The sequence below is a fragment of the Olleya aquimaris genome, assembly GCF_003259525.1.
In the GTDB taxonomy this organism is placed as follows: Bacteria; Bacteroidota; Bacteroidia; order Flavobacteriales; family Flavobacteriaceae; genus Olleya; species Olleya aquimaris.
On record NZ_QLLO01000002.1, the window covers coordinates 287421 to 482011 of the forward strand.

Here is a 194591-nt window from a genome sequence, read left to right on the forward strand (position 1 = left end):
GGAAAAAAAGAAGGAGAAATCAGATATCTTACTCCTTTAAATATAGAAACTAACAAGAATAAAAAGTATTGTCGTTTCAAAAAGTCTGGTATCAAGTATGTAGATTACAAAGATGCAGATTGGTTATTAGGATTTGTTAACGAGCAAGGTAAAATTTTACCAAGACGTTTAACAGGTACATCATTAAAGTATCAAAGAAAAGTGTCTGTAGCTGTAAAAAGAGCACGTCACTTAGCTTTAATGCCATACGTAGCAGATTTATTAAAATAAAAATATCATAACAATGGAACTTATATTAAAACAAGACGTTGAGAACTTAGGATTTAAAGACGATGTTGTAACGGTTAAGAACGGTTATGGTAGAAACTTTTTAATTCCTTCTGGTCATGCGGTTTTAGCAACAAAGTCTGCTAAAAAAGTATTAGAAGAAACGTTAAAACAACGTGCATACAAAGAAGCTAAAGAAGTAGAAGAAGCAAACAAAGTAGCAGAAGCTATTAAAGCTTTAGATCTTAAAATTGCTGCTAAAGTTGGTACAGGAGACAAATTATTTGGATCTGTAAACAACATAAATGTAGCAGAAGCTTTAGCTAAAGAAGGTCAAGATATTGACAAAAAATACATCTCTGTAACTACAGTGAAGCGTTTAGGAAAATATAACGCAACTGTACGTTTACACAGAACTGTAAATGTAGATATAGAATTTGAAGTAGTAGCACAAGCTTAATTTCAAATTAACATCATAATTAAAACCGTTTAGACTCTTCTAGACGGTTTTTTTAATTTAAATCAATTAAATAATAGCGCTTTCGCGGAAATAAAGCTATGAAATATTTATACGTTGTCTTTCTATTAATAGGTTTGGTGTCTTGCAAAAACAAGACAGCAGATGCTTCTGTTTCAACCGAAACAGTTGCAGTTAAACAAAATCAATCTGCATTAATAGAAGCTTTTAAGTACAATCCTAAAGACGACTTAATAATTAGCGTGCACAGAGGCGGAAAAGGATTAAAAAATTATCCAGAAAACTGCTTAGAGACCTTACAATATATTAACGATAGTATTCCAGCTATTTATGAAATTGACATCGCACAAACTAGAGATAATGTTTTGGTGCTGATGCATGATAATACTTTAGAGCGTACTACAACAGGAACAGATAAGCTAAATAAATACACTTACCAAGAGCTGCAAGCTTTTAACTTGGTTGACGATTTTGGTAATGAAACCACTTTTAAAATCCCGACATTAAAAGAGGTGCTGCTTTGGGCAAAACAAAACAAAGTAGTTTTGACCTTAGATAAGAAAAAAAGTGTGTCTTTTGATGCAATCATTGCTCTAGTAAAACAATTAGAAGCAGAAGATGTGTCAATAATTATTACCTATGATTTACAACAAGCAATTGAAGCTTATCAATTAGCACCAGAGTTGTTGTTGTCTGTCTCAGCGCGTAACCAGAAAGAATTAGATTGGTTGTTACACTCTAAAATCCCGACACAAAATATGTTAGCTTTTACAGGTACAAAATTATCGCCAAACCAGTTTTATAAAACAGTACAATCCCATGGTATTAAAACCATTCTTGGGACTTTAGGAAATTTAGATAACCAAGCTAAAGCTAAAGGAGATGTGCCATACACTATCTGGAGAAACAAAGGAATTGACATTTTTGCAACCGATAGACCATTTGAAGTTGCAAAAGCATTAACTATAAAGAAGTAAAAACAGTTGTCCCCTTGAGCACAGACGAAAGGTGTCAAGTGTTAATTAAATAATTTTTTTCATGAAATATTCAAGACTTACAAAAGAACAATTTGAAGAATTGCATAAAGAGTTTATTAATTTTTTAGCAACCCAATCCATAACCGCAGACGAGTGGGCAAAACTAAAAACAGAAAAACCAGAAGTAGCAGAGCAGGAGTTAGACGTATTTAGTGATTTAGTATGGGAAGGCGTGTTAACTGCTGCAAAATACTTAGAACATATTTCGCCTCAAAACATTCATTTATTTGCTTTAAATGAAGATCATATGCATTTAATAGGTATTAAAATTAATAAGCCTATCGATGTCACTACTAAAGATGGGTTTAATTGGTTGCGTAATAATTTAATGGATGAAAGTGTCGAGTTTATGCAAGCAAAAAAAGACTATACAGAAGATAAAAACTTAGATAAGTTTAAATTAATCCAACAAGGAAGTGCAATTACAAAAGGAGAGTTATATCAATACATGAATAAGTTGATTAACTAACTGTGATTCGCTAACTGTCATTGCGAGGACGAAGGACGTGGCAATCTGTTTATTTTGCCTAAATTATAATTCATATTACTTTTATAAAGATTGCCACGCTTTTTTTCTACTAAAAAAAGCTCGCAATGACAAAAGCATTATATATTTTTGTCACGTCTCGCTAAGTCGATGTATAATAAAAATATAGTAACAATTAAAAAGATTCCCACTTTCGTGGGAAGTGAACATGGCACAAAAACCAAGCATACCAAAAGGAACTAGGGATTTTAATCCAGAAGACGTTGCAAAACGTAACTACATTTTTAGTACGATAAAATCAAAGTTTGAACGTTTCGGGTTTCAACCTATAGAGACGCCAAGTTTTGAAAACTCGGATACCTTAATGGGTAAGTATGGAGAAGAAGGTGATCGATTGATTTTTAAGATTTTAAATAGTGGTGATTTTTTATCAAAAGTAGATGAGCCTTTATATGCCTTAAAGGATTCGTTAAAAATCACATCACGAATCTCAGAAAAAGCGCTACGCTACGACCTAACAGTGCCTTTTGCAAGATACGTCGTGCAACACCAAAACGAGATAGACTTTCCATTTAAGCGCTACCAAATGCAACCTGTTTGGCGTGCAGACAGACCACAGAAAGGACGTTTTAGAGAGTTTTATCAATGTGATGCAGATGTAGTAGGTAGTGACAGTTTATGGCAAGAGGTAGAGTTTGTGCAATTGTATGATGAGGTATTTACTGCTTTAGGTTTAAAAGGCGCAACAATAAAAATTAATAATCGTAAAATTCTTTCAGGAATTGCTGAGGTTATTGGTGCAAGTGACAAGTTAATAGACTTTACAGTTGCATTGGATAAGCTGGATAAAATAGGAGAGGAGAAGGTAAAAGAAGAAATGCTATCTAAAGGCATTTCTGAAGAAGGCATTAATAAACTGCAACCATTATTTACCTTAAAAGGTGATTTTGGAACACAAATAGACAGTTTAAAATCTATTTTAAACACCTCTGAAGAAGGTAAAAAAGGAATTGAAGAATTAGACTTTATTAATAACGCAATTGCTACTTTAGGTTTGAAATCGGCTAAGTTACAATTAGATGTCACACTAGCTAGAGGTTTAAACTATTACACAGGAGCTATTTTTGAAGTCTCTGCGCCAGAAGGTGTTGCAATGGGGTCTATAGGTGGAGGAGGTCGTTATGATGACTTAACAGGAATCTTTGGACTTAAAAATGTTAGTGGTGTAGGTATTAGTTTTGGATTAGACCGTATTTATTTAGTGTTAGAAGAATTGGGTTTGTTTCCAGAAACTATAACTAAAACTACAGACGTCTTGTTTATTAACTTTGGTGATAAAGAATCGTTATTTAGTTTACAAGCTATAAAGGCATTACGAGACAATACTATTAATGCAGAGTTGTATCCTGACAATGCTAAAATGAAAAAGCAAATGAATTACGCAAACAAACGTAACATCCCATTTGTGGTTTTAGTAGGAGAGGAGGAATTGAAAAATAATCAATTCACTTTAAAGAATATGACAACTGGAGAACAGGATAAGGTTAATTTAGAAACTTTAATTACTACTATAAAATAGAAATTTGAATATTTATAGCATACAAAAAGCCGAAACATACGTTTCGGCTTTTTTTAGTGAAATGTGAAATATTTGGGGCATTCACTTACTCAACTAAAACTTTCTTTGAGACTTCACCTTCATTTGTTTGTAATGATATAATATAGCTTCCTGTACTTAATTTCCCAGTCTTTAACTCTACATAATCCTGAGTATCTATTTCAGAGAAGTTAGTGATGTGTTGACCTAATATAGTATAAAGGTTAACCGCTTTTATAGTGTTTAATTTAGGATTGTTTACTACAATACTTTGTAGGCTATTAGAGTAGTATAGGTTAATGTCTGATGCTAAAACGTCATCATCAACACTTAATGCTTCAGGAGTTGTAAATACAATCTCAAATCTGTTTAAATGTTCGCCTGCATCTAAATTAACTACATAATCCGTTTGTCTTAAGTCATGGTAGGTTCCGTTTAAAATATCATGTACATAGATGTCTAAATCTACAGGAACATTTTCTAAAGCATCAATAGTAATGGTGTTATCACCAGCTATGTCTGTTTTTAAGCCTAATGGTAATACTGTATTAGCATCTATAACATCTGTTCCTTGTATAATGTATTTGTTATTACCAATAATCCAATACATATCATCTATTTGAGATTCTGTCAATTCTCCATCGTATCCCCAATCATAACCTGATTTTGCATTTTGGTCTTGAGTAACTAGTAATTGTCTGTGTATTCCGTTAACCGAATTTAAACCTAATCTAATTTTCAATCGGTTATCAGAATTATAGTTGTCTGTTACAGAATTTTCTCCAGATTGTCTAACAAATACAGAAGAAGCGCCTTCTTTTCTGAATACACGTTGACCGTTATTAAATTTAACAGTTCCTGTGTTTTCACTTTTTACAAAGAAACCTTGTGCAACAGGAATATAACGTCCTGGTAATTTAGATGGTGTTCCGCCAGTTGCAACTAATGGATCATTTGTACCGTAACTAGCTGCAGGAGTTGCACCAGATAAATTATAAGTGGCATAACCACCTTGGTATTCTGAAAGGACGTGTGAGCCTCCTCCCCAATGTTCCCAGAAGTATAATGTTCCGGTAGTGCTACCTGCACCTTCAATAGTTGGAGCGTTATCCATAATAAATTGGTGTGCATCAATAGCTGAAGCATATGGATTACCCACTAAATATTCGTTTCCAGCTGTTATTGGTAAAGAAATTTCACCATTATTAGGCTTACCTTCTAGCACGTAATTTTGTTCTAGAGTAACGTTACCGCTTGTGTTGGCAACTCCTTTCATAGTAAAACCTTCACCTGCAGATAATGATCCTGTACTTCTTACGTGTTGCCAGTCCGAATAAGCTCCAGATTGATTTGCATACTTCCAAATCCAGTAATCTGCTATACCTATTGGTGTTCCTGACGTACCGTCATAACCATTAGTAATAAAGTTAATATTTACTGGTGACGCTGGATTAGTACCATCTTTATAAACATTTGGTAAAGTATAACTATTGTTATTGCTTGTTGTGTTGCTTACACCTACTGGAGATGACCAGTAATTGTAAGTGTATAAATCTTGAGTTCCTTGTTGGTCACGCTCTAAAGTACCAGCACTTGTAATGTCAAGTTCGCTATCTTCCGTTTGAATTAATTGCGACTCACCTTCCAAATCAATTTTTCCATCTAATTTTAAATAGTGCGTCACTGTTAATCCATTACCTACATTAGAGGCTGTGTCACCTGAAGCAGTAATTTCATTACTCTCTACAAATAACCCTAAAACGGTTCTGTTTTGGTTATTTCCAGAAGGAAGAGAAGAGTTGTCTAAAGTTAAATTATTATTTGTTTTTACAATATTCCAATCTACTGTAATGTCAGCATCAACTAAAGAAGGTGATCCTGGAATATATAATTCTGAACCATTTTCCCAAGAATTGTTATCATCCCAACTTCCATCATTTAATGAATTGTATGGAAGTGGAGAGGTTTGATACTCTAAAGTAAATTGATTAGGGTCTGTTAAGCTTCCTCTGTTTCCATTACCAGATACATCATTAAGGTGAGTTCCGATATAAGAATTCATGTTGTAATACGCTTTTAAATTGGTCCAGCTTACAGAGTTAATTTCATTTTTAGTAATTGTATTAGGTACTACAGCACCATTTACAACACCAGCAGCTTTTTCAAGCTCTTGATTCATTACATAGCGTAATTGAGGAAGAGATAATGCTTCGTCCCAAACTCTAATTTCATCTATTGCACCTTTAAAGTAATCTTGAACGTTAGATTTGTCAATGTAGATGGCTCCAATTGCAAATTCTGCACCATTTGGAGTTGGGTTTACAATAGATTGTATAGCGTCTAATACACCATCTATATAAATTCTAGCAATGTTATTATGATAAATCACAGCAACATGGTGCCAAACATTATTAGGTAAGGTGGTGTTAGAATTTATTCTGTCTGAAGGCGAGTTTCCTATTGAGAAACTAACTGTGTTATTGTCTGTTAAGAAAAACTTGTAACCTTCTACACCATCATTTTTAGCTACAATAATTTTATCTGTACCTAATGCATTAGAACCTTCAGGTTTAACCCATGCAGATGCTGTAAAATCGCCAGCTAAATCTACTTTATCTCCAATAAGCGTAAAGTTATCTATACCATCAAATCCTAAATGTCTTGATCTAACTTCTTCATGTGCTACTCCAAATGTAAAATATTTAGTTCCGTCAAAATCATAAGTACCTTCTCTAGTTGCAAGTCCATTAAATGTGCTTGGGTCTAAAAATACAGTTTGTAGGTTAGTCGTAAAATTTGGATCGTCTGCTACTAACATAACATAAGCATCGTTTCCTGTTAAAGGTGGTAATCCTGATAGGTCAGATTCAAATACAGAAACCTCAACAGTTCCAACATCATCACCAGCAGTCTCTACTATTTTCCATTTTCTATTCATTACATCTGTAACAGTTGTAATGGTTGCAGGACCTAAGTTTACAGTAACAGAAGCACCAGAAGTGTTTGTGTTTTGTCCATCGTTACCCCAAACTAAAAACTCGTTACTAGTATCAAATGTACTTGTGTTTAAGTTGTTAGTTAACTCGGTGTTAGTTAGTGACATTGCTACTATACTTGAGCTATTAACACTTTTAGATTGTTTTTGAATTAAATCTGAATCATCATCACGTCCAATACCAGCTATATCATAATTGTATCCAGCATTAGCTGAAACATCCCAAATAATTGTTCCATCTGAAGCAACATAGTCTTGAGACGTACCATTTACACCTAATGTGATTCCGTATTTTATGGCTAGATATGATTGAATTTTGTTACGCTCGTCAGTAAGGTTAGCATCATTTTTACGAGAAGAAAACGAAATAACCTCAACTATTCTAGCATCTAAAGAAGCTTCGTAACCTTCGCTTCTTCCTATCCAATAACGTGAATTGTTTACATTAGAGAAATCTGGAATATCATTCTGAACAGTTTCTACATTATTAGCGTTATAAAATAATTCTTGTTGAGTTACGCTAGCATTGTTTCTGGCATTTAATATTCCAACATTATCATAATTTACAGATGTACTATTGTCCGCAATACCATAACCAGTATAAGGAGCGGAGTTTGTTGTAGGACCAACACAATACGCATAGACTTCGTTTGTAAATCTAGCAGAGTAACGTCCATATCCAAATCCAGTTACATCTTCAGTATTTGTTGCAATGTCTTCATCTCCACAGAATATATCCATATTTCCAAACGAAGAATTTATGTTGGTATCAGGTATAATTACAGCAAACATATCTTGAGTATAAAAACCTGAAGTACCTTGTAAAAAGTCTCCATTGGTGTCATCATAAGAAAAATCGCTATCAACTGGAGCTAAATTGTAAGAGCTATCAAAGTCAATAACAGGGTTGAAATTTACATTGTAATTTGGGTGATCTCTATATGTAGGCTCTTGTCCTGCCATGTTTACTGTAGCATGATTTGAATTTGCTTGATCATACCAAGTTGTTAATGGTTGGTTGTCGCTAATTCCAGCACCATCGTTAGCTTTTAACCATGTTTCTAAATTAGCTGTAACGCCTCCAGGTCCTTCTGTTAAAGGAGTGGTGCCGTAACCTTGAATGTAAAATGTATAAGGGTTTTCGTTAGAATCATCATTAGCTATAGTAACCAATGCAGATCTTAAGCCATTTGATGAAGGATCAAATGTAATATCGAATGTTGTGTTATTTCCAGATGAAATTGGAGTAGATGGCGAGCTTGTTAATGTAAAATCAGATGCATTAGCACCAGATATAGTTACATAAGGTGCGCCTCCAGTTAAGTTTAATGGTAATGTACCATTATTATGAATAGTAAATGTGTTTGTGTTATTACCAGTTGTAACGTCTATAGATCCAAAGTCTGTGTCATCGGTAGTGCTAGGTGTTGCATCTCCGCTAGTAATAGTTGTGCCATTTCCTGTAATGTTTATTTCAGGTTGAGCAGTTGTAGCAGCAGTAAGAGAGATGTCATCAATAGCCATATCACTTCTGTAGTTGTTTCCTGTAGTTCCAGAAAATCTAATATTTATAGTTTGACCTAAGTAAGCACTTAAGTCTAAAGTTACTAAAGTCCATGGGCTTCCGTTATTTGATTGAACTTGACCTGTTTGTGACCATAAATTGACTGGAAAGGTTAAACCGTTATTGGTACTTAAATCTACATTTAAAGTTCCCATGTTTGCTCCATACATGTGATAGTAAAAAGAAAAGATAGCAGAAGTTGCACCTGTTAAATCAAAACAAGGACTTAGTAAATTTGAAGTATTGTTAAAGTTGCTACTTGCTTCTGTGTATAAATACCAGTTTCCGCCATTAGCAGAATTAGGACCTGTATTGTTAGAAGGTGTACCGTTGTTGTTTCTAGTCCAGTTAAAATTATCTGTGGTGTCTTGTGTCCAAGCTCCAATTCCTGATTCAAAGTCTTCTGTGTATGGGAAACTACTAACTGTAGATGTGCAAGTTCCAGAACATCCACCAGAAACATTGAAATATAAAGTTATTCCAGAAGTACTTGCGCTATTTCCAGAATTAGTTAAAACAGTGGTTCCGCTAGAAGTAATAGTTATGTTAGATGCAGCACCATTCCAACCGTCATTGTATGTATCATACAAAACTGCATAATAATTATTGCCATCTGGAATACATCCTAAATCTAATGTTGTAGCATAAGAATTGTTTGAAGCACCATTGTATCCATTATCTATGGTTGCTAATAAAGTACCGCTAGGATTGTAAATCTCAACCCTGTTTTCGGATGACCAGTTAGGCCAATTTACAGATACTTGTACCGCAGAGGTTTGTGCTAAAGAAGTTGTTAAAGAAAAAAACAATGTAACTATCAATGCTTTTTTAAAAAATAGGTTTGCTATTAATGCTTTAAGGGTAAAAGTTTTCATAAGCAGGAATTTTTGACTTAGTTTGGGGACTAATTTTAATTCAAGGCTAAAACTATTCTATTATTAGCTTAAATGCAAATATTTTCGATGAAACGCATTTAAGTTTATGATATTTTAATAAATAATCGATGAAATACATTTAAACGTTGTTTAAAAGTATATATTTTAATTATTGTATACAAAAAAACCCGAAACAATTGTTTCGGGTTTTTTATCTAGTTAAGAATAAAGTAGATTTGGGGCTCTTTTATTCAACTAAAACTTTTTTAGATAGTTTACCTTCATCGGTTTTAACTTCTAATATATAAGTACTTGTACTTAATGGGTTTGTTTTCAATTCTATTAAATCTAAAGATTCAAACTCGTCAAAAGAAATTATTTTTTGTCCTAATATGTTGTATAGTGAAACTTCTTTTACGTTTTCTAACTTAGGGTTGCTTACAACTATAGTATTGTTGTTATTAGAGTAATACGCATTGATATTTGTTTCAAATTCAAAATCTTCTGTAGATAATACTCCAGATTGACTGAATCTTAATTCAAATCTATCTAAGTATTCACCTGCATTTAAGTCTATAGAAAAATCGTTTTGTTTGATATTGTGATATGTATCTGTTACAACATCATAGATATAAATTTGTAAATCGTTAGGTACGTTTTCTAATGCGTCTACAGTAAATGTATTTGTTCCATTGCTATTTACATGTAATCCTAATGGAAGTATTGTAGAAGCATTAATTTGGTTAGTACCCTGAATGATGTATTTATCGTTATCTACCATCCAGTATAGGTCGTCCATTTGTGTTTCGTTATTAACACCATCGTAACCCCAATCGTAACCTGGTGTTGCATTAGTGTCTTCTGTAACTAATAATTGTCTGTGTAAACTGTTAACAGAGTTAAATCCTAATCTAATTTTTAATCTATTGTCACCATTGTAAACGTTGTTAGAACTTGTTCTTACAAATACAGAAGATGTACCTTCTTTTTCAAATACACGTTGGCTATTGTTAAATTTAACTGTACCTGTGTTTTCGCTTTTTACAAAGAATCCTTGAGATACAGGAATATAACGTCCTGGAAGTTTTACAGGTGTTCCACCAGTTGCTACTAATGGGTCATTAGTACCGTAACTTGCTGCAGGAGTTGCACCTGATAAGTTATACGTTGCATAACCACCTTGATAATCTCCTAAATTGTGAGATCCTCCTCCCCAGTGTTCCCAGAAATAAAGTGTACCAGTTGTGCTACCAGGACCTTCAATTGTAGGTGCATTATCCATTATAAATTTATCTGCATCTATAGCAGAAGCATAAGGGTTACCAACTAAATATTCGTTTCCAGCTGTTATTGGAAGTGAAATGTCTCCGTTGTTAGGCTTACCTTCAAAAACATAGTTTTGTTCTAAAGTTACATTTCCGCTTGTATTAGTAACACCTTTCATAGTGTATCCTTCACCAGCAAGTAGGCTACCTGTACTTCTTACATGTTGCCAGTCTGCATAAGCTCCAGATTGGTTTGAATATTTCCAAATCCAATAATCTGCTATTCCGATTGGTGATCCAGAAGTACCATTATAACCATTTGTTATAAAGTTGATATTTACAGGGTTATTAGGGTCTGTACCATCTTTAAATACTTGTGGTAGTGTGTAAGAATTATTATTTGTAGTTGCATTACTAACACCAACTGGAGATGACCAATAATTGTATGTAAATACATCTCTGGTTCCTTGTTGGTCACGTTCTAATGTTCCTGTGCTTGTGACATCAAAATCACTATCTTCTGTTTGTATTAATTGAGATTCACCTTGTAAATCTATTTTTCCGTCAAGTTTTAGGTAATGAGATACAGTTAATCCGTTTCCTGTATCTGAACTATTGTCACCAGAAACCGATAATTTGTTACTTTTTACGTCTAAACTTAATACTGTTCTATTGTTATTATTAGCAGTAGGTAAACTACTGTTGTCCATAGTTATATTATGGCTTGTTTCTACAATGTTCCAATTTACTGTTTTTGTATTGTCAACAATAGATGCAGAACCAGGTATGTTTTGTACGCTACCATTTGCCCAAGAAGCGTTAGTGTCCCAATCTCCATTGGTTGTACTCTTGTATGGTAATGGAGCAGTTTGGTAATCTACTGTATTTAAATTTCTTAATGCACCTTGACGACTGTTGTTTGACTCGTCATCTGTATTTGTGTAGGTGTAAATAGACATTGGGTAATATCCTTCTAAGTTAGACCAAGGTATTGAAGCAGCATCATTTTTAGTAATGTTTGTTGGTATAATTTTACCATTAACAAAATTTGCATTTTCTTCAAGCTCTTGATTCATTAAAAAGTGTAACTGATCTTCTTCTAATGCAGTACTCCAAACTCTTACTTCGTCAATATTTCCTTGAAAGAAAGCGCCAGGAAGTGTTTTTCCTGCAGCAGCTACAAAGAATGATTGATCTGTATTACTTGGTGTAACTACTGAGGCGTCATTATCAAATATACCATCGATATATAAATTTGCAGTTCCACCATCATAAATAACTGCTACTTGGTGCCATTTTCCAACAGGTATTGTAGTGTTAGAGGTAACGGTTTGTGTAGAAACTCCGTTTCTAACAGAAAACTCTAATCTACCAAATGCATTAATTTTAAAATCGTATCCTTCTGTAAAAGCAACATCTCTTTTAGAAACTATTGAACTATTAGCAGAAGACGCTGTTCTGTTTATCCAAGCAGATATTGTAAATGACCCTGAGTTTAAATCAAAGTTATCATCCATGTCTATATAATCACCACTTCCGTCAAAATATACTGAACGCTCAACAATTGTTTGAGGTGCATAACCAAAAGTGATATATTTTGTACCATCAAAGTCATAGGTTGCTTCAAGGTTAGAACCGTTTATAGTCATTACTCTATAATCTGCAGTTGGGTCAAATACTGGTGTATCTGAAGCAAACATATAGTAGTTTCCTGGAGGGTTAATGTTTCTTACTGAATTTTGAGGTATAGATACTTTAACTTCACCAATATCACTACCGCTTTCTACAACTTTCCATACACGTTGCATACCTAAAAAGCTAACAGGTGTAGATAATCCTGGGATACCAGCACTCATGTCTACAGCTACAGTATTAGGAGTTGCATCTAAGCTAGCATTATTATTTCCCCACATTAAATAAGACTTGTCATCTAAAGTGTTAGAATTATTGGTTTTGTTTAAATTATTAGTGTCATATATATCTGTAAGTCCTATGGTAAGTATACCTTCTATTAAACCAGTTCCGTCAGTTGCATTATTAATACTACTAGATTGTTTTTGGTTTAAATTGGCAACATCATCACGACCTATACCTGCTACATCGTAATTAAAACCTAAATTGTCAGATTGGTCCCATATTACAGTACCATCACTATCAACATAGTCTTGAGAGGTTCCATTAACACCTAAAGTGATTCCGTATTTTACAGCCAAATAAGATTGTACTCTGTTTCTTTGGTCTGTTAGGTCAGCATCATTTAAAGTATTAGAAAAGGTTACAATCTCTGCAATTCTTCCATTAAAACTTCCTCTATAAGCTTGACTACGCCCTATCCAAAATCTTGAATCGTTTACATTAGCAAATTGAGGAACACCAGATTCTCCATTTCCAATATTTACACCGTTATAGTATAAATCTTGTGCTGTTGGAGCAGAGGTAGAGTTATTTCTAGCATTTATAATACCAGCGTTAGAGTAAGTTGCTGTTGTGCTAGTATGTGCTTTACCATAACCTCTCTCAGATAAATCAACTGGGTTTGGGTCTGGTGTACCACTAATAGCAAAAGTTATGACTTCATCATCAACTCTGTCTGTAAAGCCTCCCCAACCTAATCCTGAAACATCTTTATCTGTGCTATCTGAGTTGTCTGCGTCACCACAAAACATATCCATAGCGCCATAAGTACTACTAACAGTTTCTTCTGGAATAGCAACAATAAACATTTCTTGAGTATAAAATCCTGCATTACCTTCAAGATATTGTTGAGGTGTTACAGTTGGGTCTGTTTCGTAAGGTGAATTAGGGTTATTATCGAATCCTACTACTGGATTAAAGTTAATATTTTGGGTTGTATTATCATAAAAGGTTGGTTCTTGACCAGCTGTATTTACAGTAGCATTAAAACCTCTTCCTTGATCATTCCACATACTAATGCTTTGGCCATCTGTATATGATAATCCATCAGTACCTTTTAACCATACTTTTAAATTTGAAACAACACCACCTGGTCCGTTAGCTAAAGGTGTAACTCCAGTACCTTGTATTGTGAAATTGTATGGGTTTTCATTTGCATCATCATTGGCTATTGTAATAGTAGCTGTTCTTACACCAGCAGCAGATGGAGTAAACTCTATATTAAAATTTGTACTACTATAAGCAGCTATTGTATTTGTTGGCGCAACTGAAATTGAAAAATCTAATGCATTTAATCCGCTTATAGTAATATATGGGCTTAATGGAGCTGTTAAATTTAATGTTGAACCTCCTAAGTTTTCAATAGTGTATACTCTTGTTACAGTAGATCCTAAATCTACTTGTCCGAAATCTGTATTGTTATCATTTGTTGGAGTAGTGCTTCCATCGACTATATCTGTACCGCTACTAACTACATTTATCTCTCCGCCACAAATTCCACCATAAACACCAAAAAACATTGTTCTTCCTGTTGTAGTAGCAAAATTTCCATTTTGACTAACTACTGTATTTCCAGAAGATGTTATAGTAATATTATCAGTACCATTCCAACCATCTCCATAAGTATCATACATTACAAAATAGTAGTTGCTTAAATCCTCTAAACACCCTAAGTTAATAGTAGTGTTGTAGCTATTTCCTGTACCAATAATAGAGTCTATTAAAGTGCCATCAGGAGCATAAATGTAAACCGAATTTTCATACGCATAAAGTGGCCAATCCACTGAAACTGTAACATTAGAATAAGTAACATCACGACCTTCAATTAAAACATCATCAAAAACATTGTATTCATCATCTGCATTTGCAGTTCCTGATAATCTAAACTTTGAGTTATTTGTAAATGCATATGTTGCATTATCTAAAGTAACTTGAAGATTATGTGGTTCTCCACTACCAACACCACTAAAGTGTGTGTCTCTATTAAAAGTGGCAACTGTTGTCCAACCAGATCCATTATTATATTCAACTATAAATCCTTCTCCAGAATCTAAATTAGTAGTTGCTTTATGACATAAAGTAAGATCTATAATTTGATAAGATGAAAAGTCTAAAGTAGGTGATGTTAGTCTGTTATTTGATGTATCATCATCCTTAGAAAACACGCTTCCAGCTGCTTCACAAGCCCAAGCTGCATCTGTGACAGTTCCAGCATCATTACCTGCAGCTGTCCAGCCTTGTAAATCTGTGTTAAAGTTATAGGACGCTATTGTGGTTTGTGAAAATAATTGACTAGAACCTGAAAAACACAGGGAAAGTACAATTATAATTAAAGAGTAAAAGTTCTTCATAATAGGTTTGGTTATAGATTGAGGACTAATTAAAGGACAAACCTAACACAAATATCTGTAAAATGCAAATTTAATCGCTAAAATGCATTTTATGTTAAGTTTAATTCAACGATTACCGATAAAAAACAATAATAATCTTTTAAATACATAATAATTTTTAACATTAATAGGTTGTAAAAATGAAAGAGCTGAAATTTTGATTTCAGCTCTTTTATAATAGTTACAAGGTTAATATGATTACTTGATTAACTTTTTGATAATTGATTTGTTTTTATCTAAGTCGGTAATTTTTAATAAGTAAGTACCATTAGATAAGCTACCCAAATTATTAATATTAATTGTATTGGTTGATACGTTTAATTTTTTAGAATTATAAATAACACGACCGCTTATATCAAATAACTCTATATTATAACTTGAAATTTGATTTGGCAATTTAATATTGATACTCTCTTTGAAAGGGTTAGGATAAATATTTAAATTGTCTAAAGTGTTTTCTTGAATACTTAAAGTTTGTTCTTTAATATTTACTGTATAATCTTCAACCTCTCCATAAGTAAACGTTTCACAACTGGTTGGTACAGCATTATATTTCATTGAAACTCTCATTCTTGTTAATCCGGTTAAAGCACTTAATGGTATTGTGATGTTTTCACTAACAACGTTTTGACTTGGATTGCTAGACACAACTTGCTCTCCAGCATCTTCAAAATCTCCATCTTGATTAAAGTCTATCCAAACTGCAACACCTTCATTGTATAAAGTTCCTGTCCAAATTTTTGTTACAGTTATTGTAGGTGTTGTATTTTTTGTTAAATCCACTACCATTGATGTGAAATCTGAATATCCAGAAGTAGTACTTGAAGAAGTATCATTATCCAAATCATTTAATTGTACACGTCCAATATATTCATCATTAATATTAGTTCCTTGAGAAGCGCAATAAGTGATTTGACTTGTTGTAAAATTAACTGTAGCACTATATGCAGATGTAGCTGTATCACACTTTGATCTTACTTGAACATCATATTGTGTTTGTGCCATTAAATTAATGATTGTAAAACTAGCAGAAGTTATATCTGGTACAGTTAACCAAGTGCTTGTGCCTGTTTCTCTGTATCTTAAGTCATAAGTTGCAGATGGTATTGCATCCCAAGATACTGTAGCTTCTGAAGCACCAATTGCACTTACAGTAACATTAGTAGGTACGTCAGTAACACATGGTATTTGTAAGCTAATTATTTTAAAATCGTCAATAAAAAATCCATCAGAAGTTGTTGAGTAATTTTCTGAAACATCACTAGCATCAGATCTAAAGTTAAACCTAAACTGTACATTAGTAGCATCTGTTTGTAAAAACGTTGAATTTGTACCTGCGTTTATTACAAACTCTTCCATAACCCAGTTGTCCATTCTGTCACCATCATAAACTTGACCCGAACTACCAGATTGAAATGTAGAACCAGTACTTTTATTGTCATGACTTGTTGTACTACTAGTTGCTTCTGGTTTAGTGTATTTACCACTTAAAGGTAGCCAATTTGTACCATCTTTAGAAGCTAACACTTCTACATAATCATAGTTTCTTTCTAAATCCCATTTAGTGTAAAATTGGATAATTACTTCATCAGAGTTTGTAAAATCATAACTATTAGTTGTAGTTAATGTTTTTGTACTATTGGTAGCGTAAGGTACTGTGTTACCTGTTCTTAGCGCATTAGTACCAGAATAAGCATCTACAGATGAGTTATTCCAACCACCAGATTGAGTCCAACCAGAAATACCATTTATATCTGGATTATGATCAAACATTAGGGTAGGATTGTAATATTTTTCAAAATTAGCTTCATAAATTATTCCATTATCATTAGATAACTTGACATTATATTCTATTTTTTCGTTTGCTGGAATACCATTTGCTAATTGTAATTGTGCAGTAACTGTTCTTTGTTCTAAAGCAGACATACCAGTTTCTGTGCCAGCTTGTGTAACTCCGGTAATATTTGTTGAGATTGGAGTAACTGTTACTGTAAAATTACTTGGGGTTTGCCCAATTCGTTCAATTCCAAAGTCTATGTTAGCTGTAGTTCCGTTAATATTACTTTGAGTTAAATCATGTAGTTTTGCATATTTACCACCATAATAAGCGGTAGCAAATGAAATTCTCATAGATCGTTCTGCATGTAGATATACTGCAGCATCTGATGGCCAAAATCCTTGACCAGAACTTCCGTGCTCTGGAGTTGTACCTAGTATTCCTTGCCCAGATCCAAGAGAGCCATTATCATCTGGAACTGGTGGGTTTACACCATCATCATAACTTCCTGCCATCCAGTCATCTGGTAAACCATTTGACTCGTAAAATATAGTAGCTCCATATAAATACCTGTTATATCTTGTCATTTCTTCATGCCATCTGTAAAACTCATCTTCTCTATTTGAAGCTTGAGTAGGTATTCCACCATAGGGATGAGGTACAGAATTTGCATATGAGTGATTCCAAACTGCAGTTTTAAAATTACGGTTAGTTATAAAGTCAACCATAATTTGTGTTTCAGGTTCTGAAGCTGCATAAGGACCTCTATATGTATTTGAAGTTGGAGATCCACTAGACCCTATATTATTATAATTCCAGAAATAATCAAAATTTCGGTTTAAATCTACACCTCTTAAAGATGTTGAGTTTGAAGTACTACCTGTATTTGGTCTACAATTTTTACGTTGTGATCCATTACCACCAGGACTTAAATGTTCATTCCAACGTAATCCATCAGGATTAACAACTGGTACAAAATATAATTCGTTATTATCAACTAATTCAGTAACTCCAGGATCAGTACCATAGTTTTCAATAAGGTACCACATAAAGTAAATGTTATTCATCAACGCACTTACTTCTCTTGAGTGAATCATAGAAGTATATAATATTTGTGGTTTAGTACCTTCTGGAGTTGAGCTTTCATTACCAGTAATTCTAACATAATTAATTGTTTGAGGATCCCATCTAGAAGTCCCTTGACCAATATAGTTTTCTGGTTCACTAAATTCTGGCATTCCATTTGAAGCAGGTGCAGTATAAGGGTATAGTGGGTTGGGTGTAGTATTTGCTGGATTACCCCAAGTCTTTTGACCAGTTGATGAGGCATCTTGTCTTGCTGAAACAATATTGTTTGTATCAGCAGCATTCATAGCGTCTAATTCTGCAAGTACTTCGCTTATAGTTAAGCAATTTCCCATATTTGTACCTAATTGAAAATTAGTAGGTTGTACCCAATTAATTTCGTTAGGTCCATAGTGTTGTATAATATTATCTTGTATAACGCTTGAAACAGATGCTCTAGCTTGATTAACTGTATTAGTTTGAGCCTGTTGACGGTTTGTAGTATTTCTAGTCGCTTTTTCTTTTCTAGACCTTTCTAAATAGTCTTTGGTTAAGTCATCTACTAAAACTTTGTATTGTATGTTATTACTATTTAGCACATTAATTTCTTGCGAAGTTAACTCTAAAGTTAAATCTCCATGTTCATCATGTGCAGCACCACAAGATAAATCTAAACCCTGAGAAGCCATGACACGCAGAGTTCCTTCGTCTGGATGAGTGATACTAATTTTTGAAATTTTTTCTTGTACTTGAGAGAAAGTAAAAGTGCATGTTAATGCTAAAATAATTAATAAAGTAATTTTTTTCATGTTTTTAGATTTGAGGTATCTAAGCGATTAATTAGAGTGCTAAACTAAATAAAATAATCTTAAAAACATCCTTAAAAAGCAAAAAAATACGATAAAATGCATTAATATCATGTAAGCAATTGATAATCAGTAAACTACAAAATACATTTTTTATCGATGAAATACATAAATTTTATGGTTTTATCAAAAAAAATTACTCTAACCAAAAGCGGTTAGAGCAATTTTACTATCAATCAAAAAAAGGGGGCAAAACATTAATCCTTGTTAAGGGAAGGATTAATCAAGTTTTTATCGATAGACTTAATTTTTTACAAATATTAAAGTATCCGTACTACCGTTTCCACCACTTACGTCTGTAAGACTTATAGTTGTATCTGAGTAGCTTGAAATATCCCAATCGTCATTTAAATCTTCAAATACACTAGTGTCGGGTACTTGAAAAAAGATATTAAAATCGATATCACTACTACTACTACTACTATCATTATTACTAGTAGTTACAGACCAAGTTCCAGTTAAAGAACTAGTACCATTATCTGCTGTAATTATACCATCTGTACCAAAAGTAAATTGATAATTACTAAAGTCATTAGTTTCATCTTGTCCAGAATCAATATAACTGGACACTATCCAAGTTCCGCTTATAGCGGTACTTTGTATTTGGGCAATTTGTTGACTATCGTCATTAGGGTTATTGTTGTCGTCGTCATTTGAGCAATTAAATGACATTAAAGAGAAACTTAACATAAGAAGTATCCCGATGTAAAATATATGTTTCATAATTTTAGGTGTTTGGATTAATTATATATCGTTTTTTGTTCATTTAAGAGCAATCGCTTTCAAATTCCAATTCATCATCTCCTAATCTTAATTCTATTTTAGATTCACCTGGTTCTTGTTCAATTTCATGAAGATTCCAAGTATCATTAAAATCTGTCAAACCCGGAATATCAATTGTTACCGTTATATTATTACCTGACCCTGTAGCAGACCAAGTTCCAGAAAAGTTACCATTTCCAGAAGTTACAGTAATAAGTCCATCTGTTGAGAAGTTAAATAGGTAATCTTCATAATTGTCTGCTAGATCATTGTCGTTTCGTTCTAAATCATCTACAAACCAATCTGTGCAGTCTGTTAATATACTTGTAAGTTGTGTATCTGTACAGTTGTTACAGTCATCATCATTATAATCGTAATCATCATCTTCATCGCAATCGTCTTCATAGTTATTGATGGTACTCTCTAATTCGCTTAGATTATTAATTACAATGGTGGTATTATCCGATAAGATTACAGTTATTGGAAACTGAATGTTAATTATGTCATCCTCATCAATTTCATCAATAAAATTATACAATTGGTTATCGTTATTGATAGTAATTGTTTCTATTAACTGGTTATTTGTATTATATACAGAAACGGTAATTGGGTATTGAAAATCGATACATTCTATATCATCGTCGTATTCGTTTTCTCCATTACAGTCATCAGAAAAATCTTCAAATTCGTCTAAGTTGTTTATTACAACTTCAGTATAATCTGCTAAAATAATAGTGATAGGAAACTGGATAGTTATTGTATCTTCGTCATCTTCCATTTCATCAAAGATGTCTTCAATGGTTTCAAAATCCGATTCAGAATCTACAATAATTTCTAATCCATTAACAAAAACAGTAACAGGTAATTGAATATTAAAACAATTTGAGTTGTCAATAATGTTATCGTTAGAACCATCGTTACTTGCAGTTCGTTGCATAAGGTTAGCAACCGTAGAGTTTACCACTAGGGTTTCCTCTTCTGGAGGGTTTATAATTTCCATGTCTTCTGTTCTGCAAGAATTAAGCAAAATAAAAGCAAATAATATACATGCGGTAAATACTTTTTGAGATGTTTTCATAACTATATTATTTATTGTTATTGTTTTTATAATGTAACAACTAAAGCTTAAAAATTCCTTTAAAATAATTTAAGTGGTTAAAAGATGGTTTAGTCGTTCTAATGTAATTTTTAATATAACTGTATTTAATAGTTGATTAGGATTAGCTTTTAAACTATTAGTTAGTTTAATAACTTTTATTCTACATTGATCAATCTCATAATCTTTTAAATTATTTACAATTTGGTTGATCTCTTCACTATCTAAATCTGTTAAAATCATATTTAAAGTCCTACTTTACATATATAACAACTCATATTTAAAAATCCCTGAAAAATTATTTATTTTTTTTATATAACTTTATTCAATTAAATGTTTGATGTTGAAAAAAGAAATTAATAAAACTATTTGTGATGAATTAGTTTTTAAACGTATTTATGACAAGTACTCTAAAAATTTGTGTGATTTTTTATACTATAAATATGGAGCACAATTTAATCCAAAAGATAAAGCGCAAGATGCGTTTATTAAGCTTTGGGATAACTGTAAAAAAATAAGTTATAGTAAAGCTAAATCTTTTTTATTTACAACAGCAAACAACATGATGCTTAACGAGGTTAAACACCAAAAAGTAGTGTTAAAGCATCAACAATTAAATCACAAACATTATACTAACGAGTCGCCTGAATTTATATTAGAAAAAGAACAATTTTTAGAACGTTATAATCACGTACTTTCTAATTTAAAAGAAGAGTATCGTGTCGCTTTTTTGTTAAATAAAGTTGAAGGAAAAAAACATAGTGAGATTGCAGAAATTTTGGGTGTAACTTCAAAAGTTATAGAATATAGAATTTATAGTGCTTTTAAAATACTTAAAACAGAATTAGAAGGTTTTAAAATAAAATAATCAGGAATTTAATGGTTTAGGTTGTTATATAATAAACAGGATATCAATGGATAAAGAGCTACTAATAAAAAAATGGTTAAATAACGACTTGACTGAAGCTGAAGAAAAAGCTTTTAAGCAATTAGATGACTATGCTTTTAATAAAGAGATTGTTGAAACAGCTAAGTTGTTTAAAGCATCAGCCTTTACTAATATTGATGATTTTGAAACTTTTAAAGCAAAATATAAGACGCAAAACAAACCAGTTAAAAAGCTACAATGGTTATCTCCAATGCTTAAAATAGCTGGTGTAATAGTCATTGCTTTAGGTGTATACTTTACTATTTTCTCTAATAATAACACAGAAATTAAAACATTAGCCAGTCAGAAAACAACTATAGATTTACCAGATCAATCTCAAGTAGTATTAAATGCGTTATCTGTTATTAATTATAACAAAAACACATGGGAAGATAACAGAACATTAAAGCTTGATGGAGAAGCTTATTTTAAAGTAGCAAAGGGTAATACTTTTGATGTCATTACAAGTCAAGGAAAAGTTACTGTTGTTGGTACGCAGTTTAATGTAAAACAGCGCAACAATTTTTTTGAAGTTCAATGTTTTGAAGGGGTTGTTAAAGTAAAGTCAGACACTATTATTAGAACGCTAACAGCTGGTGATGTATACCGATTGCTAGATGGAAAATTTACACAATCTAAAACCATAAATACAATTGCTGAATGGGTTAACAATACTAGTGTTTTTAATGCAATTCCAATTAAACAAGTGTTTGCAGAATTGGAAAGACAATACAATATAAAAGCTTCATTAATTAATGTAGATGGCAATAGGTTATTTACAGGAGGTTTTACACACAGTAATTTAGAGGATGCCCTAAAATCTATTACACAACCAATGAATTTGACTTTTCAATTAATGTCATCGAAACAAGTCAATATTAATGGGCAAAATAACTAAAGGTATTGCTATTGTCACTCTGTTTTTTTTAAGTACTGTTAGCTTAATTGCTCAGGATGCAAAAAAAGAGCAGACTTTAGATGTTATTATCAAAAACCTTCAAAAGCAACACAATGTTCAGTTTAATTATGCAGAAGATGTTATTAAATCCATTACTTTAAAACCACCTCCAAAAAACAGTTCATTAAAACAGGCATTGGTGTATTTAGAAAAAACAACACCTTTACAATTTTCCTTAAATAATTCAAGTATTGTTATTGTAAAGCCTAAAGAAGACTTTTTTCTTTGTGGTTACCTTAAAGACAAAGATAACCTTCAGCCCATAGTATCAGCAACTGTACAAGGATTTAAAGATGTAGCAATAACAGATGTAAATGGGTACTTTAAAATTAAAATAAGTAAGCCTTCAGAGTTAATTACCATTAGGTATTTAGGCTACAAAACAATTAATAGAGTTTACAATCAGTTTTTAACTTCAGAATGTGGTTCGGTTTTTATGCTACCAGATTTTCAATTTTTATCTGAAGTTTTAATTTCTAATTATATAACTGCAGGAATTAATAAATTTAATGATGGATCTTTTAAAGTAGATTTTAAAAATTTTGACATTCTTCCTGGACTTATAGAAAATGATGTGTTACAAGCTGTTCAGTCTTTCCCAGGTATTCAAAGCATTGATGAAACCGTCTCTAATTTAAATATTAGAGGAGGAGCACATGACCAGAATTTAATTTTATGGGATAATATTAAAATGTATCAATCAGGACATTTTTTTGGTTTAATCTCTATGTTTAATCCACAAATTACACAGCAAGTTTCAATACTTAAAAATGGAAGTGATGTTAGCTATACAGATGGTGTTTCTGGTACTATAAGTATGCAAACAGACAAAAACATTAATAATGTGTTTAAAGCAAATGTGGGTGTTAATTTAACAGATGTAAACTTATTTGTAGACTTGCCTACCGGTAAAATGGGATCGTTACAAGTTGCAGGAAGAAAATCGGTTAGTGAGGTATTAAATACACCAACCTACAATAATTATTTTGAAAGAATTTCTCAGAATACCGAAGTAGATAACAATGTAGATAATACCATCAATTCGGACAAAACATTTGATTTTTATGATGCTTCTTTACGTTGGTTATATAAAATAAGTGAAAACGATGAAATTAGACTAAATTTTATAACAGTCTCTAATCAATTGCAATTTGATGAAACCGCAGAAATTAACAATACTCAGCAATCTAGGACAAGTCAACTAAATCAAAATAGTATTGCTGGAGGGTTATATTATAAACGCACTTGGAGCACCAAAGTTAAATCTACTTTTGAAGTTTACGAAACAGATTATAAATTAAAATCTGTAAACGCTAATGTATTAGAGTCTCAACGCTTTTTACAAGAAAATATAGTGTCCGAAACTAGCTTAAAACTACAAACACAATATAGTTTAAATAATACTATGAAGTTATCTGGAGGCTATCATTTTGTTGAAACTGAAATCACTAATCTAGATGATGTTGATACACCAGTTTTTAGAATTTTAATATCAGAAGTTCTTAGGACACATGGTGCTTTTGCACAAGTAAATTATTCAACTTTAAATAAAAATACAACCCTAGTTTTGGGTGTTAGATATAATTATTTAGATAAATTTAAAAAGCAAATTTGGGAGCCTAGATTTAATTTTAGTCAACGCTTTTTAGATTATTTTACTGTTGAAATTTTAGGCGAGTTTAAACATCAAAACACTTCGCAAATCATAAATTTTCAAAATGATTTTTTAGGTATAGAAAAACGCAGGTGGCAATTATCAAATAATATGGATATTCCTGTTATAACAAGTCAGCAACTATCTTTAGGTGTTAATTATAGTAAAAATGAATGGCTAGTAAGTGTCGATGGATATTACAAAAACGTAGACGGAATCACAGCACAAAGCCAAGGATTTCAAAATCAATACGAATTTGTAAAGTCTAAAGGAAGCTACAGTGTTACAGGATTGGATCTACTTTTAAGAAAACAATTTAGTCATTTCAATACTTGGCTTAGTTATTCATTAATGAATAATCTGTATGAATTTAAAGATTTGGAAGATGGTACTTTTCCTAGTAATTTTAATATTACACATGCAGCAAACTTTGGGTTGTCCTACTCTAATAACAACTTTAAATCTTCAATAGGTGCAAATTGGCATACAGGAAAACCCATAACAATTCCCGAAGGTATTAATCCAAATAGTGAGCAATCTATAATTTTTGGAGAGACTAACGCTGAAAAACTTGAAGATTATATTAGAGTAGATGCTTCGGTTCAATACGATTTTAAGATTTCTAATAAGGTTAAAGCTAAAGCAGGAGTATCTATTTGGAATATATTAAATAAAGAAAACCAAGTCAATACGTTTTATAGAATTAAGAATAATGAAATAAACCAATCCGTTCAACAATCGCTAGGGATAACACCTAATGCAACTATTAGACTATATTTCTAAGAAAGTAATTATACCTATAAAAAAAAACGGTTTAGAAAAATCTAAACCGTTTTTAATTTGTAGCGAGAACGAGATTTGAACTCGTGACCTCCGGGTTATGAATCCGACGCTCTAACCAACTGAGCTACCTCGCCATAATTTTGAGAGTGCAAATATAAAAACATATTTATTGCATACAAACATAAATGTGAATTTAAATTTTTATTTAAAAGTATTTCTAAACTTATTAATTAATGTATATATTGGACATCAATAAAAACACAAGACTACAATTACATGGAAGATAAAATTAAGTACGAGATGGAGTTTGTTATACATGCATCACCATCATTACTATATCAATATATATCAACACCATCTGGACTGTCAGAATGGTTTGCAGATAATGTAAACTCTAGAGGAGAGGTATTTAAATTTATTTGGGATGGATCAGAAGAGCAAGCCAAATTAATTACAAAAAAATCTGGTGAACGTGTAAAATTTAAGTGGTTAGTGGATGAAGATGACCCTTACTATTTTGAAATTAGAATTCAAGTAGACGAAATTACTAAAGATGTATCTGTAATGATAACCGATTTTGCGGAAGAAGATGAAGTAGATGAAGCTAAAATGCTTTGGACCAACCAGATATCAGATTTAAAACAAGTCTTAGGTTCGGCTTAAAAATACACTCAATTAAAGTATATTTGTCCTATTGAAAAATAGGACTTTTTTTATGCTAAATTTTAACGGAATACTTCAAGAAAACACAACAATATTGTCTAATAATAATCGTGGATATGCCTATGGTGACGCACTATTTGAGACTATTAAAGCAGTACATGGTAAATTATTGTTTTTTGAAGATCATTATTTTAGACTGATGGCATCTATGCGTATTATGCGTATGGAAATACCTATGACGTTTACTATGGAGTATTTTGAAGAAGAAATTAAAAAGACTTTAGAAGCTAATAATTTATTGACAGATTCAGCACGTGTAAAAATTCAAATAGATCGAGTAGCAGGTGGTTTATATTTACCAGAATCTAATGATGTTAATTTTATAATTAGCGCAAAAAAAATAGATGCTGATTTTTATCTTCTAAATGAAGAAAAATATGAAGTAGATTTATACAAAGATCATTATTTGTCACCAAGTTTGTTGTCAACTCTAAAGACAAACAATAAAGCTATTAACGTTATTGGTAGCGTATATGCAAAAGAAAATAAGTTAGACAACTGTCTGTTACTAAATACTAATAAAAGTGTAGTAGAAGCTCTTAATGGAAACGTGTTTTTGGTTAAAGGTCAAGTGATTAAAACACCACCTTTGTCTGAAGGTTGTTTAAAAGGCATTTTGCGACAACAATTAATAGATATTATTAATTTAATTCCAGAATATAGTCTTGAAGAATCTCCAATATCTCCGTTTGAATTACAAAAAGCTAACGAATTATTTATAACTAATGTTATACAAGGTATTCAACCTATAACTAAATACAGGAAAAAACAATTTAAAAACGATGTTGCAAAATTGTTATTGCAAAAATTAAATGTAAAGGTAAGGTTAGGCTAGTTATAGCTTGGGTTTTCTGGTGCATTAGACCAAATAGAATAGTCACCACCAAGTTCTACCATTTTTTCTTTCCAAAAAGATTCGTAGTTTTTTTCTATAATGTCTTTTTTGTAGTTGTTTTTGGTTACAACCCATGCATTGGACTTTAATTCTTCGTCCAATTGGTTGCTTTCCCAACCAGAATACCCTAAAAAGAATTTTATGTCGTTTGCAGTTAGCTTATTTTCTGCTATCAATTCTGCAACTACAGTAAAATCACCACCCCAAAATATTCCTAAAGATATTTCTACACTATTAGGTATTAAATCTGGACGTTTATGTATAAAGTATAAATTATCCTGCTCTACAGGACCTCCATTGTAAACTTTAAATGAGGCGTCTAGTTCTGGTATTAAATCGCTTATAGTATAGTTTAAAGGTTTATTTAAGATAAAACCAATAGCACCCTCTTTATTGTAATCTGTTAAAAGTACAATAGATCTATTAAAAGACATATCACCAATAATAGAAGGTTCTGCTATTAATAAATCACCTTTTTTTGGTTTAGCTGTAGTCATTTTAAAAGGATTTGTTATCTAAATGTAGCATATAATTATTGAATAAACAATAATTAGTACGATATATAACAAAAAAAAGCCTTCAAAATGAAGGCTTTTTAAGTTATTTTAAACAAAAACTAGTTTACAGCATTTGCTAAATCAGATCCAGCTTTAAACTTAACAACGTTTTTAGCTTTGATTTTAATAGTTTTTCCAGTTTGTGGGTTTCTTCCGTCTCTTGCAGCTCTTTTAGATACTGACCAAGAACCAAATCCTACTAAAGAAACTCTATCACCTTTTTGTAAAGCTCCTTCAATTTCGATTAACGCACACTCTAAAGCTTTCTTTGAAGCTGCTTTAGTAATTCCTGCGTGTTCTGCCATAGCATCGATTAAATCTGTTTTGTTCATAATTTTAATTTTAATTATTAATAAATAAGTTGATTAACAGTTTTTGTTAAATCCTTTACAAATTTATACGGATTATGCTACTATGCAAGTAATAGCAAGGAAAACCCATAGATTTGTTGATAACTTGCAACATTTGTTAATAAAGAAGCACATTTTTAACTAATTTATTATAATATCAGTCATACTAAGGGTTTAGCGTAGTTTTGCCTCTTTATTAAAATTATATCCATTTAAAAGCGATTTTGCATCCATAGTTCGTTTTCCTGGAAGCTTAAGTTCTAATATTTTTATAAATCCCTCTTTTACAGCAACTTTAAGTGTTGTTTTATCACTTATAATAGTTCCAATTTCCAAATTGTGGGTTTCAATGTCTTTCTCAGCTTTATAAATTTTAATGTCTAAAATCTCATTATTGTTGTGTAATTCGCACCAAGCTGCAGGATATGGGCTTAATCCTCTTATTTTGTTATATATATTATCAATAGTATCTGTAAAATCAATTTTGCAATTGTCCTTATTTAATTTGTATGCAGTTTTAGAGATAGCATCTTCTGGTTGAGGTGTCGTTTTTATGTTTCCTTTTTCAATCAGTTTTATAGTGTCTATTACTAAGTGGCTTCCTATATCCATAAGTTTGTCATGTAAGCTTCCAGCATTTTCGGTTGGATCAATCTCTATTGCTTGTTGTAATAGCATTGCGCCAGTATCAATTTTTTCGTCAATAAAAAAAGTAGATACTCCTGTTTTGGTTTCACCGTTTATAATTGCCCAATTAATTGGTGCTGCACCACGATAGTTTGGTAATAAAGATGCATGTAAATTAAAAGTTCCGTGTTTAGGCATGTCCCAAACTACTTTTGGCAGCATCCTAAAAGCTACAATTATTTGAAGATTAGCTTGTAAAGCTTTTAATTCTTTTAAAAAATCCTCATTTTTTAAATTGGTAGGTTGTAGTATGTTTAAGCCTTTGTCCTTAGCAAAAACTTTTACAGCAGATTCGTGCAGTTTGCGTCCACGTCCTGCTGGTTTGTCTGGTGCTGTAATTACACCAACAACATTATAATTATGTTCTAAAATGGTTTTTAAGGTCGCGACAGCAAAATCTGGCGTTCCCATAAATACAATTCTTAGGTCTTTATTCATATGTGTTTTAATTTGTAACGGTTTGTTTTGGTGACTTCAATTATATCTTCTTCTAACAACATTTTTAAAGTGTTGTTTATAGAATCTTCATTATAAGGTAACAATTTATATAATTCTTTAGATGATTTGTCGCCAGTTTCTAAAGTTTTAATAATGTTGTTTTTTACTGCTTTGGTATTAATTTTTTGTTTCGCTTTCGCTGAAATACATACAGAACAGATTCCGCAGTCATTTATATCTTTTTCACCAAAGTATGTTAGTAATTGCACACTTTTACAGGTGTCGTTATTATTAACGTATTCTAGTACTGCTTTAATTTGATTTTGCTTTAAGGTATTTTGTTGTTCTATAGTACCTGCAATTCTGTTGATAGTTTTATCGTCTTCTCTTGGTTGAATAAAGGTAACTTGAGCGTCTGTTTTATTAATTTTTAATTCTATAATAGTATCTTTTTCCAATTGTTCTAGTACCTTGATTAATTTATCTTCTTGCATTCCGGTTTTATCAGAAATTAAACTACTATTAATTTTTGTACTATGCTCAAAAATACCACCATAAGTCCTTAAAATAGATTTGATTACTATTTCAAAACTTTTATGAGATTCTAAATAGTTAAAAAGTTGACCACTAGAAACTATAAACTGGACTTCTATACGTTTATTAAACTGTTTACTTAAAGTTATTATACTAGATTTATCTAAAATCTGAAGCACATTAAAGGTGGTCACCGTATTAAACTTATAGGTTTTGCAAAAATCGTTAAAATTAAAATCAAAAGTCTGGTAAACACCTTCACCATAAGAGATTTGAAAATAATTTGATAATTTTCTATACACAGTTTTTACAAAGTCTACAGTAGGTAAAACGTTTAAAAACTGGTTATTTAAAACAGTATCATCATTTTTACTTTTCAAGATTACTGCATATGCTTTAGCTTGATTACGTCCAGCACGTCCAGCTTCTTGAAAATAACTCTCTATACTATCTGGTAAATTAATATGTATCACTGTTTTTACATCAGACTTATCAATACCCATTCCAAAAGCATTAGTAGCAACAATCACTTGTTTTTTGTTATGCATCCAATCCTGTAAATGTTGATCTTTAACAGTGTTATTTAATCCACCATGGTAATAAGTGCTACTAATATTTTTTTGTTCTAAATATTGACTTATTTCAAGGGTTAATCTTCGGTTTCTAACATAAATTATGGAAGATTGAGGGTTTTTATTAAGAATTGCTTCTAGCCTAAAATATTTATCCTCTTCTTCAAAAACCATATATGCAATATTGGGTCTGTAAAAAGATTGTTTAAATACTTTTGGAGCTATAAAATCTAGTTCTGTAATAATGTCCTCAATGACTTGTGGTGTTGCACTTGCAGTTAATGCAATAACGTTTACTGTTGGATGTAATTGACGTAAAATAGAAATGTTTTTATAAGACGGTCTAAAATCATTTCCCCATTGACTGATGCAATGGGCTTCATCAACAGCAATAAGGTTAACGTTCATTTGTTTAATTCTGTCCTGAACCAATTCTTGTTGCAAACGCTCTGGAGATAAGTATAAAAACTTATAATTACCATAGATACAATTATCCAACAAGGTGTCTATTTCAGAATTTGAAATTCCGCTAGTAAGCGCAATTGCTTTAATACCTTTATTCTGAAGTGCATTAACTTGATCTTTCATTAATGCGACTAAGGGAGAAATAACAATGCAAATTCCTTCTTTAGCCAACGCAGGAATTTGAAAACAGACACTTTTTCCACCACCAGTTGGTAATAAAGCAAAGGTGTCTTCACCTTTTATTGCAGCATTAATTATATCTTCTTGTAAAGGTCTAAAAGAGGTGTAAGTCCAATAACGTTCTAATATGTTTATTGGATGCGCCATTATAGGGCTTTTACGACGTCTAAAATGTGTTGCGCTCTGGTTTCGATACTACCAAACGGAACGTCTTGTAAATTGTAATCGTATTTTTTATAGGTATTAAGTAAATGTTGGTGTATTAATTTAGCTTGCTCAAAGCTTTCATAACGCACTACATCACTTTTGTATATTTCTTGCCAAGGTGCTAAAATAAAGACATAATCATAAGTATTTAACGCACAAGATTCTGTAAAATTTTCAGGATAGTCTTCGTTTACATAATCCATATATGCCACAACGTCAGGTATTCCTCTGTCTAAAAACACAAATTCGCTATCACTATGTTGTGCTTCAAAGTACTGTTGTTCTCTACCTTCTAGTAGTAATTTGCTAAACAGTAATGGGTCGGTTAAAAATAATTGTTCTATCCCTTTTTCTCTAGCTTCAAGGGTTACTTGCCTTGATATTTCTTCGTAGCAAGTGTATCCTCTTTTGGTTAGTTCGTTAATAATTGCCGATTTACCAGTACTTGGACCTCCTGTAATAACTATTTTTTTTGCTTTCAAATGACATAATTTAAGTGTAAAAATCCGAAATTAATTCATTAAAAAAAAATCTAAACAATTTGGTATATTTGTTGCTTATAATTTTAGTATGAAAAATACACCTAATCAAGAAGAGTTTTACTCAAAATTAAAATCTCAATTACAGGACACAGCGATGTGGCCAAACGAGTATTTATATAAATTTATTGTGATTTCTAGTCATACAAAAATTACTCAAGTAGAAACTATTTTTGATAATATGGGAGCAGTTATAAAAACAAAAGAATCTAGTAACGGAAAGTATACTAGCGTTTCTGTAAATGTGAGAATGAAAAATCCCGACCATGTTATTGAAAAGTATTTAGAAGTTACAGAAAAAGTAGAAGGAGTCATTAGCCTTTAGTTTTTTTTTGTATTTTGCACAAGCATTAATAACTACGATGCTACACATATAAATTCTACACTTTTTTTATTTTGATAGACGACATAGAGTACAACACAGAGCGTGAACATTTAATTATTCCAGAGTATGGACGCCATATTCAAAAAATGATTAACTACGCAAAAACACAAGAATCCAAAGAAGAACGCAATAAATTAGCTAAGTCTATAATTGCAGTCATGGGAAATATGCAACCACATTTACGTGATGTTCCAGATTTTCAGCATAAACTTTGGGATCAATTATTTATCATGTCTAATTTTGAATTAGATGCAGATTCACCATTTGGTGTCCCATCTAAAGAAGAGTTGTCTGAAAAACCAGAACCTTTAAAATACCCACAAAACTTTCCTAAGTATCGTTTTTACGGTAACAATATAAAAACCATGATAGACGTTGCTAATACATGGGAAGAAGGAGAGATGAAAGAAGCTTTGGTCTATACCATTGCTAACCACATGAAAAAATGTTTTTTAAATTGGAATAAAGATACTGTAGAGGACGACGTGATTTACGATCATTTATATGAGTTATCTGGTGGAAAAATTAATTTAAAAAATTCTGAAGAAGATCTTACTGATGCTTCACGTTTAATGAAAGCGTCTAGCGGAAAAAAATATACAAGCAATAAAAAAGGATCTAATAAGAAAAGCAATAACCAAAACCGAAACCGAAAAAGATATTAAACGTATTTATGGGAACATTTAAAATTGAAGGTGGGCACCAATTAAAAGGAAACATCCAACCTCAAGGCGCAAAAAACGAAGCATTACAAATATTATGTGCAGTTTTACTAACTCCAGAAAAAGTAACCATAAATAATATACCTGATATTATTGATATTAATAAGCTAATAGCTTTATTAGGTAATTTAGGTGTTAAGGTTAATAAAATATCTGAAGGGACTTATACCTTTCAGGCAGACGAAATAAATTTAGACTACATGCAAACTGCCGATTTTAAAAAAGAAGGTAGTGGTTTAAGAGGGTCTATTATGATGGTTGGTCCTTTATTAGCACGTTTTGGTAAAGGATATATCCCAAAACCAGGTGGTGATAAAATTGGACGTCGTCGTTTAGATACGCACTTTGAAGGGTTTATAAATCTAGGTGCTAAGTTTAGATACAATCGTGAAGAGTATTTTTATGGTGTAGAAGCAGATAAGCTAATCGGTACAGATATGTTGTTAGACGAAGCATCTGTAACTGGTACTGCAAATATTGTGATGGCTGCAGTCCTTGCAGAAGGTACAACAACCATTTACAATGCAGCATGTGAGCCTTATTTACAGCAGTTATGTAAAATGCTGAATAGAATGGGAGCAAAAATATCTGGTGTTGGTTCTAATTTATTAACCATTGAAGGAGTAGATAGCTTAGGCGGAACAGAGCATACTATGCTACCAGATATGATTGAAATTGGAAGTTGGATTGGTTTAGCTGCTATGACAAAATCCGAATTGACCATTAAAAATGTGAGTTGGGACGACCTAGGTCAAATCCCTAACGTGTTTAGAAAACTAGGTATTACTGTCGAAAAACAGGGAGACGATATACATATTCCTGCACACACTAATGGGTACGAGATACAAAACTACATTGATGGCTCTATACTAACAATTGCAGATGCACCTTGGCCAGGATTTACGCCAGATTTATTAAGCATTGTTTTGGTAGTTGCTACACAAGCTAGAGGAGAAGTGCTAGTGCATCAAAAGATGTTTGAGAGTCGTTTATTTTTTGTAGATAAATTGATAGATATGGGAGCAAAAATAATCCTATGCGATCCACACAGAGCAACCGTTATGGGTCACGATTTTAAATCGCAACTAAAAGCAACAACTATGGTGTCTCCAGATATTAGAGCTGGAATTAGCTTGCTAATAGCAGCTTTATCTGCAAAAGGAACAAGTACCATACATAACATCGAGCAAATAGATAGAGGTTACCAAAAAATAGTTGAGCGTCTTCAAGCGATTGGAGCAAAGATTGAACGTTTTGAAGGGAACTAAAAAACTATAAATAAAACACATAAAAAAGCTTCAATTTTAATTGAAGCTTTTTTTATATCCTTAGGCGGAATTAAGAGGTAGTATTCTCAACTTATTTCAATTTGTTGTTTCATTCAATCTTTAAATGTACTATCACAAGTTAATTTTATTTAAAAGATTCTACCCAACCGCTTCCTTATAAACCTTTAAACAACGTTCTCTAGCTTCTTTGTGGTCTACTATAGGCTCTGGATAGTTTGATGTTTTGTATTCTGGAACCCACTGTTTGATGTACTTATGGTCTTTATCAAACTTGTCTATTTGTGTAGTAGGATTAAAGATTCTAAAATATGGTGAAGCATCTACACCAGAACCAGCAACCCATTGCCAGTTTCCAACATTTGAAGCCATATCATAATCATGCAGTTTTTCAGCAAAATAAGCTTCTCCCCATCGCCAATCAATTAATAAGTGTTTACATAAAAAACTACCCACTAACATACGCACACGATTGTGCATAAACCCTGTTTGGTTAAGTTGTCGCATACCTGCATCTACAAGAGGGTAACCTGTTTTTCCTTCGCACCACGCTTTAAATTCGGTTTCGTTGTTACGCCAATCTATACGGTCGTATTTAGCTTTAAACGCTTCCTCTTTGGTGTGTGGAAAATGCCATAAGATCTGCATAAAAAACTCACGCCAAATTAGCTCTTGCCAAAAGATTTCATTTTTTTCAGCTATAGCTTTTTTTACCATTTTTCGGATACTAACTGTTCCAAATCGTAAATGTGGTCCTAACCTAGACGTGTTGTCTTTAGCAGGAAAATTTCTAGTCGCTTCGTACTCTTGAATTAATGTAGGTGTAACAGTATAATCTTTAATCTGTTGAGATGATGTTTTAAATCCCATATCAGATAAACTTACATTAGGTAATCTGGTGTGTTCTATAAGGTTATCCAGATAAGAGTTGGTGTAATAAATTTCTAGATCGTGAGATTTAAATTTCTCTTTCCAAACACGCATATAAGGTGTGTAGACTACATAAGGGTCACCATCTTTTTTTACGACTTCATCTTTTTCAAAAATAACTTGGTCTTTATAGGTCTTAAACTCAATATTATGGTCTTCTAATAACGATTTGATAGAGTTATCTCGTTCTGTAGCGTAAGGTTCATAATCATGATTTGTAAACACAGTATTAATCTGGTAATCGTCAATTAGTTGTTTAAATGTGTTTTTTGGCGTACCATAAAACATCGCTAAACTACTGTTGTGCTGGTCTTGTAGTGTGTTACGCATGTCTTGAAGCGTTTCAAAAATAAAGGTAACACGAGCATCGTCTTCTGGTAATTTATCTAATATCTCTTTATCAAAAAAAAATATGGGTAACACTGGGTAATCAGATTTTAAAGCCTTGTAAAAGCCAAGATTATCATCTAATCTTAAATCGCGTCTAAACCAGAATATGTTTACTTGTTTTTTCAAATTAGTTGGAATGTTTAAAGTATTAAAGTTAATAAAGTTTTATTTGATAATAAGTTATAAAGTTCTAGACTACGCTTGAATAGACAAGAGTTATTTTTCATATTTACCAAACAGTTCTTCAAGCTTTTTAGTTCTGTAATTAAAGATTTCTTCTAATTTAGGTTTTACCAGAATAGGATGTACCAATTGCCCTAAAATACCCAAAGGAATTTTATAGTCTATAATATCCTCCATCTCTACACCACCTTCAATGTCTTTAATAAAATGCTTATGATGCCATAAGGCATATGGTCCAAAACGTTGCTCGTCTACAAAATATTCGCCTTCTTTGGTATGTGTAATTTCTGTAACCCATTTGGTTTTTATACCTAACACAGGTGTAACAATGTATTGTATGATTTGCCCAGCAAACATTGGTCTGTCTGCACCAGATAGAATATTAAAACCCATATAATCTGGTGTGATAGTTTTAAGATTTTTTGGGTCTGATAAAAACTTCCAAGCTTCTGCTTTGGTTATTGGTAAGTTTTGTTTTTTATGTAATCTGTAAATTTTCATAATTCATTTTTTAATTTCCGCTTAAGTGAAAAATTTCTAATTATTAAATAGAATATAGGCATTAAGTGAAGTAGCTATTAAAAGCCACACCATGTATGGAAGTAGCAGATAGCTTACATTTTTTATGACTTTTAAATTACTGAAGAAAAAAGTAAAAATAACAACGGTTAAAGCAGATATGACTACCAAACCTAAAGCTATTTGATGCTGATTGAAAAACACATAATTCCAAATGACATTTAAAAACACTTGAAAAGTAAAAGCTAATCTAAGTTTTACGGAATCTGCTTTTTGAAATAAATAAACTAAATAAACTGAAAAACATATCATTATGGTTGTCCAAGCCACACCAAAGACCCAACCTGGAGGTGTCCATGGTGCTTGATTTAGGTTTGTGTACCAATTAGATTGTGGTCCATTGTCCATAAGCCAGCTTCCAAATGCCAATCCACCAAAATTAATGACTAAAAAAAGTAATAGAGGTTTTAATAATTTCATTATAAATATTTTGTGATTTTTAAACTGTTTGGATTAGTCATTGAGTAGAAATAATCTATCAATTGACCTTCTGGTCCAACTAAATATTTTTGAAAATTCCATTTAACTTTTGAATTGCTGACTCCGTTTTTTTGCTTCTGGGTTAACCATGTATATAGAGGATGCTGCTTATTGCCTTTTACATCTATTTTTTGAGTAATTAAAAACGATACACCATAATTAACTTGACAAAATTCTTCTATAGCATTGGCATCTCCTGGTTCTTGATTTCCGAATTGATTACAAGGTACACCAATGATCTGAAGTTTGTCTTTATACGCTTCTTGTAGTTGTTGTAAGTCTTTGTATTGTGGTGTAAAACCACATTTTGAAGCGACATTTACAAACAATATATGTTTGCCTTTAAAGCTATTTAAGTCTATAGGTTTGCCTTGTAAACTATTGATTTTGATATCAAAAATAGAAGTAGGTTTGATGGTATCAATATCTGATTTTGACAATAGGGTAGCAGCAAATGCTTTAAATGGGTTCATAATCTTATATTTTAAAACTTACAATTCCGCAATCCATTTCAAAAATTTGTCCTGAAATAGAAGCAGCTTTAGTGGATGTTAAAAATGCTGCCATATCTGCGACTTCCTGCGGATTTAAAAACTTTTTAAGGGGATGACGTTCAGTCATATTTTCAACCATCTTCTCATTACGAAGTAGCTTTGAAGCCAATTCTGTATCTGTCACAGTTGGTGCTATAGCGTTTATCCTAACGGTTGGTGCTAATTCGGCTCCAACAGATTTAACTAAACCTTCAACAGCGCTTTTAGAAGCAGCAACACTTGCATGAAAAGGCATTCCTAATTTAGAAGCAACTGTACTAAATAATACAATAGACGGGTTTTGACCTTTTTTAAGCGGATCTATATATTTTTGTATTGCTTTTACTGCGCCAAGTACATTAATTTCAAAATCATCTCTAAAATCGTCTAATTTTAAACGTCCAATAGGTTTTAAATTAATACTTCCTGGACAATAAATTAAAGTATCTATGTGTTCTATATCTGGTAAATCTTCGGTTAAAACATCACAAGAATGGTGAGTTAAATTTTCATGAGACATCTCAGGAGCAGAACGACTAATATTGGTAACTTTGTGTGTGTTTAGAAAGGTTTCCGTAATGGCTTTACCGATACCTTTACTACCTCCAACAATAACTAAATGTTTCATTTTTTTTTGGTTTTTAGGTATAAAAAAAGCGGTACTACACAGTTTTATGCGCCAAATAGTACCACTTTTTATAAGTGTTTATGTAATTTTTCTTTTTTTGTTTATGCTGCAGATGGTCTACCTTTTAGACGCTTTTCAATTTTTTGCTTGATTACCGTTAGGCGTTTCATTAGGTCCATTAATTCTTTATCTTTATTTTCTTTATAAAGTTCATTAACTCCTAAGATTAAATCTTTTACTTCTCTTGCAGCTATAATCCTGTCGCTAGTGGTTACAAATTTGTGTTTTCTGTCTGCAAACTCTAATGCTTTTTCTACAATACTCATAATCTTACTCTTTTAAATAATTCTGTAATTCGGCTATTTTCTGTGGTGTATTAAATTGTCCACCATAGAAGGTTGTCACTGTTGCAGAAGATTCGTCTTTAATGCCTCGTGACGATACACATAAGTGCTTAGCATCAATAATTACCGCAACATCGTCTGTTTGTAAAGTTGCTTTTAGGTCTTCTGCAATTTGATTTGTTAAGCGCTCTTGTACCTGAGGACGTTTAGCATAATACTGTACAATTCTGTTTAATTTTGATAAACCTATAACTTTTCCAGAAGAAATATAGGCTACGTGAGCTTTACCTATAATGGGCACAAAGTGATGCTCACAGTTGGAGTAGAAAGTAATGTTTTTCTCCACCAACATTTGATTGTATTGGTATTTGTTGTCAAATAACGCAATTTTTGGCTTATTTTGAGGGTTTAATCCAGAAAATATTTCATCAATATACATTTTAGCTACTCTATTTGGAGTTCCTTTAAGAGAATCATCTGTTAAATCCAATCCCATTACTTGCATAATTTCTTCAAATAAAATAGCAATTCTTTCTTTTTTTTCAATATCAGAAAGCTTGAAAGCATCTGCTCTCATAGGCGTTTCTAAACCAGTATAGAGGTGGTCATCTCCAATCTCTTCTACATCAAATCCGTTTAAATTGTGACCGTTTGTTTTTACTAATGGTTGTCTCTTGTTCATATATTCTTTTTTAATTGCTGTATTTAGTGATACTAAATCAAAGCAGTGTTTTTTTATCTAACGTTTAGATATCTTATTGTGTGTAATTTGTTTTTGCCTAGTACACTTAAAGCGTCCTTCTTCAAATGGTCTTTTTTTACTGTGTTTAGTACTTCTTCCTTGTATTCTTGCTCTCCATAACCTAAAACTACTGGGTTTCATTTCGCGTCGCATGAGTTGTATAACTTCTTGCTCTTTAATACCAAATTGAAATGTTATAGCATCAAATGGAGTGCGATCTTCCCAAGCCATTTCAATAATGCGGTCTAATTCTTCAATTGTAAAATTTGTTGTCATTTATAGTGGTGAAAAATTAAACTGTTCGTCATATTTTACTTTTTCGTTTAATAGCTTATCAAAAAAACTTTTATTCTCTTTGAACGTTTTATTGTTTCTAAAATGAATAAATTTTCCGTTTGAATGAATACTAGTTCCATTAACTTTATAAATGACTAATTGATAATACGGAATAACCCAAGCAAAGTTTTTTAAGCCTTTAATGATATGAATGATGATCCCTCTTGGTCGTAACTCTATATTACCATAATTAATATCATCTATTGTGTTCAAAATTGATGCCATATTTGGACTTACTTCATCAATTATCATTCTTTTAGATCCAACTCCTTTCATTCTTACACTTTGTAAAAAGCTAAAAGGTTTACCTACCAAATCGGTGATAAGATTTTTATTTTCCTTACTTGTATGTGTTGTATTTAAAAGCAATGTTATTTGTATTTACTCAAATGTACAAAATGTTTAACCTTTTATAATTAATCTTAAACAAAATTTAACATTTATAAATTGCTTTACATATAGAATATTAGAAATTATCTGGATTTTTAATAATTTGTTGAGCTCTGTCTTTTATGCTTTTAAGTTGTTCATTATCCATTTTATCCAACAAGCTATACATCATTCCCATTCTAAAATTATTGCTTAGTTGTGGTCGTTTGTCATCTAAAAAGTTCCAATACAAACTATTAAATGGGCATGCTTTTTCACCTAATTTATCTTTTTTGTTATAATAGCAATTATCACAATAGTTACTCATTTTACTAATGTAGCTTCCGCTAGACACATAGGGCTTGGTGGCTATTTTACCACCATCTGCAAACTGGCTCATTCCTCGTGTATTAGGTAGTTGTACCCACTCGATCGCATCAACATAAATACCCAAATACCAAGCATCTACATCATCTGGGTTAATTTGTGCTAATAAGGCAAAATTACCAGTTACCATCAACCGTTGGATATGGTGTGCATAACCATTATCTAAACTATTAGTAATAGCTTGTTTTAGGCAATTCATTTTGGTGTTTCCGGTCCAGAAAAATTCTGGTAACTTATTGGTGTTTTCTAGATGATTTAATGATTTGTATTCTGGCATCAACGCCCAATACATACCACGCATATACTCACGCCAACCCAATATTTGTCTTATAAAACCTTCGACTTGAGAAATATTTATGTCTTCACCATGTTTACGCCAATAATTTAAAACAGTATCGACTACGTTTTTGGGTGAAACAATTTTTAGATTTAAAGCAAAAGATAACCTAGAGTGAAATAAATACACTTGGTCAGTATGCATGGCATCTTGATAATCTCCAAAATGTATGAGAAGCTCTTCACAAAAATACTTAAGTTGGTCAAGCGCTTGAGTCCTATTTATAGGATAACTAAAGGTTTTAGTGTCAAACTTACCAATGGTTTTGATATCTTCTGTTTCCAACATCTTAACAATATCTTCAACATCGTTTTTATAGTATTTATAAGTTGGTATGTCGTGCTCGCCTTTCCATTTGTTACGGTTGCTTTTATCGTAATTCCATTTGCCTCCTTCGGGTTGTCCAGCTACCATTAAAATGTCGTGTTTTTTTCGCATGTCACGATAAAAATTCTCCATTAAAAATTGTTTTTTCCCCTTGAAGAATGTTGCTAAATCTTGTCGTTTGGTATAGAAATGTTCTGTTGAATAGACATCGGTTTCAATATCTAAATCTTTACAAAAAGTTGATAGTTGCTGGTCTAATCGATACTCGTCTGGTAATTGGTATTCAAATTTTTGAATGTTGTGTTCTTTAATTAATAAACTTAAGTTTTCTGTTAGATTTTGCGTGTTTTTATTATCGTCTAACTTATAATAAACAACTTTACATTCTTGCTTTTCTAGGTGTTGCGCAAAATCGCGCATCGCAGCAAAAAAGCCAATGATTTTTTGGATGTGATGTGTGACATAGTCGGTTTCTTGACGCATTTCAAATAGACAATACACGTAATTATCTTGATTGTTTTTATACCAACTGTGTTTGCTGTTTAGTTGGTCTCCTAATATGAGTCTTAGTGTTTTCAATGGTTTTTTAGATTAGTGTTGTCTTCGACTGCGCTCAGACTGACAAAGTTTGATTAGAATAAGGTGTTTTGAAGCCATAAGCGTTGGTAATTTCCTTTTGCATCATAACGCTCAGCTTGAAGTTTGACGTTAAATTTTCGGTCTCTTGGATCGTTGCCAACTCCAGCTACATATAGCCAATTACCATAGTTGCTATGTACATCGTAATCGATTAAAAGACTTTCAAAATAACTTGCTCCAATGCGCCAATCTAACTCTAGTTCTTTTGCAAAATAGCTGGCTACGTTTTGTCGTCCTCTATTACTCATCCAACCTGTTTTTTTTAATTCTATCATATTGGCATCTACAAAAGGCTCACCAGTAGTACCATTTATCCAGTTGTCGATTTTATTTTTATTGGTACTCCAGTCATACTCTTTATTTAAAATTCCTTCTAATTTAAAAATTTGATTTCCATGTTTCATCGAAACATACTTGAAGTAGTCGCGCCAAATAAGCTCAAAAATGAGCCAATAGGTCGAGTCGTTTTTAACGTGTTCTTTTTCAAAATGTTTGACTTCCCAATAAATACGTTTTGCAGAAAGACTTCCATTAGCTAACCACGTTGAAAATTTGCTACTAAAGTCTATACCAATTAAACCGTTACGTGTTTTTTTGTAAACACTTAATTTTTTGGTTTCAAAAAAATAATGATTTAAGCGTTTTAAGGCTTCAGTTTCTCCGCCTTTAAAAGGGAAAGCTGAATTTGCATGTGTATCAAACTCACAAAAACCTAAGTCTTTTAAGGAAGGAATTTGTGTATTATTTTTGATATTAAAGTTGTCTTTTTCTTCTGAAATAGTTTCAGTTTCAGGTCTTACTTTGCTGTATTTTTCAACCTTTTTTCTAAAGTTAGTAAAGACTTGCGGAATATTTTCAACATCAATATTGATATCTTTTGGATGATATAAAAACTGATTGTAAGTGTCATGTATTTGAATGGTTTCTGGGAATATCTTTTTGACTTTAGTTGTAATATCTACTTCCTCTTGTGTCCATTCTTTTTGTAAATAAATCGCATCAAAATTAAAGGTGTCATTTAATTTTGAGATACAAGTTTCAGTATAATCAAAATAGGTGAAAAGTTGAATGTTTAGTTTGGCTAATTGTGTTTTTAAATCTGTAATGGTTTCGATTAAAAATTGAGCTCTGAATTTTTCAGTCTTTTTAAAACCAAAAGGAGTTGTTTCAAATTGTCTTGGGTCAAAACAATAGATTGCAACCACGTGTTGACTGTTTAATATAGAATTTGTGATGGATGCATTATCATGGGTACGTAAGTCGTTTCGGAACCAGATTAAGCTATTTTTGTTTTGTTTCGTCTGCATTTTTCGCTACAATATTTTACGTCCTCCCAATTCTTTTCCCATTTTTTGCGCCAAGTAAATGATAAACCACAAGTGTTACAGGTTTTAGTGGGTAGATGTTGTTTTTTAATAGACTTAGGCATTAGCCAGTTTTTTAATCATCCCATTAAAAATTAAACCATGAAATGGTAACACACTGTACCAATATAATCTTCCCCAAAGTCCACGCGGTCTAAAGGTTGCGCGTTGATATACTTTTCCTTTAGCAACTTGAAATTCTAACCAAGCTTCTCCAGGTAGTTTCATTTCTGCAAAAAGTATCAGTCGTTTTTCATCCTTATCTGCTAACAACACACGCCAAAAATCTAAAGCATCTCCTGTTTGAATATCTGTTTTATTGGTTCGTCCACGTCGTAATCCAATACCACCAACCAATTTATCTAAAAAGCCTCTAATTTTCCATAAGGTAGTGCCATAATACCAACCGTTTTCGCCTCCAATAGCCCAAATTTTATCAAGAGTGCGTTGTTCGTCTAAAACATGACGTTCTTTAATATCTTTAAAGCAACCATATTTGGGCACTTTTAAGTATTTTGTTGAGGCTTGTTTTTTATAGCGACTGTTAATAAAGGCGTCTTTCCAGCTTGAAATAATCTCGTTACCTTCAATTTTTACAAAAGCAAATTTTACCGCTTCTTTGTAAGACATGGGATTGATTTCTAAAAGTGAGTTAATGTTACTTTTTTGACCAATAATTTCAATTCCCATACTATTTACTAAGGATGAAGCTAATTTGTATGAGGTCGAAGTCACAAAATATAACCAATAGCTTGATAATTTTGGTGTCATTACTGGTACTGTCAAAATGTAGCGTTTTAACTTCCTTACTTCTGCAAATTGTAGTAACATTTGCTTGTAGGTAAGTACTTCTGGACCAAAAATATCATGAGAGGTATTGTATAATTCTGTCTTACCTAATCCCTTGGTTAAAAAAGCTAATACATCTCGCACACCAATGGGTTGCGTTTTAGTATTTAACCATTTTGGAGCAATCATAACAGGTAGTTTTTCGACTAAATCTCTTATAATTTCAAAACTTGCACTACCAGATCCTACAATGATTCCTGCTTTAAAAACAGTTAAGGCATACTGATCTGATTTTAAAGTTTCTTCAACGTTTTTTCTGGATAATAAGTGTTTGGATAATTTGGTATCGTTAGTAATTCCGCTAAGGTAAATAACTTGCTTAACGTCTGTAGTTTCGATATAATTTTTAAAATTGATAGCACAATCTTCTTCCATTTTATGGAATTGATCTACCGAGTTTGACATGGAGTGTATCAAATAGTAAGCAGCATCAATGTCTTTAGGAATATTTTTAAGTGTTTCAGGCTTTAAAAAATCGGCTTCAATAACATGAAGATTTTCTTCATCTGAATACTTTTTTTCAGTACGTAACTTACCGCGTACAGCACAAACTATGGTATGACCTTGCTCTAATAGTAACGGAATAATACGCTTACCAATGTAGCCTGTTGCTCCTGTTACTAGTATTCTCATAGTTTTATTTTTTGTGTAAAGTGAAATTTATTTTTGTTCATTTCGCTTACTGCTTACTGCTTACTGAGCACTATCAACTTGCTTCGGTCTTTGATACGCTAACCGTTTTTCTAGGTTTGGTATTGTATAACCATCCAATCCATTTATTGAAGCAATTTTAGCTTTTGATAAATTGATAAATCCATCATCTTCTAAAATATCTTTGTTTATGTGTAAGCCTTTAATCTCTCCAATGACTAATATAGTATCATTTTCTTTAATAGGATATTCTGTCACAAATTGCATTTCTAATTGCATAGGAGATGCTTTTACAAATGGTGCAAAGCAATCTTTTTTATATTCCGAAACTAAATTAGTCATATCAAACTCTGAAATACTCTTTTCATATTTAGCAGAGGTATGATGCGCATCTTCAAAATTATCCAAATGGATCGCATTTAACGTGTAAACACCAGTTTCTTTAATGTTTTCATAGGTATGACGCATAACTGATGTTGGTCTACAAAAAAAGCCAAGTAGAGGAGGACTGCTACCAATGTGTGTCACAGAGCTAAATACAGCTACATTTTCTTGACCAGATTTAGATTTAGTGCCGATTAAATTAGCACTTTTAAAACCAGAACAACTATTTATGAGGTTAATCTTATATAGATGTTGTAATGCGTCAATATCTTTTCTGCTGAAATAAGGCATTTATAAATTTATGAAATTATTTATTTTAACGTCTTTTGCTTTTAAATCAAACATCAAATTATACAATCCAAAAAATGTTCTGTTGATATAGATAAAATGTTTAGACCCACGATTACCATTCATTTTACGTAGTTCTGTACTTTTACTGTAGCGTTGTCCCATTTCTGAAATAGCATCAAAAAAATCAGGGTTTGAAAAATCAAATGATTCTTCATGAAAGGGTTTAGTAAATAAGCTTAATAACTCATGAAACATGTCCGAGAAAAAAACTAATTCTTCTTTGCTATCATCTTTACGTAATATTTCAAGCTCGTACATTTTCTCTGTAAACGCTTTAGGATTATCAATAACTTCTTTTTTTGCTAATTCAAAATAGGGTACATAAAAGTCGTTAGGTATTTCTTTCATACAGCCAAAATCTAAAGCTATTAAATCGCCTTCTTTAGAAATTAAAAAGTTTCCTGGATGTGGATCTGCATGTACTTTTTTAAGCACGTGCATTTGGTACATGTAAAAATCCCAAAGGGCTTGACCTAGTTTGTTGGCTTTATCTTGATCTGTGTTGTAGGCTGTAAATTCAGACAAATGTTCGCCTTCCATCCAATCCATGGTAATGATGCGTTCTGAGGATAATTCCTCATAATACTCAGGGAATTTTAGATTAGGAATATGCTTACAAGCCTCAACTATAGCTTGACTTTGTTTAATTTCCAGTAGATAATTAGTTTCTTCAACTAGTTTGTGTTCTACTTCTTTAAAATATTTGTCAGAATCTTTTCCTTTAATATTAAACATTTTAATGGCAATGGGTTTTACCATAGCCAAATCTGAAGCAATGCTTTCTGCGACTCCAGGGTATTGAATTTTCACAGCAAGTTTTTTCCCATCCTTTTCTGCTACATGCACTTGACCAATACTGGCTGCATTTACAGAATTAAGATTGAAAGAGTCGTAAATTTGGCTAGGTAGTTTCCCAAAATATTGTTTAAATGTTTTACTAACTAAAGGCGCAGATAGTGGTGGAACCGAGAATTGAGCTAATGAGAATTTCTCAACATAAGCTTGTGGTAAAATGCTTTTTTCCATGCTTAGCATTTGAGCCACTTTAAGTGCGCTTCCTTTTAGTTGCTTTAAGCCATCATAGATGTCTTCTGCATTATTCTCGTCAAGTTTGGCTTTGGCTTCTGCTTCAGTTTTAGTGATTTTGTCGCCATAGTATTTAAGGTAATTGACACCTACTTTAGCTCCAGTAGACACTAATTTTGTAGCACGTGCAATTTTTGAAGTTGGTATTTTATCTATTGTTTTCAATAGTTTGTGTGTTAAGTTAATTCATCTGAATTTTTTCTTTGAAGATGAATTTTCCAAAGTCAATTAGGCTTTTTAAAGGCGCAACATTTAATACATCAAAACTGGTATTTACAGATTTTTCAATAAAAATGTCAGTTTTCTGAAAAGACGAAGAGGTGTCGTCCATCCAAAATTTAATGGTCAGTAACAATTGCAACCAAGCAGTTTCTTTAAGACCTCTATTTTGAATTCGTTCTAACTGCTCTTGCTTGACATCAATCAATTCAATGTTTAAATTTTGTACATAATTTGTAAAGCTTGATTTTAATTCTGATAAGGTTTTGAAACTTTTAAGGCTGTTTTTATGATTGTGCAAAGCATACAACACATAGCTTCTATTGGCAGTTAGATTTTCAAAAAAAGTAAAGTAAAAACTTAATAATTTATTTCTTGGATTGAATGAATTATAGTCTTCACTAGCTTCTAACGCTTGATGAGTATTATCAAAAAAAGCTTTAAACACGTTTTTTTCTACTGCATCAAAACTTCCAAAATGCTCATAAAATTTACTTTCTTCAAAGTTATAGTGTTTTGCAAAAGCATAAACAGATTTAGGTTGATTGTTATGCTCCAAAACATAATCCATGTAAAATGAAATAATATCTTGGTTGTTAATGTTTTTCTTTTTTGCCATCATGTGAAAATTTAATGACATAAATATACTAATGTTTAACTATTATAGATAAAAGTTAAACAAAATTTAACAAGACTTTGTGTTTAGCTTAGAAGAATTAAATACATTGTAAGAAAATATTGCAGAAATAGCACCTAAAATATGAGCTGTAATGTAAAACCAAACATGATTAAAATGACCAGTAAAAAGTGCGGGAGCAAGGGTTCTAACAGGATTCATAGACGCTTTGGTTATTGGTCCAGCAAACATGGCTTCCAGTAAAATAACACCTCCAACAGCTATACCTGCCATAACACCTACTTCTTTACTACCCGTTGAAATATTAATGATTACAATCATTAAAATAAAAGTTAAAATAAACTCTAAAATGGCAGCTTTATAATCTGGATAACCTGTCATTGGTGTGCTTTCTCCTAAAAATTGACTATCAGGAAATAAAAAACTTAACAAAGCTATAGCCATGACACCTCCTAAAAACTGAGCTAAGAAATAGCTAGGGACTTTTTTCCAAGAAAATTTTTTTGCAACTGCAAATCCAATAGTAACAGCTGGATTAAAATGTGCACCAGAAGTCGTTCCAAACGCATATATCATTGCCATAACTATCAATCCCCAAACAGAAGCAACACCAACGTGAGTGATGCTTCCATTAGTAATTTCATTTATGGTCATGGCTCCACAACCACAAAATATCATAGCAAATGTACCAATAGCTTCAGCGTAATATTTTTTCATTTATTTAGTAATTACCTGTTGGAACACATATTTCATTTCGGTAGCAATTTGAGTTGAGCGTTCTAAGTATTTTTCGTCTTGCAACTCTGTATTATCAAATGCTTTTGGGTCCTCATACGTTACAGGTATTCGTTGTTCTGCACCTGCAATAAAAGGACAACCTTGATCTGCACTTGAACAAGTCATTATAGCTGCAAACTCTGATTTAGGATTAAAATCATTATCAAATGTTTTAGAAAATGCTATTATAGGATGCAAGTTATCTGAATATTTTATGCTGTACACAGGGTTTTTTCCTTCGGACAAAGCTGTAATTTTAAATCCTGTTTTAATTAATGTTTCTCCTACTTTTGGAAACATAGCTGTAGCTTCTGTACCTCCAGAATAGGTGGTTACATTTTTAACCGAGTAATAATGAGCAATAACCTGTGCCCAAACTTGCGATAAATGACTTCGTCTAGAATTATGTGTACAAATTAAGTTTAGGTTTATAGGTTGATTGTTATTAGATTTAGTTGTTATAAAATCGATTAGAGGTTGTAAAATAGCTTGTCTTTCTTTTGAGATAGTATCTATTTTAAGGGTATCTATATAATCTTTAATATTTTGAAACATAAATGGTATGGTTTTTAAATGCCTATAATTTTACTTCGTCTTTCTAATAATATATTGTCTAGCCAAACACCATGTAATTGGCCAATTTTTTCTTTGTATCCTATAATCCTAAATCCATTATTAGTGTGCAGTTTTAAACTTGCTGGATTTGCTCTCATTATACTGGATTGTAAGGACCAAATATTGTTTTGTTCGCTAATTTTAATTAATTCTTTCATTAAAAAATCTCCAATATTTTGCCCTCTAAACGCGGTTGATACATAAATACTAACTTCTGCAACTCCAGAATACACACTTCGTTTTGATGTTGCGCTTAATGCAGCCCAACCTAGATATAGATTATCTTTTAAAGCTACTATTCTTCCAAAAGGTAAGTGGTTTGCATCCCAATAATTCCAATCTGGAATTTGGGTTTCAAAAGTAGCAACACCAGTTTCAATTCCTTCTTTATATATACGTTGTACTTCAGGAAAATTAGTTTGATTGATGCTTATGGTTTTCATGTTAACAACAGTTACCATCTGGCGTACAACAAGGTTCTTGACCAATATCTGATAGATTAACTTTTAGTTTTTCAGTTGGAATTCCGCATTTATCTTTTGCTAAACAATCAGTTACCAATGATGTTAAATGAAAGGAATTGTTTTTAAATTCCAATCCAAATTTTTGAATGGTTAAATCCCCTTGATATTCGACTTCAATGTCTAAATCGCCTAAATTTAAGATGTCTTCAGACAATTCTATAATTTTAATTAATTTTTCAGGATGAAGTCTATGGTCATAATCATTAGCATTCCATAACTGAAAATTCACTTTTTTTTCTTGTCTTAAGGTACCACCACAATCGATAAAATGTTTTGAAGATTTACCAACTTCTGTCACATGAAAATGACTAGGTACTAAGCTACCATCTGGAAGTGTAAATGAAATGGTATCTAAATTTTTAAGTATACTTTTTATTTCTTTAAGTGTCATATTGTTATGTTTTACTAGTTATAATGTACGTTTAGCAACACGAGTTGCTGTTTAAATCGTTATCAAAAAACGAATTAAGTAAGTCTTTCATTGCGCTCCAATTGTCTTTATGGATACAATAGCAAACACTAGTACCTTCTATGGTACCTTGAATAAGACCTAGATTTTTAAGTTCTTTTAAATGTTGAGATATTGTGGGTTGTGCTAATCCTATTTCTTCCACTAAATCACCACATACACAAGCATTAATTTTGAATAAATGCTGAATTATAGCTACACGAGCAGGATGCCCTAAAGCTTTAGCAAAAAGTGCAATCTGGTTTTGAGAATCTGTAAATTTTTCGGTTTTAATTAATCCCATTTAAAATATTATTAATTTGTATATCGCAATATTACGATTAATATTATTAATGAAAAAATATTTTCATCTTATTTTAAGTTTTTATTAACAAACAAGCTTGCAGATATGCTTAATTTTATAGACTTATTATTTTATTTATAATCAAAAAAACACAACCATGAAAAAATTAATGACTCTTATTATGGTGCTAGCAGTAACTTTTGCTGTTAATGCACAAGTAGAAGCGCCAGCGCCAAGCCCGTTTCAAAAAATGGAACAAAAAGTAGGTCTTACAGATATGACTGTAGAATACTCTAGACCGTCTATGAAAGGACGTAAAATCTTTGGAGATTTAGTGCCTTTTGGAAAATTATGGAGAACAGGAGCCAATAAAAATACTATTATAACATTTAGTGATGATGTTATGATTGGAGGAAAAGAGGTAAAAGCTGGATCTTATGCAGTATTTACAACTCCTAATGAAACCAGTTGGGATGTAGTATTTTATTCTGATACAGAAAACTGGGGAACACCTCAAAATTGGGATGACTCTAAAGTAGCTGCTAAAGTAACAGCAGAAGTTTACCCTTTACCAATGGATATTGAAACATTTACAATATCTTTTGATGATATGACTAACGATTCTGCTATGTTAGGTCTAATGTGGGAGAAAGCTTATGTTGGTGTTAAAATAGAAGTGCCAACAGACAAAAAAGTTTCTGCAAGTATTGATAAAGTAATGGCAGGTCCAGGAGCTGCAGATTATTACAGTGCTGCTGTGTACTATTTAACTGCAGGAAAAGATATTAATCAAGCAGTAAAATGGATTGATATGGCTGTAGAGATGACAAAAGATAGTCCAAGATTTTGGTATTTACGTCAGCAGTCATTAATACATGCTAAAGCAGGAGACAAAAAAGGAGCAATTAAAGCTGCTAAAGCGTCTTTAGCTGGAGCTGAAAAAGCAGGAAACGCAGACTATGTTAAAATGAATAAAGAGTCTTTAAAAGAATGGGGAGCAATGTAAAATGGCTTCTTGCTTTTGGCTATTAGCCTTTAGTTTATAAATTAAAAGCGCAATCAAATTTTTGATTGTGCTTTTTTTTATTGATTAGTCCAAAAGTAATGTAAGTCTTTGTCTAGTGTCCAACCTAAACGTTCATATAATTTTTGAGCTGGATTAGTAGTTTCTGTTTGTAATGCTAAGCCTTTATAATTATGATTTTTACAAAGTGTTTTTGCTTCGTTTAATAGAGCTAAACCAAATCCTTGTTTCCTATAATTCTTTTTAACATACAAATCGTTTAAAATAAACAAGGGTTGCATGCTTACACTTGAAAAACTATAAAACAACTGGGTAAATCCAACTGGCTCATGTTCTGCGTAAGCAATTAATATAATAGAGTCTTGCTTTTCTAGGCGTTGTTTTAAAAATTGTTTTGCTGTCTCTAAATTTGATTGTTGTTTATAAAAAACACGATAAGCATCAAATAATGGTGCTACTTGATCTAAATGTGATTGGTTGGCTTGAATGATAGTCATAAAAAAAATCTGTAAGTTTTGAATTTACAGATTTTAATTGAGTTTGTAATAATTTATTAAACCGAATTAACTGTTTCGGTTTTTATTGATTTCGTCTTGTAATTGACGTCTTACTTTCTGTTCTCGCTCTAATGCATTGCGTCTGTGTTCTTCAAACTCTTCTTCAGTTTCTTCTAATTTAAGTTTAGCAGCTCTAGTAACTGCATGGCTATTTTTAAATTTAAATATAAAAAACAATAAAAACGCTAATAAGCCTGCTATAATAGACCATAACAATGCATTATATCCGGTTTTACTCATTTGCATCCCAAATAAAGACATGCTGTCTTTTTCTTGGTTTGTAGCTTCTAAATTAGATTTGGTATTAGATAAACTACTTTTTAATTGTTCTATTTCTGTGCTTTGAGCAGTAACCTTATTTTGAGTATCCAATAAGTCCTTTTTAATGGCTTTTAAAGAGTCTAAAGTGTTTGCCTTTAATTTTGCTACCCATTCGTTTCTAATCACTTCATAAGATCGTCCACGCTCATCTCTCCAATTGGTTGATTTTTTGGTTAAATATTCAAATTGACTTTCTAGTGTTCCAGAATCTAAAGATAATTTATCGTCATCAGTAGTTTGGGTTTGAGCGGTTCCTGAAAATGAAATAGTAAAAAAGAAAATAGTAGCTAATAGATAGTTTGTTTTACACATGGTAATTTAGTTTGTTGTCTTTTGCTTTGCGAAAATATAAAAAAAGGTTTGCTTTATGGGTTTAATATAACAAAAAGCCTCACAGTTGCGAGGCTTTTATATATACGATGACAATTAAAAATTAGATGTTTATGATACTTAATTCTTGTGTATTTTGAATATTGTTAGGGTCCAAACTATATTGGTAAACTCCATTATCGCCTACTAGAATTAGCAAGTTGTCTTGTATAATAACATCAAAAGCATCTCTGTTTATACTATGTACAAAAGCACTACTTTCGGGATTTGATATGTCGAAAATTTTGACTTCATCATCACAAACTATTAAATAATCGTTATATAGTCCTAATCCAATTGGTCTAGTTAAATTTCTTGTAGATATAAGTACAGGATTTTCTAAATCTGCAACATCATAAATTTGTAATTGATTTAAATTATTACCACAACCTACATTAGTGTGTAAGGTTACAAATGCATGAGTTAAATTAGAAACTACAGGATCACAAGCAGTAAAATGTTGGGCTTCGGACAAAAATTGTGGTTCTTCTGGATTATCTACACTGTAAATAAACATTCCGTTTTGTGAGCCAATAAATAAGTATTCTTTGTAGTTAAATAATGTTTCAATATTAAAACCTATAGACACTTCATTTACTTGTACAGGTTGTTCATTATTACTAATATTAAACACATTTAAATCTTGATTATCTACTGTATATAGGTAATCGTTAAAAATTGTAAATCTTGCCAAAGAGCCACCTTGACCTGTGGTATTATCAAAATTACTAGATGCTGAAGAACCAGAATCGTTATTTGAAGAACATCCAATAATTATTAAAGCTATTGGAAGAATTAAAAAATTATATTTTTTCATGATTTTATTGTGTTAGTATCCAATCTATTATAACTTCATCAGGTTGTGTGTTGTGGTAGCTAAAACGGTCTGGAGACACAAGCTCTGGAAATGTATTAATGACACGTTTAGTAACCTCTATGGTATTAGTTGAAAAGTCTGGTTTTACAGCAATTAAATCTGTAGCATTATTAATGTATAGGATATTATTTTTTATGCTTAAATCTGTAGATCCTAATACTTTAATAAATGCCATATTTATTGGATTAGAAGGATCACTATTATTAAAAACATGAAACCCTTTATTAGGTTGATTAATAAATAAGAAATTGTCTTTAACGTAAATTTTACCAGTTTCTTCAATGGGTTTAGCCTCTTCAAGCGTAGTAGAATTTTCAAATTCTGTTCTTAACATTGTTACAGCTTCATATTGGTAAGTAGGAATAAATGGTTCTGAAATGTCATCATCAATATTATTAGTTGAATACCAGCAGGAACTTGCAAAAAGTAAAACAAAAAGAGAAAAATAGTTGGTTATTTTTTTCATAAAAAAAGGTGTTTATTTAAAAGATGCAAAAGCTATCAAAAGGTTGCGTACAAAAAAGGGCGTTTTTTTTAAAAACGCCCTTTTTAAATTAAAGTTATGTGTATTAATAGTAAGTAAATCGTCTTACTTTAGCAATATATTTAGCTAATCTTATTACTTGATGGCTGTAACCATACTCGTTATCATACCACACGTATAAGATGGCATTTTTTCCGTCTTTTCTTACTATTGTAGCTTTACTATCATAAATAGAAGGCGCAGAGCTACCAATAATATCGCTTGAAACTAGTTCGTCACTCATTTCATATTTAATTTGCTCTACTAAATCACCTTCTAAAGCATATTTTTTAAGAGTTGCATTAATACTATCTATACTTGCTTTTGAAGACAGCTCTAAATTTAAAATAGCTAACGATCCATTAGGTACTGGTACACGAATTGCGTTAGAAGTAAGTTTGCCCTCAAAACTAGGTAATGCTTTCGAAACCGCTTGTCCTGCTCCAGTTTCTGTAATTACCATATTTAATCCAGCAGCACGTCCACGTCTGTATTTTTTATGAAAGTTATCTACTAAATTTTGGTCGTTAGTATATGCATGAATAGTTTCTAAATGTCCAGACTTTACACCATAAGTGTCATCCATAGCTTTTAAAACAGGTGTAATAGCATTTGTTGTACAAGAAGCAGCAGAAAAAATATCTATTTTATCTGGATTGTTTTCTAAATGGTTAACACCATATACAATATTTGGGACGCCTTTTCCTGGTGCTGTTAATAATACTTTATCTGCTCCTGGCGATTTTTTTAATCGTGTTAAAGCCTCTTTATCTCTAAATACACCAGTATTATCAATAATTAACGCATTATTAATTCCGTACTTTGTGTAATCTATATCTTCTGGTTGATTGGCATTAATTATTTTAACTGTTGTACCATTAATTATTAACGATTGGTTTTTAATATCTGTCGTTACAGTCCCAGAAAAATCACCATGTACAGAGTCGTTACGTAATAATGCAGCACGCTTTTCTAAAACTGTTGCATCCATTGCACCACGAGTAACTATTGCACGTAAGCGCAACTGACTACCTTTTCCTGTACGTGTCATAAGCTCTCTTGCTACCAAACGACCAATACGTCCAAAACCATATAGTACAACATCTTTAGGTGTAATGTCTTTAGTATTACTAGCACCTTTAAGTTTGTTAGCTACAAAAGCCATAGCGTTGCTGTACTTTTTTTCTTCTAAATGATACTCGTAAGTAAGTTTGCCAATATCTAATTTAGCAGGAGGTACGTCTAATGTTTTAATTGCTTGAGCAATTTCTACAGAATCAAAAATAGAGATTGGCTTTTGCACAAACTCGCCTGCATATTCATGTAGATTTAAAATTTCGGAAACATTTCTGTCAATTAATTGGTTTCTAAACAGGACCAGCTCTATAGATTTATCATACCATAAATCGCTAACAATTTTAATAAATTCAACTGTAGCTCTACGTCTGTCTGCCTGAAACGCTAATTCGTTTTCGTAAGTTTCGTTAATGGACATTGTTTTTTGTTTAGTGTGTTGTTAAATTGGATTTGAAAATTTCGGCAAAAGTATAGATTTCAAACGATTTCGTAAAACAAATTGAACAAAAAAATTAAAGCACTTAATTTAAAAATTAAGTGCTTTATCATTTTATAAAAAATATCTAGACAATTATCTCAATCCATAACGATTAGTTTCGCCTTTAGAGTTAATTAATTCAATACTTAAAGGTTGATAGGTGTCTCTAGTTTTTAAAATTCTATCAACGTCGTCAATAGATTCGATTTTTATGTTATTAATAGCAGTAATTATGTTTCCTTCTTCAATACCTTCACTTTGCAAGTATCTACCATAAGTACCATTAACTTTCATGATTTTTACACCATGCTTTGTTTTGTATTTTCTTAATTCTTCTGGTTTAGCATTTTTAATAACACCAATTACTGGTAAAACATACGTATTACTTTTTAGTAAGGTTACAGATAATTCTTTCTCTACACCATTTCTTAACAGCGTTACTGTAACAACATCATTAGGTCTTTTAGAGTCTAGGAACCCTCTTAAATCACTAAATTTCTTGATGGTTATATTGTCTATTTTTTTAATGATGTCTCCGCTTTTAATTCCAGCTTTTGCAGCTCCTGTATCTTCTTCGACATCATCTACATAAAACCCTTCGGTTTCTGCTACGCCTAATTTTTCGGCATAATTACTATTTAGCGAGCCACCAATAACACCCAAAATACCGTTTTGTACGTTACCAAACTCCATAATATCTTGTACTACTTTTTTTGCAATGTTACTAGGTACTGCAAAAGAGTAGCCAATGTAAGAACCAGTTTGTGAGGTAATTGCAGTGTTAATACCTATTAACTCTCCTGCAGTATTTACTAAGGCACCTCCAGAATTTCCTGGGTTAACAGCAGCATCAGTCTGTATAAAAGATTGTGTACTTTGTCCACTTAAATCTCTGGATTTAGCACTTATAATTCCAGCGGTAACCGTAGAGGTTAAATTAAACGGATTACCTACAGCTAAAACCCATTCTCCAATTTTAGCAGAATCACTATCACCAAACGTAGTATAAGGTAGCTGGTCTTCTGTTTCTACTTTTAACAACGCGATATCTGTTTTAGGATCTGTACCCACTATTTCTGCTACAAGTGTTCTGTTGTCGTTTAAGGTAATACTTAACTGCTCAGAATCTTCAATAACATGGTTATTAGTAATAATGTAACCATCTGGCGAAATAATAACGCCACTTCCAGTACCTAACTGTCTACGCTGTGGTACACGACCATAAAACAGGTCTTGCAAGGTAGGTTGCACGTTATTTACAGCAATATTTTTTACATGCACAACAGCATCTAAAGTTTTATCTGCAGCTGTCGTAAAGTCAATACCTTCTGCAGCAGCAAGAATGGTCTTATTTGTATTATAGCTAGTTGGTAAAAAAACAGGGTTTTCTTGTTGTGTTGTAGTTGCAATTGGCTGTTCTTCTTTTTCAAGAAAGGTTTTATAGGTTCCTAGAGTAATTGCGCCTCCTAATACCGAAACTAAAACCAAAGTTAACATCTTCTTCATATTAAAAACTTAGTTTAGATTATTAGACTAACGATTAAAATTAATTAATTATTGAGTGTCTATTTCAACTTTAACGACGTTTTAACAACTGAAAAAACTTATATTTGTCTTTCAATTTTCATTATTAATGACTCTTACTTTTTACAAATATCAAGGAACAGGTAACGACTTTGTTATTGTTGATAACAGACAACATATTTTCAACAAAAATAATACCAAATTGATTGCTTTTTTATGTGACCGAAAATTTGGCATAGGTGCTGATGGCTTGATATTGTTAGAAAACCATCCAGAGCATGATTTTAAAATGGTCTATTTTAATGCAGACGGAAACGAAAGCACTATGTGTGGTAATGGTGGACGTTGTATTGTCGCTTTCGCTGAATTTTTGCAGCTTATAAAATACGAAACTACTTTTGAAGCAATAGACGGATTGCATTATGCTAAAATTGAAAATGGATTAATTCATTTACAGATGAAAGAGGTTGATACCATTCAAATTTTTGATACTCATCAGTTTTTAGATACAGGCTCACCACATCATGTGCAGTTAGTAGATGATTTGGCGACTTTTGATGTCAAAAATCAAGGTAGAACAATACGATATGGTCAACCTTATAAAGAAGCAGGAACTAATGTTAATTTTGTTAAACAAATAGACCAAAACACTTTTGCAGTTAGGACTTATGAAAGAGGTGTAGAAGATGAAACACTATCTTGTGGTACTGGTGTTACAGCAGTAGCAATTGCTATGCACAAAACAGGACAAACTAATGCTTCAGAAATTAATTTAAATGTAGAAGGCGGACAATTAAAAGTGGCTTTTAGCAAAGAAGAAGACACCTATAAAAATGTCATGCTAATAGGACCTGCAACTCAAGTTTTTAAAGGCGAAATAACATGTTAACATTACAAGGTAAACATATTTATTTACGTGCTTTAGAACCTGAAGATTTAGCATTTATACACGACATTGAAAATGACGAAACTATTTGGGAAATTAGTAATACCATAACGCCATATTCTAAATATTTAATTAAGCAATATCTAGACCAGGCACACAAAGATATTTTTGAAGTCAAACAACTGCGATTAGTAATTTGTAATACTAATGATGAAGCAATTGGTTTAATAGATGTTTTTGATTTTGATTTTAAAAATAGACGTGCAGGAATTGGTATTTTAATAAAAGACTCAGAAAACAAACAAAAAGGATTTGGTAAAGAGGCAGTACAATTACTAACCAATTATTGTTTTACACATTTGGATTTGCATCAATTGTATTGCAATATTTCTGAAGAAAATGAAGCTAGTTTAACTTTATTTAAAAATCAAGGATTTAAAGAGGTAGGACTAAAAAAAGACTGGAACTTTGTTAACGGTCACTATAAAAACGAATATTTATTTCAATTAATAAACACAGATGTATATTAAAAAAATTTTAGTGGCTATTGCCATTATAGGCCTAGTAGTAGCTGCTTACTTTGCTAATTTTGTTTATGGAGCAATGTTTAAAAAAAACACCGCTTTTAATACTGAAGTCGAATACATTTATGTACCTACTAATGCTAAATACCAAGAGGTTAGAGAGCAATTAAAACCTTTACTTAAAGATATTGATAGTTTTGATGCCTTAGCAAAACGTAAAAAGTATACTACAAACATAAAAGCTGGTCGATTTGCAATTAAAAAAGACATGAGTAATAATGATATTATTAACTCAATTAGAAGTAAAAACATCCCTTTAAAATTAAGCTTTAATAACCAAGAACGTATCCAAGACCTTGCAGGTAGAATCGCACAACAAATAGAACCTGATAGCTTAACATTATTAAATGTTATGACAGATAAAGCTTTTTTAAAAGACAAGGGGTTTACTAAAGAGACAGTCTTAAATATGTATATCCCAAACACCTATGAGTTTTTCTGGAACACATCTGCAGAACTGTTTAGAGATAAAATGTTGGCTGAATATTATAGATTTTGGAATACATCAAGACAAGCCAAACGTAAAGCGTTAAACTTATCAGTTAACGAGGTGATGACCATAGCTTCAATAGTTCAAAAAGAAACTGCAAAAGTCGATGAACGACCTCGAGTAGCAGGCGTGTATTTAAATAGAATAAAAAGAGGCATGCCATTACAAGCAGACCCAACTGTTATTTTTGCCAAAAAATCTAAAGAGAATGATTTTAAGCAAGTCATTAAACGTGTGTTATATAGAGATTTAGAAATAGATTCGCCCTATAATACATACAAATATCCAGGAATCCCACCTGGACCAATCACCATGCCAGACGTCTCTGCAATAGATGCTGTGCTAAATGCAGAGCAACACGACTACTATTATTTTGTAGCTAATGTTAAAAACTTTGGTTACCATAAATTTGCAAAAACCTTGAGCCAGCATAATGCTAATAGACAAGAATATGTTAATTGGATAAATCGTCAAGGTGTAAATAGATAATTTTTTGTTGAAATTAATAACGGTTGTAGTATGTTTTTTATCGGTTGTCACTGTAGCACAAACCGAAACGACTTCTTTTTTTACACCAAGTGATACCCTTAATATAAAAAGAAGAAACGCAGTTATTATTACAGAAAGCAGTTTAGCTTCTATTTCTCTAATTGGTTTAGATCAACTGTGGTATGCAGATTTTGAACGTTCAAAATTACATACTATTAACGATAATTCGGAGTGGTTTCAAATGGATAAGTTAGGTCATACGTTTACTGCGTATCAATTAGGTCGCTTTGGAGCTCAAACATTAGATTGGAGTGGTGTCAGTAAAAAAAACCAGTTGGTTTATGGCGCTACCTTAGGATTTTCCTTTTTAACAGCAGTAGAAATTTTAGATGGTTTTTCAAAAGAATGGGGTTTTTCTTGGGGAGATTTTGCAGCAAATGCAGCTGGAGCTGGTCTATACATAGGGCAAGATCTATTGTGGGAGGAGCAACGGATTCAGTTAAAGTATTCTTTTAACAGAAGTCCGTATGCAAACCAAAACCCAAATAAATTGGGACAAGGGTTTTTAGAAGAGGTTATTAAAGATTATAATGGTCAAACGTATTGGTTAAGTGCTAATGTGCATTCCTTTTTTAAAGATAGTAACTTACCTAAGTGGTTAAACATAGCAGTTGGTTATGGTGTGGATGGATTGTTATACGGAACTGATAATCTTCAAGCTATTCATTTTCCAAACCAGCAACGAAGTCAGCAATTTTATTTGAGTTTGGATGCAGATTTAACTAAGATTAAAACTAAATCGACTTTTTTAAAGCAATTTTTCAATATAATTAATGTCATAAAAGTACCTTTTCCTACATTAGAAATTAACGGAAATGGTAAGCTAATTGGGCACTTCATCTACTTTTAACACAAGTTAACATATTGATTTTCAGGTTTTAATAATTTGTTGTATATTTGCACGTCGAAATTTTAACCTCAATGCACTATTGTTTTAAGGTTACAAAAACTAGAAAAAATGAAAAATATTGGAAAGTTTTTATCGCTAGTACTTACAATATCTATTTTAGTTGTCTTAGTTATATCTATGCAACCTGCTCCAAAGCAATTAAAACAAGAAACGGTTTCTATAGAAAATTGCTATCAACCAGAACCCTTTAGTCCGCATTTAGGAAAAACCTTCACTGGATTTAAAGAAGCTTTAGGTTTTAAAGAATCACAGAACGATTATTTTAGAGTTAATCAATATGGATATTTAGGTAAATATCAGTTTGGTAAAAGCACATTAAAAGTAATAGGGATACATCATCCTAATTTCTTTTTAAATAATCCAGAATTACAAGAAAAAGCATTTATTGCTAATGCACAGCGTAATAAATGGGTGTTACGTCGCGATATAAAAAGATTTAACGGTAAATATATTAGCGGAGTAAAAGTTACAGAATCTGGGATATTGGCTGCAGCGCATTTGGCTGGTCCAGGAAGTGTGAAAAAATTCTTAAGAAGTTATGGCGAGCAAAATTTTGCAGATGCCAATGGAGCAACTATAAGATATTATATGAAGAAATTCTCTGGTTATGATACGTCGTTAATAAAACCTTTAAAAAGGGTTAAAGTCAAGTACGATAGAGCTTAATAGTTAGCTTTTATGAATAATAAATAGTGTTGGTCTTTTATGTAGGTCAACACTATTTTTTTTCCATTGTTGTACGGTTTTAGTTTTAATATATTCTGTTGGAAGAGTAATATCACAAGCCACACAAACTTCTGTATGATCACCTAAATAAGCACACAAATCCTCTAATAACTTATTGTTTCTGTAAGGTGTTTCAATAAAAGATTGGGTTTGATTGTGTTCAAAACTTAATCGTTCTAATCGCTTTAATTCTGCTTTTCTTTCATTTTTATCAATAGGTAAATAGCCATTAAAAGCAAAACTTTGACCATTAAAACCTGAAGCCATCATGGCTAGTAGGATAGAAGATGGACCTACTAACGGAACAACTTCTATATTATGTTTATGTGCTAAACTTACAATATCTGCTCCTGGATCTGCAATTCCTGGGCAACCAGCATCAGATAACAACCCTAAATCTTGACCATTTAAACAAGTTTGTATAAATTTTGGTAAGTCTGTTGGTTCTGTATATTTATTTAATTCAAAAAGCGTAAGGCTTGATTGTTGCTTTTCTGGAGCAATACTTTTTATAAATTTTCTAGCTGACTTTGAGTTTTCTACAATAAAAGTATCTAATCTATCAATTACATGCTTTACCTGGATTGGTAATACGTGTAAAGGGTTAGAATCTCCTAAGGTAGATGGGATTAAATACAATTTGCCTTTGTCCATATAATTTAAAGGTAGTAATTTATTGCTTATTTCGAAATTTTTTCAGCAATGACAGAACAAGCATTATCTAACATTTGATACACATTTTCAAACCCTTTGTCACCGCCATAATACGGATCTGGTACGTCTAGATTTTGATTTGGGAATATTGTGTTTAAAATTAATTTTACTTTAGCTTTATCGTTGTCATTAGCTGCTAAAGCAATAATGTTATTGTAATTGGAATTATCCATTGCATAAATAATATCAAAATCCTTAAAATCTTGTTTGCTAAATTGTCTAGCACGTTGACCAGAAATATCAATACCATTTAATCTTGCAACAGCAATTGATCTTGAATCTGGTTTGCTGCCTATATGATAACTACTAGTTCCTGCAGAATCAACTGTAAATAAGTCTGCATCTAATTTAGATTTTAAAATACCTTCTGCTAGAGGAGAACGACAAATGTTTCCTAAGCATACCATTAAAATTTTAGTCATATATTTTTTCCGAGAAATCGGAAATTAATTAATTTAAACCGACAGTTTTTTGGTTAAATCCTCAACATATTTTCTAAACTGCTTATCTGTAGTGGATAAGTTGTCTACAGTTTTACAAGCATGTAAAACGGTTGCATGATCACGTTTACCAATTTGAGAACCAATACTTGCTAAAGAGGCTTTAGTGAATTTTTTAGCAAAAAACATAGCTAATTGCCTGGCTTGTACAATGTGACGTTTTCTAGTTTTAGATTGTAAGGTGTCTACATCCATTTGGAAGTAATCGGATACAATTTTTTGAATATAATCTATAGAAACCTCGCGTTTTGTGTTTTTTACAAATTTTTCAACGACTTGCTTCGCTAATTCAATATTAATTTCTTTTTTATTGAAAGAAGACTGCGCAATTAATGAGATGATAGCACCTTCTAATTCTCTAATATTAGATTTAATGTTTTTGGCAACGTATTCAATAATATCATCTGGCATTTCTACACCATCACGATATAATTTATTCTTTAAAATAGAAACACGTGTTTCAAAATCTGGAGTTTGTAACTCGGCTGAAAGTCCCCATTTAAATCTAGATAGTAAACGTTGTTCAATATCTTGCATGTCTACAGGTGCTTTGTCACTAGTTAAAATAACTTGCTTCCCATTTTGATGTAAGTGATTAAAAATATGGAAGAAAACATCTTGAGTTCCAGATTTACCAGATAAAAATTGTACATCATCAATAACTAATACATCAATTAATTGATAAAAATGGATAAAGTCATTTCTGTTATTCTTTTTAACAGAGTCTATATATTGCTGTGTAAATTTTTCAGCAGAAATATATAATACTGTTTTTTCTGGATATTTATCTTTAATATCAACACCAATAGCGTGTGCTAAGTGTGTTTTACCTAATCCAACTCCTCCAAATATTAATAACGGATTAAAAGAAGTCCCTCCAGGTTTTGCAGAAACTGCTAAACCAGCACTACGTGCTAAACGGTTGGAATCACCTTCTAAAAAATTATCAAAATTGTAATTAGGATTAAGTTGAGATTCAATTTTTACGTTTCTAATACCAGGAATTACAAAAGGGTTTCTTAATTCTGGGTTTTTATTATTTAGAGGTACATCAACGTCTTGCGACTTTACAGCACTTCTATTAGAACTTGGAATTTTTTCTGTAAATGGTTGTTTGTTGCCATAAGTGTTTTCCATTTTTATAATGTACACTAGTTTGGCAGTTTCACCTAACTCTTTAGTTAATGCAACTTTTAATAATTTAACATAGTGCTCTTCTAGCCATTCGTAGAAAAATTTACTTGGTACTTGTATGCTTAATGCATTGTCCGTTAATTTAACCGCTACAATTGGTTCAAACCATGTTTTGTATGCTTGTGGCTGGATATTATCCTTTATAAATAAGAGACAATTATTCCATACCGTTTGCGCAGTTACACTCATGTTAAATTTTAAAGGTATTTTAAGTTAGTTATTTTGTCTCTAAAATAGCGATAAGAGACTTTAGTTCGTTAGCTTGGCAAATATGTGAACAAAAAACGTAAAAAAAAAATCATTTACTATTGAATTTTTAGTTTTTTTTTCTCATGTTGGCTAACGTTCCGAAACTACAAAAAAAAATTAAGAAAATGGGTATAAAACAGGATGAAATTGAAATAAGAGTAAGATATGCAGAAACGGATCAAATGGGTGTTGTTCACCACGGAAATTACGCATTATATCTAGAACTTGCAAGAATAGAATGGTTGAGAAAGTTAGGTATTTCTTACAAAAAAATGGAAGAAGAAGGGATTGCACTACCTGTAGTATCGTTATCTATAGATTTCAAAAAATCAGCGTATTACGACGACCTAATTAAAGTTAAAACCCAACTAAAAAAAGTGCCAACAGCTTTAGTTGAGTTTGAGTATGAAATACTGAACGATTTGCAACAAATTCTATGTACTGCAAATGTGGTTTTAGCTTTTGTAGATATTAATACTAAAAAACCTACAAGACCACCTCAATATTTTTTAGAGGCATTAAAAGGTTAACTTTCTGTTTTTTTGATAGTAACTTTAAAAATTGAATCAAACATAGAGAAGATGTTAGCTGCTTCTTTTTTTCTAACAGAAATCCAAATTTGACAATCTAGCTCTAATTTTTGATCCGTAATATTTAAGTTTTTTTCTTTAATTACTCGCATGACTTTATTAATAACATCATAATCACAAGTAATTAAATAGTCAATATTAATGGTGCGTTCCACAATGGTAGAAGCCTCTAATGCTAATTGTGCACCAGTGCGATACGCATTAATTAATCCTCCTACACCTAATTTAACGCCTCCAAAATAGCGCACAACAACTATTAATATATTGGTTACTTCAAACGATTGGATTTGCCCGTATATTGGTAATCCAGCGCTATTGCTTGGTTCGCCATCATCATTTGCTCTGTAGACCTGTTGGTCTGGTTCTTTACCTAGTTGATAAGCATAACAAAAATGTCCTGCTTTAGGGTGTTGTTGCTTTACAACTTCTAAATAAGATTTGACATCCTCCTCTGTTGTAACTGGAAAGGTGTAACTATAAAACTTAGAATTTTTGTCTTTATGCAAGACTTCTTTAGAAGGTTTTAAAATAGTTTTATAAGTGTCGTTTTCCATAATTTAGGCTAAAGTTACAAGAACAATTGAAACTACAGCAACACCAATTCCTATCCAGTTTTTAGTAGATAATTTTTCTTTAAATAATACTAGTCCTATCAAAGTGGACAACATAACAATTGCTACATTGTTTACAGTAAAAATGGTTGAGCTTTCAAAATGGTCGGCATTTAAAGCTTTTAAAAGTGTGTAGATAGAGTAGTAGTTAACAACACCCAAAATAATTCCAGCAATTATGCTTTTAGCGTCAAACACTAATGTTTTTTGTATCGCTTTCGCGGAAAGTATGCCAACTCCAATTAAACCTGCTATTAAAAATATTGTAGCAGAAAACACCGGAATACCATTATCTGCTAAATAAGTAGTTTCGATATATTTTATAGAGGTGTCAATAGTACCTGACCCTAAAAACAAAATAATAGGTAGCCATAATCCTTTAAAAGAGAAGGTTTCTGATTTTGCTTTTACAGATGCTAAATAAACTGCTACTAAAGCTAAGACAATACCAAGACCTTTTTGCCATCCTAAACTTTCGTTGTATACAAAAAGTCCAAAAATTATAGGAATAACCACACTCATCTTACTTGCTACTGACGCAACAGACATTCCGTTACGCTGTGCTGTCAATGCCATAACATTAAATATGGATATAAATAAAACTCCTAAACCAATTGCTCCAAAAAACCATTTAGAGGATATTATTTCAGAAACTACAATTTTAGAATCGTAACTTATTATGCCTAAGATAAAAGCGGTAAAGTAATTTACAACTATTGTTTGAAGGGTGTTCACATTACGTTTGCCAATTGTTTTAAAAATGACAAAAATTAATGTTGAGGCAGCTATACTAAGTAATAAATACATTAAAACAATTCTTTTTTAATCGTAAACAAATCAACAATATCTTCAGTTTTCGGGTTGTTATTCCAAACATGAAAGCCTAATTTACTAGCGGTTTCGATATTTTCTGTAGTATCATCAATAAACAAACAGTCTTTTGGATTTAGTTGGTTTTCATCTAAAACAAACTTAAAAATATCTGAGTTTGGTTTACGTAGCATGATTTCATGAGACAAATAGAAATTATCAAAACAAGCTTTAAATTCTTCGTAAAATGGAATATACTCTTTGATATGATTAATGTGCAACTCGTTGGTATTACTTAATAATATAAGCTGGTACTGTTTGTCTTTAGCTAATTGTTGTATAAACTCTAATCGTTTTGGCGGAAAATCGCAGATAATATAATTCCAAGCTTCAATAATGTCTTTTTTGGATAACTTAGGGAAGTTGCTAAGGTAAAAGTCTATAAACTCTTTGGTGTCAATCAAACCTTGTTCGTAAAAGCTATTAAAAGCTATAAGTTCTTCAGATAATTCATCCAATTCAAATAGCTCCAATGCATTAGTCATTGCGCCTTCTTTGTCTAAATTAATAAACACATCTCCAAAATCGAAGATTAAGGTTTTAATCATTTGTATATATCTTTAAAGTGTCTTTTTTAATGTGTTGTTCAGAAACCAATTTACCAGAAAACACAGGTGCTTTTATGCCTGCATTAAAAGTAATAAGTCCAGTAAATACGCGTGCTTCATCCCAAATTCCCTCGTTTATAAAAAGCTGTAAGGTTTTACTGCCACCTTCAATAATTACAGAGTTAATATTGGATTTATAAAGCGTGTCACAGATTAGTTTGGCTGTGCTTTCTTTCAAAACTACTGTTTCGGCATCAGCGTTAAAGACTGTGTATTTAGTGTCTAAAGCATCATGTTTGTCCAAAACCACTCTAATAGGATTGTGACCCGTCCAATCTCTAACGGTCAAACTTGGGTTGTCTTCTATTACAGTGTTGGTTCCCACTAAAATGGCTTGTTCTTCTGCACGCCATTTATGGACTAACTGTCTTGAATATGGGTTGGTTATCCAAACAGGTTCTTGTTTGTTTTTAGTCTTTGGAGCAATAAAACCATCACTGGATTCTGCCCATTTTAAAATAATATAAGGGCGTTTTTTATTATGAAACGTAAAAAATCGTTTGTGGTGCGCTTTACAGTCTGCTTCTAAAACACCCACAGTGACATTGCAACCAGAATCTTTTAACTTTTTAATCCCTTGTCCTGCTACTTCTGGATTGTCATCCATACAACCAATAACTACATGTGGTATTTGGTGTTTAATAATTAAATCGCTACAAGGTGGTGTTTTACCATAATGACTACAAGGCTCTAGGGTCACGTAAATAGTCGCTGTTTTTAAAAGTGATTGGTCAACAACAGATTGTATGGCATTAACCTCTGCGTGGTTACCGCCAAAAGGACTAGTAAAACCTTCTGCAATTATGGTGTTATTGTGTACTATAACACAACCAACCATAGGATTTGGACGAGTTGTACCTAATCCATTCTTAGCTACTTGTAAACAACGTGATATGTAATATTCGTGAGACAAATTATAGTTTTATTTCTACGTCTTCGGTTAAGTCTATATGGTATTTTCTAGAAAATCCAAGGACTTTATATTTAATATCACCAACGTATTGAACTTTCATTTTTTTATTTATAAAACTACCTAGTAAACTACTTAAGTTTTTATTACTTAATAAGCTATCTGTTGGGATGCTTGCTTGTAACGGGATAGAAAACTCTTTGTTGGCTGGTACTTTAAAACTTTTGGCAGTGACTAAGGTTAACTCGTTGTCATTCACTAGTACTTTAATACCATCAGTTTCTAACTGTCCACCAATATCATTGGGGTTCAAGAAAAATGCATCTGCAGTAATGGTAATAAATCGAGGTGAAGTTTCTGAAATTTTAATGTTTTCAACCTTAATAAATTCTGGAGTTTCTTTAACCTTACAGCTAAAAAAAGTGAATAGTATTGTTAATAAGATTAGTGTGTTTTTCATTATAACATTTTTAGATTTAATGTATCTTCATCCTCTAAAATATGGCGTAAAAATACTATTTAAAAGTGAGTAATACTACAATTGAAATAAGAGAAATCCAGCCACAAGACAATCCGCAAATGGAGGCTATTATTAGAGAGGTTTTTATCGAGTATGATTTGCCTTTAATTGGTACTGCTTATACAGATCCTGAAACTCCAAAGATGTACGAATCTTATGCAAAACACAATGAGGCTTACTACGTTGTGACTATAGATGGTGTAATTGAAGGAGGAGGTGGTTTAAAACCATTAAACGGAGAGAAGGAGGACGTGTTTGAAATACAAAAAATGTATTTTTCTAATCGCTTACGCGGAAAAGGTTATGGTAAAAAATTATTCGAAAAATGTCTTGAAAAAGGCAAGTCATTAGGGTTTAAACGTGCGTATCTAGAAACCATCCCTAAATTAAAGGAAGCCATACATATTTACGAAAGCTATGGATTTAAACATTTAAATGCACCATTGGGACAAACTGGGCATTTTAATTGTGGAGTATGGATGATAAAAACATTATGAAATTAACCGATCTTAAACATATATTTCATAACGAATTAGATGCTATTTACGGTAAAGAGGAGGTGCAATCCTTCTTTTTTATGTTAACTCAAGCTTACTATAAATACAATCGTTTGGACTTGGCTTTGCATCCTGACCTTGCAATTTCCAAACCAGAACAAGAACCTATTTTTAAAGCATTAGACCTATTAAAGCAGCATAAACCCATACAGTATATTATTGGTGAAACCGAGTTTTATGGTTTACCATTTAAAGTAAATGAGCATACACTAATACCTCGTCCTGAAACGGAAGAATTAGTAGACTTAATTATATCTAATGTCACTTCAAACGTAGTCAAGAAGTCTCACAAGATATTAGATATTGGTACAGGAAGTGGTTGTATTGCTATTAGTTTAGCTAAACATTTACCAACCAGCTCTGTTTGTGCGCTAGATGTTTCCGCGAAAGCGTTAGAAAAAGCAAACGAAAATGCTACTATAAATAACGTAGAAATACAATTTATAGAAGCCAATATATTAAATAAATCAAATTGGGATTTAAATTTTAAAGATCTGAAATTTGACATCATTGTATCTAATCCACCATATGTTAGACACCTTGAAAAAACACAAATGCAACCAAATGTATTAAACAACGAGCCTCACTTAGCGTTGTTTGTAGAGGATGATAACCCTTTATTATTTTATAAAGCTATTACACAGTTTGCTGTTGCTAATTTGAATCCCAATGGTGAATTATATTTTGAAATTAATGAATATCTTGGACAGGAGATGATACAACTTTTAGAAAACCATGGTTTTAAAAATGTCCAATTAAAGCAGGATATGTTTGGAAAAGATAGAATGATACGTGGAATTAAGAATTAAGATTACATTATGAGCATACAGCAAAAAATAAACACTTTAAGAGATCAGTTACGTAAGCATAATTATAACTACTATGTATTAGACAACCCAACCATAAGTGATTATGAGTTTGACCAGAAATTAAAAGAGCTTCAGGCACTAGAAGAAGCGCATCCTGAGTTTTTTGATGCTAATTCGCCAACTGTAAGGGTAGGCGGAGAAGTGACTAAAAACTTTAATACTGTGGTGCATAAACACCGTATGTATAGTTTAGATAATTCGTATTCTCTTGAAGATTTAAAAGATTGGGAAACCCGTATAAAAAAACAAGTGGACGGAAAGGTACAATATGTTTGCGAGCTTAAATATGATGGTGCATCTATAAACCTGACGTATAAAGATGGTAAACTGTTTAATGCGGTAACAAGAGGAGATGGTTTTCAGGGTGATGAGGTAACAGCAAATATTAAAACTATAAACTCGGTCCCTTTACAGTTAAAAGGTAACTATCCAGAAGAATTTGAAATTAGAGGAGAAATAGTATTACCCTTTGATGGATTTAATGCAATGAATGAAGAACGTATAGCAAATGGTGAAGAACCTTATAAAAACCCAAGAAACACTGCGTCTGGAAGCTTAAAACTACAAGATAGTGCTGAGGTTGCAAAACGACCATTAGACTGTTTGTTGTATGGATTAGTAGGTAATAATTTTAACTTCAAAACACACTTTGAAAGCTTAGAAGAAGCACGACAAATGGGATTTAAAGTGCCAACAGAAGCTAAATTATGCGATAGTATTGACGATGTATTTGCATTTATAAACTATTGGGATAAAGCAAGAAACGATTTGCCTTATGAGACTGATGGTGTGGTGGTTAAAGTTAATAGCTTATATCAGCAAGAAGAGTTAGGGTTTACAGCCAAAGCACCACGTTGGGCAATTGCTTATAAGTTTAAAGCCGAGCAGGTAAGTACTATTTTAAAAGAGATAACCTATCAAGTTGGTCGTACAGGCGCTATTACTCCTGTTGCAAATTTAGAACCTGTAGAACTAGCAGGAACTGTTGTAAAACGTGCCTCATTACATAATGCAGATCAAATAGAAAAACTAGATATTAGAGTTAATGATACCGTTTTTGTAGAAAAAGGAGGAGAGATTATACCTAAAATTATTGCTGTAGATTTATCTCAACGACCAGCAGATTCTCAACCAACACAGTATATAGCCCAATGTCCAGAATGTGGTACTGCTTTACAAAGAGAAGTAGGCGAAGCCAAGCACTTTTGCCCCAATTATAATGGTTGTAATCCTCAAATTATTGGGCGTATTCAACATTTTATTTCGCGAAAAGCAATGGATATTGAAGGTTTAGGAGGTGAAACCGTTGCGCTTTTAGTTAATGCTGGATTAATTAACAATTATGCAGATTTATACGAGCTTACAAAAGAGCAAGTCTTGCCTTTAGAACGTATGGCAGAAAAAAGTGCAGATAATTTAATAGCAGGAATAGAAGCGTCTAAACAAATCCCGTTTGAGCGAGTGTTGTTTGCTTTAGGGATTCGTTTTGTAGGAGAAACTGTAGCTAAAACACTTGCTAAACATTATAAAAGTATTGATGCTTTGGCTTTTGCATCTGTTTTAGATTTAGAGCAGGTTAATGAAATTGGGATTAGAATTGCAGAAAGTGTTGTCGATTTCTTTTCTGACAATAACAACCAGCAGATTATTAATAGACTAAAATCTTATGGTTTACAACTAGAGTTATCTGCAGAAACATTAGCTAATCAAACTAATAAATTAGAAGGAAATATAATTGTTGTTTCTGGTGTGTTTTATTCTGTTTCCAGAACAGAGCTTAAAAAACTTATAGAAGATAATGGCGGAAAAGTATCGTCGTCAATATCTTCAAAAACTAGTTTTATTGTCGCAGGAGATAACATGGGACCAAGTAAAAAAGAAAAGGCAGAGAAGCTTAATATTGAAATGATTTCTGAAGAGGAATTTTTAAAAAAACTAAAATAATTTTGCATTTCGTCGATTAAATGCATTTTTTAACGTTTAATTGCAATTTAGTGTTATCTTTGTAGTCCCAAATCTTTTATAATGAAGCTTACAAAGTTTAATACTGCATCGGTATTTTTGATATTTTTAGTGGTACTATTTATAGTTGGAAAAATATTTAGTGTTCCTGTTCTTTCAAATTATGCATGGATGTCTGTTTTTCCTGTTTTCTCCTATTTATATTATGGTCAAGCAAAACAGAGAAATCATTTTTTTGGTTTTTTTCTTTTAAGTTTCTCGATTGCAGAAATACTTAATGTAGTATTTAAAGAAAGTACTTTTCTAGCTTATTATTGTTCAAATTTTTTAATAATTGCAGCCTATTCATCTTTAATCATATTTTTAATTAAGGACATTAACTTAAAACTTTTAATTAAAGAGTTTAAATTACATTTAATAATACTTGCAGTATTTAATTCATATTTGATTTATGCTTTAAATCAAATGATTATGCAAGATGAAACTATAATTATTAATACTATAGATTTTGCAATGGAAGTTGTTTACAATGTCTTGATATTGTTGGTGTTGTCACTTTCTTTAGTGCATTATTTATATCACGAAACAAAACAGGGACTACTGTTGTTTTTGGCTAGTGTATGTATAGTATTTTCAGAAATGGTACAAGTGGCTTACATATTTATTTCTTCAGAACAAGTGTTACAAATCATTTATTCGCTACTAATGGGAATAGGATTTTACTTCTTATATGTGTATATAAAAATAAAATATTTAGCTATTCAAAAGCAAACTAGATTTGTTTAAATCTATACAATTATAGAAGTGCCTTCAGCTTTTTTAGTACTATCAGGTTCAAAATAAAAATCTATTTTACCTAGATTTATTCCATAACAACCAACTTGATTTACTAATACATTTTTACCTTCTATGTTTTGTGCTACTGTAGGTTTTGGTAAAAACGTGTGGGTATGTCCACCAATAATTAAATCTATATCTTTTGTAGCTTTGGCTAAGTTTAAATCGCTAATTTTTTCTGGAAATTTACTGTAGTAATACCCTAAGTGAGATAAACAGATAATTAAGTCGCATTGTTTTTCTGTTTTTAAAATGCGAGTCATTTCTTGGGCGGTTTCTATAGGATTTAGGTACTCAGTTTCTTTATACATTTTTTTATCCACTAATCCTTGTAATTGAATCCCTAACCCAAATACGCCAATTTTAATTCCATCTTTTTTGAAAACTTGATAGGGTTTAACATGAGTATCCATAATGGTATTAGAAAAATCATAATTAGCAGATACAAAGTTAAAACTAGCATGTGGTAATTGTGCATATAATCCGTCTATACCATTGTCAAAATCATGATTACCAATAGTTGCTACATCGTATTTAAGCTTACTCATTAATTTAAATTCCAATTCGCCACCATAATAATTAAAGTAAGGTGTCCCTTGAAAAATATCTCCTGCATCTAAAAGTAAGGTGTTAGGATTATTGGCTCTGATGTTTTCAATTAATGTAGCACGTCTTGCTACACCACCTTGGTTTGCATTTCGACCATCATCTGGTCCAAATGCATCAATATGACTATGGACATCATTAGTATGTAGAATAGTAATTTTTTTAGTTTTTGCTGAGGTTGCAAACGATTGTAATCCATAACCACCAACCGTAATTAAAGCAGTTGCTGCTGTTGCTTGTTGTATAAAATCTCTACGTTTCATTTAATAAGGTTATTTAATTTGGATAAATCTATCGTCAATTATAGGTTTAATGGTATCTACTTTTTTAAAGTAGTCCAACAAGGCATTTCGTATTTTGTAATCTAAAACATGTACACTATCGTTTACCTGAAAAAATCGCATGCGATCACCTCCATTATATAGATAATCGTTTGTGGCAACATGGTATACTTTGTCTTTTTTTATTTGCTCTCCATTAATTAAAGCTTCTTTAATATTAAAATCTTTGTCTAAAGTCAATTTTAAACCATGTATGGGATGCGCACGTTTAGCTTTACTTAAATAATAGGTTAGACTATCTACTTGTTGTCCTTTAAGCTCTACTACTACAATACTGTTTTCAAAAGGCATAACCTCAAAAGCTGTTCTTGTAGTTATATTTCCTTTAGAGATAATAGCTCTAATCCCACCATGGTTTAGTAAAACCATGTCTATATTATTTCCGGTTCGTTTTTTATAAATAGGATTACTTTGTTCAAAAACAGCATCAGCCATTAAATTACCTATAGCTGTATTAAACTCGCCATCTGTTTTGCTGTAAGTTTCAGGCGCATAAGATAAGACCGCTTCCATATCTTTATTTATGCTTTCTCTGTAAGGTTTGATGTAATTGTCAATAGCCTCATCTAATACTAAAGAGTCGTTTATATTAATTTGCTCACCTTCAATTTTACTTAAAGAATAAGGTTCATGCTTACAGGATGTTATCAAAACTATACAAAGCAAGAAGGCAATGTGTTTATAATTCATATTTAATGTTACTTATTTTAAAGTCAATATTTAGTTACAATCACTACATTTGTAGCAAAGGAATAAAGATAAATGATTTTAAAAGGATTTAAAGAAAAATCTAATAAAAAGTATATTAATAAATGTGTAAACAATAGGGTTGTAGCCACTAATAATGACGCTATAAAAAGCGTTGGTGTTTTAGTAGATAGTAATGAGTTTTCTGATTTAGAGTGGATTAATAGTTTGATAAATGAAATAAAAGTAAATCAAAACAACCTTAAAATTTTATCTCTGTTTAATAATAAAAAAGAAGAAACTTCAGTTTTTAACAATACTTTTTCTGAAAAAGAGTTAGGTTGGAAAGGTCAATTTAAAAGTCAAACGGTAAAAGATTTTTTGTCAACAAAATTTGATTTACTCATTAATTTTTATGAAACCAACACTTTAGCCTTACAAGTCGTTTCAGCGACTGCAAATGCACAATTAAAAGTTGGTATTAACAATGCTAACTTAGAGATAAACGATTTAATTATTGAAACCAAAATTAAAGACAAAGAAATATTTAAATCAGAATTAATTAAATACCTAAACATTTTAAATAAAATAAGTAATGAATAACCCTTTTTTAGGAACAGGAATAGCAATTGTCACTCCGTTTAAAGCTGATTTAACAGTAGATTTTCAGGCGTTAGAAAACATTGTGGAGTATAACATTAATAATGGAATAGATTATATAGTCATTAGTGGTACTACTGGAGAGAGTGTAACAGTAACCAAACAAGAAAAAAAGGAGATAACAAATGTTATAATTAAAGTTAACAATGGGCGTTTGCCATTAGTTTTAGGTATAGGAGGTAATAATACTGCTGCTGTCATTGAAGAAATTAAAACAACAGATTTATCAGGTTTTGCAGGTATATTATCGGTATCTCCTTACTACAGCAAGCCAACTCAAGAAGGGTTATACCAACATTTTAAAGCTATTGCAGAGGTATGTCCAATTCCAATTATATTATATAACGTGCCAGGTAGAACATCCAAAAACATGTTGCCAGAGACCACTTTGCGATTAGCTAGAGACTTTAAAAATGTTGTAGCAGTTAAAGAGGCTGGTAATAATATAGCACAGTATTTAGAGTTGTTAAGAGATAAGCCAGAAGATTTTTCTGTAATATCTGGAGACGACGATTTAGCATTAGGAGTAGTATTAGCTGGTGGAGCAGGAGTCATCTCTGTGATTGGGCAAGGGTTACCAAAAGCGTTTTCAACCATGATTAATTTAGGTCTAGAAGGTAAGGCTAAAGAAGCTTATGCTCTACATTTTAAAATGATGGACATCATTAATTTAATTTTCGAAGAAAATAACCCAGCAGGAATTAAAGCAGTGCTTAATCATTTAGGACTTTGTGATAAAACAGTTAGATTACCACTAGTTACTGCGACAGATCAATTGCAAACTAAGATTGATAATTTTATGGCTAATTTTTCTAAAAGTTAAATTATACTTAAACCTAAGTCAAACTTGATTTCTTCAATTAATTTAGCAATCAAATTATATTTTTAAAATCCATTTAAATAGCGTATTTTTGCGCTTCGTTTAAAATTTATGAAGAATTTATTTTACATCTTAATTACTTTTTTAGTTTTCACCTCTTGTAACGAGTACCAAAAGGCATTAAAGTCTGAGGACGTTGCAGTTAAATTTAAAATGGGAGAACAACTGTATAACGACGGTAAATACAATAAAGCTAGTCGTTTATTTACTCAGATAGTTCCTGCTTACAGAGGAAAACCTCAGGCTGAAAAATTAATGTTTTTAGATGCAGATTGTTATTTTCAAACTAGACAACATTATCTAGCAGGATACAGATTTGAGCGTTTTGCAACATCTTATCCAAGAAGCGAAAAATTAGAAGAAGCTTTATATAAAAGTGCCATAAGTTATGCTGCGTTATCTCCAGTATATTCTAAAGAACAGCATGAAACTAATCATGCTCTAGAAAAATTACAATTATTTGCCAATTTATATCCAGAGTCTCAATATATGCCAGAGATAAACCAATTGGTAAAAGATTTACAATACAAACTAGAACTTAAAGCGTATAGCATAGCAAAACAATATAATCATATTACAGATTATAAAGCAGCTATCAGCTCGTTTAATAATTTTATTGCAGATTTTCCTGGTACAACGTTACGCGAAAAAGCTGCTTATTACAGATTTGATTCAGCTTATCAATTAGCTGTAAAAAGTGTAGAATACAAAAAAGAAGAACGCTTAAACTCAGCAATTTCATATTATAATTCTTTCAAAAAATCATATCCAGTATCAGAGTTTTCTGAAAATGCAGAGAAGATGGTTGAAGATTTAAAACAACAATTAGAACAATATAGTACCAAAAGCTAATATATTATGGATTTAAAAAAAATCGACGCTCCGTTAACAACAACTACTTACAATAGAAATGAAATAGATGCGCCAACTAATAACATTTACGAAGCTATTTCGGTTATTTCTAGAAGAGCAGAGCAAATCAATTCTGAAATCAAAAAAGAATTAATTGAAAAGCTTGAAGAGTTTGCAACGTATAACGATAGCTTAGAAGAAATCTTTGAAAACAAAGAGCAAATTGAGGTGTCTAAATTTTACGAAAAATTACCTAAACCTCACGCTTTAGCAGTGCAAGAATGGTTAGATGATAAAATCTACCACAGAAACACAGAGCAAGATAACCAAGACTAAAACTATGTCTATATTAAGTGGCAAAAATATACTATTAGGCATTAGTGCTGGTATTGCTGCTTACAAGACTGCTACATTAGTCAGAGCATTTATAAAAGCAGGTGCAAACGTCCAAGTTGTGATGACACCTGCTTCTAAAGATTTTGTAACTCCGCTTACATTATCTACACTTTCCAAAAACCCAGTACATTCAACCTTTACAAATGATGACGATGACAACGCTATGTGGAATAACCACGTAGAGTTAGGTCTTTGGGCAGATTATTTTGTTATTGCACCAGCTACTGCAAATACCTTGTCTAAAATGGCAAACGGAACTTGCGATAATTTGCTACTAGCAACCTATTTGTCTGCAAAATGCAAAGTATATTTTGCACCAGCTATGGATTTGGATATGTATAAACATCCTTCGTCAATTGCTTCTTTTGAAAAACTAAAAAGTTTTGGCAATATTATGATTCCTGCAACTTCTGGCGAGCTAGCTAGTGGATTAGTTGGACAAGGACGTATGGCAGAGCCAGAAGATATTGTGGCTTTTATTGAGCAGGATATTTTAAATGGTTTGTCACTAAAAAATAAAACAGTATTAATAACTGCTGGTCCAACCTATGAAGCAATAGATCCTGTCCGATTTATTGGTAACCATTCTTCAGGTAAAATGGGGTTTGAATTAGCTAAAGCAGCTGCTAATTTAGGCGCAGAAGTTATATTAATAACTGGTCCAACACACCAAACAGTCAATCATAGTTTAATTACGATTATTCCTGTGGTTAGTGCACAAGAAATGTATGAAGCTACTCATCTTCATTTTAATAATTCTGATATTGCAATCTTATCTGCAGCAGTAGCAGATTATAAGCCAAAAAATGTTGCGACTCAGAAAATAAAAAAGAAGGATTCTACGTTAACTTTAGAACTTGAAAAAACTAAAGATATACTAGCGTCTTTAGGACAAATAAAAACAAATCAGTTTTTAGTAGGTTTTGCTTTAGAGACTAATAACGAGTTAGAACATGCTAAATTGAAACTAAAAAAGAAGAATTTAGATTTAATTGTTTTAAATTCGTTAAACGATAAAGGTGCTGGTTTTAAATCCGACACCAATAAAGTTACTTTAATAAACAAAGCTGAACAAATTACAGTTTTTGAGTTAAAGTCTAAAACAGAAGTAGCTACAGATATTTTTAATACCATAATTAAAACAATACATGCGTAATCTATTATTTCTTTTTTTATTCTGTTTTTCTATGTCTATTCAGGCTCAGGAATTAAATGCAACAGTAGTAGTAAATGCACAGCAAACGGGTAATGAAAACTTACAGCAATTTAAAACCCTAGAAACACAGTTAAAAGAATTTATTTCTAGTACAAAATGGACCAACAAAACGGTTAAACCGCAAGAACGTATAGATTGTAATTTTGTAATTAACATCAGTGAGTATTCAGGAAATAATTACAAAGCAACGTTGCAAGTACAGTCGTCTAGACCAGTTTTTGGTGCTAGCTATACAACACCAATCTATAATGTTAATGATAAGGATTTTACTTTTGAGTATGTCGAGTTCCAACAACTTATCTACAATCCTACACAGTATGCTTCTAATTTAATTTCTGTGTTGGCATTTCATATTCATATGATATTAGGTATGGATGCAGAATCTTTTGCAAAAGAGGGTGGAAGCGATTACTTTAAACAAGCCCAGAATATTGTCAACTTTTCTCAGCAGGAAAACTACTCTGGATGGAAACTTGAAGATGGCTTGCAAAGTAGATTTGCGCTTATAGATAACTTATTGTCACCTACTTTTAAAGAGTTTAGAACAGTGATGTATAACTACCATAGACGAGGTTTAGACATCATGAGCGAGAATCAAAAAGATGCTAAAAACGAAATTGCTATAGCATTAGGGTATTTTAAAGACATGAATAGAAGACGCCCAAATTCTTACTTACTACGTGTGTTTTTTGATGCTAAAGCAGAAGAAATAGAACAAATTTTTTCTGATGGACCAAGTGTAGATATTGCAGACCTGATAGATACTTTAAACAAAGTAGCACCAATGCATTCTTCTAAATGGAGAAACATAAAATTTTAGAACTATATTTTTTTAGTGATTCACTAACTAATCAAACTAATGCTTACTGGACTAACCATAAAAAACTACGCGTTAATAGATCAGCTTCAAGTTAATTTTAATGATGGTTTTACCATTATTACAGGAGAAACTGGAGCAGGTAAGTCTATTTTATTAGGCGGATTATCTTTAATATTAGGTAAACGTGCAGATTTATCAAGCTTGCGTAATCCAGACACAAAGTGTATTATAGAAGCTACCTTTGATATTGCTAAATACAAATTACAACCGTTATTTAAGTCGGAAGACTTAGATTACGAATCCCAAACAATTATTAGACGCGAGATCTTACCGTCTGGAAAATCTAGAGCTTTTGTTAATGATTCGCCAGTCAATTTATCTAGTCTTCAATTATTAGGAGCACAACTTATAGATATCCACTCTCAAAACGAAACGTTACAATTAGTGGATGATGCGTTTCAGTTTCAGGTGATTGATGCATTAGCAAATACCGAAACTAATTTAGAGACGTACACCCTTCATTTAAAACAGTATAAAACGCTTCAAAAACAGCTAAAAGAATTAAAACATTTTCAAGCTGAAGCCATTAAAGAACATGATTATAATTCATTTTTATTAAACGAATTAGAAACTGCTAATTTAAAAGCAGGAGAGCTCCAAGATTTAGAAGAAGAGTATGAGGTTTTAAATAATGTAGAAGCTATACAGCAAAAGTTAGAAGAAGCCAATGCTTTGTTAAGCGAGGAGCAAATAGGTGTATTAACTAACTTAAGAACCATTAAATTAGCTTTACAAAAGCTATCAACTATTTCTATTAATTATCAACCTATTTTAGACCGAGTAACCAGTAGTTTAATAGAGTTAGATGATGTTTTGGTAGATATAGAGCGTTTTCAAGACGCATTAGATGCAGATCCCAACAGGTTAGAAGTAGTAAACACCAAAATATCTACGTTAAATAATTTAATGCAAAAGCATTTAGTTAATTCTGTAGACGAGTTGCTAGAAATAAAAGAAGCGCTTTCTAAAAAAGTAGAAGCAACAGAAAATGTAGAGCAAGATATTTTAGAAAAAGAAAAAGAAATTAATGCAGTTAAACTACTTTTAAATACAGAAGCTAATAGCATTACAGAAAAACGCCATAAAGCTATACCAGATTTAAAAAAGCAATTAGAAGCTATTTTAAGTCAATTAGGTATGCCTAATGCGCAGTTTAATATTAGTTTAAACCCTTCAGAAGAGTTTCTGTATAACGGAAAAGATAATTTAAGCTTCCTATTTTCAGCAAATAAAGGTGGACAATTTAATCAGCTTAAAAAGGCTGCATCTGGTGGAGAGTTATCTAGAATTATGTTAGCCATAAAATTTATTCTTTCTAAATATGTCAAGCTACCTACTATTATGTTTGACGAAATTGATACAGGAGTCTCTGGTGAAATCTCCAACAAAATGGCAGACATCATGTCACAAATGAGCACTAATATGCAAGTGTTTAGTATTACACATTTACCGCAAATTGCTGCCAAAGGAAATACGCATTTTAAAGTTTACAAAGAAGATGTCAATGAAGTAACCACTACTAATTTAGTGAAATTAAATTACGACGAGCGCGTAGTGGAACTAGCTCAAATGCTTGGAGGTTCTCAATTATCAGATTCTGCAATAGCACATGCTAAACAATTATTGAATTAATAGTATCTTTGAAAAATTAATAAACAAATCAACTAATTTTCAAATAACAAATCAACTACAAGATTATGTCATACAACTTATTAAAAGGAAAAAGAGGAATCATATTTGGCGCATTAGACGAAAACTCTATAGCTTGGAAAACTGCAGAACGTGTCCATGAAGAAGGCGGAACATTTGTACTAACTAATGCACCAGTTGCTATGCGTATGGGACAAATAAATGCATTAGCAGAAAAAACGGGATCTCAAATAATTCCTGCGGACGCAACGTCTTTAGAAGATTTAGAAAATTTGGTATCCCAAGCTACAGAAATTTTAGGCGGTAAATTAGATTTTGTATTACACTCAATTGGGATGTCGATAAATGTTAGAAAAGGAAGACATTATACAGACCAAAATTATGATTGGACACAAAAAGGAACTGATGTGTCTGCAATGTCATTTCATAAAACCATGCAAACCCTTTACAAGCAAGATGCTATGAATGAGTGGGGAAGTATTGTTGCTTTAACTTACATGGCTGCACAACGTGTGTTTCCTGACTATAATGATATGGCAGATAATAAAGCGTATTTAGAAAGTATTGCACGCAGTTTTGGGTACTTCTTTGGAAGAGATAAAAAAGTTAGAGTAAATACTATTTCTCAATCTCCAACACCAACCACAGCAGGAAGTGGAGTTAAAGGATTTGATGGTTTTATTGCTTACGCTGAAAAAATGTCGCCACTAGGTAATGCAACTGCATTAGATTGTGCTAACTACACCGTATCCTTGTTTAGCGATTTAACTAAACGTGTTACCTTGCAAAATCTATTTAATGATGGAGGCTTCAGTAATATGGGAGTAAGTGATGCAGTTATGGATGCTTTTGTAGAGTCAAATAACAAATAACAATTCGGTAACAAATATCACAAAGCCTTACGAATATCGTAAGGCTTTTTTTTATGTTTAAAAAGTAGTGCCATGTATAATGAAATTAGGAAAAGTCTTACTCTCAAATAGTTGTGGTTTTTTGTTAAATAAATTAACACTTTAACTTGTTTATTTGTGCTTTATCGATTTGGTAATAGTTAGACTTTGTAGTTAGGAATTAATCAATATTTTTAGAGAATGATTAATTAATTAATAACTAATACTAAATTTAATATGAAAAAAATTACTTTATTAATTTTTATGTTGTTTACTTCATTTTCTTTTGCACAATTGCAAGTAGGAACTGGAAACAACCAATTACAGAATATGCCATTTGAACCATTTTATGGCTACACTTACAGTCAGAGTATTTATACTGCTGCTGAAATTAACACATCTGGTACAATTACTGGATTACAGTACTACTTTAGTGGTACATCATTATTACCAAATAGTCAAGATATAACTATTTATATTGGTCATACAACAAAGACTGCTTTTGCTAGTACAACAGACTGGGAACCAGTTTCAGGTCTTACTGCATCTTACACAGGAGGAATAGATGTGTCTGGTGGTGTTGGATGGGTAACATTAACTTTAGATACCCCTTTTGTATATAACGGTACAGATAACCTGATTATAGCATTTGATGAGAACTTGGCTGGATATGATGGTTCAGGTGACGATTTTTGGAATACTGCTACCTCAGAAGTAAGAAGTATTACTTACAGAAGTGATAGTGTAAATCCAGATCCAACTGCACCTCCTACAGCTACTGGAACTTACTCTTTTTCACCAACAATTATTTTTAATGGTCTTGTAGCTTCATCTCCTCCAAATTGTGATTCAACTTTAACGGATATTAATGTCACTGGAGATGTAACATGGACAGCAGCTACAGGTTCTGCAACTGGTTATAAATTATCAGTAGGTACTTCTACAGGAGCTACTGATGTTGCTAACGCAGTAGATGTAGGTGACGTATTAACATATAATGTTGGTGCTTTAAGTGCTGGAACAACATACTATGTAACTATAGTATCTTATAATGCTAATGGTGATGCAACGGGATGTGTAGAACAAACTTTTACAGTTCCTTGTGTAGATCCTTCAGCAGGAACAATAACAAATATTACAACTTCTAGTGCAGATCTTGGTTGGACAGAAAATGGTACAGCAACATTATGGAATGTTGAAGTCGTTGATGTAACAGGTGGAGGTACTGCAACTGGAGTTGCTACTGCAACTGGAGTTGCAAATCCTTATGAACTTACTGGATTAGAACAAAACAATAGCTACGAATTTTACGTTCAAGCAGATTGTGGAGGAGCATTATCTTCATGGGTAGGACCTTTTGCATTTACTACGCAATGTAGTGCTATTGTAGCTCCTTATTCAGAAGATTTTGAGACATTTACAACTTCTGCTAGTGCTTTTACTAATGAAAATTGCTGGACTGGAACAAATCTTGGAGGATATTTATGGGAAGTAGCAGCAACTACAGATACATCTTCGACCGGAACAGGTCCTGGATCTGGAGTAAGTAGTGGTAATTACCTGTTTACAGAAGCTTCATCAGGAACTGTTGGTGATGCAATAGACCTTGTAAGTCCTTTAATAGATTTAAGTGGTTTAACTGCACCAGCTTTGATATTTGATTATCATATGTTTGGTGTAAATATGGGAACGCTAGAAGTATTAGTTAATGGAACAACAAGTGTTTTTACATTAATTGGACAACAACAAACTTCTGAAACTGACCCTTTTCAAACAGCAATCGTAGATTTGAATGCCTTTACAGGACAAACAATTCAAGTAACATTTAGAGGGATTAGAGGCAATGGATTTGAAAGCGATATGGCTATAGACAATGTTTCTTTTAATGAATTACCAGCATGTGATGCTCCAATGGCTACATTTACAGTTGTTGAAGATTGTACAAATGGTTTTACAGTAGATATTAATGTTACAGATCTAGGTAGCGCAACCTCTTACGATGTTCAAAATGGTGGTGTAAGTGTTGGTACTATTACTTCGACTGGAACAACAAATGTTGGACCTTTTACAAATGGTACTTCAATAGACTTAGTTATAATTCATCCAGATGATTCGATATGTAATGTGTCTGAAAATGGTTTAGTAAATACTACACTTTGTCCAATTGAAGTGACCTGTGGTACTCCATCAAACATTAGTGGAGTATGTTATACTAGTGGAGTTAATGAAGAATGGTTATTCACTAGTTTAGATGGTACTAGTTTATTAGATATTACTGTAAATGCAGGTCAAGTAGAGTCTTGTTGTGATGAATTTATTGTGTATGATGGAGCTGATGCTACAGCACCAGAATTATTTAATGGAACTAATGGTGGTGATTTAACAGGATTATCGTTTACATCAACAGGAACTTCTTTATATATATTATTGACACCAGATGGATCAATAGATTGTGGTTCTAGTGGATATGTTCAATTAGATTTTGATGTAAATTGTGCAGTAACGTCAATACCAAACGACGAGTGTGCAAATGCTGAAGCCTTAACATTAGGAACAGAAGTTTCTGCAGATAATACTGGAGCAACAGATTCTATGATTACTCCAGACTGTTTTACAGGTGCTATCGCAGATTTATGGTACTCTTTTGTAGCGACGTCTACTGGAGAAGTAACTATTACTACAACAGCAGCTCAATATGGTGTATATAGCGATTGTGCTGGTACCCAAGTTGGTGCTTGTAATACATCTGTGGTTAGTGGTTTAACAGATGGTGCTACTTACTATGTGAGAGTTAGTGATGATGGTACTACTAGAGCTCAAGCTCCAGGTGCATTTACATTAACTGTAGCAGAATCATCATTAGGTGTTGATGACTTTAATACAGAATCTTTATTCTCTTACTATCCAAACCCAGTAAACGATAACTTAACATTACAAGCTCAAAAAGAGATTACTAATGTTTCTGTTTACAATATGATTGGACAAGAAGTGTACAGAAACGCACCAAATACTTTAACTAACGAAGTAAACATGTCTAATTTACAATCAGGCGCTTACTTTGTAAAAGTTACTGTTGGTAACGCTACTGAAACAATTAAAGTTATTAAGAACTAATCTTAGACTTTTAATTCTATATAAAAGCCACCTTTTTAAGGTGGCTTTTTTTATTTGTTTAACTTACATTTGTTACATGAAATTAAGCATCTCTTTTATAATACCTGTTTATAATCGTCCTAATGAAATTGAAGAGCTATTAGAAAGCTTTTCAAAATTAGAGGGTACTCATGATTATGAAATTGTTATTGTTGAAGATGGTTCTTCCTTAACTTCTAAAGCTGTAATAGATAAGTATAACAAACAGTTAAACATTTCCTATTATTACAAGTCAAATTCAGGTCCAGGAGATTCAAGAAATTACGGAATGTCCAAAGCAAAAGGTAATTACTTTATTATTTTAGATAGTGATTGTTTGTTACCAAGTCAATATTTAAATACAGTCATTGATAGTTTACATTCAGAATATGTAGATTGTTTTGGTGGACCAGATAAATCACATCACTCTTTCTCAAACATTCAAAAAGCTATAGATTTTAGTATGACCTCATTTATTACTACAGGAGGTATTAGAGGAGGCAAAAGAAGTGTCAATCAATTTCAACCAAGAAGCTTTAATATGGGTTTGTCTAAAACTGCTTTTGAAGCGACTCATGGTTTTGGTAATATTCATCCTGGAGAAGATCCAGATTTATCAATTCGACTTTGGAGTTTAGGTTTTAAAACTAAACTAATACCAGAAGCTTATGTGTACCATAAACGTCGTATTTCTTGGTCTAAATTTTACAAACAAGTCTATAAGTTTGGTTCTGTAAGACCTATTTTAAATTCATGGCATCCACAAACTAAAAAGTTGACCTATTGGTTTCCTACTTTGTTTTGTTTAGCAGTACTTGTTGCCATAATTTTTACTTTTTTTAATATAAATTTGCCAATTTACTTGTTGCTATTATATTATGTTGCAGTTTTTATATTGGCTTTAATCAAAACTAAAAGCTTAGTCATTGCACTTCAAGCATGGTTAGCTTTAAGTATTCAATTTATAGGTTATGGTTATGGATTTTTAAAATCGACACTTTTGTTATATTTTAAAAACAGTAAGCCAGAAATTATTTTTCCAGATTTATTTTTCAAAACCAAATAAAAGATATGCTAAAATCTAAAATATTAGGGCTATTCAAAAGCAAGAAACTAAACATGTTTTTATTGTTTTTAATATTAGCTTTTTCAATTTTAATTTTAACTAAGCTATCAAAAACTTATACAGCAACCATAGCGTTTAAAGTACATGCTAAACATGTTAACGATACGCATGTTATAGTAAATTCTAATGCAACTAATTTAAACATTACTTTAGAAACTTTCGGATTTAAATGGGTTAAGTATGCATTTAAGCGACCAGAATTAGACATAAGTTTAAAAAATGAAATCTCAAAACAAGACTCTACAATAGTTTGGTCTGCTTCAAAAGACTTTTCAACAATTAATAATCAATTTGATAAAGACGTAAAGATTATAAGTATACAACCAGAAACATTAGTCTTTAAATTTGATATTAACGCTGTTAAGTACGTCCCAATTAAATTAGATGCCAATATCCAATATGCACAAGGTTATAATACTTTAGATGAGGTTAAAACTAATCCAGATAGTATTAAACTAATAGGTCCAAGTTCGGTTTTAAATCAAATAAAACACATTCAAACTCAAAAAATAAGCTTAGAGAGTGTAAAAAACAACATCAATCAAAACCTACTTTTAAAATTAGATAGCTTAAATAGGACGGTTAAAACAGATTTGGACCGTGTTAATTTATCCATTAAAGTATCCAAATTCTCGGAAGATATTGTAAGCTTGCCCATAGAAATTATTAATATCCCAAATGGTAAATCAATTAACTATTTTCCTAAACAAGTATCTTTAAGCTATACTACTAGTTTAGAAAACTATAAAAATATTACTAATCAAGATTTTAAAGTAGTTTGTAATTTTGAAGAAGCAATTGACAATTCTTATCTTACACCTTATATAGTAAAACAGCCTAAGGATGTTAAAAATGCAAGACTCCTACAACAAAAAATAGAATTTATTATAACAGAATGACGCCAAAAATAATAGGATTGACAGGTGGAATTGGTAGCGGTAAAACTACTGTAGCTAATTTTTTTAAACAATTAGGTGTGCCTGTATACATAGCAGATGCAGAAGCTAAAGCCTTGATGAGTCGTTCTAAAATTATAAAACGAAAACTATTACAACTTTTTGGGAACCAGGCATACCTTGACAATAAACTAAATAAACCTTTTATTGCTAAGCAAATTTTTAATAATGAAGATTTATTAAAAAAAATGAATGCTATTGTACATCCAAAAGTTGCTAAGCATTTTGAAAGATGGGTAAATAAACAAAACACAGATTATGTTATAAGTGAAGCAGCTATTTTATTTGAAAACGGTAGCTATAAAAAATATGACTATATTGTAACTGTTGTAGCACCTAAAGACATTAGATTAAAAAGAGTGATGGCACGAGATAAAACTACTGTAAAAAAAGTTGAAGCTATTATGAATAATCAATGGGACGATGATAAAAAAATAGCACTTTCGGATTTTGTAATTAATAATACAGACTTAGAAAACACAAAATTACAAGTTGGTAATATCCACGAAAAACTCTTAAAATCAATTACTAAACCTTAAATTTTAACATTTTTGTTAATGTAAGGTTAAATGGTAAGATTGGTAAATGTTAAAATCTTAATTTTGAATGATGAATAAAAGGATTTTTCTTGTATTGGTCATTTTAATGAGCTGTTCTTTAATAGGAATTATTTTAGTACAGGCATACTACATTAACAATTCGCTTCAAAATACAGAGAAGCAATTTAACTTTAATGTAAAAAAAGCATTAAGTTATGTGTCCAATACCATTGAAAACGATGAGAAGGAAGAATACCTAATTAAGTTTACAGAGTTATTAAATCAAGGCGAAATTAATGATACTACTGCTATTATTAATATTTATATTAAAGAAGATAATAGTGACTCTAACGAAACGGTAATCTACAGAAACGGAATTTTAGAAGAAAATTTTAAAGTTTCATCAGCGCTCTTTGACATAGGTTTAGATAGTTTAAACGTTAAAAGAATTTTACAAAAACGTGAAACTGAAATTATAGAAAACAATACCATTGATGGAAGTAAAAACTTATCAGCAATGTTATCTAGATTAAGTAAACTAAACGAAAGTACTCAAATAGCACTTGAAACAGTCTATAAAGATAAAGCCTATTTAAAACCTATACACAAACGTGTTAGTATAGATAAAATAGATAGATTGTTAGCTTTAAAATTGTTGGAAGATGACATTGATATTGGTTACGAGTTTGCAATTTATAGTAACGATTTAGCGACTAAAATTAAAACACAAGATTTTCAGTATGAAAAAGCATCCACGTTTAGTGTACCCTTTTTTTACAATGAAAATGATAAAAGCAACTACAGGTTGTTAGTTAATTTTCCAGAACGTAAAAAGTTTATTTTCTCGTCTATATTAACCATGCTAGTTTTATCAATAGTGTTTACGTTAATTATCATAATTGCTTACTCTAGTGCTTTATACCAATTAATTAGACAGCGTCAAATTTCGCAAATCAAAACAGATTTTATAAATAATATGACGCACGAATTTAAAACACCAATTGCCACCATCAATTTGGCTTTAGATTCTATTAAAAACCCTAAAATAATTGACGATAAAGAAAAAGTACTGCGTTATTTAGGCATGATTAAAGAAGAGAATAAACGTATGCATGCACAAGTAGAAAACGTGCTTAGAATATCTAAACTTGAAAAAAACGAACTAAATATTAGTAAGGAACGTGTTGACTTAAACGACTTAGTAGAGGATGCTATTACACACGTTGAGTTAATTATTGAAGATAGAGGAGGTCATGTTGAGGTAAATCTTAACGCAGAGCGATCTTCCGTGTTGGCTAACGAGACACATTTTACTAACGTTTTAGTTAATATTCTGGATAATGCTATTAAGTATTCTCCAGAAGCACCAAAAATAATAGTCACCACAGAAGTTGTGGCTAACAATATTTTAGTGCATGTTAAAGACCATGGAAGTGGTATGAGTAAAACAGCTCAAAAACGCGTGTTTGAAAAGTTTTATAGAGAACACACAGGAAATATACATAACGTAAAAGGTCATGGATTAGGATTGGCCTATGTAAAAAGAATAGTAGAAGACCATCAAGGTCACATATCAGTAGAAAGTGAAAAAGAAAAAGGAAGTACTTTTACAATAAAGCTTCCACTAATCTCTTAGTATTATGGATGAACAATTAAAAAGAATATTATTAGTAGAGGACGATCCAAATTTTGGAACCGTTTTAAAAGATTATTTAACAATGAACGATTACGAAGTAACTCATGCTAAAAACGGTATGGAAGGCTTCGAAAAGTTTAAACGTGGTGATTTTGATCTATGTATCTTAGATGTTATGATGCCATATAAAGACGGGTTTACATTAGCAAAAGAAATTAGAGAAAAAAACGCAGATGTGCCAATCGTATTCTTAACTGCAAAAGCAATGAAAGAAGACGTTTTAAAAGGGTATAAAGTAGGCGCAGACGACTATTTAAATAAACCTTTTGATAGCGAAGTCCTATTAATGAAGATTAAAGCCATTATGCAACGTAAGGCTAACGACTCTGTTGCAGATAGCAAACAATTTGAATTTAAAATTGGGTCTTTTGACTTAAACTCTAAACTACGTTTTTTAAAGTTTAAAGATGAAGAACCAGTAAAGTTATCGCCTAAGGAAAATGAGTTATTGCGCATGTTAGCATTACATGAAAACGATTTGATGCCACGTGAATTAGCCTTAACAAAAATTTGGAGAGATGATAATTACTTTACGTCTAGAAGTATGGATGTTTACATCGCAAAGCTTAGAAAGTATTTAAAACCAGACCCTAAAGTGGAGATTTTAAATATTCACGGTGAAGGCTTTAGACTAGTAGTAAATCAAGATCACTAAATCTTAATATTTATATAAAAAAAAACCAGCTTTTGCTGGTTTTTTTATGCTCTATTGTAATTGGGATTCAATTAAAATAATTACATCTTTTAAAGCGGTTGTATAATCATACCAATGTGTTTCAGGGTTTTTTCTAAACCAAGTTAATTGGCGTTTAGCAAAACGTCTACTGTTTTTTTGAATTTCAGAAATTGCAACATCCAAAGTCCATTCGCCTTCTAAATAATTAAAAACTTCTTTGTAACCAACAGTATTTAAGCTGTTTAAGTGTTTAAAGGGAAGTAGTGTTTTTACTTCTTCAACTAAACCAGCTTCAATCATTTTATGGACACGTTGGTTAATACGGTCGTAAATAATGGGTCTTTCTGCTTCTAAACCAATGGTAATGGTTTTAAATGGTCTTTTATTTTTGTCTTTATTTAAAAACGAAGAATAAGGCTGACCACTTCCAATACAAATTTCTAGTGCTCTAATTACACGATGTGGATTGTCAATTGCAATTGCATCAAAAGACACAGGATCTAATTGTTTTAATTGACGTTGAAGTGTTTGTAAACCTTCTTGTTCTAATTGGTTATTAAGTTGTTTTCGGATTGCTTTATCCACCTCAGGAAACTTGTCCAACCCTCTAGTAACTGCATCAACATACAATCCAGATCCACCAACCATAATTACAATATCATGAGATTGATGAAGGGTTTTTATTTGTTGTATAGCCTCTTTTTCAAAAGCACCAACATTATACGCTTCAGTTATAGATTTATGATGAATAAAATGATGTTTAGCTGCTTCTAGTTCTTCTTTAGTTGGAGCTGCAGTACCAATACTCATTTCTTTAAAAAACTGCCTAGAATCTGCTGAAATGATTTCAGTCTTAAAATAATTAGCCAATTGGATACTTAGTGCTGTTTTACCTATAGCAGTAGGACCAACAATAGATATTAAATATTTGTTTGAAACTTCCAGTGGACTTTATATTTAGACATTATTTAACCTCTGCACCACACACATAACAATACTGTGCCTTTTTGCGTAAATCACTAGTCAGGCACCCTGGGCAAGTTTTAGTTTCTGGCTCCTCAATAGCTTTTTTAGCTTTTGCATCTGTATTGGGTTGAGTTGCAAATTCTGCAGAGACAATTCCAGTTGGTACAGCTATAATACCATAACCAATTATCATAATTAATGACGCAATTAATTGACCTAAAGACGTCACAGGTGCAATATCACCATAACCTACAGTAGTAAGAGTTACAATTGCCCAATACACACTTCTTGGAATACTTGTAAAGCCACTATCTTCACCACTTTCTATTAAATACATGACTGTACCTAATATTACACAAAGAATAATTACAAAAGACAAAAACACTGCAATTTTAACTCTGCTAGCTCTTAATGCTCTAATAAAATTGTTAGAGGCACCAATAAAACGGGCTAATTTTAAAATTCTGAAAATTCGCATTAAGCGTAATGCTCTTAACGCAACTAGAGAGTGAGATCCAATGAAAAAGAAAGATAGATATTTTGGTATGGTAGATAAAAAATCAATAATACCATAAAAACTAAAAATATATTTTTTAGGATTATTTATGGTTATAACTCTAGCAATGTATTCTATTGTAAATAGTATGGTAATAATCCATTCTGCAATGTTTAAAAACGTACCATATTTATTGGCGTAGCTTTCAACACTTTCTACCATGACTAATAAAATACTTGCAATAATTAAAACAAGTAAAACTAGGTCAAAAAGTTTACCAGCAGGTGTGTCTGTGTGGTAAATTATTTTATATAATTTACGTTTCCAGTCTGGTTTATTTTCTTCATTAGTCATATTGTAAAAATACTAAATTAACTTTAGTTGCTTTTTTGAAGCACAAAAACAGAGTTATTCTGAATGTCAACCATGTTTTTAAAAAAAGATTTAAGTTCCGTGTAATAACTTGTTGGATAAATTGAGTTTTTAAAATTGGTTCTAAAATATAATTCTGCTAGATTATCTTCTTTCTTATTTTTAAAAACAAGTAATCCAGAATTACCAACTAATTGAATCGATTTATCTTCTGGTAAATCTAAGATTTTATACTTATTATTTGTATTGATTTTTATATTATAAATTAATAAGTCTTTATAACCAAAATCTACAGGATAGGTTCTAGTGTTAAGTTGTAAAGGATTTTTTGATAAAAATTTAAAAATAAAAGGATCTAAATAAATTTTATCTCCTATGGTAGTTAAAGGTGCAGAAATTGAAAAAGTTTCTGTAAAAGTTGAGTTGTTGGAATCATCTTGTTCAATTTTTAAATCTTCAAAGCTACAGTCAGGATATGTGTTCTTATAATATTTTAAATAGTCTGTTTCATTTTTTCTATATCTTTTTTTAGTTTCTAATGCTTTATATCCAATTTTAATGATGGTGACTGTTCCAGAAAATGTATTATCATCATTAATATTAATATTAACATTATATTGAGAAGATGTATAACTGTCTAAATTAATATCAACCCATCGACTACCATCCTCAAAATTTATTTCTCTTCCATATTCATTTAAACACTCAAACGGTATTTGGCCAAATACTAAAGAAGGGTTTGTTGCGTCTAAAAAATAAGATTCTCCATTAATTTCAGCTCTTAAAATAATATAATTAAATTCTGAAATTACAGGATATAATTTAGTAACAAAACCATTATCTCTAGTAGATATTAATATAGGGTAAACCTTTATATTGTGTTTTTTTAAAAGGTTGTATAGTAGTAAGTTAATTTCTGCAACATTACCAGATTTTTCTTCTATTATATCTTTTAAGGATACGTCTTTGAATATTCTATAATACTTATTCCATGTATAGTTGTTTTTCACAAAATCAAAAATGTATTTTGCTTTATCTAAATCATTTGTGAACAGGCTTAATGACTCTTTGTCAATAAGATTCTTAACTAATTTTTCTTTTTTTAATTGTTTTCCAAAATTATCGTCATATTTAAGCTCTACATCAGCAGACTCCCATGATTTGGTAATATTTTTTACAGAACCATCAAATCCTTTTATAATTTTTAATTCATATTCAATTCTAGATAAGTAATTTTTAGCTGCTGTCATATATTCTTCTTCAATAAATGCAGGGATATTTTCCATACTATATTTAGATACAGTACAATCGGCAGTTGCTCCATTGCTACGCTCTATACAACGCTTTTGTATTTGACTACTATTTGCTTTTAATGGTAATTCTCCAACTAATTTTATGTTATAATTGTAGTTTCCTGGTATGCTTGTGTTGTATTCACTGTAAAGTTTAGGAATGTCTTCTTGAAAATACCAAGGTTGAAATTTATAAATAAACGGACTTTCAAGCGTGTAACTATAGGTTATAACAGAACCTTCTTTAATATCTGGTAAAGTAAATTTGTAAATGGTATAATTAGCATTTACTTTTTCTTCAAATACTTGAGATGCATCTAAATTTGTTCGTCTAAGAGTCCCATTTTCTAAGTTAGTAGTAGTAGCTACTAAATTTTTAATCTTTTCCTTATTTTTTCCTGAATTGTATAAATAAATAGAGACATTAGCTTTATCAAAACCATTACGATTTAAAATCTTAACTTTTTTCTGATAGTTAAATATTAAATTAAATCTTTTTTTATCTATTTCTGCATTTCCAAATTCATAAATTACTAAAGCATTAGCAGTAGTGTCTTGTTTAAATGTATTTAATTCTATATCCGAATTACTAACACTAAAATTTTCTGTATTAAATGTATTTTGAGAAATGGTAATGTTTGAGAAAAGTAGTAAGAATAATAGTTTTTTCATTGTAACTGAATAATTTTTAAACGTTTATTTTTTCGTAAATAGCTTTGAATAATATGTTGTTGGTCTCTATTGTTTTCCATTGGAGTAATAATAGTTTCCAAAATTTCTAAATTATTAATTTGGTAATTTAAATTAAAAAAGCCAAATCCTTTAAACACACCATTTTGTATTAAAATGGCACTGCGCTCATCCACCTCTCGACCTCTATCTATAATCACCATGTTTTTGTTTTTATAGCTGTATTTGTCTAACAACTGTTGCACACGTTGATTATAAGTTTCAGCAGGTTCTTTTTGGATACAAGCACCTTCGCATTTTTTGACTTCGTAATGAAAACAACTAGAACTTGTTTTATACAAACCAGATAGCTTTTGACATAATTGATACTGCTCGACCATTTTTTCTAAAAAATGGCGTCCACTTTGTCTAGTGCTAAACGTAGTAATACAAGGTTGTTTACCGTCTGCTTTTTCAATAGTTAAATTAATGTAACCGTTGTGGTCTGTAAAACTGTATAAAGCATGTGTAAAAATGCTTCTGCGTAATGCTCTGTTAAGGATAGGTTTGTTGCGTTTAATCTCTTCGCTTTCTTTTAACAATGCTACCAACTCGCTTCCTGTTGCTTCATAAGTTACTGCAACAACTTGAGATTGCATTTTTTTTGATTTTGGTGTAATACCTGTAAAATGCTGATTAACTCTACTTTTAATGTTTTTACTTTTACCAATGTATATAATCTCACCATCTTCTTTGTGCATATAATACACACCTGTTATGGATGGAAGTTGATCTACTATATCTATTAATCGTGGTTCCATCTGGAACTTTGGTTCTTTTCTAATAGAGTCTTTTATAATGGTTTTAGTGGTGTCTTTATTAAGTAGTAATTTAAATAGTTTAACAGTTGCAAGCGCATCTCCAGATGCACGATGCCTGTCTGTTACAGGAATACCTAGAGAACGTACCAATTTGCCCAAACTGTACGATTTTTGATCCGGAATTAAATCCTTAGCCAATTCTACTGTGCACAAAGTCTCACGTTCAAAAGGAAATCCTAGTCTTTTAAACTCGGTTTTTAAAATTCTGTAATCAAATTGTGCGTTGTGAGCCACTAGTATAGTGTCTTCGGTAATTTCTACAATACGTTTAGCCACTTCATAAAACTTAGGCGCATTACGTAGCATTTTACTATTTATACCTGTAAGATTAACTACAAAAGGTTGAATGTCTCGCTCTGGATTGACTAAACTGATAAACTGATCTACCACCTCATGACCATCATATTTATAGATGGCTATTTCGGTTATTCCTTCCTCATTGTACTTACCACCTGTGGTTTCTATGTCTACTATTGTGTAAATATGTGTATGCTTTTTTTATGGTTGTCATTACGAGGAGCAAAGCGACGTGGTAATCTTTTTAATTTAAAGAGATTGCTTCGTTTTACTCGCAATGACATTAATTTTAATTTCTGGTTCCAAATATACTACTTCCCACCCGAATCATTGTACTACCACAATCTATTGCTAATGGGTAATCACCACTCATTCCCATACTAATCGTAGAAAGGTCTGGTTTTATTGTTTTTAGCGTATCAAAAGTAGATTTTAATAAGTCAAATTCTTGTTTAATCTGATTTTGATTATCTGTAAAAGTTGCCATTCCCATAACACCAATAATATTGACGTTTTTTAAAACTGAAAAGTCCTCTGACTGCAAAATAGTCGAAGCTTCGCTTGGAGACATCCCAAATTTAGAATCTTCCTCAGCTATTTTAATTTGAAGCAAACAATCGATAATTCTATCGTGCTTTTTGGCTTGTTTATCAATCTCTTTTAGTAGTTTGAAGCTTTCTACACCATGAATTAAATCCACAAACTCAGCCATATACTTCACTTTATTACGTTGTACATGACCTATCATGTGCCATTTGATGTCTGTTGGCATTTCTTGATATTTGTCAGCCATTTCTTGGATTTTGTTTTCTCCAAAAATGCGTTGACCAGCATTATAGGCTTCCATCAAGTCACTAACTGGTTTTGTTTTAGATACTGCTACCAAAGTGACGTGCTTTGGAATAGATTGTTTTATTTTGTTTAGGTTATGTTTTATATTCATACTATTTCCTGCGTAGGCAAGAATCTTATTAATGTTGTTGATTTGTATTGTAAAAATAACACGATTTCTTATAACTTCGAAATGACCACTAATGCCTCATCCCTTTTTCTCTTTTCCCTTCCTCCTAAAACTCATAAATAGTCACACCACTTCTAATTTTTGGCTCAATATACGTGCTTTTTGGTGGCATAGTTAGTCCTTCGTCAGCAATTTGTTTCATTTGTGTTATGGTCGCAGGAACCATGCCAAATCCAACAGTAAATTCTTGACTATCGACCTTACTTTTTAGGTTTACAATATCTTTTTTTCCGCTTAAATAAAAAATACGATTATCGTTACGTAAATCGGTGATGCCTAGAATAGGTTGTAATATGGTTTTGTATAGTATTTGCGCATCTAATTCGTCTAAAGACGTTTTAATGTCATACTCTGTTTTTCTTAGGTACAACGAGTAGAACTCGCCATCCAAATACATGCTAAAATGATGTGGTTTAGAGGGTTGATAAGGCATAATACCTCTGTTTTCTATACGATAGATGGTATCTAATTGTATTAAAAATTCCTCTTTAGATAATCCGTTTAAGTCTTTAACTAAGCGATTAAATTCATGAATACGTAACTCTGATTCCGAAATTAAATAACTCATAAAAAAGTTATAACTCTCTTTACCTGTATGGTTTGGATTTTCGTTTTTTAACTCTTCTGCTAATAACTGAGACGATGATGACCGATGATGACCATCTGCTATGTACAAGGTTTTCATTGCTTTAAAGGCTTTGGTAATAGCATCTATATCTGCTTTATCTTCTATTTGCCATAAATAATGCGTGTCTCTGTACGTTGTTGTAAACTCAAATTCGGCACGTTCTTTTTGTTTTTCTGTAATTATTTGAGAAATTGTATCGTTATCGGGATAGGTGAGTAGTACAGGTTCTGCATTAAAACCAACTGTTTTTAGATAATCTTTAAAAATAACTTCTCTAGAAGCTATGGTGTCTTCGTGTCGTTTAATAACATTATTGTTATAGTCTTCCACACTTGCTGCAGCTACAATACCATTAAACTCTTGTAAATCTCTATCGACAATTTTATAAATATAGAAACAAGGGTTTTGGTCATGAATAAATACACCATCTTCTTTAAACTCAGAATACCTGTTTTTTACCAATTTATAACGAGCTTCTCCAGAAATTTCTTTGTCATATTTATACCCTGGATTAACAATGTGTAAAAACGAAAATGGATTATAGTCCAAACGTGCCTCTCGTTCTGCTTGCGTATAACTTTGATACGAGCGTGAAGCAACCAAACTAACTTTGTCTCTGGTTGGTCGTACTGCTTTAAATGGGAGGATTTTGGTCATATATAAAATTTTTTGTCATTGTGAGGAGTGACGTAAGGATCGACGTAACAATCTTTTTAAATTTACCTTAAAACATAAAAAGATTGCCACGTCCTGCGTCCTCGCAATGACAATATTTTTTAACTAAACAAACTGTTTAGCAACTTTCTCTGCTTTTCTGCTTTCTGAATAATCATAAAAACCTTCACCAGATTTAACGCCTAATTTACCAGCGCGTACCATATTAACTAATAATGGGCAAGGTGCATATTTTGGGTTTTTAAATCCGTCGTACATCACATTTAATATGGATAAACACACGTCTAATCCAATAAAATCTGCTAATTGTAATGGACCCATTGGGTGTGCCATACCAAGTTTCATGACTGTGTCAATTTCTTCGACACCAGCAACTCCATTGTATAAGGTTTCGATAGACTCATTTAGCATTGGCATTAAAATTCTGTTAGCCACAAAACCAGGATAATCGTTAACTTCTGTAGGTGTTTTACCTAAGGTTTTAGATAAGTCCATGATAGTGTTAGTCACGTCATCACTGGTGTTATACCCACGAATGATCTCGACTAATTTCATGATTGGAACAGGATTCATAAAATGCATCCCAATAACTTGGTCTGGTCTAGACGTTGCAGCACCTATTTGTGTAATAGAAATAGAAGAGGTGTTAGTAGCCAGAATGGTGTCTTTTGGACAAGCGTCGTCTAACTGCTTAAAAATCTTTAGTTTTAAATCAATATTTTCTGTTGCAGCTTCAACAACTAGACTTACATTTTTTACACCAGCTTCAATATTTGTAAACGTGGTAATGTTTCCTAAAGTTTCCGCTTTATTAGCTTCAGTGATTTTTTCTTTAGCGACCATACGGTCTAAATTTTTAGCAATCGTATCCATTCCGCGTTGTAAAGACGCTTCACTAATGTCTATTAATTGTACTTTAAATCCTGATTGTGCAAACGTGTGGGCAATACCATTACCCATTGTGCCTGCACCAATTACTGCTACATGTTTCATTAAAAAATTATGTTTAAATTCCGTTATCCCGAAGTATCGAGAGAAACTTTTATTTATAGATTACTTTTTTTTGTTACCAAATAGTACTTTGGCAAAAAAATCGACGATGTAAGACCAAAGCGATTTTTTTTGTTGTTCTTTTTGTTTTGTCATCATATTGCTATTTAAAACTGATCAATAATCATGGTTGCCACACGTAAGGCTTCTGTACCATCATGTAATGTTACAATAGGTGTAGTATTGTTATTTATAGCCTCAGCAAAAGATTCTAACTCATCTAAAATAGCGTTATTGCTAGAGATGTCTGGGTTATCAAAATAGATTTGTTTTTTAACGCCTTCAGCATTTTGTAAAATCATGTCAAAATCTCCAGGATTCTCAGGTGCATCTTTCATTTTTACCACTTCACATTTCTTTTCTAGAAAATCGACAGAGATATAAGCATCACGTTGAAAAAATCGTGTTTTTCGCATATTTTTAAGCGAAATTCTACTGGCTGTTAAATTGGCAACACAACCATTAACAAACTCGATACGTGCATTAGCAATATCTGGCGTGTCACTTATAACTGAAACTCCGCTTGCAGATACATTTTTAACCTTAGATTTTACCACACTTAAAATCACATCAATATCATGAATCATTAAATCTAATACTACAGGAACATCTGTCCCACGAGGATTAAATTCTGCTAAACGATGGGCTTCAATAAACATAGGACTGTCTAGTTGGTCTTTAACAGCAATAAACGCAGGATTAAAACGCTCGACATGTCCAACCTGACCTTTCACGCCAAATTCTGCAACCAAAGTCCTTAATGCTTCTGCTTCCTGTACTGTGTTGGTAATTGGCTTTTCAATAAAAATATGTTTGCCTTTAGATATGGCTTGTTTAGCACAGTCATAGTGCGACAGAGTAGGTGTGACAATATCAACCATATCTACTGCGTCAATTAAACTTTCAATAGTACTAAAGTATTTGTAACCAAACTCGGCTTCCACTTTTTTAGCATTGTCTGGATCTGCATCATAAAATCCGACAAGCTCAAATTTTTTGGATTGATTTAATAATCTAAGATGAATTTTTCCTAGGTGTCCAGCACCTAATACACCAGCTTTTAGCATAGTTTATATCGTTTTCAACAAAAATAAGTTTTTTATGTAGTAATTTATATGAAATTAATAATTAAATATAGGATTTAAGAAGAAATTATAAATTGAATGATTTTCCTTTTTAGCTATTAAAAAATGAAGTAATTTTAGGCTCTAAACTATCCAAAACCATTGAAAGATACTTTTAAACATAAAGGTTTACGACAGCAATTAGTTAGTGTGATTAAAGCAAAAGGTATTACTAACGAGGCTGTTTTAACCGCTATTGGCAAGATACCAAGACACTTATTTATGGACTCTAGTTTTTTGGACCATGCGTATCAAGACAAAGCCTTCCCGATTGCAGCAAACCAAACCATATCTCAGCCTTATACTGTAGCGTTTCAAACCGAGTTAATGCAAGTTAAAAAAGGTGACAAAGTTTTAGAAATTGGTACAGGAAGTGGCTACCAAACAGCTGTGTTGTGCGAGCTTGGTGCTAAAGTATTTAGTATAGAAAGGCAGCAAGAACTGTTTAAAATAACCAGTCGTTTTTTACCAAAACTGGGTTACAGAGCAAAAAAACTAATTTTTGGAGATGGTTACAAAGGATTAAAAGAAGAAGCGCCTTTTGATAGTATCATTGTGACTGCTGGTGCACCATTTGTACCTAAACCATTATTAGCACAATTGGCAATTGGTGGACGTTTAGTGATTCCTGTTGGTGAGGATGTGCAAACCATGACGTTGTTTGTTAGAAAAGGTCCAAAAGAATTTGAAAAGACTGAGTTTGGCGAGTTTAGGTTTGTTCCGCTTTTGGAGGATAAGAATTAAATAACATTATTAGCTACAAACTATTTTTTCCAAACAGGACTTTCATTTCTACCCTTGGTATTGGTTAATTGAATTCGTTCTTTTGTGCTTACATTTATTTTCCAAATATTATAATTTCCATTATTTCCTGCAGTATATACAAGCCATTGTCCATCAGCTGACCAATCTGGGGAATAACATTCAATATTATCATTGGTAAGGTTGTACAAATTAGTCCCATCAGAATTCATTATAAACAAGTCCCAGTTATTATCCTTAACACCATAAAAAGCTATTAGTTTTCCGTTTGGTGAAAATTTAGCACCAGAATCATAACCAATTTTGTTAGTTAGTCTTCTTACATTTTTACCATTTAAATCCATTATGTGTATTTCGCCATTTCCAGCGTGAGAAGTATCCGACAAATTACGTAATTGTCTAGTAAATAAAATTTCTTGACCATTATTTGACCAACTTGGGCTTTCTTCGTAGAAACTGTTTTTTGTTAATTGTCTGATATTTGAACCGTCCTTATTCATTAAATATATGTTCCTAGAAATAGAATCCCTATCACTTATAAATACAATTGTTTCTCCATCTGGTGATAATTTAGGAAGGACGTCAGTTGTTGGATGATTAGTTAATCGCTTTAATCCTGTGCCATCAGAATTGATTGTGTATATCTCTGCATTACCATCTCTTTTAGAATAGAAATAAATATTTTGCGTATCTCTTGACCAATATGGACTAAAATCTAGAGAATCATTTTTTGTAATATTTCTCAAATTCTCTCCATTTATATCCATTACATATATTTCTGAGTTACCATCTCTATTGGTTACAAAAGCTATTTCTTGGTTAGTTAAGGATGCTTCATTATTCAATATTTCTTTTTTACTCATTTTGCACGAGTTTAAAATTATTAGAAATATCAAAAATTTAAATGTATCCATTAGTTAGGGTTATTTTGCTGTTTGCTAATAAGAAATGAAAGTCTTAGAATACTTCGACAAGCTCAGTACAAGTGTTTTATATCAGTCGTTAAACGAAGTTAGTTGATTTTTTTAATACAATCAAATTTTGATAAAAGTGTACTAACTAAAAACTAAACCCAAATAAAAAGGTATCATTAACTAATCCACTTCCTTGATAGGCTCTAACATAATCCACACGTAAAAAACGGACTTTTCCCCAACCTAAATTGCTTAATCCAATAGAGTATTCGGTATATGGTTTATTTTCTTTGGTAGCTGCAGCATTAAAGCCTAAAACTAAGTTGTAATTAAGCTTATTTAATAATGGGATTTTGTTTAATATGTATCCTTTAAAATTATGTTCTGCATGGATTTCGGCGTAAGCCTTATTGGTACTTAACGCATAATATGGTAATATTTTAAAATTATTGATGTAGTTACCATCTAAAACGACATTGGTTTGATTACCATTAAAATGGTGGTAATCCATAAAGGCAATATCGTCTGCATTGTTAAACACACCTCCTTTAATAAAATAGGTAAAATCCCCTTTGTTACCCAAGTTTACATTCTGGTAGAGTTGTGCTTTAAACTGATCAAAGTTATAGTTGTCGTTTGTACTAGCAAACCCTTTTTCGTAGCCCAAATATAAGGTGGGTATTTTACCATTTGGAATATTAAATTTACCAAAAGGATAGCTCATGTAATTCTGTCCAAAATTTATACGTGTGTTTAGATTAAACTTCATGATGTGATGCGCATCAAAAGATGCAACTCCAAAAGCTGTTGGGTCTAAAGGATTATTGCTAGTGTAGTTTCTGTCGTCTTGCGGATACCAAGCTTGATCTGTGGTATTAAACAACGGTTGTCTGCGATTGTAACTTAAATCTGAATATACAAACAGTCCATTAACCAGTTCTTGACTGTAATTTAGTTGTGCATAACTACGATCGTAAATTTTTAAATAATTTTTCTCTGCATACAGCGAATACGAGGTGTTTAACGCTTCTAAGCTAGTTAAACTAGGATTAAATTGCTCCACTTTACTACCTCCAGATAAGGATATAAAGGCTCTGTTTTTTCGGTTAAATCTATAATTAATTTGTGCTGTTCCTCTTAGTCTATCGTCAGACTCGCCATAATTAATTGTTGATGACAAGTTGAAGTACTGTTGTCTGTCTTCAAACCGTTTGGTGTAATTAGTTGTAACTGATCCATTCCAACCTTGTACGGTGTTAAATGCCATTTTACTAATAGGCGAGGTGATGTTAAATGAGGTTTTTTTGTAAGAGTTGTTATAACTATAACCACTTAAGATATTACCCAATTTAAATTTGTTATTAACACCATCAATAGAGTCTAAATATGGTTTAGATTCTCTTACTAATTGGATGCTATCCTTTTTGACGTAATCTTCAACTTCTGCATTGGTTAAAGGAACAGGTCTTTTGTCTTCCCAAAACAGAGAATCTTTTTTGTTAGCATTGTCTTCAAACGAGAGGATTTCTCTGCCAAAATTATTTTTATCAAAATTTGGATTAAAGTCATAATTGCTATAAGCTGCAGTGAAGCGTCCATCTCCATTTATGCCAAATATCCCAAAAGTAAAATCGAATAACTGCGTGGTTTTTACCCAAAGTTTTTCAGCATCGTAGTAAGTAAAGGTCTGTTTAATTTTAAATATGTCTACTGCTGGAATCTGTGCTTGTTGCCCAGTTAAAGTGACATCTACACCAAACAAACTCCATTGGTCTTCGATGATATAAATAAAACCACCAAACGCTTTGTCGTTTTGACGTTTTGGGAGTAATTCTATTTTATTGATGAGGTTTCCTAAATCGTCATAAAAAGTACCTACTAGCTTATATCTGTAGTAATTAAAGGCGAAATCTGCTATAGGAGAGACAATCTCGCTACCCAACTCGAAAGTATTTTTGTAAAAATTAAACTCGACATCTGTTGCGTTATTAAAACTAAACCCATTACTATCTCCACTTATTTTTGAAGCTGTAATGGTTTCTTTTATTGGTTTAGGTGATAGGTATTCTAACTTAGAAATGGTTTCGGATAAATAAACAATACCGCTTCTGGTCGAGTCTAAAGCACCATCTAAATCGCCAATCTCTTGTCCTAATATTTTTTCTGGAACATCTACCAATTGTAATAATCCTCTGGAATAGAAATTAGCTTTATAAGCCTTAAGTTTGTTGAGGTTGTCTTTTCGATTGGCAATGGTTTTTCTAATAATCTCGTTTGCTGGATTCTCATCAGAATTTATAACTACTTCATCTAAATTGATATCTTCTTCTGATAAAACAACATCTAAAACAAAAGGAAATGTTTTGATGCTTACCTTTTTCTTAACCGTTTTATAACCTAAGTATTGAAAGGTGATAGTATAATCGCCAGTTTTTGAGACGTCTAAAAGATAGTTACCATCGTTATTTGTGGTTGTTCCTGTATAGGTGTTTTCTATAAAAATATTAACAACAGGAAGCGGTTGGTTTTGGTCTGAAGTAACGGTTCCAGTTATTTGAGCAAAGGACAACGAGCTGATTAAAGCTAATAGCGTAAAAAAGGAATATTTCATTTAAGTTGGTTGTTTAATAGAATAGACGCACATATTATTATAATGGTTGCCTAGCTTCAAACTTATAACTTAAAGTTATTGCTATTTGTTATAGAAACTATAAATTATTTGTAAATTTTCTTAATACGATCTAGGTTTCGCTTATTATCTCTGTCCTTAATGGTTTCGCGTTTATCGTATAGTTTTTTACCCTTAGCTAGAGCAATGTCAAGTTTTGCTAAGCCTTTTTCGTTTAAAAATAAACGTAACGGAATGATGGTTAATCCAGAGGTATTCACTTCTTTTTGAAGCTTTTTAAGTTCTTTTTTATTTAGAAGTAATTTACGTTCTGCTTTTGGTCTGTGGTTGTAGTAATTACCATAAGCATACTCTTGTACAGTCATGTTAATGACAAACAGTTCGCCTTGTTCGTTAAATTCACAAAACGATTCTGCTATAGACGCTTGACTGTTTCTAATAGATTTTATCTCTGTACCAGTTAAGACTATTCCAGCAGTATATTTGTCTAAGATTTCGTAATGAAATTTAGCCTTTTTATTAAGTATGTTTATCTTTTTTTGCATTATAGCAAAGCTAATAAAATAGAATGTAAAGCCATTAAATTTGCTTGGACATTTTATGAATCCCTCTTAAATGTTCATGAATTAAATCAAAAGGCAATTGGTAAGTGTTTTGGATTGAAAACCCTTGTTTTAAATAAAATTGTAATGCTTGTTGTTGGTTTTGCATAGCTTCTAACCATAATGTGTTAGACTGATTTTTTTTTGAAATCTCTTTGGTAATAGTCATCATTTTTTTACCTAATCCTTGTCCTTGATAGTCTTGATCTAAGTATAACCTATGAAGCTTTGTAGATTTTGTTTCCGTGTTATGCACTAATCTGAGTATACCAATGTGTTTGTTAGCTTGTTGGATAAAAAAATAGTCAGAATTTGGTTGTTGTAATTCCTGTTTAAAATTATTATATCCGTATTGCGAATGGAGATACCAGGTGCAATCTTCATTTTGCCATAAATACTTATAAGCAGGTGGATAAATACGTTGCATCAATGCTAATAACGTATCATGATCTGATAACTGAATGACTTTTAAGCTAACACAATTACTCATTTACAAAACAATTATTTGATGTCTATGACTTTGTCTGTAATTTTTCCGTCTGTAATAGTAACTATAAACAGTTTGTAGTTGATGGAATCATCAATATCTTGATATTTTTCTTGATTTATAATGGCATTTACAAAGCTTGGTGTGGTATTACTATGACCAACAACTAAAACCGATTGTCCTTTAGTTTGATTTTTAAACTCTTGATAATCTATGTTGCGAGGATCATAAATTGTTATGGTTAGATTTTGGTCCTCTGCAGTAGGACGAGCAGTTGCTAGAGTACGATTGTAATTAGTAGAGTAGATGGCATCTAACTTTTTATTTTTAAAATGACGTTGCCATAATTTTGCACGACGTTTACCTTTGGTGGTCAGATCAGGATTTTTATTAGTGGCATCACTTCGGTTTTTTTCGGCATGCCTAATAAAGTAATAGGTTGTAGTTTGATTAGAGTCTTCTTGTTTTGTAAATGCAATAAACACTAAACAACTTACTAAAATTATTCCGACTATAAGTATTATTTTTTTCATATTCAATTTACATTAAGCAAGTTCTAGAGCAATATCTATCATCTCTTTAAAGGTGGTTTCTCGTTCTTTGCTGGTTGTTTTTTCTCCTGTAACTAAAGAGTCTGAAATGGTTAAAATGGCTAATGCATTAACGTTGTGTTTTGCTGCAACTGTGTATAGTCCAGCGGTTTCCATCTCGACGCACAACACACCAAATTTGCTCCATTTTTTATAAGACTCAAAATCGTCTGCATAAAATTCGTCTGACGTAAATACGTTACCAGCTTTAATTGGAATGTTTTTGGTTTTTGCTGCTTCTACTGCTTTTTGAAACAACTCAAAGCTAGCTGTAGGCGCATAATCTGCACCACCAAAACGTAGCTCATTAACACCAGAGTTGGACGAAGCAGCCATAGCTAAAACAACGTCTCTAATTTTTATGTGTTTTTGGTAAGAGCCCGAACTTCCTACACGAATTAAGTTTTTAACTCCAAATTGAGTGATAAGCTCATGTGCATAAATGGAGATGCTTGGTACACCCATTCCTGTTCCCATTACAGAGACACGCTTTCCTTGGTAAGTTCCGGTATAACCTAACATTCCTCTGACTTCATTAAAGCATACTGGATTATCAAAAAAGGTTTCGGCTATCCATTTTGCACGTAACGGATCACCTGGAAGTAGTATAGTTTCTGCGATATCGCCAGTATTGGCACCAATGTGTATGCTCATTTTAGTTTAAAGTATTTAAAGTTAGAAAGTATTTAAAGTTGAAAGTTTATAAAGTTGAAAGTATTTAAAGTTAGAAAATATTTAAAGTTGAATGTTTATAAGTTAAATGTTAGGTCACAGTGAGCGCAGTCGAAGTGTTTTTAACATCAGAAATTTAATAGTTGTTTTTTACTGAATTACTACCAGTTACAATAGCAATCCCGTTAGATGTGCCTATGCGTTGCACGCCAATATTAATATATTTTAAAGCTGTTTTAGTATCTCTAATACCACCAGACGCTTTTATTTTAGTGGTGCCATTACCAATTGCATTTTTCATTAGTTTAACGTCCTTAATGGTTGCTCCATCAGTACCAAATCCTGTAGAAGTTTTTATAAAATCTGCACCTGCTTTTATGGCTAATGTACTTGCTTTGGTGATGTCGTCTTCATTTAAATAACAAGTTTCTAAAATGACTTTTAATACGTTGTTTGGCATTTGCGATTTTACTGCTTGAATATCCTTTAAAACCGCATCAAAGTCGTTACTTTTTAGTAATCCAATGTTTAGTACCATATCAATTTCATCAGCTCCATCATTTAATGCTTGTTTGGTTTCTTCAACTTTAGCTGAAGTACTCATAGCACCTAACGGAAACCCAATGACACTACAGACTTTAATGGTACTATCTTGTAATTCGGCTTTAGCCAAACCAACATAACAACTATTTACACAAACCGAAAAAAACTGATGTTGTTTGGCTTCACTACACAGTTGAATAATGTCTGCTTTTGTAGCAGTCGCTTTTAATAAGGTATGATCTATATATTGGTTTAATTGCATAGCATCAAAGTTACAGATTTTATAAAAGTGCAACAATGATTAATGTCATAAAAGTATTAAACATAAAAAAAGCAACACGCCACTTTAAGAAAGTATTGTGTTGCTTCTCAACTAACCAACCAAATTAAAAACGTGAAGCTTCACGCTTTATTTTATGTTAACAGAAATTTATGATTAAAATTCTTCTGCTACTAAATCACCTTGATTTCTAAAGACCAATTGACCGTCAAACGCATCTAGTAATATAATACTGTCTGTGCTCACTTTTCCAGATAAAATCTCTTTACTTAATTGATTTAAGACTTCTTTTTGAATCACTCGTTTAACAGGTCGTGCACCATATTCTGGATGATAGCCTTTTTCTGCTAAATACTGAATTGCTTCAGGAGTGGCATCAAAGGTAATCCCTTGTTTAGCAATCATTTTAGTTACACCTTTTAACTGTAAGCCTACAATTTCTGTAATATTGTCTTGTGTTAGTGGTGTAAACATGATTGTATCATCTATACGGTTTAAAAACTCTGGTCTAACCGTTTGTTTTAGCAATGCTAGCACGTCCACTTTTGCAGCTTCAATAGCAGAATCGATGTCTTTAGTCGCCTCAAAACGCTCTTGTATAATTTGACTTCCCATATTAGAGGTCATAATTATTATTGTGTTTTTAAAGTCTGCAGTACGACCTTTATTATCTGTTAAATGCCCTTCGTCCAATACTTGTAATAAAATATTAAAGGTATCAGGATGTGCTTTTTCAATTTCGTCTAGCAATACTACTGAATACGGTTTACGTCTAACAGCTTCTGTTAATTGTCCACCTTCGTCATAGCCTACATATCCTGGAGGTGCACCAACCAATCTACTAACAGCATGACGTTCTTGGTACTCGCTCATATCTATTCTGGTCATAGCGCTTTCATCATCAAATAAGTACTCTGCTAACGCTTTAGCAAGCTCTGTTTTACCAACTCCAGTGGTTCCTAAAAATAAGAAGGTACCAATTGGTTTTTGTGGGTTTTGTAAACCAGCTCGACTACGTCTTACAGCATCACTAACAGCAACTATAGCTTCTTCTTGTCCTACCACACGTTTGTGTAGTTGGTCTTCTAACTTTAATAGTTTTTCTCTGTCTGATTGCAACATTTTAGTTACAGGAATTCCTGTCCATTTTGCCACAACCTCTGCAATATCTTCATAGGTAACTTCCTCTTTGATTAAAGAGCTTTCCGACTGATTTTCTTGCAGTGTTTTTTGCAGCTTTTCCAATTCTTCTTGCGCTTCTTTAATCTTACCGTAACGTAATTCGGCTACTTTACCATAATCACCATCACGTTCAGCTTTTTCGGCTTCCAATTTAAAGTTTTCGATAGCTTGTTTAGTGTTTTGAATGTTATCTACAACTTCTTTTTCGCTTTTCCATTTAGCATTTATCTCGTTGCGTTCCTCTTTAAGATTAGCTAATTCAGAGCGTAAACTTTTAAGCTTCACTTCATCTTTTTCGCGTTTAATCGCTTCAATTTCGATTTCTAATTGCATAATTTTTCTATCCAAAACATCTAAATCTTCTGGTTTAGAATTAATTTCCATACGCAATTTAGAAGCTGCTTCATCCATTAAGTCAATTGCTTTATCTGGTAGAAATCTATTAGTAATGTAACGTTGAGACAACTCGACTGCACCAATAATAGCATCATCTTTAATACGCACTTTATGGTGTGTTTCGTACTTTTCTTTAATTCCTCTTAATATGGAAATGGCACTTTCTGTATCAGGCTCGTCAACCATTACTTTCTGAAAACGACGCTCTAAAGCTTTGTCTTTTTCAAAATATTTTTGGTACTCGTCTAAGGTTGTTGCACCTATAGCTCTTAACTCTCCACGTGCTAAAGCAGGTTTTAAAATGTTAGCAGCATCCATAGCACCTTGTCCACCACCAGCACCAACAAGCGTGTGGATTTCGTCTATAAATAAGACAATGTCTCCATTGCTTTCTGTTACTTCTTTAATAACAGCTTTTAAGCGCTCTTCAAATTCGCCTTTAAATTTTGCACCAGCAATAAGTGCTCCCATATCTAGAGCAAAAATTTGTTTGTCAACTAGATTTTCAGGAATATCACCATCTACAATTCTGTGTGCTAAACCTTCAGCAATAGCAGTTTTACCAGTACCTGGTTCACCGACTAAAATGGGGTTGTTTTTAGTACGTCTGGATAAAATTTGAAGGATACGTCTAATTTCTTCATCACGACCAATAACAGGGTCTAGTTTTCCGTCACGTGCTAATTGGTTTAAATTTTTAGCGTATTTGTTAAGTGAGTTATACGTCTCTTCTTGACTTTGTGAGGTCACTCGGTCTCCTTTTCTTAATTCGTCAATAGCAGCTTTTAGACCTTTTTCGGTCACACTTTGGTCTTTAAGCATTTGTGCTATTTTGCTGTTTGATTTAAAAATAGCCAATATAAAATGCTCGATAGACACATAATCATCATTCATTGCTTTTGCAATAATAGATGCTTCGTTTAGGGTTTTTCCAGCCTCTCGAGATAACATAATATCACCTCCAGTAACTTTAGCAAAACTTTCTAGCTGTTTGTCTAAAGCTTGTTCTAAGACGTTGATATTTACATTCAATTTTTTTAAAATGAATGGTAATACGTTTTCATCAACTTCAAAAATGGCTTTAAAAAAGTGCTCGTTTTCTATTTGTTGATGCCCATAACTTTGTGCAATTTGTTGCGCACGTTGTATGGCTTCTTGCGATTTGATTGTATAATTATTTGGGTTCATATATTGTTTTTATTTGTTTTCCGCTGTAGCGGAACTTCGTTTTTAATTCTTAATTTCAGTGTGTATAAGTCAATTATCTTACCAATTATAATTTCTTTAATTTTAATGTCAAAAAGTCACCTTAAGTATTGATTTTAAGGACATTTTGTCTGTTTTAATGTTTTTATAATAAGCTGTATGGCTTGTGTATGGTTTGTAATTTGAATTCTTAAACCTTTAAGCAGTACTTTTGGGTAAAACTATTGTTATGCGTTATATTTATTTGTTTTTATTTCTATTAGGTTCTTTGGTAAACGCTCAAGTTGTTCAAGACGATTTTGAAGGAGGAGGAACCATTACTTCATGGTATGGTGACAATTGCGGAATGAATATTAATTACATCAATCCTTATCAAGAAACAATCAATACTTCCAATACGGTTTTAGAATATAATGATGTAGGTGGACAATATGCTAATGTGCAATTTGAAGTAAATACTAATTTTGATTTAACTACTAAAAATAGTTTTAGCTTAAAAGTATATGTACCATCTAGTGGATTAACAGGAAATCAAACCAATCAAATTTCTTTAAAACTGCAGGATAAAAATTTAGCTCAACCTTGGTCAACACAATCAGAGATTATTAAACCAATTGTATTAGATACTTGGCAAGAAGTGACTTTTGATTTTGAGAATGACAACTATATCAATCTTGATGGAAACTCGCCACCACCAATACAGAGAACCGATTTTAACAAAGTAGTTATTCAATTAAACGGAGAAAATAATTACGATCATGTTTTAGCCTATTTAGATGATGTTTTACATTTTGATAGCGTTAGTAACGATCCTGTTTACGATAATTTAGTGTGGTCTGACGAGTTTGATGGTTCTGGAGCAATTGATGCTAGCAAATGGTTTCAACAAACACAATTAATTGCTGGAGATAGTTGGGCAAACGGAGAAGAGCAACATTATACTAATCGTATAGATAACTCTTTTAGAGATAACGGAAGTCTAAAAATTGTTGCAAAAGGAGAAACTTATACAGATCAAGGAGTGACTAAAAATTATACTTCTGCGCGATTAAATTCTAAGTTTGCTTTTAAATATGGACGAGTGGAGATTCGTGCTAAATTACCATCTGTAGCAGGAACTTGGCCAGCAATGTGGTTGTTAGGTAAAAACATTAATGAAGATGGTGGTTATTGGGATAACCAAGGATTTGGAACAACCTCTTGGCCTGCTTGTGGCGAAATTGATATCATGGAACCTAATATTGCAAAAGATCAAATATTAGCCACTTGGCATTGGGACAATGGTGGTGGTTATATGTATAATAGTAGCAGTATTGCAACCTCAAATACAGATACGTCACAAAACTTTCATATTTATGAATTGATTTGGAGTCCGCAGAACATGAAAATTTATATGGATGGGATTTTAATTAATCAACTTAATTCTATAGACCCATTTAATCAAGAGTTTTATATTTTATTAAATGTTGCAATGGGTGGAAGTTTAGGTGGACCAATCCAATCTGGATTTAACCAAGATACTATGGAAATTGATTATGTTAGAGTGTATCAAGAAAATACATTGACCGTTTCAGATATTGTTTTGGAAGATAAAGTATCTGTGTACCCAAACCCAACAAGTCAGGATTTAAATATTCATATTATAGATACCAATTTGCAAAATGGACAATTACAAGTTATGGATCTTAGTGGTCGTTTGATAACACAAGAGTCTTTTTATTTAAATGAAAACACTTTAGTGTATAACGTATCGACTTTAAATGCAGGCGTTTATTTTATAAAATTGATTTTTAACAATAATACTACCAAAACCTTTAAGATTATAAAGGAATAATTTTGTAAGTTTAAAGGTGTAATACGACTTTTAAGCTATGGGATTTTTTAAAAATATATTAGGCGGTTCGTCTGAGCCAAAAGAAGAGAAGGTACTTCCATGGAAGCCTCTAACAGATCTAAGTCAGTTAGCAGAAATTAAAACACGATCTAAAGATAAAACTCAGGTCATTTTTAAACATTCTACACGATGTGGGATTAGTAAAATGGTACTTAACCAATTTACAGATGCTTTTAATATTAATGCTAATTTGGATTTATATTATTTAGATTTACTAAATTACAGAGAGGTGTCTAATGAGGTTGGTTACCAATTTCAGGTCATGCATCAAAGTCCGCAATTATTAGTCATAAAAAATGAAGAAGTAGTTGCACATGCTAGTCATGGAGCGATAAATGAGATTGATTTAACAACATATGTTTAAAAGATAAAAATGAAACAGTTAATTGTCATTGTATTATTAGTAGTTGTAATTTTTGGATGTAATGAAAAATCAGAAAATGAAGCATTACCTTCTAATAATTGGCAAGCCATGAAATGGACCAAAAGCTTGTCAGACTCGTTAGTTTCTGGGTCTACCTACTTATCTGTTTATTCTCATATTTACAGCACAACTGAGCATAAAACGCACGATTTAACTGCAACCGTTAGTATTAGAAATATCAATAAGCAGGATACTATTTTTGTAAAAAAAGCAAGTTATTTTGATACTAAAGGCAATTTAATTAGAACCTATTTTAATACACCAATTTTTGTAAAACCTATGCAAACTATTGAAATAGTAATAGACGAAAAAGATAAATCTGGTGGTTCTGGAGCCAATTTTGTTTTTGATTGGTTAGCACCAAAACAAGCTAATAAACCCTTATTTGAAGGTGTTATGATTACCACATATGGGCAACAAGGGTTGTCATTTACTACGCAAGGTGTTGAGATAGAGTAGTTATAAAGCAATTAATTTAGAAATAAAAAACGCCCAAATCACTTTGGGCGTTTTTTTTTATTTTTTAATTATTTTAATAACCTTATCTGACTGATTACTTTTAACTTTCACTAGATACATTCCATCAGATAATGTGCTTAAATCTATAGTGGCGTTTAAAGAATCAAAATCTTTTATTAAAATTTGTTTACCTATTATTGAAACTACTTCAATTTGAGATATAGCGATATCGCTTTTTATGGTTAACAAATCATTTACTGGATTAGGCGATAAAAGTATATTATTAGAATTAACACTAGTTAAATCTACAAATGCGGTTGACCATAGGTTAGTTATTATTGGCGGATTAAAATCAAAATAGATTTTGGCTGAAATTGGTATAACATCACCTACTGCATAGTTAGAATAAGGTTTAATTTTAAAGGTTAAATACCCTTTACCAGTTTCAGAATCGTCATCTAATGATGGTGGTAAGTTTATTCCATAGAAATTCCATTCTAGATTTTTACCAACTCTTTTAAGCATATAATCATGACTAGAACTAATCATTTTAATGGTATTTTCATCTAATAATTCATCTAACACATTTTTAACTTTAACGTTGATGGCATTTCCTGTCCCAATATTTTCAAAACGAATTGTATAGATTAAGTAATCCTCTTCAGAAAAAGATGAATACAAGATTTCCTCTCCATGACGTTCAGTAATATCATTTGGATCGTAAGCACCTTGAATTGATTTTATTAATATATCGGAGTTATTATTTAAAACAACATCAGTATTTGAAGTGTTAATATTAACTGAACTTTCAGTCAAATCACCAAGTTGCACAGTTGGTAAAGTAGGAACTTGCATTTGAACAAGAATCGATCGGGATTCTAAAGGTTGTAAATCTAAAAAATCAAAAGTAAATCCTGTATCGTTTAACACTACATCAGATTCAGAAACGTTTATAATATCTAGTGCTTCATCTTTTAAAAAGCTTATTGTACCTGGGTTAGAAGATAAAGTTGAATTATTTGTGTAAACAATTGTGTTTTCGTAAATAAATCCAGGTGCAGGAACATTTGATGTATTAAACTGCACAGATAAATCTGTGTATTCAATTAAAGGTACAATAGGAAAATGGTATGTTATGATTCCATTACTAGGTATAACAGATACGTCATTAAAACTTATAGCATTAGAATGGTATGGTACATAAGATTCATCAATAACGTAATTAAAATCATAAGAGTTGTTTGGATCTGATTCGTATATATAAAACGGATTATTATATAAATAATTGATTTCGTCGCTATTATTGATAGTTAATTCAAAATGTCCAAACGGAAAATTAATTTCTCCATTGTCAAATAATCCATTTTCATTAGCATCAATAAATGCATTTAACTTAAAGCCATCCGATATATTTAAATCTACCTCATTTAATTTTTTTGGTTTAACTAAAACTAAGTTATCTGCATAATTACCAGAGAATTTTAAGTTGTTTAAGTTTTTTATCCCTGATGGATAATAGCCTAAATTAATGTCATTTTGAGTTAGAATATATTCGGCATATAATGTTGTGTTATTCTCTCCACCAGTATTTAAACTGTCTATTTGTCCTCCTTGTATAGTTACTGGACAACTTACATCATATGCACCAATATTAGTTATTTGGTTGCTACCTATATTGTAGACATTAAAAGTAAAATATATAATGTCTCCAACATTTGTAAAACCATCGTTATTATAATCTACATATTCTTGAGTATAAGTAACTTTTAATGGGTTAATAACTTTTATTCTAATTGAAGCAGTATCACATTGGTTAGGGTCATTAATACTACAAATTTCATAATTTAAACTATAGTTCCCTGTAGTAGAAAAGTTGTCTGTTATATTTAATGTGCCATCAGCATTTAGGTTTAAGTTATAATAGTCATCTATCAAATTAATGGATACATCTGAAGGGTTTATTGGTAAGCCATACATTAAATCATTCTCCAAAATATTAATAGAAGATGTAGTATTTAAAGGAATTTCTATGAAGTCAGCATTTGCTGTAATGTTATAAACATCTCTAATAGTAAACTCTAAAGTGTCCGAAACATTATCTGTATTACCAGAGGTAACATTTAAAGTAAAGTACATCGTTTCTGGACCTTCTAATAGTTGGTCTAGAACTAAAGGAGTTTCATAAAAATAAGCATATCTTTCTCCTGCTGGAATTGTAAATGTTGTAGGAGTCGCTATATAATCTGAGCTGTCTGCAGTACCATTTGATTGATAAATGTCAAAAGTTACATCTTCTGAATATTCATAGTCAAGCCAAATAGACATCAATGCTAAGTCACCTTCACTACCACTTGTACCATGTCCTCTATCAAATGTAATATTAGGTTTACCGTCGTTATCTTTTATAAAATGTGTTGTAGTCTCTACAATGTTATTAGTGTTATTTGACGTAACAGTAGTTGTAATTGTATATGTCTCTGTAATCTCGTCTATATCATCATTTTCAATTGGGATATTAAATGGGTTAGAAATTTTATCACCTGGATTGATGGTTACATTAGCAGAAATAGGAGTGAAGTCTGCATTTGTTGCAGTACCAGGTGCTGTATCAATTTGTATGTTTATAGGAGCATTAAATGGTCTGTCTATTATTAATTTTTTTGTTCCGCTACTTCCTTCAGTATTATAAAAATGTTCAAAACTTAAAGTTGGTGCAGTATCATTATCTCCGATTAATATTTCAACATCTATACTGGTATTTACAGTATTATTTGATGTTACTAAACCGTTTAGGTAAAAAAATTCGTCATTTTCAATTAGTGAATCATCAATAAAGTTCAATGGAAATTCTTTATAAGTATGACCAGCTGGAATGGTAACAGTGGTTGAAACTGGTAAAAAGTCTGATAGATCTGCGGTTCCTGGAGTTGAAGTTATATCTATGTTAATATCACTACCGTATTTTCTGTCTAAACTAATTCTTTGAGACGCTGAATCACCTTCATATTTTGTAGAATATGATCCGTAGTTACTAAAAGATACAACAGGTGGAATATCATTATCTTTAATTGATAACTCTCCAATTAAACTTGTATTAAATGTATTATCTGAGATTACAGTTACTTGATATTTAAAATACTCTAAATTACTTTCTATATCATTATCGTCAACCATTTGAATAGTAAAGAATCCATATTGTTCGCCAGCAGGGATTGTGATTGAATTACTTGAAATTGAATAATCATTGTTTGTTGCAGTATCTTCAATTGCAGAAATATTGACTATTACATCAGTATTGATAACGAAATCTAAATAAAAAGCTATGTCAATCGATTCTCCTTCTAATATTTCATCTGTAAAGGTGGTATTATTTACAAACTCAATCAAAGGGTTTTGAGAATAAACTAGGTTAATAAAAAACAAAAAGCAGATGTAAAATAATTTTTTTTTCATGGCTAGCTAGTATTGGTTGGTTATCTATTTATAATTAATAGATGTTAAAAACAGTAAAAGGTTGCGTGTAAAAAAAATTAATTGTTTAAAAAACGCCCAAATCATTTTGGGCGTTTTTAGTATTTTTTAATTTCTAAAATTATATCTAGTTATAATGTCTTTTAGTTTATATTTTAGGTCTTCACCTGTGTCATAAACCATTTGCTCGTTACTAGGAAAAGGGATTTGTCTGTTATTAAGTAATAGTAAATCCTCTTCTGTTAAAGCTCTTTCGTCACCTTTAAACGTTCCGAAAATGTTTTCAAAAACAAACTCACTATCTATTGGGAAACTATCTAAGATTTGATTTTGTTTCAAGTCAGAATACACAACTCTGGCAACAACTTGTGTCGATTTTATTTGATTAACTTCAAAAAATCTAGCTTTAACCGTAACTATTTTATCTTGTTTAACATCATTACCTAAGCTATCTTTAACAACGTTTCCGTTATCATCTAAAACATATTCCCAGCCATCTACAATCTCTTTTTGACGTAGTAATTGTCTTTCGGTAACGTGCTCTGGAGAGACATTAATACGTTTAAGTTGCAGTTGCATAGCATAGTCGTAGTCTATGTTGTTATCTGCATTTGCATGATAAGCAGTCCAAAAGTCGTCTAAACCATAAGTGTCAAAATTTAATAAGTCTGCTTCTAAACGTTGAGGAATAATTTGATGGGTTTGATTCTCTATAGACACCAAAACAAAATCTGTGCCTTTAAAATGCGCCTCATCCATTAATTGTCTTACATCTTTGTAATTTGCATTTATGTTTTCTATCTGATTTAGTAATCTATAGGCTTCACGATTTTTAAACGTATCCTCAGATTGCATTAATTGTAAAGCTTCTGTGTATTTATAGTCGGACACTTTTGCTCTGTAAGCTATAATTTCGTTGGTATAATCATTAAACACAAATTTTAAGGTTTTACCTTCAATTTGTAAAGGCAATACTCTTTTAATGGCATTTTGACGCGAATCTAAGTCTATATAAGTGTTATATATGGTTTCGTAATTAGCTGGATTACCATCTTTTTTTAAATGATTTAATGCATTAACATCCTCTTCAACTACTTTATTATAAGCTTTTTGAAGCATTATTGCATAATCGTATTTACGCTTTTTATCTTTGTTAGTTTCTAATTTTTTAAGCGCATTGGTAATGGCTAAATCGTAATTACCAGAATGTAATTGTTTTTCGATTGTTTTTCTTCCAACACAAGATGTAAGTACCAGAAGAAGTACTGTAATACGTGTAAAATTTTTCATCTTTTTTGGATTTAATTGGTTTCTATGGTAGTAGATTTTCAATATACGTGCCAAAGGGAAATAAAAAACCCATAAATAGTAAAACTTATGGGTTAAATATGTGTTTATCAGCGTGTTATTATTTATTCTTTTTTGGTTCAAAAATAGGTAGAAGTTTGGTTTTAACTTCTCCAAACCCAATTCGGGTTCCTTCTTTCTCGCAATAACCTCTCATAATAACAGTGTCGTTATCATTTATAAATTTACGTTCAGAACCATCTTTCATTTTAATAGGTTTTTCGCCTCTCCATGTTAATTCTAACATCGATCCATAACTGTCTGGTGTTGGTCCAGAAATAGTACCACTTCCCATCATGTCTCCAGAGTTTACTGGACAACCATTAACCGTATGATGGGCTAATTGTTGAGACATGCTCCAATACATGTATTTAAAATTAGATTTGGTGACGATAGTTTCTTTTGCTTTTTCTGGTTGAATAGCCACTTCTAAATTAATATCGTAACTTTTCTTACCAGTTTGTTGTAAGTAAGGTAATAGTTTTTTTAATGGTTTTGGACTTTCTGTTTTATAGGGTTGTAAAGCATCTAAAGTCACAATCCATGGAGAAATTGAAGAGGCAAAGTTTTTTGCTAAAAATGGTCCTAATGGTACATATTCCCATTTTTGAATATCTCGTGCAGACCAATCGTTAAATAGTACTAATCCAAAGATATATTCTTCCGCTTCGTTTACTGGAATAGGTTCTCCTAAATCGTTAGCATCTGTAGTAATAAATGCCATTTCTAATTCAAAGTCAACTAATTTACTAGGTCCAAATACAGGCTCTGTTGCACCAGCAGGTAAGGTTTGACCTTGTGGTCTGTGCACTGGTATTCCTGACGGAATTATAGAGCTGCTTCTACCATGATAACCCACTGGAATATGTAACCAGTTTGGTAAAAGGGCATTGTCTGGATCTCTAAACATGGTTCCAACATTGGTAGCATGCTCTATACTAGAGTAAAAATCGGTATAATCCCCAATTTGAACTGGTAATTGCATTTCAATTTCGTCTAATCTAAACAACACAATCTCTTTATGTTTTACGTTGTTTTTTAACGAATCGTTGTCTGCATCAAATATTTCAGCAATTCTATTTCTTACCAAACGCCAAGTTTTGCGTCCATCTGCAATAAAATCGTTTAAAGTATCTTGAAGAAAAATATCATCGGTTAATGGGATTCCTTCAAAATAACCCAACTGATGTAAAGCACCTAAGTCTATAGCTGTATCACCAATTCGTGTTCCGATGGTAATAATGTCATCTCTTGTTAAAAACACACCAAACGGAATGTTTTGAATAGGGAAATCTGAATTTTTATCGACGTGAAGCCAAGACTTTCTATCTGGATTATTTGCGGATAATGGCATATTGAGAATTGTTAATTTGTTGTTTATAAATTATAAGTAAATATATGTTTTTTGAATTATTTACAAGCAGTATTTCTTATTTTTGGTAAAAATTTAACTCGATTTAATATATGCAACGCGACGAACAGATTTTTGAACTTATTCAAGCCGAAAAAGAGCGACAATTACACGGAATAGAACTCATAGCATCAGAAAATTTTGTAAGCGACCAAGTGATGGAAGCTGCAGGATCTGTACTAACAAATAAATATGCTGAAGGCTACCCAGGAAAACGCTACTATGGTGGTTGTGAGGTAGTTGATGAAGTAGAACAAATAGCAATTGATAGAGCAAAAACGTTATTTGGAGCCGAGTATGCTAATGTGCAACCACATTCTGGAAGTCAGGCAAACACTGCAGTATATCATGCTTGTTTAAAACCAGGAGATAAAATTTTAGGTTTTGACTTATCACATGGTGGACATTTAACCCATGGGTCTCCTGTAAATTTTTCAGGAAAATTATACAACCCAGTATTTTATGGCGTAGAAGAGGAGACAGGAGTTTTAAACTATGACAAAATCCAAGAGATTGCAACGCGTGAAAAACCACAATTAATCATTGCAGGAGCTTCTGCTTATTCTAGAGATATAGACTTTAAACGATTTAGAGCAATTGCAGATAGTGTTGGTGCTTTATTATTAGCGGATATATCGCATCCTTCAGGATTAATTGCAAAAGGTATTTTAAACGATCCGATTCCGCATTGTCATATAGTAACAACAACTACACATAAAACATTACGTGGTCCAAGAGGAGGTTTGATTTTAATGGGTAAAGATTTTGAAAACCCTTTTGGTCAAAAACTTAAAAACGGAAACTTAAAAATGATGTCATCACTTTTAGATTCTGGAGTATTCCCAGGAAACCAAGGTGGACCATTAGAGCATATTATTGCTGCTAAAGCTATAGCTTTTGGTGAAGCATTGACAGAACCATTTATGCATTACATGCTACAGGTTAAGAAAAATGCAGCAGCTATGGCAGATGCTTTTGTAAAGCGTGATTATAAAATTATTTCTGGCGGTACAGACAACCATATGATGTTAATTGACTTACGCAATAAAAATATTACAGGTAAAGATGCCGAAAAAGCTTTAGTAAAAGCAGATATAACCGTTAATAAAAACATGGTGCCTTTTGACGATAAGTCGCCTTTTGTAACTTCAGGAATTAGAGTAGGTACTGCAGCAATTACTACAAGAGGATTAAAAGAAAACGAAATGGAAACCATTGTTGACTTAATAGATCAAGTGATACAAAACCATGATAATGAAGATGTGCTTGACCAAATAGCTGTTAAAGTAAATGCTATGATGAGTGAGTTACCTCTTTTTAGTGCATAAAATAAAATTTAATATTTCGCTTTCGCGGAAAAAAAGCCAGCTTTTTAGCTGGCTTTTTTGTTTTATTATAAAATAGCTTCGCATTTTAGGTTTAACTCTCCGAGTTTTCTAAAGAAAACCCACCTCTCTTAAAAATAAGAGAGGAGCTTTTATGATTATGTTTTTGTTAAAAGTTTATAGTTTTGTACTCTCCTCTTTAATTAAAGAGGAGAATGAATTTCAGTTTTTTAAACTGAAAGAAAGAGGAGTTTTTACTCAAAAGTAATATGCTGATAAGCACCTAAATCTGGACTTGCAGTTCTGTTAATACCTAAAATATCTGTTGGTACTTGGTTAGCAAATGTGGAGTTACCTTGTCCGTTTGCAGCAGAATCGTCACCAATAATTAAATCATTTTCAAATGCATTTCTAAAGTTTGGATCTTGATTAAAAATCATATTTTCATAATGCGTGGTATCTTCAAAATTGTAGTTATCACTATTAAAAAAGTTGCTACCATCCTCAAAACGCAATAGACAATTAGTGAATTTAAAATTAAATGGGATTGGAGAAGTTTCATCCTGAAGCTCGTCAATTAGTAACTCTGGGTTATCATTTCCATAAATTATACAGTTACTAAAATTAGCTTCTGTTAATTCGGTTATAAACGCATTGTTATCTGCATCTGTCACAAAATTATTAATTAACAAAGCTGGAAACTGCCTAAAACTACTATTCCAATAATTAGCAATAGTAGAGTGTGTGACGTTGTATTTTCCGCCAAAAGTCGCGCCAAAACTAGATTGTCCAGCGTTGTTTAGTACAATGTTTTCTGCGGTTATTGAGGTGTTTCTACCTAAAATACCAAACGTACTTACGTTATAAATTTGAGAGTTGGTAATGGTTAATTTGTCTTGTGCAGCATCTGCATTACCATCGGATAAAATACCAACCGTTGCATTTTTTATAGTTGCATAATTAATGGTGTTATTTAAGCTGTTTTCAAATAGCCAAATGGTTCCCCATTGTCCAGGGACGTCACTAAATAAAGGTTCTAGACGGTCGCCTTCAAAAATAACTTCATTTTCTAATACTTCTTGATCGTTACTTAATGCACCATTAATATTTAGGGTAGCACCTTCACTAACTAATAAACCAGAATTGGCATGAAAATGAACACGTGCTCCAGCATTTACTGTTAGGGTTTCACCTGAAGGTACAGCAGCATAGCCATAAATAACATAGGGTTTTTCATTGGTAAAGGTTAACTCTTCAGGAAGTAACTCGCGACCCTGTATTTCGGTCTCTACTTGTTCACCATCAATGGTTAGTGTTAGTGTTTCAACAATTCCTGTGGTATTATCTCTGTCTGGATAGATAAACGTTGCATCTTTGACTAAGGTGACTAAATCAACATCCTGTTGGTTGTCGCCTGTATCAAATAATATTTTATCAGTGTATAAAAATTCGTTGCCTTGTAAAGGCTCTGTATTGGTATTAAATGTGGTTTCTATAAAAATAAACAGACTGTCTTTTGCTAATAACTGTACATTGTCAAAGCTTTTACCAGCTTGTCCATCTAAATTTAGTCTGTAACCAGAATTGTCACCATTTTCTAATCTAACCGAAGGTATTGAGATATCTTCGTCACTTGAATTGTACACTTTTAAATTGTAGGTACTAGAGCCAATATTAGCAAAAATGGTATCTAAATAGACCGTGTCTTTAGAGAAACCTAAATTTCCGGTGCTTGCTTGAAATTCAAAATCTTTACGACAAGAACTCCATAACAAAATAAAACCAATACAGCAGATTAAATATAGCGTACGCTTCATAAATTGTAATTGTAACTTTGGTTGACTAAAATATAACTTTTGAATTTATGATTTAGTATGATAAGCGTTTAATTCTTTAATAACAGAACGCTAATTTTCAACAAATTTAACTTCAAACAGTTTGTCCCAACGTTTACCTGTTAAGAAAAACGTCTGTGTGTCTGGATTGTAAGCAATTCCGTTAAGGCAATTTTCGTTAATAGAAAAATTAGAAATTTGTTTCGTTAATGGAATGCAGTTAATTACTGCTTCTTCAGCACCATTTTTAGGATTAATGATGGCAATACCATTCTTTTCCCAAATATTAGCATATAGTTTATTGTTAGCCCATTCAATTTCGTTTAAACGTCCAATTTTTCCTTTGGTAGAATATACTTGGATATAATCTTCTTCAACAAGCGTATCTGGATTTAAGGTCCATATCAAACTGGTACCATCACTTTTATATAATTTGTTACCATCATTTGCAAAACCCCAACCTTCTTGACTTTTTCCGTAATTAAAGCTTCCTTTTTTTTCTAAAGTTTCAGCATCATAAGTAAAACCTTTTTTTGCTTGCCAAGTCAGGTGGTAAATGGTATTGTTAAGTACAGTCATACCTTCTCCAAAATAGTTGTCTGGAATAGCTGTTTCTGCAATAACTTTTCCTGTTTTGTAGTCTATTTTTCTAATTTTAGATTCGCCATATTGACCAGTACTTTCATATAAAATTCCATTGTAAAATTCTAAACCTTGTGTGAAAGAGGTCTTATCATGCGGAAACACATTTACAATTTCTAGGGACAGAATTTTTGGATCTTTATCGTTTAGTAGCGTTAATTGTTGGTTGACAATTGCAGTTTCACCATTAAAATTAATAGTAGTTTTTAAATTGTGCTCGCCTAATTTAAAATCTGTAAGTGGTTGTTTTGCTTTAATAGTTTTACCATCCAGCTCATAACTTACCGAAGAGACTTCTAAGTTTTTAGGATTTTTAAGTGATAATTCTAGAGTTTTATCAATACTTATAGTCCCATTTTTGGCATTAGTAGTAATAGAAAAACTCTTTTTTTGCTGTTCTAAATTTGCTCCGCAGGACACAAGAATAATAGCTAAAAATATGATGGTGAGGTGTTTAAATACTTTCATGTTATAAACTTAATTTGAGAGCAAGTTATTTATTAAAATTCATTTTAAAAAATCATTGTGAAAAATTTAAAAGTATGTATCTTTGCAGCTGGCAAGTCCTACACAACCAGCTCCTGCTGAATCCTCCAGGTCGGGAACGAAGCAAAGGTACGCGGTCGTAGCGGTGTGATGTAGGTAGCTTGCCTTTTTTTGTACCCAAAACTTTCCTTTTAAAAGTGTATTTTTGCTTAAACACAAACTAATTTAATTGTATGTCTAAAGTTGTATTAATTACTGGTGGTTCTTCTGGAATAGGCAAATCTATAGGTGAGTATTTAACAGATAAAGGGTTTACCGTTTATGGGACTAGTAGAAACCCTTCTAATTATACTAACTCCAAATTTAAATTAGTGGCTTTAGATGTTAACGATACTAATACTATAGCAAACGCTGTACAAACTGTTATTGGAGCAGAAGGGAAGTTGGATGTGTTAGTAAATAATGCTGGTGTTGGGATAAATGGTGCTGTAGAGGAAATTCCGCAAGAGCAAATCCAACATAATTTTAATACCAATTTTTTTGGACCTATAAACGTGATTAAAGCGGTTTTACCTCACATGCGTAAACAACAGTCTGGCTTGGTTATAAATATTACTTCTATTGCTGGATATATGGGATTACCTTATAGAGGAATTTACAGTGCAAGTAAAGGTGCTTTAGAGATTGTTACCGAAGCTTTGCGCATAGAAACTAAAGATTTTGGTGTACAATTTACTAACATTGCTCCTGGTGATTTTGCCACCAATATTGCTGCTGGACGTTATCATGCTCCTGTATTAAAAGACTCACCATATACAAAGTACCCAAATGTATTAAAAGATATTGACGACCATGTAGATAATAGTAGCTCGCCTATTGCAGTTGCTAAAAAAGTATATCAAGTTATCAATACTAAAAATCCTAAAATACATTACAAGGTTGGTGCTTTTATGCAGAAATTTTCGATAGTATTAAAATTTTTGTTACCAGATAAGGTGTATGAGAAGATGTTAATTAATCACTATAAATTGTAGAATTAAAAGTGAAAAGTGACTAGTAAAAAGTAGTTGTTTCTTTCATGATAGTTCTCTCATTGCGCTTAGTAAATCAAAATGTTAATATCATTTCATATCATTTTTTTTGTCACTAAAGTTTAATTGTAACTTTGTAGTGCGTTAAGGATGGAATACTTCGTCTTCGCTTAGTACAAGCTTTCTGCTTGAGCGTCTCGAAGAGAGCGAGTAGTGACAGCCTATTAAAACGACCAAAAAAAATTATTAAACACAACTTAAATATATTTTAAATGAAATTTTTTATTGATACTGCCAATTTAGACCAGATTAGAGACGCCCAAGATATGGGTATTTTAGATGGAGTGACGACTAATCCATCTTTAATGGCTAAAGAAGGTATTACAGGTCATGATAATATCATGAAACATTATGTTGATATTTGTAATATTGTAGATGGTGATGTGAGTGCAGAGGTAATATCGACTGACTTTGAAGGAATGGTTAGAGAAGGTGAAGCACTTGCCGAATTACATGACCAAATCGTGGTTAAATTACCAATGATTAAAGATGGTGTTAAAGCTTGTAAATACTTTAGTGATAAAGGAATTAAAACTAATGTCACATTAGTATTTTCTCCAGGACAAGCGTTATTAGCTGCTAAAGCTGGTGCAACTTATGTAAGTCCGTTTATTGGTCGTTTGGACGATATCTCTACAGACGGTTTAAATCTAATTGCAGAAATTAGACATATCTATGATAACTACGCTTTTGAAACAGAAATACTTGCTGCTTCTGTACGTCATACCATGCATGTTATTGATTGTGCTAAATTAGGTGCAGATGTGATGACTGGTCCTTTAAGCTCTATTGAAGGCTTATTGAAACACCCTTTAACAGATATTGGATTGGCTAAGTTTTTAGCAGATTATAAAAAAGGAAACTAATTGCAGTAAAAAGTAATTAGTAATTAGTGTAAAGTAAACAGTATATATTTTACTATTAAATAAAAAAATCCCAAGCTAGCTTGGGATTTTTTTTGTTATTGTAATTGGTCTGTGGTGTCTTTGTCGTCTATTCGTTTCCAGATGTGCTCAGAGTTTAGGTAAAAGCTACCTATAAAATCAAAATCACATTGGTCTGGTGCTATAATAGATAAAAAGGGTTGTCCGTTTTTATCTCTGTATAAATGGTAAGTGTCTCCAATTATTGGTTGAAAGCTAAACTTAGCGTTATAAACCAAATTGTTATATTCAAGCTCTGCCATCATTTTTTCATATTCTGCTTTTAGCTCTAAATATTTAGCCTTTATCTGCTGGTTAGCTTTGTGGACGTTTTTGTTTTTCCAAGTAATATTTTCGGTAACTTTTATAGCAGGAGCACCAACATTAGTTGCATAAGGTTTTAATGCTGCGTCGTATTTTTGAGTCTCTTCATTAAAGACAATATTATCAGGTTTTTTAGTGTCTGACATTCTTTTTCTTTTTTTACAAAGATACTAATAACGATACATATAATTATTTTTATACTTAAAACACCTTGGTTTTTAACCTAATTTTAAGAGCTACAAGATAACATGGAGCAACCAACCTTGTGTCTTGCCCATTCTGGTCGTTTTGCAAACCATTTTTCGTGTTTTGGTTGCTCTGCATAAGGTTGTTTTAATAAATTGAATAAGTCATCAATAAGTTTGTAGTCGCCTTTGTTAGCATCATCTATAGCTAATTGCGCCATGTAATTGCGTAACACGTATTTTGGGTTGACGCTGTTCATGTTTTCTTTTTTCGCTTTCGCTGAAATTGGGTCGCGTTGTAAACGGTCTGCATAGCTATCAAACCATAAATTCCATCTGTTTTTTACCGCTTCGGTTACCGTTTTAATCTCGTAAAACGACTCACGAATAATCTGTAATCCGTTAGTAGGTGTTGCACTATCAAAATTGGCTAGGTTTCTAAAAAAGATAGTCATATCAGTTTCGGTTAACTGTAAACAGTCTTCTAATTCCTGAATCAGGTTGGCATCTTTAGGTTCTTCGGTTGACAAACCTATTTTACTTCGCATCATTTGAAGATATTTAGCTTCTTTTTGAATGGCATAATTTGCTAAAACAGCTTCTAATCCTTCAGCTTCTTCAATTAAAGGATATAACGCGTTTGCTAATTGGTATAAATTCCAGTGTACAATATCTGGTTGTGCACCAAAACGGTAGCGTTTGTGTTGGCTGTCTGTAGTATTTGGTGTCCAACCAGGCTCATAACCCTCAAGCCATCCGTAAGGACCATAATCTATGGTTAGCCCTAAAATAGATAGGTTATCAGTATTCATCACACCATGCGTAAATCCTACACGTTGCCAATGGATTACCATATCTAAATTGCGTAAAGCAACTTCGTTAAAAAACGAGACATAGGTTTGTTTATTTATCTCTGTTTCTCGAAACGATTCTTCCGTACCACCAGGATCACTCGAAGTGAAGAGATGCTTAAAATGTGTCTTGATTGTATAATCTACAAGTGTTTTTAGGGTTTCTGTATCGTTTCTTGCTGCAAAAATCTCAAAGCTACCAAAGCGTAAAAAGCTTGGTGACACACGACAGACTATTGCACCTTTTTCGTATTCCGGATTACCGTTGTACATCACATCACGTAGCACTTGGTCACCAGAAAGTGCTAAACTTAATGCTCTTGTGGTTGGTACACCTAAGTGGTGCATGGCTTCGCTACATAAATATTCTCTAATAGAGCTTCTTAAAACTGCTAATCCATCTGCAGTTCTGGAATACGGTGTTTCTCCAGCACCTTTTAACTGTAGTTTCCAGTTTTGGTTGTTATGCTCGATTTCAAATAAATTAATAGCGCGACCATCACCTAATTGTCCAGCCCAATGACCAAATTGGTGACCACCATAGCACATGGCATACGGATTAGTATTTTCTAAAACAGTATTACCAGTAAAAATGTTTAAAAACTGTTTGCGTTTAGCATCGTTTTCTGATAAACCTAACTCCTTAAGCATCTCTGGAGAAACATGTAACAACTTTGGATTAGATGTTTGTTTTGGTTTAACATAACTGTAGCAAGCTTTTGTGACTTGACGTCTTGTATTTTCCAAAATTGGATCTGCAGGTAAGTTAGAGGTAAAGGTATGTTTAGGATTAATGTTCATTTAGTAGTACTTGTTTTAACAAAGATACGTATTCAAAGTTATAGAAAGATGTAAGTAACACGCCTTGTATATGGTATTGATTATTCTTTTTTTTAGAATGGAAATTAATGGTTTAAAGTGTTAAAAATAAATTTATTTAAATTTTCTGATTAATGTCATAAATAGTTGATAATAAAAAGTTTAATTTTAATTGGTAAAATTTAAAGTATGTCAAATAGCACCAATTTACAACAGCAACTTTATCAGAATCTTGGTAAATTATTTTATGCCATAGCTATGTCTGATGGAGTAGTTGAAAATTCAGAAATTGAAGCTTTAAAAAAAGCAGTACATAATCTATGGAATAATAGTAAAGATGCTGTTGTAATGGTTGATGCTTTTCATTGGCTAAATGACGATAGAGAGTATACTTCAGAACAATGTTTTAAGAGTTTTACACAATTTAAAAAAGCAAATCAAGACCTTTTTTCAGAGGAAATTAAAAAGAAAATTAAAGACACTGCAATAGCTATTGCATCAAGTTTTGCAAAAACTAATAAGTCGGAACTATTACTATTAGCCAAACTAGAAATAGAATTAAATAAGGATTAGTTAATTTATAAATACAGAAAACATGTTTAAAAATTTAGAAGAAAAAGAAATCAAATACATTCTTGAAAATAATTACATAGGACATATTGGCTATATTTATAAAAATAGTCCTTATGTCGTGCCTATCACATATTATTATGATCAAGAGATTAATGCTATAATTTGTTACTCTGCAGATGGACATAAGATGCAAGCACTTAGAATTAAACCAGAAGTCTGTCTACAAATTAGTAACATAGAACATGTTACTAGTTGGAAATCTGTTTTAGTGCACGGTATTTTTGAACAAAAATATGGAAGTGATGCTAAATCCTATTTGCATAAATTTTCTTTGGGAGTTAAAGATATTATTCTAGAAAAAGAGCATAAAAAAGCAAGTTTTATAGATGAGTTTTCCAGTAAAAAACACGACGATAATATTCCAGCAGTTTTTTTAATTAAAATTGAAGAAATTACTGGTAAAAAAAGAAATGCCTGATAGAAGTTAAGTTTAAAGGATGTTTAACAGATTATTAATAAACTATACACCTATACAAAAACCATACATCTTGATTTTTTAAAGTTTTTAAAGTCATTTAATGCTATATTGAAGAACTAACTTTAAAAATATAATACATGAAAAAAGGTGTTTTTCTACTTTTAATTGCTGCAGTTTCTGCATTAGGTGGTTTATTATTTGGATATGATACAGGTGTCATAAATGGCGCGCAATTTTTTTTAACAGAGCATTTTAGTTTAAGCGATGGATTAAAAGGTTGGGTTGTTGGTAGTGCATTATTAGGATGCTTTGTCGGAGCTATAGTTGCAGGACCTTTAAGTATTAAAATAGGTAGAAAATGGTCATTGATTATATCTGCTATCTTTTTCACATTATCAGCTTATGGCTCAGGTTTACCTGAACTGTTTCCACAATCGGTAAGCATGTTAGTGTTTTTTAGAATATTAGGTGGTTTAGGTATTGGAATTGCTTCTATGAACGCGCCAATGTACATTGCAGAAATAGCACCATCAAATATAAGAGGACGAATGGTTACCTATTACCAATTAGCTATTGTGATAGGCTTTTTTGTTGTGTTTTTAGCAACCTATTACATAGGAAATAATCTAACAGAAGCTGAAAATATTGAGTTTGGATGGCGTCGTATGTTTTGGTCAGAATTAATACCTAGTGGTTTATTTTTAATTCTCTTATTTTTTGTACCTAAAAGTCCAAGATGGTTAGCATTAAAAGGACAAGATGATGAAGCGTTACTAGTTTTAAATAAAATTAATGGAGAAACTGAAGCTTTACAAGAAATGAAGCAAATCAAAGACTCTTTAAACGAAAGTAATGATGGTATTAAGGTGAGTTATTTCTCTAAAGCTATTTTAGTAATTATTGCTATAGGTACAGTGTTGTCTATGTTGCAACAATTTACAGGGATTAATGCAGTATTATATTACGGAGCAGATATCTTTGAAAAAGCATTAGGATTTGGTAAAGAAGATGTCTTGGCACAGCAAATATTATTAGCGTTTGTCAATTTAGTATTCACTTTTGTAGCCATGTTTACGGTAGATAAATTTGGACGTAAGCCATTATTATACATTGGATCTGTGGGTATGATTGTTGGATTTTTATTGTTGGGTATATCATTACAACAACAAAATGTTGGAATGATTTCTTTAATAGGAGTGTTGCTATTTATTGCTTCTTTTGCATTATCAATGGGACCTGTAGTATGGGTGTTATTATCAGAAATGTTTCCAAACAAAATTAGAAGTGTTGCTATGTCTGTAGCTGTAGCTGCACAATGGGCAGCAAATTATGTAGTATCTCAATCTTTCCCTATGGTTATGGGTAGCGAAACTAATAATAGTGCACCATGGAACGGGTCGTTACCATATTTTATATTTATAGCTTTTATTTTAATAATTGTATTTGTAACCTATAAATTTATACCAGAAACCAAAGGAAAATCTCTAGAAGAGATTGAAGGATTTTGGAAATAATTTTACAATAATTTATATAAAAAAATCACAACTTTCGTTGTGATTTTTTTTTGTTATTAATCAATGTTTAATAGTTGTGTTTCCGAAATTAATCCTCCAGACTCAGAAACACCTTCTATAAATAGTTTAATTTCATTTTGATAGTAAATAGGAATAGTCACTTTTTTTGAGGTGTTAGCTTCAATGACCATATTAGGTTTCCAGGATAATGCACCAAATTCTCTAAAAGTAGAATTGGCATAAGAAGGGTATTTAGGAGAATAATATTGCTTTTCTGTACTAAAACCTACAGGAAAATTAATTGTAGAGAAATTAGAGCTATTAGAAGCATATTCTTGAGGTAATAATGTGTAAATATAAATGACTTCTCCTAGTTGACCTGGATCTCTTCCATAAAACACTTCTTTTACAGCATTTGTATTTAAATTTTCAATCACCCAAAGATTAAATGTAACTTCTTTATCATCTAAATAAACTCTTACGGTTGGACGTTTAAATCCTTCATTATCCTCATTTCCGCTTGCAGAAGTAGTCCCAGTAATAGCGCCTTCTGAGTCATATGAATTAATTTGTCTGTTATCCGAAATCAATCCCCTTGGTGAAAATCCAGTTGCAGTAGAATATCCGTAACCTTTAAATTTTAAAAACTCAATAATAGTTTCACCAGACGGAATCATTATATTTTCCATTTTCGCGCTTCTTAACATAGACACAGCGCCATAAGGATTATTCTCTAATTCTCGCTTATTAGAACCCAAAATGACTTCATCTAATAATGTATAATCTTCAAAAATGCTACTGAACCCTGCAACTTCTAATTCGATTGTTTTATCATTAGTAATATTACTTGAATTGAAAGTCTCATTAATATAGGTGTTGCTGTACGATAGGGATGGTGATATTTTAAAGATATTATCGTTGGTTCTTAACCCAAAATCTATGGTACTATGTTTTTTAATAAAGGTGTTTTCTAATATTAAAGGGGTTTGTGTGTTTGTAATTTGTCTAACTAAATTGTTTTCTTTAGAAAACATTAAAACAGATTGATTAGACTTTATTTTTTTATTAAAAGTTGCGGTTACATCTATACCATTTTCAAAACTATAATTCTTCTCTGTAGCATTATTAAATATATTATCCCAGCTGTATTTACTCCAACCTTGAGTTAATAATAGCAAGTCTAAATCTTTATAATTGTTGTTAAAATAATATTGCGGATTTTCAATAACACCCTTTATATAGGGATTAAGAAGAATTTGAGATTTAATGTTACTATTAGGCTTATACGCTTTAGTTTCTGCAGGTAAAAAAGAAGCGCTTAGCACTATTTTTTCGTTTGAAATATTTGTTAGTGTTGTGGTAATTGAATCGTTTTTTGCTTTAGAATTTGTAATCAATAAAGGGTTGTCAAATTCCACAAACTCATTAAATATCAGTCGCTCTAGAATAGGTGCATTATTATCATTAAAAATGGTAATTATGTTAACACCTTTAGAAAGTTCACTTTTTGGTAATACTAACGCATAGGTTAAATCATTGCGGTTAAAATCAAAAAATATATTCTTGAAACTTCTGGTATTGTGTATCAATACACGATATTTTTTATCTGCTAATTGATTTAAAGATAATTTGTTAGTTAAAATATTTAAAACAAAGGAATCATCTAATGGTAGTGTGTTAATTGTTACTCCTGTTTGCTTAGGTAATGTCGTTTTTTTGTTTAAAACCGTTCCGTTAGATAGTGTTGCTTCAAAAGTGTAAATCTCATTATCTTTTATTTTCAAATTTACGTTTGAAAAACCTAATAGGTTGGTTTCAAATTCTGCAATTATTTCTCCAGATGCAGTTTTAACTTTTCCTTCTTTAATTTTAACTCCTTGATTATTGGCATTTTTAATAAGAATGCCAATATTGTTAATGGTATTGGCAAGAAGATGACCGCCTTCTGGGAAGAGTTTAAATTCAAAAAAATCTTCTTCATTAAGAGATTTACTTTTGTTTTTTTGATCAGATAGAATTGATATTTTTTGAGTAAAAGAATGGTCTTCATTAAAATTACGCATCCAATTGGTTGATGCTTTAATGTAGTAGTCGTCTTTAGTAAATGTAGAATCTATTGGTATGTTAGCATATCCAATTCCATTTTTTATATGGATTAGATGTTGCTCTTTTTTATTTCCTAACTCGTCAAATAGGGTAACATATAGATTTGACGTTGTTGGGTGTAATAAATTTGAATTTTGTTCTAAAACATAGGCTTGAAACCAGATGTCTTCACCTTTTAAAAAGCTAGTTTTGTTTAAATGTAAATATGGTAATTCTCTTGTATCCTGAAAGTAATTAATATATAAACTATCTAAATTCTGTGAGAACGATTGTGCAGAACAAAAAAGTAATGCAAAATAAAAAAGGAGTAGTTTTCTCATAAAATTGATAGATGGATTAATTATGTAAATTACATATTTACTATATCAAAGTAAAACAAAATTTAAATCCAATTCAAAATATTAAGACAAAAAAAAATCACAACTTTCGTTGTGATTTTAATGTTTTGCGGAGAAAGAGGGATTCGAACCCCCGGAGGTGTGACCCTCAACAGTTTTCAAGACTGCCGCATTCGACCACTCTGCCATTTCTCCTTGAGTGCCTCATTGGATATTCTCCAAATGCGAGTGCAAATATAGATAGGTTTTTAGTTCTATTCAAATAAAAAATGTGATTTTTTTTAAAAATATGAAAACCAACTTTTTAAAACTTTAATAGTATTATAATTTAAATCTATTTGTCTTTTAATCATTATTGGCTACTTAAGTTTTATTTTTGTACAAAATTAAACTATGGATATATTAAAACAGCTTAATTGGCGTTACGCAACTAAAAGCTTTGATGCCAACAAGATTATTTCAGATAAAGACATTAATATTTTATCTGAAGCTTTTAATTTAACAGCAACATCCTATGGTTTGCAACCCCTTAAATTACTTATTATTAAGGATAAACCATTACAATCAAAATTGATTCCTTATTCTTTTCATCAAAAACAAGTAGGAGAGGCGTCACACCTTTTAGTGTTTTGTATAGAAACAGAAATGGACTCAGAATTTGTAATTAACTATTTTGATAGAGTAAAAGATATACGTGACACTCCAGAAGATATTTTAAGTCCCTTTAAAACTTTTTTAATTGAAGATTTTAAATCTAAAACCCAACTTGAAAAAGAAAACTGGGCCACAAAACAAGCCTATTTAGCAATGGGAAATTTGTTAACTACCTGTGCTTTATTAAATATTGACGCTTGCCCAATGGAAGGTTTTATTCCTGAAGAATATGACCGAATGTTAAAATTAGATAGCAAGCACCTTAAATCTGTATTAGTAATGCCCATTGGTTATCGTGCTGAAGACGATTTTATGGCAGAGCTTAAAAAAGTTAGAAAACCAATTAAAGAAAGCGTTATCATGTGGTAACACAATAAAATGGCAAGATTATTGTTATTTTATAAAATATAATATTTTTGTAAAGCTTTACATTCTTTAAAATGAAAAAATTACTACTTCTTTTTGCTCTATGTGTTTCATTTTCTATTCATGCACAAGATGATGAAGAATTTAACTCAAATTTAAATTGGCTAACAGATCTAAGTGAAGCCAAAGCAGAATCTGAGTCCTCTAATAAACCAATTCTTATTTATTTTACAGGAAGCGATTGGTGTGCACCTTGTAAAATGTTAAAACAAGACTTTTTTAATACTGAAAAATTTGAAGAAAAAGCAGAACAATTTGTACTGTTAATGATTGACATGCCAAGACGCACCGATATTATAACAGAAGAACAAAAAGAAAAAAATAAAATAGTAGTTAGTAAATACAATGCTTCTGGAGGGTATCCTAACTTAGTAGCGTTAAACGATAAACTAAATATTATTGGCGAATTATCTGGTTATACATTTTTACGAGAAACCGATAGGCATTTTGCTTTCATAGATTCTATTTTAGAAAATTACTAATTGTAATTAATCACAATATTTAAAAACGTCTAAAATTATTTTTAGACGTTTTTTTTATTGCATTATTTCTTTTAGATTTGATTTTTAACCAATATTTAATAAATGCCAGGATTTGAACGCTTTGGAAAACTAGAGCGAAAAGAAGTAGAAGATGTTTTAGACAATGGTGTTTTAATGCGTTATGGTTTTGATGCTATGCGCAATGGACATTATAAAGCCCAATCTTTAGAAAAAGAATTACAACACACTTTACAAGTTAAACACGCACAATTAGTTACTAATGGTACTGCAGCAGTGTCTGTTGCATTGGCATTAGCAGGAGTTGGAGCAGGAGACGAAGTAATTATTCCTTGTTTTACATTTGTAGCTAGTTTTGAAGCGGTCATGATGCTAGGAGCTATCCCAGTTTTAGTTGATATTGATGATACACTAACACTTAATCCAGAAGCTGTAAAACAAGCTATTACCCCAAAAACAAAAGCAATTATGCCTGTTCATATGTGTGGTAGTATGGCAGATTTAGACGCTTTAAAAGCTATTTGTACTGCTAATAATTTAAAACTTGTAGAAGATGCTTGCCAAGCAATTGGTGGGACTTATAAAGGAAAATACTTAGGGACATACGGAGATTTAGGATGTTTTAGTTTTGATTTTGTAAAAACTATAACTTGTGGCGAAGGTGGAGCTGTAGTGACTAATAACTCAGATTACGCTGTATTAGCCGATCAGTTTACAGATCATGGACATGATCATATTGGTAACGATAGAGGAGCAGAGTTACATCCGTATTTAGGCTATAATTTCAGAATTTCAGAATTAAGTGCTGCTGTAGGATTAGCACAAGTAAGACGATTAAAAGATTTTATAGCTGTACAGAAAAAACACTATACCATATTAAGAGAGGCCTTATCAACAATTCCTGAGGTAACCTTTAGAAGAGTCCCAGAAGGAGGTGAGGAGAGCTATGCGTTTTTAAACTTTTTTCTTCCAGATTTAGAGACTACCAGAAAAGTTGCAGCTTCATTTAAAGACAATGGTGTTGATGCTTGTTTTCATTATTACGACAATAATTGGCATTATGTTAGAAAATGGGAGCATTTAACTAACTTAAAATCTATTTATCCAATCTCAAAAGAAGTAAAAGAAGGTATGTCTTACCTTAAAACCAAAACTTTTACCGCATCAGATAATTACATTGGTCGTAATTTATCTTGCTTAATAAAACTGTCTTGGACAGAAGACCAAGTCAAACAACGCGCTCAACTAATGGTTGACGCTATAAATCGTTCGCTTTAATTATTAATTTTTAAAACCCCTTTAATGAAAAAACTATTTCTAATCTGTATTTCACTTTGTTTTTATTCGGCTTTAGCCCAAGATAATTACAATCAATTTTGGGAACAACTATTGTCTAACGATAGAGTTTCAGCAGAAAAAACACTTAAAAAAATTAAACCTACAAACACTATTGAAAATCTTGTTATCAACGAGTTAATGCGTATTGAAAATGGACGTTTTAACACCAACGATAAATTTTTACCAGCGTTTTTAAAACAAGACAATTATCAGTACTATTTGTATGCTCTTTGGAATGAAAATTACCTGTTTAATACGTATTTAGAGACAGGTTTTAACAATAAAAACATTGGAGCTATCAGAGAAGTAGCAGAAGCAAACCCTACTCACACTACCATCAAAGATGCTATTGTTTATTTAGAGTCGGTTTTGGCTAGAGATAACGGAAAGTGGAAAACCTACCAAGCCAAAATGGATGATATTAATTCTATTAAAAATTGGCAATATTGTGGAGTATTCGAAAATTTAAATAAAAGTGGATTAGATCGTGAGTATGGTCCAGAAACTAAAGCCATAAGCAGTCAACCATTTGATGCTGAAAGTAATGGATTTGTAAACTGGTACACGTCTAAAAACAACAATGAAGCTTACCAATTTTTCACTAACCATGAAGAATACGGTAGAGGTGTAAATTATGCACAAACATTTTTAACTGCAGATAAAGATGAGACAGTTATACTGCGCATAGGTAGCGGTTCTGCTTTTAAATTATGGTTAAATGATGTTTTGATTTTAGAAAATAATCAAGATGTAGTTACCGAGTTAAATGCTTACCAAGTTAAAGTAACCATCCCAAAAGGTAACAATAGATTGTTAATTAAAACTGCAGAAAGTGACTATGGTAGCTACTTTATTGTAAGTGCTATGAATCTTGATGGGACACACAATAATAGTTTAAAGGATAGTGCAACTTATGCTGCTTATAATTCTAGCACAGCAAGCCAGTTAAATGCAGAGACAATTACCAATGATTTTGAAGTGTTTTTTAAAGATAAATTACAACAAAATCCTGATGATTTTTTTAATGCATATTGCTTGACAAGAACCTATTTAAGAAACTCTAAATACGAAGAAGCTAAAAAAGTATTAGCGCCTTTTTATGCTAAATACCCTAAAAGTTCTTTGATTAGAAAAATAATGACCTCTGTGTATTCTCTTGAAGAAGATTATACAAGTATCCAAGAGATTAATACTAATATGGAACTTGATGATGAAGATTATTACCTTCCTATTTTAATGAAGGTAATAGTGTTTGACGAGTTAACACGTATGAGTTTATCCGATTTAGAAGAATATCTTGAAAAACTAAAAAAAGCTATAGATTTAGAAATGATGCATGAAACCGCAGATTTTATCTATAATGCTAGAAAAGAAGATAAAGCTAAGGTTAGAAAAAATCTAGACAATTTAATGAAAATGGCAGATGGTAATGTTAAGCTTATTTTGCGTTACTCTGCTTTATATGCTTCCTTATTTGAAGAGGATGATAAAACCATTAGTATATTAGAAAATTTAGCTAAAAAGAAATTTGATTTATCCATCATTAGAAAACTGGTAACCTACTATGACAGACGTAACCAAAAAGACAAGGTTATAAAGATTTTGTCTAATGAAATAGATTATTTAGGTAATGACAATTACTACTTAAGATCAATTATCAACAAGCTTCATAAATACCAGAAATATAAAGAATCTATAAAATATATCGATCAAGGGTTAGAGAACTTCCCAGATTCGTTTGTGTTTCAAGAGTTAAAGGGAGATGCGTTACTTCAGCTAAACAAAAAGAAAGAAGCTATTGTAGCTTATGAAGCCTCATTATCTCATAACAGTAACGATAAATCTTTAAGAAAAAAGCTAAAAGATTTAAATAATGAAAATAATGTTTTAAAAGATTTAGTTATCGAAGATGCCTATGATTTAATTGACGAAAGACGCGGAAACATTACAACCAATAACTATGGGTTTAATATTTTACACGATAATAGCACTGTTGAGTTATATAGCGAAGGTGGTGGAAATTACAGATATGTATTTATCTATGAAATTACCTCAGACAATGGAGTTGAGCGTTTTAAAGAATACGATTTAGGATTAAGCGGTAATTATAATATCAATAAATCTGAAATTGTAAAAAAGGATAAAAGCATTGTTCCTGCAGATAAAAGCGGATCTAGTTTTGTCTTTAATGGCTTGTCTGTAGGAGATGTTATTTATTTAGATTACGAATATTCGTTTTCAAAAACGGGACGTTTTTATAAAACATATTCCGACCGTTTTATGTTAGGCTCTTTTCACCCAACATTATCGTCTTCTATTAAAATTATTACACCTAATGATTATAAGTTAAATTATAAAAGTGTAAACGGAAATACACAACCAAAAATCTCTAGTAAAGGAGACTCAAAGTTATACGAGTGGACCATTTTAGACAATCCTGGATTACCACAAGGTGAAGATTATATGCCTAGCGATAGTGATATTGCAGAGTATATCCATTTAAGTACCATAGATAACTGGAATGAGATATCAATTTGGTATTCAGATTTAGTTAGAAGTGTTATGGAAGTTAATTCTACTGTAGAAGAAACGTTTAATACATTATTTCCTGATGGATACAAGCAATTATCGGAAGACGAGCGCGCTAAAATTATCTATAATTACATTCGTAATAACTTTACTTATAGTTATGTTAGTTTTAGACAAAGTGGATTTGTACCACAAAAACCATCTAAAACTATAAAAACTAATTTAGGAGACTGTAAGGACTTTTCTACCTTATTTGTAACTCTAGCTAAGAAAGCAGAATTAGAAGCTAATTTGGTACTTGTTTTAACCTCAGATTACGGATACAATAGCTTAGTATTACCAAGTACTGACTTTAATCACTGTATTGCTAAAGTTAAAATAGATGGTAAAGACCAATTTTTAGAATTAACAGATAAGTATTTACCGTATAAATCATTACCAACATCTTTAAGAGGTGCAACTGGCTTAGAAATTCCTTTAGACAGAAATGACACTAAAACTTATGATTTATTTAGATTAGAAAACTTGTCCAGAGAAACTGCTATTTCTAAAAATAGCGTGACACTAAATCTTAAAAAAGATAAAATAGGTATGGTAATAGATTCTGAATATACAGGACATATCAATTCTTATTACTCTAGTGTGTTTTCAGAACCTAATGCAGAAGTGGTTAAAAAAACTATTTATGATGATTACGATAATAGGCTAGAGGATGATTTTGTTTTAAATAGTGTGAGTAATATCGAGCGTATAAATGATGATATGTTAATTAAATATACCTCAGACATGACCCTAAATAAAAAGATAAATAAAATTGGGTCTACCAGTGTATTGCAATTGCCTATAGTTTCTAACCCTTACACAAGTAGTATTGTGAGTCTTGAAACACGTGAGCATGACATAGATTATATGTTATATGAAAACATGGACGTATATGAAGTGGATTACACCATTAATATAGAAGAAGGACAGCAGTTTACAGAAATCCCTGAAAATGTAAATCTTACATTTAAAGATCATTCATACAGTATTTCTTATACTAAAGTTAAAGACAACCAATTACAAGTAGTTATTAAATCAACACCATCTATAGACCGAATTAAAGCTTCGGATTATGCTGGATTTAAAAGCTATGTTCAAAATGTATTAGATGCACAAGAAGCATTTATAGGTTATAAATAATTAACCATTATGCATTAAAAAAGCTCCAATTTTAAATAATTGGAGCTTTTTTTATTTAGTATAAACTTTATAGAAATTAGTAGTTTACGTAGTCTACTATTTCTAATCCATAACCAATCATTCCAACACGTTTAGTTTGTTGCGAGTTAGAGATTAGTTTTAATTTATGAATATTTAAATCGTGTAAGATTTGTGCACCAATACCAAAATCTTTGCTATCCATTGCAATTGCAGGAGCTTTAACAATGGTATTTGGTTTTTGTTCTTTTTTAAGTACAGATAAGCGTTGTAACAAATTCATTGATGCAGCTTGTTGGTTAATAAACAAGATAGCACCTTTACCTTCTTCGTTTATAACCTTAAACATATCATCCAATTTCTTGTCTGCATTGTTAGTTAGTGTACCTAATATGTCGTTATTTACTAAAGTAGAATTTACTCTAGTTAAAACAGTATCGTTACTTGTCCAATCGCCTTTTGTTAATGCTATATGTACTTGGTTGTTAGTAGTTTGTTGGTAAGCTCTTAATCTAAAACTTCCAAATCTAGTTTGGATGTCAAAGTCTTCTTTTTTAACAATTAATGAATCGTGATCCATTCTATAAGCTACCAAATCTTCAATAGAAACAAGCTTTAAATCAAACTTTTTAGCCACTTCTATGAGCTGAGGTAAACGCGCCATAGTTCCGTCCTCATTCATAATCTCTACAATCACACCTGCTGGTTGTAAACCCGCTAATCTGGCAAAATCTATAGCAGCTTCTGTATGTCCTGTACGTCTTAATACACCACCTTCTTTAGCAACTAACGGAAAAATATGTCCAGGTCTAGCTAAATCAAAAGGTTTTGTGTCTGGATTAATTAATGCTTGTACTGTTTTTGCTCTGTCAGCTGCAGAAATACCTGTAGTTACACCATGACCTTTTAAGTCTACAGACACAGTAAAAGCAGTTTCCATATGGTCTGTGTTATTAGTAACCATCATGTGTAAATCTAGCTCTTCACATCTGTGTTCTGTTAATGGTGTACATATTAAACCACGACCATGTGTTGCCATAAAATTTATCATTTCTGGCGTTACTAATTCTGCTGCTGCAAGAAAATCACCTTCATTTTCTCTATCTTCATCATCAACCACAATAATAACCTTTCCAGCTTTAATATCTTGGATAGCCTCTTCTATGGTGTTTAACTTAAATGTAGTCTGTCGTGCTGTTTTTGTAGTAATCATAGTATGATATTGAAATGCAAAGATATTGCATTTTATTAGTTGCAGAAAACTAAGACTTGATTTTTTGACGTCTAGAAAAATGAGTGATTGGATAGAAAACCAAACCAATAATAGTAAACAAGATGTTTTCTTTAGTAATTTTTTTGGTAAAAGTGAAATACGATTTTATATAATTAAATAGGAAAACGATATAAGAAATAGCACTTATTTGTATTCCAGCTAATGCGACTTGCGGTAATTTATTATTCTTAAACACAAAGTATAAAATGAATAACACCAATGCAATACTAAAACTAACCATATTAATTTTAGACAGCAATGTATAACTGGTCTTTACAGATTCTGGTAATTGTATTGAAGTTGTAAGCTGCTCTTCAGTTTCAATAATTTTAGTTGATGATCCAAATTTTTTATTATACCAATTCTTGATTGGCACAGTGATGTGGTCAAATTCAAATAACCCTCGATCTTGTGTGGCACGTTTGGTTAAAAATATACTTAAAGGCAACATAATTAAAGTAGAAAACCAAGCTGATAGAGCAGGATGTAGGTTACCATTTTTGGCACTATTTTCTGCAAAAAGCCCAATAAAGTGATACGTTAAAAACAACACTATTGCAATAACCATAGGTAAGCCAAGACCTCCTTTTCTGATTAATGCTCCCAATGGTGCTCCAACAAAAAATAAGATAATACAAGCAACTGCTAAAGCAAATTTTTTGTGTAACTGGATGCCATGTTTAAAAATCCAAGAGCTACTAGCTTTTAAGTTATCTGCTTTTGCTTTAATAATTTGTTTGGTACTTGAGGTTGTATTTATGGCATAGTCTAATAATTGAATCTTACGTTTGGTTTCAAAAATGTCTAAAATTTCTCCATTATAAATAGAGTCTTTTTTAGGATTTATGGTCAAGTTTAAAGTTTCTAAATTAGTACGACTATACAACGATTTTGAAAACTCTTTAACCACATTATTCCTTTGTGTTTTAAGCGAATCTATAGTGTAGTTTAACTCTGCTACATTCAGCATAGTGTATTTATTGTCAATATTTTTTTCGTCTAAATCAATATTATTTAATTCGGACAAATCAATATTCATGATATGCTTTTTAAACTCACTTTTAACAAACGGATTTTTTTTACGATCAGACATCTTTTTAGGAGGTGTGTCGTCATAGTAATAACCATCGTATAAAATTAATTTTAAAACGTTGGAGTCTTCCTCGCTAGCTAATTCGCCACGTTTAGCAATTATGGTCACATTGTTTCCAGCAAAGCGATTATTATTTTTTTTATGGATAGTGACGCCTTTTAGCAGTTTACCATTTTCACCGCTTTTTTCTTCAACTTTTATATTAAAGGTTTCGCCTATATCATTAAACTGCCCTTCTGCTATAGCCATAGCAGGTTTAACTTTGGCAATGTTTTTTCTTAAATTATAGCTATTGTATTCTGCCCAAGGGATAACATTATTACTAAAAAAGAACGTTAATACAGACAATCCAACAATAAAAATACCTAAGCCAGACATGGCACGTTGTAAGGAAATCCCTGTGGATTTCATTGCTGCAAACTCGTAGTTTTCAGCAAAATTCCCAAAAACCATAATGGAGGCTAATAGGATAGTAAGGGGTAAAATTAATGGGATTAGAGTAGGCGTTATGTACATTAAAAACTTAAGTACAGTCACTAAGTCAAGATCTTTACCTGCTAATTCTTTAATGTATAACCATATAGCTTGTAAAACAAAAATCAGCATGAGTATAACAAACACGCTGATAAAAGTTTTAAGATATGTAGTTAATATGTACCTATCTAATATTTTCACTTAGAATTAATCCAGTTTATTGATGTAATAATCTTTGTATTTATTCTCGTCAAAGGTAAATAAGGATTTTGATAAAGGCTCATTAGTTTTAAAAGAATTAACAGTTAAAGTTGTTTTGGTACCACTTTTACCGGTTTCAATTAATCTGTAGATGTGCTTTGTTTTAATATCAATACCTAATAAAACATACTTAATTTGAGAGTTTGAGTCTATAGGAGTTAATTTTACATACTGAATTTTTCTACCACTTACATCCTGAACTATATCCATTTTATAAGTAAATCCTTCTTGATAAAACGATAACATTTTACTAGGTGTAATGGTGTTTTCGTCTTCGTCACTTCCTTTAGATACAGTTACTTCTTCGTCCTCTGGACTAATGCTATACACATTTTTACCATCGTAGATTCGGGTAATACCTAAGATGTTTAAGCGGTATTTTTCACCTTCCATAACAACATCACCTTTGGTTTCTTGTTTGATGTTTTCTTCTGTATTTTCTAAAACATATTTAAAATCAATAGAGATATTATTGTAGCTTTTAGCTTTTGCAGACACGTCATCTAATAGTTGTTTTGCTTCTTTATCTTGTGCAAAAATAGAAGTGGTTGCTAATAAAAATAATACAAGTAATTTTTTCATTTTAAATTTAATTTATTGTCTTTCGTTTTCTAATAGTTCTTCAAGAGCTACCAAATCTGGTACTAACACCTGTCTTGCTTTACTACCTTCAAAACCACCTACAATTCCAGCTGCTTCTAATTGGTCTATAATTCGACCTGCACGATTGTAACCTAATTTTAATTTACGTTGTAATAAAGAAGCCGATCCTTGTTGTGCTGTTACTATAATTTCGGCAGCGTCTTTAAACAGAGCGTCTCTGTCTGATATATCTATATCAAGACTTGTGCCATTCTCTTCTCCAACATACTCTGGTAGTAAATAAGCGTCTGGATAGGCTTTTTGCGCACCAATAAAGTCTACTATTTTTTCTACTTCAGGTGTGTCTACAAATGCACATTGGATACGTGTCATATCATTTCCTTGCGTGTATAACATGTCTCCTCGACCTATTAGCTGGTCGGCTCCACCAGCATCTAAAATAGTACGCGAGTCTATTTTACTAGACACTCTAAAGGCAATACGTGCTGGGAAGTTAGCTTTAATAATACCTGTAATAACATTTACAGATGGTCGTTGCGTAGCAATAATTAAATGAATTCCAATAGCACGCGCTAATTGTGCTAATCGTGCAACAGGTGTTTCAACTTCTTTTCCTGCTGTCATAATTAAATCGGCAAACTCATCCACTACCAAAACAATGTAAGGCAGATAGGCATGACCTTCGTTTGGATTTAACTTACGGTTTTTAAACTTTTTGTTATACTCTACAATATTTCTACACAAGGCGTTTTTAAGCATCTCGTAACGGTTGTCCATCTCGATACACAACGAGTTTAACGTGTGGATAACCTTAGTATTGTCTGTAATAATAGCTTCTGCTTCGTCCGGTAATTTGGCTAAATAATGTCTTTCTATTTTGTTGAATAAGGTTAATTCTACCTTTTTTGGATCTACTAAAACAAACTTAACTTCAGCTGGATGCTTTTTATATAACAAGGACGTTAGTACAGCATTTAACCCAACAGATTTACCTTGTCCAGTAGCACCAGCCATTAATAAGTGAGGCATTTTAGCTAAATCAATAACTAAAGTTTCGTTGCTAATGGTTTTACCAATAGCTATTGGTAAATGCATTTCGGTTTTCTGAAATTTTTGTGACGCAATAACAGAGCGCATGGACACGATAGTCGCATTTTTGTTTGGAACTTCAATACCTATGGTTCCTTTACCAGGAATTGGAGCAATAATCCTAATACCTAAAGCCGATAATGACAATGCGATATCGTCTTCTAAATTTTTAATTTTAGAAATACGTATACCAGCTTCTGGTACTATTTCATATAACGTAACTGTAGGTCCAATGGTTGCTTTAATACTAGCAATACCAATTTTGTAGTTATTTAAGGTTTCTACAATTTTATTTTTGTTTTCTTCAAGCTCTTCTTGATTAATTGTAACCCCTTCATTATCATACTTTTTCAATAAATCTAAAGGCGGAAATTTGTAATTCCCCAATTCTAAAGTAGGATCAAATTGCCCAAAGTCTTCCACTAATTTGTTAGCTAAATTGTCAGTTTCAGAGAGTTCTTCTTTAACATCTTCTACTTCAATTTCAACATTAGGTTCTTCAATTTCTATTTTAGGAGTAACTATTTCAGTTTTAATTTTAGGCTCTTCAACCTCAATATTCAATTCGGTAGACGTATCTAATTTAGAATGGTTAGATATGGTTGGTTGTATGTCTTTATCCACTTCAAAAGCAGATTTTATAGCTTCTGCTTCTTCAGAATGTGTGTTGTCAATAGGGACAAACTCATCATTAAAATCATCTTTAATTTCTTTTTTTGCACTTTTAAATAACGAAGCGATGCGTTGAGGCGTAAACTTAAATCGAATTGCCAAATAGCTAATAAAGGCAAATGCCAATAAAAACACTGTGCCTATTTTACCTATATAATCTTGAAAAAAGCTGTTTATTTCAAAGCCAATGACACCACTTAAGCTATCATTTTTATGGGTAAAAAATCCAAAGAATACAGATAACCATATTACTACTAAAATTCCCCAAAACCAATGTTTACGCAGTTTTGCTTTGTTTAGGTCCATTAGGACATAGACACCAGATAAAAAGATTAACCCAGAAAATATAAATGAGGCAATACCAAAACCACGTTGGATAAACAGGTCGCTAATCCAAGCACCTAATTTACTCAACCAATTTTTGGTGTCAACGTCTCTAGATGTAAATTCTGTGAGTGTACTTTGATCGGCTTGTCCAGTAAATAAAAACGATAAAAAAGCAATAAAAAACAAGACACCTAAAATAATTAAAAAGCTTCCAAGCACTAATTTTTGCTGACTATTCAGTTTTAAACTAGGTGTTTTGAGGCTAATTGTCTTTTTAGTTTTAGTTTGTTTTTTTGCTTTTGGCATTACTGGTTTTTAGTTTGCGTAAAAATACAAATACTTAACGTTTATCCTAATGGATAATTGTTTAAAATAGCTTAGGAAGATAAATAATTAATCCGATTATTGAAGCAGCAATAGAGGCAATAAATACTGCTCCTGCAGCCACATCCTTGATAAACCCAATTTTTTCATGATATTCTGGATGCACAAAGTCTGCAATAGCTTCTATAGCAGTATTGACGCCTTCAATACTCATGACTAATCCTATTGCAAAACACTGTATAATCCACTCTGTAGTAGAAATCTGTAAATAGAATCCTAAAAGGGTAACAATAATTGCAATGACAAATTGAATTTTTATACTAGCTTCCGTCTTTAAAAGCAAGAGCATGCCTTTAAAGGCATACCCAATACTTTTGTACCGATTCACTATAAAGTGTTCCTTTTTACTCATCTAATAAGGCATAAAGCGACGCTTTATAATTAGGCTCTTCGCCAACTTCTGGTACTTGTTCTGTGTATTTTACAATACCATTTTCGTCTAACACAATCACCACTCTAGAGTGTAATCCCTGGAAGTTTCCAGTACTAAACTCTAAACCATAATCCTTTCCAAATTGACCAGTTTTAAAATCGGAAAGCATCATAACATTTTCAATACCTTCTGCACCACAAAAACGCGCTTGAGCAAATGGTAAGTCTCTAGAAATACATAATACTTTAGTGTTTTCCATTTCTGCAGCTTCTTTGTTAAATGCTCTAATGGATGCTGCACAAACACCTGTATCCACACTTGGGAAGATATTTAACACCACTTTATGTCCTTCAAAATCTGATAATTTTTGAGTGGATAAATCACTTACTGTTAAGGTGAAATTTGGCGCTTTTGTGCCTATTTTTGGAAGTTCTCCACAAGTTTCAACAGGTGTACCACCTAATGTTATTTTAGCCATTTTTTTAGTTTTTAAATTGAAATTTAAAAATAGACATTATAAAAAGAATAAAACTTAAGATTTCTATAATTTTTTTCACCTTAAGAATAACATACGATTATTAAGAAGTTGTTTTGGTATAACTAAAAACTATTAATTTATAATGACAATCAATTTTTGAATGTAAATAGAACGCATTAATTGTTTAATTTTAGAGATAATTAATATAAAATCATTACTACATGGAAAACAACAATCATTCTGATAACGGAAACGTTTGGGATATCAATAATTCTAACGCAGCAAAGTGCCCATTTTTAAGCGGTGACCAAAAATGGACTGCTGGTGGAGGAACAAGTAATCGCGATTGGTGGCCAAACGAATTAAAGCTAAATATTTTACGTCAAAATGGAACCAGCTCCAATCCAATGGAAGACGATTTTGATTACGCTAAAGCATTTGAAAGTGTTAATTATGCCGAACTTAAACTGGATGTTATAGATCTTATGACAGATTCTCAAGACTGGTGGCCTGCAGATTATGGACATTACGGTCCTTTTATGATTAGAATGGCTTGGCATAGTGCAGGAACTTACAGAGTAGGAGATGGTAGAGGTGGAGCTAGTTCGGGATCACAACGTTTTGCACCACTTAACAGTTGGCCAGATAATGGAAACTTAGATAAAGCACGTTTACTGTTATGGCCTATAAAAAAGAAATACGGTAAAAAAGTCTCTTGGGCAGATTTAATGATTTTGGCAGGTAACTGTGCATTAGAGTCTATGGGCTTTAAAACCTTTGGTTTTGCAGGAGGACGTGAAGATACCTGGGAACCAGAACAAGATATATATTGGGGAAGTGAAACGGGTTGGTTAGATAATGACGAGCGTTACGATACTAGCGATGGTGATTTAGAAGGTCATTTAGGTGCTGTACACATGGGATTAATCTATGTGAATCCAGAAGGTCCAAACGGAGAACCAGACCCATTAAAATCGGCACACGATATAAAAATTACCTTTGGTCGTATGGCTATGAACGATGAAGAAACAGTAGCCTTAGTAGCTGGTGGACATACGTTTGGTAAAGCGCATGGTGCTGCAGATCCAGATAAACATGTTGGTCCAGAACCACATGGAGCTACCATTGAAGAAATGAGCACAGGTTGGAAAAACAACTTTGGAACTGGTGTCTTAGATGATACCATTACCAGTGGATTAGAAGGTGCATGGACACCACATCCAACACGTTGGGATAACGAGTATTTTGATGTGCTATTAAATTACGATTGGGAATTAACAAAAAGCCCAGCAGGTGCACACCAATGGACACCTACTGCTGCTTCCAATGCTAAAATGGCACCAAAAGCAGGAGGAAATGGTACGCAAGCGCTAATGATGTCTACTGCAGATATGGCTTTAAAAATGGATCCAACGTACAGAAAAATCTCTGAGCGTTTCCATAAAGACCATAAAGCATTTGAAGACGCATTTGCTAGAGCGTGGTACAAATTAACGCATCGTGACATGGGACCAATACACAGATATTTAGGTCCAGAAGTGCCAAAAGAAGAATTATTATGGCAAGACCCAATTCCAACAGTAGATTATACGCTAAGTGATGCAGATATCACATTGCTTAAAAAAATGATTTTAGCGTCAGGGTTAAGCATCTCTCAATTAGTAACTACTGCTTGGGCTTCTGCCTCAACATTTAGAAACTCTGATAAACGTGGTGGAGCCAATGGAGCACGTCTACGTTTAGAGCCACAACGTAGTTGGGAAGTGAATAATCCAGCAGAATTAGATAAAGTGTTAAAGACTTACGAAGCTATACAAAACGATTTTAGTGGCGACGTTTCTATTGCAGATTTAATTGTTTTAGGAGGAAATGCAGGAATCGAAGAAGCAGCTAAAAATGCAGGTCACAACATTTCTGTACCGTTTGCTCAAGGACGTGGTGATGCCACACAAGAACAAACCGATTTAGAATCGTTTGGATACTTAGAACCGTTAGCAGATGGGTTTAGAAACTATATTAAATCTGATCTAAACGTTAAAGCTGAAGATTTACTTGTAGACAAAGCCAATTTAATGGGATTATCTATCCCAGAAATGACGGTTTTAGTGGGTGGACTTAGAGTGTTAGGTGCTAATTATGATGGGTCTAAACATGGAGTGTTTACAGAAAATGTTGAGCATTTAACCAACGATTTCTTCACCAATTTGTTAGATTTTGCCATTACTTGGAAAGCTGCAACACCAGAAGAGAAAGAATTTATAGGTCGCGATCGCAGAACAGGAGCTATGAAATTTTCTGGAACACGAGCAGACTTAATTTTTGGATCTAATACAGAGCTTAGAGCGATTGCAGAAGTCTATGGTGCTAATGATGGTAACGACAAGTTTGTAAAAGACTTTGTTGCTGCATGGACCAAAGTGATGAATGCAGACCGCTTTGATTTAAAGTAGTATTAAACTTTAGTATAACAAAAGAGACCCTATTAAAAAATAGGGTCTTTTTTATTTGTTATTTATGGATGTTGTGCATTGCAGTTGTTTTTGGTCAAAAGTTTAGTCCATAATGCTTACAAATAAAGTTTCTAATATTAGAAGTGTCAATTCCTTTTTTTTCAGAGTATCTAATTAAATCTAGTTCAATAGTAACCTGTAATTTATTTGCTTTAAGTACAATAAATTTTGATTTTTCAGATAATCGCTTAAAGAAATTATTTGATTTATAGTCTTCTTTATTTTCAATAACGCTTTCATGAATAAGCCAGTTTCTTTCATCTCGAATTTTAATCATTTCCTTTATCAAAGGTTCCGGAAGTAGTGATTCTTTTTTGGCTAAAAAAATTGCTTTTCCAAGAGTATATTTTTGCTGTTTTTTTAGAATTGTGTTAGCTATGTCTTTTTGATTAGGTTCAGTTTTTTTTAAAACAATCGCATGACTTAATGCATCTTCGAGTATTTGTACAGCGCATAAAGCCTCTCCTAAACAGGTGTAAAGAAGTATTTCTCTGTCCGAAGCTTTTTCATAATTTAAATTTTCAATCATTTTTTTATTCTATGTAACAAAACTTTTTGTCTTTTAATGAAGAATTACATGAATCCTTGATTTGTTATGGAGTAGTTGCGTGGTTTAGCATTTAACTTTGCAAGTATACCAAGTTGTAAATTCCGCAGGAATTTTCAAAATAAGCGAGAACAAGTAATTACTTATAGGTAATATTTTAATGCGTTTTTTTTATTCATCATCTTTCATTGAATCCCAAAAATCGGCATCTAATTTTTTAATTTCTATTGTTTGTTCAACTTGCATTCCAAGTCCATAATCATAGATATATTCCGCAAGTTGTTTTCCGTCTATCAAAACCAAAGTAGTAGAGCCATTTAAATTATTTGCATATTCAATTGCTCCTTTTGAATAATAAGAAGTTGTAATAAAAACTCCTTTATTTGATTGCGCAACAGCTAATGCACCAACAAATTTTTGTATTTCCTCTCGTCCAATTGAGCTGTCTATTTTATAGCGTTTCGCTTGAATATGAATTCGACCTAGTCCAAGAACATCCTCTTTAATTATTCCGTCAATTCCACCATCATTCGAGACTTTTGTCACAAGTCCAGAATTTTCAATTTCTCCACCATAACCCATTTTTTGAAGTAATAGAACAACTAATTTTTCAAATGCTGATGGAGTTTTTGTTAGAATAGTATTCAGAATATCTGTGTATACAGATTTTCTAATATTTGAAAATGAAGAGTATAATTTTTCTTGAGGTGTTAGTTCCGATGAAGAATCATCTATTGTAAGTTGTTCTTCAGTTGTCTTTTTTTTCTGTCTAGTTGGCTCTCTTTTTTCAAGTTGCTGTTCGATGTAATTGTCAACTTTTTTTGGAGTTTTTAATAAATCAATTCCAGAATTATTGATTTTATACATTCCTCGTTTTGGTTTATCTAAAAGTCCAGCCATATTTAAATAACTTAAAGCCCAAGAAATTCGGTCGTAAAAAATATGTCCATTTCCAGAAGGATACATTTCGTTAACTTCTTCGTCAGTAAGTCCGAAATGAATTGACAATGGTTCAATGAAGTCTCGTAGTTTCATTGTCCCGTTTTGTTTTAATAATTCCATTACTGGAACTCTTATTTCATCGTGTTTTGGTATTGCCATTTAGTTTGGTTTCAAATGCATTACAACAAGTTATAAGGCAACTTTTGTTATCATTAATGTAAATATAATTGTTTTAAACAAAAAAACCACCTTGCTATCGCAAAGTGGTTTTTATAGTTATTAACAGTGTGTATTTTAGTTAACGTGTGCTGCTAAATACTCGGCAACACCATCTCTGTTTGCTGTCATAGCTTTATCTCCTTCTTGCCAGTTTGCAGGACATACCTCTCCGTTTTCTTGTACGTGTGCATAAGCATCTATTAAACGTAAAAATTCTGAGACGTTTCTTCCAACAGGCATATGGTTTACGCCTTCATGAAATACAGTACCTTCTTCGTCAATTAAATAAGTCGCTCTGTAGGTTACGTTATCACCTTCAACGGTTACAACACCAGTTTCTTCGTTATAAGTCTCGTTAGTGATATCTAAAATACCTAATGTAGAGGCTAAATTACGGTTACTGTCTGCAATTAATTTATAGCTAACACCTTGGATACCACCTTGGTTTTTTGGTGTGTTTAACCATGCAAAGTGTACCTCTGGCGTATCACAAGACGCACCAATAACAATAGTATTACGTTTTTCAAATTCTGCTACAGCAGCTTCAAAAGCATATAATTCTGTTGGACAAACAAAAGTAAAGTCTTTTGGGTACCAGAATAAGATCACTTTTTTATTGTTTTTTTGTGCTTCTTCTAAAATGTTAATCGTTTGATTTTGACCAGTTTTGTCAGTTGCAGTAACGTTTAGGTTAGGGAATTTTTTTCCTACTAATGTCATTGTATTGTAAATTTTATAATTAAAGATTTATTTTTTCAAGGCGCAAAGATAGTGTAGTATCCCGATTTTGAACATTAAAAAAATGTGAAATCTTTATCATAAAATCAATAAAAATGATAACTATTGACAATGAGTGAGTTAGCTTTTATTTTGAAGCCAATTGTCTGATTTTAATATTTAAAGCTGCAAATAACAAGGTAGTAAATGGACTTAGCCAATTAAAAATGGCGTAGACAAAATACTCGGCAACTCCAACACCTAAAACACCACTTTGGTAAGCACCACAAGTGTTCCAAGGGATTAACACAGAGGTAACAGTACCAGAATCCTCTAACGTACGACTTAAGTTTTCTGGTGCTAAACCTTTATCCTCATAGGCTTTTTTAAACATCTTCCCAGGAATAACCAATGCTAAGTATTGGTCTGACGCTATAGCGTTTAATCCTAAACAGCTTATAACTGTGCTGGCAAATAAACCAAAAACAGTGGTTGCAACAGAAAGTAAGGCATTTGTAATTCTGGATAAGGCACCAATTGCATCCATAATACCTCCAAAAACCATAGCACAACAAATTAAATAGATGGTCCAAAGCATCCCGTTCATACCTCCAGAACTGAATAATTCGTTTAATTTTTCATTATCGGTAGCTATGTTTGTATCTGTTAAAACAGCATTTGTTACAGCTCCAAATTTTGATGCGTTTAAACTTTCTAAAACCTCTGGTTGAAAAATAAAGGCAAATATTGCTGCTAATACCACTCCAGATAATAAGGCTAGTAATGGTTTTGTTTTTAAAAGAATTAACCCAATAACTACTCCTGGAACAATAAACAACAATGGAGTAATATTAAAGGTGTTTTTTATACTAGCTAGTAAACCGCTAATGTCTGCACTACCTGTAGTATCAATAGTCATGCTTAAAATGGTAAAAACAATAAGCGTAATAATTATTGTTGGAACTGTAGTATAGGTCATATAACGAATGTGCGTAAATAAATCTGTTCCAGCCATAGCAGGAGCCAAGTTTGTAGTATCACTTAAAGGCGACATTTTATCTCCAAAATAAGCTCCAGAAATTACAGCACCTGCAATCATTCCTGGATTGATACCTAAAGCACTTCCAATACCAATTAATGCAATACCTACTGTAGCAGAGGTGGTCCAACTACTTCCTGTAGCAATAGAGATAATAGCAGCAATAATAACCGATGCTGGTAAAAATATCTCTGGACTTAAAACTTGTAATCCATAATAAACCATTGCAGGTATAATACCACTTACCAACCAAGTCCCAGCTAATGCACCCACTAAGAATAAGATCATAATAGGGACAAAGACGCTTCTTAGGTTTTCCCAAATTTCTTTTACCATGACAGATAAAGAGACTTTATTAAAAAATCCAACACCTGCTGCAATAGCTCCTCCCATCAATAAAATAATCTGATTGGTATACGCTCCAAACCACTCCTGTCCTTCAACAAAAAAGATATTATAAGCCAATAAAGCCATTAAACAAACTACAGGAATTAAGGCTTCCCAGATGTTTAATTCTTTGTTTTCAACTATGTTTTGGTCTTTAGCTTTAAATTCGGAAAGATTATCGTCTTGCATTTAAGTTAGTTTTTTTAAGAGATGTAATGTTACGATTTTACTAGATGTTATGCAAATTGGTTTCATTACTGTAAATTAGCAGATTATATGGATTCATTAACTCAAATCGTCTTAGGAGCAGCTTGCGGAGAAGTTGTGCTAGGGAAAAAAATAGGAAACAAAGCACTGCTTTTTGGGGCAATTGGAGGAACCATTCCAGACTTAGATGTCTTTATCGGTCGTCTAATTTTTAATAACGAAATTGATATCAATGCTTTCCATCGTGGGTTTATGCATTCGTTTGTGTTTGCGATTGTATTCGCGCCTCTAATAGGCTACGCTGTCCATTGGTTGTATAATCGCGGAAAACGACAATGTACAACCACACCAAAAGATTGGATGTTGCTGTTTTTTCTATCCATTTTTACACATCCAATTTTAGATAGTTTTACACCTTATGGTACCCAATTATTCACACCTTTTAGTAATTATCGTGTCGGTTTTAATACCATAGCAGTTGTCGATCCTTTATACACACTGCCTTTTTTAATATGTATGATTGCGGTTTTATTTTACAAAAGACAAAACCCAAAACGCCTCACATGGACCAAAATGGGTATTTATATAAGTTGTTTGTATTTGTTGTTAACCTGTATTAATAAGCTGTACGTCAATACCATTTTTAAGCAATCGATAGCTGAAAAGGGGTTTGCCTATACACGGTTTCAGTCGCAACCCACCATTTTTAATAATGTATTATGGTACGGAATTGCAGAAGGGGAAGACGCGTATTATGCTGGGTTTTATTCTATTTTAGATAAAAATCCAGAGTTTTCTAATTGGAATGTTATTGAAAAACAGCATAACATAATAAATACTGAAAATAGAGATATTAAGCTATTACGATGGTTTAGTAATGATTATTTTAACTTAAAACCTATTAAAAACACTGATGACATTGAATATACAGATTTACGTTATCCTTTTTTAGATCCTAATGATGCAAAGACGTCTGTATTTAAGTTTCAATTGTTTATGGATGGTCCACGATGGAATATCAAACCTTTTGCTCCAGATTTTCCAGATGAAACATCTTGGAGTTTGTTTTTTAACAGAATTAAAGGCGAATAAAAAAAAGCCCAGTTTTAGCTGGACTTTGTATTTTATAGATGTTGAAAAAACTAAATCACATGCAGTTCTTCCATACACGCTTTCATCATTTGGTAGGTACGCTCAATATCTGCATCTAAACCAATAGAAAATCTAATCAATCCATCGCTTAATCCCATTTCTTTTTGTTCATCTTCTGGAATTTCTGACGATGTCGAACTTCCTGGAGCAGAGAATAAGGTTTTGTAAAACCCTAAACTTACAGCTAAATATCCTAAGTTTTTTTCTTGCATCAATTCCATTAGCGCATTAGCTTTTTCAATAGAACCAACATCAATAGTTAACATACCACCAAAGCCATATTGCTTGTTCATCATGCTTTTAAATAAATCATGAGATGGATGTGATGCTAAACCTGGATACACTGTTTTTAAGCCTAAAGCTTCAAATTTTTCAGCTAAAAACTGTCCGTTTTTACTGTGTTGTTGCATTCTAATATGAAGTGTTCTTAGATTCTTCAAAATAGAGGCTGCACGTAAACTATCCATAGTGCTTCCTAGTAACATGCACGCACCATCGTTAACGTTTCTTAGGTCGTTAATAAATTCTTGAGTACCACAAATAACTCCACCAACAGTATCACTTGACCCATTGATAAATTTAGTTAAACTGTGTATCACAACATCTGCACCTAATTCTGCAGGAGATATAGATAATGGCGAAAACGTATTATCGACCACCAATTTTAAATGATGCTTTTTAGCTAGTTTAGCTAATCCAGCAATATCTGCAACCTCTAATAACGGATTACTAACAGACTCGCAGTATAACACTTTGGTTTTTGGTGTTATTGCTGCTTCTACAAGCTCTAATTTAGTAATGTCCACAAAAGAGGTATCAATACCAAAACGCGGTGTAAAATTTTTCAAAAATGCATAGGTACCACCATAAATAGTTCTGCTAGATACTATGTGTTCTCCAGCACCACATAATTGCATTAAAACAGGCGTGATAGCTCCCATTCCAGATGCTGTAACGTTTGCAGTTTCTGTGCCTTCCATAGCAGCTAAAGCTTCGCCTAAATAGAGGTTAGAAGGTGTAGAGTGTCTAGAGTACAAATAGCAACCATCTGCGTTACCTTCAAAGGTATCAAACATGGTTTTTGCTGATAAGAAGGTGTAGGTAGACGAGTCAGATATTGAAGGGTTTACACCTCCAAATTCTCCAAAATATTGTAAATCCTGAATGTTGTTAGCGGGTTTAAAAGCCATAATTATTGTTTAAGTGATTACATCAAATATCATTATTATTAGATTATAAATCAATAGATAGCTTTAAATTAAGAATATAAAACTAGTATAGTTATTATTAATAGAATTAAATTAATTAAATTTGAATTAATTATAGATTAACTGAAAATTTTTCCAAAATGAAATTTGATGCAATAGACAAAAAGCTTTTACAGCTTTTACAAACCGATAGTAAGCAAACCAATAAAGAATTATCCAACAAATTAAACTTGTCTGTTACTGCTGTTTTTGAGCGTATAAAAAAACTTGAAAACAATGGTGTTATTAATAAATATGTCGCCTTAGTTAAAAAGGAAAAAATAGATAAAAGTTTTGTGGCTTTTTGCCATATTAAACTCTCACAACACATTCAAGAATATGTGGTGCAATTTGAAAAAGACGTTGCCAAATTAACAGAAGTGTTAGAGTGTCATCACATCAGTGGTGACTATGATTATTTGCTAAAAGTCATGGTTAAAGATATGGAAGCGTTTAGAGAATTTATGGTAGAAAAACTAACCAATATTAGCCATATTGGTAGTACACATAGTATGTTTGTTATTAGCGAGGTAAAAAATACAACTGCAATTCCAGTATAATTTTTTAACTTGTTGAAATAAATGTAATTGCTATTAATCTAATCCATGAAATATTCTCAAATCAAAGAGTTTTATAAAACTATTTTTAAATCCTACGATAATCCATCCTTAGAAACACATATAAAAAAGCTAATGGAGTTAGATACTTATCTGCCTTATAGCTCTACCTTTTTTTGTGTCACAAATACTCAGGAATTAAAATTTGAATACATCAGTAAAAATTTTAATTCGTGTTTAGGGTTAGATGCTAAACTATTAAAAACTCAGGGAATGCGCTATTTTTGGAGCAGAATTCACCCTGAAGATTTGGAAGCTTGGTTAAGTGCAATGAATCATTTAATGGAATTTACATTATCAGAAATAGATGAAGCAGATCGTAAAAAAACTAATTATACTTGGAATTATAGGTTTAAAAATGCTAATGATACCTATGTAAATATTATCCAAAACACAACACCTTTATCACTTGATTTAGATAATAAACCAATTATGGGCCTAGCACATTACACAGTTTTAGACCCAAAAATTAAAATGCAAATTACTGCTTCAGCTAAGTTATTAAATGATAATAATGAGTATGAAACCATTTACTTTAATAATTTTTCTCAAAAATTATTAGACCAAGGTATTACTAACAGAGAACGAGATATTATCAGGTTATTAGTTTTAAATAACAGTAGTAAACAAATTTCTGAGCAATTAAACATTAGCCCTCATACTGTAGATACGCATAGGCGTAACATTCTTAAAAAGCTAAAAATATCCTCTACTGGAGAGCTAATTGGTATGATAAAGTCTAATAAAAATTTATTCTAAATTACTCAATTTGAGTATTGTAGTAATCCTAAAGGTTGTGCAACTTTACATTGCTATTAATCTTAATAGGGAAACCTATCATATCTAAGCCTGTATTATATATTTTTACTATCATTATATATTTACAGGCTTTTTTGTTTTTAATTAAAATGAATAGATAAGTGTTAAAATTCATCATTTCTCATGCGTAATTAATCATACAAAATCGTACTTTTGTACTCGTTTTATTAATATTAATTTCCGCGAAAGCGAAAAAAATAAATATATATGAGTCAATACGATGTAGCAATAATAGGTTCAGGTCCTGGTGGATATGTAGCAGCAATACGTTGTGCACAATTAGGAATGAAAACTGCAATTATCGAGAAATATTCTACACTTGGTGGAACTTGTCTAAATGTTGGATGTATCCCAAGTAAAGCCTTATTAGCGTCTTCGCACCATTATGAAGAAGCAACCAAACATTTTGAAGAACACGGAATTGAAATTCCGGGAGACATTAAAGTGAATTTAGAAAAAATGATTGGTCGTAAGCAAGCTGTTGTAGACCAAACTACTGGTGGTATTGACTTTTTAATGAAAAAAAACAATATTGATGTTTTTGAAGGTATTGGTAGTTTTAAAGATGCGACTCACATTAAAATAGAAGGAAAAGATGCAGGAGAGATTGAAGCTAAAAACATCATTATTGCAACAGGTAGTAAACCTTCAAACTTACCGTTTATTACTTTAGATAAAGAACGTGTTATTACTTCAACTGAAGCGTTAAAACTTAAAGAAATCCCTAAACACATGATTGTGATTGGTGGTGGTGTTATTGGTTTAGAGCTAGGTCAAGTTTACAGACGATTAGGCTCTGAAGTTACTGTTATCGAGTACATGGACAGAATTTTACCAACTATGGATGCTGCATTATCTAAAGAATTAAATAAAGTCTTTAAAAAGGCTAAATTTAACATGATGGTGTCACATAAAGTACAATCTGTAGAGCGTAAAGGAAAAGAAGTTATTGTTAAAGCTGAAAACAAAAAGGGTGAGGTTGTCGAGTTTAAAGGAGACTATTGCCTGGTATCTGTAGGACGTAAACCTTATACAGATGGTTTAAATGCTGAAGCAGCAGGTGTAAAATTAACAGACAGAGGACAAGTTGAAGTTAACGAGCATTTACAGACAAACGTTTCTAACATCTACGCAATTGGTGATGTTGTAAAAGGTGCCATGTTAGCACATAAAGCAGAGGAAGAAGGTGTTTTTGTAGCAGAAACAATTGCTGGTCAAAAACCACATATAGATTATAATTTAATTCCTGGTGTAGTTTACACATGGCCAGAAGTTGCAGCTGTTGGTAAAACAGAAGAAGAATTAAAAGAAGCAGGAGCAGATTATAAAGTTGGTCAATTCCCATTTAGAGCGTTAGGTCGTGCTAGAGCAGGAGGAGACTTAGATGGATTTGTAAAAATTCTTGCAGATAAAAAAACAGACGAAGTATTAGGAATACACATGATTGGTGCACGTTGTGCAGATTTAATTGCAGAAGCAGTAACTGCTATGGAATTTAGAGCATCTGCAGAAGACATCTCGCGTATGTCTCATGCACATCCAACTTATGCAGAAGCTATTAAAGAAGCAGCTTTAGCAGCAACAGAAGATCGTGCGTTACATGTCTAATCTATTGTCTTTGAAACAATCTATTTCATAATATTAAAAAAGCGAGCTATTTGGCTCGCTTTTATTTTTTAAATTTGATTTGTATGAATGAATTAACCTTATCCACACCAGCTTTATTATTTTCAGCAATCTCTTTAATTATGCTAGCCTACACTAATCGGTTTTTAGCGTACGCAAATGTTGTACGTAGCTTAAAAGAACGCTATTTAAAAGAAAAAGACGATACCTTATTAGAGCAGATTATTAACTTAAAAAAGCGCTTATTTTTAACCAGATCCATGCAGATCTATGGTATTACAAGTTTATTGCTTTGCGTTTTAACTATGTTTTTAATATATGTAGAACAGCAAATTATAGCAGTTTGGGTGTTTGGTTTAGCACTAGTCTTACTAATCATTTCTTTAGCTTATTTAATTAGAGAAATACAAATTTCTGTAGATGCTTTAAATCATCATCTAAGAGATATTGAAACTAAATTAAATAAGACAAAAAAATAAAATTTAATAGGTAATACTAAACTTCTTTTCAATTCTCTTGTCTTGGAGTTTCGGGAATGATAATTTTATAATTAATCAACTGCAAACTGAAAATTACTTCTTTTTATTTCGCTTATTATAATTTTTATCACCTCTAGTTTTAGGTTTTTTGTATTTAGCTGCAATTTTAAATTTATAGCTTCCACCTAAGTTTTCTTTACTGTTTTTTGCAGATTTTTCGTGATATGCAGGTCCAGGAGCATCGTCGTCTTTTCGTTTAATTGGGTTGTTACGTTCTTTAATAACAGTACGTTCTTCCTCAATTAATTCTTCAGAGATTTCTACACCTTCTGGAATTTCCAGTTTTGGAATCTCCATTTGCATCAATGTTTCAATTTTCTCTAGTGAATCTTGCTCTTTTTCAGTAGAAAAAATAATGGCTTGACCTTCGCGCTCTGCACGACCTGTTCTACCAATTCGGTGCATATAGTTTTCTGGATAGTCTGGTGTATCAAAGTTAATAACGTGTGATACATTATCAATATCTAAACCACGAGCCATAACATCGGTTGCTACCAAAATACGGTTAACACCTTCTCTAAATTGCTCGATACTACGTAATCTGTAGTTCTGTGTTTTATTGGAGTGTATGACACATAATTCTTCTTTAAAAAACTCGTCTAAAGCTTCAAATAAACGGTCTGCCATACGTTTGTTGGATACAAAAACTAAAACTTTATTAAAAGTTTCAGCATCTTGAAACAAATGTACCAACAAATTTAGCTTGGTGTAATAATTTGGGACACTGTATTTGGTTTGTGCAATATTTTCTAAAGGTGTACCCGAAATTGCAATAGATACCTTTTCTGGAGCTGTAAAAAAATCGGTAATTAAATGGTCCACATCTTCTGTCATAGTTGCAGAAAACATAATGTTTTGTCGACGTTCTGGAAGGATATCAAAAATATTAATTAGCTGATGTCTAAATCCTAAATCTAGCATGACATCTACTTCGTCAATCACTAAACGTTGTAAGGATTTAAGTTGAAGTACTCTACTAACAGCCAAATCGTATAAACGTCCAGGAGTAGCTACAATAATATCTTGTCCTTGTGCAACTGCTTGTTTTTGGGTATTGATATTGGTACCACCATAGACACCTAATACTCTTACATTAATGTATTTAGCTAATTTTTCTATCTCGTCAACCACTTGCACCACTAATTCTCTGGTAGGTACTAGTATTAAAATACGAGGATTATCTTGCTTAGAGAATTTAAGATTTTTAAGTATGGGTAGCATATAGGCAAAGGTTTTACCAGTACCAGTTTGTGCAATACCAACCATATCTTTTCCGCTAGCAACTACATTAAAAGCTTCTGCTTGAATAGGCGTAGGCGTAGTAAAGCCTAAGTCGTCTATAGCGTTATATAAAGGTGTATTTAAATTTAAATCTCTAAAGGTCAAAATCTGTAATAATTTAGGCTACAAAACTACTACTATTATTTTGTTTACCCTAAATGACGCTCGTGTATTTGAATGTTATAGCTCGCACTAAAGGTTTTGTTTGCTGATAAACTAATAATTCCTTCTTTTTTGGTGAGTTGTTGTGTGGTCTGTTCATGTTCTGCAATACCTAACCAAGGTTCAATACATACGTATGGCGCATTTGGTTTTGCCCATATCCCCAAATAATCAAAATCTTTAAACGATACGTTTAAAATTTCGCCATGTGTTTTGCTAACTAATGCCACTTTTTTGGAGATTAAATCTTTAAAAATTAGCGCATCTTCATTAAATATATCTGGTCTTAGTTGAATGCTATTTTTAGTTGTAAATACTGGTTTTGTTATATCTGATAACAAACCATTTTGGGTGTTTAGCAAGTAGGTTTCTGCAGTCTCATTGGTTTCAAAAACTAGACTATAGTCTGTATAATCTTCATCTTTATACAAGGGACATTTAAAAGCAGGATGTCCACCAACCGAAAAATATATGGTTTGATTATCAATATTTTTTACTGTATGATTTACTTCTAAAGTGTTGTCTTTTAAGGTGTAAGTTATAATGAATTCAAATTTAAAAGGAAATAATTTTAGCAAATCCTCATTATATAATAAGCTAAATACCAAACTATTTTCCGTTTGAGAAACTAGCTTAATATCTGTATTGTGTCTTACAAACCCATGTTTTGGCATCGTATATTTTGTATTGTTAAAAATATACGCATCGTGTTTTAAACAGCCAATAATAGGGAAGAGGTTTGGTGCAAAACTTCCCCAAATGCTTGGGTCTGCATGCCACATAAATTGGTTGTTATTGTTAACTGCATTAATTTGACAAAGTTCTGCGCCTTTTGGTAGTACACCAATATTTAAATAATTATTTGAAAGTTGATACATGCTTAAAGTTTAAAGTCACACCTAAAATAGTAGATTTTTTGCCAAATCTATTTAACTTTACCATTCATTTTTCGCATTGAGAACAACTAAAAAACATAAACTAACCAATCCTGAGCAATTCAAGCAAAATATATTGACTTGGAGCCAACAGTTTGATGATGTGGTTTGGTTAGATTCTAACCAATACCAACAACAATATTCTAATTTTGATGCAGTTTTAGCGGTTGATGCGTTTACTGGACTTCAAACCGATTATCATAACGCGTTTGAACAGCTAAAAGAATACCAATCCCTAACTAACGACTGGATTTTTGGCTATTTGTCCTACGATTTAAAAAATGATGTCGAACAGCTTCAATCTAATAATTTTGATGGTTTAGGTTTTCCTGATTTGTACTTTTTTCAACCTAAAAAACTATTTTTATTTAAAGATGATACTGTTACTATGCAGTATTTAAAGATGGTAGATGATGAGTTTGATTCTGACTTAAAAGCAATATGTCATTTCGAGGACGAAGAACGAAGTAATTTGCCAAATGATATAAAAATACACCTTCGTATCCATAAAGACGAGTATTTCAATAAAATTGAAACCATGCTTCAACATATCCACAGAGGAGATATTTATGAAGCCAATTTTTGTCAAGAATTTTATGCAGATAACACAACCATTAACCCATTAGACACCTATAAAAAACTAAATGCTATTTCAAGACCACCCTTTGCGACGTTTTTAAAGTGTAATGATAAGTACTTGTTATCAGCTTCACCAGAACGTTACATTAAAAAAGAAGGGACAAAAATAATCTCGCAACCTATTAAAGGGACTGCAAAACGTGATGCAGATTATATTATGGATTCTATTTTAAAACACGATTTAATTGCAGACCAAAAAGAACGTAGTGAAAATGTAATGATTGTAGATTTAGTTCGTAATGACTTATCACTTACTGCTAAAAAAGGAAGTGTAAAAGTAGAGGAGTTGTGTCAGATTTATACTTTTAATCAAGTACATCAAATGATATCTACAGTAACCTCAGAAGTAGAAGCAGACACCAATCCAATTGATATTATAAAAACTACATTCCCTATGGGAAGTATGACAGGAGCTCCAAAAATTTCTGCAATGACAATTATTGAAGACCTAGAAGAAACTAAACGTGGATTATACTCTGGAGCTGTTGGATACATCTCTCCAGAAGGTAATTTCGATTTTAATGTGGTAATACGTAGTATTATATATAACGAAACTAATAAGTATGTATCGTACTCGGTTGGTGGAGCAATTACTGCAAAAAGTGACCCTTTAAAGGAATATGAAGAGTGTTTAGTTAAGGCAAAAGCTATGCGTACGGTGTTGGAAGGCTAGTTTGTCTCGGTTTTTTTTCGCGCAAAGACGCAAAGTTTACTCTTGAATTCTCTGTGTGTCTCTGTGTTAATTCAGTGAATCTCTGTGTAACAATCAATAAGAGTAATCACATGAAAATTAGTGCTAATTAGTGAAATTCGTGTCAAACACCACAAGAGTACTCACAAACAGCCTTCGCGTTTTTGCGTCTTTGTGAGAGCTCTTTTTTCTAAAAAATCAGTGTCAAAAAAAACTAAAATACATTACCTTTAGCAAGTGCAAAAACAATTCCAAAATCATATAAAAAACAACCTTCCTTTTCTACAAGAAAGAAAACTTCTCATTGCTATATCTGGAGGATTAGACAGTGTTGTGTTAACTCATTTATGTAAGCAATCTAATTTAAAAATCTCATTAGCTCATTGTAATTTTAATTTAAGAGCAGAAGAAAGTGATGCAGACGAAAACTTTGTGTTGGACTTAGCAGAACAACTTGATCTTGAAGTGTTTATTGAAAGTTTTGACACTGAAGATTATGCTGAAGAACACAAACTTTCTATCCAAATGGCAGCAAGAACATTGCGCTACAACTGGTTTCAGGATCTTGCAGAGCAACTACAATTTGATTACATTTTAACTGCACATCATGCAGATGATAATCTAGAAACTTTTTTAATAAATCTAACCAGAGGAACTGGTTTAGACGGGCTAATAGGTATCCCAGAAATTAATAATAATATTGTAAGACCACTACTAAAATATACCAGAGACGACATAGAAAACTATGCAAAAACTCATAATTTAAAATGGCGAGAAGATAGTAGCAATGCGTCAACCAAATATCTACGTAATAAGTTACGATTGGATGTGATTCCGCTTTTAAAAGAGGTTAATCCAGAACTATTATCTAATTTTCAAAATACCATTAGCAATTTAAACGATACTGCAGATATTGTTGAAGAAAGTGTGCAAGCAGTTTTAAAACGAGCTATTATGGATATTGATAATTCTCAAATAAGCTATAAGATTTCAGAATTTAAAAAATTAAATAATCCAAAAGCGTATCTGTTTGAAATTTTTAAAGATTATGGATTTACGCAATGGACAGATATTGTCAATCTTTTAGAAGCGCAAAGCGGAAAGCAAGTGTTTTCTGCAACCCATAGCTTATTAAAGGACAGAGACTGTTTAATTTTAAGTGAAATTAATGTTGATGAGTTTTCTTTTGAAACTACAATTAATGTAGAAGATAATTCTGTTGAAACCCCTTTAGGAACATTAACTTTTGAAACTACTCTAGATATTTCAAAATCAAACCAATCTAAAATCTACGTTGATAAAGATTTGTTAAAATTCCCATTAATTGTAAGACATTGGCAAGAAGGCGACTATTTTTATCCTTTCGGAATGAAAGGAAAAAAGAAACTAAGCAAGTATTTTAAAGATGAAAAACTATCTTTGCTAGACAAAAATAAAGTCTTGCTTTTATGTAGCCAAAACCAAGTGGTTTGGGTTATAAATTATCGTTCTGACAACAGATTTAAAGTAACCGATACTACCAAATCTATTTTAAAAATTAAACTAACAAAATGAAGCAATTACTAGCTTTTTTATTCGGATGTTTCGCTTTTTTAAGTGTAAATGCTCAAATCGAACCTGTAAAATGGACTACAGAAGTAGAAAAAATTTCCGATACAGAATACAATCTTATTTATAAAGCAGCCATAGAGGATCATTGGCATTTATACTCGCAAACCTTACCCGAAGGTGGTGCTATACCAACCGAGTTTATTTATGATGAAAAAGCTTTAGAAAATGATTTTGAATTAGTTGGAAAAGCTACCGAAAGTAAAAGCATTACCAAGTTTGATAAAGTCTTTCAAATGGACTTAACGTATTTTGATAATGAAGCTACTTTTATTCAAAAAATAAAACTAAAAAACGCAGAGGTCACTTCTATTGAAGCCGAAATCAGTTTTCAAGCCTGCGATGATGCAAAATGTATTTTTGAAAGTGAGATTGTAAACTTTCAACTTACAAAAAAGCAAACGCCTAAATTTTTTGATCCAGTAAAATGGTCAACATCAGTCAAACAGCTTAATGACACAGATTACCAGATACAATACACTGCAAAACTAGATCCTAAATGGCACATTTATTCACAAGATAATTCAGACCCAATGGGTCCAATTGCTACAGAGTTTACTTTTAAAGATAACGACAATAACGATTATCAAATTTTAGGTCCATTACAGGAGTCGGAAACAGTGACTAAGTATGAAAATGCTTTTAAAATGGATGTCACCTATTTTGAAGACAAAGCAGTATTTACTCAAAAAATTAAAGTACTAAATCCATCAATTACAAAAATTGAAGCAGAAGTTTATTATCAAGCTTGTGATGACGAAAAATGCCTAGCACCAACAACCTTCGAATTTGCTACAAATCTTGATGGTAGTGAAACATTAATTGAAACATTAAATATAGACCCTGAAGATTTAGAAAAATCTAAAGCACTTAATTTAGGAGTTACAGGTTGGGACAACTACAAAAAAGAAGAAGTTAAAGAAAAAACCAACTTTGGTATTTTTATACTTGGTTTTATTGGTGGATTAATTGCTTTATTAACACCATGTGTGTTTCCAATGATTCCGTTAACCGTTTCATTTTTCACTAAAAGTGCAGAAAACACGCAAAAAGGATTGGCAAATGCCATTATCTATGGTGTTTTTATTTTAATTATTTATGTGTTATTAAGCTTACCATTTCACTTTTTAGACTCGTTAAATCCAGAAATATTAAATACCATTTCTACTAACGTATGGCTAAATATTATTTTCTTTTTGATTTTAGCGTTTTTCGCCTTTTCATTTTTTGGATACTACGAAATTACATTACCATCCTCTTGGGGAAATAAAATGGATGAAACCTCTTCTAGAGTTGGAGGGATTATTGGTGTCTTTTTTATGGCGTTAACTTTAGCTATAGTGTCCTTTTCGTGTACAGGACCTATTTTAGGGTCGCTATTAGCAGGATCGTTAACTAGTGATGGTGGTGCTATGCAATTAACTGCAGGAATGAGTGGGTTTGGACTAGCACTAGCCTTACCATTTACTTTATTTGCCATGTTTCCAAAGTGGTTAAACTCGTTACCAAAATCTGGTGGTTGGCTAAATACAGTTAAGGTGGTCTTAGGGTTTTTAGAGTTGGGTATGGCATTTAAATTTTTATCCAATGCAGATTTAGTAAAACATTGGGGACTTTTAAAGCGTGAGGTTTTTATCGGGATTTGGATTATCATAGGTATTGGATTAGTACTATATTTATTAGGAAAAATCAAGTTTCCGCATGACAGTCCTATTAAAAAATTAAGTTTTAGTCGTATCTCATTTGCAGTATTAGTTGGTGCGTTTGTTATCTATTTAATTCCTGGTTTAACCAATACTAAATACGCTAATTTAAAGCTGTTAAGTGGTTTTCCACCACCATTACCTTATAGTATTTACGAGAAAGATAGTGAGTGTCCATTAGGTTTAAACTGCTATAAAGATATTGATGAAGGGATTGCTGCAGCAAAAGAAGCTAACAAACCTATCATGTTAGATTTTACAGGTTGGGCTTGTGTAAATTGCAGGAAAATGGAAGAGCAAGTATGGAGTCAAGACAAGATCTATGAGATTTTAAAAGAGGAATACATTATTGTGTCTTTATATGTAGATGATAGAAAGAAACTTCCAGAAAACGAGCAATTTAAGTTTGTAAAAGCCAACGGAAATCTTAAAAACATTAAAACCATAGGCGACAAGTGGGCAACTTTACAAACTCTTAATTTTCAAAATAACTCGCAACCTTATTATGTGTTGCTAAATGAAAACATGGAGTTGTTAAACCACACCACAGCATACACACCAAATGCTGATGAGTATTTAGAATGGCTTAAAACAGGCTTAGAAAATTTTAAAAAATAGATTTAATTCCTGCTTTTAGCAGGAATTTTTTTCATATTATTTTTCACGACATGAAAACCATACAAGGACAAATTGTAGATATCCAAAACCAACGTATTTATAGTGGAGAAATCACTATTAACTCTGGTAAGATTGAATCTATTACCGAAAAAGAGCATAACATAAATCATTACATATTACCTGGTTTTGTCGATGCACACATCCATATAGAAAGCTCGATGCTAGTACCATCAGAATTTGCAAAGATTGCTGTTAAACATGGCACAGTTGCAACTGTTAGCGATCCTCATGAAATTGCAAATGTCTTAGGTGTAGAAGGCGTAGAGTTTATGATTAATAACGGAAAACAAACCCCTTTTAAATTTAATTTTGGTGCGCCTAGTTGCGTGCCAGCAACGACGTTTGAATCGGCGGGAGCGGTAATAGATTCTGATGATATTAAAACCTTAATGGCTAATCCAGATATTAAATATTTAGCCGAAATGATGAATTATCCAGGTGTGTTATTTGATGACGATGAGGTACTTAAAAAAATTGCTTGGGCAAAACACTATAACAAACCAGTAGATGGTCATGCTCCAGGTTTAAAAGGTGATGACGTTACCAAATACATCAATGCTGGAATAAGTACAGATCACGAGTGTTTTACCTATGACGAAGCGTTGGAAAAGCTTCAAAAAGGAATGAAAATCTTGATTAGAGAAGGGAGTGCAGCTAAAAATTTTGATGCTTTAATCGATTTGCTACCAGAGCACCACCAAAACATGATGTTTTGTAGCGACGATAAGCATCCAGACGATTTGTTACTTAATCATATTAACAAATTATGTGCACGTGCAGTAGCTAAAAACATAGACGTATTTAAAGTATTACAAGTAGCTTGTGTTAATCCTGTGAAGCATTATAAATTGGACGTTGGTTTGCTTCAACAAGGTGATGCTGCAGATTTTATAATGGTCAATAATTTAACAGACTTTAAAACGCTTCAAACTTACATCAATGGTGAGTTGGTTTATGATAATGGGACTTCATTAGTAAAACACGTATCGTTTAAAAACCTTAATAATTTCAATACAAAAAAGAAAACTGTTGATGATTTTAAAGTCGAAAGCACAGCTAAGCACATACGTGTGATTGAAGCATTAGATGGACAATTAGTAACCAATCAACTTAAAGAAGAAGCTACGATCCAAAACGGAAATCTAGTATCCAATACAGCTACTGATATTTTAAAAATGACAGTCGTTAATCGTTATAAAAATGATGCTCCAGCACTAGCATTTATTAAAAATTTTGGATTAAAAGAAGGTGCTATTGCCAGTTCTGTTGGTCATGATTCTCATAATATTATTGCAGTAGGCGTTAGCGATGACGCTATTTGTAAAGCAGTAAATCTAATTATTGAAAATAAAGGTGGAATCTGTGCGGTGTCAAATTCCGAAGAACGAATTGTACCACTTCCAGTTGCAGGTATCATGAGCGATCAAAATGCCGAAACCATTGGACACTCTTATGCAGCTTTAGATAAAATGGCAAAACAATTAGGCGCTACGTTGCATGCACCTTACATGACCTTATCTTTTATGGCTTTATTGGTTATTCCATCCTTAAAATTAAGTGATAAAGGCTTGTTTGATGGAGGGAGGTTTGAGTTTACTTCTTTAGAAATTAATTAGATACAAATTGTTTTCTATTTTCTAGAACAACATAATTTTCCTACTTTTATTTTCTAAACTAACCTATCTATGCTCAAAAAAGTTTTTGGAAGCGCTGTCTTTGGTGTTGAAGCAACAACGGTAACAGTTGAAGTTAATGTTGATAGCGGTATTGGTTACCATCTTGTAGGACTTCCGGATAATGCGATTAAAGAAAGTAATTTTAGGATTGCTGCTGCGCTTCAAAATAACGGTTATAAAATTCCAGGTAAAAAAATTATAATCAACATGTCACCAGCAGACCTCAGAAAAGAAGGGTCTGCTTATGATTTGACCCTAGCAATGGGTATTTTGTCTGCATCTAAACAAATAGTAGCAGAACATTTAGAAGACTTTTTAATTATGGGAGAATTATCTTTAGATGGTAGTTTACAACCCATTAAAGGTGCTTTGCCAATAGCTATTAAAGCTAGAGAAGAAGGCTATAAAGGGTTTATTTTACCTATTCAAAATGTAAAGGAAGCAGCGATTGTTGATGGATTAGAAGTTTATGGAGTAGAAAACATTAAGCAAGTCATTAATTATTTTGATAAAGGGGAAGCTTTAGAGCAAACTATAATTGATACTAGAAAAGAATTTGAAAAAAACTTAGAGTTTCCAGAATTTGATTTTAGTGATGTCAAAGGTCAAGAGTCTATAAAACGTTGCATGGAAATTGCAGCAGCAGGAGGACACAATATTATTTTAATTGGACCACCAGGAGCAGGAAAAACGATGTTGGCTAAGCGCTTACCTAGTATTTTGCCACCTATGACTTTACATGAAGCTTTAGAAACGACTAAAATACACAGTGTAGTTGGACGTGTTAAAGATTCAGGTTTAATGGCGCAAAGACCGTTTAGAAGCCCACATCATACCATTAGTGATGTCGCATTAGTTGGTGGTGGTGCCTATCCACAACCAGGAGAAATCTCGTTATCTCATAATGGAGTTTTGTTTTTAGACGAACTTCCAGAATTTAAACGTGGAGTTTTAGAAGTCATGCGTCAACCTCTTGAAGATAGAGAAGTCACCATCTCCAGAGCTAAGTTTACTGTAACCTATCCATCCTCTTTTATGTTGGTGGCTAGTATGAATCCTAGTCCTAGTGGCTATTTTAACGATCCAGATGCTCCTGTTACTAGTAGTCCTGCAGAAATGCAACGCTACTTAAGTAAAATATCTGGTCCACTGTTAGATAGAATAGACATACATATTGAAGTCACTCCTGTACCTTTTGAAAAATTATCAGAAGAGCGTAAAGGAGAATCTTCAGTAGACATCAGAAAACGAGTTACAGAAGCTAGGCAAATTCAAACCAAAAGATTCGAGTCGTATGAAAACGTCCATTATAATGCGCAAATGTCTACTAAACAAATCCGAGTGTATTGTAAGCTAGAAGAGGCTTCCAAGCAACTTTTAAAAACTGCTATGGAGCGTTTAAATTTATCTGCAAGAGCTTATGACAGAATTTTAAAAGTAGCTAGAACCATTGCAGATTTAGAACACAGTCCAAATATTAAGGGAAATCATATTAGTGAAGCCATTCAATATAGAAGTTTGGATAGAGACGGTTGGTTGGGATAATCTTATATTAGATTTGTAGGAAATGATTTCTTTTTGTTACTTTACCTGTAACTATTAATCAATAACCAATTTTATATGAAAAACTTAGGAACCCTAATCTTAGGGTTAATTTTAGGCGCACTAGCCATGTATTTTTATTTTAACTATTTTAATCAACCAACTATGACACCACCAATTTTAACACCAAAAGGAATTATTACATCAGCAGAAGCAAAAGAATTAAGTGATAACTGGACAGACTTAAGAAAATCTGTAAACGATTCTGTAGCCTACAATGAAGCAGATAATCGTTCGTCTTGGTATTCTTTAACAGATTTAAATGCCTTTTTAGCAAAAGTAGCTAAAGACCATCCAAATGCTGATGGTATACGCTTTTACCTAGGTGTGGACACATCTGTTGGAACTGGTGGTTATACTACTGTATTTATGGTTCCAACCCAAGCTGGAGAAAGAGAAGAAGGACACGATGATATTACCGGAGCAGATGGCTTAGATAGAGGTATGACTGGTTATCCACCAAATGCAGCTTATCCACAATAAATTATAAATGAGTTCCTTTTTATTAGATAATTATTTAGAAATATATAGAGGAGCCGAAATTCTTGCAGCTTTAACTGGGTTAATTTTTTACAAAAAATTTAAATCCAAAGCTGCAAGAATTTTTATTTGGTTTTTAATCTATGTTCAAATTATTGAAACACTTGCAGGCTATCCTAGTTTTATTAAAAACTCAGATAATTTTGAATGGTTAGATACTATTGTCAAAGACACTATTTTTAGAGAAAATTATTGGTTTTACGATATATTTTGGACAATTATAGGCTCTTTAATTATTTCTTATTATTTCTATTTAGTCTCCAAGGACGCATTTTTAAAAAAAATAATTAAGGTTTCCTCGTTACTTTTTTTAATAATATCAATTGTATTTATAGGGATTAATTTAGACATATTATTTTATAACCTTTTGTTGTCTCTAGAAATTTTAAGTTTGATATTAATATTACTAGTAACCTTTAGTTATTATGTCGAGTTACTTAATTCTGAAAAGATATTAGATTTTTATAAGTCATTAAGTTTTTATGTTGCATCAGGTGTACTGGTCTTTTGGATTGTAATCACTCCCATGTCATTTTATGAGAAATATTATAATGTAAATGATGCCGCATTTGTAGCATTAAAAACTTACATTTATTTATTTTCAATAGTATTTATGTATTTAGCATTTACCATTGGCTTTATTGTATCAAAACCAGAACATGATTAATTTATTTTTACTGTTAAAAGAATTAGATAAACCAATTTCATCTAGCTCAGAGCGCTATTTGTTGGTGTATATGATTGGTATTTTACTAATTGTCTGTACGCTAATTATCTTATTTTTTATAGTTTTTCAAAAAAGAAAAAACAAACTTATTTTAGATAAAGTCAAGCAACAAAAAGCTTTTGAGGAAGAGCTAACCAATACCCAAATAGAGATACAAGAACAAACTTTAAAAAACATAGGACAAGAATTACATGATAATGTAGGACAAATTTTATCTGTTGCAAACATGAATATGAGTATTTTAAGTACTCAAGTCCCAGAAGCTATAAAAGAGTCGTTTACAGAAACCAAAAACGCTGTAAAAGAAGGGTTAAGTGAGTTGCGTTTACTATCCAAAACATTAAATAACGAAGTCATTGTAAATAGAGGATTTGTAGACTCTGTACATAGTGAAGTGGAGCGCTTAAATAAACTTAAATTATTAAAAGCTTTTGTCAATTTAGAGGGTAATCCAGAGTTTTTTAAACAACCAAAAGACAGTATAATATTATTTAGAATTGTCCAAGAATTTATTTCTAATACCGTAAAATATGCTGAAGCTAGTACTTTAAAAATTAATCTAAATTTTTTAGAAGATAAATTATTAGTTGCATTACTAGATGATGGTATAGGGTTTAATGAAAATACTATAGAACAGGGTTCTGGTTTAATAAACATGAAAAGTCGTGCAGCTTTAATAAACGCAGACTTAAATTTAAGTTCTACACCTGGAGAGGGAGTGCAATTAACCTTAAATTATCCATACAGAGCTTTAGAGTAAACCTAAAGCCATTTTAGTATTTTTCTTATTACTCCTACCTTTCCTTTGTAAGGTGCGTAACGCATTGGTAAATCCAACCAATTCCCTTTCTTAACTACTGCTTTTTTATGCGAAAAGGTGTCAAAAGTATGTTGTCCATGATAGGCTCCTATTCCGCTATTTCCTACACCACCAAAGGGTAATCTGTGGTTAGCAAAGTGTATAATCGTATCATTTATGCAACCACCACCAAATGAGAATCTTTTCATTAATTGTTTCGCTTTCGCGGAATTTGTGCTAAACACATACAAGCTTAACGGTTTGTTATAAGATAAAATGATACGTTCTAAATCAGTTTCGTTTTCATAAGAAATTACAGGTAGAATAGGTCCAAAAATTTCATCTTTCATAACCTCACTATCCAATTTAGGTTCGTCAATTAAAGTTGGCGAAATGTATAGGTTATCTGCATCTGTTTGTCCACCAATGATGCAGTTTTCGTCCACTAGCATTTTAGATAATCGGTCAAAATTCTTTTTGTTTATGATGCGTGCAAAGTCTTTTGAATCCTGTGGAGTAGTGGAGTAGGCTTCATCTATTTCAGCTTGAATAGCTTTATAAAACGCTTCTTTTTTAGATTGTTCAATTAATATATAATCTGGTGCTATACATGTCTGTCCAGCATTTACAAATTTTCCCCAAACAATTCGCTTTGCGGTTAGTTTTATATTAGCAGTTTCATCAATAATACATGGGTTTTTACCACCTAATTCTAAAGTTACAGGTGTTAAGTTAGGTGCTGCAGCTTTTGCAACAATTTTGCCAACATTAACACTTCCTGTAAAGAAAATATAACCCCATTGTTGCTCCAGTAAATTGGTAGATACTTCAACACCACCTTGTATTACTGTAGCGTGTTCTGGTTTAAATACTTTTTTAACAATTTCATTAATGAGGTTAGATGTATTTGGAGTTAATTCGCTTGGTTTTAACACTACAGTATTTCCTGCTGCAATTGCACCAACTAAAGGAGCTATAGCTAATTGATAGGGATAATTCCAAGGAGCAATTACCAAAACGGTTCCGTAAGGTTCTGAATATAAATAATCTGATGAAGGAAAATTTAACAAACTAGGAAAAACGCGTTTAGGTTTTGCCCATAGTTTTAGTTTTTTAATGGTTAATTTTAAATCTTGGATAACTATAGCAGTTTCGGTTAAAACCGATTCAAACTCTGGTTTTTTAAAGTCTTTGTATAAAGCTTCGGTTATTTGATGTTCTCGTGAAATTAGTTCTTCTAATAATTTTTTTAAAAGATCCCTTCTGTAAGTAACATCTAGTGTCTGTCTGGTCTTAAAAAAGTTTTTTTGATTATTAACTAATTGTGGAATCATAGTATGGAATTAGATTATAAAAGTATGAAACTTTGTCTGTTCGAGCGTAGTCGAGAACTAAAGAAATAAAATATTTCAATATAAAGAAGACTTCTCTATTGCGCTTGAGGTGACCTTGTTTTATAAGCAAGCGTCCCAAATAGCATCTTTTGGTAAAGGCGCAGTAATATTAAGGTCTTCTTTAGAAACGGGATGTGTAAACTGAATGTTTCTAGCGTGCAAACTAATACTAGCATCTTTATTACTTCTATCAAACCCGTATTTTAAATCACCTTTAATAGGGCAGCCTATGCTTGCCAATTGTGTTCTGATTTGATGATGACGACCAGTCTCTAAATTAATTTCTAATAAGTAATAATTATCCAGTTTCTTAATTATTTTATAATGAAGAATGGCTTTTTTACTCTCTGCGACCTCTTTTGGGTAGGCAGTAGATTTGTTATTTTTAGGATTCTTTTTTAACCAATGTATTAAAGTGTCTGCCTCTTTTTTAGGTTTGTTTTTAACCAAAGCCCAATACGTTTTAGAAATGTCTTTAGATACAAATAGTTTATTAAGTCTAGGAAGCGCTTTACTTGTTTTAGAGAAAATAACCAATCCTGTTGTTGGTCTATCTAATCGGTGTACAGTACCTAAATAGACGTTTCCTGGCTTGTTGTATTTTTCTGCTATATAATCTTTAACAACATCACTTAAGGGTTTGTCGCCAGTTTTATCTCCTTGGACAATGTCTCCTGCACGTTTATTGACAACAATAATGTGGTTGTCTTCATAAATAACTTGAAGGTTGTCTTTTGAAGATAAAATTTTGTTAGCCACGAATACACGAATATTTTTGCTTACTGCTTACTGCTTACTGCTTACTGCTTACTGCTTACTGAAAACTAATACTGTTCCTTATCACTTGGGAAATCACCACTTTTTACATCTTTACCATATTGGGTAAAGGCTTCGGTCATGTCTTCATATAAATTCATATAACGACGTAAAAAACGTGGATTAAACTCGTGAGTCATACCCAACATGTCATGAGTTACTAATACTTGTCCATCAACTCCAGCTCCAGCGCCAATTCCAATAACAGGTATAGAAACACTTTCTGCAACTTCTTGTGCTAATTTTGCAGGAATTTTTTCTAAAACAATTGCAAAACAACCAATACGCTCAAGCATTAAAGCATCCGACTTTAATTTATCTGCTTCTTCTTCCTCTTTAGCTCTTACTGTGTAAGTCCCGAATTTATATATGGATTGAGGCGTTAGTCCTAAATGTCCCATAACAGGGATTCCTGCATTTAAAATACGTTTAATGGACTCTTTTATTTCGCTTCCACCTTCCATTTTTACTGCGTGTCCACCAGACTCTTTCATGATTCTAATGGCACTTCGTAAGGCTTCTTTTGGGTCACTTTGATAGCTTCCAAAAGGAATGTCAACCACAACTAAAGCACGTTCTATTGCTCTAATTACAGAAGAGGCATGATAAATCATTTGATCAAGAGTAATAGGTAAAGTGGTCTCATGTCCTGCCATCACATTACTTGCAGAATCACCAACTAAAATTACGTCTGTACCAGCTCCGTCAACTATTTTAGCCATAGTGTAATCGTATGCTGTAAGCATGGAGATTTTTTCTCCATTCTTTTTCATATCGACTAACGATTTTACTGTGACTCTTTTGTATTCTTTTTTTGCTACAGACATATTTTATTAGTTTAAATAGATTGTAAATGTACTAAAATTAAGGTTTATACTTAAATTTTTCTTTCTTGCTGAAACACTTATATTTACACATTATTAAGTATTAAAATTATATTATGAAATCTATTATAACCTTTGTGTTGCTATTTGTTTCGATAGTAAGTTTTTCTCAAAACGAAGAACAAGAACAAGTGATTGAATCAGTAAATATATTCTTTGCTGGATTTCATACTCAAGATAGTACTTTAATAAAAAGTGTTGTGTACAAAGATGTAGTGATGCAATCCGTAGGCGTAAATAAAGAGGGTGAAACTCAATTATATTCTAGTAATTTTTCAGATTTTTTAAAACAAATAGTGTCCATACCAGAAGACAATACTTTTCTTGAAAATTTATTAAGCTACAGTGTACAAATAGATGGTAATATGGCAAATGTTTGGACACCTTACGAGTTTTGGTATAATGACCAAAAAAGTCATTGTGGTGTCAATTCGTTTCAACTAATAAAAGAGAACGACACTTGGAAAATTATCTATTTAGTAGACACTAGACGAAAGTGTGAAGAATAGATTAAAGTGTAAAGTAATAAGTATTAAGTAAGGAATATTTTGGTAGCTGAGCGTAGTCGAAGCTAACAATCTGACAAATTAACACGAACAGCCAAACCACCTTTAGAGGTTTCTTTGTATTTGGTATTCATGTCTTTTGCAGTTTCCCACATGGTGTCAATAACTTTATCTAAAGGGACTTTAACATTTTTAGGATCGGTTTCTAATGCTAATTCGGCAGCATTAATCGCTTTTATGGCTCCCATAGAGTTACGTTCTATACAAGGGATTTGTACTAATCCACCAATTGGATCACAGGTTAATCCTAAGTGATGCTCCATAGCTATTTCTGCTGCAATCATCACTTGTTCTGGTGTACCACCTAATAATTCGCATAAAGCTGCTGCAGCCATAGCGGAAGAGACTCCAATTTCGGCTTGACAGCCACCCATTGCAGCACTAATGGTTGCTCCTTTCTTAAAAAGACTACCAATCTCTGAGGCAACTAATAAAAATTGTTTGATATGTTTAAAATCTGCGTCATGATTTTCAATGACCAAATAATACATCAAAACCGAAGGTATGACACCAGCACTTCCATTGGTTGGAGCGGTAACCACACGACCAAGTGAGGCATTCACTTCGTTTACACTTAGTGCAAAACAACTCACCCATTTTAGGATTTGTCTAAATTTGACTTCGCTTTGTCTGATGCTTTCTAACCAATCTTGAGGTGTAATGTATGGCATTTCTACATTTAACCCTTTATGCATATCAAATGCACGACGACGTACGTTTAATCCTCCAGGTAAGTTTCCTTCGGTATGACAACCTGTAAACATACAGTCTAACATGGTTTGCCATATTCTGTTTAGCTGAAAATCTATGTCTTCATCTGTTCTTAAAGCACGTTCGTTTTCTAAAACAATGTCTGATATAGATTTGTTTTCAGATTGGCAAAATGCCAATAGTTCTGCTGCTTTATCAATTGGAAACGGAAATTCTTTTTTTAACGCTTTATTTTCGGCATCAACAGTACGTTCTTCTTTAACTACAAACCCACCACCAATAGAGTAGAAAGTGGATGTATGCAGCTCTGTTTCAGCGAAAGCGGTAAACTTAATACCATTAGCATGAAACGGTAAAAACGCTCTATTAAAAGTAATATCCTGTTTAGGTTGAAACTGAATAATACGTTCGTTATTTAGTACTAATTTTTCAGTATTATTTACCGAAGCTATAATAATATCTATAGTGTCTGTTGGGATAATTTCAGGATCTGCACCACTTAAACCTAACATCACAGCTAAGTCCGTAGCGTGTCCTTTTCCTGTTAAAGACAAGGACCCATAAAGGTCAACTTTAACACTTTGAATTTTATCAAACACATTGGCTTCTTTAAGCTCATATATCCAACGCTCTGCAGCGCGCCAAGGACCTAAAGTATGAGAGCTGGAAGGACCAACACCAATTTTAAGCATATCAAATACTGAAATACATTCCATGTAAACGAAAACGTTTAAGTTATCTCAGCAAATATACATTTGTTATTTGTGTTTAAAATAGAAAATTTAAGTTTTTGAAATGTAAATTTTATTAACGTTTTTCAAAAGTAGTTATGTTTAATTGTTGCATCACATTGTTGATGTCTGAGTAATCAATTCTACCAACATTGTCTGCAGGAACTACTACAACTCTAAACACTTGATTTTGGGTCCATTCAGAGCCTAAAGTATCTAGATCTGTAGTGCCATCTAAAAAGAATCTGACATCATCTTGAGTAAAATCAAAATTGTAAGTTAACACGGTATTGTCATCAAAAAACACATTTTGAGGAAGTAATCTCCAGATGTCTTGACCATTATCTGTTTCCCATAATATGTAAACTAAAGTAACATCTGAAGGGTAGATATAAAACCCATAAGGTTCTATAAACTGGTAATTGTTATTTGCATTAAAATCTATTTCAATTTCAAATGCACTAGACACAATTAATCCACCATCAACACCATCATAACCAGGAGGACCTTCTGGACCTGTACAAGATGTTAATAAAAGAACTACTACTGACACTACTGATAATATACGTTTCATGTTATAAAATTTAGATTGTTTCTTTTCTATCTGTATCAAAACTAATACCAAAGTAGGCTTTGTGAAGTTTAATTTTTTTAGAAGGATAGCTGACATCGTGTCAGCATTTTTTGGTTGGCACAAAGATTGACTATTTGTAAGCGTAATAATAACAACACAAAATAAAAATTATATAAAATTATGAGTAAGATTATTGGAATCGATTTAGGGACAACAAACTCTTGCGTATCTGTAATGGAAGGTAATGAGCCAGTTGTAATCCCAAACGCAGAAGGTAAACGTACAACACCTTCAGTTATCGCTTTTGTAGAAGGAGGCGAGATTAAAGTTGGTGACCCAGCAAAAAGACAAGCAGTAACAAACCCAACAAAAACAGTTTATTCTATCAAACGTTTTATGGGTAATAAATATTCTGAATCTAAAAAAGAAGCAGAACGTGTACCATATAAAGTGGTTAAAGGTGATAATGACACACCACGTGTAGACATTGATGGTCGTTTATATACACCACAAGAATTATCTGCAATGGTACTTCAAAAAATGAAGAAAACTGCAGAAGACTATTTAGGTCAAGATGTAAGTGAAGCAGTAATTACTGTACCAGCTTATTTTAATGACTCACAACGTCAAGCCACTAAAGAAGCAGGAGAAATTGCAGGTTTAAAAGTACGTCGTATTATTAATGAGCCTACAGCAGCAGCTTTAGCTTATGGATTAGACAAAAAAGGAAAAGACCAAAAAATAGTAGTATTTGACTTTGGTGGAGGAACACATGATGTATCTATACTAGAATTAGGAGATGGTGTCTTTGAAGTATTATCTACAGATGGAGACACACACTTAGGTGGTGACGATGTCGATCAAAAAATTATAGATTGGTTAGCAGACGAGTTTAAAAACGAAGAAGGTATGGATTTAAGAGAAGATCCTATGTCTTTACAACGTATTAAAGAAGCTGCAGAAAAAGCAAAGATTGAATTATCATCGTCTGAGCAAACAGAAATCAATTTACCATATATTACTGCAACTGCAAGTGGACCAAAACACTTAGTACGTACATTAACACGTTCTAAATTTGAGCAGTTAATTGACGACTTAGTAAAACGTACTATTGAGCCTTGTCAAACAGCATTAAAAGCTGCAGGTTTAACAAAATCTGATATTGACGAAGTAATCTTAGTAGGTGGATCTACGCGTATTCCTGCAGTACAAAAAGCAGTAGAAGCATTTTTTGGAAAAGCACCTTCTAAAGGCGTAAACCCAGATGAGGTAGTATCTTTAGGAGCAGGAATCCAAGGTGGTGTATTAACAGGAGACGTTAAAGATGTATTATTACTAGATGTTACACCTTTATCTCTTGGTATCGAGACTATGGGTAATGTATTTACAAAGTTAATTGAAGCAAATACAACTATCCCAACTAAAAAGTCACAGGTATTCTCTACCGCAGCAGATAATCAGCCTTCAGTAGAAATTCACGTATTACAAGGAGAACGTGCTATGGCTGCAGATAATAAAACTATTGGACGTTTTCATTTAGACGGAATTCCACCAGCACAAAGAGGTGTCCCACAAATTGAGGTAACTTTTGATATTGATGCAAACGGAATCATTAAAGTATCTGCAACAGATAAAGCTACAGGAAAATCTCAAGATATTCGTATTGAAGCATCTTCTGGTTTAACTGAAGAAGAAATTCAAAAAATGAAAGCTGACGCAGAAGCAAATGCAGAAGCAGATGCTAAAGCAGCAGAAACTGCTAAAAAATTAAATGAAGCGGATTCTATGATTTTCCAAACAGAAAATCAATTAAAAGAGTTTGGAGATAAATTATCAGACGATAAGAAAAAACCAATCGAAGAGGCTTTAGAAGAATTAAAGAAAGCTTATGAGACTAAAGACTTAGCAGTTATAGAGCCAGCGTTAGAGAAAATTAACGACGCTTGGAAAGTAGCTAGCGAAGAAATGTACAAAGCACAGCAAGAAGCACAAGGTGGACCAGCTAATGAAGGTGGACCAACAGATGCAGGAGCAGGAGCAAAAGGACAAGCTGCAGAAAGTAGTGACGTTGAAGACGTAGACTTCGAAGAAGTCAAGTAGCTTGTGCTGAGCGAAGTCGAAGTATAGACTTCGAAGAAGTCAAGTAGCCTGTGCAGAGCATAGTCTAAGGTTCTTTTAAGATTGAACACAAACAATAAAAAACGCAATCATTATTTTGATTGCGTTTTTTGGTTTTTAAACATCTTGTTAATTACCAAAGCATGTGGGAATGTAATAGCTGCAATAAACGAAAAGAGGATAGCGTAAATCAATTTTTCTTCTTTAAAAATTGAAATGACTATTACTATACCTATTAAGGAGATTATCCAATAGGGAAATGCTCTTTTAAAATAAGAAATAACAGAAGTTTTATTATAATTCCCATAAATAAAATTAATTTGTTCGTATAGTGAAGGAATGCTATGCCAAAGAATAAAATAAATAGTAAATCCCCAGATTAATGTAGAAGCTTTAAACACTATTGCGAAGACTATTAAATAAAATAATTCTTTAAAAAACACGCTTTTAAAATTAATTATTAAGTTTCTCAATTTTATAGCAAATACTATCAATAATAATGTAGAAGCAATAAGACCATAGATAATAATTTCTTCTGCGAACGAGTAACTAGTAATTGAATATATAACCTCTATAACTTTTTGAGCATTATAAAAAAATAAAAGAAACAATATAAACAACCCATAAAACAGATAAAAAAACTTGATAATTAATGAGTTGTTAATTGTTATTTTATGCTCCCAATGTTGTTCTCCAAAATGAAATGCACTAAAAACTATAAATAATAAAAAAGCTACTGCAGGTAGATAATAAAATAGTATTACTGCAGAAAGCACAGTAATTAAATACAATGCAAACACTTTAAAAAAAGGCTGTTTAGTTTTTTTATTAGATAGGTTCTCTATTAACAAAATATCATTAGAACCATGTAATATGCCAAAAGAGAAAATTAAAATAAACCCTAAAACAATCTCATATTCTTTAGGAACTATAGAGGTAATCCATAACCCTAATAAACTCAACACTATAGAAATATTATAAATTTTATCCATGTTATTTATCATATTCATAAAAATAAACCAAATTTTTTGTTAAATGTAAATTCATATTGTTTAACTATTAGTAAATTTGTTTAAACAAAATTAATAAATACTAAACAAAAATTGCTATGAAAACTTTTTTATCTTTAGTAGACGTCACGTCTAAATTAGATCCTACCGATTATGTAGGATTTACATTCTTTGTAGGTTGTATGGCTATGATGGCTGCTTCAGCCTTTTTCTTTTTATCATTAAACCAGTTTGATAAAAAATGGAGAACATCTGTACTGGTATCTGGCTTAATTACATTTATTGCTGCGGTTCACTACTTTTACATGAGAGACTATTGGGCAGTAAATATGGAGTCTCCAACCTTTTTCAGGTATGTTGATTGGGTATTAACTGTGCCATTAATGTGTGTTGAATTTTATTTAATACTTAAAGTAGCAGGAGCTAAACCTGCTTTAATGTGGAAGCTAATTGCATTTTCTGTAATTATGTTAGTGACCGGGTACTTTGGTGAAGCAGTGTACAATACTGGAAGCGGACCTGCTGTTTGGGGAGCAATTTCTGGAGCTGCATACTTCTATATAGTCTATGAAATTTGGTTTGGAAGCGCTAAAAAGTTAGCGGTAAATGCAGGAGGTGATATTTTAAAAGCACATAAAATACTATGTTGGTTTGTATTGGTAGGTTGGGCAATATACCCATTAGGTTACATGATGGGAACAGAAGGATGGTACAACTCTATATTACCACAAGGTGGAATAGATGTTGTTTACAACTTAGCAGATGCTATTAACAAAATTGGATTTGGGCTAGTGATATACGCGTTAGCTGTGAAAAAGAATGAAGTTCATAATTAGTTAGTTAGTAAATAAATTCATTCTTTTAAGCGTAGTCAGAAATGACTACGCTTTTTTTTACGTCAATATATAATCAATTACATTTACAGTCTAATTTTATTTACATGTCCTTTTCACCTAAAATAAAATATAATAACCAACCCAAAAGATTAGCTATAAAACTTAATGCTAAAGGCGAGCAGTTTGTAGTAAAAGGTCATCCATGGGTATTTTCAGATAATATTATTAAAATAAATGATGATGCTAAATCAGGAGATTTAGCCATTATTTTTAGTAAGAATAAAAATAAAGTTATTGGCTTAGGATTGTATGATGCTCTTTCACCAATCAGAATTAAAATGCTGCATAGCGGAAATGAAAAAGTAGAAATCAATGCAGCCTTCTTTCTCAATAAAATAAAAATAGCTTTTAAAAAACGTGAAAGTTTATTACAAACTAATACCAATAGCTACCGTTTACTATTTGGTGAAAACGATGGTTTCCCTGGATTAATTGCAGATGTTTACGCTTCAGTATTAGTTGTAAAAATATATTCAGAAATATGGTTACCCTATTTAGAAACTATACTTCCAAGTTTACAAGTCGTATCTAATTCTAAAACAGTCGTTATTAGATTAAGTAGAAGTTTAGAGCAGTCTAAATTGCATAACTTAATTAATGGAGAAGTTATATATGGTACATTAGAAGATGAGGTGGTACAATTTGTAGAACACAACGTTAATTTTTCAGCCAATGTCATTAAAGGACACAAAACGGGATATTTTCTGGACCATAGGGAAAATAGGAGACAAGTAGGTTTACTGAGTAAAAACAAGACTGTTTTAGACGTGTTTTCTTATGCTGGCGGATTTTCGGTACATGCTTTAGCTAATGGAGCAAAAACAGTAACTAGTTTAGATATTAGTCAGCAAGCATTAGAGATTGCCAAGCAAAATGGATTACTTAATTCATATTCTGGAAAGCACCATATATTAGCAGGAGATGCATTTAAAATTCTTGAACAGTTGGTGTCTAAAAAGGAAATTTTTGATATTGTAGTTATAGATCCTCCAAGTTTTGCTAAGCAACAATCAGACATTGAATTAGCTAAAAAAAAATACGCACAACTAGCAAAATTAGGACGACAATTAACAGGTAAAAATGGATTATTGGTATTAGCGTCTTGTTCTTCTAGAGTATTAAGTCAAACCTTTTTTGATCTTAATAGTCAAGTGTTATCAAACTCTAATCGAAAATTTAAAGTAGAATTAAAAACACAACATGATGTAGATCATCCAATAAGCTTTCCAGAAGGAGCTTATTTAAAATGTGGTTACTACAGGTTTATTGATTAAAATTATTATGCATGCATAATAATTTTATACTTATATTTGTATCACTAATTAATACAATATGACAACAAAACTCACTCAACTACTTAATATTAAATACCCTATCATTCAAGCACCAATGTTTTTAGTGTCTAATGTAGCTATGGTAACAGAAGCTATGAAAGCAGGTATTGCAGGATGTATTCCAGCACTTAACTATCGTACTTTAGAAGAGCTAAGAGCTGCAATAAAAGAATTAAAAGCTAATAAAGTAGAAGGTGGCTCGTTTGGATTTAATTTAATAGTCAATAAATCTAATATCAAATATAAAGGACAATTAGAAGTGTTGTGTGAAGAAGGTTGTGATTTTATTATTACGTCTTTAGGAAGTCCTGAAGAAACCATTAGACAAGCACACAAAGCAGGTATTAAGGTGTTTTGTGATGTAACCGATTTACATTTTGCTGAAAAAGTACAGCAATTAGGTGCTGATGCTGCAATAGCTGTTAACAATGAAGCGGGAGGACACAGAGGTAAATTGTCACCTCAAGAGCTAACCAGCTTGTTAAGTGAAAAATTAACTATACCTGTAATTTCTGCAGGTGGAGTAGGTTGTAAAGCAGACATTGATAAAATGTTGAGTTATGGTGCAGATGGTGTATCTGTAGGTAGCCCATTTATTGCATCTGTGGAAGCAGGAGTGACAGACGAGTATAAACAAGCTTGTGTAGATTACGGAGCAGAGGATATAGTTATGACAGAGCGTATTTCTGGAACACCATGTACAGTAATTAATACACCTTATGTACAGAAAATAGGTACAAAACAAACGTGGTTAGAACGCGTTTTAAATAAAAATAGAAAACTAAAAAAATGGGTTAAAATGATCCGTTTTTCTATAGGTATGAAAGCTACTGAAAATGCAGCTAAAAAAGCAACCTATAAAACAGTTTGGGTTGCTGGACCAAGTATACAGCACACTAAAGCAATTCTTCCTGTTAAAGATATAGTTGCCAAATTGATTGCTTAATATTTGTTCTAAATCCATTTTTATTTTATTAGTTAGCGATATAATATTCCTTATTTTTGCATTCTAAATTTACATTAGTGCAAAACATCACCATAGCAATAGACGGATTTTCATCTACAGGTAAAAGTACAGTTGCCAAGCAATTAGCAAAACACTTAGGTTATATTTATGTAGATACAGGCGCTATGTATAGAGCTGTTACCTTATTTACTATGCAAAACGGTTGGATTGATGCAGATCATTTTGATGTCATGGCTTTAGTCTCTAATCTAGATAAAGTATCCATTAGCTTTACGTTTAATCCAGATTTAGGTTTTGCAGAAGTCTACCTAAATGGAAAAAATGTAGAAAAACAAATACGTACCCTAGAAGTATCTAGCTTTGTTAGTAAAGTGGCAGCTATCCCAGAAGTGCGCTACCAATTGGTAAAACAGCAACAACAAATGGGTAAAGATAAAGGGGTTGTTATGGATGGACGTGATATTGGTACTGTGGTTTTTCCGTATGCAGAATTAAAAATATTTATGACCGCCTCTGCAGAAAAACGTGCTACTAGACGTTATAACGAGTTAATTGAAAGAGGCGATAATGTACAATATGAAGATGTATTACGTAATGTACAAGAGCGTGATTATATAGACTCACATCGCGAGGATTCTCCATTAGTTAAAGCAGAAGATGCTATAGAGATAGACAATTCGGATTTATCTTTAGAAGAGCAGTTTGATAAAGTATTAGGCCTTGTACAAATGACTCTTGAAGATTTGGAATAAAAAAAAGCGAACTATCAGCTTTCGCAAGATAATCCGCTTTACATAGTTTGCTATTAAACTCCTACAAATTTGGAATTTTTAATTCTTGATCTGGGTGAATAACATCTGGGTTTTTTAAGATGTCTTTATTAGCTTCAAAAATAGCAGTGTATTTTGCTGCATTTCCATAATAGTGCTTTGCAATTTTACCTAAAGTATCTCCGCTTTTAACCGTATGCTTAGCATAAACACTAGAATCTGCGACTTCAATATTTGCTTTAATATCTGAAGGATTTTCTCCTCCAATAGCTTTAATCTTGTCCCAAATTAGGTTTTTTTCATATTGTGTAGATGCTGTACCTTTAACTTTTAACACACCATTTTCTTCAGTAACATTTCCGTTTTGAATATTTAATTTTTCTCCTAAATCAAGCACACCTTGATATTTTGCTTTTACAGCCATATGTAATTTTTTTTATAATGTTAATCTTCTTTAAATATACTAATTATTATAGCAGCTTTATCAGCGTAAATTAGGTTTTGTAAACTCTTTGATGAAGTGTTTAATTTTATCGATAAAATACACTTTTAACTCTAAATAGTATTAGCGCTTGTAAAATATTGGTTTTTAGTCACTTATTTTTTTTAATTAGTATTAGGCAATATTGTTAAAAAGTACTATTTTTGCACACCTTTTTAGCGCATACAAGAAAGATGAAAAGGAATAACAACAATATAATTTATAACACTTCTGTGTGTTAGCGCTTAAATTTTTCTAAACATAACAGAATACAAACCGTAATATGGCTCAAATTCTGCGAAAGCAAAAAAACTATATTACACATTAATTTAAATGGCTGATAAAGCAAAAAAAGCAGAAGCTGAAGCTCAAGAAGTAGCAACAGCAACTAAAGAAGCTCCAGTAGTATCTGAAGCACAAGCAAACCCAGAAAAATTCTTAAAAGAATTCAATTGGCACAACTACCAAGAAGGTATTGATGAGGTTGAAGATTCTCAATTAAAAGAATTTGAAAAATTAGTATCAGAAAATTTCGTAGACACGTTAGATGACGAAGTTGTAGAAGGAGAAGTAATTCATATTACAGATCGTGATGCAATTATTGACATTAACGCAAAGTCTGAAGGAGTAATTTCTTTAAACGAATTTAGATACAATCCAGACTTAAAAGTAGGAGACAAGGTTGAGGTATTAATTGACGTACGTGAAGACGCAACAGGTCAATTAGTGTTATCTCACAGAAAAGCTCGTGTAATTAAAGCTTGGGACAGAGTAATTAAAGCAAACGAAACTGGTGAAATCGTAAACGGTTTTGTTAAATGTCGTACTAAAGGTGGTATGATTGTAGATGTTTTCGGGATTGAAGCATTCTTACCAGGATCTCAGATTGATGTTAAACCAATTAGAGATTACGATCAGTACGTAAATAAAACTATGGAATTTAAAGTTGTGAAAATTAATCACGAGTTTAAAAACGTAGTTGTTTCTCATAAAGCTTTAATTGAAGCTGATATTGAAGAACAAAAGAAAGAAATCATAGGTCAATTAGAAAAAGGTCAAGTATTAGAAGGTGTGGTTAAAAACATTACATCTTACGGAGTATTTATTGATCTTGGTGGTGTTGACGGATTAGTACACATTACAGATTTATCATGGTCACGTATCAACCATCCAAACGAGATTGTTGAGTTAGACCAGAAATTAAATGTGGTAATCCTTGATTTTGATGAAGATAAATCTAGAATCCAATTAGGTCTTAAGCAATTATCTAAACATCCTTGGGATGCCTTAGGAGAAAACGTTGCTGTTGGAGACAAAGTTAAAGGTAAAGTTGTTGTAATCGCAGATTACGGAGCATTTATTGAAGTTGCTGAAGGTGTAGAAGGATTAGTACACGTGTCAGAAATGTCATGGTCTACGCATTTACGTTCTGCTAACGATTTTGTAAACGTTGGAGACGAAATTGATGCAGTGATCTTAACATTAGACAGAGAAGATCGTAAGATGTCTCTTGGTATTAAGCAATTAACTCCAGACCCATGGACAGATATTACTACTAAATACCCAGTTGGATCTAAGCATACAGGTATTGTACGTAACTTTACAAACTTTGGTGTTTTTGTTGAATTAGAAGAAGGTATTGATGGATTAATTTACATCTCAGATTTATCTTGGACTAAGAAAATTAAGCATCCATCAGAATTCTGTAATGTTGGTGATAAATTAGATGTAGTAGTATTAGAGTTAGATGTTGAAGGACGTAAATTATCTTTAGGTCACAAACAAACAACAGAGAATCCTTGGGATAAATACGAAACTGAGTTTGCTGTAGATACGACGCACACAGCAGAAATTGCTGAAGTTGTAGATAAAGGAGCAACTATTGAGTTTAATGAAGATATCGTAGCTTTCGTACCATCTCGTCACCTTGAAAAAGAAGACGGTAAGATGTTAAAGAAAGGTGATACTGCAGAATTCAAAATCATCGAATTTAATAAAGAATTCAAACGTGTTGTTGCCTCTCACACTGCTATATTTAAAGCAGAAGAAATGGCAAACGTAAAAGCTGCTGCTAAAAAAGCTGCTGCGCAAGCTGAAGAAGCTAAACCTACTTTAGGAGATGCTAATGAAGCGTTACAAGCGTTAAAAGATAAAATGGACGGAAAAAAATAATCCAACCTTTTTATTATAATAGTAAAAGCCTCTCAGAAATGAGAGGTTTTTTTTGTTCTTGACTATTTTATTGATATTAAATACTAAACTCAAAAAATGAATAATAATTCATTATAATCGTTAAAATGAGGTATTTGCAAGATAAAAAGTGTTAAAATTGATTAATATCTTGTTCATACAAAAAGTTTGTTATAATTTTAAATAAATCTTTAAAACCCCAATGTTATGAAAAAAATTACCTTATTAGTTGCATTTTTATGTACCTCTTTATTTGTTTTTAGCCAATCAGGAAACACTTTGCCAGAAGCTATAAATACTGTAGACAACAATCAAAATAGCTTAGCTAGTGCATTTAATGGATTAAATGCATCCTCTTTGACTCCCTATTGTTTTGGAAGTGGTTTAGATCCAAAAATCGATTTGTTTTATAAAAACACAATTGAAACTGATCATGATATAATTACTTTTAATATGACTTCGCAAATTGGAGTAATTGCTAGAATTTATTTTCAAATAAGCAGAGCTATAGGTGGAGATGAAAACAATCTAGTTGAAGTTGTTTGTGATTATTATGACATTAACACTGTACCACTAGGTGGAAGTATGGATATAGAGTTACCCTCTATTACTTATACTAATGGAATTGTTAATCCAAATGATGTATATTTTATTAGAATTTTTAGACCAACAGATCAGGTAGGAGTGGATCTAGATCAAACTACAGTTGATGCTATTTTATCAAACACGACATTAAATATGAATAGTTTTGATTCTTCAACATTATCTTTAACGTCATATAATATAGATACATTAAATAGTATAGTTACAGAAAATTCTATTAAAATTATTAATAATCAAAGTTTTAAAAATTTCAAAATTTACAGCATTGATGGTAAATTAATTAAAGAAAACAGCCAAAATAATTTTATAAATAACATAGATATATCTACCTTTAATAGAGGTATTTATATTCTACATTTAGAAAATAATGAATCTTCTAAAGTCATTAAGTTTTTAAAACAATAAATAATTTTAATTATAATAAAAAGCCTCTCAGTTCCGAATCTTTGGAAGAGAGGCTTTTTTATTTCATATAAAACAACTTTTAACTTATAATAATTTAAATTACCTTTGTTAACCAAACCCGTTTGGATCACTATGAGTCAAAAAGTGCTACTTAATGCCACAGAAGTCAATATCATTCTACATAGATTGGCTTGTCAACTCATTGAAAAACATAATGATTTTTCTAATACTATTTTAATCGGAATACAACCAAGAGGTAAATATTTGGCTAACCGTTTAGCTTCTATGCTAAAAACAGATTATAAGATTAAAAATTTACAATTAGGACATTTAGATATTACCTTTTACAGAGACGATTTTAGAAGAAGTGATAAACCATTAGAAGCTAACACAACAGAAATGAATGTGCAAGTAGAAGATAAAAAAGTGGTGTTTATTGACGATGTATTATATACTGGAAGAAGCATACGTGCAGCTTTAACAGCAATACAGTCTTTTGGTCGTCCAAACGAAATTGAATTATTAACCTTAATAGATAGACGTTTTAGTCGACATCTACCCATTCAACCCGATTATAGAGGTCGACAAGTAGATGCTATAAATAACGAAAAAGTAAAAGTAAACTGGGTAGAAAATGATGGAGAAGACGCGGTTTATGTAGTAAAAAGTTAACACTGAAAAATTAATAATTACAAATTATGAGCGAATTAAGTGTCAATCACTTATTAGGAATTAAATATCTTAATAGTCAAGATATAGAGCTTATTTTTAAAACAGCCGATCACTTTAAAGAAGTGATTAATCGTCCTATTAAAAAAGTTCCTTCGCTTCGTGATATTACCATTGCTAATTTATTTTTCGAAAATTCTACACGTACCAAACTGTCTTTTGAATTGGCAGAAAAACGACTTTCTGCAGATGTAATTAACTTTTCAGCATCTCAATCTTCAGTAAAAAAAGGAGAAACTTTAATAGATACAGTTAATAATATTTTATCAATGAAAGTGGATATGGTTGTAATGCGTCATCCTAATCCAGGAGCAGGTGTTTTCTTGTCAAAACATGTTAATGCAAGCATTATAAACGCAGGAGACGGAGCACATGAGCATCCAACACAAGCACTATTAGATAGTTATTCTATTAGAGAACGATTAGGTACAGTTAAAGGAAAAAACGTAGTTATAGTAGGAGATATTTTACATAGTCGTGTGGCTTTATCCAACATTTATGCATTAAAACTACAAGGTGCTAATGTTATGGTTTGCGGACCTAAAACATTATTACCAAAACATATAGAAAAACTAGGCGTAACTGTAGAAACTAATTTACGTAAAGCCCTTAATTGGTGTGATGTTGCTAATATGCTTCGTGTACAAAACGAACGCATGGACATTAGTTATTTTCCATCTACCAGAGAATACACACAGCAATTTGGAGTTAATAAAGCTATATTAGATAGCTTGGATAAAGAAATAACAATTATGCATCCTGGACCAATCAATAGAGGTGTAGAAATTACAAGTGATGTAGCAGATTCTAAACAAGCCATTATATTAGACCAAGTTCAAAACGGTGTAGCAATAAGGATGGCAGTTATATACTTATTAGCGTCTAAAATAAAACAATAGTTATGATTATAGATCAAAATGAAAACATAACCATTATAACCCAAGAAAATGCTTCGGTTATAGAATTAGTAAAAAAAATAGAGTCATTATATCCAAAATTTAAAAACAATAATGTTATTGTTAATTTAAATACAATCAAACCCATTTCTTTACAAGAAATTATAGAGTTTTTAAGAGTCTCCAATCAACACAGAGCAGCAAAACACTCTTTTGTAATTGTTAATGAAGGTATTGATGCAGATAAAACACCAGACGAGATAGTTATTGTACCAACACTTCAAGAAGCTCACGATATTATTGAAATGGAAGAAATGGAACGTGATTTAGGATTTTAAAATGAAGCTAAACATTCTAGGTTGCTACAGTGCAACTCCGCGTACTTTTACCAATCCCACCTCTCAAGTTCTAGAAATTAATAATCATATTTTTTTAATAGACTGTGGAGAAGGAACCCAAGTACAGCTTAGAAAAAATAAAATTAAGTTTAATAGGATAAAGCACATTTTTATTTCTCATTTACATGGCGACCATTTTTTTGGTTTAGTTGGTTTAATTTCTACTTTTAGATTATTAGGTCGCGACACAGATTTGCATATCCATGCACCTAAAGGCTTAAAAGAAGTTATTATCTTACAATTAAAATTAGGCAATTCCTGGACAAATTATAATCTGTTTTTTCATGAGCTAACAAATAAAAATTCTGAACTTGTTTTTGAAGATGATAAGGTTGAAGTTTATACCATACCTTTAGATCATAGGGTTTATACTAATGGATTTTTATTTAGAGAAAAAGAAGGAGAGCGTAAGTTAAATATGAATGAAGTATTAAATGCTAATATTAATGTTGCTTACTACAGAAAATTAAAACAAGGTTTTGATGTTATTAATGAAGAAGGACATCTGGTAAAAAATGACACGGTAACTTTACCGCCTAATCCCTCTAAAAGCTACGCATTTTGTAGCGATACAGCTTATAACGAAACAATAATACCTATAATTAAAAACGTAGATGTATTATATCATGAATCTACTTTTTTAGAACAACATGCTAGTCTTGCTATCCCAACAAAACATAGTACAGCAAAACAAGCTGCAAAAATTGCAAAATTGGCAAATGTTGGTCAATTAATTTTAGGACATTATTCAACTAGATACGATGATTTAAACGTATTTAAAACCGAAGCACAAACAGAATTTGAAAACGTAGAGTTGGCTGACGACGGTAAGGTGTTTCAGTTTTAATTTTTAAATCTAGTATTAGTAATATAAGTTGCAACAATAACAATAACTACTATTAAGGTGGTATTAAATAATATTATTGTATTCTCCTTTACATTAATAACATCTAACACGTAGTATAACAATAGTGTTAGTAAACCTAGACAAATAAAAGTGTATTTTAAAAAGGTAGAAAGCTCTTTAATATTAATTTTTTCTTTGTCGGTTTTTGAAAGTGTATTGTATCCAGCAATCAAATTAGGAAAACGTTTAACTAGAAATCCACTAATAATAAGTATCAAGCTAACTAAAAGCTGAGAATATATCATTTAATATTATTTTTGAGATTCTACATAAATTTTGAATTGATTCAACCATTTTTGAACTTGTTTTTTAAACATTCCAGGAAATAATCTAGCAATTAACTTTATAAAAGCACCATTAAATTTAGAGTACTCAATTTCTGTAATATAACGTGTTTTGTTTTCTTCTAAAGCTATAAGCGATACTTTCATGGTGTTAGTCATATGTTTGTGTTCATATAAAGCAAAAAACTCATTAGGTAAATCGTTATTAAGTATAGTCTCGATAAGTTCTAGTTTTTTGTAATACATTTTAGATTTTGCCCCTTTTTTAAAAGCACTTCCACTTATCAATTCTTTTTTTATAAATCCATCCTGATAATATTTTAAATTGTCTGGATTTAAAAAGATTTCGGAAACCTTTTCAACAGATTCGTTAATATCTATAGAGCAGTTAAATGTCATATCAAAAAATAGTTAGATATTAAAGTTACTAAAAAACTTAATTATATAATTTCAAAATCTTGTAAATTGCAATATGAATAAAGACTTAAGTAATTATAGGAAATCTTACGAAAAAGGAGAACTACGTTTAAAAGACACTCCGGAAAACCCTTTAGAATTGTTTAGAACTTGGTTTAATGAGGTTGACAACCATTTTCCTCAAGACGAAACAAACGCTATGACTTTATCTACAATAGGAATAGACGGGTTTCCAAAAAGTAGAGTAGTCCTTCTAAAAAAATTCTCTTATCAGGGATTTATATTTTATACAAATTATGACAGTGAAAAAGGAAAAGCAATAAGTAACAATCCTAATGTGTGTTTATCTTTTTTTTGGCCAGCTGCAGAACGACAAATAACTATTAAAGGAAAAGCAGAAAAAATAGCAGAAAATTTAAGTGATGGTTATTTTGAGTCTAGACCTAAAGGAAGTCAATTAGGTGCATTAGTATCTAAACAAAGTAGTATAATTAATAGTAGAGAGGAATTAGAAAATCAATTAAAAATATTAGAGCAAGATTATTCCAATAAAGAAGTTTTAAGGCCATCAAATTGGGGAGGCTACATTGTAAAGCCAATATCAATAGAATTTTGGCAGGGACGCCCTAATCGATTACATGACAGAATCCTTTATGCTTTAAATTCTGATTCACTTTGGATTAAAAATCGATTATCACCATAATTTACCCGATGAAATACATTTCAATTTAGCATTTTATCGACGAAATGCACAATAAGAAGTTAAAATACGTGTTTTTCATCGATTTTAACATTTAATTAACACTTTTTTAGATAGTACTATATTATTTTTGGAGTCCCAAATCATTACAACTCTATAAAATGAAAAAAGTTACTAACCTACTTATGTTTATTTGCTTTGCAGTAGCATTAACTTCATGCTCAACAGATAACATCGAAGATCATATTGATGACGTTAACGCATTGGTAATTCCAGAAGCTAAACCTATTGAAATTGAAATTTTAGAGTTGATTAATCAACATAGAATTAGTATTGGTTTAAATGCCTTAGATAGTCATATGCTAATTAAAGGTCAAGCGTTTACACATACAGATTATATGGTAGATAAAAACGTAGTAAATCACGATAATTTTTTTAGTAGAAAATCGTATTTAGTCAACAATGCTAATGCAATTAAAGTATCAGAGAATGTTGCTTATGGTTTTTCTAGTGCTTCTTCAGTAGTTAACGCTTGGTTAAATAGCGAAGGGCATAGAAGTAATATAGAAGGGGATTTTACAGATTTTGAAATTTCTGCTGAATTGGGAGAAAACAATAAATGGTATTTTACTAATATATTTATTAAAAAGTAAATTAAAATAATATAATTAAAAAAGCCTTTCAATAATATGAAAGGCTTTTTTTTATTTGTATTGGTTAGTAATTATAAACTTAGATCGTCTATTATATTCATGCTCTTTCTCTGTACATTTAACACCATTGGTACATTGGTTTAGTATTTGTGATTCACCATAACCAATTGCACTTATTATTCGGTCTTCTGATATTCCTCTAGAAAATAAATAATCCCTAGTAGCTTTAGCACGTCGATCTGATAATTTTAAGTTATAAGCATCTCTACCACGACTATCTGTATGAGCTTCAATTTTAATAATCATTTTTGGATGCTCACGCATAACAGCTACAATATTTTCTAGCTCATAAGCTGCATCTGGTCTAATATATGATTTATCGTAATCAAAATAGATTGGATTAATTACTATTTCGTTATCAATAATTAATGGTGCTAAAAACAAATCTATAGTTGTGGTTTCACCATTAATAGGCGAGGTTACAAATCCTTTTTTATCAGGTCTATAAATTACACGTTCTGCTAGAACAGTATATGTTTTATCACATCCTATATCTTTAAACTCATATTTACCATCTTTATCTGTATAATAGGTTTCTACAACTTGACCGTTTATATCTAATAAAGAGACATTAACTTTATCTAAAGGCTCTCCAGATAATTCATCATAAGCGACACCAGAAACAATTTGTTTACATTGATATTTACCAAAAGCGTAGATATCATCACCACCTTTACCACCTTCTCTGTTAGAAGAGAAATACCCAGTTTGAGTATCTGAATCAATAAAGAAACAAAAATCGTCATAAGGGCTATTAAAAGGCGCTCCTAAATTATTTACTTGAACTTTAGTAGTGTCGTTTCTTTTTCGTTTTAACAGGTTGGTTTCAAAAATGTCAAGTAACCCAAGATTTAAATTAGCGTCACTAGAAAAATACAATGTTGAGTCTTTAGCAACAAACGGAAATTTTTCATTTCCTTCTGTGTTAATATCAGGACCTAAGTTAACCGGAGTTCCGTAAGTACCATCAGCCTTAATTGCAACACGATATAGATCTGTTTGTCCATATCCACCTTCCATATCTGACACAAAATACAATGTTTTATTATCTGGACTTAAGGCTGGTGCTCCGCATGAATAGGCATCATTATTAAAAGGTAATTCTATTACATTACTCCAGGTGTTACCTGATTTTGTTGCTTTGTAAATTTTTAAATTAGAAGTACCCTCTTTAGAGTATTTCCTTTTTTCTTTTTTATTTACATTATTTCTTGTAAAATACATGGTTTGACCATCATTAGTAATAGTAACTAATCCTTCATGATCATTAAATGTATTTATAGTAGAATTTAATTTTTTTGGTTCAGAAAATGTTTTAGCTGCATTAGCTATTTTGGTCTCAGACTGAAAAATATTTAAGAATGGTTCGTTATTCCAATCATATAACTTTTTTTCATCGGTTATAGAATCTTTTACCCAAGTCGAGTAGAAGTATAACATATTATCTTTTTCATAACCTCCAAAATCTGAATACACAGTGTTTAATGGTAGATTTTCAACATCTACATAAACTTTATCTGTATTGGCTAGTTGATTGTAACTTTCTAGGTTAAAATTTTCAATATTTTTTATACGTTTATCTCTTTTGTTTTTTTCATTAAAAGTTCTAAGATAATCATTAGCGAGTTCATATTTTTTTTGACTTCTTAACGTCTGTACGTATTTATAGATATATTCTGAATCAATTAATGGATACTTCTTAATGGCTTTTCCATACCAAAATTCGGCTTTTTCTACTTTTCTGGTATTAAAGTAGCAGTCACCAATTCTTGTTAATATGTATTCTGTACTATCTTCTTTTTTTAAGGCTTCTTTGTAAAGTTCAGCTGCTTTTTCATACGAGAAATCTCTAAAAAAATTATCTGCAACTTTAGTTTGTGCCAACGCTTGTTGTACAAATAATAAAAGAATGAAATATGTAATTATTTTTAGTTTCATTTTAAAAATATCTTGGAGATTTAACACGTTTAGTAGGTTTGAATACTTCAAACATAAGTAATAATTCATGAGTTCCTCCTGTATAAGGTCTAAGGTCTGTGATGTAATGCTCATAAGCATAACCAATTCTCATTTGAGGCGATAATTGGAAATCTGCTAAAGCACCAATGGTAGAAGTATCTCTATTATATCTATAACTACCACCCAACCAAAATTTGTCATTAAATAAGAAATGTGAACTAATATCAAAAGATACAGGTGCACCATTAGTTACTTTTACCAATGCCGAAGGTTTAAGTTTTACGTTTTCATTTAAGTCAAAAACGTAACCACCAGTTAAATAGTATCCAACACGCTCTAAAGCTATATAATCCACATTAGGGTCTAACGCACTTTCATTATAATCTGTGTTAATAATTCTTGGAGCTGACAAGCCTACATACCATCTGTTTTGATGTAAATAAGCACCAACACCAATATTTGGATTCCATCGGTTTGTAAAGTTACTAAAGAAAGGGTCTATTGCAACTGTAGGATCATCTAAAAAGCCTTCTTGATCTAAATTATAATGAGTAAATCCAGCTTTTAAACCAAATGCAAGTTTTGTTTTTTCTGACACTTCAATAGTATATGAAAAATCGCCATAAACAAATACAAAGTTTTCATAACCTAGCTCATCATTTATTACCGATAATCCTAAACCTATTTTCTCATCTTTTAATGGTGCATGTATAGATACCGTAGATGTTGTTGGAGATCCATCTAAACCAACCCATTGGCTTCTGTGTAGGCCAACAATACTAATAGTTTCTCTACTACCAGCATAAGCTGGATTAATAGAAATAGTATTAAACATGTATTGCGAAAATTGTGGTAGTTGCTGTGCCACTAACTGCACACAGCAAAATACTAACAAAATACTAATACTATATATTTTTAGTTTTTTCATTTAAGTTTTTATTTAGTTCCTAAATATAAAGGACCAGCTAATGGTTTTATACCACTATCTTTTATTTCTATAACATAGTAATATGTACCGTTTGGTAATCTTCCAGCAGATCCAACAGATCCACTTGGGCTTTGTCCATTCCAATCATTTTGATAGTCTCTAGATTCGAAAACAATATCACCAAAACGGTTAAATATTTTAATATCTACAATAAATCCACATTCTTCAACACCACCAACTGTAAAGTATTCGTTATAGCTATCTCCATTTGGTGTTACTGCTTTAGAGATTTTTAAATCGTCTTCTCCACAAGGTAATACTATACAGTCTTCATTAACGTGAATGGTTACTTCATAAGTATTTAAACAACCATTATTAGAAACTGTATAAGTAAATACATAATCTCCGATTTCAACTTCTAGTGGATCAAAGATACCATCTATTATTGTTATACCATCTGTAACTACAACCCATTCTATAGATGTGTCTGCTCCATTAGGTAAGAATTCATAAAGATCAATTAAGCCATCTTCAGTACATCTATCTGCTTCAATTTCTTCTGTAAAGTTTTCAGTAACAACGCTAATTGTATGCGTAATTACTGTGTCATTACCACATTCATCAGTAGCAGTCCAAGTCCAAATTAAATCGTAGATTTCTTCTGTACCTGTAAATGTTGATGTTTCTTCAAATACCACAGTGATGTTATTTGTTGAACAATCATCTTCAAATGATAACTCTGGAACATCAGGTACGTTAGAACAAATCACACTACTTGGTAAATCCAAAGGAGTAATTAATGTAGGACCTGTTGTATCTACAATTGTTATAGTTTGCACTAAAGTAGTCGTATTGTTACACTCGTCTGTTAATGTCCACGTTCTAGTAATTACAGATTCGTTAGCACAAGAACCAGC

Annotated in this window: 177 protein-coding genes, 2 tRNA genes and 1 other RNA gene (1 of these 180 only partly in view); 81 read left to right on the plus strand and 99 right to left on the minus strand. The window is 32.0% G+C overall.

Going from position 1 to position 194591, the window contains the following annotated elements:
* The 5 genes from rpsR to hisS all read left to right on the plus strand — a co-directional run.
* Window positions 1-270 carry the 3' portion of a 30S ribosomal protein S18 gene (gene rpsR, locus LY08_RS04045; protein WP_028291330.1) on the plus strand. It extends 27 nt beyond the left edge of the window, so 270 of the gene's 297 nt are visible here — the last part of the coding sequence; its start codon lies off the left edge, out of view; it ends in the stop codon at window positions 268-270.
* A 13-nt stretch (window positions 271-283) separates the two neighbouring features.
* A complete protein-coding gene (gene rplI / locus LY08_RS04050) occupies window positions 284-727 on the plus strand; it encodes a 50S ribosomal protein L9 (protein ID WP_111659156.1) in 444 nt (147 codons plus the stop codon).
* A 98-nt stretch (window positions 728-825) separates the two neighbouring features.
* Complete coding sequence (locus LY08_RS04055; RefSeq protein ID WP_111659157.1) at window positions 826-1722, plus strand: glycerophosphodiester phosphodiesterase family protein; 897 nt, start codon at window positions 826-828, stop codon at window positions 1720-1722.
* 61 nt (window positions 1723-1783) lie between these two features.
* Complete coding sequence (locus tag LY08_RS04060; protein WP_111659158.1) at window positions 1784-2251, plus strand: DUF6495 family protein; 468 nt, start codon at window positions 1784-1786, stop codon at window positions 2249-2251.
* 226 nt (window positions 2252-2477) lie between these two features.
* Entirely contained in the window at window positions 2478-3848 is a 1371-nt protein-coding gene (gene hisS, locus LY08_RS04065) for a histidine--tRNA ligase (RefSeq protein ID WP_111659159.1), read from the plus strand.
* Between the two features lie 85 nt (window positions 3849-3933).
* Here the strand turns inward: hisS and LY08_RS04070 are convergent, their stop codons facing one another.
* From LY08_RS04070 to LY08_RS04095, 6 genes are all read right to left on the minus strand, one after another.
* Window positions 3934-9300 (minus strand): LamG-like jellyroll fold domain-containing protein, encoded by a 5367-nt coding sequence (locus tag LY08_RS04070; protein WP_111659160.1) that lies wholly within the window; start codon window positions 9298-9300, stop codon window positions 3934-3936.
* Window positions 9301-9547: 247 nt separating this feature from the next.
* A complete protein-coding gene (locus LY08_RS04075) occupies window positions 9548-14830 on the minus strand; it encodes a LamG-like jellyroll fold domain-containing protein (RefSeq protein WP_111659161.1) in 5283 nt (1760 codons plus the stop codon).
* Between the two features lie 237 nt (window positions 14831-15067).
* Entirely contained in the window at window positions 15068-18520 is a 3453-nt protein-coding gene (locus LY08_RS04080; protein WP_111659162.1) for a M14 family zinc carboxypeptidase, read from the minus strand.
* Window positions 18521-18820: 300 nt separating this feature from the next.
* The gene (locus LY08_RS04085) at window positions 18821-19300 is read right to left on the minus strand and encodes a hypothetical protein (RefSeq protein ID WP_245907546.1); all 480 of its coding nucleotides are present in this window, start codon (window positions 19298-19300) and stop codon (window positions 18821-18823) included.
* Window positions 19301-19343: 43 nt separating this feature from the next.
* Window positions 19344-20417 carry a hypothetical protein gene (locus LY08_RS04090; RefSeq protein WP_111659164.1) on the minus strand — a complete coding sequence of 358 codons (1074 nt, stop codon included), beginning with the start codon at window positions 20415-20417 and terminating at the stop codon, window positions 19344-19346.
* A gap of 69 nt (window positions 20418-20486) precedes the next feature.
* Window positions 20487-20678 carry a hypothetical protein gene (locus tag LY08_RS04095; RefSeq protein ID WP_111659165.1) on the minus strand — a complete coding sequence of 64 codons (192 nt, stop codon included), beginning with the start codon at window positions 20676-20678 and terminating at the stop codon, window positions 20487-20489.
* 100 nt (window positions 20679-20778) lie between these two features.
* Here LY08_RS04095 and LY08_RS04100 point away from each other — a divergent pair, with 100 nt between their 5' ends.
* From LY08_RS04100 to LY08_RS04110, 3 genes are read left to right on the plus strand one after another with little or no spacing between them, the layout of a single operon-like run.
* Window positions 20779-21303, plus strand: coding sequence for an RNA polymerase sigma factor (locus LY08_RS04100; RefSeq protein ID WP_211305916.1), 525 nt, complete (start codon window positions 20779-20781; stop codon window positions 21301-21303).
* A gap of 46 nt (window positions 21304-21349) precedes the next feature.
* Window positions 21350-22261, plus strand: coding sequence for a FecR family protein (locus tag LY08_RS04105; RefSeq protein WP_111659167.1), 912 nt, complete (start codon window positions 21350-21352; stop codon window positions 22259-22261).
* Window positions 22245-24758, plus strand: coding sequence for a TonB-dependent receptor plug domain-containing protein (locus LY08_RS04110; protein ID WP_111659168.1), 2514 nt, complete (start codon window positions 22245-22247; stop codon window positions 24756-24758). The genes LY08_RS04105 and LY08_RS04110 overlap by 17 nt, the downstream gene beginning before the upstream one ends.
* A gap of 60 nt (window positions 24759-24818) precedes the next feature.
* Here the strand turns inward: LY08_RS04110 and LY08_RS04115 are convergent.
* Window positions 24819-24892: transfer RNA gene (locus LY08_RS04115), tRNA-Met, on the minus strand.
* Window positions 24893-25034: 142 nt separating this feature from the next.
* Here LY08_RS04115 and LY08_RS04120 point away from each other — a divergent pair.
* Together LY08_RS04120 and LY08_RS04125 are read left to right on the plus strand one after the other, a co-directional pair.
* The gene (locus LY08_RS04120; RefSeq protein ID WP_111659169.1) at window positions 25035-25421 is read left to right on the plus strand and encodes an START-like domain-containing protein; all 387 of its coding nucleotides are present in this window, start codon (window positions 25035-25037) and stop codon (window positions 25419-25421) included.
* A 52-nt stretch (window positions 25422-25473) separates the two neighbouring features.
* Window positions 25474-26316: an aminotransferase class IV gene (locus tag LY08_RS04125; RefSeq protein WP_111659170.1), complete on the plus strand. Its 843-nt coding sequence runs from the start codon at window positions 25474-25476 to the stop codon at window positions 26314-26316.
* Here LY08_RS04125 and LY08_RS04130 read toward each other — a convergent pair.
* The 5 genes from LY08_RS04130 to LY08_RS04150 all read right to left on the minus strand — a co-directional run bounded on the left by LY08_RS04130 (window position 26313) and on the right by LY08_RS04150 (window position 30848).
* Window positions 26313-26873 carry a YqgE/AlgH family protein gene (locus LY08_RS04130; protein WP_111659171.1) on the minus strand — a complete coding sequence of 187 codons (561 nt, stop codon included), beginning with the start codon at window positions 26871-26873 and terminating at the stop codon, window positions 26313-26315. The genes LY08_RS04125 and LY08_RS04130 overlap by 4 nt on opposite strands.
* 119 nt (window positions 26874-26992) lie before the next feature.
* Window positions 26993-27265 carry an HU family DNA-binding protein gene (locus LY08_RS04135; RefSeq protein WP_013870774.1) on the minus strand — a complete coding sequence of 91 codons (273 nt, stop codon included), beginning with the start codon at window positions 27263-27265 and terminating at the stop codon, window positions 26993-26995.
* 192 nt (window positions 27266-27457) lie between these two features.
* A complete protein-coding gene (gene fmt / locus LY08_RS04140; RefSeq protein ID WP_111659172.1) occupies window positions 27458-28408 on the minus strand; it encodes a methionyl-tRNA formyltransferase in 951 nt (316 codons plus the stop codon).
* Window positions 28405-30306: a RecQ family ATP-dependent DNA helicase gene (locus LY08_RS04145; protein WP_111659173.1), complete on the minus strand. Its 1902-nt coding sequence runs from the start codon at window positions 30304-30306 to the stop codon at window positions 28405-28407. Before LY08_RS04145 ends, fmt begins: the two co-directional genes overlap by 4 nt.
* The gene (locus tag LY08_RS04150) at window positions 30306-30848 is read right to left on the minus strand and encodes an AAA family ATPase (RefSeq protein WP_111659174.1); all 543 of its coding nucleotides are present in this window, start codon (window positions 30846-30848) and stop codon (window positions 30306-30308) included. The genes LY08_RS04145 and LY08_RS04150 overlap by 1 nt, the downstream gene beginning before the upstream one ends.
* An 88-nt stretch (window positions 30849-30936) precedes the next feature.
* Between LY08_RS04150 and LY08_RS04155 the strand changes: the two genes are divergently transcribed.
* The 3 genes from LY08_RS04155 to murA all read left to right on the plus strand — a co-directional run bounded on the left by LY08_RS04155 (window position 30937) and on the right by murA (window position 33280).
* Window positions 30937-31230, plus strand: coding sequence for a DUF493 family protein (locus tag LY08_RS04155; RefSeq protein WP_111659175.1), 294 nt, complete (start codon window positions 30937-30939; stop codon window positions 31228-31230).
* Window positions 31231-31301: 71 nt separating this feature from the next.
* Window positions 31302-31955, plus strand: coding sequence for a DUF4290 domain-containing protein (locus tag LY08_RS04160; RefSeq protein WP_111659176.1), 654 nt, complete (start codon window positions 31302-31304; stop codon window positions 31953-31955).
* Between the two features lie 8 nt (window positions 31956-31963).
* Entirely contained in the window at window positions 31964-33280 is a 1317-nt protein-coding gene (murA, locus tag LY08_RS04165; RefSeq protein WP_111659177.1) for a UDP-N-acetylglucosamine 1-carboxyvinyltransferase, read from the plus strand.
* A 159-nt stretch (window positions 33281-33439) separates the two neighbouring features.
* Here the strand turns inward: murA and LY08_RS04170 are convergent, their stop codons facing one another.
* The 21 genes from LY08_RS04170 to LY08_RS04270 all read right to left on the minus strand — a co-directional run bounded on the left by LY08_RS04170 (window position 33440) and on the right by LY08_RS04270 (window position 48711).
* Entirely contained in the window at window positions 33440-34744 is a 1305-nt protein-coding gene (locus LY08_RS04170) for a cryptochrome/photolyase family protein (protein WP_111659178.1), read from the minus strand.
* A 90-nt stretch (window positions 34745-34834) separates the two neighbouring features.
* On the minus strand, window positions 34835-35302 hold the full coding sequence (locus tag LY08_RS04175) for an SRPBCC family protein (RefSeq protein WP_111659179.1): 468 nt from the start codon (window positions 35300-35302) through the stop codon (window positions 34835-34837).
* 36 nt (window positions 35303-35338) lie between these two features.
* Entirely contained in the window at window positions 35339-35800 is a 462-nt protein-coding gene (locus tag LY08_RS04180) for a TspO/MBR family protein (protein WP_111659180.1), read from the minus strand.
* On the minus strand, window positions 35800-36333 hold the full coding sequence (locus LY08_RS04185) for a glutathione peroxidase (protein WP_111659181.1): 534 nt from the start codon (window positions 36331-36333) through the stop codon (window positions 35800-35802). Before LY08_RS04185 ends, LY08_RS04180 begins: the two co-directional genes overlap by 1 nt.
* A gap of 4 nt (window positions 36334-36337) precedes the next feature.
* Window positions 36338-37021 (minus strand): SDR family NAD(P)-dependent oxidoreductase, encoded by a 684-nt coding sequence (locus LY08_RS04190; protein WP_111659182.1) that lies wholly within the window; start codon window positions 37019-37021, stop codon window positions 36338-36340.
* Window positions 37022-37122: 101 nt separating this feature from the next.
* Window positions 37123-37347, minus strand: a complete 225-nt coding sequence (locus tag LY08_RS04195; protein ID WP_111659183.1) for a hypothetical protein — start codon at window positions 37345-37347, stop codon at window positions 37123-37125.
* 4 nt (window positions 37348-37351) lie between these two features.
* Window positions 37352-38047, minus strand: a complete 696-nt coding sequence (folE, locus tag LY08_RS04200; protein ID WP_111659184.1) for a GTP cyclohydrolase I FolE — start codon at window positions 38045-38047, stop codon at window positions 37352-37354.
* A 57-nt stretch (window positions 38048-38104) separates the two neighbouring features.
* On the minus strand, window positions 38105-38383 hold the full coding sequence (locus LY08_RS04205; RefSeq protein WP_111659185.1) for a TIGR03643 family protein: 279 nt from the start codon (window positions 38381-38383) through the stop codon (window positions 38105-38107).
* On the minus strand, window positions 38384-38719 hold the full coding sequence (locus tag LY08_RS04210) for a hypothetical protein (RefSeq protein WP_317046873.1): 336 nt from the start codon (window positions 38717-38719) through the stop codon (window positions 38384-38386).
* Between the two features lie 190 nt (window positions 38720-38909).
* On the minus strand, window positions 38910-40442 hold the full coding sequence (locus tag LY08_RS04215; protein WP_111659187.1) for a cryptochrome/photolyase family protein: 1533 nt from the start codon (window positions 40440-40442) through the stop codon (window positions 38910-38912).
* 53 nt (window positions 40443-40495) lie between these two features.
* Complete coding sequence (locus LY08_RS04220; RefSeq protein WP_111659188.1) at window positions 40496-41809, minus strand: DASH family cryptochrome; 1314 nt, start codon at window positions 41807-41809, stop codon at window positions 40496-40498.
* Window positions 41779-41919 (minus strand): DUF2256 domain-containing protein, encoded by a 141-nt coding sequence (locus tag LY08_RS04225; RefSeq protein WP_211305917.1) that lies wholly within the window; start codon window positions 41917-41919, stop codon window positions 41779-41781. Before LY08_RS04225 ends, LY08_RS04220 begins: the two co-directional genes overlap by 31 nt.
* Before the next feature lie 4 nt (window positions 41920-41923).
* Window positions 41924-43348, minus strand: coding sequence for an SDR family oxidoreductase (locus LY08_RS04230; protein ID WP_111659190.1), 1425 nt, complete (start codon window positions 43346-43348; stop codon window positions 41924-41926).
* A gap of 60 nt (window positions 43349-43408) precedes the next feature.
* Window positions 43409-44041, minus strand: coding sequence for a flavin reductase family protein (locus LY08_RS04235; RefSeq protein WP_111659191.1), 633 nt, complete (start codon window positions 44039-44041; stop codon window positions 43409-43411).
* The gene (locus tag LY08_RS04240; protein ID WP_111659192.1) at window positions 44042-45352 is read right to left on the minus strand and encodes an ABC1 kinase family protein; all 1311 of its coding nucleotides are present in this window, start codon (window positions 45350-45352) and stop codon (window positions 44042-44044) included.
* A 16-nt stretch (window positions 45353-45368) separates the two neighbouring features.
* On the minus strand, window positions 45369-46025 hold the full coding sequence (locus LY08_RS04245) for a TetR family transcriptional regulator C-terminal domain-containing protein (RefSeq protein ID WP_111659193.1): 657 nt from the start codon (window positions 46023-46025) through the stop codon (window positions 45369-45371).
* A gap of 66 nt (window positions 46026-46091) precedes the next feature.
* A complete protein-coding gene (locus LY08_RS04250) occupies window positions 46092-46760 on the minus strand; it encodes an MIP/aquaporin family protein (protein WP_111659194.1) in 669 nt (222 codons plus the stop codon).
* Window positions 46761-47375, minus strand: a complete 615-nt coding sequence (locus LY08_RS04255; RefSeq protein ID WP_111659195.1) for a low molecular weight phosphatase family protein — start codon at window positions 47373-47375, stop codon at window positions 46761-46763.
* Window positions 47376-47389: 14 nt separating this feature from the next.
* Window positions 47390-47878, minus strand: a complete 489-nt coding sequence (locus tag LY08_RS04260) for a GNAT family N-acetyltransferase (protein WP_111659334.1) — start codon at window positions 47876-47878, stop codon at window positions 47390-47392.
* Between the two features lies 1 nt (window position 47879).
* Window positions 47880-48350, minus strand: coding sequence for a DUF6428 family protein (locus LY08_RS04265; protein ID WP_111659196.1), 471 nt, complete (start codon window positions 48348-48350; stop codon window positions 47880-47882).
* Between the two features lie 31 nt (window positions 48351-48381).
* Complete coding sequence (locus tag LY08_RS04270) at window positions 48382-48711, minus strand: ArsR/SmtB family transcription factor (protein WP_111659197.1); 330 nt, start codon at window positions 48709-48711, stop codon at window positions 48382-48384.
* Between the two features lie 157 nt (window positions 48712-48868).
* Here LY08_RS04270 and LY08_RS04275 point away from each other — a divergent pair, with 157 nt between their 5' ends.
* Entirely contained in the window at window positions 48869-49717 is an 849-nt protein-coding gene (locus tag LY08_RS04275; RefSeq protein WP_111659198.1) for a DUF2911 domain-containing protein, read from the plus strand.
* A 77-nt stretch (window positions 49718-49794) separates the two neighbouring features.
* Here the strand turns inward: LY08_RS04275 and LY08_RS04280 are convergent, their stop codons facing one another.
* The 6 genes from LY08_RS04280 to LY08_RS04305 form a co-directional block, all read right to left on the minus strand.
* Window positions 49795-50232, minus strand: coding sequence for a GNAT family N-acetyltransferase (locus LY08_RS04280; RefSeq protein WP_111659199.1), 438 nt, complete (start codon window positions 50230-50232; stop codon window positions 49795-49797).
* Between the two features lie 66 nt (window positions 50233-50298).
* Window positions 50299-50925 carry a tRNA (guanine-N1)-methyltransferase gene (locus LY08_RS04285; protein WP_111659200.1) on the minus strand — a complete coding sequence of 209 codons (627 nt, stop codon included), beginning with the start codon at window positions 50923-50925 and terminating at the stop codon, window positions 50299-50301.
* Between the two features lie 121 nt (window positions 50926-51046).
* Window positions 51047-51799: an LVIVD repeat-containing protein gene (locus LY08_RS04290; protein WP_245907547.1), complete on the minus strand. Its 753-nt coding sequence runs from the start codon at window positions 51797-51799 to the stop codon at window positions 51047-51049.
* A 4-nt stretch (window positions 51800-51803) separates the two neighbouring features.
* Window positions 51804-52325: a hypothetical protein gene (locus tag LY08_RS04295; RefSeq protein ID WP_111659201.1), complete on the minus strand. Its 522-nt coding sequence runs from the start codon at window positions 52323-52325 to the stop codon at window positions 51804-51806.
* Between the two features lie 103 nt (window positions 52326-52428).
* Window positions 52429-53877: a glyceraldehyde-3-phosphate dehydrogenase gene (locus tag LY08_RS04300; protein ID WP_111659202.1), complete on the minus strand. Its 1449-nt coding sequence runs from the start codon at window positions 53875-53877 to the stop codon at window positions 52429-52431.
* Between the two features lie 153 nt (window positions 53878-54030).
* On the minus strand, window positions 54031-55443 hold the full coding sequence (locus tag LY08_RS04305; RefSeq protein ID WP_111659203.1) for a S1C family serine protease: 1413 nt from the start codon (window positions 55441-55443) through the stop codon (window positions 54031-54033).
* Between the two features lie 127 nt (window positions 55444-55570).
* On the opposite strand from LY08_RS04305, the gene dapF reads away from it, so the two are divergent.
* The 5 genes from dapF (at window position 55571) to LY08_RS04330 (ending at window position 59546) form a co-directional block, all read left to right on the plus strand.
* Window positions 55571-56350, plus strand: coding sequence for a diaminopimelate epimerase (dapF, locus tag LY08_RS04310; protein ID WP_111659204.1), 780 nt, complete (start codon window positions 55571-55573; stop codon window positions 56348-56350).
* On the plus strand, window positions 56344-56877 hold the full coding sequence (locus LY08_RS04315; RefSeq protein ID WP_111659205.1) for a GNAT family N-acetyltransferase: 534 nt from the start codon (window positions 56344-56346) through the stop codon (window positions 56875-56877). Before dapF ends, LY08_RS04315 begins: the two co-directional genes overlap by 7 nt.
* Window positions 56867-57910 (plus strand): endolytic transglycosylase MltG, encoded by a 1044-nt coding sequence (mltG, locus tag LY08_RS04320; protein ID WP_111659206.1) that lies wholly within the window; start codon window positions 56867-56869, stop codon window positions 57908-57910. The genes LY08_RS04315 and mltG overlap by 11 nt, the downstream gene beginning before the upstream one ends.
* Before the next feature lie 4 nt (window positions 57911-57914).
* The gene (locus tag LY08_RS04325; protein WP_245907548.1) at window positions 57915-58820 is read left to right on the plus strand and encodes a DUF2279 domain-containing protein; all 906 of its coding nucleotides are present in this window, start codon (window positions 57915-57917) and stop codon (window positions 58818-58820) included.
* 108 nt (window positions 58821-58928) lie between these two features.
* A complete protein-coding gene (locus tag LY08_RS04330; protein WP_111659208.1) occupies window positions 58929-59546 on the plus strand; it encodes a peptidoglycan-binding protein LysM in 618 nt (205 codons plus the stop codon).
* Between the two features lie 3 nt (window positions 59547-59549).
* On the opposite strand, the gene LY08_RS04335 is transcribed toward LY08_RS04330, so the two are convergent.
* Genes LY08_RS04335 through dnaA form a run of 3 tightly spaced genes read right to left on the minus strand, consistent with a single transcriptional unit; the run spans window position 59550 to window position 62203 of the window.
* On the minus strand, window positions 59550-60260 hold the full coding sequence (locus tag LY08_RS04335) for an SAM-dependent methyltransferase (RefSeq protein ID WP_111659209.1): 711 nt from the start codon (window positions 60258-60260) through the stop codon (window positions 59550-59552).
* Between the two features lie 26 nt (window positions 60261-60286).
* Window positions 60287-60742, minus strand: coding sequence for a low molecular weight protein-tyrosine-phosphatase (locus tag LY08_RS04340; protein ID WP_170120600.1), 456 nt, complete (start codon window positions 60740-60742; stop codon window positions 60287-60289).
* A gap of 33 nt (window positions 60743-60775) precedes the next feature.
* Window positions 60776-62203, minus strand: a complete 1428-nt coding sequence (dnaA, locus tag LY08_RS04345; RefSeq protein WP_111659210.1) for a chromosomal replication initiator protein DnaA — start codon at window positions 62201-62203, stop codon at window positions 60776-60778.
* A 185-nt stretch (window positions 62204-62388) separates the two neighbouring features.
* Here dnaA and LY08_RS04350 point away from each other — a divergent pair, with 185 nt between their 5' ends.
* Complete coding sequence (locus LY08_RS04350) at window positions 62389-62793, plus strand: acyl-CoA thioesterase (protein ID WP_394341190.1); 405 nt, start codon at window positions 62389-62391, stop codon at window positions 62791-62793.
* Here the strand turns inward: LY08_RS04350 and LY08_RS04355 are convergent.
* Genes LY08_RS04355 through LY08_RS04375 form a run of 5 tightly spaced genes read right to left on the minus strand, consistent with a single transcriptional unit; the run spans window position 62790 to window position 66312 of the window.
* Window positions 62790-63407 (minus strand): IMPACT family protein, encoded by a 618-nt coding sequence (locus LY08_RS04355; protein WP_111659211.1) that lies wholly within the window; start codon window positions 63405-63407, stop codon window positions 62790-62792. The two genes, LY08_RS04350 and LY08_RS04355, sit on opposite strands and share 4 nt — an antisense overlap.
* A 3-nt stretch (window positions 63408-63410) precedes the next feature.
* Window positions 63411-64271 (minus strand): DMT family transporter, encoded by an 861-nt coding sequence (locus LY08_RS04360; RefSeq protein ID WP_111659212.1) that lies wholly within the window; start codon window positions 64269-64271, stop codon window positions 63411-63413.
* Complete coding sequence (locus tag LY08_RS04365; protein ID WP_111659213.1) at window positions 64271-64882, minus strand: HAD family hydrolase; 612 nt, start codon at window positions 64880-64882, stop codon at window positions 64271-64273. The genes LY08_RS04360 and LY08_RS04365 overlap by 1 nt, the downstream gene beginning before the upstream one ends.
* Complete coding sequence (ribD, locus tag LY08_RS04370) at window positions 64875-65855, minus strand: bifunctional diaminohydroxyphosphoribosylaminopyrimidine deaminase/5-amino-6-(5-phosphoribosylamino)uracil reductase RibD (protein ID WP_245907549.1); 981 nt, start codon at window positions 65853-65855, stop codon at window positions 64875-64877. Before ribD ends, LY08_RS04365 begins: the two co-directional genes overlap by 8 nt.
* Window position 65856: 1 nt before the next feature.
* Window positions 65857-66312, minus strand: a complete 456-nt coding sequence (locus LY08_RS04375) for an LEA type 2 family protein (protein ID WP_111659214.1) — start codon at window positions 66310-66312, stop codon at window positions 65857-65859.
* 65 nt (window positions 66313-66377) lie between these two features.
* Here LY08_RS04375 and LY08_RS04380 point away from each other — a divergent pair, with 65 nt between their 5' ends.
* From LY08_RS04380 to LY08_RS04395, 4 genes are all read left to right on the plus strand, one after another.
* Window positions 66378-66869: a GNAT family N-acetyltransferase gene (locus tag LY08_RS04380; RefSeq protein WP_111659215.1), complete on the plus strand. Its 492-nt coding sequence runs from the start codon at window positions 66378-66380 to the stop codon at window positions 66867-66869.
* Window positions 66866-67738, plus strand: coding sequence for a peptide chain release factor N(5)-glutamine methyltransferase (prmC, locus tag LY08_RS04385; RefSeq protein WP_111659339.1), 873 nt, complete (start codon window positions 66866-66868; stop codon window positions 67736-67738). Before LY08_RS04380 ends, prmC begins: the two co-directional genes overlap by 4 nt.
* Window positions 67739-67747: 9 nt before the next feature.
* Window positions 67748-69742 carry an NAD-dependent DNA ligase LigA gene (gene ligA / locus LY08_RS04390; protein WP_111659216.1) on the plus strand — a complete coding sequence of 665 codons (1995 nt, stop codon included), beginning with the start codon at window positions 67748-67750 and terminating at the stop codon, window positions 69740-69742.
* An 81-nt stretch (window positions 69743-69823) separates the two neighbouring features.
* On the plus strand, window positions 69824-70546 hold the full coding sequence (locus LY08_RS04395) for a hypothetical protein (RefSeq protein WP_111659217.1): 723 nt from the start codon (window positions 69824-69826) through the stop codon (window positions 70544-70546).
* Between the two features lie 2 nt (window positions 70547-70548).
* On the opposite strand, the gene LY08_RS04400 is transcribed toward LY08_RS04395, so the two are convergent.
* Complete coding sequence (locus LY08_RS04400; protein WP_111659218.1) at window positions 70549-71466, minus strand: bifunctional metallophosphatase/5'-nucleotidase; 918 nt, start codon at window positions 71464-71466, stop codon at window positions 70549-70551.
* A gap of 9 nt (window positions 71467-71475) precedes the next feature.
* Window positions 71476-72234 (minus strand): 5'-nucleotidase C-terminal domain-containing protein, encoded by a 759-nt coding sequence (locus tag LY08_RS04405; protein ID WP_111659219.1) that lies wholly within the window; start codon window positions 72232-72234, stop codon window positions 71476-71478.
* Between the two features lie 72 nt (window positions 72235-72306).
* Here LY08_RS04405 and LY08_RS04410 point away from each other — a divergent pair, with 72 nt between their 5' ends.
* The 14 genes from LY08_RS04410 (at window position 72307) to LY08_RS04475 (ending at window position 87759) form a co-directional block, all read left to right on the plus strand.
* The gene (locus LY08_RS04410; protein WP_111659220.1) at window positions 72307-72834 is read left to right on the plus strand and encodes a DUF6913 domain-containing protein; all 528 of its coding nucleotides are present in this window, start codon (window positions 72307-72309) and stop codon (window positions 72832-72834) included.
* Window positions 72827-73714 (plus strand): 4-hydroxy-tetrahydrodipicolinate synthase, encoded by an 888-nt coding sequence (dapA, locus tag LY08_RS04415; RefSeq protein WP_111659221.1) that lies wholly within the window; start codon window positions 72827-72829, stop codon window positions 73712-73714. The genes LY08_RS04410 and dapA overlap by 8 nt, the downstream gene beginning before the upstream one ends.
* 108 nt (window positions 73715-73822) lie before the next feature.
* Window positions 73823-74623, plus strand: a complete 801-nt coding sequence (locus LY08_RS04420; RefSeq protein ID WP_111659222.1) for an outer membrane protein assembly factor BamD — start codon at window positions 73823-73825, stop codon at window positions 74621-74623.
* Between the two features lie 6 nt (window positions 74624-74629).
* The gene (locus LY08_RS04425; protein WP_111659223.1) at window positions 74630-74959 is read left to right on the plus strand and encodes a DNA-directed RNA polymerase subunit omega; all 330 of its coding nucleotides are present in this window, start codon (window positions 74630-74632) and stop codon (window positions 74957-74959) included.
* 4 nt (window positions 74960-74963) lie between these two features.
* Window positions 74964-76175, plus strand: a complete 1212-nt coding sequence (gene coaBC / locus LY08_RS04430; RefSeq protein ID WP_111659340.1) for a bifunctional phosphopantothenoylcysteine decarboxylase/phosphopantothenate--cysteine ligase CoaBC — start codon at window positions 74964-74966, stop codon at window positions 76173-76175.
* Window positions 76168-77055 carry a type IX secretion system protein PorD gene (porD, locus tag LY08_RS04435; RefSeq protein WP_111659224.1) on the plus strand — a complete coding sequence of 296 codons (888 nt, stop codon included), beginning with the start codon at window positions 76168-76170 and terminating at the stop codon, window positions 77053-77055. Before coaBC ends, porD begins: the two co-directional genes overlap by 8 nt.
* A 39-nt stretch (window positions 77056-77094) precedes the next feature.
* Window positions 77095-78747 carry a DNA repair protein RecN gene (gene recN, locus LY08_RS04440; protein ID WP_111659225.1) on the plus strand — a complete coding sequence of 551 codons (1653 nt, stop codon included), beginning with the start codon at window positions 77095-77097 and terminating at the stop codon, window positions 78745-78747.
* Between the two features lie 65 nt (window positions 78748-78812).
* Window positions 78813-79637, plus strand: coding sequence for an enoyl-ACP reductase FabI (locus LY08_RS04445; protein ID WP_111659226.1), 825 nt, complete (start codon window positions 78813-78815; stop codon window positions 79635-79637).
* A 255-nt stretch (window positions 79638-79892) separates the two neighbouring features.
* Window positions 79893-82769 (plus strand): T9SS type A sorting domain-containing protein, encoded by a 2877-nt coding sequence (locus LY08_RS04450; protein ID WP_111659227.1) that lies wholly within the window; start codon window positions 79893-79895, stop codon window positions 82767-82769.
* Between the two features lie 76 nt (window positions 82770-82845).
* On the plus strand, window positions 82846-83853 hold the full coding sequence (locus tag LY08_RS04455; protein WP_111659228.1) for a glycosyltransferase: 1008 nt from the start codon (window positions 82846-82848) through the stop codon (window positions 83851-83853).
* A 5-nt stretch (window positions 83854-83858) separates the two neighbouring features.
* Window positions 83859-84812: a CdaR family protein gene (locus tag LY08_RS04460; protein ID WP_111659229.1), complete on the plus strand. Its 954-nt coding sequence runs from the start codon at window positions 83859-83861 to the stop codon at window positions 84810-84812.
* Complete coding sequence (gene coaE / locus LY08_RS04465; RefSeq protein WP_111659230.1) at window positions 84809-85408, plus strand: dephospho-CoA kinase; 600 nt, start codon at window positions 84809-84811, stop codon at window positions 85406-85408. Before LY08_RS04460 ends, coaE begins: the two co-directional genes overlap by 4 nt.
* 106 nt (window positions 85409-85514) lie before the next feature.
* Window positions 85515-87044 (plus strand): sensor histidine kinase, encoded by a 1530-nt coding sequence (locus LY08_RS04470; RefSeq protein ID WP_245907550.1) that lies wholly within the window; start codon window positions 85515-85517, stop codon window positions 87042-87044.
* A gap of 4 nt (window positions 87045-87048) precedes the next feature.
* On the plus strand, window positions 87049-87759 hold the full coding sequence (locus LY08_RS04475) for a response regulator transcription factor (RefSeq protein WP_111659232.1): 711 nt from the start codon (window positions 87049-87051) through the stop codon (window positions 87757-87759).
* A gap of 51 nt (window positions 87760-87810) precedes the next feature.
* On the opposite strand, the gene miaA is transcribed toward LY08_RS04475, so the two are convergent.
* The 8 genes from miaA to LY08_RS04515 form a co-directional block, all read right to left on the minus strand.
* Window positions 87811-88725 (minus strand): tRNA (adenosine(37)-N6)-dimethylallyltransferase MiaA, encoded by a 915-nt coding sequence (gene miaA / locus LY08_RS04480; protein WP_111659233.1) that lies wholly within the window; start codon window positions 88723-88725, stop codon window positions 87811-87813.
* A 19-nt stretch (window positions 88726-88744) separates the two neighbouring features.
* Complete coding sequence (locus tag LY08_RS04485) at window positions 88745-89596, minus strand: ion transporter (protein WP_111659234.1); 852 nt, start codon at window positions 89594-89596, stop codon at window positions 88745-88747.
* A gap of 23 nt (window positions 89597-89619) precedes the next feature.
* Window positions 89620-91578, minus strand: coding sequence for a DUF3857 domain-containing protein (locus tag LY08_RS04490; protein ID WP_111659235.1), 1959 nt, complete (start codon window positions 91576-91578; stop codon window positions 89620-89622).
* Complete coding sequence (locus LY08_RS04495) at window positions 91575-92939, minus strand: exonuclease domain-containing protein (protein WP_111659236.1); 1365 nt, start codon at window positions 92937-92939, stop codon at window positions 91575-91577. Before LY08_RS04495 ends, LY08_RS04490 begins: the two co-directional genes overlap by 4 nt.
* 103 nt (window positions 92940-93042) lie before the next feature.
* Window positions 93043-93696: a YggS family pyridoxal phosphate-dependent enzyme gene (locus LY08_RS04500; protein ID WP_111659237.1), complete on the minus strand. Its 654-nt coding sequence runs from the start codon at window positions 93694-93696 to the stop codon at window positions 93043-93045.
* Between the two features lie 124 nt (window positions 93697-93820).
* On the minus strand, window positions 93821-95059 hold the full coding sequence (locus LY08_RS04505; protein ID WP_111659238.1) for a DUF1015 domain-containing protein: 1239 nt from the start codon (window positions 95057-95059) through the stop codon (window positions 93821-93823).
* A gap of 123 nt (window positions 95060-95182) precedes the next feature.
* Window positions 95183-96070 (minus strand): 3-hydroxyacyl-CoA dehydrogenase family protein, encoded by an 888-nt coding sequence (locus LY08_RS04510; protein WP_111659239.1) that lies wholly within the window; start codon window positions 96068-96070, stop codon window positions 95183-95185.
* 164 nt (window positions 96071-96234) lie between these two features.
* A complete protein-coding gene (locus LY08_RS04515) occupies window positions 96235-97194 on the minus strand; it encodes a Gfo/Idh/MocA family protein (protein WP_111659240.1) in 960 nt (319 codons plus the stop codon).
* 159 nt (window positions 97195-97353) lie between these two features.
* On the opposite strand from LY08_RS04515, the gene LY08_RS04520 reads away from it, so the two are divergent.
* Window positions 97354-97995, plus strand: a complete 642-nt coding sequence (locus LY08_RS04520; protein WP_111659241.1) for a protein-L-isoaspartate(D-aspartate) O-methyltransferase — start codon at window positions 97354-97356, stop codon at window positions 97993-97995.
* Between the two features lie 20 nt (window positions 97996-98015).
* Here LY08_RS04520 and LY08_RS04525 read toward each other — a convergent pair whose 3' ends face one another.
* The 8 genes from LY08_RS04525 to clpB all read right to left on the minus strand — a co-directional run bounded on the left by LY08_RS04525 (window position 98016) and on the right by clpB (window position 107496).
* Window positions 98016-98876: a TolB family protein gene (locus tag LY08_RS04525; RefSeq protein WP_245907551.1), complete on the minus strand. Its 861-nt coding sequence runs from the start codon at window positions 98874-98876 to the stop codon at window positions 98016-98018.
* A 196-nt stretch (window positions 98877-99072) separates the two neighbouring features.
* Window positions 99073-101538: a DUF5686 and carboxypeptidase regulatory-like domain-containing protein gene (locus tag LY08_RS04530; RefSeq protein WP_111659243.1), complete on the minus strand. Its 2466-nt coding sequence runs from the start codon at window positions 101536-101538 to the stop codon at window positions 99073-99075.
* A 104-nt stretch (window positions 101539-101642) separates the two neighbouring features.
* Window positions 101643-102101 carry an SsrA-binding protein SmpB gene (smpB, locus tag LY08_RS04535; RefSeq protein ID WP_111659244.1) on the minus strand — a complete coding sequence of 153 codons (459 nt, stop codon included), beginning with the start codon at window positions 102099-102101 and terminating at the stop codon, window positions 101643-101645.
* A gap of 34 nt (window positions 102102-102135) precedes the next feature.
* Complete coding sequence (locus LY08_RS04540) at window positions 102136-102648, minus strand: GNAT family N-acetyltransferase (protein ID WP_111659245.1); 513 nt, start codon at window positions 102646-102648, stop codon at window positions 102136-102138.
* A gap of 11 nt (window positions 102649-102659) precedes the next feature.
* Window positions 102660-103178: a SixA phosphatase family protein gene (locus LY08_RS04545; RefSeq protein ID WP_111659246.1), complete on the minus strand. Its 519-nt coding sequence runs from the start codon at window positions 103176-103178 to the stop codon at window positions 102660-102662.
* Between the two features lie 12 nt (window positions 103179-103190).
* A complete protein-coding gene (gene deoD, locus LY08_RS04550) occupies window positions 103191-103889 on the minus strand; it encodes a purine-nucleoside phosphorylase (RefSeq protein WP_111659247.1) in 699 nt (232 codons plus the stop codon).
* Window positions 103890-104043: 154 nt separating this feature from the next.
* Window positions 104044-104712 (minus strand): deoxyribose-phosphate aldolase, encoded by a 669-nt coding sequence (deoC, locus tag LY08_RS04555; RefSeq protein WP_111659248.1) that lies wholly within the window; start codon window positions 104710-104712, stop codon window positions 104044-104046.
* Window positions 104713-104886: 174 nt separating this feature from the next.
* Window positions 104887-107496: an ATP-dependent chaperone ClpB gene (gene clpB / locus LY08_RS04560; protein WP_111659249.1), complete on the minus strand. Its 2610-nt coding sequence runs from the start codon at window positions 107494-107496 to the stop codon at window positions 104887-104889.
* A 247-nt stretch (window positions 107497-107743) separates the two neighbouring features.
* Between clpB and LY08_RS04565 the strand changes: the two genes are divergently transcribed.
* The 3 genes from LY08_RS04565 to LY08_RS04575 are packed head-to-tail and all read left to right on the plus strand — an operon-like array spanning window position 107744 to window position 110291.
* A complete protein-coding gene (locus LY08_RS04565; protein ID WP_111659341.1) occupies window positions 107744-109348 on the plus strand; it encodes a family 16 glycosylhydrolase in 1605 nt (534 codons plus the stop codon).
* Window positions 109349-109385: 37 nt separating this feature from the next.
* Window positions 109386-109772 (plus strand): bacillithiol system redox-active protein YtxJ, encoded by a 387-nt coding sequence (gene ytxJ / locus LY08_RS04570; protein ID WP_111659250.1) that lies wholly within the window; start codon window positions 109386-109388, stop codon window positions 109770-109772.
* 9 nt (window positions 109773-109781) lie between these two features.
* Window positions 109782-110291, plus strand: coding sequence for a DUF3124 domain-containing protein (locus LY08_RS04575; protein WP_111659251.1), 510 nt, complete (start codon window positions 109782-109784; stop codon window positions 110289-110291).
* A gap of 57 nt (window positions 110292-110348) precedes the next feature.
* On the opposite strand, the gene LY08_RS04580 is transcribed toward LY08_RS04575, so the two are convergent.
* From LY08_RS04580 to fahA, 3 genes are all read right to left on the minus strand, one after another.
* Entirely contained in the window at window positions 110349-113744 is a 3396-nt protein-coding gene (locus LY08_RS04580; protein ID WP_111659252.1) for a DUF7619 domain-containing protein, read from the minus strand.
* Window positions 113745-113870: 126 nt separating this feature from the next.
* On the minus strand, window positions 113871-115052 hold the full coding sequence (locus LY08_RS04585) for a hypothetical protein (protein ID WP_111659342.1): 1182 nt from the start codon (window positions 115050-115052) through the stop codon (window positions 113871-113873).
* A gap of 118 nt (window positions 115053-115170) precedes the next feature.
* A complete protein-coding gene (fahA, locus tag LY08_RS04590) occupies window positions 115171-116463 on the minus strand; it encodes a fumarylacetoacetase (RefSeq protein WP_111659253.1) in 1293 nt (430 codons plus the stop codon).
* Window positions 116464-116573: 110 nt separating this feature from the next.
* Between fahA and glyA the strand changes: the two genes are divergently transcribed.
* The gene (glyA, locus tag LY08_RS04595; protein ID WP_111659254.1) at window positions 116574-117848 is read left to right on the plus strand and encodes a serine hydroxymethyltransferase; all 1275 of its coding nucleotides are present in this window, start codon (window positions 116574-116576) and stop codon (window positions 117846-117848) included.
* Between the two features lie 251 nt (window positions 117849-118099).
* Here glyA and LY08_RS04600 read toward each other — a convergent pair whose 3' ends face one another.
* Together LY08_RS04600 and LY08_RS04605 are read right to left on the minus strand one after the other, a co-directional pair.
* Window positions 118100-119662 (minus strand): hypothetical protein, encoded by a 1563-nt coding sequence (locus LY08_RS04600; protein WP_111659255.1) that lies wholly within the window; start codon window positions 119660-119662, stop codon window positions 118100-118102.
* 90 nt (window positions 119663-119752) lie between these two features.
* On the minus strand, window positions 119753-120790 hold the full coding sequence (locus LY08_RS04605; RefSeq protein ID WP_111659256.1) for a glutaminyl-peptide cyclotransferase: 1038 nt from the start codon (window positions 120788-120790) through the stop codon (window positions 119753-119755).
* A gap of 89 nt (window positions 120791-120879) precedes the next feature.
* On the opposite strand from LY08_RS04605, the gene ffs reads away from it, so the two are divergent.
* The 3 genes from ffs to fsa all read left to right on the plus strand — a co-directional run bounded on the left by ffs (window position 120880) and on the right by fsa (window position 122765).
* An RNA gene (gene ffs / locus LY08_RS04610) (signal recognition particle sRNA small type) lies at window positions 120880-120978 on the plus strand.
* A gap of 63 nt (window positions 120979-121041) precedes the next feature.
* Window positions 121042-121842 carry an SDR family oxidoreductase gene (locus tag LY08_RS04615; protein ID WP_111659257.1) on the plus strand — a complete coding sequence of 267 codons (801 nt, stop codon included), beginning with the start codon at window positions 121042-121044 and terminating at the stop codon, window positions 121840-121842.
* Window positions 121843-122111: 269 nt separating this feature from the next.
* Window positions 122112-122765: a fructose-6-phosphate aldolase gene (gene fsa, locus LY08_RS04620; protein ID WP_111659258.1), complete on the plus strand. Its 654-nt coding sequence runs from the start codon at window positions 122112-122114 to the stop codon at window positions 122763-122765.
* Window positions 122766-122860: 95 nt separating this feature from the next.
* Here fsa and LY08_RS04625 read toward each other — a convergent pair whose 3' ends face one another.
* Both LY08_RS04625 and LY08_RS04630 read right to left on the minus strand, forming a co-directional pair.
* On the minus strand, window positions 122861-123292 hold the full coding sequence (locus tag LY08_RS04625; RefSeq protein WP_111659259.1) for a DUF2452 domain-containing protein: 432 nt from the start codon (window positions 123290-123292) through the stop codon (window positions 122861-122863).
* A gap of 83 nt (window positions 123293-123375) precedes the next feature.
* Window positions 123376-124983, minus strand: a complete 1608-nt coding sequence (locus LY08_RS04630) for a protein adenylyltransferase SelO (RefSeq protein ID WP_111659260.1) — start codon at window positions 124981-124983, stop codon at window positions 123376-123378.
* 207 nt (window positions 124984-125190) lie between these two features.
* On the opposite strand from LY08_RS04630, the gene LY08_RS04635 reads away from it, so the two are divergent.
* The 3 genes from LY08_RS04635 (at window position 125191) to LY08_RS04645 (ending at window position 127566) form a co-directional block, all read left to right on the plus strand.
* Window positions 125191-125574 (plus strand): hypothetical protein, encoded by a 384-nt coding sequence (locus tag LY08_RS04635; protein WP_111659261.1) that lies wholly within the window; start codon window positions 125191-125193, stop codon window positions 125572-125574.
* Between the two features lie 22 nt (window positions 125575-125596).
* The gene (locus LY08_RS04640) at window positions 125597-126052 is read left to right on the plus strand and encodes a pyridoxamine 5'-phosphate oxidase family protein (RefSeq protein WP_111659262.1); all 456 of its coding nucleotides are present in this window, start codon (window positions 125597-125599) and stop codon (window positions 126050-126052) included.
* A 137-nt stretch (window positions 126053-126189) separates the two neighbouring features.
* Window positions 126190-127566, plus strand: a complete 1377-nt coding sequence (locus LY08_RS04645; RefSeq protein WP_111659263.1) for a sugar porter family MFS transporter — start codon at window positions 126190-126192, stop codon at window positions 127564-127566.
* Between the two features lie 56 nt (window positions 127567-127622).
* On the opposite strand, the gene LY08_RS04650 is transcribed toward LY08_RS04645, so the two are convergent.
* Together LY08_RS04650 and LY08_RS04655 are read right to left on the minus strand one after the other, a co-directional pair.
* Window positions 127623-129992, minus strand: coding sequence for a hypothetical protein (locus tag LY08_RS04650; protein ID WP_111659264.1), 2370 nt, complete (start codon window positions 129990-129992; stop codon window positions 127623-127625).
* A 128-nt stretch (window positions 129993-130120) separates the two neighbouring features.
* Window positions 130121-130205, minus strand: a tRNA-Ser gene (locus tag LY08_RS04655).
* A gap of 198 nt (window positions 130206-130403) precedes the next feature.
* On the opposite strand from LY08_RS04655, the gene LY08_RS04660 reads away from it, so the two are divergent.
* From LY08_RS04660 to LY08_RS04675, 4 genes are all read left to right on the plus strand, one after another.
* Window positions 130404-131033 (plus strand): NAD(P)H-dependent oxidoreductase, encoded by a 630-nt coding sequence (locus LY08_RS04660; protein ID WP_111659265.1) that lies wholly within the window; start codon window positions 130404-130406, stop codon window positions 131031-131033.
* Window positions 131034-131104: 71 nt separating this feature from the next.
* Window positions 131105-131572 (plus strand): thioredoxin family protein, encoded by a 468-nt coding sequence (locus LY08_RS04665; protein ID WP_111659266.1) that lies wholly within the window; start codon window positions 131105-131107, stop codon window positions 131570-131572.
* Between the two features lie 102 nt (window positions 131573-131674).
* Window positions 131675-132868 carry a DegT/DnrJ/EryC1/StrS family aminotransferase gene (locus LY08_RS04670; protein ID WP_111659267.1) on the plus strand — a complete coding sequence of 398 codons (1194 nt, stop codon included), beginning with the start codon at window positions 131675-131677 and terminating at the stop codon, window positions 132866-132868.
* Window positions 132869-132892: 24 nt separating this feature from the next.
* Entirely contained in the window at window positions 132893-136639 is a 3747-nt protein-coding gene (locus LY08_RS04675) for a DUF3857 domain-containing protein (protein WP_111659268.1), read from the plus strand.
* 76 nt (window positions 136640-136715) lie between these two features.
* Here the strand turns inward: LY08_RS04675 and ribB are convergent, their stop codons facing one another.
* The 6 genes from ribB to tpx all read right to left on the minus strand — a co-directional run bounded on the left by ribB (window position 136716) and on the right by tpx (window position 143684).
* Window positions 136716-137870: a 3,4-dihydroxy-2-butanone-4-phosphate synthase gene (gene ribB / locus LY08_RS04680; RefSeq protein ID WP_111659269.1), complete on the minus strand. Its 1155-nt coding sequence runs from the start codon at window positions 137868-137870 to the stop codon at window positions 136716-136718.
* A gap of 49 nt (window positions 137871-137919) precedes the next feature.
* On the minus strand, window positions 137920-139698 hold the full coding sequence (locus LY08_RS04685; RefSeq protein WP_111659270.1) for an LptF/LptG family permease: 1779 nt from the start codon (window positions 139696-139698) through the stop codon (window positions 137920-137922).
* A 6-nt stretch (window positions 139699-139704) separates the two neighbouring features.
* Entirely contained in the window at window positions 139705-140340 is a 636-nt protein-coding gene (locus LY08_RS04690) for a LolA family protein (protein WP_111659271.1), read from the minus strand.
* Between the two features lie 12 nt (window positions 140341-140352).
* Window positions 140353-142755, minus strand: a complete 2403-nt coding sequence (locus LY08_RS04695) for a DNA translocase FtsK (RefSeq protein WP_111659272.1) — start codon at window positions 142753-142755, stop codon at window positions 140353-140355.
* 61 nt (window positions 142756-142816) lie between these two features.
* Window positions 142817-143185, minus strand: a complete 369-nt coding sequence (locus LY08_RS04700; RefSeq protein WP_111659273.1) for a diacylglycerol kinase — start codon at window positions 143183-143185, stop codon at window positions 142817-142819.
* On the minus strand, window positions 143178-143684 hold the full coding sequence (gene tpx / locus LY08_RS04705) for a thiol peroxidase (protein WP_111659274.1): 507 nt from the start codon (window positions 143682-143684) through the stop codon (window positions 143178-143180). The genes LY08_RS04700 and tpx overlap by 8 nt, the downstream gene beginning before the upstream one ends.
* A gap of 221 nt (window positions 143685-143905) precedes the next feature.
* Between tpx and katG the strand changes: the two genes are divergently transcribed.
* Window positions 143906-146134, plus strand: a complete 2229-nt coding sequence (gene katG, locus LY08_RS04710; RefSeq protein ID WP_111659275.1) for a catalase/peroxidase HPI — start codon at window positions 143906-143908, stop codon at window positions 146132-146134.
* Between the two features lie 94 nt (window positions 146135-146228).
* On the opposite strand, the gene LY08_RS04715 is transcribed toward katG, so the two are convergent.
* From LY08_RS04715 to nhaC, 4 genes are all read right to left on the minus strand, one after another.
* A complete protein-coding gene (locus LY08_RS04715; protein ID WP_111659276.1) occupies window positions 146229-146723 on the minus strand; it encodes a hypothetical protein in 495 nt (164 codons plus the stop codon).
* Between the two features lie 189 nt (window positions 146724-146912).
* Window positions 146913-147842: a restriction endonuclease gene (locus tag LY08_RS04720; protein WP_111659277.1), complete on the minus strand. Its 930-nt coding sequence runs from the start codon at window positions 147840-147842 to the stop codon at window positions 146913-146915.
* Window positions 147843-147977: 135 nt separating this feature from the next.
* Window positions 147978-148622, minus strand: a complete 645-nt coding sequence (locus LY08_RS04725; protein ID WP_111659278.1) for a peroxiredoxin — start codon at window positions 148620-148622, stop codon at window positions 147978-147980.
* A 145-nt stretch (window positions 148623-148767) separates the two neighbouring features.
* Complete coding sequence (gene nhaC / locus LY08_RS04730) at window positions 148768-150234, minus strand: Na+/H+ antiporter NhaC (protein ID WP_111659279.1); 1467 nt, start codon at window positions 150232-150234, stop codon at window positions 148768-148770.
* Between the two features lie 87 nt (window positions 150235-150321).
* Here nhaC and LY08_RS04735 point away from each other — a divergent pair, with 87 nt between their 5' ends.
* The gene (locus LY08_RS04735) at window positions 150322-151344 is read left to right on the plus strand and encodes a metal-dependent hydrolase (protein WP_111659280.1); all 1023 of its coding nucleotides are present in this window, start codon (window positions 150322-150324) and stop codon (window positions 151342-151344) included.
* A 50-nt stretch (window positions 151345-151394) separates the two neighbouring features.
* Here LY08_RS04735 and LY08_RS04740 read toward each other — a convergent pair whose 3' ends face one another.
* Window positions 151395-152594: an aminotransferase class I/II-fold pyridoxal phosphate-dependent enzyme gene (locus LY08_RS04740; protein ID WP_111659281.1), complete on the minus strand. Its 1200-nt coding sequence runs from the start codon at window positions 152592-152594 to the stop codon at window positions 151395-151397.
* A gap of 158 nt (window positions 152595-152752) precedes the next feature.
* Here LY08_RS04740 and LY08_RS04745 point away from each other — a divergent pair, with 158 nt between their 5' ends.
* The 4 genes from LY08_RS04745 to LY08_RS04760 all read left to right on the plus strand — a co-directional run bounded on the left by LY08_RS04745 (window position 152753) and on the right by LY08_RS04760 (window position 156192).
* Window positions 152753-153211 (plus strand): Lrp/AsnC family transcriptional regulator, encoded by a 459-nt coding sequence (locus LY08_RS04745; RefSeq protein ID WP_111659282.1) that lies wholly within the window; start codon window positions 152753-152755, stop codon window positions 153209-153211.
* 45 nt (window positions 153212-153256) lie between these two features.
* Complete coding sequence (locus tag LY08_RS04750; RefSeq protein WP_111659283.1) at window positions 153257-154027, plus strand: LuxR C-terminal-related transcriptional regulator; 771 nt, start codon at window positions 153257-153259, stop codon at window positions 154025-154027.
* Between the two features lie 267 nt (window positions 154028-154294).
* A complete protein-coding gene (gene lpdA, locus LY08_RS04755) occupies window positions 154295-155695 on the plus strand; it encodes a dihydrolipoyl dehydrogenase (RefSeq protein WP_111659284.1) in 1401 nt (466 codons plus the stop codon).
* An 83-nt stretch (window positions 155696-155778) separates the two neighbouring features.
* A complete protein-coding gene (locus tag LY08_RS04760) occupies window positions 155779-156192 on the plus strand; it encodes a DUF2721 domain-containing protein (RefSeq protein ID WP_111659285.1) in 414 nt (137 codons plus the stop codon).
* A gap of 93 nt (window positions 156193-156285) precedes the next feature.
* Here LY08_RS04760 and LY08_RS04765 read toward each other — a convergent pair whose 3' ends face one another.
* Together LY08_RS04765 and LY08_RS04770 are read right to left on the minus strand one after the other, a co-directional pair.
* Complete coding sequence (locus tag LY08_RS04765) at window positions 156286-157638, minus strand: DEAD/DEAH box helicase (protein WP_111659286.1); 1353 nt, start codon at window positions 157636-157638, stop codon at window positions 156286-156288.
* 44 nt (window positions 157639-157682) lie between these two features.
* Window positions 157683-158573 carry an aldose 1-epimerase family protein gene (locus tag LY08_RS04770; RefSeq protein WP_111659287.1) on the minus strand — a complete coding sequence of 297 codons (891 nt, stop codon included), beginning with the start codon at window positions 158571-158573 and terminating at the stop codon, window positions 157683-157685.
* A gap of 76 nt (window positions 158574-158649) precedes the next feature.
* On the opposite strand from LY08_RS04770, the gene LY08_RS04775 reads away from it, so the two are divergent.
* The 8 genes from LY08_RS04775 (at window position 158650) to LY08_RS04810 (ending at window position 169254) form a co-directional block, all read left to right on the plus strand.
* Window positions 158650-159942, plus strand: a complete 1293-nt coding sequence (locus LY08_RS04775; protein ID WP_111659288.1) for an anthranilate synthase component I family protein — start codon at window positions 158650-158652, stop codon at window positions 159940-159942.
* Between the two features lie 255 nt (window positions 159943-160197).
* Window positions 160198-161514: a tRNA lysidine(34) synthetase TilS gene (tilS, locus tag LY08_RS04780; protein WP_111659289.1), complete on the plus strand. Its 1317-nt coding sequence runs from the start codon at window positions 160198-160200 to the stop codon at window positions 161512-161514.
* Window positions 161511-163889, plus strand: coding sequence for a protein-disulfide reductase DsbD family protein (locus LY08_RS04785; RefSeq protein WP_111659290.1), 2379 nt, complete (start codon window positions 161511-161513; stop codon window positions 163887-163889). Before tilS ends, LY08_RS04785 begins: the two co-directional genes overlap by 4 nt.
* Window positions 163890-163939: 50 nt before the next feature.
* On the plus strand, window positions 163940-165565 hold the full coding sequence (ade, locus tag LY08_RS04790; protein WP_111659291.1) for an adenine deaminase: 1626 nt from the start codon (window positions 163940-163942) through the stop codon (window positions 165563-165565).
* Window positions 165566-165634: 69 nt separating this feature from the next.
* Complete coding sequence (locus LY08_RS04795) at window positions 165635-167170, plus strand: YifB family Mg chelatase-like AAA ATPase (RefSeq protein WP_111659292.1); 1536 nt, start codon at window positions 165635-165637, stop codon at window positions 167168-167170.
* Between the two features lie 75 nt (window positions 167171-167245).
* Complete coding sequence (locus LY08_RS04800) at window positions 167246-167710, plus strand: hypothetical protein (protein ID WP_111659293.1); 465 nt, start codon at window positions 167246-167248, stop codon at window positions 167708-167710.
* 7 nt (window positions 167711-167717) lie between these two features.
* Window positions 167718-168434 (plus strand): hypothetical protein, encoded by a 717-nt coding sequence (locus LY08_RS04805; protein WP_111659294.1) that lies wholly within the window; start codon window positions 167718-167720, stop codon window positions 168432-168434.
* Window positions 168427-169254 carry a sensor histidine kinase gene (locus tag LY08_RS04810; protein ID WP_245907553.1) on the plus strand — a complete coding sequence of 276 codons (828 nt, stop codon included), beginning with the start codon at window positions 168427-168429 and terminating at the stop codon, window positions 169252-169254. The genes LY08_RS04805 and LY08_RS04810 overlap by 8 nt, the downstream gene beginning before the upstream one ends.
* A gap of 2 nt (window positions 169255-169256) precedes the next feature.
* Here the strand turns inward: LY08_RS04810 and LY08_RS04815 are convergent, their stop codons facing one another.
* The 3 genes from LY08_RS04815 to panB form a co-directional block, all read right to left on the minus strand.
* Window positions 169257-170627, minus strand: coding sequence for an aldehyde dehydrogenase (locus LY08_RS04815; protein WP_111659295.1), 1371 nt, complete (start codon window positions 170625-170627; stop codon window positions 169257-169259).
* 120 nt (window positions 170628-170747) lie between these two features.
* Window positions 170748-171446, minus strand: coding sequence for an RluA family pseudouridine synthase (locus LY08_RS04820; protein WP_111659296.1), 699 nt, complete (start codon window positions 171444-171446; stop codon window positions 170748-170750).
* Window positions 171447-171511: 65 nt separating this feature from the next.
* Window positions 171512-172330 (minus strand): 3-methyl-2-oxobutanoate hydroxymethyltransferase, encoded by an 819-nt coding sequence (gene panB / locus LY08_RS04825; protein ID WP_111659297.1) that lies wholly within the window; start codon window positions 172328-172330, stop codon window positions 171512-171514.
* 113 nt (window positions 172331-172443) lie between these two features.
* Between panB and LY08_RS04830 the strand changes: the two genes are divergently transcribed.
* A complete protein-coding gene (locus LY08_RS04830) occupies window positions 172444-172896 on the plus strand; it encodes a nuclear transport factor 2 family protein (RefSeq protein ID WP_111659298.1) in 453 nt (150 codons plus the stop codon).
* 62 nt (window positions 172897-172958) lie between these two features.
* On the opposite strand, the gene LY08_RS04835 is transcribed toward LY08_RS04830, so the two are convergent.
* Both LY08_RS04835 and LY08_RS04840 read right to left on the minus strand, forming a co-directional pair.
* Window positions 172959-174380 (minus strand): L-serine ammonia-lyase, encoded by a 1422-nt coding sequence (locus tag LY08_RS04835; RefSeq protein WP_111659299.1) that lies wholly within the window; start codon window positions 174378-174380, stop codon window positions 172959-172961.
* Window positions 174381-174471: 91 nt separating this feature from the next.
* Window positions 174472-174969, minus strand: a complete 498-nt coding sequence (locus LY08_RS04840; RefSeq protein ID WP_111659344.1) for a hypothetical protein — start codon at window positions 174967-174969, stop codon at window positions 174472-174474.
* 180 nt (window positions 174970-175149) lie between these two features.
* Between LY08_RS04840 and dnaK the strand changes: the two genes are divergently transcribed.
* A complete protein-coding gene (dnaK, locus tag LY08_RS04845; RefSeq protein WP_111659300.1) occupies window positions 175150-177069 on the plus strand; it encodes a molecular chaperone DnaK in 1920 nt (639 codons plus the stop codon).
* 110 nt (window positions 177070-177179) lie between these two features.
* Here dnaK and LY08_RS04850 read toward each other — a convergent pair whose 3' ends face one another.
* On the minus strand, window positions 177180-178079 hold the full coding sequence (locus LY08_RS04850) for a Brp/Blh family beta-carotene 15,15'-dioxygenase (RefSeq protein WP_111659345.1): 900 nt from the start codon (window positions 178077-178079) through the stop codon (window positions 177180-177182).
* Window positions 178080-178195: 116 nt separating this feature from the next.
* Between LY08_RS04850 and LY08_RS04855 the strand changes: the two genes are divergently transcribed.
* The 4 genes from LY08_RS04855 to cmk all read left to right on the plus strand — a co-directional run bounded on the left by LY08_RS04855 (window position 178196) and on the right by cmk (window position 182046).
* Window positions 178196-178933, plus strand: coding sequence for a bacteriorhodopsin-like (locus LY08_RS04855; protein ID WP_111659301.1), 738 nt, complete (start codon window positions 178196-178198; stop codon window positions 178931-178933).
* A gap of 104 nt (window positions 178934-179037) precedes the next feature.
* Complete coding sequence (locus LY08_RS04860; protein WP_111659302.1) at window positions 179038-180267, plus strand: class I SAM-dependent rRNA methyltransferase; 1230 nt, start codon at window positions 179038-179040, stop codon at window positions 180265-180267.
* Between the two features lie 58 nt (window positions 180268-180325).
* The gene (locus tag LY08_RS04865) at window positions 180326-181273 is read left to right on the plus strand and encodes an NAD(P)H-dependent flavin oxidoreductase (protein WP_111659303.1); all 948 of its coding nucleotides are present in this window, start codon (window positions 180326-180328) and stop codon (window positions 181271-181273) included.
* A gap of 77 nt (window positions 181274-181350) precedes the next feature.
* Window positions 181351-182046 (plus strand): (d)CMP kinase, encoded by a 696-nt coding sequence (gene cmk, locus LY08_RS04870; protein WP_111659304.1) that lies wholly within the window; start codon window positions 181351-181353, stop codon window positions 182044-182046.
* A gap of 61 nt (window positions 182047-182107) precedes the next feature.
* On the opposite strand, the gene LY08_RS04875 is transcribed toward cmk, so the two are convergent.
* Window positions 182108-182488 (minus strand): LysM peptidoglycan-binding domain-containing protein, encoded by a 381-nt coding sequence (locus LY08_RS04875; RefSeq protein WP_111659305.1) that lies wholly within the window; start codon window positions 182486-182488, stop codon window positions 182108-182110.
* Between the two features lie 390 nt (window positions 182489-182878).
* Here LY08_RS04875 and rpsA point away from each other — a divergent pair, with 390 nt between their 5' ends.
* The 6 genes from rpsA to LY08_RS04905 all read left to right on the plus strand — a co-directional run bounded on the left by rpsA (window position 182879) and on the right by LY08_RS04905 (window position 188613).
* Complete coding sequence (rpsA, locus tag LY08_RS04880; RefSeq protein ID WP_111659306.1) at window positions 182879-184717, plus strand: 30S ribosomal protein S1; 1839 nt, start codon at window positions 182879-182881, stop codon at window positions 184715-184717.
* Window positions 184718-184942: 225 nt separating this feature from the next.
* Window positions 184943-185743: a T9SS type A sorting domain-containing protein gene (locus LY08_RS04885; RefSeq protein ID WP_111659307.1), complete on the plus strand. Its 801-nt coding sequence runs from the start codon at window positions 184943-184945 to the stop codon at window positions 185741-185743.
* A gap of 132 nt (window positions 185744-185875) precedes the next feature.
* Entirely contained in the window at window positions 185876-186415 is a 540-nt protein-coding gene (gene pyrR / locus LY08_RS04890; protein WP_111659308.1) for a bifunctional pyr operon transcriptional regulator/uracil phosphoribosyltransferase PyrR, read from the plus strand.
* Window positions 186416-186441: 26 nt separating this feature from the next.
* On the plus strand, window positions 186442-187371 hold the full coding sequence (locus tag LY08_RS04895) for an aspartate carbamoyltransferase catalytic subunit (protein WP_111659309.1): 930 nt from the start codon (window positions 186442-186444) through the stop codon (window positions 187369-187371).
* A gap of 2 nt (window positions 187372-187373) precedes the next feature.
* Window positions 187374-187706, plus strand: coding sequence for a ribonuclease Z (locus tag LY08_RS04900; RefSeq protein ID WP_111659310.1), 333 nt, complete (start codon window positions 187374-187376; stop codon window positions 187704-187706).
* A gap of 1 nt (window position 187707) precedes the next feature.
* Window positions 187708-188613, plus strand: a complete 906-nt coding sequence (locus LY08_RS04905) for a ribonuclease Z (protein ID WP_111659311.1) — start codon at window positions 187708-187710, stop codon at window positions 188611-188613.
* On the opposite strand, the gene LY08_RS04910 is transcribed toward LY08_RS04905, so the two are convergent.
* Window positions 188610-188918 (minus strand): DUF3784 domain-containing protein, encoded by a 309-nt coding sequence (locus LY08_RS04910; protein ID WP_111659312.1) that lies wholly within the window; start codon window positions 188916-188918, stop codon window positions 188610-188612. The genes LY08_RS04905 and LY08_RS04910 overlap by 4 nt on opposite strands.
* A 6-nt stretch (window positions 188919-188924) precedes the next feature.
* Entirely contained in the window at window positions 188925-189356 is a 432-nt protein-coding gene (locus LY08_RS04915; protein WP_111659313.1) for an SRPBCC family protein, read from the minus strand.
* A gap of 73 nt (window positions 189357-189429) precedes the next feature.
* On the opposite strand from LY08_RS04915, the gene pdxH reads away from it, so the two are divergent.
* Together pdxH and LY08_RS04925 are read left to right on the plus strand one after the other, a co-directional pair.
* Window positions 189430-190077: a pyridoxamine 5'-phosphate oxidase gene (gene pdxH / locus LY08_RS04920; protein ID WP_111659314.1), complete on the plus strand. Its 648-nt coding sequence runs from the start codon at window positions 189430-189432 to the stop codon at window positions 190075-190077.
* 158 nt (window positions 190078-190235) lie between these two features.
* Complete coding sequence (locus LY08_RS04925) at window positions 190236-190727, plus strand: CAP domain-containing protein (protein ID WP_111659315.1); 492 nt, start codon at window positions 190236-190238, stop codon at window positions 190725-190727.
* 51 nt (window positions 190728-190778) lie between these two features.
* Here the strand turns inward: LY08_RS04925 and LY08_RS04930 are convergent, their stop codons facing one another.
* The 3 genes from LY08_RS04930 to LY08_RS04940 form a co-directional block, all read right to left on the minus strand.
* Window positions 190779-192725, minus strand: a complete 1947-nt coding sequence (locus LY08_RS04930; protein WP_111659316.1) for an OmpA family protein — start codon at window positions 192723-192725, stop codon at window positions 190779-190781.
* A gap of 1 nt (window position 192726) precedes the next feature.
* The gene (locus LY08_RS04935) at window positions 192727-193674 is read right to left on the minus strand and encodes a PorP/SprF family type IX secretion system membrane protein (RefSeq protein WP_111659317.1); all 948 of its coding nucleotides are present in this window, start codon (window positions 193672-193674) and stop codon (window positions 192727-192729) included.
* Between the two features lie 8 nt (window positions 193675-193682).
* Window positions 193683-194591, minus strand: a 909-nt coding sequence (locus tag LY08_RS04940) for a gliding motility-associated C-terminal domain-containing protein (protein ID WP_146603196.1), incomplete at its 5' end; no start/stop codon positions are given.

Bases quoted from the DNA above. Each gene is read 5' to 3' on its own strand.
- rplI (WP_111659156.1), top strand. From the start codon at position 284: ATGGAACTTATATTAAAACAAGACGTTGAGAACTTAGGATTTAAAGAC.
- LY08_RS04055 (WP_111659157.1), top strand. From the start codon at position 826: ATGAAATATTTATACGTTGTCTTTCTATTAATAGGTTTGGTGTCTTGC.
- LY08_RS04060 (WP_111659158.1), top strand. From the start codon at position 1,784: ATGAAATATTCAAGACTTACAAAAGAACAATTTGAAGAATTGCATAAA.
- hisS (WP_111659159.1), top strand. From the start codon at position 2,478: ATGGCACAAAAACCAAGCATACCAAAAGGAACTAGGGATTTTAATCCA.
- LY08_RS04070 (WP_111659160.1), bottom strand. From the start codon at position 9,300: ATGAAAACTTTTACCCTTAAAGCATTAATAGCAAACCTATTTTTTAAA.
- LY08_RS04075 (WP_111659161.1), bottom strand. From the start codon at position 14,830: ATGAAGAACTTTTACTCTTTAATTATAATTGTACTTTCCCTGTGTTTT.
- LY08_RS04080 (WP_111659162.1), bottom strand. From the start codon at position 18,520: ATGAAAAAAATTACTTTATTAATTATTTTAGCATTAACATGCACTTTT.
- LY08_RS04085 (WP_245907546.1), bottom strand. From the start codon at position 19,300: ATGAAACATATATTTTACATCGGGATACTTCTTATGTTAAGTTTCTCT.
- LY08_RS04090 (WP_111659164.1), bottom strand. From the start codon at position 20,417: ATGAAAACATCTCAAAAAGTATTTACCGCATGTATATTATTTGCTTTT.
- LY08_RS04095 (WP_111659165.1), bottom strand. From the start codon at position 20,678: ATGATTTTAACAGATTTAGATAGTGAAGAGATCAACCAAATTGTAAAT.
- LY08_RS04105 (WP_111659167.1), top strand. From the start codon at position 21,350: ATGGATAAAGAGCTACTAATAAAAAAATGGTTAAATAACGACTTGACT.
- LY08_RS04110 (WP_111659168.1), top strand. From the start codon at position 22,245: ATGGGCAAAATAACTAAAGGTATTGCTATTGTCACTCTGTTTTTTTTA.
- LY08_RS04120 (WP_111659169.1), top strand. From the start codon at position 25,035: ATGGAAGATAAAATTAAGTACGAGATGGAGTTTGTTATACATGCATCA.
- LY08_RS04125 (WP_111659170.1), top strand. From the start codon at position 25,474: ATGCTAAATTTTAACGGAATACTTCAAGAAAACACAACAATATTGTCT.
- LY08_RS04130 (WP_111659171.1), bottom strand. From the start codon at position 26,873: ATGACTACAGCTAAACCAAAAAAAGGTGATTTATTAATAGCAGAACCT.
- LY08_RS04135 (WP_013870774.1), bottom strand. From the start codon at position 27,265: ATGAACAAAACAGATTTAATCGATGCTATGGCAGAACACGCAGGAATT.
- fmt (WP_111659172.1), bottom strand. From the start codon at position 28,408: ATGAATAAAGACCTAAGAATTGTATTTATGGGAACGCCAGATTTTGCT.
- LY08_RS04145 (WP_111659173.1), bottom strand. From the start codon at position 30,306: ATGGCGCATCCAATAAACATATTAGAACGTTATTGGACTTACACCTCT.
- LY08_RS04155 (WP_111659175.1), top strand. From the start codon at position 30,937: ATGAAAAATACACCTAATCAAGAAGAGTTTTACTCAAAATTAAAATCT.
- murA (WP_111659177.1), top strand. From the start codon at position 31,964: ATGGGAACATTTAAAATTGAAGGTGGGCACCAATTAAAAGGAAACATC.
- LY08_RS04175 (WP_111659179.1), bottom strand. From the start codon at position 35,302: ATGAAAATTTACAGATTACATAAAAAACAAAACTTACCAATAACCAAA.
- LY08_RS04180 (WP_111659180.1), bottom strand. From the start codon at position 35,800: ATGAAATTATTAAAACCTCTATTACTTTTTTTAGTCATTAATTTTGGT.
- LY08_RS04185 (WP_111659181.1), bottom strand. From the start codon at position 36,333: ATGAACCCATTTAAAGCATTTGCTGCTACCCTATTGTCAAAATCAGAT.
- LY08_RS04190 (WP_111659182.1), bottom strand. From the start codon at position 37,021: ATGAAACATTTAGTTATTGTTGGAGGTAGTAAAGGTATCGGTAAAGCC.
- LY08_RS04195 (WP_111659183.1), bottom strand. From the start codon at position 37,347: ATGAGTATTGTAGAAAAAGCATTAGAGTTTGCAGACAGAAAACACAAA.
- folE (WP_111659184.1), bottom strand. From the start codon at position 38,047: ATGAACAAGAGACAACCATTAGTAAAAACAAACGGTCACAATTTAAAC.
- LY08_RS04205 (WP_111659185.1), bottom strand. From the start codon at position 38,383: ATGACAACAAATTTTACAATTGAAGAATTAGACCGCATTATTGAAATG.
- LY08_RS04210 (WP_317046873.1), bottom strand. From the start codon at position 38,719: ATGAAAGGAGTTGGATCTAAAAGAATGATAATTGATGAAGTAAGTCCA.
- LY08_RS04220 (WP_111659188.1), bottom strand. From the start codon at position 41,809: ATGCAGACGAAACAAAACAAAAATAGCTTAATCTGGTTCCGAAACGAC.
- LY08_RS04230 (WP_111659190.1), bottom strand. From the start codon at position 43,348: ATGAGAATACTAGTAACAGGAGCAACAGGCTACATTGGTAAGCGTATT.
- LY08_RS04235 (WP_111659191.1), bottom strand. From the start codon at position 44,041: ATGCCTTATTTCAGCAGAAAAGATATTGACGCATTACAACATCTATAT.
- LY08_RS04245 (WP_111659193.1), bottom strand. From the start codon at position 46,025: ATGGCAAAAAAGAAAAACATTAACAACCAAGATATTATTTCATTTTAC.
- LY08_RS04250 (WP_111659194.1), bottom strand. From the start codon at position 46,760: ATGAAAAAATATTACGCTGAAGCTATTGGTACATTTGCTATGATATTT.
- LY08_RS04255 (WP_111659195.1), bottom strand. From the start codon at position 47,375: ATGTTTCAAAATATTAAAGATTATATAGATACCCTTAAAATAGATACT.
- LY08_RS04260 (WP_111659334.1), bottom strand. From the start codon at position 47,878: ATGAAAACCATAAGCATCAATCAAACTAATTTTCCTGAAGTACAACGT.
- LY08_RS04265 (WP_111659196.1), bottom strand. From the start codon at position 48,350: ATGACACTTAAAGAAATAAAAAGTATACTTAAAAATTTAGATACCATT.
- LY08_RS04270 (WP_111659197.1), bottom strand. From the start codon at position 48,711: ATGGGATTAATTAAAACCGAAAAATTTACAGATTCTCAAAACCAGATT.
- LY08_RS04275 (WP_111659198.1), top strand. From the start codon at position 48,869: ATGAAAAAATTAATGACTCTTATTATGGTGCTAGCAGTAACTTTTGCT.
- LY08_RS04280 (WP_111659199.1), bottom strand. From the start codon at position 50,232: ATGACTATCATTCAAGCCAACCAATCACATTTAGATCAAGTAGCACCA.
- LY08_RS04285 (WP_111659200.1), bottom strand. From the start codon at position 50,925: ATGTGTAAAACAAACTATCTATTAGCTACTATTTTCTTTTTTACTATT.
- LY08_RS04290 (WP_245907547.1), bottom strand. From the start codon at position 51,799: ATGAAAAAATATAATTTTTTAATTCTTCCAATAGCTTTAATAATTATT.
- LY08_RS04295 (WP_111659201.1), bottom strand. From the start codon at position 52,325: ATGAAAAAAATAACCAACTATTTTTCTCTTTTTGTTTTACTTTTTGCA.
- LY08_RS04300 (WP_111659202.1), bottom strand. From the start codon at position 53,877: ATGTCCATTAACGAAACTTACGAAAACGAATTAGCGTTTCAGGCAGAC.
- LY08_RS04305 (WP_111659203.1), bottom strand. From the start codon at position 55,443: ATGAAGAAGATGTTAACTTTGGTTTTAGTTTCGGTATTAGGAGGCGCA.
- dapF (WP_111659204.1), top strand. From the start codon at position 55,571: ATGACTCTTACTTTTTACAAATATCAAGGAACAGGTAACGACTTTGTT.
- LY08_RS04315 (WP_111659205.1), top strand. From the start codon at position 56,344: ATGTTAACATTACAAGGTAAACATATTTATTTACGTGCTTTAGAACCT.
- mltG (WP_111659206.1), top strand. From the start codon at position 56,867: ATGTATATTAAAAAAATTTTAGTGGCTATTGCCATTATAGGCCTAGTA.
- LY08_RS04330 (WP_111659208.1), top strand. From the start codon at position 58,929: ATGAAAAATATTGGAAAGTTTTTATCGCTAGTACTTACAATATCTATT.
- LY08_RS04335 (WP_111659209.1), bottom strand. From the start codon at position 60,260: ATGGACAAAGGCAAATTGTATTTAATCCCATCTACCTTAGGAGATTCT.
- LY08_RS04340 (WP_170120600.1), bottom strand. From the start codon at position 60,742: ATGACTAAAATTTTAATGGTATGCTTAGGAAACATTTGTCGTTCTCCT.
- dnaA (WP_111659210.1), bottom strand. From the start codon at position 62,203: ATGAGTGTAACTGCGCAAACGGTATGGAATAATTGTCTCTTATTTATA.
- LY08_RS04350 (WP_394341190.1), top strand. From the start codon at position 62,389: ATGGGTATAAAACAGGATGAAATTGAAATAAGAGTAAGATATGCAGAA.
- LY08_RS04355 (WP_111659211.1), bottom strand. From the start codon at position 63,407: ATGGAAAACGACACTTATAAAACTATTTTAAAACCTTCTAAAGAAGTC.
- LY08_RS04360 (WP_111659212.1), bottom strand. From the start codon at position 64,271: ATGTATTTATTACTTAGTATAGCTGCCTCAACATTAATTTTTGTCATT.
- LY08_RS04365 (WP_111659213.1), bottom strand. From the start codon at position 64,882: ATGATTAAAACCTTAATCTTCGATTTTGGAGATGTGTTTATTAATTTA.
- LY08_RS04375 (WP_111659214.1), bottom strand. From the start codon at position 66,312: ATGAAAAACACACTAATCTTATTAACAATACTATTCACTTTTTTTAGC.
- prmC (WP_111659339.1), top strand. From the start codon at position 66,866: ATGAAATTAACCGATCTTAAACATATATTTCATAACGAATTAGATGCT.
- ligA (WP_111659216.1), top strand. From the start codon at position 67,748: ATGAGCATACAGCAAAAAATAAACACTTTAAGAGATCAGTTACGTAAG.
- LY08_RS04395 (WP_111659217.1), top strand. From the start codon at position 69,824: ATGAAGCTTACAAAGTTTAATACTGCATCGGTATTTTTGATATTTTTA.
- LY08_RS04400 (WP_111659218.1), bottom strand. From the start codon at position 71,466: ATGAAACGTAGAGATTTTATACAACAAGCAACAGCAGCAACTGCTTTA.
- LY08_RS04405 (WP_111659219.1), bottom strand. From the start codon at position 72,234: ATGAATTATAAACACATTGCCTTCTTGCTTTGTATAGTTTTGATAACA.
- LY08_RS04410 (WP_111659220.1), top strand. From the start codon at position 72,307: ATGATTTTAAAAGGATTTAAAGAAAAATCTAATAAAAAGTATATTAAT.
- dapA (WP_111659221.1), top strand. From the start codon at position 72,827: ATGAATAACCCTTTTTTAGGAACAGGAATAGCAATTGTCACTCCGTTT.
- LY08_RS04420 (WP_111659222.1), top strand. From the start codon at position 73,823: ATGAAGAATTTATTTTACATCTTAATTACTTTTTTAGTTTTCACCTCT.
- LY08_RS04425 (WP_111659223.1), top strand. From the start codon at position 74,630: ATGGATTTAAAAAAAATCGACGCTCCGTTAACAACAACTACTTACAAT.
- coaBC (WP_111659340.1), top strand. From the start codon at position 74,964: ATGTCTATATTAAGTGGCAAAAATATACTATTAGGCATTAGTGCTGGT.
- porD (WP_111659224.1), top strand. From the start codon at position 76,168: ATGCGTAATCTATTATTTCTTTTTTTATTCTGTTTTTCTATGTCTATT.
- recN (WP_111659225.1), top strand. From the start codon at position 77,095: ATGCTTACTGGACTAACCATAAAAAACTACGCGTTAATAGATCAGCTT.
- LY08_RS04445 (WP_111659226.1), top strand. From the start codon at position 78,813: ATGTCATACAACTTATTAAAAGGAAAAAGAGGAATCATATTTGGCGCA.
- LY08_RS04450 (WP_111659227.1), top strand. From the start codon at position 79,893: ATGAAAAAAATTACTTTATTAATTTTTATGTTGTTTACTTCATTTTCT.
- LY08_RS04455 (WP_111659228.1), top strand. From the start codon at position 82,846: ATGAAATTAAGCATCTCTTTTATAATACCTGTTTATAATCGTCCTAAT.
- LY08_RS04460 (WP_111659229.1), top strand. From the start codon at position 83,859: ATGCTAAAATCTAAAATATTAGGGCTATTCAAAAGCAAGAAACTAAAC.
- coaE (WP_111659230.1), top strand. From the start codon at position 84,809: ATGACGCCAAAAATAATAGGATTGACAGGTGGAATTGGTAGCGGTAAA.
- LY08_RS04470 (WP_245907550.1), top strand. From the start codon at position 85,515: ATGAGCTGTTCTTTAATAGGAATTATTTTAGTACAGGCATACTACATT.
- LY08_RS04475 (WP_111659232.1), top strand. From the start codon at position 87,049: ATGGATGAACAATTAAAAAGAATATTATTAGTAGAGGACGATCCAAAT.
- LY08_RS04485 (WP_111659234.1), bottom strand. From the start codon at position 89,596: ATGACTAATGAAGAAAATAAACCAGACTGGAAACGTAAATTATATAAA.
- LY08_RS04490 (WP_111659235.1), bottom strand. From the start codon at position 91,578: ATGAAAAAACTATTATTCTTACTACTTTTCTCAAACATTACCATTTCT.
- LY08_RS04500 (WP_111659237.1), bottom strand. From the start codon at position 93,696: ATGAATATAAAACATAACCTAAACAAAATAAAACAATCTATTCCAAAG.
- LY08_RS04505 (WP_111659238.1), bottom strand. From the start codon at position 95,059: ATGACCAAAATCCTCCCATTTAAAGCAGTACGACCAACCAGAGACAAA.
- LY08_RS04510 (WP_111659239.1), bottom strand. From the start codon at position 96,070: ATGAAACATGTAGCAGTAATTGGTGCAGGCACAATGGGTAATGGTATT.
- LY08_RS04515 (WP_111659240.1), bottom strand. From the start codon at position 97,194: ATGCTAAAAGCTGGTGTATTAGGTGCTGGACACCTAGGAAAAATTCAT.
- LY08_RS04525 (WP_245907551.1), bottom strand. From the start codon at position 98,876: ATGAGTAAAAAAGAAATATTGAATAATGAAGCATCCTTAACTAACCAA.
- LY08_RS04530 (WP_111659243.1), bottom strand. From the start codon at position 101,538: ATGAAATATTCCTTTTTTACGCTATTAGCTTTAATCAGCTCGTTGTCC.
- smpB (WP_111659244.1), bottom strand. From the start codon at position 102,101: ATGCAAAAAAAGATAAACATACTTAATAAAAAGGCTAAATTTCATTAC.
- LY08_RS04540 (WP_111659245.1), bottom strand. From the start codon at position 102,648: ATGAGTAATTGTGTTAGCTTAAAAGTCATTCAGTTATCAGATCATGAT.
- LY08_RS04545 (WP_111659246.1), bottom strand. From the start codon at position 103,178: ATGAAAAAAATAATACTTATAGTCGGAATAATTTTAGTAAGTTGTTTA.
- deoD (WP_111659247.1), bottom strand. From the start codon at position 103,889: ATGAGCATACACATTGGTGCCAATACTGGCGATATCGCAGAAACTATA.
- deoC (WP_111659248.1), bottom strand. From the start codon at position 104,712: ATGCAATTAAACCAATATATAGATCATACCTTATTAAAAGCGACTGCT.
- clpB (WP_111659249.1), bottom strand. From the start codon at position 107,496: ATGAACCCAAATAATTATACAATCAAATCGCAAGAAGCCATACAACGT.
- LY08_RS04565 (WP_111659341.1), top strand. From the start codon at position 107,744: ATGCGTTATATTTATTTGTTTTTATTTCTATTAGGTTCTTTGGTAAAC.
- ytxJ (WP_111659250.1), top strand. From the start codon at position 109,386: ATGGGATTTTTTAAAAATATATTAGGCGGTTCGTCTGAGCCAAAAGAA.
- LY08_RS04575 (WP_111659251.1), top strand. From the start codon at position 109,782: ATGAAACAGTTAATTGTCATTGTATTATTAGTAGTTGTAATTTTTGGA.
- LY08_RS04580 (WP_111659252.1), bottom strand. From the start codon at position 113,744: ATGAAAAAAAAATTATTTTACATCTGCTTTTTGTTTTTTATTAACCTA.
- LY08_RS04585 (WP_111659342.1), bottom strand. From the start codon at position 115,052: ATGAAAAATTTTACACGTATTACAGTACTTCTTCTGGTACTTACATCT.
- fahA (WP_111659253.1), bottom strand. From the start codon at position 116,463: ATGCCATTATCCGCAAATAATCCAGATAGAAAGTCTTGGCTTCACGTC.
- glyA (WP_111659254.1), top strand. From the start codon at position 116,574: ATGCAACGCGACGAACAGATTTTTGAACTTATTCAAGCCGAAAAAGAG.
- LY08_RS04600 (WP_111659255.1), bottom strand. From the start codon at position 119,662: ATGAAGCGTACGCTATATTTAATCTGCTGTATTGGTTTTATTTTGTTA.
- LY08_RS04605 (WP_111659256.1), bottom strand. From the start codon at position 120,790: ATGAAAGTATTTAAACACCTCACCATCATATTTTTAGCTATTATTCTT.
- LY08_RS04615 (WP_111659257.1), top strand. From the start codon at position 121,042: ATGTCTAAAGTTGTATTAATTACTGGTGGTTCTTCTGGAATAGGCAAA.
- fsa (WP_111659258.1), top strand. From the start codon at position 122,112: ATGAAATTTTTTATTGATACTGCCAATTTAGACCAGATTAGAGACGCC.
- LY08_RS04625 (WP_111659259.1), bottom strand. From the start codon at position 123,292: ATGTCAGACACTAAAAAACCTGATAATATTGTCTTTAATGAAGAGACT.
- LY08_RS04630 (WP_111659260.1), bottom strand. From the start codon at position 124,983: ATGAACATTAATCCTAAACATACCTTTACCTCTAACTTACCTGCAGAT.
- LY08_RS04635 (WP_111659261.1), top strand. From the start codon at position 125,191: ATGTCAAATAGCACCAATTTACAACAGCAACTTTATCAGAATCTTGGT.
- LY08_RS04640 (WP_111659262.1), top strand. From the start codon at position 125,597: ATGTTTAAAAATTTAGAAGAAAAAGAAATCAAATACATTCTTGAAAAT.
- LY08_RS04645 (WP_111659263.1), top strand. From the start codon at position 126,190: ATGAAAAAAGGTGTTTTTCTACTTTTAATTGCTGCAGTTTCTGCATTA.
- LY08_RS04650 (WP_111659264.1), bottom strand. From the start codon at position 129,992: ATGAGAAAACTACTCCTTTTTTATTTTGCATTACTTTTTTGTTCTGCA.
- LY08_RS04660 (WP_111659265.1), top strand. From the start codon at position 130,404: ATGGATATATTAAAACAGCTTAATTGGCGTTACGCAACTAAAAGCTTT.
- LY08_RS04665 (WP_111659266.1), top strand. From the start codon at position 131,105: ATGAAAAAATTACTACTTCTTTTTGCTCTATGTGTTTCATTTTCTATT.
- LY08_RS04670 (WP_111659267.1), top strand. From the start codon at position 131,675: ATGCCAGGATTTGAACGCTTTGGAAAACTAGAGCGAAAAGAAGTAGAA.
- LY08_RS04675 (WP_111659268.1), top strand. From the start codon at position 132,893: ATGAAAAAACTATTTCTAATCTGTATTTCACTTTGTTTTTATTCGGCT.
- ribB (WP_111659269.1), bottom strand. From the start codon at position 137,870: ATGATTACTACAAAAACAGCACGACAGACTACATTTAAGTTAAACACC.
- LY08_RS04690 (WP_111659271.1), bottom strand. From the start codon at position 140,340: ATGAAAAAATTACTTGTATTATTTTTATTAGCAACCACTTCTATTTTT.
- LY08_RS04695 (WP_111659272.1), bottom strand. From the start codon at position 142,755: ATGCCAAAAGCAAAAAAACAAACTAAAACTAAAAAGACAATTAGCCTC.
- LY08_RS04700 (WP_111659273.1), bottom strand. From the start codon at position 143,185: ATGAGTAAAAAGGAACACTTTATAGTGAATCGGTACAAAAGTATTGGG.
- tpx (WP_111659274.1), bottom strand. From the start codon at position 143,684: ATGGCTAAAATAACATTAGGTGGTACACCTGTTGAAACTTGTGGAGAA.
- katG (WP_111659275.1), top strand. From the start codon at position 143,906: ATGGAAAACAACAATCATTCTGATAACGGAAACGTTTGGGATATCAAT.
- LY08_RS04715 (WP_111659276.1), bottom strand. From the start codon at position 146,723: ATGATTGAAAATTTAAATTATGAAAAAGCTTCGGACAGAGAAATACTT.
- LY08_RS04720 (WP_111659277.1), bottom strand. From the start codon at position 147,842: ATGGCAATACCAAAACACGATGAAATAAGAGTTCCAGTAATGGAATTA.
- LY08_RS04725 (WP_111659278.1), bottom strand. From the start codon at position 148,622: ATGACATTAGTAGGAAAAAAATTCCCTAACCTAAACGTTACTGCAACT.
- nhaC (WP_111659279.1), bottom strand. From the start codon at position 150,234: ATGCAAGACGATAATCTTTCCGAATTTAAAGCTAAAGACCAAAACATA.
- LY08_RS04735 (WP_111659280.1), top strand. From the start codon at position 150,322: ATGGATTCATTAACTCAAATCGTCTTAGGAGCAGCTTGCGGAGAAGTT.
- LY08_RS04740 (WP_111659281.1), bottom strand. From the start codon at position 152,594: ATGGCTTTTAAACCCGCTAACAACATTCAGGATTTACAATATTTTGGA.
- LY08_RS04745 (WP_111659282.1), top strand. From the start codon at position 152,753: ATGAAATTTGATGCAATAGACAAAAAGCTTTTACAGCTTTTACAAACC.
- LY08_RS04750 (WP_111659283.1), top strand. From the start codon at position 153,257: ATGAAATATTCTCAAATCAAAGAGTTTTATAAAACTATTTTTAAATCC.
- lpdA (WP_111659284.1), top strand. From the start codon at position 154,295: ATGAGTCAATACGATGTAGCAATAATAGGTTCAGGTCCTGGTGGATAT.
- LY08_RS04760 (WP_111659285.1), top strand. From the start codon at position 155,779: ATGAATGAATTAACCTTATCCACACCAGCTTTATTATTTTCAGCAATC.
- LY08_RS04770 (WP_111659287.1), bottom strand. From the start codon at position 158,573: ATGTATCAACTTTCAAATAATTATTTAAATATTGGTGTACTACCAAAA.
- LY08_RS04785 (WP_111659290.1), top strand. From the start codon at position 161,511: ATGAAGCAATTACTAGCTTTTTTATTCGGATGTTTCGCTTTTTTAAGT.
- ade (WP_111659291.1), top strand. From the start codon at position 163,940: ATGAAAACCATACAAGGACAAATTGTAGATATCCAAAACCAACGTATT.
- LY08_RS04795 (WP_111659292.1), top strand. From the start codon at position 165,635: ATGCTCAAAAAAGTTTTTGGAAGCGCTGTCTTTGGTGTTGAAGCAACA.
- LY08_RS04800 (WP_111659293.1), top strand. From the start codon at position 167,246: ATGAAAAACTTAGGAACCCTAATCTTAGGGTTAATTTTAGGCGCACTA.
- LY08_RS04805 (WP_111659294.1), top strand. From the start codon at position 167,718: ATGAGTTCCTTTTTATTAGATAATTATTTAGAAATATATAGAGGAGCC.
- LY08_RS04810 (WP_245907553.1), top strand. From the start codon at position 168,427: ATGATTAATTTATTTTTACTGTTAAAAGAATTAGATAAACCAATTTCA.
- LY08_RS04815 (WP_111659295.1), bottom strand. From the start codon at position 170,627: ATGATTCCACAATTAGTTAATAATCAAAAAAACTTTTTTAAGACCAGA.
- panB (WP_111659297.1), bottom strand. From the start codon at position 172,330: ATGTCTGTAGCAAAAAAAGAATACAAAAGAGTCACAGTAAAATCGTTA.
- LY08_RS04830 (WP_111659298.1), top strand. From the start codon at position 172,444: ATGAAATCTATTATAACCTTTGTGTTGCTATTTGTTTCGATAGTAAGT.
- LY08_RS04835 (WP_111659299.1), bottom strand. From the start codon at position 174,380: ATGGAATGTATTTCAGTATTTGATATGCTTAAAATTGGTGTTGGTCCT.
- LY08_RS04840 (WP_111659344.1), bottom strand. From the start codon at position 174,969: ATGAAACGTATATTATCAGTAGTGTCAGTAGTAGTTCTTTTATTAACA.
- dnaK (WP_111659300.1), top strand. From the start codon at position 175,150: ATGAGTAAGATTATTGGAATCGATTTAGGGACAACAAACTCTTGCGTA.
- LY08_RS04850 (WP_111659345.1), bottom strand. From the start codon at position 178,079: ATGGATAAAATTTATAATATTTCTATAGTGTTGAGTTTATTAGGGTTA.
- LY08_RS04855 (WP_111659301.1), top strand. From the start codon at position 178,196: ATGAAAACTTTTTTATCTTTAGTAGACGTCACGTCTAAATTAGATCCT.
- LY08_RS04860 (WP_111659302.1), top strand. From the start codon at position 179,038: ATGTCCTTTTCACCTAAAATAAAATATAATAACCAACCCAAAAGATTA.
- LY08_RS04865 (WP_111659303.1), top strand. From the start codon at position 180,326: ATGACAACAAAACTCACTCAACTACTTAATATTAAATACCCTATCATT.
- LY08_RS04875 (WP_111659305.1), bottom strand. From the start codon at position 182,488: ATGGCTGTAAAAGCAAAATATCAAGGTGTGCTTGATTTAGGAGAAAAA.
- rpsA (WP_111659306.1), top strand. From the start codon at position 182,879: ATGGCTGATAAAGCAAAAAAAGCAGAAGCTGAAGCTCAAGAAGTAGCA.
- LY08_RS04885 (WP_111659307.1), top strand. From the start codon at position 184,943: ATGAAAAAAATTACCTTATTAGTTGCATTTTTATGTACCTCTTTATTT.
- pyrR (WP_111659308.1), top strand. From the start codon at position 185,876: ATGAGTCAAAAAGTGCTACTTAATGCCACAGAAGTCAATATCATTCTA.
- LY08_RS04895 (WP_111659309.1), top strand. From the start codon at position 186,442: ATGAGCGAATTAAGTGTCAATCACTTATTAGGAATTAAATATCTTAAT.
- LY08_RS04900 (WP_111659310.1), top strand. From the start codon at position 187,374: ATGATTATAGATCAAAATGAAAACATAACCATTATAACCCAAGAAAAT.
- LY08_RS04905 (WP_111659311.1), top strand. From the start codon at position 187,708: ATGAAGCTAAACATTCTAGGTTGCTACAGTGCAACTCCGCGTACTTTT.
- LY08_RS04910 (WP_111659312.1), bottom strand. From the start codon at position 188,918: ATGATATATTCTCAGCTTTTAGTTAGCTTGATACTTATTATTAGTGGA.
- LY08_RS04915 (WP_111659313.1), bottom strand. From the start codon at position 189,356: ATGACATTTAACTGCTCTATAGATATTAACGAATCTGTTGAAAAGGTT.
- pdxH (WP_111659314.1), top strand. From the start codon at position 189,430: ATGAATAAAGACTTAAGTAATTATAGGAAATCTTACGAAAAAGGAGAA.
- LY08_RS04925 (WP_111659315.1), top strand. From the start codon at position 190,236: ATGAAAAAAGTTACTAACCTACTTATGTTTATTTGCTTTGCAGTAGCA.
- LY08_RS04930 (WP_111659316.1), bottom strand. From the start codon at position 192,725: ATGAAACTAAAAATAATTACATATTTCATTCTTTTATTATTTGTACAA.
- LY08_RS04935 (WP_111659317.1), bottom strand. From the start codon at position 193,674: ATGAAAAAACTAAAAATATATAGTATTAGTATTTTGTTAGTATTTTGC.